Annotated in this window: 188 protein-coding genes and 2 riboswitches (2 of these 190 cut by a window edge); of the genes, 102 read left to right on the top strand and 86 right to left on the bottom strand. The window is 71.8% G+C overall.

The features are described from left to right. The 7 genes in view from AAFN69_RS06935 to AAFN69_RS06965 are tightly spaced (at most 23 nt apart) and all read right to left on the bottom strand, a layout consistent with a single transcriptional unit that may run on beyond the window. Positions 1-63, bottom strand: the beginning of a protein-coding gene (locus tag AAFN69_RS06935) for an ATP-binding cassette domain-containing protein (protein WP_347727417.1). Its footprint begins 1,782 nt before the window's first position; 63 of the gene's 1,845 nt are visible here — the first part of the coding sequence; the start codon lies at positions 61-63; its stop codon lies off the left edge, out of view. Beyond that, a complete protein-coding gene (locus tag AAFN69_RS06940; protein ID WP_347727418.1) occupies positions 60-1,421 on the bottom strand; it encodes a condensation domain-containing protein in 1,362 nt (453 codons plus the stop codon). The genes AAFN69_RS06935 and AAFN69_RS06940 overlap by 4 nt, the downstream gene beginning before the upstream one ends. Next, the gene (locus tag AAFN69_RS06945) at positions 1,418-1,711 is read right to left on the bottom strand and encodes a phosphopantetheine-binding protein (RefSeq protein ID WP_347727419.1); all 294 of its coding nucleotides are present in this window, start codon (positions 1,709-1,711) and stop codon (positions 1,418-1,420) included. The genes AAFN69_RS06940 and AAFN69_RS06945 overlap by 4 nt, the downstream gene beginning before the upstream one ends. Positions 1,712-1,715: 4 nt before the next feature. Then, positions 1,716-2,888 (bottom strand): acyl-CoA dehydrogenase family protein, encoded by a 1,173-nt coding sequence (locus AAFN69_RS06950; RefSeq protein WP_347727420.1) that lies wholly within the window; start codon positions 2,886-2,888, stop codon positions 1,716-1,718. Further along, entirely contained in the window at positions 2,878-4,194 is a 1,317-nt protein-coding gene (locus AAFN69_RS06955; RefSeq protein ID WP_347727421.1) for a type III PLP-dependent enzyme, read from the bottom strand. Before AAFN69_RS06955 ends, AAFN69_RS06950 begins: the two co-directional genes overlap by 11 nt. Beyond that, complete coding sequence (locus tag AAFN69_RS06960) at positions 4,191-5,669, bottom strand: class I adenylate-forming enzyme family protein (RefSeq protein WP_347727422.1); 1,479 nt, start codon at positions 5,667-5,669, stop codon at positions 4,191-4,193. The genes AAFN69_RS06955 and AAFN69_RS06960 overlap by 4 nt, the downstream gene beginning before the upstream one ends. A 23-nt stretch (positions 5,670-5,692) precedes the next feature. Further along, on the bottom strand, positions 5,693-6,145 hold the full coding sequence (locus AAFN69_RS06965) for a hypothetical protein (RefSeq protein ID WP_347727423.1): 453 nt from the start codon (positions 6,143-6,145) through the stop codon (positions 5,693-5,695). 226 nt (positions 6,146-6,371) lie between these two features. Here AAFN69_RS06965 and AAFN69_RS06970 point away from each other — a divergent pair, with 226 nt between their 5' ends. Continuing rightward, positions 6,372-6,734: a hypothetical protein gene (locus AAFN69_RS06970; RefSeq protein WP_347727424.1), complete on the top strand. Its 363-nt coding sequence runs from the start codon at positions 6,372-6,374 to the stop codon at positions 6,732-6,734. A gap of 838 nt (positions 6,735-7,572) precedes the next feature. Here AAFN69_RS06970 and AAFN69_RS06975 read toward each other — a convergent pair. Beyond that, complete coding sequence (locus tag AAFN69_RS06975; protein WP_347727425.1) at positions 7,573-8,664, bottom strand: nucleotidyltransferase family protein; 1,092 nt, start codon at positions 8,662-8,664, stop codon at positions 7,573-7,575. A 996-nt stretch (positions 8,665-9,660) separates the two neighbouring features. On the opposite strand from AAFN69_RS06975, the gene AAFN69_RS06980 reads away from it, so the two are divergent. The 17 genes from AAFN69_RS06980 (at position 9,661) to AAFN69_RS07060 (ending at position 26,098) form a co-directional block, all read left to right on the top strand. Then, complete coding sequence (locus AAFN69_RS06980; protein ID WP_347727426.1) at positions 9,661-10,377, top strand: hypothetical protein; 717 nt, start codon at positions 9,661-9,663, stop codon at positions 10,375-10,377. Continuing rightward, positions 10,374-12,140, top strand: coding sequence for an adenosylcobalamin-dependent ribonucleoside-diphosphate reductase (locus tag AAFN69_RS06985; RefSeq protein ID WP_347727427.1), 1,767 nt, complete (start codon positions 10,374-10,376; stop codon positions 12,138-12,140). Before AAFN69_RS06980 ends, AAFN69_RS06985 begins: the two co-directional genes overlap by 4 nt. Further along, the gene (locus AAFN69_RS06990) at positions 12,137-13,393 is read left to right on the top strand and encodes an aminotransferase class I/II-fold pyridoxal phosphate-dependent enzyme (RefSeq protein WP_347727428.1); all 1,257 of its coding nucleotides are present in this window, start codon (positions 12,137-12,139) and stop codon (positions 13,391-13,393) included. The genes AAFN69_RS06985 and AAFN69_RS06990 overlap by 4 nt, the downstream gene beginning before the upstream one ends. A 22-nt stretch (positions 13,394-13,415) precedes the next feature. Next, positions 13,416-14,075, top strand: coding sequence for a flavin reductase family protein (locus tag AAFN69_RS06995; RefSeq protein ID WP_347727429.1), 660 nt, complete (start codon positions 13,416-13,418; stop codon positions 14,073-14,075). After that, the gene (locus AAFN69_RS07000; protein ID WP_347727430.1) at positions 14,075-14,938 is read left to right on the top strand and encodes a hypothetical protein; all 864 of its coding nucleotides are present in this window, start codon (positions 14,075-14,077) and stop codon (positions 14,936-14,938) included. The genes AAFN69_RS06995 and AAFN69_RS07000 overlap by 1 nt, the downstream gene beginning before the upstream one ends. Before the next feature lie 26 nt (positions 14,939-14,964). Then, on the top strand, positions 14,965-15,975 hold the full coding sequence (locus AAFN69_RS07005) for a polyprenyl synthetase family protein (protein ID WP_347727431.1): 1,011 nt from the start codon (positions 14,965-14,967) through the stop codon (positions 15,973-15,975). Between the two features lie 68 nt (positions 15,976-16,043). Next, on the top strand, positions 16,044-17,213 hold the full coding sequence (locus tag AAFN69_RS07010; protein WP_347727432.1) for an aromatic ring-hydroxylating dioxygenase subunit alpha: 1,170 nt from the start codon (positions 16,044-16,046) through the stop codon (positions 17,211-17,213). 73 nt (positions 17,214-17,286) lie between these two features. Beyond that, positions 17,287-18,144: a hypothetical protein gene (locus AAFN69_RS07015; RefSeq protein ID WP_347727433.1), complete on the top strand. Its 858-nt coding sequence runs from the start codon at positions 17,287-17,289 to the stop codon at positions 18,142-18,144. Continuing rightward, positions 18,144-18,605 carry a DUF3237 domain-containing protein gene (locus AAFN69_RS07020; RefSeq protein ID WP_347727434.1) on the top strand — a complete coding sequence of 154 codons (462 nt, stop codon included), beginning with the start codon at positions 18,144-18,146 and terminating at the stop codon, positions 18,603-18,605. The genes AAFN69_RS07015 and AAFN69_RS07020 overlap by 1 nt, the downstream gene beginning before the upstream one ends. A gap of 12 nt (positions 18,606-18,617) precedes the next feature. After that, a complete protein-coding gene (locus AAFN69_RS07025) occupies positions 18,618-19,397 on the top strand; it encodes an SDR family oxidoreductase (protein ID WP_347727435.1) in 780 nt (259 codons plus the stop codon). A gap of 47 nt (positions 19,398-19,444) precedes the next feature. Then, the gene (locus AAFN69_RS07030) at positions 19,445-19,987 is read left to right on the top strand and encodes a pyridoxamine 5'-phosphate oxidase family protein (protein ID WP_347727436.1); all 543 of its coding nucleotides are present in this window, start codon (positions 19,445-19,447) and stop codon (positions 19,985-19,987) included. 34 nt (positions 19,988-20,021) lie between these two features. Then, positions 20,022-20,861 (top strand): hypothetical protein, encoded by an 840-nt coding sequence (locus AAFN69_RS07035; protein ID WP_347727437.1) that lies wholly within the window; start codon positions 20,022-20,024, stop codon positions 20,859-20,861. A gap of 33 nt (positions 20,862-20,894) precedes the next feature. Beyond that, positions 20,895-22,121, top strand: a complete 1,227-nt coding sequence (locus tag AAFN69_RS07040; protein ID WP_347727438.1) for a nucleotidyltransferase family protein — start codon at positions 20,895-20,897, stop codon at positions 22,119-22,121. A 36-nt stretch (positions 22,122-22,157) separates the two neighbouring features. Next, a complete protein-coding gene (locus AAFN69_RS07045) occupies positions 22,158-23,012 on the top strand; it encodes an isocitrate lyase/phosphoenolpyruvate mutase family protein (RefSeq protein ID WP_347727439.1) in 855 nt (284 codons plus the stop codon). Further along, positions 23,009-24,109, top strand: a complete 1,101-nt coding sequence (gene aepY, locus AAFN69_RS07050) for a phosphonopyruvate decarboxylase (RefSeq protein ID WP_347727440.1) — start codon at positions 23,009-23,011, stop codon at positions 24,107-24,109. Before AAFN69_RS07045 ends, aepY begins: the two co-directional genes overlap by 4 nt. After that, on the top strand, positions 24,109-25,278 hold the full coding sequence (locus AAFN69_RS07055) for an iron-containing alcohol dehydrogenase (protein ID WP_347727441.1): 1,170 nt from the start codon (positions 24,109-24,111) through the stop codon (positions 25,276-25,278). The genes aepY and AAFN69_RS07055 overlap by 1 nt, the downstream gene beginning before the upstream one ends. Further along, the gene (locus tag AAFN69_RS07060; RefSeq protein ID WP_347727442.1) at positions 25,271-26,098 is read left to right on the top strand and encodes a TauD/TfdA family dioxygenase; all 828 of its coding nucleotides are present in this window, start codon (positions 25,271-25,273) and stop codon (positions 26,096-26,098) included. The genes AAFN69_RS07055 and AAFN69_RS07060 overlap by 8 nt, the downstream gene beginning before the upstream one ends. A gap of 776 nt (positions 26,099-26,874) precedes the next feature. Here AAFN69_RS07060 and AAFN69_RS07065 read toward each other — a convergent pair. Then, on the bottom strand, positions 26,875-27,429 hold the full coding sequence (locus AAFN69_RS07065) for a hypothetical protein (RefSeq protein ID WP_347727443.1): 555 nt from the start codon (positions 27,427-27,429) through the stop codon (positions 26,875-26,877). 903 nt (positions 27,430-28,332) lie between these two features. Between AAFN69_RS07065 and AAFN69_RS07070 the strand changes: the two genes are divergently transcribed. Then, complete coding sequence (locus AAFN69_RS07070; protein WP_347727444.1) at positions 28,333-29,211, top strand: DUF4394 domain-containing protein; 879 nt, start codon at positions 28,333-28,335, stop codon at positions 29,209-29,211. Positions 29,212-30,267: 1,056 nt separating this feature from the next. Then, positions 30,268-30,993, top strand: coding sequence for a class I SAM-dependent methyltransferase (locus AAFN69_RS07075; protein ID WP_347727445.1), 726 nt, complete (start codon positions 30,268-30,270; stop codon positions 30,991-30,993). Positions 30,994-31,072: 79 nt separating this feature from the next. Here the strand turns inward: AAFN69_RS07075 and AAFN69_RS07080 are convergent, their stop codons facing one another. From AAFN69_RS07080 to AAFN69_RS07090, 3 genes are all read right to left on the bottom strand, one after another. Continuing rightward, positions 31,073-34,450 carry a S8 family serine peptidase gene (locus AAFN69_RS07080; RefSeq protein ID WP_347727446.1) on the bottom strand — a complete coding sequence of 1,126 codons (3,378 nt, stop codon included), beginning with the start codon at positions 34,448-34,450 and terminating at the stop codon, positions 31,073-31,075. Positions 34,451-34,984: 534 nt separating this feature from the next. After that, positions 34,985-36,208 (bottom strand): acetyl-CoA C-acyltransferase, encoded by a 1,224-nt coding sequence (locus AAFN69_RS07085; RefSeq protein WP_347727447.1) that lies wholly within the window; start codon positions 36,206-36,208, stop codon positions 34,985-34,987. After that, complete coding sequence (locus AAFN69_RS07090) at positions 36,201-36,839, bottom strand: hypothetical protein (RefSeq protein ID WP_347727448.1); 639 nt, start codon at positions 36,837-36,839, stop codon at positions 36,201-36,203. The genes AAFN69_RS07085 and AAFN69_RS07090 overlap by 8 nt, the downstream gene beginning before the upstream one ends. Positions 36,840-37,262: 423 nt before the next feature. Here AAFN69_RS07090 and paaK point away from each other — a divergent pair, with 423 nt between their 5' ends. After that, the gene (gene paaK, locus AAFN69_RS07095) at positions 37,263-38,609 is read left to right on the top strand and encodes a phenylacetate--CoA ligase PaaK (protein ID WP_347727694.1); all 1,347 of its coding nucleotides are present in this window, start codon (positions 37,263-37,265) and stop codon (positions 38,607-38,609) included. Positions 38,610-38,724: 115 nt separating this feature from the next. Then, positions 38,725-39,693 (top strand): helix-turn-helix domain-containing protein, encoded by a 969-nt coding sequence (locus tag AAFN69_RS07100; RefSeq protein WP_347727449.1) that lies wholly within the window; start codon positions 38,725-38,727, stop codon positions 39,691-39,693. Between the two features lie 139 nt (positions 39,694-39,832). Here AAFN69_RS07100 and AAFN69_RS07105 read toward each other — a convergent pair whose 3' ends face one another. The 3 genes from AAFN69_RS07105 to AAFN69_RS07115 all read right to left on the bottom strand — a co-directional run bounded on the left by AAFN69_RS07105 (position 39,833) and on the right by AAFN69_RS07115 (position 43,990). Further along, a complete protein-coding gene (locus tag AAFN69_RS07105; RefSeq protein WP_347727450.1) occupies positions 39,833-41,092 on the bottom strand; it encodes an acyl-CoA dehydrogenase family protein in 1,260 nt (419 codons plus the stop codon). 135 nt (positions 41,093-41,227) lie between these two features. After that, positions 41,228-42,670, bottom strand: a complete 1,443-nt coding sequence (locus tag AAFN69_RS07110; RefSeq protein ID WP_347727451.1) for an aldehyde dehydrogenase family protein — start codon at positions 42,668-42,670, stop codon at positions 41,228-41,230. 717 nt (positions 42,671-43,387) lie between these two features. Beyond that, a complete protein-coding gene (locus tag AAFN69_RS07115) occupies positions 43,388-43,990 on the bottom strand; it encodes a TetR family transcriptional regulator (RefSeq protein ID WP_347727452.1) in 603 nt (200 codons plus the stop codon). A gap of 165 nt (positions 43,991-44,155) precedes the next feature. Between AAFN69_RS07115 and AAFN69_RS07120 the strand changes: the two genes are divergently transcribed. Then, complete coding sequence (locus AAFN69_RS07120) at positions 44,156-44,920, top strand: hypothetical protein (protein ID WP_347727453.1); 765 nt, start codon at positions 44,156-44,158, stop codon at positions 44,918-44,920. A 105-nt stretch (positions 44,921-45,025) separates the two neighbouring features. Here the strand turns inward: AAFN69_RS07120 and AAFN69_RS07125 are convergent, their stop codons facing one another. Beyond that, complete coding sequence (locus AAFN69_RS07125; RefSeq protein WP_347727454.1) at positions 45,026-45,727, bottom strand: TetR family transcriptional regulator; 702 nt, start codon at positions 45,725-45,727, stop codon at positions 45,026-45,028. Positions 45,728-45,871: 144 nt separating this feature from the next. Here AAFN69_RS07125 and AAFN69_RS07130 point away from each other — a divergent pair, with 144 nt between their 5' ends. The 7 genes from AAFN69_RS07130 (at position 45,872) to AAFN69_RS07160 (ending at position 54,026) form a co-directional block, all read left to right on the top strand. Then, on the top strand, positions 45,872-46,798 hold the full coding sequence (locus tag AAFN69_RS07130) for a zinc-binding dehydrogenase (RefSeq protein WP_347727455.1): 927 nt from the start codon (positions 45,872-45,874) through the stop codon (positions 46,796-46,798). 118 nt (positions 46,799-46,916) lie between these two features. Continuing rightward, positions 46,917-47,912 (top strand): LLM class flavin-dependent oxidoreductase, encoded by a 996-nt coding sequence (locus tag AAFN69_RS07135; protein WP_347727456.1) that lies wholly within the window; start codon positions 46,917-46,919, stop codon positions 47,910-47,912. A 29-nt stretch (positions 47,913-47,941) separates the two neighbouring features. Beyond that, positions 47,942-49,018 (top strand): alkene reductase, encoded by a 1,077-nt coding sequence (locus AAFN69_RS07140; RefSeq protein ID WP_347727457.1) that lies wholly within the window; start codon positions 47,942-47,944, stop codon positions 49,016-49,018. A 95-nt stretch (positions 49,019-49,113) separates the two neighbouring features. Next, positions 49,114-49,827 (top strand): hypothetical protein, encoded by a 714-nt coding sequence (locus AAFN69_RS07145; protein ID WP_347727458.1) that lies wholly within the window; start codon positions 49,114-49,116, stop codon positions 49,825-49,827. Between the two features lie 670 nt (positions 49,828-50,497). Beyond that, on the top strand, positions 50,498-51,778 hold the full coding sequence (locus tag AAFN69_RS07150) for an MFS transporter (RefSeq protein WP_347727459.1): 1,281 nt from the start codon (positions 50,498-50,500) through the stop codon (positions 51,776-51,778). A gap of 195 nt (positions 51,779-51,973) precedes the next feature. Further along, positions 51,974-52,918: a DUF3048 domain-containing protein gene (locus AAFN69_RS07155; RefSeq protein ID WP_347727460.1), complete on the top strand. Its 945-nt coding sequence runs from the start codon at positions 51,974-51,976 to the stop codon at positions 52,916-52,918. 208 nt (positions 52,919-53,126) lie between these two features. Then, on the top strand, positions 53,127-54,026 hold the full coding sequence (locus tag AAFN69_RS07160) for a LysR family transcriptional regulator (RefSeq protein ID WP_347727461.1): 900 nt from the start codon (positions 53,127-53,129) through the stop codon (positions 54,024-54,026). A gap of 9 nt (positions 54,027-54,035) precedes the next feature. Here the strand turns inward: AAFN69_RS07160 and AAFN69_RS07165 are convergent, their stop codons facing one another. The 12 genes from AAFN69_RS07165 to AAFN69_RS07220 form a co-directional block, all read right to left on the bottom strand. Next, a complete protein-coding gene (locus AAFN69_RS07165) occupies positions 54,036-55,802 on the bottom strand; it encodes a thiopeptide-type bacteriocin biosynthesis protein (RefSeq protein ID WP_347727462.1) in 1,767 nt (588 codons plus the stop codon). A 108-nt stretch (positions 55,803-55,910) separates the two neighbouring features. After that, complete coding sequence (locus AAFN69_RS07170; RefSeq protein ID WP_347727463.1) at positions 55,911-57,881, bottom strand: TOMM precursor leader peptide-binding protein; 1,971 nt, start codon at positions 57,879-57,881, stop codon at positions 55,911-55,913. Continuing rightward, entirely contained in the window at positions 57,878-59,722 is a 1,845-nt protein-coding gene (locus AAFN69_RS07175) for a hypothetical protein (protein ID WP_347727464.1), read from the bottom strand. The genes AAFN69_RS07170 and AAFN69_RS07175 overlap by 4 nt, the downstream gene beginning before the upstream one ends. Positions 59,723-59,807: 85 nt before the next feature. Beyond that, positions 59,808-62,393: a lantibiotic dehydratase gene (locus AAFN69_RS07180; RefSeq protein ID WP_347727465.1), complete on the bottom strand. Its 2,586-nt coding sequence runs from the start codon at positions 62,391-62,393 to the stop codon at positions 59,808-59,810. A gap of 233 nt (positions 62,394-62,626) precedes the next feature. After that, complete coding sequence (locus AAFN69_RS07185) at positions 62,627-62,824, bottom strand: thiazolylpeptide-type bacteriocin (protein ID WP_347727466.1); 198 nt, start codon at positions 62,822-62,824, stop codon at positions 62,627-62,629. Positions 62,825-63,218: 394 nt separating this feature from the next. After that, positions 63,219-63,713: an AAA family ATPase gene (locus AAFN69_RS07190; protein WP_347727467.1), complete on the bottom strand. Its 495-nt coding sequence runs from the start codon at positions 63,711-63,713 to the stop codon at positions 63,219-63,221. An 11-nt stretch (positions 63,714-63,724) separates the two neighbouring features. Then, positions 63,725-64,222, bottom strand: a complete 498-nt coding sequence (locus AAFN69_RS07195; RefSeq protein WP_347727468.1) for a GNAT family N-acetyltransferase — start codon at positions 64,220-64,222, stop codon at positions 63,725-63,727. A 55-nt stretch (positions 64,223-64,277) separates the two neighbouring features. Further along, positions 64,278-65,189 carry an ABC transporter permease gene (locus tag AAFN69_RS07200; RefSeq protein ID WP_347727469.1) on the bottom strand — a complete coding sequence of 304 codons (912 nt, stop codon included), beginning with the start codon at positions 65,187-65,189 and terminating at the stop codon, positions 64,278-64,280. Continuing rightward, positions 65,186-65,998, bottom strand: coding sequence for an ABC transporter ATP-binding protein (locus AAFN69_RS07205; protein ID WP_347727470.1), 813 nt, complete (start codon positions 65,996-65,998; stop codon positions 65,186-65,188). The genes AAFN69_RS07200 and AAFN69_RS07205 overlap by 4 nt, the downstream gene beginning before the upstream one ends. Then, complete coding sequence (locus AAFN69_RS07210) at positions 65,992-66,753, bottom strand: PIG-L family deacetylase (RefSeq protein ID WP_347727471.1); 762 nt, start codon at positions 66,751-66,753, stop codon at positions 65,992-65,994. The genes AAFN69_RS07205 and AAFN69_RS07210 overlap by 7 nt, the downstream gene beginning before the upstream one ends. A gap of 258 nt (positions 66,754-67,011) precedes the next feature. Continuing rightward, the gene (locus AAFN69_RS07215; protein WP_347727695.1) at positions 67,012-68,169 is read right to left on the bottom strand and encodes a hypothetical protein; all 1,158 of its coding nucleotides are present in this window, start codon (positions 68,167-68,169) and stop codon (positions 67,012-67,014) included. A 736-nt stretch (positions 68,170-68,905) separates the two neighbouring features. After that, positions 68,906-69,337 carry a MerR family transcriptional regulator gene (locus AAFN69_RS07220; protein WP_347727472.1) on the bottom strand — a complete coding sequence of 144 codons (432 nt, stop codon included), beginning with the start codon at positions 69,335-69,337 and terminating at the stop codon, positions 68,906-68,908. A 98-nt stretch (positions 69,338-69,435) separates the two neighbouring features. Between AAFN69_RS07220 and AAFN69_RS07225 the strand changes: the two genes are divergently transcribed. Both AAFN69_RS07225 and AAFN69_RS07230 read left to right on the top strand, forming a co-directional pair. Beyond that, positions 69,436-70,308: a polysaccharide deacetylase family protein gene (locus AAFN69_RS07225; protein ID WP_347727473.1), complete on the top strand. Its 873-nt coding sequence runs from the start codon at positions 69,436-69,438 to the stop codon at positions 70,306-70,308. A 224-nt stretch (positions 70,309-70,532) separates the two neighbouring features. Beyond that, positions 70,533-71,978: a glyceraldehyde-3-phosphate dehydrogenase gene (locus AAFN69_RS07230; protein WP_347727474.1), complete on the top strand. Its 1,446-nt coding sequence runs from the start codon at positions 70,533-70,535 to the stop codon at positions 71,976-71,978. Positions 71,979-72,235: 257 nt separating this feature from the next. Here the strand turns inward: AAFN69_RS07230 and AAFN69_RS07235 are convergent, their stop codons facing one another. Beyond that, entirely contained in the window at positions 72,236-72,889 is a 654-nt protein-coding gene (locus AAFN69_RS07235; RefSeq protein ID WP_347727475.1) for a TetR/AcrR family transcriptional regulator, read from the bottom strand. 238 nt (positions 72,890-73,127) lie between these two features. On the opposite strand from AAFN69_RS07235, the gene AAFN69_RS07240 reads away from it, so the two are divergent. From AAFN69_RS07240 to AAFN69_RS07275, 8 genes are all read left to right on the top strand, one after another. After that, positions 73,128-73,742 (top strand): hypothetical protein, encoded by a 615-nt coding sequence (locus AAFN69_RS07240; RefSeq protein WP_347727476.1) that lies wholly within the window; start codon positions 73,128-73,130, stop codon positions 73,740-73,742. Positions 73,743-74,001: 259 nt separating this feature from the next. Continuing rightward, positions 74,002-75,582: an MFS transporter gene (locus AAFN69_RS07245; RefSeq protein ID WP_347727477.1), complete on the top strand. Its 1,581-nt coding sequence runs from the start codon at positions 74,002-74,004 to the stop codon at positions 75,580-75,582. Between the two features lie 239 nt (positions 75,583-75,821). Continuing rightward, positions 75,822-76,361 carry an ester cyclase gene (locus tag AAFN69_RS07250; RefSeq protein WP_347727478.1) on the top strand — a complete coding sequence of 180 codons (540 nt, stop codon included), beginning with the start codon at positions 75,822-75,824 and terminating at the stop codon, positions 76,359-76,361. 208 nt (positions 76,362-76,569) lie between these two features. Beyond that, positions 76,570-77,145 carry an ester cyclase gene (locus tag AAFN69_RS07255; RefSeq protein ID WP_347727479.1) on the top strand — a complete coding sequence of 192 codons (576 nt, stop codon included), beginning with the start codon at positions 76,570-76,572 and terminating at the stop codon, positions 77,143-77,145. 73 nt (positions 77,146-77,218) lie between these two features. Further along, a complete protein-coding gene (locus AAFN69_RS07260) occupies positions 77,219-78,733 on the top strand; it encodes an NAD(P)/FAD-dependent oxidoreductase (RefSeq protein WP_347727480.1) in 1,515 nt (504 codons plus the stop codon). A gap of 91 nt (positions 78,734-78,824) precedes the next feature. Next, entirely contained in the window at positions 78,825-79,373 is a 549-nt protein-coding gene (locus tag AAFN69_RS07265; protein WP_347727481.1) for an ester cyclase, read from the top strand. Positions 79,374-79,402: 29 nt separating this feature from the next. Continuing rightward, positions 79,403-80,857: a cytochrome P450 gene (locus AAFN69_RS07270; protein WP_347727482.1), complete on the top strand. Its 1,455-nt coding sequence runs from the start codon at positions 79,403-79,405 to the stop codon at positions 80,855-80,857. After that, positions 80,857-82,629: a cytochrome P450 gene (locus AAFN69_RS07275; RefSeq protein WP_347727483.1), complete on the top strand. Its 1,773-nt coding sequence runs from the start codon at positions 80,857-80,859 to the stop codon at positions 82,627-82,629. Before AAFN69_RS07270 ends, AAFN69_RS07275 begins: the two co-directional genes overlap by 1 nt. Here the strand turns inward: AAFN69_RS07275 and AAFN69_RS07280 are convergent. After that, on the bottom strand, positions 82,616-82,933 hold the full coding sequence (locus AAFN69_RS07280) for a non-heme iron oxygenase ferredoxin subunit (protein WP_347727484.1): 318 nt from the start codon (positions 82,931-82,933) through the stop codon (positions 82,616-82,618). The genes AAFN69_RS07275 and AAFN69_RS07280 overlap by 14 nt on opposite strands. A gap of 303 nt (positions 82,934-83,236) precedes the next feature. On the opposite strand from AAFN69_RS07280, the gene AAFN69_RS07285 reads away from it, so the two are divergent. Continuing rightward, on the top strand, positions 83,237-83,911 hold the full coding sequence (locus tag AAFN69_RS07285; RefSeq protein ID WP_347727485.1) for a sigma-70 family RNA polymerase sigma factor: 675 nt from the start codon (positions 83,237-83,239) through the stop codon (positions 83,909-83,911). A gap of 316 nt (positions 83,912-84,227) precedes the next feature. On the opposite strand, the gene fabD is transcribed toward AAFN69_RS07285, so the two are convergent. From fabD to AAFN69_RS07355, 14 genes are all read right to left on the bottom strand, one after another. Continuing rightward, entirely contained in the window at positions 84,228-85,214 is a 987-nt protein-coding gene (fabD, locus tag AAFN69_RS07290; protein WP_347727486.1) for an ACP S-malonyltransferase, read from the bottom strand. 87 nt (positions 85,215-85,301) lie between these two features. Continuing rightward, complete coding sequence (locus tag AAFN69_RS07295; RefSeq protein WP_347727487.1) at positions 85,302-85,829, bottom strand: flavin reductase family protein; 528 nt, start codon at positions 85,827-85,829, stop codon at positions 85,302-85,304. Between the two features lie 13 nt (positions 85,830-85,842). Further along, positions 85,843-86,931 carry a 3-oxoacyl-ACP synthase III family protein gene (locus AAFN69_RS07300; protein WP_347727488.1) on the bottom strand — a complete coding sequence of 363 codons (1,089 nt, stop codon included), beginning with the start codon at positions 86,929-86,931 and terminating at the stop codon, positions 85,843-85,845. A 12-nt stretch (positions 86,932-86,943) separates the two neighbouring features. Continuing rightward, on the bottom strand, positions 86,944-87,360 hold the full coding sequence (locus tag AAFN69_RS07305; RefSeq protein WP_347727489.1) for a phosphopantetheine-binding protein: 417 nt from the start codon (positions 87,358-87,360) through the stop codon (positions 86,944-86,946). A 566-nt stretch (positions 87,361-87,926) separates the two neighbouring features. Beyond that, positions 87,927-88,145: an acyl-CoA carboxylase subunit epsilon gene (locus tag AAFN69_RS07310; RefSeq protein WP_347727490.1), complete on the bottom strand. Its 219-nt coding sequence runs from the start codon at positions 88,143-88,145 to the stop codon at positions 87,927-87,929. After that, positions 88,142-89,683: an acyl-CoA carboxylase subunit beta gene (locus tag AAFN69_RS07315; RefSeq protein WP_347727696.1), complete on the bottom strand. Its 1,542-nt coding sequence runs from the start codon at positions 89,681-89,683 to the stop codon at positions 88,142-88,144. Before AAFN69_RS07315 ends, AAFN69_RS07310 begins: the two co-directional genes overlap by 4 nt. 26 nt (positions 89,684-89,709) lie before the next feature. Next, positions 89,710-90,477, bottom strand: coding sequence for a 3-oxoacyl-ACP reductase family protein (locus AAFN69_RS07320; protein WP_347727491.1), 768 nt, complete (start codon positions 90,475-90,477; stop codon positions 89,710-89,712). Then, positions 90,474-92,894 (bottom strand): beta-ketoacyl-[acyl-carrier-protein] synthase family protein, encoded by a 2,421-nt coding sequence (locus tag AAFN69_RS07325; protein WP_347727492.1) that lies wholly within the window; start codon positions 92,892-92,894, stop codon positions 90,474-90,476. The genes AAFN69_RS07320 and AAFN69_RS07325 overlap by 4 nt, the downstream gene beginning before the upstream one ends. Further along, positions 92,891-94,195 (bottom strand): beta-ketoacyl-[acyl-carrier-protein] synthase family protein, encoded by a 1,305-nt coding sequence (locus AAFN69_RS07330; RefSeq protein ID WP_347727493.1) that lies wholly within the window; start codon positions 94,193-94,195, stop codon positions 92,891-92,893. Before AAFN69_RS07330 ends, AAFN69_RS07325 begins: the two co-directional genes overlap by 4 nt. Beyond that, a complete protein-coding gene (locus tag AAFN69_RS07335; RefSeq protein WP_347727494.1) occupies positions 94,192-94,584 on the bottom strand; it encodes a hydroxymyristoyl-ACP dehydratase in 393 nt (130 codons plus the stop codon). Before AAFN69_RS07335 ends, AAFN69_RS07330 begins: the two co-directional genes overlap by 4 nt. After that, positions 94,581-95,930 carry a beta-ketoacyl-[acyl-carrier-protein] synthase family protein gene (locus AAFN69_RS07340; protein WP_347727495.1) on the bottom strand — a complete coding sequence of 450 codons (1,350 nt, stop codon included), beginning with the start codon at positions 95,928-95,930 and terminating at the stop codon, positions 94,581-94,583. Before AAFN69_RS07340 ends, AAFN69_RS07335 begins: the two co-directional genes overlap by 4 nt. Next, complete coding sequence (locus tag AAFN69_RS07345; RefSeq protein ID WP_347727496.1) at positions 95,927-96,397, bottom strand: hotdog domain-containing protein; 471 nt, start codon at positions 96,395-96,397, stop codon at positions 95,927-95,929. Before AAFN69_RS07345 ends, AAFN69_RS07340 begins: the two co-directional genes overlap by 4 nt. Then, the gene (gene acpS, locus AAFN69_RS07350; RefSeq protein WP_347727497.1) at positions 96,394-96,891 is read right to left on the bottom strand and encodes a holo-ACP synthase; all 498 of its coding nucleotides are present in this window, start codon (positions 96,889-96,891) and stop codon (positions 96,394-96,396) included. The genes AAFN69_RS07345 and acpS overlap by 4 nt, the downstream gene beginning before the upstream one ends. Positions 96,892-97,399: 508 nt before the next feature. Then, positions 97,400-99,175 carry a hypothetical protein gene (locus AAFN69_RS07355; RefSeq protein WP_347727498.1) on the bottom strand — a complete coding sequence of 592 codons (1,776 nt, stop codon included), beginning with the start codon at positions 99,173-99,175 and terminating at the stop codon, positions 97,400-97,402. Positions 99,176-99,336: 161 nt separating this feature from the next. Here AAFN69_RS07355 and AAFN69_RS07360 point away from each other — a divergent pair, with 161 nt between their 5' ends. From AAFN69_RS07360 to AAFN69_RS07370, 3 genes are read left to right on the top strand one after another with little or no spacing between them, the layout of a single operon-like run. Then, complete coding sequence (locus AAFN69_RS07360) at positions 99,337-100,410, top strand: NAD-dependent epimerase/dehydratase family protein (protein WP_347727499.1); 1,074 nt, start codon at positions 99,337-99,339, stop codon at positions 100,408-100,410. Positions 100,411-100,466: 56 nt separating this feature from the next. Then, a complete protein-coding gene (locus AAFN69_RS07365) occupies positions 100,467-100,961 on the top strand; it encodes an NUDIX domain-containing protein (protein ID WP_347727500.1) in 495 nt (164 codons plus the stop codon). After that, entirely contained in the window at positions 100,958-101,953 is a 996-nt protein-coding gene (locus AAFN69_RS07370; protein ID WP_347727501.1) for a galactokinase, read from the top strand. Before AAFN69_RS07365 ends, AAFN69_RS07370 begins: the two co-directional genes overlap by 4 nt. Positions 101,954-102,059: 106 nt before the next feature. Here AAFN69_RS07370 and AAFN69_RS07375 read toward each other — a convergent pair whose 3' ends face one another. The 4 genes from AAFN69_RS07375 to AAFN69_RS07390 form a co-directional block, all read right to left on the bottom strand. Then, positions 102,060-103,160, bottom strand: coding sequence for a radical SAM protein (locus AAFN69_RS07375; RefSeq protein WP_347727502.1), 1,101 nt, complete (start codon positions 103,158-103,160; stop codon positions 102,060-102,062). Positions 103,161-103,310: 150 nt separating this feature from the next. Continuing rightward, positions 103,311-104,165, bottom strand: coding sequence for a carbohydrate ABC transporter permease (locus AAFN69_RS07380; protein WP_347727503.1), 855 nt, complete (start codon positions 104,163-104,165; stop codon positions 103,311-103,313). Beyond that, positions 104,162-105,154, bottom strand: a complete 993-nt coding sequence (locus AAFN69_RS07385; protein WP_347727504.1) for a sugar ABC transporter permease — start codon at positions 105,152-105,154, stop codon at positions 104,162-104,164. Before AAFN69_RS07385 ends, AAFN69_RS07380 begins: the two co-directional genes overlap by 4 nt. 267 nt (positions 105,155-105,421) lie before the next feature. Continuing rightward, complete coding sequence (locus tag AAFN69_RS07390; RefSeq protein ID WP_347727505.1) at positions 105,422-106,723, bottom strand: extracellular solute-binding protein; 1,302 nt, start codon at positions 106,721-106,723, stop codon at positions 105,422-105,424. 303 nt (positions 106,724-107,026) lie between these two features. On the opposite strand from AAFN69_RS07390, the gene AAFN69_RS07395 reads away from it, so the two are divergent. Together AAFN69_RS07395 and AAFN69_RS07400 are read left to right on the top strand one after the other, a co-directional pair. Next, positions 107,027-108,190 carry a serine/threonine protein kinase gene (locus tag AAFN69_RS07395; RefSeq protein WP_347727506.1) on the top strand — a complete coding sequence of 388 codons (1,164 nt, stop codon included), beginning with the start codon at positions 107,027-107,029 and terminating at the stop codon, positions 108,188-108,190. 4 nt (positions 108,191-108,194) lie between these two features. After that, on the top strand, positions 108,195-108,944 hold the full coding sequence (locus AAFN69_RS07400) for an HAD family hydrolase (protein WP_347727507.1): 750 nt from the start codon (positions 108,195-108,197) through the stop codon (positions 108,942-108,944). Here the strand turns inward: AAFN69_RS07400 and AAFN69_RS07405 are convergent. Then, positions 108,910-110,442 (bottom strand): N,N-dimethylformamidase beta subunit family domain-containing protein, encoded by a 1,533-nt coding sequence (locus tag AAFN69_RS07405; protein WP_347727508.1) that lies wholly within the window; start codon positions 110,440-110,442, stop codon positions 108,910-108,912. The genes AAFN69_RS07400 and AAFN69_RS07405 overlap by 35 nt on opposite strands. Positions 110,443-110,648: 206 nt before the next feature. Between AAFN69_RS07405 and AAFN69_RS07410 the strand changes: the two genes are divergently transcribed. Together AAFN69_RS07410 and AAFN69_RS07415 are read left to right on the top strand one after the other, a co-directional pair. After that, a complete protein-coding gene (locus AAFN69_RS07410) occupies positions 110,649-111,506 on the top strand; it encodes a class I SAM-dependent methyltransferase (protein WP_347727509.1) in 858 nt (285 codons plus the stop codon). Positions 111,507-111,558: 52 nt separating this feature from the next. Beyond that, positions 111,559-112,335, top strand: a complete 777-nt coding sequence (locus AAFN69_RS07415; RefSeq protein ID WP_347727510.1) for an N-acetyltransferase — start codon at positions 111,559-111,561, stop codon at positions 112,333-112,335. Here AAFN69_RS07415 and AAFN69_RS07420 read toward each other — a convergent pair. After that, positions 112,286-113,419 (bottom strand): hypothetical protein, encoded by a 1,134-nt coding sequence (locus tag AAFN69_RS07420; RefSeq protein ID WP_347727511.1) that lies wholly within the window; start codon positions 113,417-113,419, stop codon positions 112,286-112,288. The two genes, AAFN69_RS07415 and AAFN69_RS07420, sit on opposite strands and share 50 nt — an antisense overlap. 147 nt (positions 113,420-113,566) lie before the next feature. After that, positions 113,567-113,857, bottom strand: coding sequence for a hypothetical protein (locus AAFN69_RS07425; RefSeq protein WP_347727512.1), 291 nt, complete (start codon positions 113,855-113,857; stop codon positions 113,567-113,569). Positions 113,858-114,144: 287 nt separating this feature from the next. Between AAFN69_RS07425 and AAFN69_RS07430 the strand changes: the two genes are divergently transcribed. The 4 genes from AAFN69_RS07430 to AAFN69_RS07445 all read left to right on the top strand — a co-directional run bounded on the left by AAFN69_RS07430 (position 114,145) and on the right by AAFN69_RS07445 (position 117,434). Beyond that, positions 114,145-115,170, top strand: coding sequence for an NADP-dependent oxidoreductase (locus AAFN69_RS07430; RefSeq protein ID WP_347727513.1), 1,026 nt, complete (start codon positions 114,145-114,147; stop codon positions 115,168-115,170). Between the two features lie 47 nt (positions 115,171-115,217). After that, positions 115,218-115,586 (top strand): MerR family transcriptional regulator, encoded by a 369-nt coding sequence (locus AAFN69_RS07435; RefSeq protein ID WP_347727514.1) that lies wholly within the window; start codon positions 115,218-115,220, stop codon positions 115,584-115,586. Positions 115,587-115,876: 290 nt separating this feature from the next. Next, positions 115,877-116,884 (top strand): Ppx/GppA family phosphatase, encoded by a 1,008-nt coding sequence (locus AAFN69_RS07440; protein WP_347727515.1) that lies wholly within the window; start codon positions 115,877-115,879, stop codon positions 116,882-116,884. A 130-nt stretch (positions 116,885-117,014) separates the two neighbouring features. Further along, entirely contained in the window at positions 117,015-117,434 is a 420-nt protein-coding gene (locus AAFN69_RS07445) for a DoxX family protein (RefSeq protein WP_347727516.1), read from the top strand. Between the two features lie 89 nt (positions 117,435-117,523). Here AAFN69_RS07445 and AAFN69_RS07450 read toward each other — a convergent pair whose 3' ends face one another. Further along, positions 117,524-119,062, bottom strand: coding sequence for an amino acid permease (locus AAFN69_RS07450; RefSeq protein WP_347727517.1), 1,539 nt, complete (start codon positions 119,060-119,062; stop codon positions 117,524-117,526). A gap of 361 nt (positions 119,063-119,423) precedes the next feature. Beyond that, entirely contained in the window at positions 119,424-120,416 is a 993-nt protein-coding gene (locus tag AAFN69_RS07455; protein WP_347727518.1) for a hypothetical protein, read from the bottom strand. A 328-nt stretch (positions 120,417-120,744) separates the two neighbouring features. On the opposite strand from AAFN69_RS07455, the gene AAFN69_RS07460 reads away from it, so the two are divergent. From AAFN69_RS07460 to AAFN69_RS07475, 4 genes are all read left to right on the top strand, one after another. Next, a complete protein-coding gene (locus tag AAFN69_RS07460; protein ID WP_347727519.1) occupies positions 120,745-122,199 on the top strand; it encodes an FGGY family carbohydrate kinase in 1,455 nt (484 codons plus the stop codon). 5 nt (positions 122,200-122,204) lie between these two features. After that, positions 122,205-123,653 carry an FAD-dependent oxidoreductase gene (locus AAFN69_RS07465; protein ID WP_347727520.1) on the top strand — a complete coding sequence of 483 codons (1,449 nt, stop codon included), beginning with the start codon at positions 122,205-122,207 and terminating at the stop codon, positions 123,651-123,653. Between the two features lie 418 nt (positions 123,654-124,071). After that, a complete protein-coding gene (locus AAFN69_RS07470) occupies positions 124,072-125,394 on the top strand; it encodes an FAD-dependent oxidoreductase (protein WP_347727521.1) in 1,323 nt (440 codons plus the stop codon). Positions 125,395-125,467: 73 nt separating this feature from the next. Next, complete coding sequence (locus AAFN69_RS07475) at positions 125,468-127,075, top strand: AlkA N-terminal domain-containing protein (protein ID WP_347727522.1); 1,608 nt, start codon at positions 125,468-125,470, stop codon at positions 127,073-127,075. A gap of 72 nt (positions 127,076-127,147) precedes the next feature. Here AAFN69_RS07475 and AAFN69_RS07480 read toward each other — a convergent pair whose 3' ends face one another. After that, on the bottom strand, positions 127,148-127,570 hold the full coding sequence (locus tag AAFN69_RS07480; protein ID WP_347727523.1) for a DUF350 domain-containing protein: 423 nt from the start codon (positions 127,568-127,570) through the stop codon (positions 127,148-127,150). A 339-nt stretch (positions 127,571-127,909) separates the two neighbouring features. On the opposite strand from AAFN69_RS07480, the gene AAFN69_RS07485 reads away from it, so the two are divergent. From AAFN69_RS07485 to hypE, 18 genes are all read left to right on the top strand, one after another. After that, positions 127,910-128,881 (top strand): methionyl-tRNA formyltransferase, encoded by a 972-nt coding sequence (locus AAFN69_RS07485; RefSeq protein WP_347727524.1) that lies wholly within the window; start codon positions 127,910-127,912, stop codon positions 128,879-128,881. Positions 128,882-129,126: 245 nt separating this feature from the next. Then, the gene (locus tag AAFN69_RS07490; RefSeq protein WP_347727525.1) at positions 129,127-129,879 is read left to right on the top strand and encodes a TNT domain-containing protein; all 753 of its coding nucleotides are present in this window, start codon (positions 129,127-129,129) and stop codon (positions 129,877-129,879) included. A 47-nt stretch (positions 129,880-129,926) separates the two neighbouring features. Beyond that, positions 129,927-130,160, top strand: a complete 234-nt coding sequence (locus AAFN69_RS07495) for a hypothetical protein (protein ID WP_347727526.1) — start codon at positions 129,927-129,929, stop codon at positions 130,158-130,160. 1,044 nt (positions 130,161-131,204) lie between these two features. Further along, complete coding sequence (locus AAFN69_RS07500; RefSeq protein ID WP_347727527.1) at positions 131,205-132,356, top strand: hypothetical protein; 1,152 nt, start codon at positions 131,205-131,207, stop codon at positions 132,354-132,356. A gap of 293 nt (positions 132,357-132,649) precedes the next feature. Then, positions 132,650-134,452, top strand: a complete 1,803-nt coding sequence (locus tag AAFN69_RS07505; protein ID WP_347727528.1) for an enoyl-CoA hydratase-related protein — start codon at positions 132,650-132,652, stop codon at positions 134,450-134,452. A 49-nt stretch (positions 134,453-134,501) separates the two neighbouring features. Beyond that, positions 134,502-135,590, top strand: a complete 1,089-nt coding sequence (locus AAFN69_RS07510; protein ID WP_347727529.1) for a hydrogenase expression protein HypE — start codon at positions 134,502-134,504, stop codon at positions 135,588-135,590. A gap of 69 nt (positions 135,591-135,659) precedes the next feature. After that, positions 135,660-137,441 (top strand): nickel-dependent hydrogenase large subunit, encoded by a 1,782-nt coding sequence (locus AAFN69_RS07515; RefSeq protein ID WP_347727697.1) that lies wholly within the window; start codon positions 135,660-135,662, stop codon positions 137,439-137,441. Beyond that, positions 137,438-138,097 (top strand): hypothetical protein, encoded by a 660-nt coding sequence (locus AAFN69_RS07520; RefSeq protein ID WP_347727530.1) that lies wholly within the window; start codon positions 137,438-137,440, stop codon positions 138,095-138,097. Before AAFN69_RS07515 ends, AAFN69_RS07520 begins: the two co-directional genes overlap by 4 nt. Further along, the gene (locus AAFN69_RS07525; protein WP_347727531.1) at positions 138,094-138,762 is read left to right on the top strand and encodes a DUF5947 family protein; all 669 of its coding nucleotides are present in this window, start codon (positions 138,094-138,096) and stop codon (positions 138,760-138,762) included. Before AAFN69_RS07520 ends, AAFN69_RS07525 begins: the two co-directional genes overlap by 4 nt. Then, entirely contained in the window at positions 138,759-139,502 is a 744-nt protein-coding gene (locus tag AAFN69_RS07530) for a DUF6084 family protein (RefSeq protein ID WP_347727532.1), read from the top strand. Before AAFN69_RS07525 ends, AAFN69_RS07530 begins: the two co-directional genes overlap by 4 nt. Next, positions 139,499-140,905, top strand: coding sequence for a hypothetical protein (locus AAFN69_RS07535; protein ID WP_347727533.1), 1,407 nt, complete (start codon positions 139,499-139,501; stop codon positions 140,903-140,905). The genes AAFN69_RS07530 and AAFN69_RS07535 overlap by 4 nt, the downstream gene beginning before the upstream one ends. Further along, complete coding sequence (locus AAFN69_RS07540) at positions 140,902-141,444, top strand: hydrogenase maturation protease (protein ID WP_347727534.1); 543 nt, start codon at positions 140,902-140,904, stop codon at positions 141,442-141,444. Before AAFN69_RS07535 ends, AAFN69_RS07540 begins: the two co-directional genes overlap by 4 nt. Positions 141,445-141,694: 250 nt before the next feature. Further along, positions 141,695-142,093: a hydrogenase maturation nickel metallochaperone HypA gene (locus AAFN69_RS07545; protein ID WP_347727535.1), complete on the top strand. Its 399-nt coding sequence runs from the start codon at positions 141,695-141,697 to the stop codon at positions 142,091-142,093. A gap of 3 nt (positions 142,094-142,096) precedes the next feature. Beyond that, a complete protein-coding gene (gene hypB, locus AAFN69_RS07550) occupies positions 142,097-142,990 on the top strand; it encodes a hydrogenase nickel incorporation protein HypB (protein WP_347727536.1) in 894 nt (297 codons plus the stop codon). Further along, a complete protein-coding gene (gene hypF, locus AAFN69_RS07555; protein ID WP_347727537.1) occupies positions 142,987-145,356 on the top strand; it encodes a carbamoyltransferase HypF in 2,370 nt (789 codons plus the stop codon). Before hypB ends, hypF begins: the two co-directional genes overlap by 4 nt. A gap of 53 nt (positions 145,357-145,409) precedes the next feature. Then, positions 145,410-145,724, top strand: a complete 315-nt coding sequence (locus tag AAFN69_RS07560) for a HypC/HybG/HupF family hydrogenase formation chaperone (RefSeq protein ID WP_347727538.1) — start codon at positions 145,410-145,412, stop codon at positions 145,722-145,724. Further along, the gene (gene hypD, locus AAFN69_RS07565; protein ID WP_347727539.1) at positions 145,721-146,863 is read left to right on the top strand and encodes a hydrogenase formation protein HypD; all 1,143 of its coding nucleotides are present in this window, start codon (positions 145,721-145,723) and stop codon (positions 146,861-146,863) included. Before AAFN69_RS07560 ends, hypD begins: the two co-directional genes overlap by 4 nt. Next, positions 146,856-147,929, top strand: coding sequence for a hydrogenase expression/formation protein HypE (gene hypE / locus AAFN69_RS07570; protein ID WP_347727540.1), 1,074 nt, complete (start codon positions 146,856-146,858; stop codon positions 147,927-147,929). Before hypD ends, hypE begins: the two co-directional genes overlap by 8 nt. Before the next feature lie 209 nt (positions 147,930-148,138). On the opposite strand, the gene AAFN69_RS07575 is transcribed toward hypE, so the two are convergent. From AAFN69_RS07575 to AAFN69_RS07585, 3 genes are all read right to left on the bottom strand, one after another. Beyond that, positions 148,139-148,732: an NAD(P)H-dependent oxidoreductase gene (locus tag AAFN69_RS07575; protein WP_347727541.1), complete on the bottom strand. Its 594-nt coding sequence runs from the start codon at positions 148,730-148,732 to the stop codon at positions 148,139-148,141. A gap of 640 nt (positions 148,733-149,372) precedes the next feature. Next, on the bottom strand, positions 149,373-150,314 hold the full coding sequence (locus AAFN69_RS07580; RefSeq protein WP_347727542.1) for an aromatase/cyclase: 942 nt from the start codon (positions 150,312-150,314) through the stop codon (positions 149,373-149,375). A gap of 137 nt (positions 150,315-150,451) precedes the next feature. Then, a complete protein-coding gene (locus AAFN69_RS07585; protein ID WP_347727543.1) occupies positions 150,452-150,781 on the bottom strand; it encodes a TcmI family type II polyketide cyclase in 330 nt (109 codons plus the stop codon). Between the two features lie 1,008 nt (positions 150,782-151,789). Here AAFN69_RS07585 and AAFN69_RS07590 point away from each other — a divergent pair. From AAFN69_RS07590 to AAFN69_RS07610, 5 genes are all read left to right on the top strand, one after another. Next, positions 151,790-153,424: a TerD family protein gene (locus AAFN69_RS07590; RefSeq protein WP_347727544.1), complete on the top strand. Its 1,635-nt coding sequence runs from the start codon at positions 151,790-151,792 to the stop codon at positions 153,422-153,424. A gap of 191 nt (positions 153,425-153,615) precedes the next feature. Further along, positions 153,616-154,596, top strand: coding sequence for a hypothetical protein (locus AAFN69_RS07595; RefSeq protein ID WP_347727545.1), 981 nt, complete (start codon positions 153,616-153,618; stop codon positions 154,594-154,596). Positions 154,597-154,718: 122 nt separating this feature from the next. Further along, on the top strand, positions 154,719-156,581 hold the full coding sequence (locus tag AAFN69_RS07600; RefSeq protein WP_347727546.1) for an HSP90 family protein: 1,863 nt from the start codon (positions 154,719-154,721) through the stop codon (positions 156,579-156,581). Next, positions 156,582-159,560 carry a hypothetical protein gene (locus tag AAFN69_RS07605; RefSeq protein ID WP_347727547.1) on the top strand — a complete coding sequence of 993 codons (2,979 nt, stop codon included), beginning with the start codon at positions 156,582-156,584 and terminating at the stop codon, positions 159,558-159,560. It abuts the gene before it with no gap. 130 nt (positions 159,561-159,690) lie between these two features. Further along, the gene (locus tag AAFN69_RS07610) at positions 159,691-160,251 is read left to right on the top strand and encodes a TerB family tellurite resistance protein (RefSeq protein ID WP_347727548.1); all 561 of its coding nucleotides are present in this window, start codon (positions 159,691-159,693) and stop codon (positions 160,249-160,251) included. Positions 160,252-160,432: 181 nt separating this feature from the next. On the opposite strand, the gene AAFN69_RS07615 is transcribed toward AAFN69_RS07610, so the two are convergent. From AAFN69_RS07615 to AAFN69_RS07635, 5 genes are read right to left on the bottom strand one after another with little or no spacing between them, the layout of a single operon-like run. Then, positions 160,433-161,272: an ECF transporter S component gene (locus AAFN69_RS07615; protein WP_347727549.1), complete on the bottom strand. Its 840-nt coding sequence runs from the start codon at positions 161,270-161,272 to the stop codon at positions 160,433-160,435. After that, positions 161,269-162,924, bottom strand: coding sequence for an ATP-binding cassette domain-containing protein (locus tag AAFN69_RS07620; RefSeq protein ID WP_347727550.1), 1,656 nt, complete (start codon positions 162,922-162,924; stop codon positions 161,269-161,271). The genes AAFN69_RS07615 and AAFN69_RS07620 overlap by 4 nt, the downstream gene beginning before the upstream one ends. Then, the gene (locus tag AAFN69_RS07625; protein ID WP_347727551.1) at positions 162,921-164,105 is read right to left on the bottom strand and encodes an energy-coupling factor transporter transmembrane component T; all 1,185 of its coding nucleotides are present in this window, start codon (positions 164,103-164,105) and stop codon (positions 162,921-162,923) included. Before AAFN69_RS07625 ends, AAFN69_RS07620 begins: the two co-directional genes overlap by 4 nt. Positions 164,106-164,109: 4 nt before the next feature. Then, positions 164,110-165,048 (bottom strand): hypothetical protein, encoded by a 939-nt coding sequence (locus AAFN69_RS07630; protein ID WP_347727552.1) that lies wholly within the window; start codon positions 165,046-165,048, stop codon positions 164,110-164,112. Then, a complete protein-coding gene (locus AAFN69_RS07635; RefSeq protein ID WP_347727553.1) occupies positions 165,045-167,840 on the bottom strand; it encodes a prenyltransferase/squalene oxidase repeat-containing protein in 2,796 nt (931 codons plus the stop codon). The genes AAFN69_RS07630 and AAFN69_RS07635 overlap by 4 nt, the downstream gene beginning before the upstream one ends. Positions 167,841-167,948: 108 nt before the next feature. Next, positions 167,949-168,086: riboswitch (cobalamin riboswitch) on the bottom strand. A 97-nt stretch (positions 168,087-168,183) separates the two neighbouring features. Beyond that, positions 168,184-168,260, top strand: a riboswitch (cobalamin riboswitch). Between the two features lie 140 nt (positions 168,261-168,400). Here AAFN69_RS07635 and AAFN69_RS07640 point away from each other — a divergent pair. After that, positions 168,401-169,813 carry a hypothetical protein gene (locus AAFN69_RS07640; RefSeq protein WP_347727554.1) on the top strand — a complete coding sequence of 471 codons (1,413 nt, stop codon included), beginning with the start codon at positions 168,401-168,403 and terminating at the stop codon, positions 169,811-169,813. Between the two features lie 193 nt (positions 169,814-170,006). On the opposite strand, the gene AAFN69_RS07645 is transcribed toward AAFN69_RS07640, so the two are convergent. The 11 genes from AAFN69_RS07645 to AAFN69_RS07695 all read right to left on the bottom strand — a co-directional run bounded on the left by AAFN69_RS07645 (position 170,007) and on the right by AAFN69_RS07695 (position 182,478). Further along, the gene (locus AAFN69_RS07645) at positions 170,007-170,294 is read right to left on the bottom strand and encodes a muconolactone Delta-isomerase family protein (RefSeq protein WP_347727555.1); all 288 of its coding nucleotides are present in this window, start codon (positions 170,292-170,294) and stop codon (positions 170,007-170,009) included. A gap of 47 nt (positions 170,295-170,341) precedes the next feature. Continuing rightward, entirely contained in the window at positions 170,342-171,832 is a 1,491-nt protein-coding gene (locus AAFN69_RS07650) for an aldehyde dehydrogenase family protein (protein ID WP_347727556.1), read from the bottom strand. Beyond that, the gene (locus AAFN69_RS07655) at positions 171,829-172,935 is read right to left on the bottom strand and encodes an ABC transporter ATP-binding protein (protein WP_347727557.1); all 1,107 of its coding nucleotides are present in this window, start codon (positions 172,933-172,935) and stop codon (positions 171,829-171,831) included. The genes AAFN69_RS07650 and AAFN69_RS07655 overlap by 4 nt, the downstream gene beginning before the upstream one ends. Continuing rightward, a complete protein-coding gene (locus AAFN69_RS07660; protein ID WP_347727558.1) occupies positions 172,932-173,954 on the bottom strand; it encodes an ABC transporter ATP-binding protein in 1,023 nt (340 codons plus the stop codon). Before AAFN69_RS07660 ends, AAFN69_RS07655 begins: the two co-directional genes overlap by 4 nt. Before the next feature lie 77 nt (positions 173,955-174,031). After that, positions 174,032-174,979 (bottom strand): ABC transporter permease, encoded by a 948-nt coding sequence (locus tag AAFN69_RS07665; RefSeq protein ID WP_347727559.1) that lies wholly within the window; start codon positions 174,977-174,979, stop codon positions 174,032-174,034. Between the two features lie 19 nt (positions 174,980-174,998). Beyond that, the gene (locus tag AAFN69_RS07670) at positions 174,999-175,940 is read right to left on the bottom strand and encodes an ABC transporter permease (protein ID WP_347727560.1); all 942 of its coding nucleotides are present in this window, start codon (positions 175,938-175,940) and stop codon (positions 174,999-175,001) included. A gap of 13 nt (positions 175,941-175,953) precedes the next feature. Then, on the bottom strand, positions 175,954-177,531 hold the full coding sequence (locus AAFN69_RS07675) for an ABC transporter substrate-binding protein (RefSeq protein WP_347727561.1): 1,578 nt from the start codon (positions 177,529-177,531) through the stop codon (positions 175,954-175,956). Between the two features lie 50 nt (positions 177,532-177,581). Further along, a complete protein-coding gene (locus AAFN69_RS07680; protein ID WP_347727562.1) occupies positions 177,582-179,183 on the bottom strand; it encodes an NAD(P)/FAD-dependent oxidoreductase in 1,602 nt (533 codons plus the stop codon). Between the two features lie 44 nt (positions 179,184-179,227). Further along, complete coding sequence (locus AAFN69_RS07685; RefSeq protein WP_347727563.1) at positions 179,228-180,211, bottom strand: membrane dipeptidase; 984 nt, start codon at positions 180,209-180,211, stop codon at positions 179,228-179,230. Positions 180,212-180,318: 107 nt separating this feature from the next. Next, positions 180,319-181,041: an aspartate/glutamate racemase family protein gene (locus tag AAFN69_RS07690; protein ID WP_347727564.1), complete on the bottom strand. Its 723-nt coding sequence runs from the start codon at positions 181,039-181,041 to the stop codon at positions 180,319-180,321. 603 nt (positions 181,042-181,644) lie between these two features. Beyond that, positions 181,645-182,478, bottom strand: a complete 834-nt coding sequence (locus AAFN69_RS07695; protein WP_347727565.1) for an IclR family transcriptional regulator — start codon at positions 182,476-182,478, stop codon at positions 181,645-181,647. Positions 182,479-183,093: 615 nt separating this feature from the next. On the opposite strand from AAFN69_RS07695, the gene AAFN69_RS07700 reads away from it, so the two are divergent. Beyond that, positions 183,094-184,245 carry a hypothetical protein gene (locus AAFN69_RS07700; protein WP_347727566.1) on the top strand — a complete coding sequence of 384 codons (1,152 nt, stop codon included), beginning with the start codon at positions 183,094-183,096 and terminating at the stop codon, positions 184,243-184,245. A 208-nt stretch (positions 184,246-184,453) separates the two neighbouring features. Here AAFN69_RS07700 and AAFN69_RS07705 read toward each other — a convergent pair whose 3' ends face one another. Both AAFN69_RS07705 and AAFN69_RS07710 read right to left on the bottom strand, forming a co-directional pair. Next, the gene (locus AAFN69_RS07705; RefSeq protein WP_347727567.1) at positions 184,454-186,361 is read right to left on the bottom strand and encodes a KedN5 family methylcobalamin-dependent radical SAM C-methyltransferase; all 1,908 of its coding nucleotides are present in this window, start codon (positions 186,359-186,361) and stop codon (positions 184,454-184,456) included. A 510-nt stretch (positions 186,362-186,871) separates the two neighbouring features. Further along, positions 186,872-187,003 carry a hypothetical protein gene (locus AAFN69_RS07710; protein ID WP_347727568.1) on the bottom strand — a complete coding sequence of 44 codons (132 nt, stop codon included), beginning with the start codon at positions 187,001-187,003 and terminating at the stop codon, positions 186,872-186,874. Between the two features lie 74 nt (positions 187,004-187,077). Between AAFN69_RS07710 and AAFN69_RS07715 the strand changes: the two genes are divergently transcribed. Beyond that, a complete protein-coding gene (locus tag AAFN69_RS07715; protein WP_347727569.1) occupies positions 187,078-187,500 on the top strand; it encodes a DUF6027 family protein in 423 nt (140 codons plus the stop codon). Between the two features lie 7 nt (positions 187,501-187,507). Here AAFN69_RS07715 and AAFN69_RS07720 read toward each other — a convergent pair whose 3' ends face one another. From AAFN69_RS07720 to AAFN69_RS07750, 7 genes are read right to left on the bottom strand one after another with little or no spacing between them, the layout of a single operon-like run. Then, on the bottom strand, positions 187,508-188,455 hold the full coding sequence (locus AAFN69_RS07720) for an arginine deiminase family protein (protein ID WP_347727570.1): 948 nt from the start codon (positions 188,453-188,455) through the stop codon (positions 187,508-187,510). Next, positions 188,436-189,689 (bottom strand): sulfotransferase, encoded by a 1,254-nt coding sequence (locus AAFN69_RS07725; RefSeq protein WP_347727571.1) that lies wholly within the window; start codon positions 189,687-189,689, stop codon positions 188,436-188,438. Before AAFN69_RS07725 ends, AAFN69_RS07720 begins: the two co-directional genes overlap by 20 nt. After that, positions 189,682-191,613, bottom strand: a complete 1,932-nt coding sequence (locus tag AAFN69_RS07730) for a methyltransferase domain-containing protein (RefSeq protein ID WP_347727572.1) — start codon at positions 191,611-191,613, stop codon at positions 189,682-189,684. The genes AAFN69_RS07725 and AAFN69_RS07730 overlap by 8 nt, the downstream gene beginning before the upstream one ends. Then, complete coding sequence (locus AAFN69_RS07735; protein ID WP_347727573.1) at positions 191,610-192,062, bottom strand: rubrerythrin family protein; 453 nt, start codon at positions 192,060-192,062, stop codon at positions 191,610-191,612. Before AAFN69_RS07735 ends, AAFN69_RS07730 begins: the two co-directional genes overlap by 4 nt. A gap of 1 nt (position 192,063) precedes the next feature. Then, positions 192,064-192,807: a methyltransferase domain-containing protein gene (locus AAFN69_RS07740; RefSeq protein WP_347727574.1), complete on the bottom strand. Its 744-nt coding sequence runs from the start codon at positions 192,805-192,807 to the stop codon at positions 192,064-192,066. Continuing rightward, positions 192,804-193,823 carry a sulfotransferase gene (locus AAFN69_RS07745; protein ID WP_347727575.1) on the bottom strand — a complete coding sequence of 340 codons (1,020 nt, stop codon included), beginning with the start codon at positions 193,821-193,823 and terminating at the stop codon, positions 192,804-192,806. The genes AAFN69_RS07740 and AAFN69_RS07745 overlap by 4 nt, the downstream gene beginning before the upstream one ends. A 3-nt stretch (positions 193,824-193,826) precedes the next feature. Then, positions 193,827-195,491, bottom strand: coding sequence for a radical SAM protein (locus AAFN69_RS07750; RefSeq protein WP_347727576.1), 1,665 nt, complete (start codon positions 195,489-195,491; stop codon positions 193,827-193,829). A 173-nt stretch (positions 195,492-195,664) separates the two neighbouring features. Here AAFN69_RS07750 and AAFN69_RS07755 point away from each other — a divergent pair, with 173 nt between their 5' ends. Then, entirely contained in the window at positions 195,665-196,819 is a 1,155-nt protein-coding gene (locus AAFN69_RS07755) for a sulfatase (protein WP_347727577.1), read from the top strand. Positions 196,820-196,827: 8 nt separating this feature from the next. Next, on the top strand, positions 196,828-198,171 hold the full coding sequence (locus AAFN69_RS07760) for an MFS transporter (protein ID WP_347727698.1): 1,344 nt from the start codon (positions 196,828-196,830) through the stop codon (positions 198,169-198,171). Here AAFN69_RS07760 and AAFN69_RS07765 read toward each other — a convergent pair. After that, on the bottom strand, positions 198,079-199,083 hold the full coding sequence (locus AAFN69_RS07765; protein WP_347727578.1) for a ParB N-terminal domain-containing protein: 1,005 nt from the start codon (positions 199,081-199,083) through the stop codon (positions 198,079-198,081). The genes AAFN69_RS07760 and AAFN69_RS07765 overlap by 93 nt on opposite strands. Positions 199,084-199,424: 341 nt before the next feature. On the opposite strand from AAFN69_RS07765, the gene AAFN69_RS07770 reads away from it, so the two are divergent. The 12 genes from AAFN69_RS07770 (at position 199,425) to AAFN69_RS07825 (ending at position 219,621) form a co-directional block, all read left to right on the top strand. Further along, complete coding sequence (locus AAFN69_RS07770; RefSeq protein ID WP_347727699.1) at positions 199,425-201,104, top strand: non-ribosomal peptide synthetase; 1,680 nt, start codon at positions 199,425-199,427, stop codon at positions 201,102-201,104. Continuing rightward, complete coding sequence (locus tag AAFN69_RS07775) at positions 201,101-202,375, top strand: NAD(P)/FAD-dependent oxidoreductase (RefSeq protein ID WP_347727579.1); 1,275 nt, start codon at positions 201,101-201,103, stop codon at positions 202,373-202,375. The genes AAFN69_RS07770 and AAFN69_RS07775 overlap by 4 nt, the downstream gene beginning before the upstream one ends. After that, positions 202,372-202,947 (top strand): DUF6875 domain-containing protein, encoded by a 576-nt coding sequence (locus tag AAFN69_RS07780; protein ID WP_347727580.1) that lies wholly within the window; start codon positions 202,372-202,374, stop codon positions 202,945-202,947. Before AAFN69_RS07775 ends, AAFN69_RS07780 begins: the two co-directional genes overlap by 4 nt. After that, positions 202,944-210,212, top strand: a complete 7,269-nt coding sequence (locus AAFN69_RS07785; RefSeq protein WP_347727581.1) for an amino acid adenylation domain-containing protein — start codon at positions 202,944-202,946, stop codon at positions 210,210-210,212. The genes AAFN69_RS07780 and AAFN69_RS07785 overlap by 4 nt, the downstream gene beginning before the upstream one ends. A gap of 2 nt (positions 210,213-210,214) precedes the next feature. Continuing rightward, positions 210,215-211,192 carry a class I SAM-dependent methyltransferase gene (locus AAFN69_RS07790; protein WP_347727582.1) on the top strand — a complete coding sequence of 326 codons (978 nt, stop codon included), beginning with the start codon at positions 210,215-210,217 and terminating at the stop codon, positions 211,190-211,192. Further along, the gene (locus AAFN69_RS07795) at positions 211,189-212,391 is read left to right on the top strand and encodes a cytochrome P450 (protein WP_347727583.1); all 1,203 of its coding nucleotides are present in this window, start codon (positions 211,189-211,191) and stop codon (positions 212,389-212,391) included. The genes AAFN69_RS07790 and AAFN69_RS07795 overlap by 4 nt, the downstream gene beginning before the upstream one ends. 451 nt (positions 212,392-212,842) lie before the next feature. Next, positions 212,843-215,281 (top strand): discoidin domain-containing protein, encoded by a 2,439-nt coding sequence (locus tag AAFN69_RS07800; protein ID WP_347727584.1) that lies wholly within the window; start codon positions 212,843-212,845, stop codon positions 215,279-215,281. A gap of 282 nt (positions 215,282-215,563) precedes the next feature. After that, positions 215,564-215,902: a thioredoxin domain-containing protein gene (locus AAFN69_RS07805; RefSeq protein ID WP_347727585.1), complete on the top strand. Its 339-nt coding sequence runs from the start codon at positions 215,564-215,566 to the stop codon at positions 215,900-215,902. A 274-nt stretch (positions 215,903-216,176) separates the two neighbouring features. Beyond that, positions 216,177-216,593: an aspartate 1-decarboxylase gene (panD, locus tag AAFN69_RS07810; protein ID WP_347727586.1), complete on the top strand. Its 417-nt coding sequence runs from the start codon at positions 216,177-216,179 to the stop codon at positions 216,591-216,593. 31 nt (positions 216,594-216,624) lie between these two features. Further along, positions 216,625-216,978: a GNAT family N-acetyltransferase gene (locus AAFN69_RS07815; RefSeq protein ID WP_347727587.1), complete on the top strand. Its 354-nt coding sequence runs from the start codon at positions 216,625-216,627 to the stop codon at positions 216,976-216,978. Between the two features lie 117 nt (positions 216,979-217,095). Next, a complete protein-coding gene (locus AAFN69_RS07820; protein ID WP_347727588.1) occupies positions 217,096-217,719 on the top strand; it encodes an aspartate/glutamate racemase family protein in 624 nt (207 codons plus the stop codon). 630 nt (positions 217,720-218,349) lie between these two features. After that, positions 218,350-219,621, top strand: coding sequence for a transglycosylase family protein (locus AAFN69_RS07825; RefSeq protein WP_347727589.1), 1,272 nt, complete (start codon positions 218,350-218,352; stop codon positions 219,619-219,621). Here the strand turns inward: AAFN69_RS07825 and AAFN69_RS07830 are convergent. Then, positions 219,502-220,929: a DMT family transporter gene (locus AAFN69_RS07830; protein WP_347727590.1), complete on the bottom strand. Its 1,428-nt coding sequence runs from the start codon at positions 220,927-220,929 to the stop codon at positions 219,502-219,504. The genes AAFN69_RS07825 and AAFN69_RS07830 overlap by 120 nt on opposite strands. A gap of 200 nt (positions 220,930-221,129) precedes the next feature. Here AAFN69_RS07830 and AAFN69_RS07835 point away from each other — a divergent pair, with 200 nt between their 5' ends. The 4 genes from AAFN69_RS07835 to AAFN69_RS07850 all read left to right on the top strand — a co-directional run bounded on the left by AAFN69_RS07835 (position 221,130) and on the right by AAFN69_RS07850 (position 225,626). After that, a complete protein-coding gene (locus tag AAFN69_RS07835; protein WP_347727591.1) occupies positions 221,130-221,894 on the top strand; it encodes a (2Fe-2S)-binding protein in 765 nt (254 codons plus the stop codon). A 50-nt stretch (positions 221,895-221,944) separates the two neighbouring features. Beyond that, the gene (gene glgA / locus AAFN69_RS07840) at positions 221,945-223,096 is read left to right on the top strand and encodes a glycogen synthase (RefSeq protein WP_347727592.1); all 1,152 of its coding nucleotides are present in this window, start codon (positions 221,945-221,947) and stop codon (positions 223,094-223,096) included. A gap of 485 nt (positions 223,097-223,581) precedes the next feature. Further along, positions 223,582-225,045: an SDR family NAD(P)-dependent oxidoreductase gene (locus AAFN69_RS07845; protein WP_347727700.1), complete on the top strand. Its 1,464-nt coding sequence runs from the start codon at positions 223,582-223,584 to the stop codon at positions 225,043-225,045. Between the two features lie 407 nt (positions 225,046-225,452). Next, on the top strand, positions 225,453-225,626 hold the full coding sequence (locus tag AAFN69_RS07850; RefSeq protein ID WP_347727703.1) for a hypothetical protein: 174 nt from the start codon (positions 225,453-225,455) through the stop codon (positions 225,624-225,626). Positions 225,627-225,717: 91 nt separating this feature from the next. Here the strand turns inward: AAFN69_RS07850 and AAFN69_RS07855 are convergent, their stop codons facing one another. After that, positions 225,718-227,136 (bottom strand): lipase maturation factor family protein, encoded by a 1,419-nt coding sequence (locus AAFN69_RS07855; RefSeq protein ID WP_347727593.1) that lies wholly within the window; start codon positions 227,134-227,136, stop codon positions 225,718-225,720. Then, a complete protein-coding gene (locus tag AAFN69_RS07860; protein ID WP_347727701.1) occupies positions 227,111-227,692 on the bottom strand; it encodes a DUF1990 domain-containing protein in 582 nt (193 codons plus the stop codon). Before AAFN69_RS07860 ends, AAFN69_RS07855 begins: the two co-directional genes overlap by 26 nt. A 255-nt stretch (positions 227,693-227,947) precedes the next feature. On the opposite strand from AAFN69_RS07860, the gene AAFN69_RS07865 reads away from it, so the two are divergent. Both AAFN69_RS07865 and AAFN69_RS07870 read left to right on the top strand, forming a co-directional pair. Continuing rightward, entirely contained in the window at positions 227,948-229,120 is a 1,173-nt protein-coding gene (locus AAFN69_RS07865) for a DUF6777 domain-containing protein (protein ID WP_347727594.1), read from the top strand. Between the two features lie 94 nt (positions 229,121-229,214). After that, positions 229,215-230,686 carry the 5' portion of a SpoIIE family protein phosphatase gene (locus AAFN69_RS07870; protein WP_347727595.1) on the top strand. 604 nt of this gene lie beyond the right edge of the window, so only the first 1,472 of its 2,076 coding nucleotides appear in the window; the start codon lies at positions 229,215-229,217; its stop codon lies off the right edge, out of view.

A 230,686-nucleotide genomic window follows, 5' to 3' on the forward strand; every position in this document is an offset into this window, starting at 1 on the left:
GGCTCCGGAGAGCAGCTGCAGCAGTCTGCCGCGCTCCCCTGCGACTGTGTGCCAGTGAGTCATGCGGCTGTCCTATGCGCAAGGGCGTGCCGACAGGATCTCCTTATCTCGCCCACGGTCTGCGCGGAGCCGTACGCGAGCCTGTGTAGTTGGCGGTCGTACCAGCTCAGAAGGGCGCGCAGTGCTGGGGGCGGCAACAGCCGGGGGTCGGCGCGTATCACCACCGGAACGTCGGGGCCGTTGCGTACCTTGATGTCCAACCGTGGGCCGATCTGCCGGTGGGGCGAGGGCTCCTCGGTGATTGTTCCAGGCTCGTACGATGAGGGTGGGCTGTGGGCGGGAGCGGGGGTGATCCCGAGGGCCATGTAGTTGTAGAAGTGGTCGAATCCCAGCGCAATGTCCCGCTCGCGTTGGACCAGATTGGTGATGGCGACGATGTCGTACGAGCCGAGCCGGTACGCGCGGAGGGCGGAACGCTGGATGCCGGCGGCGAAGTCCGCGAAGGAGGCCGAGTTCGGTCCGATGTCCAGCGCCAGCGGCGCGTACTGGTTCATGGAGCTGACGATGGAGCGCCAGCGCGGACTGTAGCGGTTGCCCGCCTGAAGAGTGAGTACCACCTCGGAGCGCTGTGTCACCTCGGAGGTGGCGAGAGCGGTGAGGGCAAGCAGCAGGTTCTGTGGTGAGACAGCGGTGCGTGCGGCGAGCGTGGCAAGCGCGGGGCTGGTGTGTGGGGACCGAAGGATGGCCTCTACACGGCCCGCTGTCTCTCCGGCGGACTCCGGTAGGGGGAAGAGGTCGGCGGGCAGGGTCCGCATGAGTTCCCGCCAGTGCTTCTCGGCGGCGTCATGACGTCTGCGCCCCACTTCGGACCTCTGTTCCGCAGCGAGTTCGCGTGGCTGGGGCGGGTGTTCGGCGAGCCAGCGGGTCCCGTCGGCGCTGTCGCCCCCGAGCAGGACGGACAGCTCGGCGCAGAGTCGGCGCAGGCCGTATCCGTCCGCGACGATGTGGTCGACCACCAGGGCGACATGGGTGGGTCGTCCGCGGTCCGTGACGATGGCGAAGCGGTGTCCGAACTCGGTGGCACGGTCGATCCGTGGGCGGGCGATCTCGTCGGCGGCATGGGCTGGCACGGCTTGCTCCACCGTCGCGGTGAGCACCGGGACGGCTGCGGGTCCGCCCACGGGGGCGATCCGCTGGACGGGACCAGTGGGTGTCTCGGCGAAGCGCGTCCGCAGTGACTCGTGCCGGGAGCACAGCTCGTCGAGGGCGTCCGGCACCCTGCTCAGCGGAGTTGTGGCGGGCAGCGGAACCGTGGCTCGCAGATAGGTCTCCGACCAGCGGTCGAGGGGGTAGGACCGCATGATCTGCCATACCGACAACTGACCGAATGTCAGTGGATGCTCGTCCGGCCTCCTGGTCATGCACCCGCCTCGGCACGGAGCCGGCTGACCGTCGCCCACAGAGTACGCGGAGTGGCGAAGGTCTCCGCTGTGAGGTCCAGGTCAGGGAACTGCACGCTGTAGGCCTCCTCGACTGCGATGAGCAGACCGACTGTGGCCAGTGAGTCCAGCCCCAGATCAGCCAACGCGGCGTCGGGGGTCAGCGCGGCGCCGCTGGCGAGAGGCACATGTTGCCGAAGAATTGTGTCAAAGCTATCCGGCCATGTGACATGAGTCATCGTCTCAGGATTCCGTTCCCAGTCAGTGATCACGGGATCAGGCCAGCCGTACGGTGCGATCCAGCAGGGTGAGTGCACCGTTGGCCGTCAGCAGGCGATCGTTGGAGTAGTTGAGACTCGCGGAGCGCAGATCGCGCAGATGCCGTTCGAGAGGGATGGCCGCACCTCGGCGGTACCCCACGGAGACGCCGGCGAGCTGTACCATCCGGTCCACGGCGCTGTAGGTCAGCTCGGCCGCCGCCACCTTCAGCGTATTGAGGTGAATCTGGGTCGGTGTCGCCGAGAGGGTGCCGCCTTCACTCCGCAGGGCGACCACCTCATCCCTGACCCGGTGGAGGTACGCGCCGACCAGTTCGAGTTCCATACGGATCCGGGCGAGCCGCTCGGCGGTCAGTTCCGAAGCCACATTGGCTCCCCGCGGCCGGTCACCTGAGTGGAAGAGCCCGACCAGATCGGCAAGCGCGGCACGGGCCGCGCCCAGCCAGCAGGCGGCCCATGCCAGATGACCGACGGGGGCCATGCTCTCCACGGCGATTGAGCGGAAGCCGCCGGGCTCTCCGACGAGCTGGCTCTCGGGGACGACACCGGAGAGCTTGAGTCCCACACTCCGGGTGCCTCGCATGCCGAGGGTGTCCCAGCCGCCACGCGGCTCAATCTCCAACTGATCCCGGTCTGCGTAGACGAGCGATACACGGTGCTGTGAGGAGTCCTCCGAGGACCGCATGGTGATCAGGAACCCCTGGGCGTACTCCCCCCCGGTGACGACCGGAGCCTCCCGGTCCAGGCGCAGCCCGGTGTCCGCCTGCCGGAGTGGTGCCACCCCGGTCAGCAGATGCCCGCCCGTACCGTGCTCGGTGGTCACGGAGGCCACGTATACGTCGCCTCGTGCGATACGTGGCAGGAGACGGTCAAGCAGCGATGCGGGGGCGAACCGAACCAGCACATCGGTCTGCTGGCAGTGCATGGCCCAGATCATCGCCGTCGACAGACAGCCCCCGGCGAGGACCTGGGCGACATCCACGAGATCGCGGAGGTCTCTGCCCATGCCGCCGTGGGAGGTCGGTATGAGCAGCCCGAACAGTCCGCTGCCGGCCAGCGCGCCCATCCCCGCCTCGGGAAAGGCCGCAGAGGAGTCGACCTGGGCGGCCTGCTTCCGTAGTAGAGGGAGGACGCCGTCGGCGGCCTTCAGGGCCCCGTTGTCAGACACCATCCGACTCGCTCCTGGGGGATGAGGGGGGCAGGGACTCCTGGTCGTCATCGTCGAGCAGGGTGCGGCGCAGTTCGAGCCGGGAGGCATGCACGGGGTTCCCGGTGCGCAGTATCAGTTCACCGGCGACCGGCCTGCTGAGGAAGGCGAGCAGACTCGCGGTGGGCCCGTATGCCCCGACGTTCGGTATTTCCACGACATCACCCGGCTCGGGTGTGCCGAGTGGCAGATCGCGTGAGAACTGATCGGCGGGGGTGCACAGCGGCCCCACGACGGTGACCCTGTCCATGGGTGTCTCCTCGGCCGGGCCGGGGCCGCGCGGCACGGGTGTGACCCGTGCCGACATCGGCAGCAGCCGTCCGAGCCCGGACATGCCGCCCAGATGATGGATACCACTGTCCAGCACCACAAAGGTGCGGTCGTGACTGCGCTTGACATCCTTCACCGTGCAGACGAGTCGACCGCTTCCACCGACCAGATACCGTCCCGACTCGAATGCCACCTCGGGGTTTCCGGCGCGCCAGCCCGGCAGCTGCGCATCAAGGGCGGCTTCGACACGGTGGCGTAGCCGTGGGTAGAGGGGGCGGGTGCCGGGCACCGCATACGGCATGGCGAAACCCCCTCCGAGGTCCACCTCCTGCAGCTCGAGCCCGGCCCTGTCCCGCAACCGCACCGCTTGGACGATACTGGCCGTGATCTCCGCAGTCACGGTCTCCTCGTCACTGCCGTTGCTCAGGGGAAAAAAATGAGTGCCGATGACTCTCGCACCGAGGCGGGGGGCGAATTGGCCGGCTGTCGCGATGAGCAGATCCGCGTCCGTTCCGAACGGGGAGGCAACCCCGGTCATGCGTAGCCCACTGGCTCCGTGGAGCCGCGGACTGTTGACCCGGATCAGGCAGTGCGCGGTGGTGTCCTGCGCGGCTGCGGCGCGTGCGACCTTTCGGTAGTCGGCGGATGATTCCACCGAGAAGCGGTGCACTCCCTGTGCGAGGGCAACCGCGATCTCCCACGAGGCCTTCCCGGGCCCGGTGTACAGGCAGTCACCGGGAGCGAATCCGGCGGCGAGTGCCGCTGTCAGCTCTCCGGGGGAGCTGACCTCGGCCCGGCACCCCGCGGTGCGCAGCGCCTCGGCGAGTACGGGATGAGGGTTGGCCTTGAGTGAGTAGTACAGCGCACTCGGTGCGGGGAGGCTGCGGTGCAGTTGTGCCGCAGCACGGTCCACATCGTCGAGCTCATAGAGGTACAGAGGGCTGCCGTACCGTTCCACGAGTTGGTGGACCGTCGTGGTCCTCTCCGAGCCGGGTTTCACAGAAGCCTGCCTTCCAGGATCCCAGCCAGCCGGGACCGGTCGGTCTTGCCGTTCGCGGTCAGCGGCAACGCGGTGACGACACGGCAGTTTTGTGGACTCTTGGCCGGCCCGAGAAGGCCGCGCACTCCACGCAGGACACCCTCGGGGGAGAGAGAACCGACGACACAGAGGACGGCGTCACGCTCCGTGGAGGGGGGTACGACAGCCGCCGCCTCGACCCCGTCCAGAGTGAGTGCGGCACGTTCGATCTCCAAGGAGGAGACCCGGGTGCCGCGGAGTTTGAATTGATCGTCACGGCGGCCCTCGAAGTACAGTCGGCCTTCGACGTCCAGATGCCCGAAGTCCCCAGTGAACAGGGTGCGCTCACCGGTCAGGGGGTCCGCCCGGAACCGCTCTGCCGTCAGATCGGGGGCCTGCCAGTAACCCTGCATCACATGAGGTCCCTGGACGCAGATCTCACCGGTACGGCCCGGAGGCAGCCGTTGGCCGTCGCGGTCCAGGATCAGCACCGTGGTGCCCGGAAGGGCACGACCCACTGAGCCGGGGTGCCCCAGGTCCTCATCAATCCCGGCCACGGTGACGCGCTTGCACTCCGTGATCCCGAACATCAGCCGCACCCCCGCCCCGGGGAAGGCCCTTCGCAGGGCCTCGGTGACCCGGGGGGTCAGATGTTCCCCGGTATTGGTGAACAGGCGGATGTGTCGGTCCGCCACTCCGGGGGGCTCACGGCGGGCAAGCGCCAGAAGCATGGTGGCGAGAGAGGGGACCACCGGTACCACGGTCGCCCGCACACGGCGGATTCCGGCAAGAAGCGCGGCGTCCTCACCGGGGTCGGCCAGGACCAGTGTCGCGGTTGCCAGTGCCGAGAGGAAGATCTGGTAGAGGCCGTAGTCGAAAGAGAGGGGAAGCCGGCAGTAGACGACATCGTTGGGATGGTAGGCGACACCAGCCGCAACCGCACGGGCGGCAAAGGCCACTTGGGCATGAGTGCAGGACACCCCCTTGGGCTGGGCGGTGCTGCCCGAGGTGTACAACAGCAGGGCCAGATCCTCGGGCCCGGGTGCGTGCGCGGGCACCACTGTCAGGGGGCCGGACTCCGTCGACAGGTTGCTCAGCCCATGGACGGGAACAGGAGCCCAGGCCCGGTGGGATTCGTCATCGGTGACCAGCAGCTTGGGTGACGCGTCTGCCAGCACATGGGACAGTTGGTATCGCGGTGCGTCGGGGCTGAAGGGCACCACCACCGCTCCCAGCTGCAGACAGCCGTACAAGGCGATAACGGTCCGGCGGTCGGGGACCGCCCGCACGGCGACCCGGTCACCGGGCCGGACTCCGCAGGCGACCAGCCCGGAGGCCGCCCGCCGCGCCGCGTGGGCAAGCTCGGCCCAGGTCAGCCCGCCCCATGAGTCCCGCACCGCAGTGTGTTCCGGAGCGGTCGCCGCGGCTTGATTCAGAAGGCTGTGCACAAAGGTCATCTGAGCCTCACTCCCGGTGCGGGTCAGTCGAGAGGGATCGCGCTGATACCGCGATCCTCGCCGTTCCGACGGCCGTGGAACATGTGTTCCAGGAAGGGCCGCTCCCAGCGCCCGGCTGAACTGTCCAGGGCGTCGTATGTATCGCGATAGCCCGGAACATCAGTGCGGAGGGCGTCGAGTTCGGCCGAAGGTGCTGAGTCGGGGTAGAGCAGGGCAGCGTGGTGGAGGGAGCAGTACACGCTCCGCTCCGCCCGGAACGCGCGTACCCGCGACCGTCGTGCGGCGGGCCACGGACCGTGTTCGGTCGGTTCGTCGAAGGCCGGGGTGATGTCGGGGAACTTCAGGGGCTGGAGATCGCTTCCGACTTCGATGCAATGGCGACTGACAGCTTCTTTGCGCAGATGGGTGCAGTGGTCGGTGAACTGGTCTGCCGGCGCCGGAATGAAGCTGCTCCGGACGTGGACGGAGCAGACCACGCGTCGTCCGAGGAGCTCCGTTACGGGGGCGGTGGCTTTCGAAAGGGTATTGGAATCTGTCGAAGCGGATGTCGACCACGTGCCGGGGCAACGGAGTGCGGCGCGAGAGGATGGTGATCGGGTCGGAGTCGGAGGAAAGATACCCCAGCTGGTGGTCCAAGGAATCCAGTAAAAGGGAAAACGAACGCACATCCTCATATTCGACCAGGATGTCCAGGTCGCGCGTGTGCCTGACTCCTGGGTTGCGGATCAGCCTGTCCGCAAGGGCTCGGTCGTTGCGGACAGGGTATGCCATGTCTGGTCCGCCGAGATTTTCCAGGACCCGCCCGAACTCTTCACCGACCACGGTTTGATTGCCGTAGTGGACCGCCCGGAGGAGCCGGGCGTACGGGACGTCTGTCTGGCCACCCGCACCACGTTCCAGCCGGCGCCGCATGACATGGTGGGCAACCAGAGGAGGCGCCATGTGAGGATCTTCCCGGTCGACGAAGGATCTCCGGTCGACGTCGTTCCGTTGTTCTGCCACCGGATAGCGACACCCCTTGATCCGTTCCTCACCGGGTTCCAGATGTGCGAGAGCGAGCAGTGAATCGGCTTCCGGCCTCAGAGCTGAGCTGGACGATTCCCCCAAGTTCCTTCCTTCCTGAAAATGGCGAGTCCTTGTAAAGAAGGTCGAGCGCGGCAGGTGCTCGGCCGGAATCCTCGGTGACACCCAAGGAGGGATCTGACCCGCTACCAGCTCGTTCATCGATGGTGCGATGCTAGTCATGGGCTGCCCAGCGATTACCACGTGATCGAAAGATTGACTGACCAATGACCGAAAGTGAACTGCCTGGCAAGAAATGGACTGTGAGATCTTGTGTTCTTCTGTGGGGTAGCAATGAAGATGGCTGTTCGGGCGGTTGACTTGGGCGCCATATCACGTGGTTGTATTCGGTACCGGATCTCATCGAGCCACTCTGCGGCGGACTCGCAGCGAATGTGTAGATTTTGGCGCCGAAGTTGTGCATGCCCTCCCTGCCTCGTGCGACGAAGTGTTCTCGGACGGCACGCTCGACCAGATGCTGCGTGCCGCGCAAACCTGGGCGGCCTGACAAACAAGATCCACCCGACCTGCGATGCGGCCCGCCGCTCCCCCTCGCCGTTACCGGGAACACCGGTGAGCAGGCTGCTGGGTCCTTGTAGCAGCGCGACACAGGCGCGCGAAGCCGCCAGGTGCACTACCGCGCGGCTGCCCTCCCGGCTCAGGCCCAGCTCGAGACAGAGCAGTGCAGTGACCCGACTGCGCGCGGCCGGGTCGGTGTGTGTCCACCCGCCGGCCTTGTCCGGCACGGCGAGCGCCTCAAAACGAATCTCGGCTCTCTGGTGCTGAGGTGTGTACCAGGCTTTTGCCGGGGACCTGTCGGAAGAGAACGCGTCCATGGAACTCAGCGGGCCACTGCACGGGCCCGTGCGGCGTGCGGAGGCGGCGGCACCGGGGTGAGTGCGGGTGGGCCATCGGCCCGCAGACGGTCACGGATGCTTCCGGACCACGACAGATGTCCACCGTTGGTGGCACCGACGCTGTGCAGCCAGTCACTGTCGCAGTAGGCCGCGAGCCGCAGTTCGTCCACGATGCGGCTGCTGAAGAGCTGATCCACGAAATGACAAACCCAAGCGATGGGCGGCGCCACATCGTGCCAATTGATCAGGTCCGCAAGCTTGACTCTCTGTGGCTTGTCCATGGCGTTCCACAACCGCCACACATCGGCGAACTGACCCAGGCGGATGTTCTTTTGCCGCACCGTGCGCTCGAACCAGCCCTCTCTGAACAGATGGAGCACGGTGAAGAGAAAATTGTAGCCCGGGGCGAGCGCTGGAAGGCTCTCGCCCGCGCAGGTGTGCACCTCGTCGACATGCAGGAGCACCTCGTCCATGGGGAACTGCCAGCCACTGCTGTACCAGGTCAGACTGAAGGCGATGTCGGCCACGTACCAGCGGACACCCTGATCCGTCACGGGTAGAACGAAGTGGGGGAGATGATCGGGGTACAGCCGATAGAGTGCCGCGTCCCTTCGTGGGAGATCCACGAAGGTGTCGGTGCGGTAGTCGTAGTCCTTTCCGGAGAAGTAGCCGAGCTCTTTCATGACAGCGGCCGCTTCCTGCTGTGCAGCGGGGTGGATCATGAGGTCGATGTCACCGAACCGGCGGGTCGCACGTCCACCGTAGACGGAGGACTCCAGAACTATGCCTTTCGTGCAGGCGATTGTGATGTTGTGTCGCCGCATGGCCGAGACTATGCGAGTGGCTTCCGCGGTGAGGTTGGACACCATGTTGCGGTTCCAGTGGAGCGCGTCGATCAGGTTGAGGCGCAGCTCGCGTGGAACGAGTGCGAGCCAGTCGGCCTGGATGAGGAAGTCCGCCATCTTCGGCTGGAGGCGATGATTGATCGTCTGTATCGCGAGATAGTTCCAGTCCAGATTCCGCTTCAGCTCCTCGGTCTCCTCGTCGGCGTCACCGGTGTAGTCGTGAATGCTCACATACTCCAGGAGGCGCCAGGAGCTCTCTTGTTGTGCAGTAGTCACTGTGACTCCATGGGTGTGAGGCGATCGCCGTTGAGGTTGCCGGCCGTCAAGGGATACGCGGCCGATGTGCCGCGAGTCGGAGCCTGGACGCTGAGCGGGAGCTGTTCGAAGCCGTAGTTGCGAGAAGTCGTCGCTCTGCGGGCCGCTGCCTGCGGCCGGCAACGCCTCCGGATACCGGGAAACGAACTTCGCGAGACGATGCGCGGTTCTGGGAGAGTCAAGGTCTTTTCCAGACGGACATGGCGTCCGACGTCGAAGGTCGGGGTAGCGCGTCCGAATCCCTCTCGGCGACGAAGCTCGCGATGCCGAATGGAGCAACCCGACTATATGAGCATTCGAGCCGACGGGGGAAGTGTGCTTGTCTGGTGGCAGAGATACCCGTGGCCGGGACGATGGTATGCCTGGTCGGGGCTGCTTTTGGTGCCTTTATGAGGCGTGTGCTTTGATGTCGCGTTGAGTGGTGTTTGACCGGCGAGGCCTCGAACGGCTCGGTGCCAGAATCACTGCGCGATAGAGGTGGTGGCGATCCCTCGCTATGCCATGGAGGTGCTCGGTCGGTGCCAATGGAGCCTGCATGCAGCGAGATTTCTCAAAGAGACTGGGCATCTTATGGATCAGTCGCTAATGTCTGCGGGGGCATCCCACCCGAAGGATCGGCTCGATCGGACGACTCTGATCCGGTCGGCTTGTGTGGTGCGGTGAGCCGTCGGTCTTGGGCCTGTTGGCTCATGAGGTTTGTTGTCGTGAGAGCATCTTCGCCTTTCGGCACGCCAGGATCGGGTTGCGGCGCATTTTCGCTGATTCCCAGCATTGCCGCCACCTCTCGTGTCCCGTCGCTTCTGATCAATAGGCTCACAGAGTTTCGGCGCAATAGCAGGACAAGAGGGATCCCGTTATCATGCAAGATTTGGTTAGGTGGTGTAATGTATGGGCTTTGGGTGTTATGTGGCGATGTTGGGGATCGACGGCAGTGGGAAGTCCTCTGTAGCTGCGCAGTTGCGTGTGCACTTCGAGGCCACGGGCCGCGAAGTGGTGGACGCGAGCACTGATGCGCTCTTCACCGAGGCGCGTCGCGGTAAGGGCCACCCGTGGGATGCTCTGAACTGCGTGGCGCAGGAAGGGTGGAGGCTCTTTCTCCTTGATCCTCCGCTGCAGTCCGCGGTCCTTGCCAGCGGAATGCTGGAACTCAACGCCTATTGTCTGGCCCGAGCCGAGGTGATCGCCCCTGCGGTCGAGCGGGGCGCAGTCGTAATCTCCGACAGCTACTGCCTCAAGAACGTCGTGAGAACGCTACGACAGGCGCAGCAGATGGAAGGCGCGTTGAGTGCCGCGGTCGACGACCTCCTGAGCGGGATCCGCGTCGCGCTTTCCTCTCCACACCTGCAGCCGGACGTCGGGTTGCACTTCGACGCGGACCCGGCCATCACAACCCGATGGCGCATCGCGCAGCGCGGAGCGTTGGAACCGGGTGCGGATATGTCCGTGGCTGGCCAGCCGGGCCTTGAAGCCGCGCTGAGGCTCCAGTCGGCCTTGGCCGCTGAGCTCTGTGAAGACGCCCAAGCATGGGGGTGGAATGTGCTGCCCGTGGACGGCAGACCACTCTCGGAGACGGTCGCGGCAGCATTGAACTGTGTCATGAGCCATCCAAGCCAGCGAGGAGAGCGTTGACGGCATCGATCCTCGAACGCAAGCTCGGTCGGCGGATCTCCTCACCCTCGGGTGCGGTGACCCTCGAGACGACAGAAGAGATCCTTGGCCGCGTTGCCGGGGCACTGGGCGCGGTTGAGGAACGATTCGGCGGTGACGAGTCAACAATCCGATTTTGGACTGGTCGCTTTCGCGCGCTGATGGAGGACAACCACTTCTGGCCGAGCGGACGCATCCTCAACAACTGCGGCACCCGCCTGCCTCAGCTTGCCAGTTGCTTCGTTCTGCCGCTGCGCGACGACTTCGGGGAGATCTTCGAATCGCTTGCACTGGCGGCGGCCTGTCACCGCACCGGTGGTGGCACCGGTTTCGACTTGAGTGCGCTGCGCGAGAGTGGCGCTCCCATTGTCTCTGCGGAAGCGGCAGGAGCGAGCGGCCCCGTCTCCTGGCTTCATCTGTTCGATGCCGAGACGATGGTGACGATGCAGGGCGGCAAGATGAGGGGTGCCAATCTAGCCTCTCTGTCTGTGAGGCATCCCGACATCTTCGCCTTCATTGACGCCAAGGCGACCGTCGGCAGGCTGTCAAACTTCAACATTTCCGTGGCAATCGACGATGCGTTCATGCACGCGTTGGGCGAGGGAGGATCGGTCCAGCTCGCCAGCCCATGGGATGGCCGTGCCGTGCGCCGTGTGCCAGCCGCTGAAATCTGGGAGCGACTGACGGAGAACGCGTGGCGCACCGGTGATCCGGGGGTACTGTTCGTCGACACCATCAACCGCGCCAACCCCCTCGCCGCCCATCTGGGACCCATCACCACCACTAACCCGTGCGGAGAGCAGACCCTCTACCCGTACGAAGCCAGCAACCTCGGCTCGGTGAACCTCGCTGCCTTCGCGCGAGCTGGGGTCATCGACTGGGCCGCTCTGGAGTCGACCTTCGCCGCCGCGACTCGGCTGTTGGACAACGCGATCGACGCCAGCCAGTATCCCGACCCGCGGATTACGGCATTCGCTCAGGCCAACCGCAGGCTTGGCCTGGGCGTGATGGGCTTCGCTGACTTTCTCATTGCCCTCGGCATCCCCTACGACTCGCAGGCATGCCTGGACCTCATCGATGATCTCGGCACTCGAATAAGCCGGGTGACCTGGGAGACCAGTCGTCAACTGGCGGCGCAGCGAGGCCCGTTCCCGAATTGGAAGCACACCGGTTGGCCGGTGCCGACTCGCAACTGCGCTGTCACCACCATCGCGCCGACCGGAACCATATCCATGGTCGCGGGCTGTTCGTCCGGCATCGAGCCCAGGTTTGCCGCCGTCTGGAACAAGGATGTCCTGTCGAAGGACGGGATCAACTTCTATGACGAGGAGCTACTCGCCGATCTGTGCCAGCGGACGGGGATGACGGCCGAGGAAGGCCTTCAGCTCATGAAGATAAAGCCGCTCAGCGAACTGCCCCTCGGTCCGGGCGAGCGTGCCAAGTACCGCTACGCGCACAACATTGCCCCCGAGTGGCACGTCCGAGTGGCAGCACGCTGGCAGCGCTACACGGACAACGCGGTGTCCAAAACTGTCAACCTCCCATTCGACGCCACGGTGGTCGACGCGTCCGAGGTGTACGGGCTGAGCTGGGAGCTCGGCTGTAAGGGCACCTCGCTGTATCGACAGGGATCCCGGGGCCGTGACCTCCTCCAGGTCGGCAGCGAGGCAGCACCTCAGGACGGCTACCGCCAGAGCAAAGCGCTCCTGTCCGCAAGGAATGAGGAAGGGACGGCCCCTCAATGAGCCATTTGGCACTTCACGGCGGTCCGAAGGCCGTGAGGCTCGCCCTCCCGCCTCGCTGGCCGCAGTTGTCTCCCGCAGCCCGGAGCCGGGTCGACCAGCTGCTCGATGCGGGGGAGTTGTCGGACTACGATTACGGATGCGTGCTCAGGGAACTCGAACGGACTGTCGCCGACTATCACGGTGTCCCCTACGCACTGGCGTCCTCCAGTGGGACTGATGCGCTCCTATCCGCGTACCTCGCGGTCGGGGTTGGCCCCGGCGACGAAGTGCTGGTGCCCACTTACAGTTTCCACGCGACGGTGGCACCCCTGTTCCTCCTGTCGGCTGTCCCGGTCCTCTGCGATGCGGACCCTGTGACCGGGAACATCGATCTGGCTGACGCGGAGTCGCGTATCACCGAGCGGACCAGGGCCGTCGCTGTCACCCATCTATGGGGGCATCCGGTCGAGATGGATGCTCTGGGGGCGATGGCACACCGCCGGGGCCTGAAGGTGATTGAAGACGGCTCGCACGCTCATGGCGCCCGCTATCGCGGCCGACTCGTCGGTACGTTCGCGGATGCGGCCGCGTTCAGCCTCGGCGCACGGAAGATGGTGAGCGGTGGAATGGGCGGTGTGATGATCACCGCCGACGAGGAGATCTTCCGCGCGCCGCAACCACTCGGCCACACCCACGAGCGCGCGGCCCACAGCTGGCCGGCCGAGGATGTGGCTGTGGGTATGGGGGGCAATCACCGCATTGGGCTCGTCGCGGCAGCCATCTGCATCGAGCAGTACCGCGACCTGGACGACAGAATCGCCGTCAAGAGCGCGGTACTCGAAGGTCTGAGTGAGCGCCTGCACGACATCCCCGGGCTTCGCCCCCAGTTCACCGCCCCGTACGTCACGCGCGGCGGCTGGTACGGATACAAGGCTCAGTACGTCCCGGACGATTTGGATGGACTGCCGTTGGACGACTTTGTCCGCGCACTCCAAGCAGAGGGTCTGGACGTCGACCGACCGTCCAACAGGCCCCTGCACTGGCAGCGGCTCTTTCGCACGAACAAGCTGGAACCGCCGTACTACCAGCCCGGCAGAGCTCGCCCCCTCTATCAGCCCGGGGAACTGCGCGGCGCGGAGCGCTACTACGAAAGCTGCCTCAGTTTTCCCGCTCCAGCGCTGCACAATCCGTGTGACGACCTCCTCGACTCGTACCAGGAAGGAATCCTTAAGGTGGTGTCGAACATTGCACGTCTCCGGCGAGCCAGTAGTTAACAGGACGGACAGCCGTCAGAAGGTGTCCGTACCTCCGAATGCCTTCTACATCCCGTCTCCTGTCGTCCTGCTGAGTACAGTCAGCGAGAGCGGCGAGGTAGACGTATCCGCCATGTCGGCCGTCGGCGTGGTGTGTCTGGACCCCGCGGTCATCGCAGTGGGCATCAAGCCCCGCCGGCAGACCTACAAGAACATCCGCAGAACTGGGTCGTTCGTGGTGAACCTGCCGCTGGAGACCGATCTGTGGGCCACGGACGTCACTGGTACGCGACCGCTGAGACGTAGCCCCGGCAAGATTCAGGAATCCGGTCTGAGTATTTGCCGCATGCCGGAGACCGGGTTGCCCTACGTGGACAGCTGCCCCATCGTCATGGCCTGTGAAGCGGTCGGCAACCTGGGACGCCGTGAGCTCAACCTCAATGTGACGCCCTCTCATCAGGTGGTGCTCGGCCGGATCACGGAGTGCCTGGTGGGCCGGGAATGGTTGGGGGAAGACGAAGTACGGCTGGAGGACATGCCCATTCTGGTCTACCTCAACCGCATCTACGCCCGGCGGGGCAGCATCCTTCAGGAGCAGCGTTTCACGGACGATCCAGGCAAGCGCGCTGAAAAGATGCGCGCCTACCGCAGCCTGGGCGGAACGGCATCCGAGTTCCACAGCGAAGGAAGTGACGGCGGCTGATGGGCCAGGGACTGCACATCTCCTTCCTCGGCGTGGATGGCATCGGAAAGACGTCTCTCGCCACCCATCTCGCACAACTGCTCCGTGAGCACGGCCTGCCCGTTCGTCTCATCTCATGGCGCCGTGCTCTCGAACAGAACGAGGCGACGCCGTGGCCCGGGCACGCCCTGCAGCAGCTGTGGCTGGAGACCTACCGTTTGCTGTACGGCGGTTCCTCATGCAATGGCACACCGGTGGTCCTGCCCCGTGACTACCCCCATTGGCGGGACGGCGACTACGAGGACCGATTGGGCCGGTCCGAAGTCAGCGGCAGCCGTCACGCGGGCCCGACAGCCGCAGCGTTGGTCGAACTCGCGGGGAACGTCGTGCTGTTCCCGGAGATTGTGCGCCCGGCCCTGCAGCGAGGCGAGATCGTCATTCAGGAGACGTTTCCGTACAAGCACGTTCTCAAGCAGCTGCTCATCGCCGAGCGCATCCCATCCGACCCGGTGCACGGCGAGCTGATTGACCACGTCATGTCGTTCATGACGACCATGTTCGGCACCGCCGCGTTCCAACCGGACATCGGGGTACTGATGGACGGTCCGATTTCCCTCGCCTACGAGTGGCGCATGGACGAATCAGGTCATGTCGGAGTGCTGGAGGACTTCAGCGCTGCGGGCGAGCGCGGCAAGTTGAGCTTCCATCGTCTGCAGGAGCAGACCGTCGACGCGTTCCGGCGGGTGGCCAAGGACTGGAACTGGCTCGTGCACACGGTGGATGACACCGGGCTCGCGACGAACATGAGTCGTGGCCTTGAGCTGATCACAGCGCACCCCGCACTCCGTGCGGCTATGGCCGACCGTCATGTCGGGCGAGACTGACACGACACGTATGAGGAGAACTTCTCATGAAACTCCCTCCTGTCCTGGAGAGCGCCGGCGCGCGCATCGTGCCCGCGCTGCAATTGGCGTTCGGTGAGCTGTCCCCGGAGATCCGCGCGGTCGTCGACTACCACATGGGATGGCGAGACGCGCAGGGCAACCGCGTGGAGAAACAGAGCAGCAAGGGCGTGAGGCCCGCGTTGGCGTTGCTGGCCGCTGCGGCCGCGGGCAGCAGGCCCGTGGAGACCGCCATTCCTGGAGCCATCGCGGTGGAGGCCATGCACAACTGCGCCTTTCTGCTGGACGACGTGATGGACGGGGACCGCTTCCGCAGGCAGCGGGAAACGGCCTGGGTGGTGTTTGGGGAAGGCATGTCCACTCTGTCGGGTGTCTCGCTCTTCACCTTGGGATCATCCACCCTCTTGGGCTGCGACTCGCCGAACCGGCACGCGGCGGTGAGCCTTTACCACGACACCTTCGCGACGATGCTCAAAGGTCAGGCGATCGACCTCCAAATGGAGGGCGCCACGGAGGTGAGTGTGGCCCGCTGTCTTCAGATGACCGAATGGAAGACGGCCTCTCTCATGCGCTGCGCCGCCACCATGGGCGCTGTCCTCGCCTGCGCCCCGGACTCGGTGATCGCAGGTTTGCGTGCCTACGGCGAAACACTGGGCGTAGCTTTCCAGGCCCGGGATGATCTTCTGGGTATCTGGGGCCGGCCACACGAGACCGGTGGCCGGCCGCCGGGCTTCGACCTCCGTGCCCGCAAGGCGACTCTTCCCGTGGCTTTCGCCCTGGAGGAGCAGGGCGCGGTGGCAGCCGAGCTGCGCGATGTGCTGTTGGGCACTGACCCGCAGGACGAGGACATTGCCCGGGCGACCTTGCTGGTGGAGAGCGGCGGCGGCCGTGAACGCACCATCGAGCTGGCGGCCGCCAAGGTGAACAAGGCACTCGACGCAGTACGCGCGCTGAACCTCCCGGAGGACATCCGGACCGGATTCGAAGAGATAGCGGAGATGGGCCGACCCGACTACTGAGCCGCGCTGACAAGTCACAGGAGGCTTGTGACGGCTCCCCCCACTACGTTGCTCAACAGAGGTGCCCCATGCTGGAACAGATCCAGGCCGAGCTTGTCGACCGACTACTCCGCCACATCGACGACGGCACGACGGACATCGCCCACGAGACCGTCGAGTGGAGTATCGACGCCTACCGTGACGCAGACATCCACCAACGGGAACTTGACACGATATTCCGCCACAGTCCGGTCATCGTCGCCCACGTCGGCCAGTTGCAGTCGCCAGGTGACTACGTGGCTGACGATGTGTACGGAATTCCGTACCTGGTGGTGCGCCAGGCCTCGGGGGAGATTCGCGGGTTTGTGAATCTTTGCCGTCACCGTGGCACCCGGCTGGCGGACGTCGGCTCCAGGAAAGCTGTGGCCGAGGGTTTCACCTGCCCCTGGCACGGCTGGCGCTACGGCCTCTCTGGCGACCTGTGCGGCATACCCGACCAGCAACGGGGCTTTCCGGATATCGACACGGAGAACCGCGGTCTATTGCCGCTGTACACAGAGGTCCGGCATGGTTTCGTCTGGCTGACACCAGAATCAGTCGGTACCCGAACGGTCGCGGACCATCTCGGCCCCTTGGACCACGAGTTCGCTGCTGTCGGGATGGAGAACTATACGTTCTACGAACAGTCGCGCGCAGCCACGAGATTCAACTGGAAACTGGGAATCGAAGCGTTTCTCGAGACCTATCACTTTCGCTGGCTCCATCCGGCGATGAAGAAATACGTGTTCGCCCCTGACCTATCTCTCGTGGACAGGCTTGGTGATCATGTGAGGCTTGTCGCACCCAAGAAGTCGGTGCTGGATAATCGAGCTCTGCAGCAGCAGGACAGGCGAATTCGCGAACACGCCACGATCGCTTACGTTATTTTTCCCAGCACTGTTCTCTTCCTGGAAAAGCGGCACATTACGGTGATGTCGATGCGGCCGGCGGGCCCTGAATCATGTGACGTCCATTTCCTGCATATAGTTGAGGAGGACACCTTGGGGCGGAGAGCCTACTGGGACGATAATATCGGAAAGTTCATGGAGGCTGCTGCCGAAGACTTCGGCGTCCTGGAACTTGCTCAAGATGGAATGGGACGGGCGGGAAGAATGCTGATTCCTGGGTATGAGACCGTCCTGTTCGGGCGTAACGAGCATGGGCTTCGATTCTTTCGGGACAGTGTCGACGCTGCTCTCCAGGCCCGGATCGAAACATGACGGAAAATCGCCGTGCTATTCGAGAATTTGTGCAGATTGTGCCCTGGGCTGCTTCTGACATGAAAGGCGGACGATGACGAAATTCACCCCCGGACTCCACGTCGCACTCATGGGTATCGACGGTGTGGGGAAGACAACGCTCACCCGTGAGCTCACCGAGCTGGCCCGGAGCCAGGGGCTGCGTGTTCGTGAGGTGTCCTGGCGAAGTGTCGTGGAAGGGAATGATCCACCGAGGTTCCCCAAGAACGAGCTGCGCCGGCTGTGGGTTCAGTCCTTCCGTACCAACTTCGCTGGAGCCACGACAGCGGACGGGGTGTCGCTCGAACTGCCTTTGGACTTTGAGGATCTCGATGCCCGCGGCACGGAATATCTGAACGGCGCCTCGGTCCAGGGGATGAAGCCCAGCGGTGCCCTGGCGTCGGCGTGGATCGAACTCGCAGCCAACACGCTGCTGCACAGGGTCGTCATCAAAGAGCTGGTCACCGAAGGTTACCTGGTCCTTCAGGAATCTTATGGCTATAAGCACCTTGTGAAACTCTTCGCTTTCGCAGAACATTTGGCTCCCGAAGCATCGGAGGCTCCACAAATCGGTAGAGCACTTGTGCGTGATTTCTTCGGCCGAATGCTCAGGCCAGATGTGGGCGTTTATGTACACGGTAGTCCGAAGCTGGCCCTCGCATGGCGTCGACAGCAATCCGGGATCGGGGTTTTCGAGAGGTTCTTTTCCGCTGGAACAGACATTGACGCCTCCTTCCTCAAACTACAGGAGTGTACTGCGGGCGCTTTCGAAGAATTCGCCGAAAGATATGCCTGGACCAGGGTCGACGTCGTCGAAGGATCTCGCGCGAAGAATCGGCAGCGCGCCGTCGACGCCCTCAGCGGAACTGCGTTGAGCCAGCTCCTCGATCTGTCGCAGATGGGATCTCGCTGATGGAGTTGGAACTGCGTTCCGAGCTTCTCTTCAGCCTGGAGGCGGAGGTCGAGGAGCGTCAGGACATTGGAGAAACGAGCTTTGGGCGCCGCCGAGTATATGTCGTTTCCGGCGGCACTTTCGTTGGCACGAGACTGAGAGGTGAGATCCTTCCCGGTGCAGGAGATTGGCTGGTACGTGGCTCCGACGGAACGTCAGAACTGGATGTACGGGCAACGCTCAGGACCGATGACGGACACCTGATCTACAACCATTATCGCGGGATCTATTATGTGTCCCCCGAGGTGAGGTCTCGAATGAATAGCGGAGAGGACGTTGCGCCTTCGGAATACTACTTCCGTACCACCCCAAGATTCGAGACGGGTTCCAAGAAGTACGCTTGGCTGAACCGAACGATTGCGGTGGGTGTAGGCCGAGTGACTGAGCGGGGCATCGCCTATCACGTGTACAGGGTCTTGTGAATGACGCGCAGGATGAGCGACAAGACGGTAATTGTTACGGGCGGTGGATCGGGGATCGGGGCTGCGGCTGGCCGGCGCTTCGCGGCGGAGGGTGCAGCCGTCGTGGTCGCTGATCTCGACCAGAATGCAGCTGCAGAGGTTGCAGCCCGGATTGGAGGGGGCGGCGGCACTGCGACCGCAGTGGGCGCCGATGTGAGTTCGGAGGCTGATTGTCAGGCGATGGCAGAGGTGACCCTGGAGCTGTACGGGCGGATCGATGCGCTGTACTGCAATGCGGGGATCCCGGGGGTGGGAACAGTGGTGACCGCTGAACGGAGCGTCTGGGATCGTGCCCTGAACGTGATGCTCACCGGAACGTGGCTGAGTATGAGGGCAGTCCTGCCAAGCATGGTGCAGCGGCGATCGGGCTCCATCATCGTTCAGTCGTCCGTGGCCGGCATCGTGGGCGTGAAGGCGCTGGCTCCCTACTCCGCAGCCAAAGCTGGAGTTCTCGGACTCACCCGCCAGGCCGCCACGGATTTCGCACCGTTTGGTATCAGGGTCAATGCGATCTGCCCGGGAACTGTGCCCACCCCTTTGGTGAGCGGAACTCTCGATGCGCAGATTGCCGCAGGGTTGAAGACGCCACGCACGCATCAGGAGGGGCTTGAGCGTGCCTTGTCGCACTACCCTCTGCGGCGGCTCGGCGAGCCTGACGACATAGCCAGTATGGCTCTCTTCCTCGCGTCCGACGAGTCGTCGTGGATAACCGGGCAGCACTTCACGGTGGACGGTGGGCTGACGTCATCGTGAAGTGTGCACAGCTTCTGCGTTAAGAGGAATGGATCGAGAGGTGAAGCATGAAGGCTGAATCAGCGCCGGAGATACCCGACCCTTATCGAGCCGCACGCGGACTGTCCGATGAGGTTCAGCGAGTTCTGCGGAAGAGGGGGAATGCCACCATCGGGACGGTGAACCCCAACGGGACGCCACACATGGCTCCCGTTTGGTTTCTGTTCGAAAAGTCGGGTTCGGCGGTCTACTTCGAATGCAACTCGGCTACCCGGAAGGCACGAAATATTGAGGCCAACGGTATGGCCTCGGTGCTCGCCAAGGGTAAGCGGGACGACGGAAACGGACTGATCGTGTTGGGCCAGGGCAGGGCCCGGCTGATCAAGGGCGAGGAAGCACGCGAGATCACCGCTCGCATCAGAAGAAAGTACATGACTGCCCAGGGGTACGAGCCAGTATCCGCCTACCTGGACACGATTGACGATGCGGTGGCGGAATTGAAGCCGGAGAAGTGGGTGGCCTGGAGCCCGGCCCGCATCAATGACACCATCCGATCGCTGCCCGAGTACGCCGACGGCAGCTGGGACAAGTGGTTTCTTCCTGATGAGTGAGACTCCTGGGCACATGCCACCGGTTGGTGAGCGTGTGGGCCTGAGCGTCATGGTTCTCGGCATCGACGGGTCGAGCAAGAAGTCCCTGATGGCCGGGGTGGATGAACGCTGCGCGGCAGCGGGAGTCGCCATCAAGCGGGTTTCGTGGCAGCGGGTGGTCGCGGAGGCCGCGAGCATGGGCCGACTCGACGAGTACCCGTACAACGAGCTGTCGAGGCTCTGGCTGGAGCTGTTCCCGGTGTTCTTCGCCGACTCCGGCATTGACGGACGTGCCCTGGATCCCCCGGAGTCGATCCGGGAACTCCTTGAGGGCGAGTTCATGGCGCGGCTGCACGCCGCGGAGATCCATGGCATGCGGGCGGTGTCCCCTCTCGCCACCGGCTGGCTGGAGATGGCCGGGCACACTCTGCTCCAGGAAGCGGTGGTACGACCTCTCGTCGCCGATGGTCATGTGGTCATCCAGGAGTCTCTGGGCGTGAAGAATGTCATCAAGAGCCTGCTCATGGCGGAATTCTGTGCCCCAGCGGAAGGCGCTGTACTCAGCGATCTGCGAAGCCACGTGCAGGACTATTTCGGCCGTGCTCTCGCACCGCAGCTCGGTATCCATCTCAGAGAGGACCCTGCCGCTGTTCTTGCGGCCAAGGGTGCCGATTCCATCGGAGTGTTCGACAACTTCCGGGCGTTCGGCGGATCTCCCGGGGAGACGTTCATCGACCTCCAGTCCGGCTGCCTGGAAGTGTTCGAGGAGTTCGTGTCCACCAATGGATGGGCGACCGTGGATGCTCGCGATTCAAGCCCAGCCGGCCAAGAGAAAGTCACCGAGGCCGTGGTCGACGCCATCCTCGCCGAAGTGCGCCGTCGCAACAATTCCTGATCCGTTCCAACCAGCTAATCCGGAGGGAGATGCATGCACGCCAGTGACCTCATTCGTGCGGTTGGGCCGCAGCCTCAGTCCACCGTTCAGGCTTGGCAGGAGCATCCGGCCTGGTCGGCGGTGTCCGCGAGCAAGGGCGCATCGGTGGACTGGTCGGCGGTGCTTGTCCTTGCTCTGAGGCACCAGCTGTCCGCGCTGTTGTGGGACGCACTGCAGACAGCCGGACTGTCAGATCGGGTTCCGGTCAGGATCGCCGAAGAGCTGTGCTTCCGGACGGAACTCGCCACAGCCCGACATGCGGAGCTCGTCGCGGCGCTCTCGGAGCTCGCAGAGGCGCAACCGGAGATCGTTTCCCGCTCCGTACTGCTCAAGGGCGGCGCCCTGCTGTCTGAGTACGAGAAGTCGGCGTACCGACCGATGAATGACTTCGACATCCTGTTCTCCTCGGAAGACTTCGAGGAGATCGAGCCCCGCTTCCCGGAACTTGGCTACTGGCGCAAGGAGAGCCTCAACGGGCCCACGTACTATCGGGCACGCAACAGTCCTGGGGCGCCACTGTGCATGGACGTCCATGTGGCGGGCCCCAGCAAGTACTGGCGCCCGGACAGCGCGCTGGTGCGATGGCTCACCGACGCACTGCCCTTCGTGGGCCCCGGAGGCATCGAGTGCCGAAGGCTGTCCCCCGAGTTCGAGCTGCTGAACATTGTCACGCACCTTCATGAACACCTGGGCAGCTGGATTCACGCGCTGGGCGACGACGATGTCGCGCTGGTCCGGCTCTTCGACGTCGAGCTGCTTGCTCAGCGTCGACAGGTGAACATCGAACGCTGCTGGAGTCTGTCCGTCGAGCAGGAACTGCAGGGTGAGTTCATGCTCGGACTCTGGGCCTTCGCCGAGATACGCGGCGCCCTACCGGCGTCTTTGGCGCCGCTTGCTCCTGGCTTGGAGCTCCTCGCGGATGTCGGAGACATGGTCGCCGTGCCGGGCGGAGGGGTTGCGCAGTGGTCCGTTCCGCTGTCACAACGCGCTTTCTTGATCAACCGGATGGATCTTGCCTTCGAAGCCTTGAGGGAAGGGCTGCCAATTCCGGACCGCGTGAAGATCGCGGATCCGGAGCACCTCGATGGCTGGCGCCATTGGTACAGGGACTTGGGCGCCCTGCCCGAGTACCGGGAGCGGGTCGAGGACCTGGGTGCCCGTGCGCGAGAGCGGTTGGCTGGATTCGATCCCAGCTGGCCGGAGAGCCGCGATGGAAAGTGAGCGTCAGACGGCATTCGTGAACAGAAGGGGAGATGCATGGAGAAGGCTAGGCACCTTCGTGAGCTGTTGAGTTCGGGCCGCTTGATACGTGCTGCCGGCGCCCATGACGGTCTCGGTGCCGTTCTGGTGCAGGAGCAAGGGTTTGACGCGGTTTGGGCCTCCAGTTTCGAAATCTCGGCCGCCCGCGCCCTGCCCGACGCGAGTTTGCTGTCGATGACGGACTACTTGAGGGTCGCGGTGGAGCTGGATCGGGTCAGCTCATTGCCCGTCATAGCCGACTGTGACACCGGGTTCGGTGGTGCACTGAACGTCGCCCACATGGTGGCCGAGTACGAGGCCGCGGGTATTGCCGCAGTCTGCATCGAGGACAAGGTATTCCCCAAGGTAAATAGTTTCGTCGGGCAGGGACAGGATCTTCTCGGGCTGCCGGAGTTCGTGCACAAGATCCGAGTGGCCAAGGAGTCGGCGCGCTCCGAGGACTTTGTCGTGATCGCCCGTACCGAGGGGTTCATAGCCGGGTGCGGAGTCAACGATGTGCTGGAAAGGGCTCATGAGTACGCCGACGCCGGAGCGGATGCCATTCTGGTTCATTCGAAAGCGAGCACCCCTGTGGAGCTCCTCTCCTTTCTCTCGCGTTGGCAGCGGCCGATTCCCGTGGCTGTCGTTCCCACCACATACTATGCATGGCACGCAGATGACGCGGCCAAGGCCGGGGTGAGTCTGATCATCTACGCCAATCATGGGATCCGTGCCAAAGTCAATGCGATGCGCAGTGTGCTCAGGTCCATTCAGCAGGATGGGAGCACAGTGAATATCGAGGGGGAGATTGCAAGTATGAAGGATATTTTCGAGCTTCAGCGCTTGGAAGATTGGCTGGCTCTCAACCAATGATTTATCCTGAGGACTTCTATTCCCTGCTCAAGGCGCGTGGCATCACCCGTTTCGCAGGTGTCCCCTGCTCATATCTCAGTGGGCCCGTGGAACTGCTGGAACGGCGTGGCTGCTACACAGCGGCAGCGAATGAGGGCGTGGCGCTCGCCCTGGCCGCTGGGTCGGCCCTGGTGGGTGAGCGGACCGGGGTCCTGATTCAGAACTCGGGCCTGGGCAACCTGATCAATCCACTAACCTCTCTCGTGATCCCCTACGGCTTGGGGATCACCGTGTTCATGAGCCTCCGGGGCTGGCCGGATCCCTCGGTGGACGAACCACAGCACGCGGTGATGGGAGCCGCAGGGCATGCCGTGCTCGATGCTCTGGGGGTCAGGCATTGGACGCTGGACGGCTCTGCGGCTGATGCGGCGAACGTGCTGGACGCGGCCGTGGAGCACATGAACACCGGTTCGCCCGCCTTCGTGATGGTGCCCAAGGGCACGATAGGGCCTGCCACCGCCGAGGCTGCCCCCAAGGACCACGGCTTCGGCCGTGCCGAGGCCATACGTAGTGTTGTAGGGACGTTGCCCCCTTCCGCGGCCATCATCGCCACGACCGGGTACATCTCGCGCGAGCTGTGCGCGATGGCCGACAGGCTGGGCAACCTGTACATGCAAGGCTCCATGGGGCACGCGGCTGCCCTCGGGCTCGGCCTGGCCGTCAGCGACCCGCACCGCCCTGTCATCGTTCTCGACGGGGACGGTGCAGCCCTGATGCACCTCGGCACGCTCTCGACCGTCGGCGGAGTCGCGCCCGAGCACTTCGTGCACATCGTCCTCGACAACGGCGTGTACGCCTCCACCGGTTCCCAGCCGACCACGTCCGGCACAACCGACTTCGTGCAGGTCGCCAGAGCCGCGGGCTTCCGCACGGCGGTCGGATGCGAGAATGGAGACCAACTGGCCGCGGCGCTGGCCGGCGCACTCCGTACGCAGGGTCCGCACTTCATCGCGGTACGGACCAGCGCGTCCGGCGGTGTGCCTCCACGGGTGACGGACATGATGGGGCCGAGGGATCTGAAGGATCGGTTCGCCCGCTGGGTCGGTGACGCGGTCTGATGCGGAGCCCCACTTCCCCGTCCCCGCTGTCGTCGGTCGAGGGCCCATCCGAGCTGCGGCTGATTGCATTGCCCGGTGCCACAGCGCGACTTCCCGGGGTGGTGGCGGAGCGCAGGCCGAGTTCTGTCGCCGTGTTCGGCACCCCGCGTGCTGTCTCCGAGTCCCGTGTACCGCAGTTGCTCGCTTCGTACGCTCTCTCCCGGTTCTCGGCGATCACGCCGAACCCGACGCTGGAGACGGCGCTCGCGGGAGCCCGGATGCTTCTGGAGACACGACCGGATGTCGTCGTCGCTGTGGGTGGCGGTTCGACGTTGGACGTGGCCAAGGCGGCCTGCCTGCTGCCCGCGGACCGGGATGCGGCATTGGCCGTGCTGGACGGGGACAGTTCCCGCCTGCGCGAAGAGCGTCCCATGCTTGTTCTGATACCGACCACAGCGGGCAGTGGCAGCGAGGTGACCCGGTTCGCCACCGTCTATGTCGACGGCTGTAAGAAGTCCCTCGATCACCCGACGGCCAGAGCTGATGTCGCGCTCGTTGATCCGCACCGAACGTACACTTGCCCCCCATCGGTGACGTACCCGAGTGCCTTCGACGCGTTGGCACACGCGATCGAATCCTTGTGGAGCCGACACTCCACTACGCAGTCCGTGACGTTCGCCACCGGCGCCCTGGGCGAACTGGTTGATCTCACCGGGCAGTCACTTCAGAGCCCCACGACTTGGCAGCGGGAGAGACTGGCGTTCGCGGCCACGAGCGCGGGCCGGGCCATCGACATCTCACGCACCACCGCAGGGCATGCCTTCTCCTACTGGCTGACGAGCCACAGAGATGTCCCTCATGGCGTGGCCTGTCTGCTGAGCCTGCTGTGGCTTCTCCCGTACAACGCCCGACACGTCCCGGCTGTTCATCGGGACCGGCTCGCCACCGTGTTCATGCTGCTTGGCGCTGATGGTGGATCGGGCCCGGCCGCCGCGAACGCGGCGGCCGCGGCACTGCGGGAGCGGCTCGAGCGGGCTGGCTTCCCCGTGCGGCTCGGCCAGTACGGCGTCGGCGCCGAGGACCTGTCGGCCTACGTGGCGGCTGGTCTCGGCGCCCGAAGCCGGTCCGACAACAATCCGGCACCGTTGTATTTTGACGCGATCCAATCGGAGGTTCTGCGCCATGTCTGAGCCGTCGAACGCCCTGGGGACGAGACGGGTGGGGGTGGGCGACCAACTGGTCCGGCGGTCGCTGTCCAGTGACCTCAGGGCCAGGGCCGAGCTGGGCGATCTGTTGTGCCGGGAGGTGGAGTCGGCCGACAGTCATGTGGTTTTCGCAGGCATGGACGGACTGGACGAGGCCGATGCCCGGACCTTTGTCGCGATGGCGACGGAGCTGCTCGGGCAACCACTGGCGCAGGATGTCCACGGCGCGCTGATACGCGATGTGCGTTATCGCGGTGTCCGCCTCGGAGAAGGATCAACCGGCAGATACTCCGATTCCCGCGACGGCGGCAGCCTCCACACTGACGGGCCGCACATGCCAGGGGAACCGCCCGACCACTTCACATTGTTCTGCGTGCGGCAGTCCCGCACCGGCGGCGATCTGATCCTGGTGCACAGGGATGCTCTGATGGAGCGGCTGTCGCCGGACGCGGTTCGTACGCTGGGTGAGGGCTACCATTTCGACCGGCGGAGCGACCTGGTTGATGAACTGACGTTGGTTCGGCCCATTCTGACGAGTCGGCGTATCAGCTACCTGCGCGAGTACATAGAGATCGGTCATGCGCATCCGGATGTTCCCATGCTGAAATCACGACAGCGGTCTGCGCTGGACGAGCTGGATCAGCTCTTGAACGACCGGGGCCTCTGGAGGACGGAGAGACTCGTCCCCGGGGAGTTCATCGTGATCGACAATCGAGTGGTATGTCACGGACGAACGGCATTTCGTGACAGTCCTGAAGAACCACAGAGGTTGATGCTGCGAACCTGGATTCGGCGGAGCCAGTAGTGCCTCGCTGGGTTCTGCGCTGTCGGGGCTTCCGTGGACCTTGTCCTTGCCTGTTGCCGAGACCTGGCAGGTGATGAGGATGTCCCGCGTCGGCCCCGGGGGAACCTCAGGCGTGAAGAGGGCACCGAGCATGACGTGGCGAAGTTCATCGCGAGTCGAGGGCATGTCGGCAGGCCATGCGCAGGCACTGACAGTCCGCCGGTCAATCCGCCCTCTCCACCCTTGCAGTGACCAGAGATGCCTGAGCGCGCCTCGTGGCCGGCATGGTGATCCTGGAGACCAGTCGGGGACCACACGCTACGCGCGGTGGTGCACGATGCATGCCTCCACGCACAACTTGCGCCCGGATCAGGTCTGCAATATGCAGAAAATGCCCTTGACCCTCACTCCTGGGGGTCAAGGGGTCGCAGGTTCAAATCCTGTCGTCCCGACCAGCGTTTTTCGCAGGTCGCAGGCGGTATCGGAGAAATCCGGTACCGCCTTTCCGTCGTTCTCGGGGACCAGTTGGGGGCCACGCGGTCTGGCGGTGCCTTCCGGGGATGCTCACCGCGGAATGCTGGTCCGGGGCTCCGCCAGACCTGCTCAACAAGCGCCATATGAGCGTCATTTCAGCGTCGAGACGCTAATGCGTGACGCCTGCGGCGGATCCAGCGCACATTGGCGAGACTGCCGGCCCGGCGCGGTCGTCCCCCGCGCACCGTCCCCGCCCGCTGAAACGCCAGGGCTCCGGCGCCAGGGCTGAAACGATCCGGCTTCCGCGATCCACCGGACACGTCCTAGCCGGTGATCTGGGCGAGGATGGTGCCGTTCTGGCTGGTCAGGCCGCCGGGTGTCAGGCACAGCAGCGGGTTGACGAGGGCTTGGATCCAGGTGAGGACACCGGTGGCGCCGGTGAACTCGCCCGCCGTGACGGTGCCGGTACCGGTGGTCTGTGTGATGCCGGCGGTCGTGGTCGTGACGTAGGTGAGGCCGCTGATGGTGGAACTCCGCCCGTTGTTCCAGTGGATGACGAGGACGTTGCCGGGGGCCAGTTGGACGTTGTTGCAGGAGGCGTTCGGGACGGGGAAGGAGTAGGGGGATGTGATCACGCCGGTGATGCCGGGGTCCGTGGAGACGCAGGTGGGTACGGAGTCGGTCTCGGAGACGGTGACGTTCTGCGGTGTGAGGGTCAGGCCGGGGCTGTAGTCGACCTGGGTGGTGCCGGTGCAGGTGGTCGAATCGGCCGCGTGTGCCGACGGCGCCGCCACACCGGCACCCGCCACGGTCAGGGCGGCCACGGCCAGCCAGCGGGTGGCCTGTCGCAGCGGCTGCCGTGCGAAGGGCATTCTCATGTTCGCCTCACTCGATTCCGGCCGCCGGTCACAGCGGCACCGATTCCTGGATGGCACGGTCGCGAAGATCTGCCCGTGTATCGGACCCCGGGCCGGCTGAGGGGAACGGCGGCTGCCGTGCCGCCGCTTTCCGGGACCGGACCGGGGCCATGGGTTCGCTTCCTTGTACGCCGGGCCGGGCGGGGCCGGCGGACCCGCCCGGCCCGAGCACGGCTGCCATGAGCAGAGTGGCCAGACGGCCTCGCAGACCGTGCCCGGAGGGGCGGAGTGCTGTGAGGTGAGGCGGAGGCATGTCCGGATGCTCCTTTGAGTCGGGCGCCATGCCGTGACCCGTCCCGCATTGATGCCGGCGGGAACGCGACAGGGCGCCTCGGAGGCTCGCCGCGCGGTGTCCATGAGAGTTCTCCCGGTCGAACGCCCGCCGTCCCGAACCAGGGCCGGGGTGCGGCAGCGCCCCGGCGGTGCGGTGAGGACCGGAGAACGTGAAGGCAGGGTTCCACCGCCCGGGCCGCGAGGACATAGGCCGAATGGGTGAGTGGCACAGGCCGGTTGCGTATGCCGCGAGTTACCGCCCGAGGCCAGTGACGTAGCCATACGCGGATCCCGGCCGCGGTGAGCGTCCCGTGATCGACGTATGCGCTCTCGGGGAAACGCGGGGCCACTGCCGGTTGGTCCTCGGCTCCCCACCGCCCGGCCCGCGCCCGCCATCCGTGTCCGTGATGCCGCCCGCGCTGTGGAACGCGGATGCCGTTCCGCCGCAGTGAAGGCGGACGGACGGGTGCCCGCGACACGCGCCGGGAACTGCGCTGTATGGTCCTGTTTGCTGAGCTTGGTGTGATATTGGGTGCTTATGTTCTGTGAGTGGCGCCCCGGTAGTGCGGGCGCCGGACTCACATCGGAGACATGATGCGCAGAGCAGTTCTCACCGCGGCCCTCACCGCGGTACTGGCCCTGGTGATTCCCCCGGCCTCGGGCGCCTCGGCTCAGGACACCGGACCGTCGCACCGTGGCGGCGACAGTCAGGAGCGCGGCCTGGCCGTGCTCGGGCTGACGGAAGACCAGCGGCTCGTCGCATTCGGCTCGGAAGAACCTTCGGCCGTGCGGTCCCTGGGCAGGGTGACCGGGCTCGCCGGTGACACCGAGCTGGTGGGCATCGACTTCCGGGTCCAGGACAAGAGCCTGTACGGAGTCGGCGACCGCGGCGGCGTCTACACCCTGGACACCACGGACGCGAAGGCGGTGAAGGTGTCCCAGCTCACCGTCGAGCTCGCCGGGTCCCTGTTCGGCGTCGACTTCAACCCGGCGGCGAACCGGCTGCGGGTCATCAGCGACACCGGCCAGAACCTGCGCCACAACATCGACGACGCCGCCGCACCGCTCACCACCACCGTCGACGGCACGCTGACCAACCCGACCACACCCCCCTCCACGGCACTGGGTGTGACGGGTGCCGCCTACACCAACAACGACCTCAGCGCCGCCACCGCCACCACCTTGTTCGACATCGACACCGTCAACGACCGGGTCTCCCTGCAGTCCCCGGCCAACGCCGGCACCCTCGCCCCCACCGGCGGCCTCGGCGTCAACGCGGGACCGAGCGCGGGCTTCGACATCTACTACTCGCCCCGGACCGGCACCAACCAGGGCTACGCCGCTCTGGAGACGGACGGGGGCTACCGCTTCTTCCAGGTCGGCCTGCTGAACGGAACAGCCGTCAGCCGGGGTGCCTTCCCCACGAGCCGCCAGGTCTTCGACATCGCGCTGCCTCTCGACCAGCCCTGACCGGGACCTGCCGACCGGAGCGGTACCGCGTCCCGCCGGGACGGCCGGTGCCGCTCCGGCCGGCGGGCTGGAACAGCCGGGCCGCCGTCTTCCGCGCAGAGGCCGGGCCCGGCTGTTCCCGCGGTCATCGCCCCTTGCCGGCGGACGCCGCCCGGCCGGCTGCCGGACGAGGCGCTCGGGCCGTGCGGAGGGGTGCGCGTACGAGCAGAGCCCGCGGGGGTGCCGTCGCCCGAGTGGAAGACGAGCGCGAGGGTGTCCCGCGCCGGCGGCAGAGGGCGGAGTCGCCGCGTACGGAGGCGTCGGAGGCGAGGGTGCCTCCGGGCAGGGCGAGGTCACCCATGTGGTCCCCGGCGGCGGGCTGTCGGACCACGACCGGTCCCTTCGGCTGAGCGATGCGCGGCCGGCCGGGTCGGATCGGTGCGGGTGCACCCGCACCCCGCGCCGGTGCGGTCGTCCCGGCCTCACGGCTTTGAACCCTTCCCCCGCTCCGCGCGGGAGACGCGCGGGCGTCCGTCGCCTCACCGGCGTTTCCCGTGACCGGCCGGGGACAGGAACCGCCGCCCACCCCTCGGCGGATCGCCCGCGCGAGCCGGCGTGGCCGAGTGGCCCATCCAGGTGAACAATCCGGACCGGAAGCCTCCCTCGCACCGCGTCCGTACCGATCCCCGTTCCCGGCCGTCGTCCTCAACGGTCTTCCGGTGCGCCCGTGATGGGCACCGCGGAAGCCTCCGCGATCACCGCCGGACCCCGCGCGAGCCGGTGCCTGCGGCCGTTACGCGGCCCGTATCGTCGCCGGGCGCCGGCCGTTGACGCCCCGAATCCCCTCCGGCGCGGCGGCGAACCGGGCGGGAACGGCCGTGTGACCGGGCTCGGGCACCACGGAGCCGGTGCCCCGGAGTCCGGCTCCGCCGTCGCTGCCGCCGGTTCTGTCACGCCGGGGCCGGCGCGGTCTCGGCAAGGCACCCCACTCCACTCCACTCCGGTGGTGCCTGCTCGGGCATCGGGCCTCCCGAAACCCGGTGGCCGGCCGGGCCGGTGATGACTAGGTTCGGCGGCATGGCTGACGACTGTTTCGCGCATCCACGGCTCGCCGCGATCTATGACCCGCTCCACGGCGACCGGGGCGATCTGGATGCCTACCTCCGGGTCGCCGAGGAGTTCGGGGCGCGCCGGGTGCTGGACATCGGCTGCGGTACGGGGGTGTTCGCGCTTCTGCTGGCCGGGCGAGGGGTGGAGGTCGTCGGCGTCGATCCCGCCGGGGCCTCCATCGATGTCGCCCGGGGCAAACCGGATGGCGGGCGGGTGCGCTGGATCCACGGTGACGCGACGGACCTTCCCCCGCTGCGGGTCGACCTCGCGACGATGACGGGGAATGTCGCCCAGGCCATCGCCGATCCGGACACCTGGCGGAAGACCCTGAAGGGTGCCCGTGAGGCGCTCCGCCCCGGTGGGCGTCTGGTCTTCGAGACCCGTGATCCGGCCCGGCGTGCCTGGGAGGAGTGGACCCCCGAGAACACCCGGGAGGTGATGGAGGTGCCGGGGATCGGCACAGTCGAGAGCTGGGGCCGGGTGATCGATGTGAGCCTGCCCCTGGTGACCTTCCGCTGGACCTATGAGTTCGCGGCGGACGGCCGGGTGCTGACATCGGACTCGACACTGCGCTTCCGGGAACGGGAGGAGGCCGAGCGGGACCTGGTCGCACACGGCTATGTGGTGGACGAGGTCCGTGACGCCCCCGACCGGCCGGGGCGGGAGTTCGTCTTCGTGGCACGCCGTCCGTGATTCCTCGCGGTCCGCGCGGCGGGCCGCGAGGTGCCGGGGCCGCCGCCCACTCGCTCGGCGGCGGCCCCGGCACCGGGGTCTACTTGCCGAAGTAGGCGTCGTGGACGGTGATGACGCTCTTGTTGTTCTTCTTGTCGGTGATCTGGGCGCGGAAGGAGATGCCCTTGCCCTTGGCCGGGTTGGTGACGGTGATCCGGCCGTTGGTGACGGTGACCTTCCGCCACGTCCTGCCGTCGTGGGAGACCGAGACGGCCAGCGACTTCAGGCCCGTGCCCGCCGCGGCGCCCTCGACGGTCACGGGGATCGTCATCTTCCTGCCCGCCGGCGCGGTGCTGTCCGGGGCCGGCTTCGCGGCGAAGCGCACCGAGGAGATCGGCAGCCGGGCCCGCGCGTCCCCGGCGGGCTTCTTGGACCGGAAGGTCCAGCCGGCGTCAATGCGGGTGGCGACCCTCGCGAGGGTCCTGTCGCCCTTCACCGTGGTCGCCAGGGTGTACTCGGCGTCACCGGCGCCGACCGTGAAGGGTGTGCCGCCCTGGAGCGGGTCGTCGTTCTCCCCGATCTTCCTGGTGCCCCGGTGCAGCGTGGTCTTCGCCGAGAGGAAGGGGGATCGGACCGTGTTGCCCTGCGAGTCGGCGAGAAGCTCCACATTGCCGACGATGTCGTTGCCGGTCCGGAAGACGCCGCTCTCCTTGTTCACCAGCGGAGTGTGGACCCCCGCATTGAGGGTTTCGGTGGTGGAGGTGCCGGCCCGGTAGCGCCTCTCCGGGACCTGGGTGGCGGTCTCGTCCTCGAAGGAGTCGTCCACCCCCTTGCTGTACTGGGCGAGCGACAGGGACCACGCGGCCTTGGCGCTCGACGCGAGGTGCAGGGTCCTGACGGCCGGCAGCGGCACTCTCCCGCTCTCGAAGGAGTTCACGATGCCGCCCACATCGATCACGGTGAGGACGCGGCCCTCCTTGTTCTTCGCCGAGGCGCCCGCGTTGACCTTGACGGCGGCGAAGTCGGCGGCCCGGAGGTTCTTGACGTGACCGGTGGAGAACTTCCCGGCCGTGCCGCCGAAGGCGGTCCGGTACTCGGTTGTGCCGCCGGCGGTCCACTGGCCCGCCCAGGACTCCCGGTAGGAGCCGTCCGTGACCTCGGGGCCGAGGTGTGCGGTGCGGACATTCTCCAGGAAGGTGTGGTCCATGCCGCCGCTCCGCCCGATCCCGGAGCTGTTCTTGTCGTAACTGAACTTCATACGGGTCAGCTTCGCCCTGGCGTCCGGCATGGTGACGGTGACCGGTTCGGCCTTGCGGGCGTCCGCGAGGACCGTGGTGTCCCTGTCGAGGACCAGCTTCGGCTGGATGAGATGGTCGAGGCCCTTGCGGACATCCCGCTGGTCCACGGTGTGTGTGGAGTCCAGGACGTAATCGCCCTTGGGCAGCCTGAGCCGGACGGTCGCCTTTCCGGGGTCGAGATGGGTCTCGGTGCCGTCGACGGCCGAGAACAGGCTGGAGTTGAACGTCCCGCTCGGCTTGCCGTCCCGCCCGATGTGCTTGACGGTGAGGTCATAGGACTCCACCTCGCGCTCCACGGCGGCCACCGTGCGCACGCTCCGGCCGCCGCCGGTCGCGACGACCGTCGCCGTGTAGTGGCCGTTGCTGTCGCCGCCGATGCGGGTGTTCACGGTGAGCCCCACATCGGCGGAGCCGCCGGCGGGGACGGTCACCTTCGCGGTGTTCGCGGTGAAGAAGCCCGCAGGCGCCGGCTTGCCCTGCGGGCCGGTGCCCGTCACCTTCACATCGAGGGTGATGTCCTCGCCGCCCGTATTGCGGTAGGTGATCTTCCGGGTCTCGGGGGCGTCGTCCCGGTGCGGCCACGCCTGCTTGGTGAAGACGATCGACGAGGATTCCGTCACCACGTTCTGCCGGACGGCCCGGTCCAGGGCGATGCGGCCGGTGCCCTGTTCGAAGACGGTGTGGCCGGTGTCCTCGGCGGTGGAGGCCAGGGCCGCCTTGAGCTCGCTGCCCTTCCACCGGGGGTGCCGCTGCTTGAGCAGGGCCGCGGCGCCCGCGACATGCGGGGCCGCCATCGACGTACCGGAGTAGGAGACATATCCCGCGGGGTCGCCGGGCAGTTCGGGCGCGATGCCGGCCGCGGCGGCCGCGGTGGTGTCCACGCCGGGGGCGGTGACATCCGGCTTGATGACTCCGCCGGTGACCCGCGGGCCCCGGCTGGAGAAATCGGCCATCCTGTCCGCGTCGTCCACGGCGCCCACGGTCAGGGCCGCGTCGGCGCTGCCCGGTGAGCTGATCGTGCCCGCGCCGGGGCCGTCATTGCCGGCGGAGACGGCGAAGAGCACCCCCTTCTTCGCGGACATCTCATTGACGAGGGCTTCCACCGGGTCGATTCCGGGGGCGTCCGTGCCGCCGAGACTCATGTTGACGATGTCGGCGCCCTGGGCCACGGCCCAGTCGATACCGGCGACGATGACGGAGTCGAAGCCCTCGCCGGTGTCGCCCAGGACCTTGGCGTTGAGTATCCCGGCTCCGGGGGCGACACCCTTGTGCCTGCCGCCCGACTTGGCGCCCGTGCCCGCCGCGATGGAGGCGACATGGGTGCCGTGACCGAACCGGTCCCTGGTGTCGGGGGAGTCGGTGAAGTTCTTCTCCCCGACGACCCGCGTCCTCAGATCGGGGTGGGTCCGGTCGACACCGGTGTCGAGAACCGCGATCGTCACCCCGGTGCCGTCGTGGCCGGCCGCCCACGCCTTCGGCGCGCCGATCCGGGCGACGCTCTTGTCGAGATTCGGGGTGCGGACCCCGTCCAGCCAGATGCGTTCGACCCCGGAGACTGCGACGGTGCGCGCACTCGTGGTGCGGGTCAGCGCCGCCCACAGGGCTCCGGCGTCCCGCTCGGACACGGTCACGGCATCGGCGTTGATGCTCGGCAGGCTCCGGTTGACCCGCACCTCACCCTCGGCCCGCAGTCCCTGCCGGGCCGTCGCCGCTGCCCGGCCCTCGTAGGAGACGATCACCCTCAGGCCCTTGCGGTAGGCCCTGCGGCTCTCCGCCCCGCTCAGTTCGGTGATGTTGAACAGCCGCTGGTCGAGACGGCCGTCCGCGATCAGCGCACGGGCGTCCAGCGGCACCGTGAAGGTGCTGCCGTCGCGGGTGAAGGTCTGGAAGGGCATGTGCTCGCGCCCCTTGGCGCGGTCGATGACCACGGCCCTGCCTCCGGCGTCCACACCGACGCGGTCGCCGGTGACGAGGGTGACCCACCGCACCCCCGCGGCCTTGCCCCGGCCGCCGGGGGAGCGCTGCTCCGGCCCGTCCGCCGAGGCCGCGGTGCCCCGGTCCTCCGGGAGGGCGGCACCGGCGGCGGACGAGGCCGGCACGGTGAGCCCGGCGACGAGCGCCGCCGCGACCGCCGTGGTGAGCGTCGCGGCGCCGAGATTCCGGCGTCTCCTGCTGAACACGTGTTCCCCCTGTTGTGGCGGGGGTCGTACGGCGTCGGCGGAGTGGCCCCCGCTTCCCACTTCCGTGAGGGAAAGAGGGAACAGCGCTCATTCGGTTGTCATGTCATCGGATGAATGGCCGAAAGATGATGAAGGGGGGAGCTGTTCGCCGTCCGGGCGCGTCATGGCGCCCCGTCCGGACATGAGGACGGCTCACCAGCCCTTGAGGCTCGTACGGGCCGTTCTCCCTCTCCGTGACCCGAGTCGCCGGACATGGCCGAAAAGTGTGCCCATGAGTGAGTGGTCGTGTGACGGCCGCGCCGCCCGGTTCCGCGGCTGTGCGGGGTGCGGAACCGGGCGGCACGGCCGCGGGTGCCACTGAGTGAGCGGTTCGAGGCCCTGCTTCCGGAGACAGGTGCTGATGGGCGCCCACCAGCCCGCGCCGGCGCGGCTGTGGCCCCTGCCCCTGCCCCTGCCACGCGGCGGGGTGGTTGGTCGTGTCCGAGGCCGAGACGATTCCGCGGCCGGGACCGGCGCCGGGGCGTGCCGCTCGCCTCACACCCGCTCCACCACCATCGCCACCCCCTGTCCCACCCCCACACAGAGCGTGGCCAGGCCGAGCCGCCCGTTCTCGCGCTCCAGCCGGCCCATCAGGGTGAGCAGGATCCGCGCGCCGGAGGCGCCGAGCGGGTGTCCCAGCGCGATGGCGCCGCCGTCGGCGTTCACCTTCCCCTCGTCCAGCCCGAGCCGCCGGATCACGGCCAGTGCCTGGGCGGCGAATGCCTCGTTCAGCTCGACGGCGTCCAGGTCGCCGATTGCCCGGCCGGCGCGGGCGAGTGCCTTCTCGGTGGCGGGGACCGGGCCGAGGCCCATGAGCTGGGGCGGCACACCGGCGGATGCCGAGGTGACGATCCGGGCCCTGGGGACGAGTCCGTACCGGCGTACGGCCCCGGCGCTCGCGACCACCAGCGCGGCGGCGCCGTCGGAGAGCGGCGAGGCGGACCCGGCGGTGACGATGCCGTTCTCGCGGAAGATGGTCCGCAGGCTTCCCAGCTTCTCCAGGGTGGTGCCCGGACGGGGGCCCTCGTCCCGGGTGACCTCGCCGTCCTTCACGGGCACCGGCACGATCTCGCGGTCGAAGCGCCCGGCCTCGCCGGCCGCGACCGCCCGCCGGTGGCTGCGCAGCGCGAAGGCGTCGGAGTCGGCGCGGGTGATGCCGTCGAGTACGGCGACCTCCTCGGCGGTCTCGCCCATCGACAGGGTGATCCGCACGGCCTCGGGCCCGGCGCCGGCGGGTACCGCGCGGTCGGCCGCGGCGAAGCGGGGGTTGGTGAACCGCCAGCCCAGTGAGGTGTCGTGGATCTCTCCCGGTTTGGCCCAGGGGGTGCCGGGCTTGGCCATCACCCAGGGGGCGCGGGTCATGGACTCCACCCCGCCCGCCACCACGACATCGGCCTCGCCGGAGCGGATCGCCTGGGCGGCCGAGGCGACGGCGGTCAGACCGGAGGCGCAGAGCCGGTTGACGGTGTAGCCGGGCACGGTGTGCGGGAGGCCGGCGAGCAGGACCGCCATCCGCGCGACATCGCGGTTGTCCTCGCCGGCCTGGTTGGCGGCCCCGAGGATCACCTCGTCCACGGCCTCGCCCGGAACACCGGCCCGCCGCACCGCCTCGCCGACCACCAGGGCCGCCAGGTCGTCGGGGCGCACGGCGGCGAGCGCGCCGCCGTGGCGGCCCTGCGGGGTGCGGGCGCCGTCGATCAGGAAGACCTCGTCAGACATGGGCGGACTCCTCGGTGTGAACGGGCCGCCGCGACGGGAGGGCGGTGAAGCGGCCGATGACGAAGGCGGGATCGGACAGGGTGCCGCCGGCCGCCGGACCGGCGGGGCCGCCGCGGAAGCCGCCGGCGGCGGACTGATGGACATGGACCTGCCCGGCGGGATGCGCCGCGAGGCGCACTCCGGCGTCCGGTGCCGTTCGTTCGGCGGCGGCCGGCACCTCCTCGCCGGTGGAGCGGACGGCGGCGGCCGGGGCGCCGTGTCCCGCCACGGTCTCGCGGAGGAGCCGCGGGCTGTGGCCGGCGGGCCGGGTGCCGATGACGAAGGAGACCGGGCCGGACCACTCCCGGGTACGGATCTCCCGGCCGGTCCCCGCCTCCGGCCGGGCCGCCAGTGGTGTCCGGACCACGGCGGCCGGACGGCCGGGGTGCGGTACCGGCGCGGACGCCCGTACCGCACGGCGGGCTCCGGCGGCCTCCCCGGGCTCCGCCGCGCCCTCGCCGTACACGGACCCGCTCGCCGGCTCCGGACGGGGCATCCCGTGTTCGCGGCTCGCCGCGGCGGCTGCCGCCCGCTCCGGCAGTGCGTGACGGCGGGCGAAGCGGTCCGGTCGGTCAGGGGGGTTCCCGGGCATGTGTTCCACCTCTTGACAGGCAGCGGGGTGGCTGGATTACTGGGCGTGCCGCACGCTAACCGAATGTTCGGTCGGGGGACAAGATGGTGAGGACAGTGAGACGGGCCACCGGTCCGGCGCCCGTGAGGGCCGGACCCGCCGGGGCCGGAATTCCCCGGGACCTCCGCACCGTACTGCCCCCGGCCGCCGGGGGCGGTGACCCGGGCGGCCGGGGTGGTGCGCGGGCCGGGGCGGCGGCAGTCCCGTACCCGGCGCGTGCGATGCCGGGAAGTTCCGTATCCGGGCCGGACGATCCCGGGCTGTTCCGCGCCCGGCCGCACGACACCGGGCCGCCCGGGCGGCCCCGGCATTCCGGCGAGACGCACGACGGTGACCAGGACACCGCGCACGACGGCGAAGGAGCCCGCGATGAGCAGCGAACAGATGGCCACGGACCCGGCCGGGGGGCCTCGCCCCGGCGGCCGGCGGGGTGAGGCGATTCCCCCCGGCCTGCTGGACGACGCCGAACGTCTCACCCGCGCACAGCTGGAGGAGCTCCAGCTCGACCGGCTGCGGGCCACCCTCCGCCACGCCTACGAGAACGTGGAGCTGTACCGCCGCAAGTTCGACGGCGCCGGCGTCCGGCCGGACGACTGCCGCTCGCTCGCGGATCTGGCCCGGTTCCCCTTCACCACCAAGGCCGATCTGCGGGACACCTACCCGTTCGGGATGTTCGCCGTTCCGATGGCGGACGTACGCCGGGTACACGCGTCCAGCGGCACCACCGGCCGCCCCACCGTGGTCGGCTACACGGAGAACGACCTCTCCATGTGGGCGGATGTGACGGCCCGCTCCATCCGGGCGGCCGGCGGCCGTCCCGGGCACAAGGTGCACATCTCCTACGGCTACGGCCTGTTCACCGGCGGCCTCGGCGCGCACTACGGCGCCGAGCGGGCCGGCTGCACCGTGATTCCGGCCTCCGGCGGCATGACCGCCCGCCAGGTGCAGATCATCCAGGACTTCCGGCCCGAGATCATCATGATCACCCCGTCCTACATGCTCACCCTGCTCGACGAGTTCGAGAAGCAGGGCATCGACCCGCGTGGCAGTTCCCTGGAGGTGGGCATCTTCGGTGCGGAGCCGTGGACGGAGGAGATGCGCCGCGAGATCGAGGAGCGGGCCGGTATCCACGCCGTTGACATCTACGGCCTCTCCGAGGTGATCGGCCCCGGCGTCGCCCAGGAGTGCGTGGAGACCAAGGACGGCCTGCATGTGTGGGAGGACCACTTCTACCCCGAGGTGGTCGACCCGCTCGCGGACACCGTGCTGCCCGGCGGCGAGGAGGGCGAACTCGTCTTCACCTCCCTCACCAAGGAGGCGCTGCCGGTCATCCGCTACCGCACCCGCGATCTGACCCGGCTGCTGCCCGGCACCGCCCGCCCGGCCTTCCGCCGGATCGAGAAGATCACCGGACGCAGCGACGACATGATCATCCTGCGCGGGGTGAATGTCTTCCCGAGCCAGATCGAGGAAATCGTGCTGCGCACCCCCGGAGTCGCCCCGCACTTCCGGATCGAGCTGACCCGCCGGGGCCGGATGGACCATATGACCGTCCTGGTCGAGGCACGCCCCGAGGCCGGCCCCGGGCAGCGGGAGGAGGCGGCCCGGTCCGTCGCCGCGGGGGTGAAGGACGGGGTGGGCGTGACCGTCGAGGTGCGGATCGTCGACCCCGAGACCCTGGAGCGCTCGCTGGGCAAGATCCGCCGGGTCAAGGATCTGCGCCGGCCGTGACAGCGGGCCCCGGAGGCCGGGGGCGGCCGGCACCGCCCCCGGCCTCCGGGGGCAGTGCCCTTCTCGCCGGGCGGCCCGCCGGAGCACAATGGCGTGATGGCGAAGGAGGTGGCTCATGGCCAGCACCCCGGACATCCGTGAGCGCAGCGAGCGGTTCCAGGCGCTGGTCTCCGACGCGTTCGCGCCCCTGCGGGTACGGCCCGATGAGGACGCCGCCGAAGGCCCGGTGCCCACGCTCGGCAGCGCGCGGCCGGGGCAGATCCTGGTCACCCGGATCACCGGCGGGCCGTGCACGGTCCAGCGCACCCCTTCGCTCATCGGCTCGGGCGACCGGGAGCTGGTGAAGGTGGCGCTGTACGGGCGGGGCCGGGCGGGCGTGGAGCAGGACGGCCGGCAGTGTCTGCCCGCACCCGGCGACCTCGTTCTGTACGAGACCGTCCGCCCGTACCGGCTGCGTTTCTGGGACCCCTTCGACCTCGTCGTCCTCGGTATCCCGCGCACCCTGCTGGGCCCGCACACCGACCCGCTCGTCTCCCGCACGGCCTCTGCGGTGCCGACCGGCGCCGGCGGCCGGCGGCTCGCCGCCGCACTCCTGAGGGATGCCGCGGGTGACCTCGAAGCGTGTTCGGGCAGCGGAGGCCCGCACCTGGCCGATGCCCTCGTCTCCGTCGTCCTGACGGCGCTGGCGGAACAGCCCGTGGACCTTCGCCCCGCCGACGACCTCGGCGAACGCATCCTCACCCACTGCCTCGGCCGCCTCGCGGACCCCCGCCTCTCCCCGGAGTCCGTGGCACGGGCCCATCACGTCTCGGTGCGCTATCTGCACAAGGTCCTCCAGCGGCGGGGGGTGACCCTCGCCTCCTGGATCAGGGTCCGCCGGCTGGAGCGCATCCGCCGCGACCTGGCGGACCCCGCCCTGGCCGACCGCAGCGTCTCCGCCATCGCCGCGGGCTGGGGCGTTCTCGACGCCACGCACCTCAGCCGCGCTCTGCGCGCGGAGTACGGGCAGAGCGCGGCCGAGATCCGCCGGGCGGCCGGACAGCGGTCCGCCACCCGGGACGCGCCATGCGCGGCGGGTGGCTGACGGAGCCCGTTCGCGGTCGCCCGCCGGACGGAGCGGACCCGGAAACGCCCCGCCCGGGCGGGGCGCTCCGGGAACGGCCACCGGTTCGCCGCGGATCCGCACGTCCCGTGCGGCGAACCGGTGGAGACCCGATCCCCCGCTAAGAAGCGGTGCCGAGGTGGGTGGCGGCCGGGTCGTAGGCCGGATCGGCCAGCATCGCGTGCAGCTGGCGCCGGCGGACCCCGAGGTTGCCCCCGTCGAAGAGGGGGTAGGCGAGGGCGTCCTGGAGGATCTCGGCGAGCGGGTGCTCATGGCTGTAGCTGTCCATGCCGACCACCCGCATCAGATCGGTGATGACCCGTACCGCCGTCTCCGAACCGAAGACCTTGGCGTGCAGGGCCAGCTCCGCAGCCCCGGGGCCGCGGGTGTCCAGGGCGTGACAGGCCCGCCAGGACAGAGAGCGCACCGCCTCCATCGCCGACTTCGCGTCCGCGAGGGCGTAGCCGACGGCCTGGTGGTCGATGATCGGCACCGCGCCCGCCCGCCGCTCCCGCTTGGCGAAGCCGAGCGTGAACTCGAACGCCGCGCGCATCTTGGCGAGGGCGAACACCCCGACCAGCGCGGCCGTGGGGACGAAGCTGCCCGCGACGATCTCCCGGCCGGCGCCCGGCGCGCCGAGGACATTGCCCTGCGGAACCCGCACATCGCGCAGGGTGATCGTGGGCGTCTGATGCGCCCGGTGGCCGAGCAGGTCGAGGCTGTTGTCCAGGGTCAGACCGGCCACGGGGCCGGGCACCAGAATGACCGACAGCGACCGGTCCGGTGACGCGTCCGGGTTCGTACGGCAGACCACGGCCAGCAGGTCGGGGCCCTTCCCCTCCCAGCCGCCGGCGCTCGACACCCATTTCTTCGCGCCGTTGAGTACCCATTCGCCGCGCTTCTCGTCGAGGACCGCGGTGGTGCGGACGCCCTCGGCGGGTGCCGGGGCGTCGTAGTTGGCGCTCCCGCCCGGCTCGCTGAACGCGAAGGCCGCCAGCGGGGCGCCCGAAGGCTCCAGGAACCGGCCGAAGTGCTCGCGCACCTGCCCGGGGCTCCCGGCCGCCATCAGGGGGGTGAGACCGAGGGTGACCGCGAACAGGGTGAGGGAGACGTTCGCGTCGACGGCGACGAACTCCTCCGCGACCAGGGCGAAGTCCACCATGCCCGCGCTGTCGCCGCCGAGCGCTGCCGGCAGGATACGGCGCAGCCAGCCGTCCGCCACGGCCTGTTCGTAGAGGGGCCGGGTCGCCTTCCAGCGCTCCTCGGGGTCGGCGAGGTGCCGGGTGGCGGGACCCACCTCGGTGAGGACCTTGTGGGCGAAGTCCCGCGCGTCCTGCCGAAGCTGCCGCTGCTCGGGGGTGAGGGTGAAGTCGATGGCCATGCTGGGTGCTCCTCGTTCGGCGCGCGCCGGAAGGGCGGCGCGGGTACTCCTCGGGGCCGGGGGCGCGTCCGGTGCCGCCCCGCCCGGCAGGACGGTCCCGCCGGATCGGCGCACCCGGCGGGACCGCGACCGGTGTCAGTGGTGACTGGTCCAGATGCTCTTGATCTCGGTGTACGCCTCGATGGCCGCCCAGCCCATCTCGCGCCCCAGGCCGGAGGACTTCATCCCGCCCCAGGCCGCTCCGGCGTCCAGGCCCTGCGTCATGTTGATCCACACCGTGCCGGCCTTGATCTGCCGGGCCAGCCGGTTCGCGGTCCCGATGTCCCGGGACCAGATCGCGGCGGCCAGTCCGTACGCGGAGTCGTTGGCGAGGCCCGCCAGCTCCTCCGGCTCCTCGTACGGCAGCACGGCGAGCACCGGGCCGAAGATCTCCTCCCGGGCTATCCGCATGTCCTGCCGGACACCGGCGAAGACGGTCGGCTCGTGGAAGAAGCCGGACGCCAGTTCGCCGTCGGGGCGGCTGCCGCCGGTCAGCAGTTCGGCGCCCTCCTCCCGGCCCAGGGCGACGTAGTGGGCGGTCTGGTCGAGCTGTTCGGCGGAGACCAGGGGCCCGAGGTGGGTCCCGGGGTGGAGCCCGTTCCCGAGCCGGAGCGAGGCGGCCGCTCCCGCGAGCTTCTCCGCGAACTCGTCATGGCGCTTGCCGTCGACGTAGAAGCGGGTGTACGCGGCGCACACCTGGCCCGAGTTGAGGAGCCCGCCCATCAGGTTGCCCCGGACGGCCGCGTCGATGTCGGCATCGGCCGTGATGACGCTCGGCGCCTTGCCGCCCAGCTCCAGCGACACCTTCTTGAGGGACCGGCCGCACTCCGCCCCGATCTCCTGCCCGGCCGCGGTGGACCCGGTGAAGGAGATCTTCTTGACCAGCGGGTGGCGGACCAGCGCACGGCCGGCCTCCGGACCGCCGGTGAGGACGTTGACCACTCCGGCGGGAACCCCGGCCTCCTCGATCAGCTCGGCCAGCCGCAGCGCGGACAGCGGGGTCTGCTCGGCCGGTTTGATCACCACCGTGTTGCCGGTCGCGAGGGCCGGGGCGAGCTTCCACACCAGGATCATCAGCGGGAAGTTCCACGGGGTGATCAGCCCGCAGACCCCGAGGGGTTCCCGGACCGACCGGTAGTCGACGTCGGGAATCGACAGCGGGGTCGTCACGCCGCTGATCTTGGTGACCCAGCCCGCGTAGTAGCGGAAGTGCTCCACCGCGTTGGGGACCGAGAACCCGGCGCTCACACTGAGCGGCTGCCCCTGGTCCATGGTCTCCAGCCGCGCCATTTCCCCGGCGTGATCCTCCAGCAGGTCCGCGACCCGCAGCAGCAGCTTCGCCCGGGCGGCGGGCAGCAGCCCGCCCCACTCGGGGGAGGTGAACGCCGCGGCCGCCGCCCGTACCGCCGCGTCCACATCCGCCTCGGTGGCCTCGGGCACCTCGGCGATGACCTCAGCGGTCGCCGGGTTCAGGGTCGGAAAGGTGATGGTTCCGCTCCCCGCGGTCCACTCACCGCCGATGAGCATGTCGGTGCGCATGTGCTTCTCTCCCTCGAAGGTGAGCGAGCCGGCGGACGGAGCGGATGTCCGCTCGCCCGCATGGCTCGATGGGGTGACGACGGCCGAGGAAGCCGGAGCGCCGGGAGCCGTCCCGCCGTGCCGACCGCCCGGCTGCTGACGGTGTGCCGCGATGACCGCCCGGGCCGGGGCGGCCGTGTGCCGGTGTGCTCGCCACCCCTCGGCCGGCTCCGGCCGGCGCAGGCCGGACACGGCCTCCCAGAGCCGCCGGGCGGGGCCGCGACCGGCTCCTCCGGTGGTCCCGACAGGGCGACCACGCTCGACACGCGTCAGCTGTGCCATCGCCTCCCGCTTCCGCGACCTCGCCGCCGCCGTGACGGAAAGCTAGACCGGCGAGATCGCCGCAGGTCGCCACTGGGCGCACGGACAGTCGCCCATGAGCGCACGGAGGGGGAGTCCGCGTCCGGGTACCCCCGGGGCGGTTCGCGGCGGGCGGAAGGACCGCGGTGACCGCTGAGGACGGCGGGTGACTCCCGGGCGGGGCGGGGCGGTGTCCGGGCGGCCGGTGTTCACGCCGTCACCGGGGAGCGGAACACGGACACAGGCCGCAAACGCCCCTGGCCCGCTCGCCTGCACGGCCCCGGTCCTGTCGCCGACCGCTCGCGGCCGGTCCCGGGCACGCGAAACGGCCCTCCGGCGAGGTCATCCGGCGGGAGGGCGGCTGCGGTGGTGGCTCGGTCAGCCCGTGAACTGGGCCCGGGTGGGGGCGGGCACGGGGAGCGGACGGGCGCTTTGGGGGCGCAGGCCGTCGAAGATCATGGCGAGGTAGCGCCGCCAGAGGCCGGGGGCGTCCTCGCTGATGCTGAGCACGGCCTGTGAGGCGGCGCTGAGCAGAAGCACGATGTCCAGGCCGGTGATGTCGTCGCGGATCGCCCCGGCCCGCCGCGCCCCGGCGACCAGGGTCTCGGCCACGTCCGCGAGGCGTTCGCGGGAGGCGTGGACGGCGGGCTCGCTGCGGGAGAGTGCGGCGGCCGCCTGGCAGAAGGAGCGGTCGCGGGCCTGGATCTCCGTGCCGATGGTCATGAACTCGAAGAGCGCCCCGGCCGGGTCGTCGGATTCGGCGAGCCGGAGCCCGGCCGTGACCAGCTCCTCCAGGCGGTCGCTGAAGATCTCGGCGAGCAGTTGTTCCTTGGTGTCGAAGTGGCGGAAGACCGTCCCCTTGCCGATTCCGGCCCGGCCGGCGATACGGGTGATCGACACATCCATGCCGTTCTCGGCGAACTCGGCGGTCGCGGCGTCCATCAGCAGGCGTCTGTTGCGCACGGCGTCGGCTCTCGTCATGCCTCCATCGTACATAACCGGACCGATCGGTCACATTCATGGAGCGGCCAACCGGACCACCCGGTCATGTTGTGCTACGGTTCAGAACATGACCGAGCGGTCCGGTTGTGGGACCGGAACGCGTGTTCATCGCTATGCGCCATCAGGAAACGAGAGGAAACAGTCATGGATGTCCGCGGTTACGAGACCGGCCCGATCAAGGCGGAGGCGGCCTTCACGTCCGACTTCCCCCTGGACGACCGCCACTCCACCCAGGACCTGGTCGACATGCTGGAGCGCGAGCGCCCCAACATGGACATCCGCCCCGGCATGCGGCACAAGTACACCCCGCTCCGCTTCGACCCGGCCACCGGCGTCAAGTACATCGGCGGGCGCTACCTCTTCGACACCTGGGAGAACGTTCTCGACTACAACCACTTCACCAATGAGGAGCTCTTCCCCGAGCCCGGTGTGAAGTTCTGGTCGCGCTTCCCCGGTGTGGACAAGCACTACTGGAAGGTCACCGGCGCGCACGACTTCAAGCCGATGGCCACCTCGCACCACATCAACCGGTTCGAGCGCTACTCCTACACGGACGAGAGCGCCGAGCGGCTGCTGGCGGAGGTCTGGCCGGCCATCCGTGACGAGGCCGAGAAGCAGGGCCTGTCCAGCGTCTGGCTGATGTTCCAGCCGGAGGAGAAGCAGATCGGCATCCTCACCGTCGCGGAGAAGGCCGGCGACGCCGACCAGTCCGCCGCCATCTCCAAGGGCCTGGAGTACCTGGAGCGCCTCGACGCCTTCGGCCGCTTCCTGCCCGCGCGGCTCGGCACCGAGCGGCTGATGGACCGGACCAGCCTGATCATCTCGTCGTGGCTGCCGGAGTCCCGTGCGCTGGGCGGCGCGCACTCGTCCTTCGACGTGTCCCCGCCGCACCCGAAGCCGCAGATCTGATCGCGGCCCCGGACCCGGAAGGGTGTGAACGGGCGCCCGGCCGGAACACTCTCACTGTTCCGGCCGGGCGGTCTCGTGGCCCCGGCCGTTCGCGGACCGGGGCCGTCAGCCGTTCCCGGCGGGCCGGACCGTGAGGTCCAGACTGCCGGGAACGGCGGCGAACGCACGGCCGGTCAGGGCGATCAGCTCCGGCCGGCCCGTCTCCGCCGGTCCCGTGGACCAGGCGTGCAGCGCGCACCGGAAGGCCGCCACGGTGATCTCCAGCGCGATCCGCAGCCGCAGCTCGTCCATGCCCGGCCCGTCCGGCCCGCCGTCGTGCGCCACCAGCGGCCCCAGCGGTCCCAGGCGTACGGAGAGCAGCTCCAGAACGGCATCGGAGGTCTCGGCGCAGTGCTGGAGGCTCTGTGCGGAGAGCGCCGGGGTCTTCTCCACGAGTCGCCGGCTCTCCGCGAACCGGTGCTCCCACTCCTCCTCCATCCGCTCCAGCGAAGTGATCAGCGTCCGGTGCAGTGTCCCGAGGACCGGCCCGGACAGCTCGGCCTCCCGCAGTACGTCCAGGAAGGCCGTCCAGAACTCCTTCTCCGGCGCGAGCGCCACATCCTCCTTGGAGGCGAAGTAGCGGAAGAAGGTCCGCTTCGAGATCTCCACGTCGTCGGTGAGGTCGTCGAGCGTCGTCCGCTCGAAGCCGTCCCTGGCGTACCGGGCGAGCGCGGTCTCGACCAGCGCCCGCCGGGTCCGCAGCCGCTTGCGCTCGCGCAGCGGCAGCTCCTTCCCCTCGGGTCCCGGTGCCGCCGCCGCTGTCGTCATACCGGCGAGTGTAGGCGGAACCGCTCCCGGAATAGATCAGCCACTGAGAGGCGTTTGCCCATCAAAGGTAAGTGCCACTGAGTGTCATTATTGTATTCGTTCTTCGTGGCCCGACCCGTCCCAGAGATCAACCGGAGGAATCCCGTGCGTGCCCTGATCGTCGACCGCTCCGCCCCGGGGCAGCTGCGCCTCGCCGAAGCGCCCGACCCCGTCCCCGCGCCCCACCAGGCACTCGTCCGGGTCGCCGCGATCTCGCCCAATCCGGCCGAATTCCGCTACATCCTTCCCGGCGCGCCCGACGGCGCGGTGATCGGCTGGGACGCCTCCGGGGTGGTCGAGCGGGCCGCCGCCGACGGCTCGGGACCGGCGGCCGGCACCCCCGTGACCACGCTCGGCCTCAGCGAGGGCTGGGCGGAGCTGCGGGCCGTCGACACCGCGCTGATGGGCACCGTGCCCGAGGGCGCCGACCTCGGGGAGACGAGCACCCTGCCCGTCTCCGGCGGAACCGCGCTGCGCGCTCTGCGCAGGCTGGGCCCGATCCTGGGCCGGCGGGTCCTGGTCAACGGCGCCACGGGCGCGGTCGGCCGGTTCGCCGTCCAGCTCGCCGCCCGGGGCGGCGCGCGCGTGATCGCCGCCGCCCGCCGGCCCGAGGCGGCGGACGAGCTGCGCGCCCTCGGCGCCCATGAGGTCGTCACCGGACCCGAGGAGCTCACCGCGCCCGTCGACGGTGTGCTCGACCAGGTCGGCGGCCCCGGCCTCGCCGCGTACTTCGACGCGCTCGGCGAGGGCGGCACGCTCGTCCTGACGGGCGCCGCCTCCGGGGGCACCGCGGTCTTCGAACCGGGCACCCTGCTCGCCGACCCGGCGCGCCGGGACCGCACGATCGTCACCTTCTTCGAGATGACCGGCGGCGGTATCGACACCGACCTGACCTGGCTCGCCGCCGAGGTGGCCGCCGGCAGGCTGCGTACGCACATCGCCTCCCGCGGCGACTGGACCGACGCCGCCGGCACGCTCGGCGCCGTACGCGAGAGCCGGCTGGCCGGAAAGGCCGTCCTGGACCTCTCCTGACCCCGGGGAGAGCCCCGGGCCGCCGTGCCCGCCACGGCCCGGTTCCGGCGACGGAACCGGGCCCCGCCCCTCACACCCCCGCGCGGGGACCACCCGCGCCCACCGCGAAAGAACCGCAATGACCCGCCACTCCGACATCCCGCTCTCCGTCCTCGACCTCGCCCCGATCCGCAAGGGCCGGCCCGCCGCCGAGGCGCTGGAGAACACCGTCGCGCTCGCCCGCGCCGCCGAGGCGCACGGATACCGCCGCTTCTGGATCTCCGAGCACCACAACACCCCGGCGATGGCCAGCTCCGCGACCTCGATCATCATCGGCCGGGTGGCCGCGGCCACCGAGCGGATCAGGGTCGGCGCGGGCGGCATCATGCTCCCCAACCACGCCCCGTACGTGGTCGCCGAGCAGTTCGGCACCCTCGCCACCTACCACCCCGGCCGGATCGACCTCGGCCTCGGCCGGGCCCCCGGCACCGACCCCTGGACCACCCGCGCCCTGCGGCGCGAGCACCGCGGCGGCGCCGACTTCCCCGAGCAGACCGCGGAACTCCGCGGCTACCTCGCTCCCGGCAGCGCCGAGCGCAAGGTCCGCGCGATCCCCGGCGAGGGCGTCGACCTGCCCGTGTACATCCTCGGCTCCAGCACCTTCGGCGCGGCCCTCGCCGCCCGCGAGGGACTGCCGTTCGTCTTCGCCTCCCACTTCTCGCCCGACCAGCTCCTGCCCGCGCTCGACCTGTACCGGACCGCGTTCCGCCCGTCGGCGGCCATGGCGAAGCCGTACGCGATCGTCGCGGCCAACGCGGTGGTCGCCGACACCGACACCGAGGCGGTGAGGATCTTCAGCACCATGCGGCAGAAATTCCTCACCCACTTCCGGGGCGGCATGGAATTCCTGCCGCCGGTCGACGACATCGACGCCGTCTGGGCCCCGCAGGAGGCGGCGACGGTGAACGCCATGCTCGCCGAGTCCTTCACCGGCACACCGGACACCGTCCGCCGCGGCCTGGCGGACCTCGCCGACCGCACGGACGCCGACGAACTGATGATCGTCAGCGAGGCATGGGACTTCGAAGCCCGGCTCCGCTCGTACGAACTGCTCGCCAGGGCCTGGAACCACTGACCCCGCAGATCCCCCGGAAAGGACCCGCCGTGAACGCCCCCGCCGCCCTCTTCGAGCCCGTCCGGCTCGGCGACCTCACCCTGCCCAACCGGATGGTCATGGCACCGATGAGCCGCGCCCGAGCGGATTCCGCCGGCACCCCCGGCACGCTGATGGCGGACTACTACGCCCAGCGGGCATCGGCGGGGCTGATCGTGGCCGAGGGCACCCACCCGTCCGCCGCCGGAGCCATCGGCCCCGGCGCGCCGGGCCTGTTCACCGACGCCCACCAGGACGGCTGGGCGCGGGTGGCCGACCGGGTGCACGCGGCGGGCGGACATGTCTTCCTCCAGCTCATGCACGCGGGCCGGCTGGCCCACCCGGACTTCCTGCCCGGGGGAGCCGCACCGGTGGCCCCCTCGGCGGTGGCCGCCGGCACCCTCGTCCACACCCCGGGCGGCCGGGTGCCGGCCGTCACCCCGCGGGCACTCACCGAAGCGGAGATCCGGGAGCTGGTCGGAGACTTCGTCCGCGCAGCGGGCCGGGCGGTCGCCGCCGGCCTGGACGGGGTGGAGATCCACGCCGCCAACGGCTATCTGCTCCACCAGTTCCTCGCGGAGAACACCAACCTCCGCACGGACCGCTGGGGCGGGGACACCGAGGGCCGGATCCGGCTCACCGCCGCGATCACCGGGGCCGTCGCGGACGCCATCGGCCCGCACCGGGTCGGGGTGCGCGTCTCGCCGTCCAACCCCTTCGGCGACCTCGCCGAGGCCGACCCGTACGGCACCTACACGGCCCTGGTGGGCGCGCTCGCGCCGCTCGGGATCGCCTATCTGCACCACGGCGAGACGGGCACCGCACTGGACACGGCCATCAGGGAGCTGTGGCCCGCCCCGCTGATGATCACCCCGCTCCCGGCCGACCGGGACAAGCCGGAGGCCGCCGCGGGCGCCCTCGCCCGGGGCGCGGACCTGGTCTCCTTCGGCCGGGACTTCCTCGCCAACCCCGACCTGGTCGACCGCTGCCGTATCGGCGCACCCCTCAACGAGGCCCGGCGGACGGGCTTCTACGGCGGGGGAGCCCACGGCTACACCGACTACCCCACCCTCGGCGCGGAGGGCTGACACCCGCCGGGAGCCCCGCCCGCGCGGGGCTCCCGGCCCGGTCGGGTACCTTGTGGCCGATTCCGGGCGTCGCCCGTTCGAGGAGGGAGAACCCGATGTCCGCGCATGAGATCGAGGACCTGGTCGCGGACTCGATCCGTGTCCTGGACGACCACACGGAGCCGGACGACCCGCGCGTCCGCGACTGGTTCGCGGCGCTGTACGGCTTCCAGAGCGTGTACGACTGCTCGTTCACCCACTTCCGGGTGATGGACATCCTGCTGCGCCGCCGCTACACCTACCGCTTCCCGGTCGCCCGGCACCCCGACCACGCCGGACGGCGCGAGTACTTCGACGGACTCACCGAATTCACCGGCCTGCGCGTCCTCGACGAGGAGGCACCCGGCTTCGACGGGTACGAATCCTGGCTGGAGGACGGCTACATCGACCCGCCGTTCCTCTACTGCGACGCCGGCACCGCACTGTGGCGGCGGATGACCGCCGCCGGTGAACTGAGCGGCCCCGACGCCGCCCCGCCGCGCCCCGTCCCGCTCGTCGAAGCCGTCCGCGAGATCGCGGTCGCCGCCGAGCGGGAGCGGGACCGTGAACTCATCGCCATGTGGTACGCGTTCGGCTGCGAGATCCTTGTCGGCGGCCCCGCCGGCTGCCCCTTCGATGTCGACGAGCTCGCCGGGATGCCGGCCGTGCGAGAGCTGCGCGCCGTGGTCCGCCGCACCGGCGTCCTCTCCGACGCACAGCGGTCGCCGCATGCGGTCCCCGCGGAGTTCGCCGGCTGCCCGGAGCTGGAAGCCTGGTGGTGGCGGCTTTGAGAGCGGCACCCCGCCGGGCCGCTCCCGCGGAAACCTCATCCGTCCCGGGAGCGCGGACATCCGGAGCGCGGCGTCGGCGCGCCATCGCGCCCGCCCGCGACTCGGCGATGGTCAACTCCCCCGTACCGCGCGGACACGACGACAGCCGACGGGCCGCCGCCCGACCGCAGTGATGTGTACGGGGGTTCCCGGGCCGCTCTGATCGCCCGGGGCAGCGGCTTCCTCGCCAACGGCCGGACCCGGGTCGGGGCGAGGGGGTGAGCTCTCCGCCACCGGCGAACCCGCCGAGGAGGCGAGCACCGTCACCGACCGCGCCCTCGGCTCCTCGGGGCCCCGGCGCCGGAGAAGGTGACCCGTACGGAAGACCGGCGGTCACGGCTTCGTCAGCGGCGAGGGCGCCCCCGCCGAGGCCGGCGCCCCATCGCCCCGCTGGTCACGGCGGTTCCGGCGGTTCCGGCGGCTGAAGGGTGCGCATACGCCTCCGCCGGCGCGAACCTCCCCGCATCGTGGCCGGTATGTGATCATCCGGAGCTGCCGGCACTCGTTCCCCGCTGCTAAATTCACTCCCATGTCCTTCCTCATGGCGTAGGCACGCCCGAAGCCCCGCGACCGCGCACCGCGCTCGCGGCACTCCGGCGTCCCTTCTTCCGCCTCGACCGAGGACTTCCCCATGTCTCAGCCCGTTGCCGGGCGGCCTTCCTATGCCGCCGTCCTCCGCCTTCCCCACGCCCGACGCACCTTCGCCGCCGCCCTGCTCGGGCGGCTCTCGTACGGCATCGTCGGGCTCTCCGTGATGCTGGCGGTGACCCGCTCCACCGGCTCCTACGCGGTGGCCGGCACCGTCCTGGCGCTCTTCGGCGCCACCAGCGTCTTCCTCTCCCCCTTCCGGGCCGCCCTCGTCGACCGCCACGGACCGCGCACCGCTCTGCTGCCGATGGCCCTGCTCCACGCGGGTCTCCTCGGCGCCCTGGCCGCGGCCACCTGGCGGCCCGGCGCCGCCGCCCCCGTACTCGGCGCCCTGGCCGCCGCCGCTGGTGCCGCGGCGCCGCCGCTCGGTCCCTCGATGCGGGCCGTCTGGCGTGAGCTCACCGATGAACCAGCCCTGATCCAGCGGGCGTTCAGCCTGGACAGTGTGGCGGAGGAGATGCTGTTCGTCTCCGGTCCGCTGCTGGTCGGCGCCCTGGTGCAGATCCTGCCCCCGGCCGCCGGCATCGCGGCGAGCGCGCTGCTGGTGGCCGTGGGCACCTGCGCGTTCGTCCTCTCGCCGGCCGTGCGGAACATGCGGCCGGCCGCGGCCGGCCGGGCCGCGGGCGATTCCCCGGCGCGCGGCCGGGGCGGTCCGGGACTGATCGCGCCCCTGGTGGCGGCCGGCGTCGGGCTGGCGCTGGGCGCCATGGACCTGCTCGTCCTCGCCTTCGCCGCCGAGCGGCACCACGGCGACGCGGTGGTCGCCTGGGTGCTCGCGGCCCTCTCGGCGGGCAGCGCCGCCGGCGGTCTGCTGAACGGTGCCGTCACCTGGCGCGTCAGCGCCCGGGTGCGGCTGCCGCTGCTGGCCGTGGGGCTGGGTCTCGCCCTGGCCGCCGCCGGACTCGCGCCGGGCCTGGTGACACTGACCGCCGCGGTGGCGTGTGCCGGTTTCTTCGTGGCACCCGCCCTCACCACGGCGTATCTGCTGGCGGACGAGATGGCGCCGCCGGAGCGCCGCACCCAGGCGGGCGCCTGGGTCAACACGGCCGTGAACGCGGGGATTTCGGGCGGCACCGCGGCGGCCGGGCTGCTGGTGGGACGACTCCCGCTGGGCGTGTGCTTCGCGCTGGCCGGCGGCGTCACCCTGCTGACGGCCCTGGCCTGCGCCGTACAAAGGCCGCGGAAAGCCGTGTCCACCACCGGCGGGCCGGTTCCCGAGCCGCTCACCGCGCCGCGGGACGCCGGCGAACCGGCCGTGCGGTAACGGCGTCCGTCCGCCGCGTCGCACCGGACGCACCGGCCCGCCCGCCGGGCGTCCGGAGCCGGGCCGGCGGGGGCCGCGCGGCGCCGCGTGCGCGCCGCCCGGCCCCGCCGACCCGAAGGGAGCAATCCGGGAGGTCCGGCCGCCCCCGCGGGCGTACGGTGGGAGCCACGCTCGCCTCCGGGGGTGCATGCACAGATGAAACGGTCGGCCCGAACACGGTGCGGTGCGCCCGGCGTCATAGCCGCGGCGGTACTCGCCCTGCTGCTGAGCGCATGCTCGGACGGCTCGGACGAGCCGCCGGCGGAGTCGTCCCCCTCGCCGGCGGGACCGGTGCTCGCCGTGAAGATCGACAACGCTCCGCAGGCCAGGCCCCAGACCGGGCTGAACGCCGCGGACGTGGTGTACGTGGAACAGGTCGAGGCGGGGCTCAGCCGGCTGATGGCGCTGTACGCGACCCGGCTGCCGGGCTCCGTGGGGCCGGTCCGCAGCGCCCGGGAGTCGGACCTCGAACTGCTGGCGCAGTTCCCGGAGCCGACACTGGTGTTCTCCGGCGCCCAGTCCAAACTGCTGCCGCTGATCGCCGACGCCCCACTGCGGCCCGTGACTCCCGGTGACGCCCCGGCGGGCGCCTTCACCCGTGATCCGGCGCGGACGGCCCCGTACAACCTCTATGTGCGCCCGCCCCGGGTGCAGAACCGGCCGGCCGGGGCCGTGGCCCTGGAGCGGGCCGGATTCCGCGAGGGCCCGGCGCCCGGCGGCGGGGAGCGGGTGAACGAGCGCACCGTGCGCCTGCCCAGCGCCCGGTTCACCTTCACCTGGTCCGCCGGCCGGGGGCGCTGGCTGATCGCGATGGACGGCCGCCCGGCGGCCGAGCCGGACGGCACGCCGGTGACGGCGGCGACCGTCATCGTCCAGCGGGTCGAGATCAGGGAGTCCCGGTTCCGGGACTTCATGGGCAACAACACCCCGCTGACCGTGACCGTGGGCTCCGGCAGTGCCGAGGTGCTGCGGGGCGGACAGGCCCACCGGGGTGAGTGGAAACGCCCGTCGGCGGAGTCCGGAACATCCTTCACCACCCCGGACGGCGATCCGCTGAACATCGCGGACGGGCCCGTATGGGTGATGCTGGTGTCCCGCTGACGGACCGGCGAGCGGCGCCCCGCCTCTCGCCGCCGGCCCCTGAAGTGCCCCGGCCGTCGGCCCGCGCACGTCCAGGGGGCAGCGCCGACGGCGGCCGTCAGCGGCGACCGGTGATCGAGGGCGCTGACCGAAACGGCCTCAACCACCGCGCCACCGGGCGCGGTTGCGGCGGACGGTGCGGCGGCGCCCCGTTGCTAACGTTGCCGGTATGGAGTTGCGGACGCTCGAATATTTCGTCGCCGTGGCGGAAGAGGGGTCTTTCACCAGAGCGGCCGCCCGCTGTCATGTCGTTCAGCCCGCGATCAGCCAGCAGATCCGGAGCCTGGAGAAGGAGCTGGGCGAGCCGCTCTTCGACCGTCTGCACCGGCGGGTCGTGCTCACGGCCGGCGGTGCCGCCCTGCTGCCGCACGCGCGGGCCTGTCTCGCGGCGGCGAGAGCCGCGTCCGTGGAGTTCGCCGGCCGTGCCGGGCTGCTCGGCGGCTCCCTCGCACTCGGCACCGTCGGCAGCCTGGAGGGCACCCGGCTTCCCCGGCTGCTGGGGGAGTACCACCGCCGCCACCCGGGGGTGACGGTCGAGTTCACCGGATCGTCGAGTCCGTCCCTGCTGGCGGCGGTCCGCGGCGGGACCCTGGACGGGGCGGTCGTGGCGGAGCCCCGGGAGGACATGTCCCGGGTGCTCGGATCCCGCGTCCTGCTGCGGGACCGGATCGTCGCCGTCCTCCCCGCCGGGAGCGGTACGGCCGGCCGGCCGCTGACCCTTGAGGAGGTGTCACGGGGACCCGTCATCACCTACGGGCCCGACAGCGGCGTCCACGGATTCATCAGCGCCGCCTTCGAGGCCCGCGGGCTGCGGCTCGACATCGCCTGCGCGACCAACAATGTGGCGCTCCAGCTCTCCCTGGTCGCGGAGAACTTCGGCATCGCCCTCGCTCCCCGGTCGAGCCCGGCGCTCTCCGGCGATCCCCGGGTCACGGTGGTTCCGCTGGAGCCGGCCATCTCCTTCCGGAAGGTGTTCGTCTGGCGGCTGGGCAGCCGGCCGAACGCGCCCCTGCGCGCCTTTCTCGACATGTGGCCCGGGCCGGCCGCCGCCGGGTCCGGCGGAGAGTAGAGCCGGGCCCTACCCCTGCTCCGCCGCCGGGCCGGGGCGGCCCATCGGCAGCAGATACTGGAGCGGCTGGTCCAGATCGTCCAGCCCGAACACCTCGTGCGCCAGCTCGTCACGGAACCCGCCGAGCGGGGTGGTCCCGAGACCGAGCGCGGTGGCCGCGAGGAGCAGCGACTGCGCCAGATGTCCCGACTCCAGAAGCCCCAGACGCAGGGCGCGCAGCCCGTACCGCCGCCGGAGCCGGCCGAGGTCCGCGTACAGCCCGAGGAGCACCGGGAGCCCTTCCGCGACGATGCCGTCGGGATCCCCGGCGGGGCGGGACAGATAGGACGAGAGGGCCCTGATCTCCTCCGCGGCGGGCGCCGGGCCGATGTACCGCAAGCACCGCCGCTCCGGCACACACTGATAGGTGCCGGGCTCCAGACCGCCGACATCGAGGACGATCAGCCGGATACCGGCGGTGTACAGGGCGCCGGGGCTCGGATAGGAGCGATGGTGCATCAGCGCCCGGCCCCCGTCCGGGAGCGGGTGGACCGAGGTGTGGCCGAAGGCATGCGCGCCCCACAGCAGGGTGCCCAGTGTCGTGGCGTCCAGCGGCCCGGTCAGCGCACCGCGCCGCGAGACCCGGCTGGTCATCACGGTGCGCAGGCTCGTGTCGGGGAGCGGACCGGCCGGGAGGGGGATGTCGTCCGGACCGGGAGCCCCGGCCGGGACCGGACCGGCGGGAGCCGTCACCCGGGCCGCCGAGTCCTGTTCGCGTCCCAGCTGGAACTTGCTCCGCTCCAGATACTGCCGGTCGGGCGACAGATGCCCGGCCGGGAAGAACGACGCCTCGTCGCCCCGGTCGAGAAGCGTGCGCGCGGCGAGCCGGCAGACGGCGCGCTCCTCGTCGGGCGCCGTTCCCAGCCGGTTGAAGAGCATGTGCAGCTGGGAGGCCCACACCCGGGGCCGGTCCGTCCCGGGGCAGCGGGTCCGCAGCTCCCCGTCGGCCGCCCGGACACCGCTGTACCACTCCAGCAGCGGGCCCGGTGCCGTGCCGTCCGCCAGCCCCCGCCGCACCGAATCGGCCCGGGCCGCGAGAGCCTCGCGCTGAAGCGCGTACACCTGATTGACCCTGGCGTGGATGTGCTGCGGGCCGAGCAGGGCCATCTCCTCGACCCATCGCCAGCCGGCCGCGTGGCGGCGCAGCCACTGGGCGGCCGTCAGCGGATCCATTCCGCAGGCGAGCGCCGTGGTGTGGGCGAAATCGACGGCGAGGGCGAGCCGTGCGCTGCCGCGCGGGGCGTCCGCCAGCGCGCCCACCGCGACCTTGCTGGAGAGCAGGAACACCTCCTCCGCGACCGGGAGGGCGTCCGGGCCGCCGTACCGCGCGGTCTCCGGCACATAGGGTTCCGGGCGGATCTCGCCGTGCCGGCCCAGCGGTGTGCCGTCCGGCCCGCCGAGATCCTCCCCCCGTGCCCGCCAGGCATCGGCGACCGGCAGCCGTCCCGTCAGGCGCGCCAGCGTCCCGGGCAGCGAAGCGGCCGCCTCCGGGTCCGCTCCCCGCACCCGGACGCGCAGATGGGGACCGCCCTCGTCGTAGCGGATGAAGAACCAGCCGCCGGCCCTGCCCCCGGCGACGAGTCCGTCGAGCAGCGGTGCGAGGCCGTCGTGCAGAAAGGCGTCGGTGACCTCGGGGGCGGACCGCAGAAAGCAGTGCAGGCTGAGCCAGCCGGCGGCCCGCGGGGAGGCGGCGGCCGGTGCCGGGAGTTCGGTCGTCACATCGGTGGAGTCCGTCACTTGATGTCCAGTTCGCTCGGCGCGTCGCGGGAGGGGTGGAGGCGGTACGGGGGACCGCCTCCCGGGCGGGGAGAGCGGCCCCGGCGGGGAGAGCGGCCCCGGGCGGGCTCAGGGGAACGGATGCGGGTGCGGGGAGAGTTCGTCGTGGCGCAGCACCCGCTCCGCGCGGCCCAGCCGGTACGGCACCTCGAGCAGCCGCGGCAGACCACGGGTGCGGCGGTTGACATGGCCGAAGGTCATCGGCAGCGACCCGGGGACCACGACCTTGACGGTGCGGAGCCCGAGCCGGTCCCGGACACCGGGCTCGTCCTGGGAGACGACCACGACCTCCAGCCCCAGCCCGGCCAGTTCGGCCACCTTCCGCTCCAGCAGCGCGGTGAGATCCCGCACCGGCTCGGGCGCGCCGGGCCAGAGCTCCCATGGACCGGCCGCCGGACCGCCGTCGTCCAGGAAGTCCAGCCGGGACCGCGCCTCGGGCAGCGTGTTCACGGCCACATGGTCCGCGAGCGAGGTGATCAGATCGGGCCGGGCGAGCAGACCGAGCAGCCGCCGCCGGTCGTACAGCTCCGGTTCGGCACGGTGCCGGTGCACGGCGTTGGCCACATTGGTCACCACCTCGGAGACCGCCGAGCGGATGGCCGCACGCGGATCATGGTGCCCTCCCGCGGCGATGAACGCCTGTGGAGCCGGGGACCGCGGGTCACGGTGGAGGGCGACCGCGATCACCACGGGTACGCCCAGGTCATTGGTGGCGTCGTACAGGGTGACCCGGTAGCCCGCGAGTGCCGCGCGATCGGTCAGATGGACCACTTCCGGATCGTCGGCGGGCGGGGTGACACGGCGCAGCGGGGTGCGCGCGTACCAGGCCATCAGAAAGGCGTCCCGCTCGGCGACCTCGAACAGCCCGTACAGCGCGGCCTCCTGGGGGCTGTTGCCCAGACCGCAGCCGTTGGAGCACTCGAACACCACCCGGGGCCGGCCGGGGCTCGGGTCCCAGTAGGCGACGTGCTCGGGTACCGCCAGGGGGCGGTCGTGGGTCAGGGACCAGCCGTGCACCCACTCCAGCGGCAGCTCCGGGGTGTAGGGAACCGTCCCGGAAGCGGGGTGTCCGTGGTGGACGGGGTCGGGCAGGCCCAGCCGTACCGGGTCCAGCGCGCGCTCCGGACCCAGCTCGGCGTACGGGGCGCGGAGCACGGTCCGCCGGCCGGTGGGGCTCATCGACGCGAGGCGTTCGGCGGCCTCGAAGAGCGCGACGCGTTCACTGCTGTCGAAGTCGAGACTCCGCCCGTAGCCGCCGTCGCGCCCATGGCGGCCGAAGGTGACATAGGCGCTGGTCAGATTGTGGACGGACTCCTCGGTCCGCAGAATCTGGTTGACCGGCCCGAACCTCTCGTCGAACAGCTCCGACCGCAGCCGGGCGGTTTCCGTCCGGGGGTTGGGCTCGCGCAGCGAGGCGGGATCGGGCGGGGGGCCCGGCAGCCGCCGCGCGGCCGGGCCGAAGGCGGCTTCGGCGGCGTCCGCTCCATCGGCGGGCAGCGGCAGACAGACAGCGCAGCCGCCCACGGGCCGGAAGGCGTGCGTCGACCAGGTGGCCCGGCCGCTGTGGACGACATGGACGACCGCGTCGGACCCGGTTGCGGTCTCCGCTTCCGCCTCCGCTTCCGTCTCCGGTTCCGCCTCGGGGGAGTCCACCGCGCCGGCGAGCAGATCAGCGGCCAGTGCGCCGACGGCGTCGAGGAAGGCGGGCGACGGCCGGCCCGCGAGCCGCAGCCGCCGGCTGTGCCAGGGCACCCGACCGCCGATGGTCGCCAGCCGCTGGTACTCGCTGCACGACAGACACCCCCGCGCACCCGGCCGCAGCACGGGCCCCACCACCGTGAGCGCCCCGTCCCCCCGGACGGGGACCAGCGTCACCGGATGCCGCAGCGCGTGGCGGGAGAGCTCCGCCGCCGTGCCGAGACTCCACTCGTCGAGCAGCACGACGGCACCGCCACCGGTGAGACGCAGGGCGCCCGGCACATCGACCACGACGGGATGGTGTTCGGCCAGGGCGTCCAGCAGCGGGCCGGTGGTGGTCATCGGAGTCCTTCCACGAGGGCGGTGCGCACAGGATCGTGGCGGTGCGAGCCGGACGCGCCGCCGGCACCGTACCCGCCCGGCTCCATGGCCAGTACCGAGAAGCCGCACTGCCGCAGCGCGGACCACACCGGGTGCGCGGGCGCGCCGCGGGCGGGCTCCCAGGGCCGCGGACGCACCCCGGTCACCTCGGCCAGCGCGTCGCGCAGACCCTTCTCCCGGCCGGCCGTCTCGCCGAGCCACGCCGTCGTCCAGCCCCCGTCCTCCCAGGGAGCCGGCTCCGCCGTCGCGGCGAGCACGGCCGACGCACCGCTCGGCAGTGCGAGATGCCGCAGGTCCGGTGCGTGCGCGCGCAGTTGGACGCGGACGACCGCGCGGAGCGCGGCATAGGCCGCCGCGTCGTCCGCCGTGGCCTCCACACCCGTGCCGAGGAGCCGGGGCGGGCCGCCCGCCGCCGGACGCCCGCGCACCTCGGCCCGGAACACGCCGTCGTCCGCGCCGATGCGGAACACCGCCGCCTCCGCCGCCACGCCGAGCCGCCGGACCAGCACGGACCACCAGTGACGCGCCTGCGGATGGACCGCCCCGTCCGGCCGCCACACCACCGGACGCTCCGGTGCCCCCGGGCCGCCGCTGTGCGGGCGGCCGGCGGCCCGCCGCAGCGCCCGGCCCCTCGCATGCTCCGGATTCACCCCGACGACGAGATCCGCACCGCCGAGGGTCAGTTCGGCGGCCCGGCACACCGCCTCCAGCCGGGCGAGGTCCGCCCGCGCCGCCCCGGCGAACAGGGCCCCACCCGGCACCGCGCACCGGACCAGGGGCACGGGAAGCTGCGGCAGCGCACCGGGGGAGGGCTCGTCCAGTACGCCCACCTCGCCGTCGCCCAGCACGGGAATCCGGGCCAGCGCGTCGGCCAGGGTGAGCGGAGCCGCACCGGCCGCCGGCCGGCCGCCGTCCGCCGGGGCGGGGCGCGGCCAGGTCCGGTACTCGCCCCGCAGCGGCCGCTCCCCGGCGATCAGCACCGCCGGCAGCTCCGGCAGCAGCCGGGCGCCGCCCGCCTCGGCGGACGGATCACTCAGCCCGGCGGCGGCGCACAGCAGACGCTGCGCCGCGGCGGCGGCCACGAGCGCGCTCACCGCCGGATGTTCCCCGGTGTCGCGAGCCTCCCGCCGCGCCGGCCGCGCGGCCAGGGCCGCCGCGTCCGCCCGCACCTGTCCGGGGCTGCCCACGGGGGTGACGAAGCCGCCGCCCGCGTACACCCCCGCGGCCACCGCGAACACCTCGCCGCCGGCGGTCGACGCGGCGGTCAGGATGATCCGGCCGGCGGGCAGACCGGTGTCCCGCACCGGCTCCGCCGGGGTGCCGCTGTGGTGCAGCGCGCGCCCGGCGGCCCGGGCGAGCGCGCCGTCCGGCCGGCCGGCGAGCAGCCGCGTCCGGACCCGGGCGAGCCGGTCCGCCGCCTCGGCCGGCCGCCCGGCGGCCGTGTCGAGCCACTGGCCCGCGAGCCCGCCGGGCGTGCCGTCGGTCCCGTACCGCTCGACCAGCAGATCATGGTCGTGGAGCCGGCCGATCAGGGTCACCAGGGCGGCGCGCAGCGGCGAACCGGCGGGCGCCGCGCCCGCCAGGGCCGTGCCGCCGTCCCCGGCCAGGGCATCGGCCAGGTGCTCCCAGAGCGCGGGGATCGCCGGATTGCCCTCCAGCGAGACGCTGGTGATCCAGCCCCGCAGATGCACCCCGTCCCGGAGCACGGTCGCCGACACCCCCGGACGCAGCCGCCATTGCCCCAGGGAGTCCAGCGCGTCCCGGGGCGCGGGGGTTTCGGGCGCGGTCCGGCGGTCGGTCATGGGTGTCCCCTCCGATTCGTCTTCCCCTTGGGCTTCCTCTTCGTCCCCGCGCCGGCTCTGGTGCGGGCCGGGAGCCGCCCGGCACTCACCCGGGCCGTCCGGGCCGGTGGCTCTCCACCACCAGCTCGACCGCCGGGCCCGTCCCGCCCGGGCCCGGGGCCGGCAGCGCCTCCTCCAGGACCGCGCCGCGCGGGTGCCGGGCGAGCCACTTCCCCAGACAGCGCAGATGGAGCGCGTCGCCCAGGTCGATGAACTGCGGCCTGGGCCGGTCGAGAGCGTCCAGCAGCTCATCCGCGACCCGGTCGCCCCGCGACGGCGGCGCGGCGTGCAGATAGACCTGGTCGGGTACGCCGAGCAGCGCCCGCCACCGTGCCACCGCCGCCACCGGAACGCCGCCCTCGGCCGCGAGCTCCGCCCGCAGCGCCGCCACGCCGCCGCCCGAGAGCTGCCAGCGGCGCCGGCGCAGCACCAGATGGCGGTGGCGCAGCCGGGGCGTGTACACGAGCTCCCCGCCCGGTACGGCACTGACCCGGCGCGGCGTCAGAATCCTGAAGTCGGTGATGCCGTGCGGATGGTCGGTCAGCAGCGGCGCGAGCCGGGGCTGGAGCAGCAGGGGCGCGAACACGCCCGCGTAGATCACGTCGATCGGCTCGCCGGTCGCCTTCAGCCTGACTCGCACCTCGTCGTGGCGCGGATCGTGGAAGAGCTCCACATCATCGGCGGCGAGCGAGGTGTACGAGCGGTCGGGGCCGATCTCGTCCGGCGCGAAGAGCGGATGCAGGTTGGCGTTGAAGCCGCTGACGGGCCGGATCTGCGCGGCCCGCGCACCGGGAGCGAGCGCCCCGAGCACCGCGGCCCGTGTCCCCCGTACCGCCCCGGGGGGCAGGGCGGCCAGGAACCGGCTGCTGAAACGCCCCCACCCGCCGTACACATGGTTCACACAGAGCAGACCGCCGTGCCCGCGCTGGAGGAAGAGGGAGTACGACACCGGGCGCCGGGTCATTCCCGGCGGTGTCCGGCCGAGGATCTCGGCGACCCGCCCGGCCGGCAGGACGGCATCGGCGCCGCCGCCCGGGTACGCGCCGTGCACCGCCTCCACCAGCTCGGCGCGGAGCGCCGCGAGCCGCCCGGCGCCGTCCGCCGGCATGGGGCCGGCGGGCCGTGTCCACAGCGCGCCGGAGTTGGCGCGCCGGGCGGCCTCCTGCCAGCTCTCACAGGCGTCGGTGCCGAAGTCCCAGACATGGGGGCAGACTCCGCCGGGGCCGTAGCGGGCGACGAAACGGTCCCGCACACAGTCCCGGATCACCGGACCCAGGTCGAACAGTTCGGCCAGCGCGGCCAGTTCGCCGAGCGCCGTGTGGTCCGCGCCGCCGAGGAAGCCGTCCAGCCGGACCGGCTCCCGGAGCACCACATCCTCGCTCAGCACGGTGAGCCCGGCGGTCTCGCCGCCCACCGGGCGGTCCAGATCGCCGAGCAGCGCGGCCCAGCGCTCCCGGAGGCCGGTGAGCACGGCGGTGCGGCGGGCCGGCTCCGCCGTGGCGAAGGTCCGGCCGGCCGCCGTGATCTCCTCGATCCGGCCGGCCATCTCACGGTCCCCGGGCAGACCGGCGGACTCCCGGAGCCAGTGCGCCAGCCGGGGCAGCGGATCCGGGTCCTGCGGATCGAAGGGCTCCACGGGGACGAGGAGTCCGGCGTCGCTCAGCCGGCGGAGGAAGGCGACCGCCGCGTCGGACTCCCCGGGGCCTGCGAGCGCCCGGGCCAGCGTGTCGAGGCGGGCGGGCCGGTCGCACAGGGCGGCGAGCCGGCGCAGCGGCTCCGCCGCGGCGAGGGCGACCTCGTCGTCCTCCACGGCGAGGAAACGCGCGGAGGCGAAGGCGGTACGGGAGCGCGCGAGCCCGGCCCGGCCGTCCGAGAGCCGCAGGCTGCTGCACATGCGGTGGGGCAGCCCGGCCCGCCGGACCGGGTCCGCCAGCAGCGCCGCCGCCAGTGTGTCCGCCAGGGTCCGGTTGGTGCGGACGACCGCCGAGGCGGCGTCGAGCGGCAGCTCCGCGCCGCTCCAGGGGGCCCCGGGCCGCCCGGAATCCGCCGTCGCGGGCGGCAGTTCACCCCAGCCGACGGCCGTGAACCAGGAGAGCGGGGTCGTCCGGGCCGAGGCGCGCATCGCATGCCGCAGCACCCCCGCCTCCTCCTTGCGGGCCCTGCGGTCGTCCCGGCCCTCGCCCGCCCGTACCACCGCCCGCAGCAGATCGGCGCTGGTGAAGGAGACGGCCCGGGCGAACACCGGCTCCCGGCACATCCCGGCGAGCGCCGCCCGCCCGGCGGCGAGCGCGGCTTCGGATCCTGCCCCGGCGGCCCCGAGCAGTTCGGCTCTCCGCCCCCGCGCGGCGAGCCAGTCGCGCAACCCGGGCACCCGGCCGGGCAGATCACCCAGTGCCGCGAGGACGGCGGGCCGCGGATCGCGGTGGTTGTGCACCGCGCGGCGCAGCGGCAGCACCACCTGCCGGTGGAACTCCTCCCCATGCCCCGCCCGGCTCGCGTACAGCGCGTCACCGAGGGCGGGAGCGAGCGCCGTGAGCCGGCTCTCGACCGAGGTCAGTTCCGCCAGCGCGGCCCGGAAGGACCGGGCGGGGCCGGACTCGGCGGGCAGCGCCAGCAGGGTCGTACGGATCATCGCACCGGCGGCCAGCCGGGGGACGGGGGCGCTCCGCGAGCCGGCGGCCCGCGCCGCGGGCGTCCGGTCCTCCCGGAGTGGCTGTTTCCGGAGTGACTGTTCCTGGAGTGACGGCTTCACTTCGATCCAGTCGACGAGGCGTGCGGAGGGTGGAGAAGGGGGTGGTGGCGGGGGGCTTCCGGGCCGCCGGGGCGTGGAGGGAAGGCGGCGCGGAAGCCCTCACCGCGGCTGCGTCAGGAGGGCTCGCTCATGAGGGGCTGCTGCACACTGCACTGGCAACTGGCACAGCCCATGCAGGATGTCGAGGAGGACGAGGACAGCGAATAGGTGGACTCACCCGTTCCCGCTGTGTCGCGCATCGAGGTGACGGTGATGTCACCGAGGTCCAGTCCGTTGAGGTCGAAGGAGGTGGCCAGATCGCGGAGTGTCATGTGTTCTCCCGGTTGAGTGAGAGGAAACAGCACGGTTTCTTTGCACCGCTTTTGCAGATTAGGACAGGAGTGAAGACCAAAGTCGGCGGCCGGAACGGGACTTGACATACTGCCGACGTCTTCGCGAGCCTCCGGCGTCCGAAAACAACTCCGTCCCCGCGACGGCCGGAAGCGCGCGCAGTGGGGATTTCCGGCGGTGTTCCGTTCGCTCAGCGGTGACGGACGTCAATTCGGCCCGCCCGGCTTCCGCCGGGGCGAATGTTTTGCGCCGCGCGAATGAGCGGGCGAGACAATCATTACGGTTTACGGCCTGAAACCGCTCCCGGACGCCCCTCGGTGGCCGGCCCGTTGGCGGGCGGTGCGCGGGGCCGGCCATCCGGGGCGGGGGGCTCCGTCAGACCGCCCGGCCCGGCGGCGGCTGGTCGAAGCGGCCGAGTTCATCCTCGTCAGGTGTCTCGAACTGCTCGGCCCACTCCTCCAGCATCGCGCGGCTGACCGGGGCCGTTCCCCGGGTACCGTGCGCGCTCCTGGACTCGACTCGTCGGTACAGCTCGTCCAGAGAGGCCGTGAGAGAGTGCAATTCGACCCCGGCGCCGAGGGCGCGCGCGGCCAGCCGCATGGCGTCGCGTTCCTCGCGCCCCCAGAAGCCGAACTCCAGGATCACGCTCTGCCCGAGCCTCAACAGGTCCATGGCGTGACTCGACAGGACTTGCTCCAGACGGTCTCGTGCCGCCTCGTCGAAGAGATCCAGGCCGAGGCCGGTCATCCACTCGTCCGGGCACAGACGCACGGCGGGAACACGATCCGCGAGGTGTCCGGCCAGCGTCGTCTTCCCCGAACCGGGAAGCCCGCACACGAGAATCAGCACCGGCCGGGCTGTCGAGGACACGACTTCCTCCCTCACGCGGCGGACAGCGTCTTGACCATGACCAGCTCCCGGCCCGCGCCGGCGGGCGGCGGATCTCCGTGCCGTCCGGTGCGCTTGAAGCCCGACCGCTCGTACAGCGCGACGGCAGGACCGTTCTCCCGCATCACCGACAGCCGCACAGAGCTCGCCGGGCCCCGCGCGGCCCACCGCTCGACCTCCCCGACCAGGGCCTCTCCCACCCCCTGGCCCCGAACGGCGGGGCTGACCCACATCGAGATCAGCTCCACCGTGTCCGGGGTCCCCGACGGGACACCACTGGCCATTCCGGCCGGTCCGTCCGCGAGAACCGCCACGACATTGTGTGACCCGGGAATGCCCAGGCGGGCCCGCCAGCGCTGCTCCCGGTCGCCTTCCCCCTGCCATTCGGCCAGGGTCGCGCCGAAGGCGTACGGCGCCTCGGCGAGCGCCGCCAGCCGCAGCTCCCGCCACACCCGCCAGTCATCCGGTCCCAGTACACGCAACTCGATCATGTCAGGACAGTGCCCGCCGCCGGCGGCGCCGGCAACCGGAATGAGGTGGGCACGCTCAGGAGTACCGGGTCACCAGACCGCGCCTGCGGAAGGTGCGCAGCATCCGGCCGAGAGCCCACAGGCTCACCACCAGCAGCACGGCCGTCCCGCCGGCGGCGATCGCCAGCTCCCGCCACGGCATGCCGCCGCCGTTGTTGAGCGCCCGCCCGGCCGCGAACACATGGGTGGTGGGGAGTACTTCGGCGATCGGGCGCAGCGCCGCCGGCAGATTGGAGACCGGGTAGAAGACCCCGGACAGCGGCATCACCACCGACATCGCACCCCAGGCCAGCGCCTCCGCCCCGCTGCCGAACCGCAGCACCAGACCGACGACCAGCAGCGCCACCGCCCAGCCGCAGACCAGCAGCAGCGCGGCCACCGGGATCAGCCCCAGCCCCAGGGTGGTCACATCGAAGGAGTACGCGGTGAAGGCCAGCCCGGCGACCGCCAGAGTGCTCATCGCCGTACGGACCAGGGCGAACAGCCCCACCCCGGCGAGGTACTCCCACTCCCGCAGCGGTGTGGCCAGCAGACTCAGCAGATTGCGCGACCAGGTCTCCTCCAGGAATCCGGTGGCCAGCGAGATCTGGGTCTGGTGGACCAGGTGCCAGAGCACCGTGCCGCTGAGCAGATAGACGGCCAGGGTGGCGCCCACACCGGGCTTGCCGCCCGCCGCCTCGGCGGCCTCGGCGGCGAAGAGGCCGATGGAGCCGTACAGCAGAGTGTCGACGACGGGCCAGACCATGACGTCGAAGAAGCGGTGCGGACTGCGCTTGAGAACCAGCCAGTGGCGGCGGGCGACGGCCAGGATCCGCCCGGCCGAGGCCCGTACGGGGGAGTGGACGGGGTACGCGGCCGGGAGGCCGGCCGCCGGGGCGCCGCCCGCGGCCTCGGTGCTTGTGGTGCTCTCCGTGCTCTCCGTGTTCATCGGGCGGAAGCCTTTCCCCGGTCGCGGTCCTCGGCCAGATGAAGGAAGACACCTTCGAGATCGGCCCGGCCGTAGCGCTGTGCGACCTCGGCGGGAGCGCCGTCGGCCGCGACTTTGCCGCCGTGCAGGAACATCACCCGCTCACAGAGCCGTTCGACCTCCAGCATGTCGTGACTGGTGATCAGCAGGGCGGTGCCCTGCTCGTCGGAGAGCGCCAGCAGCCCGGTGCGGACCCGCAGCGCGATATCGGGGTCGAGCGACGCGGTCGGTTCGTCCAGGATCATCAGCCTCGGCCGGTGCAGCGCGGCCTTGGCGATGCCGACCAGGGTGCGCTGGCCGCTGGAGAGCTCGGTGCCGATCGCCGACGCCAGATGATCGATGCCGAACCGGACCAGCGCCGCCTCCACCGCCTCGGCGGAGTCGCGCAGTCCGTACAGGTCGGCGTAGAGCCGCAGATACTCCCGGACCCTGATCCGGTCGGGCAGCGGCAGATACCCCGCGACGAAACCGACCGACTGCATCGCCTGGGCGCGGGCGGCGGGGAGCCGGTGGCCGAGGATCTCGATCCTGCCGCCGTCCGGTTCGACCGCGCCGAGACACATCAGCAGGGTGGTGGTCTTGCCCGCGCCGTTCGGGCCGAGCAGCCCCAGCCGCTCACCCGCCCGTACGGTGAGGTCGACACCGTCCACGGCCCGGCCCCGGCGGTACTCCTTCACCAGGCCGCGGGCCGAGAGGACGACTGGCCGGGGGTCGGCCGGGGAGGTCCCGCCGCCGCTGTCCCGTTCCGGTGCCGGCTTGGGCGTCAGCATGTCCGCTCCAGCGGAGCGAGAGCTTCCAGGGACCAGATCAGCTCGGTGCTCAGGGGCCCCGTCCGGGAGAGGAAACGGCCGTGGTCGGCGGCGAGCGCGGCGAGCTGTGAGCCGTAGCGCTGGACGGCCGACCGCTTGAGGGCCCACTGCTCGTCCGTCAGCCGCAGCTCGGACCGGACATCGGCACGGTACCGGCGCAGCAGTTCCTGGTAGGCGGGACCGACCACGGGGCTCTCGGCCAGGGCCTCGCAGGCGCCGGGCGTGCCCCACTCGGGAAGGTGGCCGGTGTAGGGGAGATCGGCGTAGACCCGGGGCAGCGGCTCCCCGCGCCCGGCGAGGACGCTCATGGCCCGCAGCCGTACCGCCAGATGGTCGGCCTGGTTGCTGCCGAGGGGCGCCAGTACGAGGGTCCCGGGTGCGAGTTCGGTCAGGAAGTCGTCCAGACCGGTGAGCTCGGCGCCCTCGGCGTAGGGCCCGTCGGGGTGGTCGAGCACGATCTGCGCGGCGCCGAGGAGCGCACACGCCTCGGCGTCCTCGGCGAGGCGGGAGGCGTGGGCCTCGGCCGCTGAGGAGAAGCCGCAGACACTGTCCCACCAGGAGACCGGGGTACCGGCGGCGGGTGCGCCGCCGTGCACGGTGACGACGGCGACCGGACCGGGGAGTCCGGGGATCAGCCCTGCCAGGGAGAGCGCGGCGTCATCGAAGTGCGGGGAGAGCACGACGGTGCGCCAGGGAGTCGGTGCGGTGTGCGGCATGGAGTCCTCGGGATGTCTTGTATGGGCGGCATGAGTGGTTCATGAGGAGCGCGCGGCCCCGGGGCGGCCGGATCCCGAGGGTGTCCGGTCCGCTGTGGGCGAGCCGGCTGTCCGGTCCATGGCGTACGGGGACGGCGTACGGGAATGACCTGCGGGGACGGCGTACGCGCGGGGCGGTACACCGGTGCGGCCCGCCGGTGACGGAGCGGGACGGCCGCGGGCGGCCGGCGGGCGCGGCCGGCGCGGAATCCCCGTGGATCAGCTCCCGGTGCGGCGGAGCACGATGCCGGTGCTGCCGCGTTTGCTCAAGTAGGCCCGGCCGCCGCAGACGGCCTCCAGGGACGCCCCCACCAGCCGCGTCTCACCGGCCTGTGCCCAGGTCGTGGAGGCGTTCAGCCAGGGACGCAGCCGGCCGGCGACGGACGACGGCTCCAGGGCGACGAAGACGAGATCGGTCGCCAGATCGTTCAGCAGGTCGAGATCCTGGCCGTAGTAGAGCATCTCGATGAGGAGATACGCGGCACCGGGCAGCCGGGGTTCCGCCGTCAGCGCCGCCAGGTCGCCGGGGTGGACCCGGACACCCGTCCCCGCCCGCTCGGCGAGCCGCTCGCGGAAGAGCGGATTGGGCTCGGTGGCCTCGACCCGGAACCCCTTGCCCGTCAGCCTGGTGGTGAGCGCGCCCTCGCAGGCACCGACCTCGATCAGCGGGCCGTCCTCGGCCCTGACCCAGTCGGCGATCCACGCGGTGGTGGCGTCCAGGCGCTCGCGCTCGTACGGGGAGTCGGCGAACTCCCACGGGTCCTCCACCGACGCGGCCTCCTCGCCGAGGCTCGCCAGCAGGGCGAAGAGCCTGCGCCGTTCGCCGTCACCGGCGGTGAACCAGCGCTCCAGGGAGGGGACGCGCGCGGTGTCCACCAGATACTCCGGGTCCTCGTCCCGCAGCAGCGGGCGGCAGTGCCGGTTGGCGAAGTCGAGCTTGGCGCCCACCAGCGCGCGGTCGAGCGGACGGTGCGAGTCGGCGATGAACTGGAGGTAGGGCGAGTAGCCGACGGCATGCTGTACGGGCAGCCCGAGGCCGGCCGCGGCGGTGGCTGCGTCCAGCCCGAGCCGCCCCCTGCTGCGCCGGTTGTCCGCGGGGGAGTGGGTCCACACCCGGGCGGGCCGTCCGGCCGCGGCCCGGTCGATCAGCTCGGCCAGCACACCCGGACCGGGGGAACCGGCCGAGGCGTCCGACGGCCGGACACTGCCCGCCAGTGCTTCCAGCCGCTCGGCGGTGCCGCCGCCCGCCGCGAGCACCACCTGCTCGGAGGTGTCACCGCACAGCACACGCACCTCGTGGCCCGCCGGGTCGGTGAGCACGGAGAGGAAGTCGAGAACCGCGTCCTCGGCTCTGAGTACCGCCACGATATCGATCACAGACATCCCATCAGCATGCCGAGCACCCAGCATGCTGAGCACCACGCGCCGACCCACCGCCTGACGGCGGCGGATTCGGAAAGAAACCTAACCATTACCGTGCGTGGACTCCAGAGCGATTTCGCGCCGAAGATTCGAATTCGGGCGGCGGACGGGGCGGTTGTCGGGTGGGTGCGCCGTCACCGCCCCGCGGGGAGAACGGCCGCCCGGCGCGGGAGGGCGCGGGCGGCCCGGCGGTGCCGCGCCGTCGCAAGGGGAGAGCGGAGCGGACCGTACGCCCGCGCCCGGCCGGGCGGCGGCCGGGGCCGCTCGCGGGCGGTGCCGGATCCGGCCGCCGGCGGGGCGCCGCCGGGGTTGGCCCCGGCGGCGCTATCCGGCCATCGGGTCCTCACGGCATCGGATCGGGGGCCGGCGGCGGGCGGGGCGGGGGCGTGCCACGGGCCGGTTCCGCCGCTCGAAGGGTCCGCGGCGGGGGTCCGCGGCGGGCTGCGATGGCCGCGGTGGGGCAGTGGCGGGTGGAGGTGCGCGGTGCTCGCGGGCGTCGCCTCGGAGCCGGAGGGACGGCCCGGCGGGTGCCGGTGCCGTCGTGCACGTACGACACTCGCCGGAGCCGGAGCCGGAGCCGGAGCCGGAGCCGGAGCGGTCGCGGTCGCGCGGCGTGTGCCGCAGCCGTCGCGGACGGGCGGCCCGCCGGTGTCCGCGGCACCGCCCCCGCCCCCCTCGTACCGATGCGTCGTCAGTGGCTCGCGGCGGCCGGTGCCGGGGGTTCCGGGGATCCGGAGCCGTCGGCGGTCCCGGGGGCCGCCGGGTCGTACTCCAGCACCGCGGTCAGATACTCGCCGATCGCGTCGCGATTGCGCGTCAGGCACCGGATGCGCTCGGTCATCCGGTCCCGCTCGTGCTCCAGCACGGCGACCATCTCCGCTGTGGCGTCCGGGAAGTAGATGGTCCTGGGCTTGTCGAGACAGGGCAGGATCTGCTTGATGATCCGGGTGGGCAGCCCGGCGTCGAGCAGCCCCCTGATCTGGAGGACCCGGTCGACGAACCGCTCGTCGTACGCCCGGTATCCGTTGGCGCACCGGTCGGCGGCGATCAGCCCCTGCTCCTCGTAGTAGCGCAGCAACCGCCGTGACGCGCCCGTGCGTTCCGAAAGCTCTCCGATGCGCACCCGTTCCGCCTCTCCTTGACCTTCACATCGATGTCAGGGTTCGACGATATCCGTCCGCCGGTCCACCACGGCCCGGAACAGCTGTGAGGTGAGCTCTGATGGAGAACCAACTCTTCGACTACAGCCCCCTTCCCGAGCGGAGGCCCGTCCACTGGCCGGACGGCGCCCGGGTCGCCTTCTATCTCGCGGTGAATGTCGAGCACTACCGGATCGACCGGCCCTCCACGAGCATCTTTCCGGACACCAGGGAACTGGCCCCGGACCCGCTGAACTACGGCTGGCGCGACTACGGCCCCCGGGTCGGCATCTGGCGGCTGATCGAGAGCCTGGACCGGCACCGGATCCGTGCGAGTGTGATGCTCAACTCCGATGTCACCCGGCACTATCCGCAGATCATCGAGGCCGGCCGGCGGCGGGGCTGGGTGTGGGCGGCGCACGGCCGGGACAACTCCACACTCCAGGCGCACATGACACGCGAGGAGGAGCGCGCCTACCTCGCCGATGTGGTCGCCGCCATTGAGGAGGCCACCGGCAGCAGGCCGCGCGGCTGGCTCGGCCCGGCGCTGACCGAGACCTTCAACACGCCGGCCCTGCTCGCGGAACTGGGGCTGGAGTACGTCCTGGACTGGGCCAACGACGACCAGCCCTACCGGCTGAAGGTGCCGGGGATGCTGAGCGTGCCGTACTCGATCGAGGTCAACGACATCAGCCTGTTCGTCGGCAAGAGCCTCAGCGGGCCCGATTTCGTACGTGTGGTCAAGGACCAGCTGGACCAGCTCCACGCCGACGCGGCCCACAGCGGCCGGGTCATGTCACTGGTTCTGCATCCGTTCGTGATCAATCAGCCCTTCCGGCACAAGTATCTGGACCAGGCGCTCGAGTACATCGCCCACCATCCCGGCGTATGGCTGACGACCAGCGACGAGATCGCCGGCCACTACGCCCGGACCACCGCACCGGAACCGCTCTGACCGCTCTGACCGCTCTCACCGGCCCGGGCGGCCCGGCCGCCCGGGCCGATCTGCCGAGAGGATGACCGGGGGACGGCGGGGATGATCGGGCCTTGTTGCTGCTGTGTCTGAAGGGGTCCGTGTGGCTGTGGAGGCGACACTCGGGCTCCGGAAAGGCACCACCTGGATGACCAAAAGAGCAAGGGGTTAACATATGAGCGCCGCCTAGCTCGAAAGATGGACTTGTGACTGTCAACGAGGACTCGTTCACCAATTGGAAGAACCGCGAGGAAATCGCGGAGTCGATGATCCCCGTCATCGGGAAGCTGCACCGGGAGCAGGACGTAACGATCCTGCTGCACAGCCGTTCCCTCGTGAACGAATCGGTGGTCGGCATCCTCAAGACCCACCGATTCGCCCGGCAGATCGCCGGTGAGGAACTCTCGGTCACCGAGACGATGCCGTTCCTCCAGGCCCTCACCACGCTCGATCTCGGCCCGTCCCAGATCGACCTCGGCATGCTCGCCGCGACCTACCGGGCCAATGACCGGGGACTCTCGGTGGCGGAATTCACCGCCGAGGCCGTCGCCGGCGCCACCGGGGCCAACAAGATCGAGCGCCGCGAGGCGCGCGACGTCGTTCTCTACGGCTTCGGCCGCATCGGCCGGCTCCTCGCCCGGCTCCTCATCGAGAAGGCCGGTTCCGGCAACGGCCTGCGACTGCGCGCCATCGTCGTCCGCAAGGGCGCCGGCCAGGACATCGTCAAGCGCGCCTCACTGCTGCGCCGCGACTCCATCCACGGTCAGTTCGAGGGCACGATCACGGTCGACGAGGCCAACAACAAGATCATCGCCAATGGCAACGAGATCCAGGTGATCTACTCCGACGACCCGACCGCGGTGGACTACACCGCGTACGGGATCAAGAACGCCATCCTCATCGACAACACCGGCAAGTGGCGCGACCGCGCGGGCCTCTCGAAGCACCTCCGGCCCGGTATCGACAAGGTCGTCCTCACCGCGCCCGGCAAGGGCGACGTCCCCAATGTCGTCCACGGTGTCAACCACGACATGATCAAGCCGGACGAGCGGATCCTGTCCTGCGCCTCCTGCACCACCAACGCGATCGTCCCGCCGCTGAAGGCGATGGCGGACGAGTTCGGCGTGCTGCGCGGCCATGTGGAGACCGTCCACTCGTTCACCAATGACCAGAACCTGCTGGACAACTACCACAGCTCCGACCGCCGAGGCCGCTCCGCGCCCCTCAACATGGTCATCACCGAGACCGGCGCCGCCTCCGCCGTGGCCAAGGCGCTGCCCGACCTCGACGCCAGGATCACCGGCAGCTCCATCCGGGTGCCGGTGCCGGATGTCTCGATCGCGATCCTCAGCCTCCGGCTCGCCCGCGAGACCACCCGCGAGGAGGTTCTCGAACACCTCCGCGATGTGTCGCTGACCTCGCCGCTGAAGCGCCAGATCGACTTCACCAGCGCCCCCGACGCGGTGTCCAGCGACTTCATCGGCTCGCGCCACGCCTCGATCGTGGACGCCGGCGCCACCAAGGTGGAGGGCGACGACGCCATCCTCTACCTCTGGTACGACAACGAATTCGGCTACTCCTGCCAGGTCATCCGTGTCGTCCAGCATGTCTCCGGGGTGGAGTACCCGACCTACCCGGCCCCGGCGGTCTGAGCACACGCGGGGGCGGCACGGAGCCGCGCCGCCCCCGCGATCACGCGCTGTCCGCGCCGGGCCGGCGGAGGGCCCCGCCGGTCCTTCCCGGGGCGGGCGGACACCCGCCGACCCCTCATGGTCATCAGAGGCCGTACCGGATCGCTCCGGTACGGCCTCCGGTGTTTTTCCGGGCCGGCGCCCGGCGCCCGGTGCCGGGTGCTCGCTGTCCCGAGTCCCGTTGAGCGCTGTGTCGCGTTCCGGATCGGCGCGGTGGGTCAGCGCTCTCCCGCGGGCCGGCTCTCCCCGCCTGCCGCACCGCTCTCCCGGCCCGTCTCCTCATGGGCCCGCGCGATCAGCCCGGCCGCGATCACCGAGGCGATGCCGTGCAGGAGGCCGTCGTCCACGGGCCGCTGGAAGGCGAGCAGGGCCATGAAGAGCGGCCCGCTGATCAGCAGATGGGCGAGTGAGGGATCCACGGCCCCGGGCAGCTCGCCCCGCCGCACCGCTCGTTCGAGGATCGCCGCGAGATCGTGCTGCTCCCGGGCGATGAAGGTCTCCCGGAAACGGGCCGCCAGCGCGGGATCCCGGGCCATCTCGGCCAGCAGCGGAGGCGCCACCTGGCGGGCCCCCGGGCTGGAGAGCCGCTGGTCGATGATGCGCGCCAGTGCGTGCAGATCACCGCGGAGCGAGCCGGAATCCGGCGGAGGCTCGATGTCCATGCCGTGCACCGCAGCCGCGAAGAGCAGCTCCGCCTTGGAACCGAAACGGCGGTAGATGGCGGCCTTGCCCACACCCGCGCGCGCGGCGGTCGCGTCCATGGTCACCCCGGCGTACCCGGCCTCGGCGAGGAGCTCGCGCGCGGCCCGGAGCACGGTCCGGTCGATCTGAGCGTCCCTGGGGCGGCCCAGTTGTTGTCCCGAGTTCGGCATGGTGCCAGTATACGAGACCCTAGTTCCGGAACTATAGTCTCGTAATGAGGGCGGGCGCGGACGCGTCCCCCCGATCCGCCCTGGCCGCCGACGGCGGCTCCGGGGCCGAGGTTCGAGGAGGAGCCATGGCGGCCGACCGACAGCACCGGACACGCCCGCACCGGCGGACACACCCACCGGCCGGTCCCCGCCGGGCGCCGGGCACAGGGGCGCTCCGTCCCGCCGGGAGCGGTGGATCATGAATGACCGCATCGAACCCTGGCTGCCGGTGAGCCACTGGGCCACCCGCCACAGCCGCGCGGTGGCGGCGCCCCCCGGGGAGGTCGCCCGCGCGCTGCGCGAGGTGACGGCCGGGGAAATGCGGGTCATGCGCCCCCTGATCGCGATGCGCACCCTGCCCTCGCGGCTCTTCGCGGGCGACTCCGCGCCCCGCCCGGCCCCGGCCGGCGCCACGATGGACATGACGCGGATGGGGTTCATCCCGCTGGAGGACCGGCCGGGCGGGGAGCTGATCCTCGGCTGGATCGGACAGCCCTGGAAACCGGTGCTCTCCCAAGCGGTGCTGACCGGCCTCGCGCCCGGGGACTTCCTCGCCTTCGACCGCCCCGGGTACATCAAGGGCGTCTACGCCCTGTGGCCCGAACCCGACGGCGCCGGAGCCCTGTTCCGCACCGAGACGCGGGTGTACGCCACGGACCGCGCGGCGGCCCGCCGCTTCCGGCCGTACTGGCTCCTCATCGAGCCCTTCAGCGGCCTGATCCGCCGGGATCTGCTGGCCGCCGTGGGCCGCCGCGCCGAGCGGTCGGACCGGTCCGGAGGGCCGGACCGTTCCGACCCTCCGGCCGCGGCCTGATTCGACTCGACTCGACTCGACTCGACCTGACCTGACCTGACCTGACCTGACCTGACCTGATGTGCCGTGCCGTGCCTCGGGTTCGGCGTGTTCCGGGCCCGTCGTGCCGGGCCCGGCCGGACCGCTCGCGCCGCCGTGTCCGGGCACGTACCGCCCGTACCCCTGTATCCAGCCCCGTGCCGCGCGGATCAGTACGGACGACAGGGCTCCTGCCGTCCGCCGTGGAAAGCGGTACCCAACCACCGAAAGTGAGACGAACGTGGACCGTGACGCCATCCACCGGCGCCGCTGGCGGATCCTCGCCGTGCTGTGCATGAGCCTGGTCCTCATCGGCCTGGACAATCTGATCCTCAATCTGGCCCTGCCCAAGATCCAGACCGACCTGGGCTCGACCGCCACCCAGATGCAGTGGATCGTCGACTCCTACGTCCTCTCCTTCGCCGGGCTGCTGCTGCTCTGCGGCAGCCTGGGCGACCGCTGGGGACGCAAACGCATGCTGACCGCCGGCCTCGTGCTCTTCCTGGGCTTCTCGGTCGCGGCGGCGTTCTCCACCGACTCGGCCACCCTCATCGCGATGCGGATCGGCCTGGGCATCGGGGCCGCGCTGATCATGCCCGCCACCCTCGCCATCATCAAGGACGTCTTCCCGGCCGAGGAACAGGCCAAGGCCATCGGCATCTGGGCCGGCACCGCCGCGCTCGGCGTCCCGCTCGGTCCCCTCGTCGGCGGCAGTCTGCTCGACCACTTCTGGTGGGGATCGGTCTTCCTCATCAATGTGCCCGTGGTCGCCGTGGCCCTCATCGGCGGCGCGATCCTGATCCCCGAATCACGCAACCGCAAGCATGCGGGGCTCGATGTGATGGGCGCGCTGCTCTCCGCCGCCGGACTCGGACTCCTGGTCTACGGTCTCGTCGAGGCGTCCCGCAACGGCTGGACCGACCGCATCACCGTGGGCTCGCTCACCGGCGGCCTTCTGCTGCTCCTCGTGTTCGTCCTCTGGGAGCGCCGCACACCCCACCCGCTGCTCACCGCCGAGCTGCTGCGCGAGTCCCGCTTCACCGGATCCGCCCTGGCCATCACGGCCATCGCCTTCGGCATGTTCGGCTCGCTCTTCGTTCTCACCCAGTACCTCCAATTCGTCCTGGCGCATCAGCCGTTCGCCGCCGGGCTCCGGCTGCTGCCGATCGGCACGATGATCATCGCGGCACCGCTCAGCGCCCTGCTCGTCCAGCGGATCGGCCTCAAGACCGTGGTGGCGGCCGGGCTCACCCTGATCACCGCCGCCCTGGTGCTCACCGCGGGCGCGGGAGTGGATTCCGAGCCGCGCATCCTGTGGAGCCTCGCCCTCTTCGGGCTGGGCATGGGACTGGCCATGCCCGCGTCCGCCGATGCCATGCTGGCCGCCGCGCCGCCCGGGCAGTCCGGTGCCGGATCGGCGGTCACCGACGCCTCCATGCAGGTCGGCGGTGCGCTGGGCATCGCCGTCGTCGGCAGCATGCTCTCCACCACCTACCGCGACTCCATGCCCGCGGTGGACGGGATCCCGGCCGGTGCCGCCGCGGCGGCGGAGGATTCCGTCGGCGCCGCCGGCGGTGTGGCCGCCCGGATCGGCGGCGAACCCGGCCTCCGGCTCCTCGACGCGGCACATCACGCGTTCACCGACGGTCTCCAGAGCTCGATGCTCGCCGCGGCCGTGGCCACCGCCCTCGGCGTCGTCATCGCCGTTGTGGTGCTTCCCGGCCGCTCGCGCACTCCCGACACCGGCTCACCCACCGGCCACCGGGCCGCCGGTGCGGAGAAACTCCCCGCGGAGGGTGCCGTCGTCGCAGCCCGCAAGTGACCGGCGCGCCGGTGCCGCACCTCCGGCCCCGGAGCCCATGGCGGACACGGCACAGGGGCACTTCGCCCGCCCCTGTGCGATCGCGGGGCACGGATCAGCGCCCCGGAGCGCCCGTCACCGTCCGTCCCGCACACCGGTCTCATCCGTCCCGTACGCCGGCCTGTTCCGTTCCGGCGGTTCGCCGCCGGGACCCGCGCCCCGTCCACTCCGTCCAGCCGTCCCATGGAGGTACGCACGTCATGCCCCAGCAGCAGCAATCCGCCGCACCCGATGTGAAGGACCTGGCCACCCGGTTCGCGGACCGGCTGTGGAACCACCCCGACCCCGGCCCCATCGACGCCCTGGTCACTCCAGGCTTCGTCGGCCACTCACCCGGCAATCCGGATGTGCGCGGTGCTGCCGAGCTCACCGAAGCCGCCGCGGAGCTCCGCAGGGCGCTGCCCGACCTCCGGCTGCGCATCCTCAACCGGCTGGCGGAGGGCGACCGGGTCTTTCTGCGGTCGGTGCTCACCGGCACCCAGCAGGGGGAGTATCTGGGCATTCCGCCGGCCGGGACACCGCTGCGGATCACCGGGATGACCATCCTGCGCTTCGAGGGCGGCCGGGTCGCCGAGCTGTGGCAGCAGTCGGACGATCTCGGTGTGCTCGACCAGCTCGGGGTGGTGCCGCCGAAGGAGGCGGGTCCGCTCGGCCGGATCGCCCACACCTTCCGGCTGGCGGCCAGGTTCGGCGTCCTGAAAGCGAAGGCGGCGAAGCGCGAGCGGGCGGCGGCCCGGTGAGCACCGGAGGCCCCCGGTGCCGTACGCCCGGCGCGCCGTCACCCCGCACCGGCCCGGAGCGGGCCGGCCCGCGACCGGCCCTCTCCGCATCTCACCCACCCTTCACCCCGCGCCCACCCTTCACCCCGCGCCCGTCCTCCGTGCCTTGCCCGTCCGCCGTGTCATCCGCAACCTCCGCAACCTCCGCGATCGAGGAGAAGACCACCCCATGACCGATGCCCGGCCCTCCCTCGCCGACCACACCGCCGCACCGGGTGCCGCCGCCCCGCCCCGCCGCGGCTCCAGGGAATCGGCGCTCGAACTGATGGAACGCGGCTGGCGGCTCAAGGACACCACCGTCCTCGACGAGATGGCCGCACCCGAGTGCACCTACCACCTCGCCGGCCACCCGCCCATGGGCAGTGCGGAGTTCATGGAGCTGATGGGGCAGATCTGGCGGGCCAAACCGGATCTGCGCGTGGAGACCTTCGAGATCATCGAGGACGGCGACTGGGTCGCCACCCGGCTGCGCTTCAGCGGCACCCAGAGCGGGGAGCTCCTCGGCATCCCGCCCACCGGACGGTATGTCTCCATCGACGAAATGGTCCTCGAACGCTGGGACGAGCACGGCAAGCTGCTGGAGCTCCACCAGGAGGCCGACTTCCTGGGAATGCTCGGCAGCCTTGGCGTCGTACCTCCGAAAGACGCGGGACCACTCGGCATTTTCGCCCACACCTTCACCAGCGCGATCCGGTTCACCTGGCTCAGGCGCAAGGCGCGGCGGTCCGGGAGCGGTTCGAACTGACTCGGGTGTATCCCAGCGGCGCGGCACGGATCTCTATGAGTGAACCGCAGCCGACAACACTGGGGGAGACACCATGCCGACGCAGGAACCGCCCGTCCCGGAAGCCGACTACGACATCATCGTGGTCGGCAGCGGCCTCGGCGGTCTGGCCGCGGCGGCCTGTCTGGCCAGGGCGGGCCGCCGGGTGCTGGTCGCCGAGCGCGCCGACGGAATCGGCGGCTATGCCCATGCCTTCCGGGCCGGCGAGCGCTACTTCGACCCGGCCATTCATGTGGTCCCCGGCGCGGCCGAGGGCGGCACCATCGATGTCCTGCTGCGCCATCTGGGCGTCCGGGAGCTCTGCGAGTTCGTCGAGTCGGACGCCCTCTACCGCGTCGTCATCGACGACGACGTACTGAACGCACCCTTCGGGGCCGAGGCGTTCATCGAATCCCATGTCCGGCTCTTCCCGCACGAGGAGAAGGGGATCCGGAGCTTCTTCGGGCTCTGCGAGCGATTCCTCGCCGAAGCACACCAGGTGCCGGTGCAGCTCTCGCCCAGGGAGCTGGGCGAGGCCGTCGAGAAGTTCCCCACCCTCTTCGGGCACCGGATGTCGACCCTGGGCGATGTCCTCGACGCCCATATCGGCGACCCCCGCTGCAAAGCGTTCTGCAGCGCCGGCTGGCCGTACATGGGGCTGCCGCCGTCGCAGCTCTCCTTCGAGCTCTTCGCCCGCTTCCTCTTCACCCAGATGCACGGGCTCTACCACTGCAAGGGCGGCTTCCAGCACCTCGTCCGCGCCTTCACCACGGCGATCGAACGCGACGGCGGCAAGATCGTCACCGGTACCGCGGTGGAGCGCATCGTGATCCGCGACGGGCGCGCCGAGGGTGTGGTGCTGGCCGGCGGACAGGAGCTGCGGGCCCCGGTCGTGATCTCCAACGCCGATGCCCGGCACACCTTCGAGGAGCTCGTCGGCCTCGAACATCTGCCGAAGGCGTACAACCGCAGGCTGCGCTCGCTCAAGGGCTCGATGTCGATGTTCGTGGTCTATGCCGCCACCACCCTGGACATCGCGGCGGCCGGCGGGGCACACGAGACCTTCATCTACGAGAGCCACGACCACGACCGCTCCTTCGCGGGCTTCTCGGAGGGCCGGGCACCCGCCACCGTCGTGGTGGTGCCCACCCTGCTGGACCCGAGTCTGGGCCCGCCGGGAGAGCATCTGGTCACCTCCACCGCCCTCGCTCCCTATGAGGGGCCGGAGCCCTGGGCCGAATTGAAGCCCAAGCTCGAGGAGAAGTACCTCAATCTGATCGAGCGGCTCCATCCCGGGTTCAGGGACGGGCTGACCTTCGTCTCCAGTGCGACCCCGCTGACCCTGGAGCGGTACACGGGCAACCACCGCGGGGCGGCCTACGGCTGGGAGAACACCCCCGCACAGGCCGGCAGCAAGCGGCTCACCTACACCACCCCGATCGAGGGGCTCTATCTCTCGGGCCACTGGGCACAGGCGGCCAGCGCGCTCCGGGTGATCGTCTCCGGCAGCCACACCGCGCAGGAGATCCTCCGCGCCGACGGTGTCACCGATGTGGGACCGGTGCTGTGAGAGGGAGTCCCGGATCACCCCCGCCGCACCCGCGGCCCGGCCGGGACAGCCGCCGCATCGAGCACCATCACCTCAACCGAAAGGGCAGTTGATGTCTCTCCCCGTACACCTCGACACCCGGGCCGACGCCAATGCCGACGGCTCCCTGGACAAGACCTACCACGAGATGGCGCGCCGCTATATCGAGGAGGTCTGGGACAAGAACAACATCGAGACCGAGCGAGAGCTCCTGGCCGCCGACTGGCAGGACCACATGCCGCTGCCCGGCTGCCCGCAGGGGCCCGCGGGGCACCGCGCCGCCGTTCAGCTGATGCACGACGCCTTCCCGGATCTGCGCTTCTTCCTGGACGACATCGTGATCATGGGGGACAAGGTGATCGACCGGTGGACCGCCACCGGCACCTTCCACGGAGAGCTCTACGGCTACCCCGGCAATGGCAGCCGGATGACCATGACAGGTCTGGATTTCCATATCGTGCGCGACGGCAAGTTCTCCGAGCTGTGGCACGAGGAGTCCACCGCGGCCATGGTCGAACAGCTCGGCATGGCACCGGAGCCCGGCAGCGGGCCCGGCACCATTCTCAAACTCACCTTCGGGAACATCCTGCACGTCGCCCGGCACAAGATCCGTCAGCGCTGAGGTCCGGCCCACCAGCAGAGCGAGGCACCATGAGTCTGACCCTGAGCGGTCGCCGGCAGGCGCCGGGCCCGCAGGGATATCCCGTGGTGGGATGCGGCCCCGACCTGGTCCGTGATCTCGTCGGCACCTTCACCCGAGCCTGGCGCGAGTACGGAGACATCGTCCGCTTCCGGCTCCCGGGAAAGCACAGTCTCTTTCTGATCGTGCACCCGGACCACATCAAGCACGTCCTCGACGACCACCAGCCCAACTACCCCAAGGACCCGCTCTCCGTCGGCAAGTTCGAACCCTGGGTCGGCCAGGGACTGTTCACCAGCAACGGCGAATTCCATTTCCGGCAGCGCCGGCTGGCACAGCCCGCCTTCAAGGGATCGCGCATCTCCGGCTTCGGACCCGCGATGGTCGACGCCACCAGCGATCTCGTCCGGGAGTGGCATCCGCGCGCGGTCCGCAGGGAGACCTTCGACATCACGCCCGAGATGTTCCGGCTGGCACTGACCATCGTCATGCAGACGCTGTTCAGCACCAACATCAGCGACCGGGCGGGGGAGCTGGCCCGCGCCGTGCGCATCTGCAATGCCCACACCAATGTCCGGCTCCAGCGGTTCGTGGAGCTTCCCGAGGCACTCCCGAGCCGCTCCCGCAGCCGGTTTCTGCAAGCGCGCCGCACTCTCGACTCCTTTGTCTACGGGCTGATCGCCGAGCGCCGCAGGGACCCCTCGCCGCCGGACGACCTGCTCACCCGCTTCCTTGCCGCACAGGACGAGCGGACCGGCGAGCGGATGTCCGACAAGCAGGTCCGCGACGAGGTCGTCACCATGTTCCTCGGCGGATACGAGACCACCGCGCTCTCCCTGGTGTGGGCGTTCTCGCTGCTGTCCCGGCACCCGGAGGCGGAGCGCAGGGCACGGGCGGAGCTGGCGGAGGTCTGCGGTGACCGCGAGCCGGCCGCCTCCGATCTGCCCAAGCTCCGCTATCTGCGCGCCTTTTACCAGGAGGTGCTGCGGCTCTATCCGTCGGTGTGGACGATGTCCCGCAGCCCCGCCGAGGACGACCGGATCGGCGGCTACCACATACCGGCCGCCTCCCAGGTCTTCATCAGCCCGTATCTGATGCACCGGCACCCCGAATTCTGGGAGAACCCGGAGGGGTTCCGGCCCGAGCGGTTCGAGAAGAGCGCCACCGGAGGCGCGCCGCTCTATGCGTACATCCCCTTCTCCCGGGGGCCGCGCCTCTGCCCGGGGTCATCGGTCGCGGTCCTGGAGGCGCCCCTGGTCATCGCCCGGATTCTGCAGGAGTACCGGCTGACCCTGGCGGGCGGCCACATCTGCGAGCCCACCTCCAATGTCTTCCTCTATCCGCGCGGGGGAATGCCGATGCGGCTGGAGCGGATCGCCGACAGCGCCGGGGCGGGCGGTGCCGGGAGGGCCGAGCGCGTCAGGAGCGCCGGAAGCGCCGGCGCGGCCGAGAAGGGAGCCCCCTGATGGCCCGGCCGCACACCGCGGCACAGCCTGCCCCGGCCGGGCGCCGTCCGCCCGGGCCCAAGGGGCTGCCCCTGCTGGGGTCGGCACTCGACTTCCGCCGGGACCCGCTCCGGACCTTCGTCAGGGCCTGGCGGGACCACGGGGATCTGGTGCGGTTCCGCGGACCGGTCCCGGTGGTGCTGGTGACCCATCCCGACGACCTCCAGCACATCCTCGCCGACAACTTCGCCAACTATCCGCACCCCGACGACTTCAACCGCAAGGTCGCGGTCTCGGTCGGCCAGGGACTGGTCACCACGGAGGGCGAGGTCTGGCGCGCTCAGCGGCGCACCGTGGCCCCTTCGTTCCGCCGTGAGCCGCTGGAGCGGTTCGCCGGGGTGATGGCCGACAGCGCCGCCCGGATGCTCGACCGCTGGGACCGGGTCGCCCGGTACCGGCAGGTGATCGACGCCAGGACGGAGATGCAGAGCCTCACCCTGGAGATCCTGGCGCGCTGCCTCTTCCGGGCCGACTGGTCCTCCAGCGCGCGCGAGCTGGGCGACGCGGTGGCCGCGCAGCTCGAACACATCAATGGCAAGCTCATCGCGGTGGCGGACATCCCGGAGAGCGTGCCGACTCCACGGAATCGCCGATTCCGGGCGGCGCGCAAGGTGCTGGACGACACGGTTCACCGGCTGATCGCCGAGCGGCGGAGGCTGCCCGCCGGGGGTGAGGCCGATGATCTGCTCTCCAGCCTCATGCGGGCGCCCGACCCCGAGACGGGCCGGCTGATGACGGATGAGCAGCTGCGGGACCAGGTGGTGACCCTCTTCATCGCGGGGCACGAGACGGTCGCGGCGACCCTGTCGTGGATCTGCCATCTGCTCTCCACCCGCCCCGCCGAGACCGAGCGGGCCCGGGAGGAGGTTCTCCGGGTGCTGGGCGACCGGCCGCCCACCATGGAGGATCTGCCGCAGCTGAAGTACCTCAAACTGTTCATCCAGGAGGCGCTTCGGCTCTATCCGCCGCTCTGGCAGGTGGCCCGGATGCCCCTCCGGGACGATGTCCTGAGTGGTTATCACATTCCCGCCGGATCGTTCCTGCTGTTGAGCACGTACATTACCCACCGCAATCCGGAATTCTGGGACAACCCTGAGGGTTTCGATCCGGAACGGTTCACCCGGGAACGCTCCGCCGGGCGCCCCAGATACGCCTATGTTCCCTATGTCGGTGGCCCCCGCAACTGCGTTGGACTGGCCTTTGCCAACATGGAGTTGACCATCGTGGTGGCCTCCATGCTCCAGCGCTTCCGTCTGGAGATGGTCCCCGGCCATCCTGTGGTGATGCAGCCGGACATCTCCCTGCGCGCGAAGTACGGGATCCGGATGACACTGCGCCCGGTGGAGGCCGTGGGGGCGAGCTCACCGGTGCCCGCGCCTCGGCCGGCGGCGGATGTTCCTTCGGCGGGGTGCCCGGTGGCCCATGGTCCCTCGGCCGGTGATTCGGCTCCGGCCCCGGCGGCGACAGCGGCGACGGAGCTCGGCCCGGCGGTGTCGGATTCGGCCCCGGAGGTGTCCGGACGGGGTGCGGAGGAGGCTTCCGCACGGGGCGCGTTGGAGCTTTCGGCGGAGCCGTCGGGCGCCCCGGGCGCTCTGTCCTGTCCGTACGCTCCCCCGGCTGCCGCGGCGGGAGAGTCCGGCCGGTCCGATGCGCTGATCCGGGCGCCGGATGGCCGGCTGCGAGAGCCGCAGCCGGCCATCCGGCAATCCTGGAACCACCTCACCGGGAGATGAGGATCTCTCCGTCCGCCTCGCGCACCCGGAACATCTCCACGGGATCGGTCGCGGGAAGGTCCAGGGCCTCACCGGTGCGCAGGCAGAAGCGGCTGAAGTGCCAGGGGCACTCCACCGTGCCGTCCTCCACCTCGCCCTCGGAGAGCGGGGCGCCTTCGTGTGAGCAGCTGTCCCGCAGGGCCCGTACCGTGCCGTCCACCCGGGCGAGGAGTGCGGGGGTGCCGTCGACATCGACGCGCAGAACCCCGCCGGCCGGAATGTCCTCCGCTCGTGCGACACGGACTTCGCTCAGATGTGTGTCCATAATTGTTCCTCTCGCGGTATTACGCGCAGAAGTGCTGACGACTCAACAGATCCGGCGGAATGTGGCCTGGATACGGCTCCGGGGGAACGTCCGGTATTTGACTTGCGGCCCTCGGCGGGCGGCGGCAGGGCACGGCGAAATGATCGTTGACATTCCGCCCCTCCCGCAGCTTATAGTTAACAGCAGTAGCGCCGGAAAACGTAGAATTAAGACGCTATTCCTTCCCGTTCGGAGTGAGTGGCCAGCAGGTGCCGGACCCCGGCGCCGCGGGCACCCACCCGCCCGGGGAGCAACGGGGGATACATGAAAGCTCTTGCACTGCATGAACTTGTGGACAAGTGCCTGGCCGGGGACCAGGAGAGCTGGAACTGCATTGTCGACCGCTACACACCACTGATCTGGGCCATCGCACGTGGCCACCGGCTCTCGGCCGCCGACTGCGAGGACGTCAGCCAGACCACCTGGATGCGGGTCATTCAGCATCTGGGGAAGCTCCGGGATCCGCAGAAGCTGGCGCACTGGATCTCCGTCTCGGCCCGGCGGGAGAGCCTGAAGCACATTCAGAAGGCCGGCCGGAGCACGCCGGTGGAGGGGCCGGAGGTCTTCGACCGGCCGCAGCCGTCGGAGAACCAGCCCGAGGAGACCGCGCTCAAGCGCGAGCGCTCCGATGAAGTCCTGCTCGCCTACTGCTCGTTGTCACAACGATGCCAGGCACTGCTCGGTCTGTTAGTCGCCGAGCCGCCCATGTCGTACGACGAGGTGAGTGCGACACTGGGCATCGCCCGGGGCTCCGTGGGCCCGATCCGCAGCCGGTGCCTGAAGCACCTGGAGCGCGCCCTGGAGCGCGAGGCGGGCCGTTCCGAGGAGACCAGGAAGCTCTTCGAGACCATCAAGTCCATGGGCCTGCGTGCCTATGCGCTGGAGAGCGGGTCCGAGGTCGCCTCAACGGCTTCGTGTGGCCGAGTGACAGCCGGATGAGTCACAGGGCGCGCCCTGTGACAGGGGCGCGTCCTCCGGCGCGGCTTCCGGCTGCTCGCTGTTCATCAGGGCTTCATGCGCGATGAACGGGAAGAGTGCCTTGGCGTTTTCGGAAAGGCTCCGGGGAGGTTGTCCGATGGCTTCCGCGAGCTCGTCCAATGACTCGTTCTCGGAGTTCTCTGCTGCCTCCACCTCCACCTCCATCATTTAGTTCGACTGTTAACTATGTGCATGGTAGGCGAGAGTCCCGCGAACAGCAATACCGATCAGTAAGTGCTCGCGGGACAGACGCAAATCCTTTGATTCCGGATGTATATCACGCCGGAATGGAACCGCCCTGGAGCAGCTCCTCTTCCGGCTCTCCTTCCTGAGCTCGGGGTATGCGGTCGATGCGCCGCATCTCGCCCGCCGGGTAACACACCGCGTCCGGAAGCGAGGTGCGGACGAAGCCGCTCAGCACCCGCCCGGGGCCGGCCTCCACGAAGGTCCGGGCACCCGACGCCGCCATCGCCCGCAGGGTGTCCGCCCAGCGCACGGCGCCGGCGAGCTGACGGCGCAGCTGCTCCCGCGCCTCGTCCCCACTGCCGATCCGGCCTCCCGTGCCACCGGAGACAACGGTCAGCCGCGGATCCCGGAAGGCGACCCGGTCCAATTCCCCGGCGAATTCGCCCTCCAGCTCACGCATCAGGCTGCAATGGAAGGGGGCACCGACCCCCAGCAGCACGGTGCGCTCGGCCCCCATCGCCTTCGCGGCGCCCACCACCTCGTGTACCGCCTCCCGTGCGCCGGAGACCACATGCTGCGCCGGGTCGTTGTAGTTGGCGACCTCGACCACCCGGCCGCTCCGCTCCCGTACGCGCGCACAGAGCTCCTCCACGGGACCGGCCGCGAGGCCGAGTACGGCCGCCATGGCACCCGGGGTGCGTTCATTGACCCCGGCCATCAGCTCACCCCGCCGGCGCACCAGCCGCAGGGCATCGGTCCAGTCGAGCACTCCGGCCGCGACCAGCGCCGCGTACTCGCCCAGACTGTGCCCGGCCACCGCCGACGGTGTGATCCCGCGCCCGCGCAGCACATCGAGGACGGCGATACTCGTCAGGAAGATCGCGGGCTGGGTGATCTCGGTCGGAACCAGCTCCTCGGCGGAGCCCTCGAAGCAGAGCTTCGACAGCTCCAACCCCAACAGCTCATCCGCGGGCCGGTAGTACCGCTCGATCAGCTCCGGATGGCGCTTCACCAGATCGCGTCCCATTCCCGGCCGCTGGGATCCCTGGCCGGGAAAGAGGAAGGCGAGGGCATTCATACAGACTCCAGACTCCCGTGGTGTGCGGAACACAAAGGGCCGGCGCTCGCTTCGCGCCGGCCCGTGTCGGCGGTGCCGCCGAACTCCTCACCCCAGGGTGAGGAACCGCCCCTGGTGGTAGGCGAGGGGGTCGGCCGCCTCGGCACATCCGATGCGGCCGACCTCTCCGATGAAAATGATGTGATCGCCCGCGTGGACGTCCTGGACCACCCGGCACTCCAGATGGGCGACGGCCCCGGTGAGCACCGGGGCGCCATGGCCGCCGGTCCGGTGCGCCACCCCCGCGAAGCCCGCGGCACCCCGCGGCCTGCCCGTGGTGGCGAACCAGCCGGCCAGCTCCGACTGCTCCCGCCCCAGGATGTTCACGGTGAATGTCCCCGCACGGCGGATCACTTCGGCACCGCTGGAAAGGCGGCCCAGGCAGATCAGCAGCATCGGCGGTTCGAGCGATACCGAGGCCAGTGAACTGACCGTGGTCCCGTGCGGCCCCTCGGGGCCGCACGAGGTCACCACCGCCACGCCGGTCAGGAACCTCCCCATCGCCTGCCGGAACTCTGCCGCCGCCACCCCGCGCACGGGATCGGCCTCGGCCACGCTCGGCTGTCGGGACGTCATGGGCGGCCTTTCCTCAACCGGTCGGAGTGGGCGCGGTCCAGTCCACGACGGCACCCGCGTAGATCCACTTGGTGCTCTCGACACCGATCAGCATCAGCCGGTCACCGGGGTGGATCCGGCCGGTCCGCCAGGCGTCGTCCAGGAAGAGCGGGACCGCCGCGCAGCCGACCGCCCCCATGGTGGAGAGGCTGTCGATGATCTTCCCGTCGAGCGCCTTCCAGTCGGCGGTGTCGAGCCCCAGCTCATGGAGCGATTCGAGCATCCAGCCGACATTGCCCTCGGGGACCAGACAGAGATCGACGGACTCGACATCCACCCGGCTGCGCCGCAGTGTGCTGCTGATCGCCTCCGTGACCATCACCGGGGTGAAGTCACCGGCCCCGACCACATCGACCTTGAGGTCGACCAGGCGCTTGGCCTTGAGCTGTTCATGGATGGGAGCGTGGGTGCCGCCGCCGACCGAGTGGATGCCCGGCTTGCGATCACCGCCGATCGCCTCCATCGCCGCGCCGAGCAACCCGCCCGACGCGGCGCCCTCCTCGGCCCGCAGCACGATCGCCCCGGCGCCGTCCCCGAACATGTAGACCGGCATGCGGTCCCGCATCCGGATCTTGTCGGGGTCCTTGCCGAGGAAGACCGGCGCCAGCACGGGGGAGATCGCCTCACTGCCGATCACCAGGGCAGTGCGGTACACCCCCGACGCCAGATACATCCGGGCGATGTCCAGCCCCTGGACCACGCCCGCACCGCCGGAGCGCAGCTCCAGCGTGGCGCAGCGCACCAGCCCCAGCCGCTCCTGGACCATGTTCACCAGCGGCGGCAGCGGGAAGTCGGGCGTGCCCGTGGCGAGGACGAGCAGATCCACGTCGCCCGGCTCCAGCCCGGCGGAGTCCAGCGCCCGCACCGCCGCCTTGTGAGCCATGTCCGAGTTGTTCTCACGGTGCTCGCCGGTGGCCGGGTCGATCATCCAGAACCGGCGCTCGATGGAGAGACCTTCGCGTACCTCGTCGGGGAGCGGGCCGACGAGCCGGGCGATCTCATCGGTGGAGATGGGATCGCCCGGCTGATAGCCGCCCGTGCCGATGATGTGAATCGCGGTCATGGTGATGTCCCCTCAGGCCGCGATGCCGGCTGTGGCGTCGGCCTCGGCCCGGGAGGCGACCAGACCGGCCAGATTCTCGACCGTGAACAGGCCCATGACCCGGGTGGCGCGGAGCTTGCCGCCGAGCTCCGCCGTGTCGATCTGCGGCATGACCTTCTTCAACTGGGCGAGGCCCGCGGCCGACACGATCTCGTTCTCGTCGCCGAACTCCTCGTCCGGTATGCCGCCCTGCACATGGGCCGCCAGCTCCGCGGCCTGGATCTTGATGCCGAGCGAGCGCTCCAGGCGGAAGAGGATGTCGAGCAGATCGATCGACTCGGCGCCCAGATCGTCCAGCAGGGTCGCCTCGGGCACGACCTCCTCGGGCTCCACGCCGAGGGCGTCGATGACGGCTTCGTTGACAGCGGTGACGATGGTGCTGTGGTCCATGGGGAATCCTCCGGAACTCATCGGTGGTTCATCTGTGGTGAAGCGGTCTCTCTCAACGAGGCCGTTCTCATGGCCGTTCTCGTGGCTCTTCTCATCTGGAGGGCGGGACGGGCGACGGCGTCCGTCCCGCGTCTCTCGTCTCACAGATCCGCCGGCGGTGCCCCCGGATACACCGTGATCGACACGGGGTGGCCCGCCGGCCGGGACGGGGGCCGAAGCCGCAGTGCCCCCGCCGCCGGTGCCGGGGGAGCGGGCCGCGGCGCCCCGCCGCGCGGACACGGCCCACCGGCCGCATACGACCGCTCCGGAGCCGCCGGGCCATCGGCACCCGTGTCCCGTCCGGTGGGGTGTTCGTGTGTGGCGCGGCCCGCCCGGCGCAACGGCACTCGCGCGCTGCCGCGCCGCGCGCCGGCCACTCCGGCCCCATGCCCGTGACTGCCGTCCGGCCGAACCGCGCCTCACCCGGGACGGTTCATGTCCCGAGGACGCGGCCCGGAACCGGATCAACCGCACACCCGGCACGGCGGCACACCCGGCCGCGGCACCCGGCCGCCGTGCCCGGCCGGTCAGACGGACGGGCCGCGGCGGGCGGCGGCCCAGGAGACGGCGGATGCCCGGGGGAGGGAGCCCGGGATCGGCCAGGGGTCCGGTGGCCGGGCGGGGCCCCGGTGGGCCGTCGACGCGGCGGCGCCCGCGGCATTCGCCAGGCGCAGGGCGAGCACCACCGCGCAGATCTCCTCCGGGGTCGGTTCACCGCTGACCACGGTCAGCTCGACGCCGCTCACTGCGGCGGATTCCCGTGCTTGCGCGTCACCAGCGGCACATACTTCGCACGCAGCAGCTCCAGCGAGCGGATCAGCACCGACCGGGTGTCCCGCGGATCGATCACATCATCGACCAGCCCGCGCTCCGCCGCGTAGTACGGATGCATCAGCGTCCGCCGGTACTCCTCGATCACCTCGGCCCGCTCCGCCTCGGGATCCCCGGCCGCCGCGATCCGCCGGCGGAAGACCACATTGGCCGCGCCCTCCGCGCCCATCACCGCGATCTCATTGGTCGGCCAGGCGAACGACAGATCGGTCCCGATGGACCGTGAGTCCATCACGATGTACGCACCGCCGTACGCCTTGCGCACAATGACCTGAATCCTCGGCACCGTGGCATTGCAGTACGCGTACAGCAGCTTGGCGCCGTGCCGGATGATCCCGCCGCGCTCCTGGTCCGCCCCGGGCAGAAAGCCCGGCACATCGACCAGCGTGACCAGGGGGATGTTGAACGCGTCGCAGGTGTGGACGAATCTGGCGCCCTTCTCCGACGAGTGGATGTCCAGCACCCCGGCGAGCCGCATCGGCTGATTGGCCAGGATGCCCACGGTGTGGCCGTCCAGCCGGGCCAGCGCGCAGATCAGGCTGGTGCCCCAGCCCTCGTGCACCTCGAAGAAATCCCCGTCGTCGACGATCTCCCCGATCACCCGCCGCATGTCGTACGCGGCCTGCGGATCGACCGGCACGATCTCCGCGAGCGCGTCACAGGAGCGGTCCGGGGCGTCCTGCGGCACCTCGGCCGGTGCCATCTCCCGGTTGTTGGCCGGCAGCAGGGAGAGGAGATGGCGCACATCCTCGAAGCACGCGGCCTCGTCGTCATGGGCGAACGCCGCCAGCCCGGAGACCCGGGAGTGCAGATCCGCACCGCCGAGCTCATCCTGGGTGAGCTTCTCGCCGGTCACGGCCTGCACCACATCGGGGCCGGTGAGAAACATCTGCGAGGTGCCGCGCACCATGAAGACGAAGTCGGTCAGCGCCGGCGAGTAGGCCGCACCGCCGGCACACGGCCCCAGCACCACACTGATCTGCGGAATCACCCCCGAGGCGCGCACATTCCGGCTGAAGATCCCGCCGTACCCCGCGAGGGCCGTCACCCCTTCCTGGATGCGCGCACCCGCACCGTCGCAGAGCGAGATCAGCGGTACACCACTGCTCTCGGCCAGATCCATCACCTTGTGGATCTTCTCCGCATGCGCCTCGCCGAGCGCCCCGCCGAAGATCCGGAAGTCATGTGCGTACACCAGGACATGACGGCCGTGAACCTTGCCCCACCCCGTGACGACTCCGTCGCCGGGGGGCTTTCTCCGGTCCATGCCGAAATCCGTGGCGCGGTGCCGCCGCAGCGGTTCGATCTCGGTGAACGAACCCTTGTCGAGCAGCATCCCGATCCGGTCCCGCACCGTCAGCTTGCCCTTGGCGAGCTGGCGTTCGGTGGCGGCGGGGTCGCCCGCATGCACCTCCTCCTTCAGCAGCCGCAGCGCCGTCGTGCGCTCCTCCATCGACTCCGCGGCCGGCCCGGGGGTGCTCACGGGCGCCCCAGCCCGAGCGCGGTCATCGCCCCGCCGTCCACATTGACCAGCGAACCGGTCATGTACGACGACTCGGGACCGCTGAGGAACCGGATCACCTCGGCCATCTGCTCGACCCGCCCGAAGCGGCGCATCGGTATCTGCTTCCTGATGGAGCGGCCCGTCTCCCCCTCCGTGAGCCCCGCGACCAGATCGGTGGGGGCGAAGCCCGGCAGCACCGCGTTCACCCGGATGCCGAAACGGGCGGACTCCATGGCACAGCAGCGGGTGAAGGCGTTCACCGCGCCCTTGGAAGCCGCGTAGTTCGACTCGCCGATCCAGCCGCGCTCGCCCATGACCGAGGAGACATTGACGATCACACCCGAGCCCTTGCCCATGAAGTGCGGCAGCGCAGCCTTGGTGCAGTGGAAGACCCCGCCGAAATTGACCTTCATCACATCGAGCCAGTCGTCCATGCCCATGTTGTAGATGAGCGCGTCCTGGGCGACCCCGGCGTTGTTGACCAGGATGTCCAGATCGCCCAGCTCCTCGATGACCCGGCCGACCATCAGCCCGGCCTGTGCGGCGTCCGCGACATCGCCGTGGACAGTGACGGCCCGTCCGCCCGCCGCCACGATCTCCTCCGCCAGCTCCTTGGCCGGCCCCTCCGAGCTCCGGTAATTGACCGCCACCGCCGCGCCGTCCGCGGCCAGCCGGCGGCAGGCCGCGGCACCGATGCCCCGGGAACCGCCGGTGACCAGGGCGACCTGTCCTTGCAGTGTCATCGGGTTTCTCCTGTCGGGAGGTGGATCGGGGTACGGGAGTCCTCAGCGCCGGCACGGACGGCCAGGGACACATGGCTGCCCCCGAGCGAGGAACTGTTCAGCAGCACGGGACGGCTCCCGGCGCGGCCGCGGTGCAGGGCCAGCGCGAGCGTCAGCGCACCACCAACACCCATCGGCTCACCGAGCACGGTCTTGGGGGCGTACAGCTCCGGCACCGGACCGGATCCGAACAGCCGCCGCACCGCCGCCGCCTCGGCCCGGTCGGCCGCCGCCAGACCGGCCGCCGCCAGCCACACCTCGTCGACCGCGGGCACCACGCCCGGCTCCGGCGCCGCGAGCCCCGCCGTCGCCAGCGCGGTACGCATCGCCCGCTCCATGCCCCGGCCCCGGGCGTCCCAGAGCCGGGCCCGGCTCGCATCCGACGCCATGCCGTGCCCGAGCACCTCGCCGAGGATCCGCGCGCCGCGCGCCAGCGCAGCCGAGCGCCGCTCCAGCACCACGGCGACACTGCCCTCGGCCAGCGTGAACCTGCCGTCGGCGGGTGCGCCGGGGGCCCGTGTCGACGCCGCGCCGACCGCCGCGTACGCCCGCGCCACCTGCTCCGTGAGCGCGTCGGTGACCGTGCACACCAGCGCGTCGGAGTGCCCCGCCGCCAGCAGATCGGCCGCGTACGCGAGGGTCGCCGCACCCGTCGCATGACCCACCGAGAGGGTGGAGGTGGGGCCGCGCAGCCCGAGATGGATGGCGATCTGACCGGCCGCCTGGTTGTAGACCGTATTGGGGAAGACCGACGGATCCGCGGCGGCCGGGCCCTCCGTCAGCAGCGGTACGGTGAACCGCTCCATGGCCTCCATCGGGCCCGTGCCGGTGCCGAAGACGATGCCGAGCGCCGCCGCCCCCGCACTGCCCGGCTCGAACCCCGCGTCCGTCATCGCCCTGGCGGTCGCGGCCACGGCGAGCTGCCCCAGCCGGTCCATCCGGCGCCGCTCCCGCCGGGTCAGATACGGCTCGGGGTCGAAGTCGACCCGGCTCACCCGCACTCCGCCCGACCAATCGGCCGGGGCGCGGTCGTCCGCGTACGCCGACCAGACCTCGGCCGCGGTGCCGCCCGCCGGGCTGAGCAGCCCGACACCGGTGATCACCACCCGGTCGGTCTCCGGCACCGGAGGCCGGTGCCGGTCCTCCGTACGGGTCAGCACCAGCGCGGCATTGGCCCCGCCGAAGGCGAAGTTGTTGGAGAGCGCCGCGCCCGTCGACAGCGGCCGGGCCGCCCCCGGGACATAGTCCAGCGGGCAGTCCGGCGCTGGGGTGGTGTACCCGGCGGTCGGCGGCGCGGTCTGCTCCGCGAGCGCGTACGCCGTCACGATCGCCTCGGCCGCCCCGGCCGCGCCCAGCAGATGACCGATCACGGACTTGGTGCTGGAGACCGGGGTGCGGGCCGCCTTCTCCGCGCCCAGCGCCAGCGCGATCGCATTGCTCTCGGCCGGGTCGTTCTTCGGAGTGCCGGTGCCGTGGCCGTTGATGTATCCGATCCGCTCGGCGGGCACCCCCGCGCGCAGCAGCGCCGATGCGATGGCCCGCGCGGCCCCCTTGCCCTCCGGCTGGGGCGCGGTGGAGTGGAAACCGTCCGCCGAGAGGCCGTAGCCGGCGACATCGGCCAGTCCGGTCAGCCCGTGCGCACGGGCGAACTCCGAGCGGACCAGGACCACCATGCCGCTGCCCTCGCCGAGCGAGAGCCCCTGCCGCTCCCCGCAGTACGGGGCGGCCGGCTCCGGCGACAGCGACTGGAGGGAATTGAATCCCGCGAAGACCACATCCGAGAAGGCGTCGCTCCCGCCCGCCAGCACCGCGTCCGCCCGGCCCGCGCGCAGCAGATCGGCGGCGAGCCCGATCGCATTGGCACCCGAGGCACAGGCGGTGTTGACGGCCAGTACCGGACCCCGGAGCCGGAACGCCGCGCCCACCGACTCGGCCAGCGCCTGCGGTGTCACCAGCGTCGCCAGCAGCGGATCCGGCTCGGCTCCCCGTGCCGCGGCGCTCAGCCGGCCGGAGAGCAGACCGGCGTTGCAGGTGCCGAGGACCACCCCGAACCGCTCGGACGCCACCAGCCCCCCGGGCAGTGCCGCCATCGCCTCCCCGGCCGCCACCAGGGCCAGCTCCACGGCCCGCTCCCGGAAGCGGGACGGCCCGCGGAGGCCCCGCACCGGCTCCACCGGGTCGGTGACCTCGCCGCCGACCTTGGTGCCCAGTCCGTCCATGGGCAGGCCCTGCACGGGCCGCACCCCCACGCGCCCGCGGCGCGCCCCCTCCCACAGATCCCGGGCCGTCGGCCCCAGCGCGGTGATCGCGCCGGCCCCCACCACGGTCACTCCGGTGTCCCGGGGACGGTCGTCCCGCCCCGCGGCAGTGCTGTTCATTCCGCTCCCCTCTCAGGGCTCTGCTGTGGCGCGCTCAGGACGAGCGCCGTCTGCTGGCCCTCCAGTCCGCGGCCGATCGCCACGGTGTGCCGCACCCGCCGGTCCCGCGCCTCGCCGCGCACCCAGTCGACGCCCCCGCACTCGGGGTCGAGCCGGTCCAGATGGAGCGTCGGCGGCACCGCCGCACGGTCGATCGCCATCGCGCACACGGCGGCGTTCAGCGCGCCCGCCCCCGCCACCAGATGACCCGCGGCGGGTTTGACGGACGCCGCAGCCGGACCGCTGTCCCGGCCGAACACCCCGGTCAGGGCGCGTGCCTCGGTGAGATCACCGAGCCGGGTGGCACAGCCGTGAGTCGCCACGAAATCCACCGAACCGGCCGGCACCGCCGCCTCGCGCAGCGCCCGCGACATGGCCTCGGCGAGCGGTTCGCCGTCCTCGTGCGGGGTGATCAGACGGGTGTCCTGGGTGGCTCCGGCGCCGCGGAACTCCGCGTACACATGCGCCCCGCGCCGCCGTGCCGACTCCCACTCCTCCAGGACCAGGAACGCCGCGCCCTCGCCGAGGACCGAGCCGCTGCGGTCGCGGTCATACGGCCGGAACGCCCGCGCGCCCTCCTCATTGCGGGTGGTCAGCACCCCCATGCCGTCCATCTTCGACAGCAGCCACCAGGACGCCGCGTCGTCGAAGCCGCCGGCGAGCACCACATCGGACTCACCGCCGCGGACCGAGCGGAAGGCCCGGGCCAGCGCCGTCGAACCGGCGTCGGCGGTGCCGTGGAAGTAGGAGTTCGCGCCCTTGAAGCCATGGGCGTGCGAGAGATGGAAGAGGGACGCCGACTGAAGGCCCTCCACGAAGTAGAGCGGGTAGAAGGCCGAGGAGGCCCGCTCGCCCAGCCGGCGCAGATCCGCGCGGCCGTCCTCCCGGCGGGCGGCGAGTGTGCCCGCGAGCAGGTGGTCCGGGTTGGAGATCTCCTTGTTGCCGCCGACGAAGATCCCGGCCCGCTCCGGGTCGTAGCCGGCCGCCGCGAGGTCGAGACCGGCGTCCTCGACGGCCAGGGCGGCACCCGCGATGGCGAGCCGGTCATTGTGCGTGGTCATCCGCAGCGACCTGCGGTGCGCGTACCGGGTGGCGCGGAAGTCCGGCAGCTCGGCGGCGATCCGGGTGTGCAGCGACGAGGCGTCGTAGCCGCGGATCGGCCCGATGCCGGTCCTGCCCTCCAGCAGCCCCTTCCAGGTGTCGCCCCAGCCCTCCCCGAGGGCGGTGAGCACTCCGATGCCGGTGACGGCGACCCGCCTCATGCCGCCGCCTCCCCGCCGGGGGCGTGCTCCAGCCGCAGCCGGCGCACGGTGGTGATGTCCCGCCCGTCGACCCGGACCGCCGCGGTGAGGGTGACCGACGACCCGGTCGTCTCCACCACCTCGACACTGATCTCCAGCCGGTCGCCGCCGCCGGCGAAATGCCGGTAGCGGACCCGGTGGGCCTCCGCCAGGGTCCAGCCGCGCCCCGCCGGGGCGGGCGGGGCGGCGATCCCGGCGGCCCGCACCACGTCGTCCAGAATCAGCACTCCGGGCAGAACCGGGAAGCGCGGGAAATGGCTGGTGAACACGGGCAGGGTGGCCGGTACATGACGGACGACCAGCGCCCGCCTGCCCGGTACCACTTCGAGTACCTCGTCGAACGCTGTCATGCTGCCCTTCCTTCGGCCGGTGCCGCTTCGCCGGCGGTCCCGCCGGCCGCCCTGTCCGGGGTGGATCCCGCACCGGCCCGGCCGGCGCCCGCGGCGGCGGCCGACCGGATCACGAAGCAGGCATTGGTGCCGCCGAAGGCGAAGGCGTTCACCATCGAGGCGCGGACCGGGCGGCGCACCGCCGTGTTCGGCACATAGTCGAGATCCAGCTTGGGATCGGGATGATCGAGATTGATGGTGGGCGGCACCAGCCCCTCGCGCAGGGCGCCGAGCGAGGCGATCAGATTGACCCCCGCCGCCGCTGAAGTCAGATGTCCCGTCATGGACTTCGGCGAGCTGACACACAGCTCCCGCGCGTGCGGGCCGAAGACCTCCTTGATGGCGGCGGTCTCGCTGGCGTCATTGCCCGGGGTGGAGGTCCCGTGCGCGGAGATGTAGTCGATTCCGCCGGGACCGAGCCCCGACTCCCTCAGCGCGTCCCGCATCGCCGCGATGGCGCCGCCGCCGTCCGGCGGGGAGTCGGTGATCCGGTACGCGTTCAGCGTCGAGCCGTATCCGACGATCTCACCGTGGATCCGGGCGCCCCGCGCCACCGCGCTCTCCCACTCCTCCAGTACGGCGATCACCGCCCCCTCGCCGAGGACGAACCCGGAGCGCCCGGCGTCGAAGGGCCGGGAGGCGCGCTCGGGTTCGTCGTTCCAGCGGTCGGTGATGGCGCCGAGGAGGGAGAAGCCGAGGACGTCCATCCAGGTCGTCAGCGCGTCGAAGCCGCCGGCGAGCATCAGCGCGCACTCGCCCTCCTGCACCCGGCGGTACGCCTCGCCGATCGCATGCGCGGCGCCCGCGCAGGCGGTGCTGACGCTGATCACCGGACCGCGGCAGTCCCCGGCCCGGGCGACCGCGGTCACGCCCACATTCTGATTCCGCAGCAGTACGTCCCCGGGGGCCTGCCGGTAGAGATCGCGGAATCCGCTGCTGCTCAGCTGGTGCGACATGTCGACCAGCTCCTGGAGCTCCGGCCGGCCGACCGTGCCCGCGATCACGGCGCCCCGGTCATAGGGACCGGTCTCCTCCCAGCCGGGACCGGCGTCGGCCAGTGCCTCGCGGGCCGCGGCGAGCGCGAAGAGCGCGGCCCGGGAGAGATGGCGCCGCTGAGCGGCGGGACCCGCGCTCGCCGGATCGAACTCCTTCACCTGGCCCGCGATCCTGACGGGGAAGGTGGTGGCGTCGAAGGTCTCCAGCCGGCCCACTCCGCTGCGGCCCTCGGCCAGGCCGCGCCAGGTGTCCGCCGCGGTGTTGCCCAGCGGGGTGACCGCGCCGACCCCGGTGACGGCGACCCTCTTCATCGGCGGCCACCGCCCACCGGGACCCGGGTGAGCAGCCGGTCCAGGGTCCGGCGCGTCTCGCCGGGGTCCTCCAGCTCCTCCGCGGGCAGCAGCGCGCACATCACGGTCTCGGCGGTCATCACCGTACGGCCGTTCACCGAGGCGGTGCCGCTGAGCACGGCGGTCTCCGCGCTCAGCGACTCGACCGCGCCCTCCAGCACCAGGACGTCCCCGGGACGCACCGGTCCGTGGAAGCGCACCCCGTCCACGGAGAGCAGCGCGGCCCGCCGGCGTACATCGGTGGTGGCGATGATCAGCCAGGTGCCGGCCTGGCAGAGCGCCTCCAGCACCAGAGGCGCGGGCATCTGGGGCCCGCTGCCCTCGTCCCGCCAGAAGTCCTCCAGCCAGGAGGTGAGTTTGCGGGCGCTGATGGTGCGTCCCGCCTCCCATGAGTCGATTCGGTCGATGAGATGGAAGAGCATCGTCATCCTTCGTCCGTGACCGCGGGCGCGGGCGCGTGGCCGGTGCCTGGTTCGCCGTCGGTTTCGGTTTCTGTCCCGGAGCCGGGGTGCCGTTCGCCGCCGCTGTCGTCGCCGTTGCGGAGGAACATCACGGCCTGGGCCATGGCGTACTCCCCGCTGTGCGACAGCGAGATCTCGATCCGGGAGGCCCCGGATCGCCCGGCGCGCTCCGCGGCCCCGCCGCGCAGCCGTATCCGGGGGCGCCCGAGCGGGGTGTTCACCACCTCGACGTCGGTCCACCGGGTGCCCGGCCCCAGCCCGGTCCCCAGCGCTTTGAGTACGGCCTCCTTGGCGGCGAACCGCGCCGCCAGATGGGCGTGGCGGTCGCGCTTGCCGGCGCAGTACTCCCGCTCGCGGCCCGTGAAGATCTCCTGCTCGGCCATGGAGTTGTCCGCCAGCAGTCGCCGTACCCGGGAGACCTGTACCAGGTCCACTCCCACGGCCAGCCGTGTCGTCACCATTCCCCCCGGTCTTTCGTTCCCGCACTGTCCAGAGAGATCCGGGGGAGCGGCGCCGGGATACACCTGTGCCGTCCCGGGTCGGAATCCGCGCCCCGGGACGGCACACCGGGCCCCGCGGACGGCGCCTGACGGTGCGGGGACGGCGAGGGGCCATGAGAGGAAGGGGGACCAGGAGGAGGTGGGGGAACAGGGAACAGGGAGCGGGGCGGCCGTCGGCCGTCGCCCGGCTCAGCCCCCGGTGACACCGCGGAGGCCGCCGCCCCGATCACCCTTCCGCGCGGCACCGGACGGACCTTCTCCCGAGTCCTCTCCCGGAGCCGGCCCGTCCCCTGTTCTGCTCCCGGGTCCTCCCGGCAGCACGCCGTGCCCGGGCACGCGCGCGGATGACGGCGGTACGGGGCGGGGCCGCACCGGATTCCGCTCCGGTGCGGCCCCTGGCCCGGCGGGTCCCACGCCGGGGGTTCAGCCGGTCTCGCGCCGGGGGTCCACCCCGGCGCTCACCCGCCGCTCACTCGGGCACGTACTGGATGCCCTCGTACGCCAGCCACTGCATAAAGGTGTGCAGCCCGTGGTGGAGATCCATCTCGGGCTTCCACCCGGCCGGCCGGGAGCCGGTCTCCCCGCGCTCCGTGTCCTCTGCGTTCCCTGCGTTCACTGCCTTCCCTGCGTTTCCCGCGTTCTCCGCGCCCGCCGGCCCGGTGGAGCCGGCCGTCGGCACGGTCTCGACGGGCACCGGCCGCACCGCCGCCCTGATCGCCTCCGCGACCTCCCGCACGCTCAGCGGTGCCGGGTCCGCGAGGGTGAGCGAGCGCTCCGCCGGCGGGTTGCGCACCACCGCGGAGAGGGCCGTGATCAGGTCCGTGACATGCAGCGGACGCAGCGGCGGCCCCGGCGGGTCCGTGACGGCCATCGGCCGGCTGCGCAGCGCGCTCCACACCAACCGGCCGATCACCGAGTCGCGCGGACAGCCCGGACCGTAGAGATCGCCGGTGTGCAGGGTGTGCACGGACATCCCGCCGGGGGCGCCGTCGTGGAGGCGCACGGTGACCGCGGCGGCGGTGCCGTCGCGCAGCGGGCGGAGATCGATCACCGCGCCGCCCGGCCGCAGCGGATCCGCGCCGCGCGCCCGGGCGATGGTGTGGCCCCGGTCGGTCAGCCCCCGGGCGATGTGCTCGCCCAGCGGTGAGGCGCCGCCGAGAAGCGTGATCACGGGCCCCGGGACGCGCACACGGGAGCCCGGGCGGCCGCCCGCGTCCAGGCCCGCCTCCAGCGCGGCTCCGGCGATCCGTGCCAGATTGTCGCGGAGTTCGGCGATCCGCTCCTCGGAGCGGGTGTAACTCACACCGCCGGGACCGATGGTGGCGAGAGACTCGGCCAGTACGGGCGTACTGGCGAGTTCGGCGCCGAATCCCTGCCGCCGATGGGCGAATCCCATGGCGAACGCGGTCAGCCAGGTGCCGCGCGCGGCCTCCGGATCATCAGCTCCGGTCAATCTCGAAATGGCTGAATCGAGCCTTTCCCTGCGTATGCCGGAGCCTTCCAAATACTCCTCGCATGTCAGATGAAGCCAGCGTTCCGGTCCTGGCCCGTCCACCCGGACCGTGCACTGGGCGACACCGTGTTTGAAGAAGGGGAGGACGCGCAGCCCCTCCAGCCGGGCCGCCTCGTTCACCGGTTCGTCATCCGGAAGAAAGCAGACCGAGCGCCGCGGGCCCCGGAATGCGTTTCCGGAAATACTCCCGTGGTCCTCGTGTTCGGCGAGACTGGGCACCGATATATATGCAGGAACCTTGCGCGATCTCAGATACTGATACATGAGGATGTCGTCGGGCCAGGCATCCAGCCGGGCTCGCCCGTATTCCACGAAACCGGCGGCCACATCGCGGGGAAGAATGATGGCGACACAGGGAAAGTACTCATTGACCGCACCCACCCAGCGGGCACCGGTCATCGCGCCGAACCGGACCGCCGCGCCGCCCCGGGAATCCCAGAGGGCGAAGAGCGCGAGGGCGGCATGCGGCATGGCCTCGACCGCCGCGCGGGCCCGCTCGAAGAACGAGGCGGACAGAATCATGTCGTCCTGGACGACCAGCTGATGGGTGGCCCCGTCCTCGATCGAGGACCAGGCCGCGAGCGCGGTCCGCAGAACCGACGGCTTTCCCGCCGGGTCCGGGTCCATCACGACTCGTAAAGCCCCGGGCGGAGCCGAATCGGCCAGTATCCGGGCGGCCGCCCGGCGTTTCGGGTGAGTCATCACCGCGCCGCTGATGCGATAACGCGTCACAGATCCTCCGTGCTCTGGTTCTTGCCTATCGAAATCCGGACAGTACGGTGCCCGTTTCACCGGCCGCAAGAGTGCCGAAAAGGCACCCTGGTTTCGGCCGACGATGATCGTCATGCTGTCACTGCGTGATCCACATGCGTATCAGTAATTGAGGAGACTGCATGACTAGCGTGCTGGCCGACGGCGCGGGTAACGAAGCCGCCGAATCCGTCACCTCCCGGCTGGAGAAACTCCGCGGGACCCGGGTCGTGGTGACGGGTGGCGCGGGTCTGGTGGGGAGCAGGCTGACCGGGCTGCTGCGGCGGGCGGAGGCCGAGGTCACCGTTCTGGACCGGATGGACGCCTACCCGGATGACGCCCAGCGGGTGCTGTTCGGCGTGGAGAACCAGGGCACCCGGCTGGTCGTCGGCGACATCCGGGACCGGGCGGCGGTGCGGGAACTGCTCGACGGCGCCGACTATGTGGTGCACGCTGCGGCGTTCGCCGATGTGGCCGCCTGCACCAAGCGGCCCGACATCGCCTTCCGGGCCAACATCGAGGGGACGGAGGTGATCCTGGAGGAGACCGCCGCCGCGGATGTGCGACGGCTGGTGATGGTCTCGTCGGCGGCCGTCTACGGCAATGGGCCGGCCGGTGACTCCGGACCCCGGCAGTTTTCGGAGGATCTGCCTCCGCATCCGCTCTCCGTTTACGCCAATTCAAAACTCTGGGCGGAGCACCAGACCCGGCTGCTGCTCGGGGCCGCCGGTACCGAATTCGCCATCCTGCGGTATTTCTCCGTCTACGGGGACCCGCAGATACCCAAGCCGGGCAGTCACTCCTGGATGGTCGCCTGGCTCGCCATGCACGCCAAGCTCGGGCTGCCGATGCGGCTCAACGGCGGCGGGGTGCAGGTGCGGGACCTGGTCCATGTCGATGACATCGCCCTGGCCACCGCGCTCGCGCTGGTGGAGGAGGGAATGGTCGGCGAGACGGTCAATGTCGGCAGCGGAATCCCCACTTCCGTACGTGACGTCGGTGAGCTGATCGCCCCCCATTTCCCGGGATCCCGATTCATCACCACACCGCGCCCGGCCGATGACCCGCTCGGCGGATACGCGGCCACCGACCGGCTGCGCGAACTGATGCGCTGGACGCCCGGAATCACCGTTCGCGAAGGCGTGGAGCGCTATGTCCGCTGGCTCAACGCCACGCCGGGAGCCGTGCCCGACTGGCTCGCGGAGAAAGCCGCATGACACCTTCTCCACAGACGGCCGGGCCCCGGCCGGGCGCACCGGAAGGCCGCACACCGATGAGTTACGCGGATTCCTATATCGGCTCACTCCGCCGGGAGGTCGGCAGCCGGCTGCTGCTCGTCCCGGGGGCGCAGGTACTGCTCGTGGACCCGGCGGGCCGGGTGCTTTTCCAACAGCGCGCCGATTCCGGGGTGTGGGAGCTCCCTGCCGGGGCCTGCGAGCCCGGCAGTGATTTCACCGGCACCGCCGTGCGGGAGCTGAAGGAGGAGACCGGACTCGATGTCGACCGGGCGGATCTGATTCCGTTCGGCTCGCTCTCCGATCCGGGGGTGCACACCCTCACGTATCCGAATGGCGATATCACGCACTGCTTCGCCCTGTGTTTTCTGGCCCGCCGCTGGTCGGGCGAGCTCCGTCCGGAGCCGGAGGAATCCCTGCGGGCCGTCTTCCGCGAGCCGGACGATCCGCCCTGGCCGCTCCATCCGCCGACGGCGGTGGCGCTCGACATGTTCCGCGCGTTTCTCGCCACCGGAAAGTTCCAGGCCCGGTGAGCGGCGGCGGAATCACCACGGCCACCGTGCCCTGCCGGGCCTGTCTCTCCGGCGAGGATCTGGACTGGCTCGGCGGCCGTTCGGTCAGTCTCGCCCTGGATCTGACCACAACGGTCGAGATCGCTCCCTTATCCGGGGAGCAGCGGGAGCAGCGGGACCGGCAGGGGCAGCAGCGGGACCGGCCGGAGACGGAGGGCGGCTGGCCGCTCCAGGTGTGGGACTTCCTCCGGGACCGGATACCCGGTCTCGCACCGGCCCCACCGTCCGTGACCGTGCGCAGTGACGCGCCGGCCGCCAGCGGACTCTCCTCCTCCACCGCCCTCATCGTTGCTCTCTTCCGGGCGTACACCGAGGCCCGGGCACCGCTGCCGGGCATCTCCGCCGCCACCCTCGCGCAGTGGGCGTACGAATTCGAGTTCGCCCACTTCAACGGCGGTGGCATGGACCATCTGGCGGTCATCGAGGGCGGTGCGCTGCTGCTGGAGGGCCGCAGTACCGGGCTGCCCGCGGTGACCGGCCGGAGCGGGCTGCCGGACGGCTGGTCGGTGGTGGTCGTGGACTCGGCCACCCGCAAGGACACCAGCGATCACATCAAGGTCGTCCGCGCCCAGCTGGCCGACCGCGATCCGGCGCTCGCCCGCTATCTGAAGGAGGCGGACGACGCGTCGGCGGCGGCGTGGGAGGCCATCGGCGCCGGGGATCTCCCCGGCCTGGCGACCGCCATGCACCGGGCCCACACCACCATGAGGGATCAGCAGGGCATGTCCACACCCCTCCTGGAGGAGTTGAGGGAGGGGGCCCTGCACGCCACCGGCCTGCGGCTGAAGCTCAGCGGGGCCGGCGGCGGCGGAGCCCTGGTGGGCATCTGCGAGACGGCCGGCCTGGACGACACCGTCCGGGAACTGCGCCGGGCGCTGGCCGCCACGCACCCCGCCGCCCGGGTGATTCCCACCCGGGCGGCGGCCGGAGCGACTCCGGACGGTGCGGACTGACCGGACCCGCGGGACGGACCGGGGGCCGGGGTGTACCGGATGGACCGGACCCCGGCCCCCGCGCCGTACCCCGTGAGGGCCCGGCGGAAGAGCCCTGGGAGAGACCCTAGATGAACGGGTCGTAGTCACCGCCCATCTCGGGCGTCACCGCTTCGGCCGCGATCTTCTCCAGTTCGAGGTTGGAGCGGTGACGCGCGCAGTGGAACCGGCAGTCCCGGGTCGGGTCGATGATCCCCCGGTCGGAGTTGAGCCAGATGTCCTGCATCCGCTCGGTCACCGCGTCACCGATCTTCGCCTGCGCGTTGCCCCGGTGGTAGGAGCAGACGTAGACGCCGGACGGGGTGATCAGCGTGCGCAACTCCGCCACCTGGCACTGGTGGTACTCCTTCGGCTGCACGGCGCCGACCCGGTTCCGCAGAGAGGTGAGGGTGGACGAGTTGATGATCTCGAAGGAGTCGTCCGCCCACTTCTCCTCCGCCCGGGCGAGCTGGTCGTCCACCGAGCCGAGGATGTCGTCGGCCACCTGGATCACATGGTGGCCGTCGTCGAACATGGCCTTGGTCTCGAAGTAGTCGCAGCCGATGTCCTTCGCCAGTCCCGCCGCCTCCAGTACCTCGTGGTGGTTGCTCACGACGGTGCCGTCGCGCTGTTGTCTGGTCATCACCAGGAACGAGTAGCCGAGCGCCCCCTTCTTGACCTCGGCCAGCATCCGCATGTTGCCGATGACCTTGTCGAACACGCTGCGGCCCTTGCGGTCGGGCCGGAAGATCCCGTAGGTCTCCCGGGTGCCGGCGTCCATCGACACCCGCACCCAGGAGGCGTACTCCGCCAGTTCGTCGAGGTTCTGCTGGATCATCGTGCCGTTGGTGACCACACCGATGGCGACACCGGCCTCACCGAGCATGCGCAGCACCTTGCGGGTGCCGCGATGGGCCAGGGGTTCGCCGCCGCCGATGAGAACCACACCGCGGACGGACATCTGTATCAGCTCGTCGGCGAGCTCGGCCAGCCGCTCGGGAGTGAAACGGCCCTGGTTCAGCAGCTTGCCGCTGATGCACTCGGGGCAGGCCAGGTCGCAGAAAGTCGTGGGGTCCAGGTCCACCACCAGCGGGCCGCTGGAGCGTTTCCCCGCGGCCGCTTCGAGGACTCGTGGCCAGCCGGACGGCTGGTACAGCTTGGACACCAGGTCCAGACGGTCGAACGTCAAATCGATCTCCTGCTGCGTATGGAGAACCCGTGTGTTCTCGTCTATCAGCGGGGCGGAGCGCACCGCCCCGGCATCTGTCGGTCCGGCTGGGTCCGGCAGCCGGCGCGGGCCGGCCCGGGGGACCCCGGGCCCCCATCCCGTCGCCGGCGCTCATCCCTTCACCGCACCCGCCGCGAGACCCGCGGCCACCCGGCGCTGCACGAGCAGGAAGAAGATCACCACCGGCAGCGCGGTCAGGGTCGATCCGGCCATCAGCGCGCCGTAGTCGGTGCCGAAACTGGTCTGGAAGGAGACCAGCCAGATGGAGAGGGTCTGCTTGTCATTGCTGGAGAGCAGCACATAGGCGAGGACGTACTCGTTCCACGCCTGGACCAGCGAGTAGATGGAGGTGGCCACCAGCCCCGGGGCGAGCAGCGGCAGCAGCACCCGGCGGAAGGCGGCCCCCCGGGTGCAGCCGTCGACCATCGCCGCCTCCTCCAGCTCGACCGGGACGGCGGCGATGAATCCCCTCAGCAGCCAGACCGTGAAGGGCAGCATGAAGACCAGATAGGTGAGCACCACCCCGGTCAGGCTGTCCGTCAGACCCGCGTCGCTGAGCAGCAGATAGAGCGGGATGATCAGCCCGGCCAGCGGGATCATCTGCACCGAGAGAATCACCAGGATGAACGCCTTGCGCCCGGCGAAGGCGAACCGGGCCAGCGCGTACGCCGCCAGCACACCGATCACCAGTGAGATCGCCACGGTGCCCACCCCGACGAACACACTCGCCCGCACACTCGACCAGAAGGTCGGGGACTCCATGGCCCGCCGGAAGTTCTCCAGGGTCATGTCCAGGCTCCAGAACTGCGGCGGATCGCTGCGGATCTCGGAGGCCGGCCGCAGCGCCGTGAGCACCATCCAGTACAGCGGGAAGGCCATCACCGCCGTGAACAGCAGTGCCAGCGCGTTGTCCCTGAGCGCGCGGCGGCCCCGGGGGCCGCGCCGGGCGCGGGGTGTGACGGTCACTCGGCCTCTCCCATTTTGACGAGCTGGCGGACATAGACCACCGCTCCGACGAGCAGCAGCAGTACGGTGATCACCGCGATGGCGGCGCCGACGCTGTAGCGGTTGACGGCGAAGGACTCGATGAACGAGTAGACGCCGAGCAGGTAGTACTCCTTCTCCGGCTGTCCCGAGCGCATCAGCCAGATCTGGTTGAACACCCCGAAGTTCCAGATCGCGTTGAGCGTGGTGACCATGATGAAAGCGGGCTTGATCACCGGAAAGGTGATGTGGCGGAAGACCTGGAGCCCCTCGGCGCCGTCCACCCGGGCGGCCTCCCGCAGCTCCGGCGGCACCTGGGTCAGCGCCGCCTGGAGGGTGATCACGGCGAAGGGGAGCGCCCCCCAGACCACCACCCCGGTGATCACGGCGAAGCCCTGCCAGGGGTCCTCGAACCAGTTGTGCTTGTCGAAGTCCGCCCCCGGCAGCAGACCGAGCACCCAGTTGACGACCCCGTAATCCGCGTCGACCAGCCACCGGAAGACCGAGGCGGCGACCATCACCGGCATCGCCCAGACCGCGACGAGCACTCCCGCGGCGGCCATCCGCACCCAGGGCGCCACCCGGCGCAGCAGCAGCGCGGCGCACATGGCCACCACCATGGTCAGCGTGGTGCAGACCGCGGTGAAGAGCGCGGTGCGCCCGACGACCTCCCAGAAGAACCGGTCGCCGAGGATGACCTGGTACTGATCCGCGCCGGCCCACGGCGGGGCCGTGCCCGCGAACAGCTCCCGGCGGGTCATGTCCTGGAAGGAGAGCAGCAGCAGATCGACCAGCGGATAGCCGAGGACGGCGGCGAGCGCCAGGACGGTCGGGGCGATCAGCAGATACGGCACGGCCCGGCGCAGCGGGGAGGGACCGCGCCGGCCGGCCGGCTCCGCGCGGCGGCCGGTCGGGGGGCGGTACGGGCGCCGGGGCGCGCCGGTGGGGCGCGGCTGACCGGTGGTCACCATGCGGGCGGGCTCCTCGAATCGTCGTTCGCGGCGCGCCCGGCATGCGGGCCGGCGCAGGCGTCGGTGGTCATCGGTCGCGGTGGGGTGATGCGGTGGGGGAGAGGGCGGTACGGAACCGCGGCGGGGGCGCGGCTCCCGCCGCCGGGGCCGCCGGGCGCACCCCGTCGCGGGGATGCGGGGCCGGCGCCGCCCGCTGCCTCCGGTCACACGGCCGGGGGGACGCCATTGACCCCTGTGGCCGGTGTGCCGTTCGTCAGTCGCCGGTGATCACCTGTTGTTGATCACCGCGTCGATCTCGCGGTCGGCGTCCCGGGCGGCGTCCCGGACCGACTTCTTGCCGGTGGCGATGGACTGGAGCATGGCGGGGAGGACATTGGACTTCTCCACGGCTCCCCAGCCGGGTGCCAGCGGGGTCACCCAGCCCCGGGCCGCGGCGAGCGCGGCGGCGCCGTTGATCCCGTCCGCAGGGACGTCGGCGAGCTGGACGGTGTTGTTCGGCAGGGTCTCGGCGGCTATCAGCGTCTTCTGCGACTCACGGTCGGTGAAGAGCTTGATCCACGCCTTGGCCACGTCCTGGTTGCGGGACTTGGTGGGGATCGCGAGGGTCGAGCCGCCGAGGAAGGGCGGCATCAGCTCACCGGAGGGGCCGGGGAAGGCGAAGGTGCCGAACTTGCCGCTCAGTGCGGGGTTGCCGCCGGAGCGCGGGTCGGTGGCCGCCTTGGCCTCCCAGGTGTTGCCGTAGAACATGCCCACATTGCCCTGGCCGACCACCGCGGGCTCGTCGCTGTTGTCCTTGGAGCGGTCGCCGACGTAGTAGGTCTCCAGCAAATCCTTCCAGGCGGTGAGGCCCTTGAGGGATGCGGGGGAGGAGAGCGCGCCGCGCCAGCGGCCGTTCTCCTCGACCGCCATCTCGCCGCCGGCGTCCTTCACATAGGCCATCGCCGCGTTCCAGTAACGGCCCGGCATGTAAAACGCGGAGAAATTCTTGTCCGAGGGCCCGAACTTCGCCTTCAGGCGGTCGAGTGCCGACAACAGCTCGGGGTAGGTGGCCGGCGCTTTGTCGACTCCGACCTGTTTCAGCAGGTCGGTGCGGTAGATACCGACACGGGCCCCCGCATAGTAGGGAACGCAGTAGGTCTCGCCGTCCAGGACACATGCGTCCGAAAGTGCCGGAAGCCACTCTTCCGAATAGTCGAAATCCTTCTTCTCCAAGGGGATGAAGGCGCCGTTCACGATGTAATTGGTGGTCTCACTGTTGCCCATCTCAACCACATCTGGTACGTCCTGGCCCGCGAAGGCCGCGTCAATCTTCTGGTTCTTGCTCGTCCACTGCTGATACTGCACCTTCACCTTCACCTTCGGATACTCCGCGGCGAAGCGTTTGTTCGTGGAGGCAACCAGATCGGGCCAGCTCTCGCGGGCGTCGACGGTGAGCCAGACCGTCAGACTGCCCTTGCCGGCACCGGCGCCCGATGATCCACCGGAGCCCGCCGAGTCACACGCGGACAAGGCCACCGACAGCACCACCGCGCCGAGGACCGAGGTGAGACGGGGTAAGCGACACGACATGAGTCTCCTCCTTTCAAGGACTGGCTGAACCGGGCTCCTATCTACCCAGCCAAGAGGTGCAATCTACCCATGGGGCAGTTTTTGGCCAGGATGAATCGACGGAATATTGAACGTTCTTGTTGTATACGAGCCGCTGGTGACGCGGGTTCACTCCAGTGACCTGACAGCTGGGGTGCCATGTACGCCCAACTGAATTGACGCAAAATACTATGATGTACCACTTGGGTGCCCTTGACGTTGACGCACCTCCTGACTCATTTTTCTCCAGGTGTCTCCCGCGTCCCCTATCGAAGGGTGTGGCACGTGATTAAGCACGGCACGACTGATGGCGAATCCGGCTCGAAGCCCGTGAGAGTCAACTCCTGGAACGGCTGGGACCCTTTGCGCCATGTCATCGTCGGCAGGGCCGACGAGGCCGTGGTCCAGGCGCCGGAGCCCGCGGTGCGCCGCGACTTCCCGGATGACGGATTCCCCCTCGGCACCTACGGCCCGATGCCGGCCGACATGACGGCCGAGGCCAATGAACAGCTCGACAACTTCGCCGGCATGCTGACGGCCCGGGGCATCAGGGTGGACCGGCCCACCCCGATCGACTTCAACCAGAAGGTCTCCACCCCGGACTGGTCACAGGAGACCATGTCCGGTTGTATGCCTCCCCGGGACATCCTGCTGACCGTGGGCAGCGAGGTCCTGGAAGCGACGATGTCCTACCGCAGCCGCTGGTTCGAATACCTCGCCTACCGGCCGATCCTCCAGGAGCTCTTCGACTCCGACGACCGGATGCGCTGGGAGTCCGCGCCCAAGCCGCGGCTGACCGACGCGAGTTACCACACCGAATTCTGGGACACCTACAACCAGTTGCCCACCGATGTCCAGCTCGCCCGGGTCAGGGACTACGATCTGGTCCTCACCGAGGAGGAGCCCCTCTTCGACGCCGCCGATGTGGCCCGGTTCGGCAAGGACCTCTTCGTCCAGCTCTCCTTTGTGACCAACCGCGGCGGCTTCAAGTGGCTCAAGCGCCACTTCCCCGACCACCGGGTGCATGCCGTCACCTCCACCAATACCCACCCGCTCCACATCGACGCGACCTGGGTGCCGCTGCGCCCGGGGCTGGTGCTGCACTGCGGTGAGCGCCTGGCCGACGCGGAGCTGATGGAGTTCTTCAAGCTCAATGACTGGGAGATCATCGAGGCCGTCCAGCCCGCCAGCTGGGACCACCCGCCGAAGCTCTCCTACTGCTCGCCCTGGCTGGCCGGCAACATGCTGAACCTCGATCAGAACACCCTCTGCATCGAGGAGAAGGAGGTCAGGCTCTCCGAGCAGCTCGCCGGCTACGGCTTCGAGATCGTCCCGGTGCCGTTCCGCGCGGTCGGCCCCTTCGGCGGCGGTCTGCACTGCGCCACCGTCGACATCGAGCGCGACGGCGACTGCGAGGACTACTTCCCGCGCCGCCACGGACGGTACTGATCCGGTGGGCACCGTACGAGACCGGCGGGCCGCGCGGCCCGGACGGGTTCCCGGCGTCAAGGCCGTGATCTTCGACTTCTACGGCACGCTGGTCCGTATGGTGCCCCCGCTGCCGCGCAGCCATGAGTCCATTCTGCGCGCCCGGGGTCTCCACGAGGCCGCGGAGCGCTGGGGCGACCAGTGGTCGGTCGGCCCCGGCGACGGCGAGGACCACACCGCCCACTCCGGCAGCGAGGAGTCCTATCTGGCCTGGGAGCGGGGACGCCTGCGGGAGCGGGCCATCGCCTGTGGCGTACCCCGCGAGCTGGCCGGCGAGCTCGCCGCCGAGGTGGACGCCTCCATCAAGAGCCTGCGGCTGGAGCTCTTCGGCGATGTCACGGCCGCGCTCGCGGAGCTCCGCGAGCGCGGTCTCACCGTCGCCCTCTGCTCCAACTGGTTCTGGGATCTGGAACGCGCCGCCGACGAGGCCGGACTCGCCGGGCTGATCGATGTGGCGGTCACCTCAGCCCGCGCCGGGGCCCGCAAACCGCATCCCCTGATCTACCGGACCGTGCTCGGCGAGTGCGGTGTGGATCCCGGGGACGCCCTGTTCGTCGGGGACATGTGGCAGGCGGACGTGGCCGGCCCGCTCGCCCAGGGGATGCGGGCGGTCCATCTGTGGCGGCCCGACCGGGCGGTGGAGGGCGAGGCCCCGCCGCTGCCCGGCCGGGCCGCGCGGATCACCGGACTGGAGGAGCTGTCCGGTCTGCTGTGACCGGGCGCCCGCCGCCGCCCGCCACCCCGCCGGAACCCTCCGGCGGGGTCCGGTGCGAGAGCCGGTCGAGCACATTCCGCGTCACCCGGACGACTCCGGGGTCCTCCTCACGGCCGCAGACCGTCGGCCAGTCGGTGGTCCCGGCCGTGAACACGGTGCCGCCGGCCGTGTGGATCCCCATGGTGGCCGCCCGCGGCGAGGTGATCCGCGGTTCGCGTTCCGGGCAGTTCCAGTGACCCCACTTCAGATGGTGAAAACTCTCGTTCACCGGATCCAGGAGAAAGATGCCGAGGATCAGGAACGACTCCGGGGTCCCGTCCTGTCCGGTCGCCCGGGCCACCCCGGCGTCGTCGTACGCGAAGGCCGCGCCGTCGCACTCGTACCCGATCAGCGCCGTACCGGCGCCGAGCGCGTCCGGCTCCCCGCCGTCGGAGCCGTCCCGCAGCCCGGTCCCGGCGAAGACCCAGTGATCGGCATGCTGCACCGTGTACCCGGAGGTCGGCCGGTCGCCCGGCCAGTCGCCGGGCCACATGCCGCCATTGCGGAAGCTCACCCCGGTGAGGGTGTTCTCCGGCTCGCCCACCCCGTCCGGAGGAGCGGGCCACCACAGATCGGTCGCCGGGAGATGCGGATACTCCTCACCCACCCGGTGATCGGTGTCCGAGACGAAAGCGGTGTTCCCATCCGTCAGATGAACCCGCCACCAGGCGGTGTTCGCACTGAAGTACGCCACATTCCCGCCCCCGCGCACATGCGCGGTGACCCGGTCGCGCATCTCCGCGCTCCAGTACTCGTCGTGTCCGACGCTGAGCAGCAGATCGTACGGGGCGAGCAGTTCCGGATCCTCGTGCAGATCGAGGTCGGTGCAGTACTCGACCCGGTAGCCGGAGCGCTCCAGCCAGGCGATGAACGGAGCGTCCCAGTAGGCGAGATCGATCACCCCGCCCGGACGGTGCATGCTCAGCTTGTGCCCGCGCGGTCGGCCCTCCCCGCCCTCGTCCCAGACCGGGTTCTCGTAGAAGTTGGAGTCCCGGGACATCCCCTCGTTGTCCGAGCGGTTGTACGCGTGACGGGTGAAGGTGGACTTCTTGTAGAGGATCCGGCCGTACGAGCCCGGCCGGCGCGGGCGGACGATGAAGAACTCGCGGGCGAACCCCTCGATCCCGGTGTCGTCCAGCAGCGGCACCGCGCGGGCCCGCTCCTCGTCGCCCTCCACGAGATGGGCCAGATAGATGCCCGGCGGCCACTCCTCGGGTATTCGGTACTCGTACGGCGGCAGGTTCCAGGCCGCGGCGGGCGAGGCATGTCCGGCCACCCCGTCCGGATGCGGCGGCGGATTCCGCAGCTCGCCCGGGAACACCGCCGACTCGGCCATGAACTCCAGCTCGCTCCCCAGCCGGTGGAAACGCACCCGGAACTCCGGCGCATCGGTGGATACATGGAGTGTGAGAACCTCGCCGGCCGTTACGCTCTCGCGGCTCGGATAACCTTCGATCATATGCCCTCCCCGGTGATCGTCCACGCATTTCGCGACAGACGCCGGAGTTGATGCTAAATGATCTCCATGGCTCATACAACAGAGGTGGCTGAGATCAGACTTTGATGGTTCGATTCAGGACAGGAAAGCTTGTTCGCGAATGGTCGCGCAAAAATTCGGGTAGCGCGGCTGCACAGGAAACCGGGCGCTCTTGAGGGGATGTCACAATGGGCAGTGAATTCAGGGTTAGGGACCTTGTCCTGGGGATTGAGGGTCTGGCGCTGCTGCGCAATGCCATGGAGGGGGACGAGCGGTTTCTCGACGCGCGCGTCGAGGAGATCAGGAAATTCGCGGCGGGCGCGGGGGAGGGGCTGCCGGACGGCGGCGCCGCCGTGAGCGAGCTGGACGCCTCGGCCGGGTACGCGGCCTGGTCGAAGGTCTACGACTCCCTGCCCAGCTCCTACATCGAGGTCGAGGAGCCGGTGGTGCACGCCCTGCTCGACCGGGGTCCGGTGGGCACCGCGCTGGACGCCGCCTGCGGCACCGGGCGCACCACCGCGGCGCTCACCGCCCGCGGTTACCGCACCATAGGGGTGGACCAGTCGCCCGAGATGCTGGCACACGCCCGGCGGAAGGCGCCGGCGGCGGAGTTCCGCGAGGGGCGGCTGGAGGCCCTTCCGCTGGAGGACGCCTCCGTGGACCTGGCCATCAGCACCCTCGCCCTGACCCATCTCCCCGACCTGCGGCCGGGCATCGCCGAACTGGCGCGAGTGGTCCGCCCCGGGGGCCGGGTCATCGTCACCGATATGCATCCCTTTGTGATCGCACTCCAGGGGCAGTGCGTTTTCGTCGAGGGCGGCGACCGGCTCGCCTTTGTGCGCAACCATGTGCATCTTGCCGGGGATTACATCGCGGCGTTCGCCGCCGCCGGGCTGACCGTGCGGGCCTGTGTCGAGCCGGTGTTCAATGGCCGGCTCGCCCCCGGCGGGTACGAGGAATTCATCGCGGATGCGGCACGCGCGGCATGGGACGGGCTGCCCATTGTTGTTGTCTGGGAGGCCGTCAAGGCGCCGAATCCGGTGTGACGGCCTGAGCCGTGATGGTCCGATTGGAAGTCTGAGAGGAAGAAAACCTGCTGTGGCGACAAAAATTGTAAATTATTCGGAGCGGCCCGAGCTCTGGGACAAAATTCCCGAGGTGTTCGCCGGGGTGGTCCCCGAATACAATCTGCACGGCGACATCAATGAAACCCATTGGAATCGCCTCTTCGACGACTTCGGCGACCACCAGTTCATTCTGCTCGACACGGAGACGGACGACATACTCGGTGCCGGACGCTCGCTGCCCCGCACCTGGGACGGCACCCCCGAGGGCCTGGGCACCGGACTCGACGAGTCGATCGCCGACGCCTTCCGCGATCTGGACGCCGGCCGCAAACCCACCGCGCTCTGCGCGCTCGGTGTCGAGGTGGCCCCCGCCCATCAGGGCCGCAACCTCTCCAGCGCGCTGCTCGGCCGGATGAAGGAGATCGCCCGGGCGGACGGACTCGACCATCTGATCGTGCCCGTCCGGCCCATCTGGAAGCACCGCTATCCGCTGGTCCCCATCGAGCGGTACGCGACCTGGACCCGGGACGACGGAGAGCCCTTCGACCCCTGGATCCGCGCCCAGGTCCGGATCGGCGGCACCATCGCCGCCACCGTGGAGCAGTCCTCACGCATCACGGGCACCGTCGCCGAGTGGGAGTCCTGGACCGGTATGGCCTTCCCGGAGGACGGCGAGTACGTCTTCCCGCAGGGACTCGCCACCCTCCGGGTGGACCGCGCGGAGGACCGGGGCTCCTACTGGGAGCCCGGGGTGTGGATCATCCACGAGGCAGGGGATCCCCCGCCGGCATCCGGTCCCCGGACCTGACGGCGCTCCAGGCGTACGCGGAGAGCAGGTCCGTGTGCGCCTGGGTCACCTCGGGCCGCCGCTCCGGCGGCAGCCCGGCGAGCCCCACGGTGGAGACCGCCGCCGCCCGCAGCCGCCTGCCCGCCGGGTCCGGCACCACCGGTTCCGGCGCGTACCGGCGGGCCGCGGCGGCGGCCTGCCGCCCCAGCAGCAGACAGTGGATCCACAGCTCGTCCGCGAACGAGGCGCCGTAGAGATCGGCCACCGCCGCCGCGGCGTCCTCGCCCCGCTCCCGGCGCATCACCTTCACCACCTCGGCCTCGGTGAGCTCGGTGTGCCCCAGCGCCTCCCGCCAGGTGAAGTGGTTGCGGGCATCGGGGCCGGCGTCCTGGCCGGGCAGCCGGACGAAGCCCTCCCCGTACCGCATGTACGGCAGCCAGCCGAGCTCCTCCAGCACCCAGCCCGACAGCAGCGCGGGGCGCGCGTCGGCCGATTCGGCGGGGCAGACCGCGCGGCGGACGCCCTGGGCCGCATGGCCGTTGATGCTGCTGGTGCCGATGTGCTCGGTCACCGTCGGGACCGCCAGCAGCGCGGCGGCCCCGCCCGTGCCGCCCGGCCCGCGGCTCCGGAGGAACGCCGCCATCACCTCGTCGTCGTGCCGGTCGGCGCTCCGCTCCGCGTACCGCCGGAACTCCGCGGCCATGGCGACCGGCAGACAGATCGCCAGCGTCGGGGTGAACTCCTCCGGCACGGCGCGCACCCAGCCCGCCCCGGCCAGCGCGGCGAGCCGCGCGGCGGCGCCGTTGCGGGCATGCCAGTTGGTGTAGTACGCCAGCGCCTCGCCGGGGAAACGGTCGGCGCAGCCGGCGACCAGATCCAGCAGATCGACGGGCGCGGCCACATCGTCCTGGATCATCAGATGGTGGGTGGCGCCGTCGCCGGTCCTGGACCAGGCGACCAGCGCGGTGCGCAGGGCGGAGGGATCGTCGTCCGGCGCGGGATCGAGTGCGATACCCCCCAGCCCCAGACGTACGCACATCTCCTCGGCCTGGGCGCGGCGGACCGGATGCGTCATGACGGCCGAACTGACGCGTGCTGCGGGCATCGGGGCACTCCTTCAGCCATGATCAGGGAAGATCTTCCGTGCTGATCATGGCCGAACTCCATGGGGCTGCCGCGACGGCCGGTATGACGAAGGCCAAAAACGGCCGCTCGCTGACCCGAATCGCCTTCTTGCGCCAGGGACGTTGCGTCAGGGACGTAAGGAGGGGTGCCCGCAGGTCCGGGTCCTGATGTCGCGATCGGCGACCGCGCACCGCTGCCTGCGCCTGCGCCGCTCCGGATTCCCGGCCGCGTCGGGGGCGGACTCACCGCCGTACCCGAGCGCGGCCCAGGTACAGCCGATCACGATGAGCGCGAGGGTCACATCCGCGCAGAGCAGGGCGACCATGTCCAGCTCCAGGAAGAGATGGACCGCCGCCACCTCCAGCCCGAGGAAGGCCAGTGCGGAGCCCAGGAGCACATACCTTTTGTTCCGGTTCATTTGTGGGGGACCTCTCCGGAAGGGCGGGCCGATGGGGGGATACGCCCGCGCGAACGACGTATACCCATCGTCCACGCCTTCGATCCCGCCGTTCCGCTCTTCGCTGAAACAGCCCCATTCCGGGGCCTGTTGGTGTCCCCGGCCGGGTACCGCTCCGGTCCGCCCGGGGAGCCGGCCGGAGCCGGGGGCCGGGCTTGACCCTGACGTGCGGGGCAGGGTTTACCTTCACCGCACCGCGCGCCGGACATCCGCCGAGCCGCCCTCCCCGAGCCCCCCGGAGCCCCTGTATGAGCACGGTCCTGCCCCGTACCGGCCGCGAAGTCCGGCTCGCCCGCGTCCCCGAGGGGCTGCCCACCCCGCACCACTTCGCCGTCGCCGAGACCCCGCTGCCCGAGCCGCGAGCGGGCCACGTACTCGTCAGGAACAGCCACTTCCTGGTCTTCCCCGGTCTGCGCACCCTCATCGGCGGGGAGACCGACGGAGTGCCGCTGCCTCCGCTGCGCGCCGGTGACACCCTCTTCGGCCCCGCCGTCGGCGAGGTCGCCGCCGCCCCCGCCGGCGGTCCGCTGCGCACGGGCGACGCCGTGGCACACCTGCGCGGCTGGCGGGAGTACGCCCTGGTCCCCGCCGCCGAGTGCACTCCGCTGGGCGGCGCGCTGCCCGATCCGGTCGCGCACCTCAACCAGGGAGTGGCGGCATACGGTGCGCTGACCCGCCTCGCCGGAGTCCGCGCGGGCGACGTGGTCCTGGTCACCGGCGCGGCGGGCGCGGTGGGCTCCCTGGCGGGGCAGATCGCCCGGCTGCTGGGCGCCGGCCGGGTGATCGGCAGCACCGGCTCGCCCCGGAAGGCGGAGCGGCTGGTCTCCGAGCTGGGGTACGACGCGGTCGTGGTGCGGGGGGCCGGACCGATCGCGGATCAGCTCGCCGAGGCGGCGCCCGGGGGCATCGACGTCCTGGTGGACACCGTCGCGGGCGACCAGCTGGCCGCCGCGGTCGGCGCGGCACGGCAGGGCGCGCGCTTCGCCGTGGTGGGAGCCCTGTCGGGACAGCTGTCGGCCCGCCGGGCCGGCGGCAGCGCGCCGACGGAGATCGACGCCTTCCGGCTCGTGGTCAAGGGCATCTCGCTGCTCGGCTACAGCGGTGCGGACCACCCCGGTGTGGCGGAGGAGTGGACCCGCCGCTTCGGCGAATGGCTGCGGAACGGCGCCATCACCTTCCCGCACACGCGGATCGCGGGCATTGACCGGGCACCGTCGGCGTTGCGGGAATTGATCGAGGGCCGCCACTTCGGCGCGGTCACGGTGGAGTTGTAGCCCGGCGGCGCGGCGGACGCGGACGGCCGGAGACGGGAGCGGACACGGTGCGGATCGGTGAAGCGGCGGCAGCGGCCGGAACCACACCCAGAGCACTGCGCTTCTACGAGCAGCGCGGATTGCTGCCCCCGCCCGCCCGCACGGCGTCGGGCCTGCGGGAGTACGGCCCCGGCGAGGTCGCGCGGGTCCGGGTCATCCGCGAGCTGCTGGCCCTCGGGCTCACCGTCGCGGATCTGGCCGTATGCGCGGACCGCCTCCATCTGCTGACCGAGGACCCGCCGCCGCGCTGCGGCGCCGCCGGACCGGACGCGGCCCCCTCCGGGGTCGTCGGCCGGAGACTCGCCGCCCTCGACGCCGAGATCGCCCGGCTGACCGAGCTCCGCGACAGCCTCGCCCGGCGGGCCGCCGGGGAGTGACACCGGCCAGGGGAGGCCGGACTGCCCTCCCGTCCGGCTCCCGACCCCCGGTGTCACGGCCCGCCCCGCCGGAGGACGCCCGGCGCACGCCGCCCCGGCAGGGTGCGCGGCCGGTGTCCGGGGCCCTCCGCCGGAGTGACCGGCGCGGGTCCGGCGCGGGAGCGGAGTGCGTACGCGCGGCCCGCGCATGCTCCCCGGCGGGATCCCGTGCGCGGCCGGTTGACCCGACTCGCCCGCCCGCCGCGCCGCGGGTCCGGCTTGACGCCCCGCCGGATGGGTAGCAGCCAGCAATGCGGATGGGTGTACTGGATATTGGTTCCACGACCGTACGGCTGGTGGTGGCGGACGCCGGGGGCGCGCTGCCGCTGCCCGTGCACACGGCCAAGCGCAGGCTCAGACTCGCGGACCACGTCGGACCGGACCGGGAACTGCCCCCCGAACAGGTGGCACGGATCGTCGACGCCGTGGTCGCGGCCCGCGCGGAGGGCGCCCTGTGGGGTGTGGACCAGCCGCTCGCCTTCGCCACCGCGATCGTGCGCGACGCGCCCAACCGGGACGAGGTCCTGCGGGCCGTGCGGGCCGGTTCCGGGGTGGCGCTGCACACGCTGTCCGGCGAGACCGAGGCGGAGCTCACCTTTCTCGCCGCGCGGCGGTGGATGGGCTGGCAGGCGGGGCCGCTGGTGATGCTCGACATCGGCGGCGGTTCGCTGGAGGTCGCCTTCGGCCGGTCCCGGATGCCGGACTACGCCGTATCGCTGCCGCTCGGCGCCGGCCTGCTGACCCGGGACTTCTTCGGCGACCAGGATCCGCCGTCCCGGCGCGCCTGCAAGGCGGTCCGCCGGCATGCGCGGCATCAGCTGCGGGACGCGGCCACCCGCATCCGCTGGGAGGGGCCGCGCACGGCGGTCGCCACCTCGCGCACCTTTCAGCAGCTCGGCAGATTGTGCGGCGCCCCGCCGGGCAGATTCGGGCCCTTCGTGCCCCGCCATCTGAGCGCCGCCGATCTGCGGCTGGCCCTTCCCCGGCTGCGCCGGCTGACCACCGCCGAGCGCGCGGGGCTGCCCGGGATCTCCCCGGCCAGGTCCTGGCAGAGCCTGGCCGGCGCGCTGGTCGCGCACACGGCGATGGCGCTGATGAACATCGACCGGCTGACCATCTGCCCGTGGGGTCTGCGCGACGGGGTGCTGCTGCGCTGCATCGAGGAGGGGAACACCGAATGGTGGTTCCGCACCGCCCGGGGCGAGGACCCCCCGTCCGGTGCGGAGACCCCCGCACTCCAGCTCCTGCCGCGCGGGTGACCCGGCGGCACGGCGCCCCGCCCGCCGCTTCCCCGCGCGCGGGCCGGGACACCGGGGCATACTCTGAGCAGGGCGGTTCTGTGCTCAACAGCCCTGTCCGGGGTTGAGCCGCCCCGTTCCGGAGGTCACCATGGACGTCCTGGTACTGATCGGGCGCATCCTCTTCGTACTGCTCTTCCTCAACTCCGCCGTCGGGCATCTCACCATGACCCGGACGCTCGCCGGGTATGCCGAGTCCCGAGGGGTCCCGGCCGCCTTCGCCGCCACCGCGGGCAGCGGAGTGCTGATGGCGGCGGGCGCGCTCAGTGTGCTGCTGGGCGTCTGGGCCGATCTCGGCGCGCTGCTGCTGGCGGTCTTCCTCTTCCCGACGGCGCTGCTGATGCACGCCTTCTGGAAGGAGGGCGACGCGCAGGCCCGGCAGACGGAGACGGTCGCCTTCCTCAAGGACATCTCGCTGGGCGGAGCCGCGCTGATGCTGATCGCCTTCTTCTCGTACGCGGGCCACGATCTCGGCCTGACGATCACCGGTCCGCTCTTCCGCATCTCCTGACCCGGCGGCGGCCGGGCGCCGCCGGGCCGGAACAGCGCTGGGGCCCGTCCACCCACCGGACGGGCCCCAGCGGCATCCTCGGCGCGGGATCAGACGATCTGGTCCGAGAGCTCCGCCTGCTCACGGGCGGAGCCGTAGGCCTGCGGGGTGCTGTACGAGCGGCGCGCCACGAACCACCAGGCGGTCGCCAGCGTCAGTACCGCGACCAGGGCGATCGACGCGTAGTTCATGGTGTCGACCGTGACCGGGTTGGACTGCGGCAGCAGGAAGAGCACCGTCACGACCACCACCCAGGCCACCGCGACCCAGCCGATCGGCTTGCTCCACTTGCCCAGGCTCCACGGTCCCGGCTGCCAGCGGTCGCCCGCCCGCAGCTTCAGATAGACCGGGATGATGTACGCGGGGGTGATACCGATGACATTGATCGCGGTCACCGCGCCATAGGCGGTGGCCGAGTAGAGCGAGGGAAGCGCGAGCAGGGCGGCGCAGCCGACCGCCAGCCAGACCGCGGGCACCGGGGTCTGCGTCTTGGCGCTGACCTTGCGCCAGATCGCCGAGCCGGGGAGGGCGTTGTCACGGCTGAAGGCGAAGACCATCCGGCTGGCGGCGGCGACCTCGGCGTTGCCGCAGAAGAGCTGCGCCACGATGACGATCAGCAGCAGGGCCGAGGCCCCGCCCGTGCCCAGTGCGTCGATCATGATCTGGGCGGGTGCCACACCCGTCTTGGAGTTCAGCGCCCCGGTGTAGTCCTGGATGGCGAAGGTCAGACCCGCGAGCAGCGCGAAACCGGCGATCCAGGAGACCCAGATCGCGCGGACGATGCCCTTGGCGGCGGTGACGGACGCGTTGGAGGTCTCCTCCGACAGATGCGCGGAGGCGTCGTAGCCGGAGAAGGTGTACTGAGCCAGCAGCAGACCGATCGCCGCCACGTAGAGCGGGTTCTCCCAGCCGGTGTTGTTCACGAACTCGGTGAAGACGTACTCCGGCGACTGGTGGTTCTTGGGCACGACGGCCAGCACGCCGACGATGATGCCGACACCGATGAGGTGCCACCACACGCTGATCGAGTTGAGCACGCTGACGAGCTTCACGCCGAAGAGGTTGAGCGTGGCGTGGAGCAGCAGAATGATCAGGAAGATGACCATCGTGGAACCGGGCGTCGGGTCGAAGCCCCACTGAAGGTTCAGGAACGCGCCGGTGAACAGGGCGGCGCCGTAGTCGATACCGGCGATCGCGCCCAGCAGACCCAGCAGATTGAGCCAGCCGGTGTACCAGCCCCACTTGCGGCCGCCGAGCCGGTCGGCCATGTAGTAGAGCGCGCCCGAGGTCGGATAGGCGCTGGTCACCTCGGCGAGAGCCATGCCGACGCAGAGGACGAAGAAGCCGACGGCGATCCAGCCCCAGAGCATGACGGCCGGGCCGCCGGTGTTCATGCCGAAGCTGTACAGCGTCATGCAGCCGGAGAGGACGGAGATGACGGAGAAGCTGATCGCGAAGTTCCCGAAGCCGCCCATGCGGCGGGCCAGCACCGGCTGATAGCCGAGCTCTCTCAGTCTCTCCTCCTCGTCCACCGGGGACTTGGGATCAGGACTCGACCAATTCGGGGACTTTGGTGAAGATATGGACATGTGGATGAACCTCCGGGGGGAAAGGCCATGTGCGCTGAACGGTTGGTGGGTGGTGGTACGGAGTGAGCCGTACCCGGTGGGGTGGCCGGTCCGCTACCAGGGGTAACGGCCCTACTGTGTGGCCGGCCCGCACACGGGGTGGTGCGGATGGTGAACCCGCGCCGGGGAAGGCGCGGAGGCCGTGTGGACACGTGTCCACACGGAGCGGTGCGCGGATCGGGCCCGCGCCGTTCTCCGGTACGGGCTCGGCCCGCACCGGTCCTGCGCCCGTCCGTCCGCGCGGGGGCGCGGGGGACGGTGGTACACGGCGAGAGGTCCGCGCCGATGGGGACGGCGGACCCGCCGCTGCCCGGGGGAGGGGTCAGCCGGCGCCGCGGGCGGCGCTGAGACACCGGCCGCGGGCGCGGAGGAAGACTTCCTCCGCCAGGGCCGGATCCCCCGGACTCTGGGACCGGTAGAGCCATGGCGGTGCCGTGAAGTACGGCCCCAGCGAGGTGAACACCCGCCCCGCCTCGGCGAACTTCCCGGCACCCCAGAGCGCGTGGGCCAGATGGTTCAGATCGAGCAGCGACGCCTCGGCTGGATTGGTGTGATCGAACCACCCCTCCAGCGCCAGCAGCGCCTCACGGGTGGCGTCGTCCGTCACCCAGTGCAGATCCAGTGCCCGCTCGTGTCCCTTGTCGCGGCGGTACCGCTCGACCCGGACATGGAGCGGCAGCGCCAGCAGCGCCGAACCCGCCGGTGCCGCGGAAGCCGCCCACTGCACGAAGTTCACCGCCTCCGACAGATGGCCGCCCGACCTGCGCGCGTACACGAACTGAAGCATCCGGTGGTACGCCTCGCGGTTGTACGGATCCCGCTTGTGCGCCTCCGCCAGCAGACCCCACGGACCGGGGAACAGCATCGGCCCCGGCGGTATCTGCCGGTGCTCCTCCAGCCGCTGTTTCTCGTCGAGCTGCGAGAGCGCCAGCAGACACACCCACGGCACCGGATCGTCCGGCCCCTGATGGGCGGCGATCCTGCATGCCTCCCATGCCTCGTGCCACAACTCCTGGGTACGCGAATGGTTCTCCCGATGGGCCCGCAGTGCCCGCTCGACCGCCACCCGGCACTGCATCACCATTCCGGCGAGCGAGCCGGGTTCCTCGGTGCGCCATGCCTGGATCGCGTCCGAGCCCGCGGCGACCGCCGCGAGCACCTGCGTCCGCTGCGTCCACACGGCCCAACTGCTGGTCGAATGAAGCAGATTGCGCATCGAAAGCCAGCGGCCCGTCCTTAAGTCCTGCATGGCGGTGCGCAGTTCATTGTCATGGCCTGCCGGGTGGTAAACCGGGCGGAACTGATCCTGGGACATCAGTCCGCCGCCGCCCCCGTCGGTCTGCGTCGGCGCGGATGTCGCAAAAAGGTCGTCATGGGTCCTCATAGGGACAGGTGGGGGGTTGGCTGGGGTGGAGATCGCAATCCACTCCCGGTATGCGCGCCGATCTTACTCAACCAATCGAATACGACAAGAAGTTGATGCGGATCGGTCACATCGTGGAACGGTCGGAGCAAATTCAAGAGGATTTGACATCTCTTGACGAAGACCGTCACCTGCTCCACCCTGTCATGTCGTCAATGATCGGGAACCACCCGGGTGTTCATCCGGACACCCGGCACCTCCGGAAAGAACATGGTGGCCGATGCCAAGCGCCGTACTCGCCGTCGATCAGGGCACCTCCGGCACCAAAGCCCTGGTCATCTGCCCCGAACGCGGAGTCATCGGAACCGGCTCCGCACCCGTCGCCCCGCGCCACGGCAGCGGCGGCAGCGTCGAGGCCGACCCCCGGCAACTCCTCTCCTCCGTCATCGACGCCGGCCGCCTGGCACTCGCCGAGGCGGGCGAACCGGTCGCGGCCGTCGGACTCGCCAATCAGGGGGAGACCGTCCTGGCCTGGGACCCCGGAACCGGCACCCCCCTCACCGAGGCCATCGTCTGGCAGGACCGCCGCGCCGCACCGCTCTGCGCGGAACTCGCCCCGCACGCCGCGACGCTGAACCGGATCACCGGGCTCCCCCTCGACCCGTACTTCGCCGCCCCCAAAATGGCCTGGATACGGCGCGAGCTCACCCGGGAGGGCGTGGTCACCACCACCGACTCATGGCTCGTCCACCAGCTCACCGGCGCCTTCGTCACCGACGCCGCCACCGCCGGCCGCACCCAGCTCCTCGACCTGGAGAAGGTCGCCTGGTCGCCGGAGGCCCTCGGAGTCTTCGGACTGGAGGGCGAACGGCTTCCCGAAGTCGTCGACTGCGCCGGAGGCTTCGGCACCACCACCGCCTTCGGGCCGGCGCTTCCCCTCACCGGACTTCTCGTCGACCAGCAGGCCGCCCTCCTCGCCCAGAGCGTCACCCGCCCCGGCACCGCCAAATGCACCTACGGCACCGGCGCCTTCCTGCTCGCCCAGACCGGGGAGACCCCGCGCCGCACCGCCGGCGGCCTGGTCAGCTGTGTCGCCTGGCGCTTCGGCGGCCGGACCAGCTACTGCCTCGACGGACAGGTCTACACCGTCGCCTCCGCCGTCCGCTGGCTCACCGAACTCGGTGTCATCTCCGGCGCCGCCGACCTCGACCCGGTCGGCTCCGCCGTACCCGACAGCGGAGGCGTCACCTTCGTCCCCGCACTCGCCGGACTCGCCGCCCCCTGGTGGCGCGGCGACCTCCGCGGCTCCCTCACCGGCCTCGGCCTCGACACCGGCCCCGGCCAGCTCGTCCGGGCCCTGTGCGAGGGCATCGCCGCACAGATCGCCGAGCTCGCCGACGCCGTCGCCGCCGACCTCGGCGAACCCCTCACCACCCTGCGGGTCGACGGCGGACTCACCAGATCCGCCCTGCTGATGCAGACCCAGGCCGATCTGCTCCAACGGCCGGTGGAGGTCTCCGCACTGCCCGACGCCACCGCCCTCGGCGTCGGTGCCGTCGCCCGGCTCGGCGCGGAACCCGGCCTCACCGCCGAGGAGGCCGTCCCCGCCTGGCGGCCCTCCGCCGTCTACGAGCCCGCGATCGGCGCGGCGGAGGCCGCCGACCGCCTCGGACGCTTCCGCGCCGAGGTGACCGCCCTCCTCGCGCGGACGCCCGAAACCACCCGGGTACCTTGATCAACGTGACCGTCAGCACCACCGGACCGCTCCCCGGCCCCCCGTACGATGTCGTCGTCATCGGCGCGGGGGTCGTGGGCTCCGCCATCGCCCGCGAACTCGCCCGCCGCCCGCTGCGCACCGCGCTGCTGGACGCCTCCGACGATGTCGGCAACGGCACCTCCAAGGCCAACACCGCCATCCTGCACACCGGGTTCGACGCCGTCCCCGGCTCCCTCGAAGCACGGCTCGTACAGGAGGGCCGGCATCTGCTCGCCGCGTACGCGGCCGAAACCGGAATCCCCGTCGAGCCCCTCGGCGCCCTGCTCGTCGCCTGGGACCGGGAACAACTCCACGCGCTCCCAACCCTCGCCGCCAAGGCGGAACGCAACGGCTACCACGAGGCCCGGCTGCTCGACGCCGCCGGCGTATACCGCGCGGAACCCCGGCTCGGACCCGGCGCGCTCGGCGCGCTCCATGTCCCCGGGGAGTCGATCATCTGCCCCTGGACCACCACCCTCGCCTACGCCACCGAGGCGGTACGGGCCGGAGTCGACCTCCACCTCAACTGCCGGGTCCGGGCGGCCGGCACCGACGGCCCCCACCATGAACTCACCACCAGCCGGGGCGCGGTGCGCACCCGCCATCTGATCAACGCGGCCGGGCTGTACGCCGACGAGATCGACCGTCTGCTGGGACACACCGACTTCACCGTCACCCCGCGCCGCGGACAGCTGATCGTCTTCGACAAATTCGCCCGCGGCCTGGTCCGGCACATCCTCCTCCCGGTGCCGACCGCGCTGGGCAAGGGAGTGCTCGTCTCCCCGACGGTGTACGGAAATGTCATGCTCGGCCCCACCGCCGAGGACCTTCACGACAAGCGGGCCACCGGCTCCACCGCGGAGGGTCTCGCCTTCCTGCGGGAGCACGGCGCCCGGATTCTCCCGGAACTCCTCGACGAGGAGGTCACCACCGTCTACGCGGGCCTGCGGTCCGCCACCGAACAGGACGACTACCGCATCCGCGCGCACCCCGGCGAGCGGTACATCACGGTCGGCGGCATCCGCTCCACCGGACTCACCGCCTCCATGGCGATCGCCGCACATGTGATGGAGCTCCTGGCGGAGACCGGCTGCGATCCGGGCCCGCCCCTGCGCGACCCCGCCCCGCCGCGCATGCCCAATCTGGGCGAGGCGTTCCCCCGCCCCTGGCAGCGGGCCGAGCTGATCGCGGCCGACCCCGAGTACGGCACCCTGGTCTGCCACTGTGAGCGGGTCTCGCGCGGCGAGATCCGCGACGCGCTGTCGAGCACGATCCCGCCGGGCTCCCCGGACGGCCTGCGCCGCCGCACCCGGGCCCGCGCGGGACGCTGCCAGGGCTTCTACTGCGGCGCGGAGGTCGGCGCGCTCCTCGCCGGCGGCGCGGCCGGGATTCCCCCCGGGCGCCGGCCGGAGGAGACGGTCGGCGGCCTCTGAGGCGCGCGCACGGCGCCGGTGCGGGCCCTCCCGGCCGCGCCCGCCTCGCGGCACCGTTTCCGCGGGGGCGGGCCTCGGACGCGGGTCCGGCGCGGCGCGCATGCGCGCCGGTCGTGCGCCGGGCCGGTCGTGCGCCGGGCCGGTGGTTTCGCGGCCCGGTGTCCGCCCGGGCCGGGGCGGTGAGCCGTCCCGGGGCGGCCGGACGCGGACCGGGTGCCGGTTGCCGGGCGGAGGGCGTCGCCCCGGTGGCCGTGCGGGGCCCGGGCGGTCGCCGCCGGGGAGGCGGGATGTGGCCGCGGACCCGGGCCGCCGGGACCGATCCGGCGTACTCCCCGGCGGACACCGGGCCCGCGAGGTCCGGCCGCTCCGGCGGCGCGGACAGGTGGCAGGGCATCAGGGACGGAATGGAGAGAGCGGTATGACGACAGCAGGCGGCCGGCGGGACGGAGCCCCGGCGCGACACGCGGCGGCCGGCGGCGGGGTGCCCTGGGCGGATCCGGGTCCCGGGGACGCCGGCGTGGTGGCGCGTACCGTCGACGCGCTCGTCGTGGGAGCCGGGCCCGCCGGGCTCGCCGCCGCCGCGCGGCTGGCGGCGAGCGGTGCGGGACGGGTGGAGGTGCTGGACCGGGAGCGGACGGCCGGCGGGATCCCCCGGCACTGTCTGCACGGCGGCTTCGGGCCGCGCGCCCCCTTCACCGCTCTCACCGGGCCCGGGTACGCCCGTCTCCTCGTCGACGAGGCGGTACGGGCCGGGGCCGGGCTGCGGACCGGGATCACCGTCACCGGCTGGGCGGGCCCCCGCACCCTGGAGACCACCGGACCGCAGGGCCGGGAACGCGTCACCGCCCGGGTCGTCGTCCTCGCCACCGGGGCGCGCGAACGGCCGCGTGCCGCCCGGCTGGTGCCCGGCACCCGGCCGGCCGGAGTGCTCACCACCGGCGAACTCCAGCAGGCCGTCAATCTCCACGGCGCCCGGGTGGGCACCCGGGCCGTGGTCGTCGGCACCGGGGCCATCGCCGCCGCGGCCGTGCTCGCCCTCACCGCCGGGGGAGCCGAGACCGTCGCCGTCGTCGCGGAGGACTCGTACCGGCCCCTGCCGACGCTGCGGCGCCGGATCCCGGTACTCGCCATGACCACCGTCACCGAGCTGCTCGGCCGCGGCCGGCTCAGCGGGGTGCGCGTCCGGCACCGGGACGGCAGGACCGCCACCATCGCCTGTGACACGGTGGTCTTCACCGGCGACTGGATCCCCGAACACGAACTGGCCCGGCTCGGCGGCGTGCCGCTCGACCCCGGCACCCGCGGCCCCTCCGTGGACACCGGATTCCACACCGCCGTACCGGGTGTCCTCGCCGCCGGCAACCTCCTGCACGGAGTCGAACGCGCCCATGTCGCCGCCGCCGAGGGCCGGGCCGCCGCCGGAGTGGCCCTGCGCCATCTCGCCGGGGCGCCCTGGCCCGGACCCGGACTCCCGCTGCGGACGGCCGGCCCGCTGCTGTGGATCGCCCCCGGCCGGATCCATCCGCACGGCCCGGCCCCGCTGCACGACCGGTTCATCCTGCGCGCGTCCCGGCCGCTCGGGCTGCCCCGGCTCACCGTCACCCAGAACGGCCGGCTCCTGCACCGCCGGCCGGTGACCCGCCCCGTACACCCCGGCCGTCCGCTGCGTCTGCGGGCCGGCTGGATGGCGGACGCCGACCCCGACGGGGGTGAGCTGCTGATCGAGGCCGTCCCCCGATGAGCGAGGGCCCGCCCCCCAACGTCATGTCCGATTTCCGCCGGTCCGGGCCCGGGAGCGCGACCATACTGGCCGTATGGCGATCGAGGACAGCAGATACGAGGCGGTGGCGAGCCGGGACGCCCGATTCGACGGGGTGTTCTTCTTCGCGGTCGCCACGACCGGTATCTACTGCCGGCCCAGCTGCCCCGCGATCACCCCCAAACGGCAGAACGTCACCTTCCATCCGACGGCCGCCGCCGCCCAGCGGGCCGGCTACCGTGCCTGCCGCCGCTGCCGTCCCGACGCCGTACCGGGCTCGGCGGAGTGGAACGCCCGCGCCGATGTGGTCGGGCGGGCGATGCGGCTGATCGGCGACGGGGTGGTGGACCGGGAGGGGGTCACCGGACTCGCCGGCCGGCTCGGCTACAGCCCCCGCCAGGTGCAGCGGCAGCTCAACGCCGAGGTCGGCGCCGGACCCGTCGCGCTGGCCCGTGCGCAGCGCGGTCACACCGCGCGGGTGCTGCTCCAGACGACAACCCTGCAGGCGGCCGAGATCGCCTTCGCCGCCGGATTCGCCAGCGTCCGGCAGTTCAACGACACCATCCGGGCCATCTACGCGGCCACACCCAGTGAGCTGCGCACCGCCCGCTCCGGGCGGGCCGCGCGATTCGGCCCGGTCACCCCCGAGGGCGGCCGGGCCGGGATCCCGCTGCGGCTGCCCCACCGCGGCCCGTACGACGCCCTCGCCCTCTTCGACCACCTCGCGGCCCACGCACTGACCGGCGTCGAGGAGGTCACCGGGGAGCGCGGCGCCCGGATCTACCGCCGCACCCTGCGCCTTCCCGGCGGGCCGGGTATCGCCGAGATCGCCGAGGCGGGCGGCCTTCCCCGTACTGCCGGAACACCTGCCGCCGGAACACGTACCGCCGGAACACGTGCGGCCGGAGCGCGTACCACCGGGACACGTACCACCGGAGCGCGTACCACCGGCGGCGCGGCGGACCGGAGCCGGACGGTCCCCGCCGACGGCGGCGGCCGGCTGGAATGCCGGCTCCATCTCACCGATCTGCGCGACCTCACCACCGCCACCCAGCGGCTGCGCCGGCTCCTCGATCTGGACGCGGATCCGTACGCCGTCGCCGAACGCCTCTCCGCCGACCCCGCCCTCGCCCCGCTCGTCGCCGCCCGCCCCGGGCTGCGCGTCCCCGGCACCCCCGATCCGCACGAACTGGCCGTACGCGCCCTGCTCGGCTCGTACCACCCCTCCGGCGAGGCCCGCGCCGAGGGGAACGCACTGATCGCCGCCCACGGGCAGCCCCTGGGCGAACCGAGCGGCGGACTCACCCATCTCTTCCCGGCCGCTGGGACACTCGCCGCGGCCGGTCCCGGTCCGGCCGGCGCGCCGCCCGGCCGGGGTGCCGCGCTGCACGCCCTCACCACCGCTCTCGCCGACGGCACCCTGGTCCTCGACGCCGGAGCCGACCGGGACGAAGCCGAGCGCCGGCTCCTCGCCCTCCCCGGCATCACCCCCGGGACCGCCGGCCACATCCGGATGCGCGCCCTCGGCGATCCCGATGTCCTGCTCGGCGACGACCCCGCTGTCCTGGCGGGCATGGCCCGGGCCGGCGCGGCGGTCTCCGGCTCCGCCCGGTGGGAGCCGTGGCGCAGCTACGCCACCCAGCACCTCCGGTCCGCCCCCTGAGCTCACGCGTGACAAAGGGGTCCGGTCCGGGTGCGCGCACCCGGACCGGACCCCTTCGCGCCGTGACCGGCGTCAGGCTATGGACGCCGAAATGATCGCCGAGACCGCGATGTTGCAGCAGGCCGTCACCCAGACCGCCGGATGCGGCTCCGGCTCCACCAGCGTGGCGCCCAGTCTGCCCGGGGTGATCAGATCCACCACCAGGAAGGCCAGCGCCATCATCACCAGACCGAGCAGCCCGAACGCGGCGGTGGACACCAGGCCCTTGCCGAAGTCCTCATAGGTGGTCCAGATCGAGGTGAAGACGATTCCCCCGATGCCCAGCAGCGCCGAACTGAGCAGCAGCGCGGCATTGCGGTTCCGGTCCTCCCAGATCTGACGGCCGAGCCTGCCCGGGGTGAGCAGGTCGATCAGGACCATGCCGAGAATCAGAAGGACCAGGCCGAGTGCGCCGTACGCGCCGGCGCGGCCGAGGCCATGGACGATGTCGCTCATTGGGGGCAAGTCTCCGTGTCCGAAAAATGATGCCGGTCAAGGGCGCGCAAAATCTACCGCACGGCCGCTCCCGCCGATCCGGCGCCCTGTCCGGCCCGGGGCCCGCGCCCACCGGGAGCGGTGCCGGTCCGCCGGTGTGCCGCTCCGGCTACGGCGCGCGAAATCCGTTGGCCCGCAATGGGGTTCGGGGTTCGCAATACGCGGAGCATAGGTAAGGTTGGCCTTACTTCCGGGCGGTCCTCTCTGATCCGGTCGCGCTGTGAAGAGGCACGGTTCGGGCGGCGGTCGGCCCGACACGACACGTCCGGCACGGCCGGGCGAAAGGGGAGTGGCTACAAGATGCGGGTTGCCATGTTCGGTTACCAGACCTGGGGGCAGCGCACCTTGCGGGCGTTGCTGGAATCCGGACACGATGTGGTTCTCGTGGTGACACACCCGAGGAGCGAGCATGTGTACGAGCGCATCTGGGGCGACTCCGTCGCCGACCTCGCCGCCGAGCACGGGGTGCCGGTCCTGCTCCGCAACCGCCCCGACGACCAGGAACTGCTCGACACCCTCAAGCGCGCCGAGCCCGATCTGATCGTCGCCAACAACTGGCGCACCTGGCTGCCCCCGGAGATCCACGATCTGCCCCGGTACGGCACCCTCAATGTCCATGACTCGCTGCTGCCCGCCTATGCCGGCTTCTCGCCGCTGATCTGGGCACTCATCAACGGCGAGTCCGAGGTCGGGGTCACCGCGCACCGGATGAACGGCGAGCTGGACGCCGGGGAGATCCTGCTCCAGCGCGCGGTCCCGGTCGGCCCCGAGGACACGGCCACCGATCTCTTCCACCGCACCGTCGACCTGATCGGCCCCATCGTCACCGAATCCCTCGAACTGATCGACTCGGGCACGGCACGGTGGACACCGCAGGACCGCTCCGGGGCGAGCTTCTTCCACAAGCGGTCGCTGGAGGACAGCCGGATCGACTGGACCTGGACCGCCGAGGAGCTGTCACGGCTGGTGCGCGCCCAGTCCGACCCGTACCCCAACGCCTATGCCTTCCACCGGGGCGAGCGGCTGCGGATCCTCTCGGCTGTCCCGTCCGCGGCCAACTACGGCGGCACTCCGGGGCGGATCTTCATACCCGAGGGGGACGGTGTGGTCATCGTGGCCGGTCCCCACGCGCGGCGCGGCGCGAGCCCCGGCCTCCTGGTGCGACGGGTCCGTACCGACGACGGCACCGAGTACGCGGCCCGCGACTGGTTCCGCACCATGGGCGGATATCTGACCAGCCATCCGAACCCGCCCGCCGCCCCGCGCGCCTGAACCCCGCCATCCGCCCCGGCCGCGATCGGCGCGCCGGGGCGGTACGGGCCCATGCCCGCCTTCTGTCCGTGGGGTGTTGTGGCGCGCGCGTCCGGTCCGCCGCCGGGAATCCCCGCGGTGTCCCGGCATGAACGCCGTGCGACCGGATAATCTCCGGGTGTGTTCGATGCCGTGTGCAGATTTTCGGTGACTTACCCCGAAATTGGCACATATGACAGTGCGTTATCCCTGAAGGAGACATCTGCGTGAAGTCCCTGCGAGTGTCCGTTGTCGCCGTCGGTGCCGCCGCGGCCCTGTTCGCGGCGCCCTCGGCGGTGGCCGCGGAGCCCGAACCCGTGAAGCACGGGACGCCTTCCGGAGCCGCGGCTCCGGAGAGCGCCGTCGCGGGCGCGGTGAACCCGGCCGCCCGGCCCGAACCCTGCACCGGGGTGTACCGGGACGATGCCCGGCTCGGACCGGATCATCTGGCCAGGAAGCGGCAGGGCCCGGTCGGACCGCTGCTCAAGGGCTACAACCGCACGGGCGGGCTCGGCGCGAAGACGTTTCTGAAGAAGTACTGGGAGGGCCCCGCCGACACCGGCGGCTGGAAGTACCCGCCCAATGACGGCTTCGCCGAGGTCAACGGCGAGATCGACCGCCGCGCCACGGCGCTGGTGCCGGGACAGCGGCTGGACCGCTTCGGCTCGGAGTTCGGCTCCTATCTGGCACCCGCCGGGGACTCCTGCGCCAAGCGGGCCCTGCCGCCGCAGAACCTCAACACCCGGGAACCCGCCCACCCCTGCGACTACCGCGTCTACCGGGTCGCCAGGACCTTCACGGTGTGGCAGGGCTCCATAGCCCCCTGGTTCGGGCAGCCCGGCGGCGGCCGGCAGATCAAGCTCGACCCGCTCCTCCTCAACCCCGGCGCGGGGCAGCGGCTCAGCGTGAAGTGGCTTCTGGAGAACGGCTATCTGACCCACGCCACCGCCGAGCGGACGGCCGTCGCGGCCTCCTCGTGAGCGCCGGCGGCCATCCGCGGGACCCGCACCCGGGGGAGAACGCGCTCGTGAACCGGCGGGAACTCGGCCTCGCGCCGCGGCGGGCGGCCGTGCCGGAGACGTACCACTGGATCGAGACGGTCCATGAACCGTCCCCCACTCCGCCGGACTTCCTCTGTCCGAGCAGCGGGCCGGACGGCACCCGGGTGACCGGGGCGTACGAGCGCGGGGCGCGCCGTCCCGTCCTCCGGCACTCCACCGAGGCCGCCGCGTGCGCGCGTCTGCCGGGCATGCCGGCCTGAGGAGGCCCCCGGCCCGGAGACCGGGACACGGGACCGCCGCCCCGCGCGGACGGCGGGCCCGTGTTCCTGCTCTCGCCCCGCCGCCGGGGGAGCGGGTTCAGCGGTCGTCGTACGGCGGGAGCGGCGAGGAACGGGAACATCTCCGTACCTCGGCGGCGAACTTCTCCGCCGGGTCGGTGGCGCGGTCGGCGAAGGTGAGGACCGCATGCACCACCGTGCGGAATCCGTCGGCGGGTGAGGGAGCGGAATCCCGTGGGCGGACGGGTGATGCCGCGGCCGTGTTCCGCGCCGGTGGCGACCGCAGTGGGGTGGTGACCGGAGCCGGAATGCTCGCGCGGACGGGTGCCGAGGCGTCCGCCGTCCGTCTTTCCGGCCCGCGCCGGCCGGCTCCCGGTTCCCGCGGGACCTCTTTTCGGGCGGCATCCACCCGGGTGTCATTGAAGCCGCGACCGGTCCGGCGAAGGAATCCCGGAGCAGTATCAACGCCATGGACGATCTCGCCGCACCGGCTCGCACCGGCTCGCACCGCCACCCGCGCGAGCGCGATCCCGCGCTCCCGCGACCGCGCGCCGCCGGCGGGCGGACGGGTGCCCCGGTGCCGGGCGCGGGTTCGTGGCGGCTCGCGTTCCGGGTGTGCGTCATCGGGCTCGCGACGGTGTGCCGCCTCTGTGCGCGGGTGTCCGGTGGACACGGTGCCGGCCGGACACCACGCCCGGGGGTCGACGCCGGCGCGGCCGTCCTTCGAGCAGGGCGTGTCCACAATCGTCCACCCGCGTCCGGTGGCGAGCTCCGCCGCCGGGCGGGGCGGCGGCCGCACGGTGACCCGGGCGCGCCGGCCGCCCGGGCCGGCGGGCTTCCACCCCGTTCGCTCCACCGGTGGTGCACCGAGGAGAGGCGATACTCCGGCGCTGCCCCAGGTGGTGCGCAACATACTGCGGATGAACCATCGGCACCGGGAATCGTCCGGCGCCGATGACGGTGCGGTGCCCCGCCTCCGGAAGGGGACGGGGAGCAGACGCCGCTGGAGGAGAGGGGCAGCCGACCATGGCCCGGAAGGTGGGGTTCGGACCGGCCTTGCGCCGGATCGTGGTGGTGCCCGGCGGCGTCCGGTACGCCCTCCGGCACCCGGAGGGGAAGCGGGAGCGGCCGGCCGGCACCGCCCCGGGCGTGCCGCAGGGCGCGCAACTGCCCGTGCCCGCCGCGCCGCCGCGGCGCGGACCGGACGGCCGGGGGACCGCCTTCTCCGCCGGTACCGGCGCACCGCGCGGTGCGCCGCACCGGCTCCGGGTCGTGCAGGTGTCGCCCGCGTACACGGAACGGGTGCTCGGCATCCCCGTGGAGAATCAGCGCAAGTTCCAGGGCACGGCCGACCGGAGGGGCGTCGTCATCGAGGTGCGGCCCACCAACCCCGAGTCGGTGGCCCATCTGAAACGCGGCGCGCTGCCCAAGCCGGAGGAGATCAAGGCCAAGACCATCAACGAGGTGGATGTCCTGCTCGGCGCGCACCCCGCCAACATCGGTCTGGTCGGCCTCTTCGACCCGGCTCCGCCCACCGCCGGGGCGGTGGAGGCGGTGGACCGGACCGCGCGCCCCGGGGCCCGCGAGCGGCTGGCCGCCCGGTTCGCCCTGCGGTACGAGGAGTACCGCGAGCTGGGGCCCGCGATGGAGCGCCTCACCGCCAGGGGCCCGGACGGCAGTCCGCCGGAGGTGGCGGTGCGGGCGGGGGTGGTGTGGGGCCGGGACCGGGCGGGGGAGTGGCACCCCTTCACCGGTGATCACGACCTGTTCGACCTGATGAACCCGGACGGCTCACGGCTCGATCCCGGCCCCTACACCGAGGTCGTCCAGCAGATGACCGACGGGGACATGGGCGTGCGCCACGGCGCGCACATGTTCTGGAAGCCGGCCACCCCCTTCGACCTCCGGGTCTACGACCGGATCGTCGCCTCGCACCGCCGGGAGGGCGGCGAGCCGCTGATCCGCTTCATGCCGGGCCTGCCCCGGCCGCTGCTCGCGTACGCCGGCCCCGAGCGCCCGGCCCCCGGGCAGCCCGCGCCGCCCGGCACCGGCCCGCAGCCGCCCCCGCCCACCCCTCTCTGGCACGAGCGCCGCCCGGACGCGCCGGTCCCGGCGTGCTCCCCGCGCGGATCCGCCTCCGCGGTGAATTCCGTGCCGGACGGTCGAACCGCCGGCTGATCCGCGCCGTTCTTCCGGGTGCCGGGCGGTCTCCGTTCCCGTGGGGGGTGTCGGAGCGGCCCGGCCGGCCCGTGCCGCGGTGTTCCCCACTCCGCGGTACGGGCACCGGGTGGCGGCGCGCGGCGGGTCCGGGCCGGCCGGCCAAGGGCCGACTGGTCGCCCACCGCCTCGCTTTCGGGTGACGTCACGGCTCCGTCACACCACTCCACACCCCCCGCGGCCGGACGATCGCGGACGACCCGGACACCTCCGGGACGGGACCCGATCTCCGGTACGACGGGAGGCAGGCCGCTGTGCACATTCTGCTCGTGGCGAGTGCGTTCAACAGTCTCACCCAGCGCGTCCACGCCGAACTGCGCGACCGGGGCCACACCGTCGCCGCCGAGCTCGCCCTGGGCGATGCCGCACTGCGGCGGGCGGTGGACCGGAACAGGCCCGATCTCATCCTGGCGCCGATGCTGACCCGGGCCGTCCCCGAGGACATCTGGTCCGCGCACACCTGTCTCATCGTGCACCCGGGTCCGCCCGGCGACCGGGGGCCGTCCTCACTCGACTGGGCGATCCACGAGGGCGCCGCCTGCTGGGGAGTGACCGTCCTTCAGGCCGGCGCCGAGATGGACGCGGGCGATGTGTGGGCGTCCGTGGCCTGCCCCGTACCCCGGGTGGGCAAGAGCGATCTCTACCGGAACGAGATCTCCGACGCCGCGCTCGACGCGGTCCATCTGGCGGTGGAACGCTTCGCGTCGGGGACGTACACCCCCTGGGCGCAGACCGGCACCGCCCGGACGCGCCCCTGGTTCCGCCAGGAACTGCGCCGGATCGACTGGGAATCCGACCCCACCGAGACGGTGGTGCGCAAGCTGCGCGCCGCCGACTCCCGGCCCGGAGTCCTGGACGAGCTCCTCGGCGCCGATTGGTATCTGCACGGCGGCTGCCCCGAGGACGGCCTGCGCGGCACCCCCGGGGAGCTGCTGGCCACCCGGAACGGAGCGATCTGCCGGGCCACCGCCGACGGCGCCGTGTGGATCCCCGAGCTGCGGGCCCGCCGAGCGCCGGGCGGGCCCGCGCCCTGCAAACTGCCCGCCGTGCGGGCGCTCGCCGGGCGGCTGCCCGCACTGCCGGAGCTCCCCGCCCCCACCGGACCGTCCGCCGGCCGCACCCTGGCCGACATCCGCTACCGGGAGAGCGGGCGGGCCGGTTTCCTCTCCTTCTCCTTCCCCGGCGGCGCGATGAGCACCGACGACTGCCGCCGGCTGCTCGACGCCTACCGGGCCGCCCGCGCCCGGCCCACCACCGTCCTGGTCATCGGCGGCGGCCGGGATCTCTTCTCCAACGGCATCCATCTGCGGGTCATCGAGGCGGCCGGCGATCCCGCCGCCGAGTCCTGGGCCAATATCAACGCGATGAACGACCTGGTGGAGGCCGTTCTCACCACCACCGACCGGCTCACCGTCGCCGCCGTGGCGGGCAACGCGGCGGCGGGCGGGATGATGCTGGCGCTGGCCGCCGACGAGGTGTGGTGCAGGGCGGGCGCGGTGCTCAACCCGCACTACCGGCTGATGGGGCTGTACGGCTCCGAGTACTGGACGCACACCCTGCCGCGCCGGGTGGGTGCCGAGGCGGCGGACCGGCTCACCCGGGAGGCGCTGCCGGTGAGCGCCGCGGCCGGACAGCGGCTCGGCCTGGTCGACCGTACGCTCGCGGTCGCGCCGGGGGAGTTCGGCGCCGAGACCGGCCGGCTCGCGGTGCGGCTCGCCGCGTCCCCCGGTGTCACGGCGCGGATCGCCGCCAAGAAGGCGGAGCGCGACCGGCAGGAGGCGGTCAGACCGCTCGCCGCCCACCGGGAGGAGGAGCTGGCCCGGATGCGCCGCACCTTCCTGGACCCGGACGCGCCCTATCACGCGCTGCGGCGCGCCTTCGCCCGCAAGGAGCCCCCGGACCGCACACCGCCGCACATCAGCACGCCCCGGCCGCTCATCCGGCCCCGCCCCGGGGGCTCCCGGTCCGGAACGTTCCGGCCGGACGGCGGCCGTGTCACCGGATCGGGCCCGGATGAGGTCGCACGGCGGCCGGACGGCTGCTATCAAGATGATTGATGCAGTTATGTGAATTTTCCCCCGTATTCCTCCCTCAGGAGGCACTCCCATGAACGCAGCAGCGCCGGCCGAGGCCGGTACGGCGGACGCGCCCGGCGCGAGTGCCGCCGAGGACCCCCCGATCCACATCCTCTGGATCAACGCGGGGCTGAGCTGTGACGGCGACTCGGTCTCGCTCACCGCCGCGATGCAGCCGAGCATCGAGGAGATCGTCCTCGGTGTGCTGCCCGGCCTGCCCAGAATCCAGGTGCACTGGCCGCTGATCGACTTCGAGTGCGGACCGGTGGGCGGCGCGGACACCTTCATCGAGTGGTTCTTCAAGGGGGAGCGCGGCGAGATCGACCCCTTCGTGCTGGTGGTGGAGGGATCCATCCCCAATGAGGCGATCAAGCCGGAGGGCTACTGGTGCGGCTTCGGCGACAACCCGGAGACCGGCCAGCCGATCACCACCAGTGAGTGGATCGACCGGCTGGCGCCCAAGGCCCTCGCCGTGGTCGCCATCGGGACCTGTGCCACCTATGGCGGCATCCACGCGATGGCCGGCAATCCGACCGGTGCCATGGGTGTGCCGGACTATCTGGGCTGGGACTGGAAGTCCAGGGCCGGTATCCCGATCGTCTGCGTACCCGGCTGCCCGATCCAGCCGGACAACTTCTCCGAGACCCTCACCTATCTGCTCTACCAGGCCGCCGGCTCCGCGCCGATGATCCCGCTCGACGACAAGCTGCGCCCGGTCTGGCTCTTCGGCGCCACGGTGCACGAGGGGTGCGACCGGGCCGGCTACTACGAGCAGGGACAGTTCGCCGACACCTACGACTCGCCCCGCTGCCTGGTCAAACTCGGCTGCTGGGGCCCGGTCGTCAAATGCAATGTCCCCAAGCGCGGCTGGATGAACGGCATCGGCGGCTGCCCGAACGTCGGCGGCATCTGCATCGCCTGCACCATGCCCGGATTCCCCGACAAATTCATGCCGTTCATGGACGAACCGCCGGGCGGCAAGCTCTCCAGCACCGCCAGCGGGGCCTACGGCGCCGTGATCCGCAGACTCCGCTCGATCACGGCCAGGACCGTGGACAAGGAGCCGAAGTGGCGGCATCGGGGCGACCCGCTGACCACCGGCTACCGCCCGCCCTGGTGAGCGCCGCCGCTCCCCGGGTGATTCACCCTCCCGCGACAGGACTTGATGACGAAGGGCACCGCACACACGATGGCACCGACGACGAAGGCCGCCGACTCCGGCGGTCTGGTGGAGATGTCCTGGGATCCGATCACCCGGATCGTGGGAAGTCTCGGCATCCACACGAAGATCGACTTCAAGCAGAAGCGGGTGGCGGAGTGCTACAGCACCTCGTCGGTCTTCCGCGGCTACAGCGTCTTCATGCGCGGCAAGGACCCCCGCGACGCGCACTTCATCACCAGCCGCATCTGCGGCATCTGCGGCGACAACCACGCCACCTGCTCGGTCTACGCGCAGAACATGGCCTATGGGGTGAAGCCGCCCCATCTCGCGGAGTGGATCATCAACCTCGGTGAGTCCGCCGAGTACATGTTCGACCACAACATCTTCCAGGAGAATCTGGTCGGGGTCGACTACTGCGAGAAAATGGTCCGCGAGACCAACCCGGGCGTCCTGGAGCTCGCCGAGCGCACCGAGTCACCCCATGCCGCGGAACACGGCTACCGGACCATCGCCGACATCATGCGCTCGCTCAACCCCATCGAGGGCGAGTTCTACCGCGAGGCACTCCAGGTCAGCCGGTACACCCGGGAGATGTTCTGTCTGATGGAGGGCCGCCATGTGCACCCCTCCACGCTCTACCCGGGCGGTGTCGGCACCATCGCCTCCGTCCAGCTCTTCACCGACTACCTCAGCCGGCTGATGCGCTATGTGGAGTTCATGAAGCGTGTCGTCCCGCTCCACGACGACCTCTTCGACTTCTTCTACGAGGCACTGCCCGGGTACGAGGAGGTCGGCCGCCGCCGGGTGCTGCTGGGCTGCTGGGGTGCGCTCAACGACCCCGAGTACTGCGACTTCACCTATGCCAACATGACCGACTGGGGACGGAAGATGTTCGTCACCCCCGGCATCGTGGTGGACGGCAAACTGGTCACCAACGACCTCACCGAGATCAATCTCGGCATCCGGATCCTGCTCGGCAGCTCCTACTACGACGACTGGCAGGGCCAGGAGCAGTTCGTCACCCACGACCCGCTGGGCAATCCGGTCGACCCCCGCCACCCCTGGAACCAGCACACCATCCCCGCACCCCAGAAGCGCGACTTCCAGGGCAACTACAGCTGGGTGATGTCCCCGCGCTGGTTCGACGGCAAGGACCATCTCGCGCTCGACACCGGCGGCGGCCCGATCGCCCGGCTCTGGTCCACCGCGCTCTCCGGGCTGGTGAACACGGACTACGTCCGGGCCACCGGCGACAGTGTCGTCATCACCCTGCCGCGCACCATGACCAAGCCCGAGACCCGCTTCGAGTGGAAGATCCCGCGCTGGAGCAACGCGCTGGAGCGCAACCGGGCCCGGACCTACTTCCAGGCGTACGCCGCCGCCATCGCCCTGCACTGCGCGGAGAAGGGACTGGCGGAGGTGCGCGCCGGGCGCACCCAGACCTGGGAGAAGTTCGAGGTCCCGGACGAGGGGCTGGGTGTCGGCTTCACCGAGGCCGTGCGCGGGGTCCTCTCCCACCACATGGTGATCCGCGACGGCAGGATCGCCAACTACCACCCGTATCCGCCGACCCCCTGGAACGCCAGCGTCCGCGACAGCTACGGAACCCCCGGCCCCTACGAGGACGCGGTGCAGAACACCCCCATCTTCGAGGAGAACACCCCGGAGAACTTCAAGGGCATCGACATCATGCGCGCCGTGCGCAGCTTCGACCCCTGTCTGCCGTGCGGTGTGCACATGTATGTGGGCGGCGGGAAGACGGTGCAGAAGATGCATGTGCCCACCGGCCTCAGCGGTTTCGCCGGATGAGCGCCGCGACGGCCCCGGCCGCCCCCGCGGCCGAACGCGCCGGGCAGCGGGTGGAGGAGATCCTGGACCGGCTGGCCGCGGCCGGCGATCCGGCGGCGGCCGAGGCCGCCGAGGAGCTGGTGCGCGCCCTGATGGAGTTCTACGGCGCCGGTCTCGCGCGGGTCGTCGCACTGCTGGGGTCACCGGCGGCACGGCAACCCGGAGCCGAGGCCGAATCCGGAACCGCCGAATCCGGAACCGCCGGAGCCGGGACCGGTCCGCTCGCCGGGCTGCTCGGCGACGAACTGGTCGCGAGCCTGCTGGTGCTGCACGGAATCCACCCCGAGGACACCGCCGCCCGCATCGCCCGCGCCCTGGCGAGCGTGCGCGACCACCCGGTCGAGCTGGTGGACTTCGACCCCGCCACCGGACTGCTGCGGCTGCGCTCCCCGGGCGGCTCCGGCTGCGGCTGCCCGAGCACCGCGTCCGCCGCCCGGCAGGCCGTGGAGAACGCCCTGGCCTGCTTCGCACCCGAGGTGACCGGCGTGGAGCTGCGGCCGGCCGCCGGCCCCCGGGAACCGGCCCTGATCCAGATCGGAACCCGCCCGCCGGCCGCCGCCGGACCCGCTCGCGCCGGACACCCCGCACCCGGACCGGCCCCGGTGACGGCACCGTGAGCACGCGTGTCCCCGGCACCGCCCCCGGCCCCCGGCCGTCCCCGGTACGGACGCTGCGCCGCTTCACCGAGCCGCGCCCGCCCCGGCCGGAGCGGTGCGAACTCTGCGGCGTACCGGTGGCCGAGGGGAACCACCGCCATCTCGCCGACACCGAACAGCGGTCACTGGCCTGCGCCTGCGTCCCCTGCGCGCTGCTGTTCGCCCGGTCCGGCGCCGCCGGCGGCCGATTCCGCGCGATCCCCGACCGCTGGCTCACCGATCCCGGGCACCGCTTCGACCAGGGCGCCTGGGAGCTCCTGCGGATCCCGGTCGGTCTCGCCTTCGTCTTCCACAACACCGCCCTGGACCGGCTGGTCGCCCTCTACCCCGGCCCGGCCGGGGCCACCGAGCACGAACTCGACGACACCGCCCGGCGGACCGTACTCGACGCCGGCCCGCTCGCCGCGCTGCTCGAACCCGATGTGGAGGCACTGCTGCTCCACCGCCACGAGGGACGGACGGAGTGCCATCTGGTGCCGATCGACAGCTGCTACGAACTGGTCGGACGGCTGCGGCTGAGCTGGCAGGGCTTCGACGGCGGCACCGGGGCCCGCGCCGAACTCCGGTCGTACTTCGCGCACATCGCGCGGCGGGCCCGCACGGTCTCCGGGACGGACACCGCATGACCGGGACCGCGCCGGCGCCCCTTCCGGCCGACCCGCCGCATGCCGCGCCCGCCGCGCCGCCCGAACTTTCCTTCAGCTGCGCCGGGGTGCGCGCCGACCCGTACGCGGCCGGGCCCACCCTGGTCTTCCGGCTGCGGGTCACCGCGTCCGGCGGCTCCCGGGTGCATGCCCTCGTCCTGCGCTGCCAGATCCGGATCGAACCGGCCCGGCGCGACTACGACAGCGCGGAGGCCGAGGGGCTCACGGATCTCTTCGGCGACCGCTCCCGCTGGGGGAGCACCCTGCTTCCCGTGCAGTTCGCGCAGGTCTCCGTGACGGTGCCCGGCTTCACCGGCGAGACCGAGACCGAGATCGCCGTCCCCTGCACCTACGACATGGACGTCGCGGCGGCCCGCTACTGCGGGGCCCTATCGGGCGGTGAGGTGCCGCTCCTGCTGCTCTTCTCCGGCACGGCGTTCACCGGGGCGGGCGGCTTCCGGGTCCAGCCGGTGCCCTGGGACCGGGAGGCGGTCTGCCGGCTCCCCGTCCCGGTCTGGCGGGAGATGATCGAGCAGCACTTCCCGGGCTGCGGCTGGCTCCGGCTGCCCCGCGACACCATGGACGACCTGCTCGCCTTCCGCTCCCGCCGGGCGCTGCCCTCCTGGGAGGCGACCGTGCGCGCACTCCTGGACGCGGCACCCGCCCCGGGCGCCCGCGAGCTCCCCGCACCGCCGCCGGCCGACGAGAGGAAGGTGCCGTGAGCACCGCCGTGTTCAGCCCCGGGACCGAGGCCCGGTTCGCCACCGCCCGGCAGATCGCCGACGCCGTACTCCTCGAAGGGTATGTGCTCTACCCCTACCGGGCGTCGGCCGCCAAGAACCGGCTGCGCTGGCAGTTCGGGGTGCTGGTGCCGCCCGCCTGGGGCGCCGGCCGGCAGGAGCACCACTTCCAGCGGACCGAGTGCCTGATCGAGCCCAAGCCGGGCGCCGTCCTCTCCGCCGAGGTGCGGTTTCTCCACGCCCAGCGCCGGACCGTGCAGCGGCTGCGGCCCGACGGCACCTTCGAGACCGTACCCGAACTCGACCTCCACGACCGGGTGCTGGTCCCCTGGGACGAGGGCGTGGAGGAACGCGTCGAAGTGGCCGTCCCGGTGGCGGAGCTGACCGGCGAGGGCGTCACCGTCCCCTTCACCCGCCTCGGCGGCGCGGAGACCGAAGCGGTGCACGACACCGGCGGCCGGGTCGTCGGGCGGCTGATCCGCCGCAGGGCCGAGGTCAACGGCACGGTACGGATCCGGGCACGCGAACTCGACGGCCCCTACCGGGTGCTGAGGCTCACCGCCGAGCTGGCCAACACCGGCACCTGGACCCCGGACGGCGCGGCGGACCGCGACGCCGCGCTGCCGCACTCCCTGGTCGCCGCCCATCTGCTGCTCTGTCTCGGAGCGGGCTCGTTCCTCTCGATGACCGACCCGCCCGAATGGGCCCGGGGCGCGGTCGCCGCCTGCCGCAATGAACACACCTGGCCGGTCCTGGCGGGCGAACCCGGCAGCACCGATCTGCTGCTCTCCTCCCCGATCATCCTGGAGGACCATCCGGCGGTCGCGCCGGAGAGCCCCGGGGCGCTGTACGACTCCACCGAGATCGACGAGATCCTCGCCCTGCGCACCGCGGCCCTCACGGACCGGGAGAAACGGGAGGCCCGGGGCACCGACGCCAGGGCCGCCGCCGTGATCGAGCTGGCCGACTCGATGCCGCCCGAGGTGCTGGAACGCCTCCACGGCGCCGTACGCGCCCTGCGCGAGGTGACCGGCACCGAGCCGCCGCCGGAACGGGCCCCTGCCGGCGGCGGGGTGCGCCGCCCGGAGACACCCTGGTGGGATCCGGCGGCCGACACCCCCGGCGCCGACCGGGTGATGATCGCCGGCCGGCCGGTCGGCGCCGGCAGCCGGGTGCTGCTGCGGCCCGGAGCGCGCCGCACCGACGCCCAGGATCTCTTTCTGCACGGCCGCACCGCACAGGTCGAGGCCGTGCTCCACGACGTGGACAGCGGGGTGCACCTCGCCGTGACCGTGGAGGGCGACCCGGGCGCCGACATCCGCCGCGAACAGGGCCGCTTCCTCTACTTCCAGCCCGATGAACTCACCCCGCTGGAGGACGCGTGAGCCCGCCCGCCGCCCGGACCCTGATCGCCGGGGCCGGGAACATCTTCCTCGGCGACGACGGATTCGGCGTCGAGACGGTCCGCGCGCTCGCCGCGCACCCGCTGCCCGAGCGGGTGGAGCTGGCGGACATCGGCGTACGCGGTGTCCACCTCGCCTATCAGCTGCTGGACGGCTACGACACCCTCATCCTGATCGACGCCGCCGCGCGCGGCTCCGCCCCCGGCACCCTCCATCTCATCGACGCCGGTGCCGACGGCCTCGCGCAGTCCCCGGAGCGCGCGGTCCTCGACGGCCACCACATGTCACCCGACGCGGTTCTCGCCCTGCTGGACACCCTCTGCGCCGGCACCGGCTGTGTGCCGCCCCGGCGCGTCCTGGTGGTGGGGTGCGAGCCCGCCTCCGTGGCGGAGGGCATCGGCCTCAGCCCGCCGGTCGCCGCCGCGGTGCCCGCGGCGGTGCGCCGTGTCCTGGACCTGGTGCGCGACGGCGCGCAGCCCGAATCCGTGCCCCCGGCCCCGGCCGGACCGGCCGCGACATGAGGAGAACCCCGTGAAGAAATCCGTCATCAAGGGCGCGGCGGTCGCCGGCGCCCTCGCCGCGCTGCTGAAGCAGTTCCTCCCCGACATCCGGCGCTATCTGCGGATGCGCAGCATGTGACCGGCGCCTGAACCGAACGGTGTACCCGGCGTCCCGGCACCGGCGAGCCACACCGCCCGCCCGCACCCGGCGCCGTGTAATGGGTCCGCCCGGCCCGCGGACGGCGAACGGCCGGAGCCAGGACGGAGACCGATGCACGAGATGTCCATCGCGATGGCCGTCGTCGGCCAGGTGGAGGAGGCGGCGGCGCGGGCCGGCGGCGTCACCGCCGTCACCTCGGTACGGCTGAGCGTCGGCGAACTCGCCGGAGTCGTCCCCGACGCTCTCGCCTTCTGCTTCGAACTGGCCTGTGAGGGGAGCGTGCTGGAGGGCGCCGAACTGATCACCGAGACAGTGCCGGGCCGTGCCCGCTGCGCCCCCTGCGCGGACGAGTGGGCGGTCGGCATGCCGCCCCGGCTCTGCTGCCCGGTCTGTGCCGCGCCCGCCGCCGAACTGCTCTCCGGGCGCGAACTCCGGATCGCGGCCGTGCGGTGGGAGGACGGCTCCCCGGCCCGGCCGCGCACCCCCGAACCCGTCCCCCAGGAGGGCTGAACCATGTGCCGTGTCGTGGACCTGCAACAAGCGGTACTCGCCAAGAACGACGACGCCGCCCGCGAGCTCCGTGCCCTGCTGGCCGCCCGCGGCACCACGGTGGTCAATCTGCTCTCCAGCCCGGGGAGCGGCAAGACCGCTCTGCTCGAACGGGAGTTGCTGCTGGCGCGGGAGCGGGGTGTGGCGACCGCCGCCCTGACCGCCGATCTCGCCACGGAGAACGACGCGGTGCGCCTGGCCCGCTCCGGAGTGCCGGTCAAACAGGTGCTCACCGACGGGCTCTGTCATCTGGAGGCCGGCATGCTCGGCCGCCATCTGGAGGGCTGGCCGCCCGAGGGGACCCGGCTGCTCTTCGTGGAGAACGTCGGGAATCTGGTCTGTCCGGCCTCCTACGACCTCGGCGAGGACCTGCGGGTGGTGCTCGCCTCCGTGACCGAGGGCGAGGACAAGCCGCTGAAGTACCCCACCGCCTTCGGCCTGGCCCAGCTGGTGGTGGTCACCAAGACCGACATCGCGGCGGCGGTCGGCTTCGACGAGGAGGCGTTCCGCGCCCATGTGGAGCAGGTCAACCCCGGGGTGGAGATCGTCCTGACCTCGGCGCGCGGGGGAGAGGGGGTGGGCGCGCTGCTCGACCGGGCGCTGGCCGCGGCGGCGGGCGCGGCACCGCACATCCCGGTGATGGCGGCGCACCACCGCCACACCGGCCACGACCACGGCGACCACGTACACGTTCACGGCGCGGGCGACCACGATCACGCACACACCCACGGGGACGACGCTCACCACCATGGCACCGGCGACCACGACCACGAGCACCCGCACGGTCACGACCACCCCCGTACCCTCATCGCCACACCCGGCCCCGGCCACGGCGGCGCGGCGCCGCACCGGCCGTGAGCACCCCGCCGGCGGGGCCGTGCGACGCCGCGGCCCGGCCGGTGCAGCGCCGCAGGGTCACCGTCCGGGGCGTCGTCCAGGGCGTCGGATTCCGCCCCTTCCTCCACACCCTCGCCCGCGCGCTCGATCTGGCCGGCCAGGTGACCAACACCGGTGAGGGCGTGGTCGCGGAGATCGAGGGCAACCCCGCCGCCGTGGCCCTGTTCTGCGACCGGATCACCACGCAGGCACCCCCGCTCGCCCTCGTCGAATCCGTCGACCACCACGAACTCCCCGCCACCGGCGGCACCGGATTCACCATCGCCGCCTCCCGGCCGGGCGGCCCCGCCCGCACCCTGGTCCCGCCCGACACCGCCACCTGCGCCGACTGTCTCGCCGAACTGACCGACCCCGCCGACCGGCGCCACCGCCACCCCTTCATCACCTGCACCCACTGCGGGCCGCGCTTCACCATCGTCACCGGCCTGCCCTACGACCGGGCCCACACCACCATGGCCCGCTTCCCGATGTGCCCCGAGTGCGCGCGTGAGTACGCCGACCCCGCCGACCGCCGCTTCCACGCCCAGCCGGTCGCCTGCCACGCCTGCGGACCCCGCCTCCGGCTGCTGCCCGGGACCGGGGCCGGCCCGGAGGACCCCGTCGCCGGGGCCCGCCGGCTCCTCGCCGCCGGCGCCGTCCTCGCCGTCAAGGGAATCGGCGGCTACCACCTCGCCTGCGACGCCGCCCACCCCGACGCCGCCGCGCTGCTCCGGAGCCGCAAGCGGCGCGGCGCCAAACCCTTCGCGCTGATGGCCCGCGACCTCGGCGACATCGAGCCGCTGGCACACCTCGGACCGGCCGAACGAGCCCTGCTGACCGGCCCGGTGCGGCCCATCGTGCTGCTGCGCCGCCGCGCCGGCGCCCCCGGGCTCTCCCCGGCGGTCGCGCCCGGCAGCCCGGACCTCGGTGTGATGCTGGCGTACACCCCGCTCCACCATCTGCTGCTCGGGCTGCCCGGCGATCCCCCGGGACCGCGACTGCTCGTGATGACCAGCGGAAACCTCGCGGGTGAGCCCATCGTCACCGATGACGCGGAGGCCCTGGAGCGGCTCGCCCCGCTCGCCGACGCCTGGCTCACCCACGACCGGCCGATCCATGTGCCGTGCGACGACTCGGTGGTGCGGGTGTGCGACGGGGAGCCGGTGATTCTGCGCCGCGCCCGCGGCCACGCCCCGCTCCCGGTCGCCCTCCCGCTGCCCGTCCGCCCCTCCCTCGCCGTCGGAGGAGACCTGAAGAACACGTTCTGCCTAGCCGAGGGGCGCCGGGCCTGGCTCTCCGCGCACATCGGGGACATGGACGACCTCGCCACCCTGGAAGCCTTCGGCCGCGCCGAACGGCAGCTGGAGTCCATCACCGGAGTCGCCCCCGTCCTTCTCGCCGCGGACCGGCACCCCGGCTACCGCTCCGGGCGGTGGGCCGAGCGGCATGCGGACGGCAGAGCGGTCGTACGCGTCCAGCACCATCACGCGCACATCGCCTCCGCCATGGCCGAACACGGCCTGGACGGCGGCCGGCGGGTGATCGGGGTCGCCTTCGACGGCACGGGCCACGGTGACGACGGGACCGTCTGGGGCGGGGAGTTCCTGCTCGCGGATTACGACGGATTCCTCCGCTTCGGACATCTCGCCCAGGTGCCCCTGCCCGGCGGCGACACCGCCGTGCGCCGCCCCTACCGGATGGCACTGGCCCATCTCTACGCCGCCGGCCTCTCCTGGGGCGACGATCTGCCCTGCACGGCCGCCTGCCCGCCGGACGAACGCCGGGTGCTCGCCCGCCAGCTGGCCCGCGGTCTCCACTGTGTCCCCACCTCCAGCATGGGCCGGCTCTTCGACGCCGTCTCGTCCCTGGCGGGCGTCTGCCATCTCGCCGGATACGAGGCACAGGCCGCCGTCGAGCTGGAGGCCGCCGCCCTGGAGGCCGGTCCGCCCGCCGCCGGCACCGGCTACCGCTTCGCGCTCGCCCGCCCGGTGGGGACAGGGGACACGCGGACACCCGCCCCGGTGACCGCCGGGTCCGGGCCGGTCCTCGCGGCCGTCGCCCGGGACGTGCGCGCCGGTGTGCCGGCGGCCCGCGTCGCCGCCCGCTTCCACCTCGGCGCCGCCGATCTCGTCCACCGGATGTGCGCTCTGGCGCGTGCCCGGCACGGGCTGGACACCGTCGTCCTGACCGGCGGGGTCTTCGCCAACACCCTGCTCTCCTCGGCCTGCGCGGCGGCGCTGCGGGGGGACGGCTTCACGGTCCTGCGCCACCACCGCGTCCCGCCCAACGACGGCGGAGTCGCGCTCGGCCAGCTGATGATCGCCGGGCGGACGGCCGCCGGCGACTGACCCCCCGACCGGCCCGGCCGGGAACGCACCACCACAGCGAGGAGAAGAGCCCCATGTGCCTGGCGGTACCCGGGAGAGTGATGGAGATCGAGGAACGCGACGGCACCCGCATGGCCACCGTCGACTTCGGCGGCGTGGTCAAGGAGGTCTGCCTGGAGTATCTGCCCGATCTGACGGTCGGCGAGTACGCCATCGTGCATGTCGGGTTCGCCCTCCAGCGGCTCGACGAGGAGTCGGCCCGGCGGACCCTGGAGCTCTTCGCCTCCCTCGGGATGCTCCAGGAGGAGTTCGGCGATCCCTGGGAACAGGCCGCCCGGGAGGCGGGCCGCCCGGCGGCGGACGGCGACCCGAAGGAGGCCGCGCGGTGAAGTACACCGACGAATTCCGCGACCCGGAGCTCGCCCGCCGGCTGCTCGACGACATCCGCGCCGAGGTGACCCGGCCCTGGGCCCTGATGGAGGTCTGCGGGGGCCAGACCCACACCATCATCCGGCACGGCATCGACCAGCTCCTGCCCGACGAGGTCGAGCTGATCCACGGCCCCGGCTGTCCCGTCTGCGTCACCCCGCTCGAAGTCATCGACAAGGCCCTGGAGATCGCCTCCCGGCCCGGAGTGGTCTTCTGCTCCTTCGGCGACATGCTCCGGGTCCCCGGCACCGGCCGGGACCTCTTCCGGGTGCGGAGCGAGGGCGGCGACGTCCGGGTGGTCTACTCCCCGCTCGACGCCCTGCGGATCGCCCGCGAGAACCCCGATCGCGAGGTGGTGTTCTTCGGCATCGGCTTCGAGACCACCGCACCCCCGAACGCGATGACGGTCCATCAGGCGCACCGGCTCGGCATTCCCAACTTCAGCCTGCTGGTCTCCCATGTCCTGGTGCCCCCGGCCATCGAGGCGATCATGGAGTCCCCGCGCTGCCGGGTCCAGGCGTTCCTCGCCGCCGGACATGTCTGCAGTGTGATGGGCACCGGCGAGTACCCCGCACTCGCCGACCGGTACCGGGTGCCGATCGTGGTCACCGGATTCGAACCGCTGGACATCCTGGAGGGCATCCGCCGCACCGTGCGCCAGCTGGAGCGCGGCGAACACCGGGTGGAGAACGCCTATCCGCGCGCCGTCCGCCCCGGCGGCAACCCGGCCGCCCGCGCCATGCTGGAGGATGTCTTCGAGGTCACCGACCGGGCCTGGCGCGGTATCGGCGTCATCCCCGGCAGCGGCTGGCGGCTCTCCCCCCGCTACCGGGAGTACGACGCCGAGCACCGTTTCTCCGTCACCGGCATCGACACCCGGGAACCCGCCGAGTGCCGCAGCGGCGAGGTGCTCCAGGGGCTGCTGAAGCCGAACGAGTGCCCGGCCTTCGGCACCGTCTGCACCCCCCGCACCCCGCTCGGCGCCACCATGGTCTCCAGCGAGGGCGCCTGCGCCGCCTACCACCTCTACCGGCGGCTGGACATCCCGGCCGGACCGGCCGCCCGGACCGTACCCCTGGAGGCGATCCCCGGTGCCTGAATCCCCCGGCCGAGTACTCCCGGACCCGGCGCAGTGGACCTGCCCGGCGCCGCTGCGCGATCACCCCAGGGTGGTCATGGGCCACGGCGGCGGGGGAGCGCTCTCCGCCGAACTGGTCCGGCACGTCTTCGCCCCCGCGTACGGCGGCCCGGTCCTCGCCGGCCTCGGCGACAGCGCAGAGATCACCCTCGGCGGCGCCCGCCTGGCCTTCTCCACCGACACCTTCGTGGTGCGGCCCCTCTTCTTCCCCGGCGGCACCATCGGCGACCTCGCCGTCAACGGCACCGTCAACGACCTCGCGATGAGCGGGGCCCGCGCCGCCTATCTCTCCTGCGGGTTCATCCTGGAGGAGGGTGTCGAGATCGCCGCGGTCGCCCGCGCCGCCGGGGCGCTCGGCGAGGCCGCCAGGACCGCCGGTGTCGAGGTGGTGACGGGTGACACCAAGGTCGTCGAGGCGGGCCACGGGGACGGCATCTTCATCAACACCTCCGGGATCGGCCTCATCCCGCCGGGGGTCGACCTCCGCCCCCAGCGGGTCCGTCCGGGCGACGCCGTCATCGTCAGCGGTGAGATCGGCCTGCACGGAGTGGCCGTCATGAGTGTGCGGGAGGGCCTGGAGTTCGGGGTGGAGATCGAGAGCGACTGCGCGGCCCTGGGCGGTCTCGTGGAGACCATGCTGGCGGTCACCCCCGAACTCCATGTGCTGCGCGACCCCACCAGGGGCGGGCTGGCCGCCGCCCTCAACGAGATCGCGGCGGGCTCCGGCACCGGAGTGCTGATCCGGGAGGACGATGTCCCCGTCCCGCCGGCCGTGGCCAACGCCTGCGCCATCCTCGGCCTCGACCCGTTCTATGTGGCCAATGAGGGCAAGCTGGTCGCCTTCGTCCCCCGCGAACACGCCGACGCGGTCCTGGACGCGATGCGCGCGCACCCGCTGGGCGCCCGCGCGGCGGTCATCGGCGAGGCGGTGGAGAGCCACCCCGGCATGGTGGTGGCCCGCACCGGACTCGGGGGTACCCGGGTGGTCGACCTGCCGATCGGCGAGCAGCTCCCGAGGATCTGCTGACCGGCCGGGGGCGGTCGCGCACCGCACATCGGATCCGCGGCCGGGTACGAGCCCCCCGCCGGCCCGGGTACGGCGCGCGCACCGCCCCGTACCCGGCAGAGCCGGTGCCCCGCCGGTCCGGTCCTCCGCGCCGGGCGTCCCCCGGCGCGGAACGGCCCCGGCGGGCGCCACCGGGGATCCGGGGCCGCCCGCCGGGGCCGATGGGCCGGTCAGGGCTGGTACGGCCGTGCCGCGCGGGCCTCGCGCAGCGCCTCGGCCCACCAGCTGAGCTGGTCGAGCAGATTCTTGGCGGCGGCCTCGCTGCCCTCCGGGCTCACCGCGACGCCGTCCTTCTCGAACGCGGTCCAGGCGTTGTGGAAGCTGAGCATGTCGCGCACCGTGGTGGCGTGCACCTCGGCGAAGATCTGGCGCAGATGCTCCGCGGCGCGCAGACCGCCGCCCATGCCGCCGTAGGAGACCAGGGCCACCGGCTTGGTGATCCACTCCTCCATGAACCAGTCGATCGCGTTCTTCAGCGATCCCGGCACGGTGTGGTTGTACTCCGGGGTGACCACGGCGAAGGCGTCCGCGTCATGGAGCCTCGCGGAGAGCCGTTCCTGGACCGAGGTGACCTCGGCCGGGGGCTCCTCGCCGTACGCGGGCATCTCGACCGGCAGCGGGAAGTCCGCCAGGTCGATCAGATCGACCGTGTAATCACCGTGCTTCTTCGCCTGCTCGGCGAACCAGTTCGCCACGGTGGGGCCGAATCGGCCGCCTCGTACGCTGCCGATGACGATGGCCAGCTTGAGTGGATTCTCGGGCATGGTGAACCTTTCCCTGTGGTGATGCGCACACGTGGTCGCGACATGCGATCCCCCGTGCAGCCGGCAATTCTCTGCCGTGGTGTTTCAAGCGATTCCGGATACCCGATTGCCGCCGCGTCGGGTACGCGGTCCGTCCGGTCCGTGCTCTTCGTCGGGCCGTGCCGCCGGCCGGTGGGCCCGGTGGTTCGGTGCCTCCCGCCGGGATACTCGTCTCCCCCGCGCACGTCACCGGAGAGGGCGGACACCGTGCTGGTGAGCACGGTCCGCCCGCTCCATGACGGACATTTCTTTCCCTGGCCTCATATCGGCAAGTCGCGCCAGAAGCGCATTGGTTGAAGCCGTCACCAGATTCTTCCAGTGGCGCGCGGAATTCAAGTGGATCTCTTTCAGGTCTCTGTGAAGAACTGCAAATCGCGGCGAGAACTTCAAGAAAGCGTCAATTCCCGGTCGGTGACGTGTCCGCCGATCTTTTTCGGACGGCGCCGGCCCATGGGAACCAGCCACCACCGGGCGGAGCCGGCGGCAGCTCCGGGACCACCGTCTCCGCCCCGCCGGGACGCGGCGCGCCCGCGAGCGCCGGGCCGGCCGCCCCGCCGCCGGCCGCGGCCCTCCCGGGTGCGGCCGGCGGCCGTCCGGACCGTCAGTTCCGCGCGGCGCGGGACTCGGCGAACTTCTTGGCGTGCGCGAGGGTGGCGCTGCTGTTGGTGGACAGCGCGGTGCGGACGTACTCCCGCGCCTGCGCGACCGTCGCGTCCGCACCCAGCACCCGCGTGATGTTCGCGGTGTTGAGCACGACCGTGTGCTGCGAGGTGGCGGTGACCCGGGCCCCGTTCTCGGTGAAGGTCCAGCGGCCGGTGTGCAGGGTCATCAGCGCGGGGAGCGTGACCTGCTTGTACGCGATCTTCCGGTCCGGGAAGGTCACCCGGTACGACTTGGTGGTGTGGGTGGAGCCGTCCTTGGCGCGGGTGTCCATCTCCAGGCTCTGGAGCCCGGGGGAGACCTCGTCGAGACGGACGACGGCCACATGCGGCAGCCGCTCCTCCCACTTGTCGGCCTCGTTGATGAAGTCGTACACATCCTTCGCCGAGCCGTCGATCTCGACGGTGTCCTCGAAGGAGAAGGTCACTTCCTCATTGGCGGCGGCCAGTTCGACATTGGCCTTGAGCGCGGCCAGCTCCGAACGGGAGTTGCGGTCGACGGCCTCGTCGATCCACCGCAGCCCCTCGGGGTCGTCGTCGATGGCCCGGTAGTCGTGCAGCAGCCGGATCCGGGACTCCCGCTCGCTCACGGGCTCGATGATCCAGGTGCCGCCCATGGCCGCGACCGGCGGTGCCGAGACCTCCTGGCGGAAGGTGATGCGCAGGGCCTCCGGGTCCAGGGTGCGGCGCGAGGTCCAGTTCTTGACGGTCTCGTTGGCCGTCGCCCAGATCCGTATGCGCTCCTCGTTCGTGCCCCGCTCGACATGGTCGACGTACACGGTGGGCGGGAAGATCAGCGGCCAGTTCTCCACCTCGGCGATGAGGCGGTACACCTCGCGGGCGGGGGCGGCCACGGTGATCTCGTGCTCGACTTCCTTGGTCATGGGGTGACTGTCCTTCCGGGACGGTTCGGGGTGGGGCGGGGCGGTTCGGGGCCGGCGGAGCGCGGCCCGGGGAAAGGGTGGTACCGGCCGCTCGTGCGGCGGTCGTGTCCGCGGCCGGTACCCGTCCTGCCGGTCTGTCAGGACGACGCGGTCCAGTCGTAGAAGCAGGTGGCCACCGAGTCGGCGGAGGACAGCCGGGCCGCCGGGTTGTACGCGGCGATGTGCGGCCGGAGATCCTCACTGATCCCGGCGAACCCCGGGTCGCCCTCGCCCGCCTCGATCACCGCGCCGCCGTCCCCGGTGCCGAAGTCCTGGAGGTGCAGATACAGGCCGTGGTAGGCGAAGAGCTGACGGCGCGAGGTGGCCGTGCGCCCCGGCAGTTCGGTCGCGTCGAACTCGGCGAAGGTCTTGGCCACGATGATGCTGGACAGAACGTTCATACGGGCCACGATCAGCTTGCTGTCCATGTCACTTCTCTCTTCCAGGGGTTGGGGCGGCCGGGGGCGGATCCGAAGGGGGGTGCGTACGGCCCGGGTGCGGCGCAGTGCCGCACCCGGCAGGGAGCGCGGACCGGTGCCGGGAGCGCGGAACCGGTGCTCCGGGGCCATCGGGGGATCGTGGTGGCCGGTCGGCACGGCCGCCGGTCCGCGCATGCGCCGGCCTCGGCGGAGCCGGTGAGCGGGAGCACTCCGCGGCCCCGGATCGGCGATCCACCGCGCCGGCCGGGCCCGGTGACGGAGTGCGGCACCGCCCCGGCGGCCTGCGGAGAGCCTTCGGCGGGCCGCTCCGGGATCGGCCCGGCGGGCCCGGCACCCGCGATGTTCACGGCAGCGTCCATGAACCTCTCCTCGGACGGTTCCTGAGTGACGCCGGATCACCCCGGCGGGCGGGTGCACGGCGGGCGCCCGTGATCCGGAACCGCGGGCGGGTCCGGCTCGGGAGCTCATGGCGCCGGACAGCGGCACGGCCGGCCGTCGTCCGCCCGACGGGAACGGCATTTCGTGCAATTGATCGGATGTGGTGAATATTCTTCTTCGCCGCGGCCGGCGGGTTCAACCGGCGGGGTGGCAAATCTCTGTCACGCCGTGTCAGGCGATGCGCGGAGTCTCGGGGAAGGCTCGGCCCCGTGTCAGGCGAGGGCAAAGCCGGGTGTGCCGGCGCCGCCCCGAAGGCTCCGGCGGTCCGGGTTTTCCGCTCCGGGCCCGGGTGGTGACAGACTCCCGCCAGGGAGGGAGGCCACCATGGGGTTCGGATTTCGTGTCGGTGTGCCGGGAATGAGTGTGCGGGTGTCGGCCCGCGGGGTGCGGGTGTCCGTGGGATCGCGGGTGGCCCGGGCCGGGGCGGGGAGCGGGTTCCCCCGGCCCGCCGCGGGGCCCTTCCGGGCGGCGCCGGCGCCGCCCCCCGCGCGCCCCGCCGCGCCTCCGGCAGCCGCGCGCCCGGCCACCACCACCCGGCGCACGCCCCCGGTCCGCGCCGTGGCGCCGTCCGCCGGGGATCTGGACAGGGCGCGGCGGGAGGCCGAGCGCGCGGAGCGCGACGCACAGCGGGAGGCGGCGATCGTCGAGCTCCAGCAGCTGCGGCAGCGGATGACCCATGTCCACGTACAGACCTTCCCGCCGGCCCGCCCGCCGCTGGTGCCCGGGCCGCCGGAGCTCGGGCCGGAGTGGGCGCGGGCCGAGGCCCTGGCGTTCCATCTGCGCGGCATCGGGATGTTCAGCCGCACCGAGCGGGCGGCGGCCAAGGAACGGGCGGAGGAGGACGCGCCCGCCTATCTCGCCGACCAGCGGGCCCGGCTGAGCGGTGCGCGCGAGGAGCTGATGTCGGAAGCCGGGCAGTGGTGGCAGGCGCTGACCGGCAATGACGAGGAGACCGTCTGCGACGCGGTGAACGCCGCGTTCGCCGACAACCCGGCCGCAGGGTGCGCCGTCGGGGTGGAGGGCTCGGTGATGTCCGTGGTGATGCGCCAGCCGGACATCGACTCCCTTCCCGCGCAGGCCCCCGCGCTCACCCCGGACGGCCGCCCGGCGCTGAAGGACCTCAACAAGCGCGAGCTCACCGAGTGGTGGCTCACCGTCATGGGGTCCCATGTCATCGCCACCCTCAAGGAGGGCTTCGCGACCGCCCCGGGCATCACCGCCGTCAATCTGGCCGTACTGACCCGGATGCCCGAGACCCGCCGGCTCGGTGTCGTCGCGTACGGACGCTGGACCCGCCGGGCCGTCGAGAACACCACCTGGCACGGCCCCGACGACGCGCTGCGGTTCCTGGACATCGGCGAGGATGTGCTCTGCTCGGTCCGCAGGACCGCCGCCGGCAACATCTCCAGCACGGTCAAACCCCTCAACACCCGCCGGCTGCCCGGCCTCCGGGATCTGCTCGACCACGTCCGGGACGAGCCGGACTCCGGCGGCTCCACCCTGGCCGGTCTCAACATCGGGCTGCGCGACGGCGCCCCGGACAGCGAGCGCGAGCGTACCGCCGACCCGTACTGGATCATGCCCTTCGCGCAGTGGCGGGAGCGCGTCATCGCCTCACCGACGGCCGCCACGGTGGTCATGGAGCGCCGGACCCCCGTGTCCCTGGTACCCGGGCAGACCCTGACGCTTCCCGAGGAGGCGTGGCAGGGGCTGCTGATCACCTTCGCGTTCGGCGGCGCCGACGCCGATCTGACCCTCTTTCTGACCGATGGCGAGGGACGGGTCGCGGGCGACGAGGACTTCGTCTTCTACAACCAGCCCTCGGCGGCGGCCGGCGCGGTCCGGCTGCTGGGCCGCCACCCGGAGGGTCCGGACACGGCCGAGAGCGCGTCCGTCCAGCTCGCCGCCCTGCCCGCGCGGGTCCGGCGGATCGCCGTGGCCGTCAACATGAACGTCGACTCGGGCCTCACCTGCGGCGCTCTCACCCGGGCCGCGCTGCGCATGGAGTGCGGCACCGGAGCCGGCTGGGCGTTCCAGCCGCCGGGCGATCCCGATGTGCGCGCCATGGTCGTCGCCGAGCTCTACCGGCACAGCCGGGACGGCCGGCCCGTGTGGAAACTGCGCGCCATCGGCCAGGGCTGGGCGGAGGGGCTCGACGCCCTGGCCCGGGCCCACGGCGTCGACGTGGGGTGAACGCCGACAGGCCGGACGGACCGCCGCGTCCGTCCGGCGCCGCCGGTGAAGCCGGGGGCCGGATGGGGTGACATCGGCGCGATCCACTCAACTAAATCAAATGTGCGATTTTCGATCCCGCGTGATACTCACTGTTCCCACGGGGGGAGTGATCACCGCCCCTCCCGTTCGGACACAGCAAGGGGTGGGACATGGCGTTGCTCCGGGAGTGGGGGCTCACGCTGGGGAAAGTGACGGGCCGGCCCGTCGCGCGGATGCACAAGGACTCCGATCCGGACATCCGGCGCCTGAAGGAGGCCGCCGCCGCGGCCGACTGGACGACCGTGCGGGAGGTGCTCGAAGCGCGCCCCGAGAGCGAGGGTCGGATCGCGCTGCTCTGGGCGGTCGCCGACACCGCCGGAGTGGAGAAGTGGATCCCCGGGATCCTCGAAGCGGAACCCGAAGCGGCACTGCCCCGGCTCGTGGCGGGCATCCGCCACATCAGCTGGGGCTGGGAGGCCCGCACCAGCGCCGGCGCCCAGCATGTCTCACGTGAACAGTTCGACCTCTTCCACGCCCGCCTGCGGCTCGCCGAGCAGTGGCTGTACGAGGCGGCCGAGCGCGAACCGCGATGGATTTCACCCTGGTACGGACTCCAGGTCACCGGCCGCGGTCTCCAGGTCGGCCAGGCCGTGGCACGGCGCCGGTTCGAGGCGGTCGTCCGGCGCGCCCCGCACCACAGGGGAGCGCACCACCAGCAGTTGCAGCAGATCTGTGCCAAATGGGGCGGATCGCACGAGGAGATGCACGCCTTCGCGCGGGAGTCCGCCTTCGCCGCTCCGGGCGGCACACCGCTGGGCGAGCTCGTCGCGCACGCGCACATCGAGCAGTGGCTCTCCCTCGACGCGGGACCGGACGCCGCGTACATGCGCCGCTCCGAGGTGAGACTCTCGCTGCGGGAGGCCGCCGACCACTCCTACCGGCACCCGGACTTCGTCCGCGAGGGCCTGTGGCTCCAGGTCCTCAACTCCTTCGCCATGGCCTTCTCCCTGGCCGGGGACACCGCCTCCGCACGGGAGTGCTTCGAGGCCACCGAGGGCCGGGTCACCGAGTCCCCCTGGACTTACCTGGACCACGAGGCCCCCGTCGCGGCCTATCGGAAGCAGCGCTCGGCGGCCGGCCGCCGGAACTGACGCGGCGCCCGGGCCCACGGCCCGGCGCCCGCCGGCCGCGCCCCCCCCCCGCCGCGCCTCCTCCGTACTCCGCACCCCCGCCCGCCCGCGCCGCCGGCGCGCCCACGGAAAGACTTCGCCAGGTGTCCAACCCCGAGACCGCTCACACCTTCCAGGTCGACCTGCGCGGCCTGGTCGACCTGCTCTCCCACCACCTCTACTCCAGCCCCCGCGTCTATCTGCGCGAACTGCTCCAGAACGCCGCGGACGCCATCACCGCCCGGCAGGCACTGGCACCCGGCGCGCCCGGCACCATCACGGTGCGCACCGGCGACACCCTCACCGTCACCGACAACGGCATCGGGCTGACCGAGGCCGATGTCCACCGCTTCCTCGCCACCATCGGGCGCAGCTCCAAGCGCACCGCCGAGGGCGCCCTGGACGGCGCGGGTCTCGACGCCGCCCGCGGCGACTTCATCGGCCAGTTCGGCATCGGCCTGCTCGCCTGCTTCGTCGTGGCCGACGAGATCACCGTCCTCAGCAGGTCCGCGGCCGACCCGGCGGCACCCGCCGTCGAGTGGCGCGGCCACAGCGACGGCCGGTACACCATCCGCACCCTGCCCGCCTCGGCCGTACCCGAGCCCGGCACCACCGTCCGGCTCACCCCGCGCGCCGACAACGCCGAGTGGACGAGCCCGGACCGGGTCGTCTCCCTGGCCCGGCACTACGGCGGCCTGCTGCGGCACGAGATCACCGTCACCGGACCGGGTGGCGAGAGCCGGCGGGTCAACGAGGCGCCCCCGTGGGAGCTGACCCACCGCTCCCCGCTGGCCCGCCGGGAGGCGCTCACCGCGTACTGCCGCGAACTCTTCGGCTTCACCCCGCTCGACACCATCGACCTCGACCTCCCGGCGGCCGGGCTGCGCGGCGTCGCCTATGTCCTTCCCACCGCCGTGAGCCCGGCACAGCGCGCCGGGCACCGGGTGCACCTCAAGGGCATGCTGCTCACTGACAAGGCCCCCGAACTGCTCCCCGAGTGGGCGTTCTTCGTGCGCTGTGTGGTCGACACCACCAGCCTGCGGCCGACCGCGTCCCGGGAGGCGCTGTACGAGGACGGCACCCTCTCCGCCGTACGCGACGCCCTCGGCGACCGGATCCGCGACTGGCTCACCGCACTCGCCGCGAGCGACCCCGCCCTGCTGCACCGCTTCATCGACACCCACCATCTCGCGGTCAAGGCGCTCGCCCGCCACGACGACGAGCTGCTGCGCGTCGTACTGCCCTGGCTGCCCTTCGAGACCACCGACGGCAATGTCACGCTGGAGGAGTTCGCCAGAACACACCAGACCCTGCTGGTCACCCGCAGCGTCGAGGAGTTCCGCCAGGTCGCCCCCATCGCCTCGGCCGCCGGACTGGGCGTCGTCAACGGCGGCTACACCTACGATCGCGACCTGGTGCACCGGCTGCCCGAGATCCGCCCCGGCACCACCGTCATCGACCTCGACCCGGCCACCGTCACCGCCCATCTCGACGCCGTGGACCCGACCGCCGAGCTGCGCGCGGCCGGCTTCCTCGCGGTCGCCCGGGAGACGATCGGCGCCCACGACTGCGATGTCGTCCTGCGCGACTTCCAGCCGCTCACCGCCCCCGTACTGCTGCTGGACAACCGGGAGGCACGCCACGAGCGGACCCGGTCCGGTCTGGCCGCCGACAGCGACGGCCTGTGGGCCGACATCCTCGGGTCGCTGCGCCATGAGACCCCGCGCGCCCAGCTCGTCCTCAACCACCTCAACCCGCTGGTCCGCCAGGCGATCACGATCACCGAGCGCGGACTCGCCGTCACCACCGCCGAGGCCCTCTACGGCCAGGCCCTGCTGCTCAGCCGCCGCCCGCTCCGGGCGAGCGAGAGCGCCCTGCTCAACCGGGCCTTCATCGGCCTGCTCACCCACGCCATGCACCACCCCGGCACGGCGGCACCCGGCTCCGAGCCCCGGAAGGAACTGTAGATGCTGGACACCCCCGAGGCCGTGATCGAGGCGCTGCGCGAGAACGACGACCGCCCCCACGGACTCCCGCGCACCATCACCGCCGAGGAGCTCGTCGAGGCGGCCGAGCCCTTCGACGAGCCCGATGTCCTCGTCACGGCCCTGCTGGAGCTGATGGCCGCGTACGAGTTCACCGGCGAGCACCGCAAGTCGCCGGTGGTCTTCGCCCGGGTGCTCAGACTCTGGGAGACCGCCCCCGGGGCCTTCAGCGAGTGGGAGGCCCATCAGGTCCACTGGCGCTTCAAATGGGTGGCGATGTCCCTGCTCCAGGTGCCGGAGGTGCCACTGGCCACCGTCCACGGCTGGATCGACCGGATGCGCGCCTTCTACGAGAAGGCCGGCCAGGGCATGCAGCCGGTGGCGGCGATGCGCTATCAGGTCGCGGCCCACACCGGCACGGACGCCGACGACGCCCACGACCTCTGGGCCACCCGGCCCCGCACCGAGCTGAGCGACTGCCGGGCATGCGAGACCCGGTATCTCGCCCTGCACCGGATGGCGGCGGGCGACGACGCCGGAGCCCTGCTGAGCTGGCGGCCGGTTCTCGACGGGACCATGGAGTGCACCGAGGAACCGCAGATGAGCCAGGCGTGCGCCCTGCTGCCGCTGCTGCGGACCGGCCGCGAGGACGAGGCCCGCTCCCACCACCTCACCGGCTACCGGCGGGTGCGCGGCAAGACCGGAATGCAGGAGGAGGTCGGCCTGCATCTCGAATTCTGCGCCCTCTCCCGCAATGAGGGCCGCGGGCTGGAGATCCTGGCGGAGAACCGGCCGCTCTTCGAGGCGACCGGCGCGCCCCTGGCCCACCTGCACTTCCTCACCGGTGCCGAGGTGCTCCTCGCCGCTCTCGCCCGGGACGGACACACCGGCACCGCCGTCGCCGGCCCGCCCGGCCGGAACTGGACCGCGGGCGAACTCCTCGCCCGGGTCCGCGCCGACGCGGACCGGCTCGCCAGCGCCTTCGACACGCGCAACGGCACCACCGCGATCGGCGATCTCCGCCGGGCGCGCCTCGCGCGGCGCCCGCTCGCCGACGAGCCGCTGCCGCTCGGACTGCGGACCTCCGTCACCCGCGCGGTCCCGGTCCCGGCCGCCCCGGCGGCCACCGGGCCCGGCCTTCCCGTGGACTTCGCCGACCTGGTGCGCGAGGCACGGCGGGTGGAGTTCACCGGGCATCCCGGCGCCGCCGGGATCTGGGCCCGGGTCGCCGAACGCGTGGCCGGCGGCGCCCTTCCGCACGACGGCCTGCCCGGTCCCGAGGATCTGCTGCACGCGGAGCTCGCCGAGCAGCGCGCCCATCTGCTCGCCCGGGAGTGCCGCGGGGCGGAGAGCGCGGCCGAGCTGAACCGGGCCGCCGAGCTGTTCGCGGGGCTCGGGATGGAGTGGCATGCCCTCTCGGCACGCGCCTGCGCACTCGCCTGGACGGCAGACGACCACGGCGACGGCACGGACGCCGGGGAGCGCCCCTCCCCGGAGGCGATCCGCACCGGTCTCGACCAGATCCTGACCGAGGCGGAACACCTCAAGGAGCGGGCCCCGTTCACGGGCGGGAACCCCGCCGAGGGCGAGGGCCTGGCCGGGGCCCCGGTGGGGGAGGCGCGGATACGGGAGTATCTCGCCGTGCTGTACTGCCGTGCCCTCGCCGCCTACCACGAGGCCCTGCGGCCGGCCGAGCCGTCCGGCCCCGCGACGGAGTGGTTCGAGGAGTGCGTCCTCGCGCTGCGGACCGAGGCGGGCCGGCTCTCCGTCCCCCACCAGGTCTCCAACGCCCGCGAGCTGGTCGCGGACCTGGCCGCCCGAAGGGGCGACGCCGGACGCGCCGAGAAGGAGCTGCGCGCGGCCCTGAAGGATGTGGAGGCGTCCGCACGGCCCTGGCGAGGGTCCCGCCCCCGCGTGCTGCTCGCCCGGGTGCTGCTGGCCGGGGACGAGCCGGCGGAGGCGGCCGAGCTGCTGCACCGGGCCGTCTCCGACGCGGTCCGGTACAACGACCCGGAGTTCATGTTCGCCCCGGTGTACGCCCTGCTCGGGCACGCCGCCGCGCACACCGGGGACTCCGCCGGCGCGGTGCGCCATCTCGCCGAGGCCGCCGCGCGGTTCGACCGCGACGAGGCCCACCACGAAGCCGCCGACGCGCGGCTCCAGCTCGCCGATGTCCTGGCGCGCGGCGGCCGGGGGGCCGACGCCGTGGCCGTCCTGGAGTCGGTGGTGTCCGACGGGGCCGCCGGCCCGCTCGACGAGCGTCTCCTCGCCCAGGCCCGGCTGAATCTCGCGCGCGGCCTGCGGGAGCTGGAGGAACACCTGCCCGCGGCCGAGGAGTTCCTGCGGCTGGCCGAGACCGTCAGCACCTGGGAGGACGACCGCGCGGTCCAGACCCTGGTGGCGGCGGAGGCGGCCGTCACCCTCGCGATGGCCGACCGCTGGGAGGCGGCGGACGCGGCGTACGCGCGCGCCGTCGCGGCGCACGAGGTCGCACCGAATCCGGCCCTGATCACGCAGATGATGTGCGAGTTCGCGCGTCTGACCATGGCGGCCCGGGAAACCGAGGGGCTGGACACCGCCCTGGCCCACCTGGCGCGGGCCGACGAGGTCCGGGCCTCGGTCCCGGACGGCGCGGAGGACTTCGCCGTCTGGTACGAGCAGGGCACGGTCCACTACCGCCGCGCCCGGGTCCTGGCGGAGGCGGAACGCTTCCCGGCGGCACTGGCCGAGGCGGAGGCCGCCGTCGTCGCCCACGCGCGGGGCGGTGAGGCGGGCGAGGCGCCGCGCGCCGAGGCCGTCCGGATGGCCGCCCTGATCGAGGCGAACGGCCTCGGCCGGTACGACGAGGCCGTCGCCCGGCTGACCACGGCGGCGGCACGCTGCCGCAAGGCCGGCCTCCCGGAGGCCGCCGACACCCTCAACGCCCTGCGGCAGGAGTATCTGTCGCGATCCGGGGCCTGACCGGGACCGGGGCGGAGCCGGGCCGGCCCGGCTCCGCCGGTCATGGAACTTCGGGGAGCGGGCAGGCGTTCACACCAGGAACGCGTCGGTACGCACGCGGACAGGTGAACGGGTAGCCGAGGTGGCACGAATGGCGATGTGGGACCGGATCAAGGACCAGGCGAAGGGTCTGCAGCAGCAGTCACAGGGAGCGCGGAGCCCCGGCGGCCACGGCCGCCCGCACCCGGGTTCGGGCACCGCGGGCGGTGGACCGAAGGCCCAGCTCGTGGGCCTGCTCAAGTCCCAGCTCGGCTCGCTCAAGACGGAGCTGAAGAGCGGCGCCTACCGGGACGCCAGCATGGCGGTGTGCGCCCTGGTCGCGGCGGCCGACGGATCCGTCGACCCCGCCGAGCGGCAGCACGTCGAATCGCTCATCCTGCAGAACGACGTCCTGCAGAACTTCCCGCCGGAGCAGCTGCGGCAGCGCTTCAACAAGCACGTCGACCAGCTCGCGTTCAATTTCCAGCAGGGCAGGACCGAGGTCATGCAGGAGATCGCCAAGGCTGCGAAGAAGCCGGCGGAGGCCAGGGCGGTCGTCCAGACCGGCTTCGTCGTCGCCGGAGCGGACGGCTACATCTCCCCGGCCGAGGAGCAGGTACTGCGCGAGGTGTGCGCGGCGCTCGGCGTCTCCCCGCAGGAGTTCGGTCTCTGACACCGGTGCCGGGTTGTCCGGATCCCGGGTCTCCCGGCGGCGGTGCCGCCGGGAGACCCGGGCGGATCGGCCGCCCGGTCCGGTGAGCGGGACGACGCCACGCCCGCCGCCCGGTGGAGCCTCCCGGGCCGGCGGGGCGGTCGCGGCCATCGCCCCGGCCGCCCCGGCGCACCGGGCCGCCTCAGCGCGCCTCTCCCCGGGGCGCGGAGTCGTCCCCGGGGAGCGTGCCGGGGCCGAAGTGGACCGGGGCCTGGAAGCGGGCCCGGCGGGCGGCGCGGCGGAAGACGGTGAGGACCGCCGGGCCGGCCAGGGTGATGCAGATGAAGTTGGTGACGGCGCGGCCGGTGTCCCAGCCCAGTGAGGTCGCCAGGTCGAAGGCGATGTAGCGCTGGAACTGCTCGGTGAACGGCAGCCCCGGAAGGTAGGCGATGGAGCTGTTCGGGTCGAGCGAGAACGGCCAGAAGGAGAGATTCAGCAGGAATCCGAAGAGATAGCCGGAGAGCGAGCCGTACACCGCGAGCAGGGCGATCTCCCGGCGCCCCGCGGCCTTCGGCAGAAAGCCCGCGAGCATGCCGACGAAGGCGCAGCCGAACATCTGGTACGGCATCCAGGGCCCGACCCCGCCCGTGATGAGGGCGGAGGCGAAGAGCGACGTACAGCCGAGGGTGAAGCCGAAGCCGGGTCCGAACACCCGGCCGGCCAGGACCAGGATGAAGAACACCGTCTCGATGCCGGCGGTGCCCGCGCCGAGGGGGCGGATCGCGGCGTTGACCGCCGAGAGAACACCCAGCATGGCGAGGGCCTTCGCATCGATGCCCCCCTCGGCGATCTCGGAGATCACCACGCAGAGCACGACCACCAGCAGCACACCGAAGATCAGCGGCGGGGCGTAGTTCGAGCCGAACGTGCCCGGAGCCACCAGAAACGGCCAGAAGAACGCGACGACGCCGAGGAAGGCCGCCATGGCGATGACGATCCCGGCCCGGGCACGGATACGGATCGCCGCGCCGGTCCCGCTCACGACTCCGGGTCCGTTCCGCCGGCTTCGACCACGGCGGCCAGCTGGTTCACCGTGAGGAAGGGCAGCGGGGAGAGGATCTTCGCGGTCTGCGGGGCGAAGACCGGGGAGGCGACGATGACCTCGGCCGTGGGACCGTCGGCCACGATGTCCCCCTCCGCCATGACCACGACCCGGTCGGCGGCACGGGCGGCGAACTCCACGTCGTGGGTGGAGACGACGACGGACCTCCCCTCGGCGGCGAGAGCGTCCACGATGCCGATCAGCTCGCCCTTGGCCCGGTAGTCGAGACCGCGCGTGGGTTCGTCGAGAAGCACCACCCGGGGCGCGGCGGCGAGCTGGATCGCCAGGACGAGGGCGAGCTTCTGGCCCTCGGACAGGTCGCGGGGGTGGGTGGTGCCGGGGATGCCCGGTGCGAGCCGGTCCAGGATGGTGCGGGCCGGGACTCCGCCGGCCACCACCGCGGACTCCGAGTCCGCCTGGTCGAGTTCCTGTTTCACGCTCTCCAGGTAGAGCAGATCGGTGGGCGTCTGCGGCACCAGCCCGACGAGCCGCCGCGCCCGCGCCGCCGGGAGCTTCCGGGGGTCGAGTGTCGCCGGATCGCCGGGCTGGTGCACGGCGACGGATCCCGCCTTGCGGGGCCCGGACCCCTGGAGGGCCCAGAGCAGGGAGGACTTGCCGGAGCCGTTGCGGCCCATCAGGGCGGTGATCTCCCCGCCGCGCAGATCGAGGTCCACCTCCCTGACGGCCGGCACGCCCTGGTAGGCGACGGTGATGCCGCGCGCGGTGAGCACGCGCCGCCCGTCCGCGCCGGGCGCGGGCCGCGCCGGAGGGGGAGTGACCCCGGCCAGCCGGCTGCGCAGCGGGGCCGCGGCCCGGCGGGCGTCGCGGACGGAGAGCGGGAGCGGTGACCAGCCGGCGGCACGGCCCAGTTCGACGATGGGCGGTGCGATCGAAGACGTACGGAAGATCTCGGCGGGCGGGCCGGACACGACGCGGCCGTCGCCCGGGAGATGGATCACGCGGTCGGCGTACTGCACGACGCGCTCCAGCCGGTGTTCGGCGAGCAGAACCGTGACGCCGAGATCGTGGACGAGGCGGGTGACGGCGGCGAGGACCTCCTCCGCGGCGGTCGGGTCCAGGGCGGAGGTGGGCTCGTCCAGCACCAGGACACGGGGATGGGCGGTGAGGACGGAGCCGATGGCGACGCGCTGCTGCTGCCCGCCCGAGAGCTCGTGGAGAGCCCGGTGGCGCAGATCGGCGAGGCCCAGCAGATCAAGGGTCTCCTCGACCCGCTTGCGCATGGTGGCCGGGGGCACGGCCAGCTGTTCCATGACATAGGCGAGCTCCTCCTCGACGGTGTCGGTGACGAAACCGTCCAGGGGATCCTGGCCGACGACGCCCACGACGTCGGCGAGCTCGCGCGGGGGACGGTCGGCGGTGTTCCGGCCGTCCACGGTCACCCGCCCGTGGAGGGTGCCGCCGGTGAAGTGGGGCACGAGGCCGTTGACGGCGCCGAGGAGGGTCGACTTGCCGGCGCCGGTGTGACCGACGACGAGGCAGAGTTCGCCCTCCTCCACCGTCAGGTTCACATCCCGCAGAACGGGCTCGGCCGTGTCCTCGTACCGGACGGCGACCTGGTCGAAGACGATCACGTGTGTTCCTCGGTGCGCTGGGCGGGAAGAGCCGGCCGGACCGGCCGGCCCGGTGGCGGGGCCAGGAATCCGGCTGCCCCCGCCAGCAGGATCGCCGCCGCCGGGATCAGCGGCAGAGTGGGCCAGCCGAGGGGGTGGAAGGACGGGTTGAGCTCGGCGGCGTTGAATCCCGCGTTGCCGAAGAGAACCGCGGCGGAGACGACCCCGCAGCCGGCGACGGCCCATTCCGCGGCCCGCCAGGGGTCGGGCCGGTAGGTGGTGCGGGTGACCCGGCGCCCGCCGATGCGGAGTCCCGCCACGCACAGCAGCGTGCCGGCCGCGAGCGCGGGAAAGCCGAGCAGGGCGGGAGCGGTGGCGTCGAGCAGTCCGTACGCGCCTGCGCACAGACCGCACATGCCGAGCAGCATCAGGGCGCCGGTGGTCCGGCGCGAACGGGGGGTGGCGGTCCCGGCCCGGCCGTAGCCGCGGGAATCCATGGCCGCGGCCAGCCGCAGGGAGCGTTCCAGCGCGTCCTCCAGAACCGGGACGATGACGCCCCGCAGGGCGCGCAGCCCCTTGGCGCGCCCGGCGCGCAGGCGCCGTGCCCGGTGGACCCGCTGCACGCTCTGGACCAGCTGGGGCGCCACGCTGATGGAGACGGTGACGGCGACGCCGAGTTCGTACAGCGCCCCGGGGAGGATCCGCAGCGCCCGTTTGGGATTGGCGAGGGTGTTCGCGGCGCCGATGCAGCAGAGCATGCAGGCCAGCCGGAGTCCGTCGGTGGCGGCGGAGAGCAGTGCCTCCAGGGAGACGGGTCCGCCAAGCTGAATGCCCGCGTACCAGTCCGGGGTCGGGATGTGCGGCAGGGCGAAGACGAAGTGGTCGCGGGGGGTGATCCCGGTGGCGAAGACCGCGCGGAACACCACCCGGATCGCGACGACGGTGAGGGCCAGCCAGAGGTAGTACTTGAAACCGCGCGCCCAGGGGGCCTCGGTGCGGCGCACGGTGATGACGTAACCGAGGACCGCGAGAACCAGGAAGAGCAGCAGCGGATTGTTCGTACGGCTCACGGCGGTGGCGAGGGCCAGGGCCCAGATCCACCAGGCGACGGGGTGGAGCGTGCGGGGCAGACGGCGGCCGCCCGCGTCCGGCGCGAGGCCGGACGCGGGCGGCCTGCCCGCTGTCGTGGCGGTGAGGGGCACGGGGCTACTCCGTGCGGCGGCGCCGGGCCGCGTACCAGGCGCCGCCGCCGATGAGCAGGACCAGCGCACCGGTCGCGACGGCGGGCAGATGGGAGCCCGCGTCGTGCTCGGCGTCGGCGGCGGGCGCCGCGTCCACCACCTTCGGTCCGGGAGCGGCCACCGCCGGAGCGCTCGTCGCGGACGGGGCCGGGGAGACGCTCCGCGACGGGCTCGCCGGCGGGCTCGGTGAGACGGTCACCGAGGGGGCGGGTGTCCTCGCGGGCGTGCTCGCCGGGGGCGGTGCCGGATCGGCCGGCGCCGGACTGTCCGGCGCGGGACCGGTGTCGGTGTCCGGGGCGGGCGGCGCCGCGGTCCGGGTGTCCTCGGGCACCGGCTCGCCGCCGCCGATGGGCTCGGTGTTTCTGGCGCGGAGCTGGTCGGGGGTGATGGTGGGCCGGCCCCGGGTGCCCTCGATGTTGGTGGCCCCGAAGATCCACAGATCGACGCTGCCGGGCTCGGGCTTGTGGAGCATGGCGCCCAACTGGCTGTACTCCCAGGTGTCCTCGCCGGGGCCGGCATGCCAGTAGGACCAGTACGCGGAGGCCGGCGGGGTCAGCACGCAGTCGTCCTGCCGGGGCGTGGGGTACTGCCGGCCGCCCTGGTGACCGCTGTAGCCGATACGGCAGATGAAGGCCGGCCCGTCGTGGCCCGTACCGGTGGTCCGCCAGCCGCCCTGGTTGAGGAGTTCGTATCCGGTGGTGGGCGTCGTACCGCACGAGCGGTAGACGGGCCCTCCCCAGTGACTGAAGTCGACGGCGAGGACGGCGCCGGAGGAGGTGGTGCACCGCCCCATCGGCTGCGGGGCCGCCCCGGCCGGGGCGGCGGTGCCGGCGAGGGCCGCCGCGGTCAGCCCCAGGGCGGTGGCCGTACGGGCGAGGGCGCGCGGGGCGCGGCGGCCGGTCATGCCCGCCCTCCCGCGGTCTCGCCGCGCCTGCGGGCGATCCGGGTCGCGCCCCAGCCGCCGAGGACCAGGAGCACGGCCGCGCCGGCGAGAGCGATGACCCGCGACCCGGTCGAGGCGAGACTTCCGCCGCCCGTACCGCCGTCCGGGCCCCCGGTGGTGCCCGGGCCCCCGGCGGATCCGGAGCCCTGGGTGTCCCCGCCGGGCGTGACGATCTCGGGTGTGGAGGGGGAGGGCCGGGGGGAGGCGCTCGGCACCGGCTCGGGGGTGGTGCCGCTCAGATCACGGGTGAGCAGACCGAAGGAGATGCCGGTGGCGCCGCCGACGGCCTGCGCGGAGGCGCGGACGTCCGATCCGGGCTGTCCGCCCTTGGCGACATTGAAGCCGCCGTCCTTGTTCTGCTGCGAGGCGAGGAACTTGCGGGCCTTCACGAGGTGGCCCGCGTACTTCCCGGCGTCCAGCGACAGGCCCTGAACGGCGAGCGCCGCGGAGTTCACCGAGTTTCCGGAGGCGCCCGAGAAGCCGCCGTCGGCGAGCTGCTGTCCGGCCAGCCAGGCGAGGGCCTTGTCCACGGCCGCCCGCGAGTCCGCGTCGGGGAGCAGGTCCAGGGTCATCGCGGCCATCGCCGTGGAGTCGACCTCGCTCTCGCTCTTCTCGCCGATGAGGCTGGGCCAGGCGCCCGTCGACGGATCCCGGAGGCTCTTCAGATAGGCGATCGGCCCGGCCGCCGCGGTGGTCTCGCCCGCCCTCACCTGGGCGATGACGCCGAGGGACTGGGAGAAGACGGAGGTGGCCCAGGTGTAATTGCCCTTGGCCGCGCATTTCCTGGGGGTGGCCGGGGTCGCCGCCGGGCAGATGCCCTCGGCGAGCGCGGCGATCAGATCCCGCCCGCCAAAGTCGCGCGGGTCGCGGCCCACGGACTCGGCGAGCACCGCGGCCTTCCCGATGAACCCGCCACCGGCGTGGTCCGTACCGATCCCCGTCCAGTCGTGGAGGTCGCGGCCCCCGGCGTCCTCGCCGCCCTTGTCGAGGAAGTCGACGATATTGCGCAGGGTGGCGTTGTCGTGACCGGTGGCGGCGAGCGCGTACGCCCCGTCGATGGTCAGGCCGAACTCCGCGAAACCGGGGCTGGACTCGTAGTGGCGGCCCCGGATCAGCCGCTTGTGGTCGGTGAGATAGGCGGACCCCTTCCTCAGGTCCGGGCCTTCACCAGGCGGTGTGGTGGGCGGCTTGGTCGGTGTGGTCGGCGGCGCCGGTTCCCTGGTGGTCAGCGACACCAGATCGCTCTTCGCGCCGGCGATGACGGCCGCGGTGGTGGCGTACAGAAGCGGCTCGGTGACGCCCTCCTCGAAGGCGAAGCCGCCCCCGGGAAGCTGCTGCCGCGAGAGCCAGGAGACACCCGCGTTCGCATGGGCCCGGTCACCCAGGGCGCGCAGGGTCTGGGCCACCCAGCCCGTGGCGTGGGCGCTGCCCGGCACGCTGTAGGACGCCGCGGGCCAGGCGCCGGTCGGGAACTGCGCCTTCTTGAGCGAGGAGCGGGCCCTGGTCACCACCGCGGTGTGCCCGCCGGCCCGCTGGAGGGCGAGAGCCACGAGCGCGGTGCTCCCGGCCTCGCTCTCGCACACCTGGCCGTCCAGGATCAGGAAGCTGGGGAATCCTCCGTCGTCGCACTGGAGCCCGGCCAGCCGGGCCACCGCGTCGGCCGGCGGCTTCACGCCGCCGCTCAGCAGCGCGATCACGGCCAGGGTCTGGCCCTCGGTCTGTCCGGTCGTGCGGAAGTCGCCCTTGGTCGCGCAGCCGGGGACGGGCTGCGGCGCGTCGGCGCCGCTGAGGCAGACATTCGCCATGAGGTCGCCGAGGAGATCCCGGCCGCCGAAGGCCCGGGGGTCCTTGCCGGCGGCTTCGGCGACGAGGGCGAGACGGGCGGCGGCGCCGGCGTCCGGCGCCTCGTCCTTCCCGGCGGGGTAGGCGTACGCGGCGGTGTGCTCCGGTCTGCCGAGGAAGCCGGCGATCCTGCGGACCGCGGGATTCTCGTTGTCGAGCGCGGCCAGCGCGTAGGCGACCTCGGTGGTGGCGGGGTAGTTCGGCGCGGTGTCGCCCTCGGCGACGACACGCTGCCCGTTGGTCAGCCGCTCGGTGAGCCAGCGGCTCGCGGCGGGCAGATCGACGGTACCGGGAGGCACGTTCGGCGCGGCCGGGTCGCCCGGGGCCGGCGGGTCGCCGCCCTCCGCGCGGACGTCGTCGGGGGTGAACGCGGGCCTGCCCTTGGTGCCGCCGCCGATGTCCGTGCCGCCGTAGACCCAGGCGTCGACATCGCCCGGCCCGAGTGTGCGGGACATGGCACCCAGCGGGCTGTAGGTCCATTTCCGCTGGCCGGGCGAGGCGGTCCAGTACGACCAGTAGGCGGTTGCCTGAGGCGTGAGGACACAGTCGTCCTCGGCCGGCGTGGGGTACTTCTTCCCGGCGTCGAAGGCGCCGCTGCCGATGCGGCAGACGAACGCCGGACCGTCGTGTTCGGTGCCCACCGTGCCGAAACCGCCCGACTGGAGCAGTTCGTAGCCGGTCGTGGGGGTGGTGTCGCAGCCGCGCACCACCGGACCGCCCCAGGGACCGAAGTCCACGGCGACGATGGCGCCGGAGGTGCGGGTGCACCGCTCGATCGGATCGGCGCTCGCCGGAGAGGAGGCCGTGAAATATGTCACGCCCGTACCGAGTGTCAGAAATGCGGCGGTCACGAGGGACAGCAGGCGCTGTCCTGATCCCGACCACCGTTTCGTCTGCTGTCCGGTCCCCACCGCGGCCCCTCGTCTCTGCCGGGCGGCTGCATGCGTGGCGATGCGCCCCGCACGGCCGTTGACCATGAGCAGGCGGCGATGACCACACCGTAATCCGCGACGGCGTTCCTCGTGCTGAATCCCCGCTCCAGGCATTCCGGCTCACCCGGGACGATCGGGTCTACGGTTGCGGGTCAGCGCCGGATTTCGACCGGCTTCCCCTGGTGCCGAGTGTTTATCAGCCGGAGTGCAACACGAATCCGATGGGCCGTCAAGACGGCGCGCTCCTCGGCGGCGGTGGGGCGGAACACCCTTGCCCTGGCGTGTATTTGGACACTCGGGTAGCGTCCTGGGCTGCCACATGGGGGAATCCGGTGCGAGGCCGGAGCTGACGCGCAGCGGTATGGGACGGCCGGGAGCCGTCTCCGAGCCCGAATGCCCATGGGGCGACGCAGTACAGGAAGCCGTACCACGCGATCCGGACGGCGGCTCCTCGGGCCATGCCCGGCCGCGCCGGCGGATGCGGTCGTGCCCGGCATGCGCGGGAGCGGCCGGCCCTCGCCGACTCCAGGAGCTGGCACATGTCCCGTCCCCGTACCCCCCGCCGCCTCGCGTTCGCGATGCCCGCGGCGCTCACGGCCCTCGCCCTCACCGCGCTGCCCGCCTTCGCGACCTCGACGCCCGCGCAGATCGCCACGTCCAAGACCAACGGTGTCGCCCACCTCAAGTCGCTCCAGGCCGCCGACGGTTCCTATGCCGGGTCCGGCCTCTCCAACGAGTGGGCGTTCAGCGCCCTCGCCGCCGCAGGCACGGCCGTCGTGGACGTCGCCCCGGGCGGTGACACCACCAAGAACGCCAGAACCGTCTACCGCGATCTGATCTCCACCGCCGCCTGGCCGTCGGCGGCCCCGGTGGTCACCGACTACGAGCGAGGCGCGCTCAACGCCTACGCCGCGGGCATCGACCCGGCGCGTGTCTCGGCCTCGCGCAACCTCATCGCGAACATCTACGGGTACTGGCAGACGGCCGAGGCGGGGTACTTCGGCCCGTCCGCGAACTTCAACGGCACCGTCTTCGCCGCACTCGCGCTGGGCGGTGCCAGGACCCGGACGGGCACCACCCGCGTCCCGCAGGCCCTGACCACCTCGATGGTCACCCGGATCCGGGCCAACCAGCACAACGACGGCGGCTGGACGTACCAGAAGGTGGAGGGCAACCCCACCGCCATCAACTCCGCGAGCGATGTGGACATGACCGGTGCCGCGATGGCCGCCCTGTGTGTCTCCGGCGTCCCGAACACCGACACGGACGTCGTCCAGGCCAAGAACTTCCTCAAGGGCAAGCTGGTCAGCGCCTCCGGTGCCTTCAGCTCCCTCTACGGGGTCAACACCAGCTCCAACGGCTGGGGCGTCGCCGGTCTGAACGCCTGCGGCATCAACCCGCAGTCGGCGGAGTTCACCACGCCCCACGGCAAGACGCCGGTCGACTTCCTCATCGCCAACCAGTACAACCCGGCGGGCGGTTTCAAGTACAAGCCCGCCGACACGGTGCCCTCCGCGTACGCCTCCATCGACGCGCTGCGCGCGGTCGCCGGAGCGGGCTTCACCGCCGCCCCGCCGGCTCCGGTCACCCCGGGCGCCCCCCAGTGGGTCGCCGAACCCGCCTTCACCCCGGGCACCGCGGCCAGGCTGGCGCTGACCGTCGACGACGGCGCGGGGAACCTCAGGGTGTGCTCGGTCTCCCTCACACCCGCGGGAGCCACCACGACCCTCGGCGACGTCCTCGCGGCGGCGACGAGCGCCGCCACCCCGTCCGGCTGTGTCACGGGTGTGACCCCCGCGTCCGGCACCGGCACCGTCACATCGGTCAACGGCAAGGCCAACAGCGGCTCCGACACCTGGAAGGTCAGCGTCGACGGCTCCTCCTTCGCCGGCGCCCTCCGCGAGAAGACGATCAGCGTGGGGGACACCATCGCGCTGCGCTGGGGCGCCTGAGCCCCCCGGGTGGGGGCCGCCGGGCCCCCACCCGGGCATCCCCACCCGGGCATCCCCACCCGGGCATCCCCGGCCGGGCGCGCCGGGCCGGGGATGCCGCCGAGAGCCGCGGACCCCCCGCCGGCGCGGAAAGGCCCCGTACCGCCGCACGGCGGTACGGGGCGGGGCCCGGCCACCTCCGTACGCGGCTCCGTCAGACCGCCGGTCCCGGATCGACCGGATGGGCGGCCAGGGCGTGCACCGTGACGTCCATCCAGGGCCAGACCGGCAGCCCCGAGATGACGGTGTGGAGTTCGGTGGGGTCGGCCGCCCGCCACAGGCCCCAGTTCTCGGTCCGGCCGGGGACCCGCCACATGCGGACCAGATGTCCGGACGCGGCGAGCTCGGCGGCGCGGCCGCGCTCCTCCTCGGAGACCGCCGCCTTGAGCCCGGGGTCCATGGCCTCGGGCCAGGTGATCCGGATGTTGACGAGAAATTCCATGGGACGCTTCCTGTTCCTGAGGGGTCGGGGGATTTCCGGGCGGGCGGTCAGTCGCCGAACGGGTCGGACGGGGTGCCGTGCTCGGTGACGACGGATTTGGTCTGGAGGAACTCGGCGACGGCCTCGACACCGTTCTCCCGTCCCAGGCCGGACTGCTTGTAGCCGCCGAACGGCACGCTCCAGTGCAGCAGCCGGTAGGTGTTCACCCAGACCACGCCCGCCTCCAGCCGCCGGGCCACCCGGTGCGCGCGGGCCGCGTCGCGGGTCCAGAAGCCCGCGGCCAGGCCGTACTCGACGGAGTTGGCCAGTGCCACCGCCTCCTCCTCGGTGTCGAAGGGGTGCACGGTGACCACCGGCCCGAAGATCTCCTCCCGGCAGACCGCGAGGTCGGGCGAGGCGTCGGCCAGTACGGTCGGCTCGTACCAGAAGCCCGCCACGGCGGGCTCGGGCACCGCGGCCCGCCGTCCGCCGGTGACGGCCCGCGCGCCCTTCGCCAGGGCCTCGTCCACATAGCCCTCGATCCGCGCCAGGGCCGCCGCCGATGCCACCGGCCCGACGTGGGTGCGCGGATCGCGGGGGTCGCCGACCCGCAGCCGCCCGACCGCCTCCCCGTACCTGCGGAGGAACTCCTCGTACACCTCGCGCTGCACCAGGACCCGGGAGCCCGCGACACAGGTCTGGCCGGCCGCGGCGAAGGCGCCCTGCCGGGCCGCGACGACGGCGGCGTCGAGATCGCCGTCGGCGAAGACGATGTGCGCGGACTTGCCGCCCGCCTCACAGACATAACGCTTCATCCGCTCGGCCGCGCGCGCCCCGAGCGCACGGGCGACCGCGGTGCTGCCGGTGAAGGTGACCATCGCGACGCCGGGGTGGTCGGTGAGGCGCCGGCCCTCGTCGGCCCCGCCGATGACGACGCTGATCACCCCGGCGGGGAACCCGGCCTCCAGGGCCAGTTCGGCGAGGCGCACCGAGGAGGCGGGGGCCTGCGGCGGCGGTTTGAGGATCACGGTGTTGCCCGCGGCCAGCGCCGGGGCGAGCTTCCAGGAGCCCAGCGAGAGCGCGCCGTTGAAGGGGGTGAGCGCGGCGACCACGCCCAGCGGCTCCCGGGTGATGAGCGCCCTCGCCGTGCCGCTGAGCGGACGGGAGACGTCCTCCAGTGTCTCCGCCACGGCCGCGAAGTAGCGGTACCAGCGGGCCAGCGCGCCCACCTCGCCCCGGGTGGCCGACAGCGGTTTGCCGTTCGCCCGGGTCTCCAGCTCCGCGAGCTCCCCGGTGTGCGCGACGAGCACATCGCCGAGGCGGTGGAGCAGATCGGCGCGGGCGTGGGCGGGGAGCGCGCCCCAGGAGGGGGCGAGGAAGGCGGCGCGGGCCGCGTCCACGGCGGCGTCCACGGCGTCCGGATCCTGGTGGGCACGGGCCCAGACCTCCCCGGTGGCCGGGTCGGTGAGCGGTACCGCCGTACCCGCGGGTGCGCGCCGGGCCCCGCCCGTGTGGGAGGTGTAGTCCTCGAGGGCCGGCGGGGTGTCGGGGGTGGTCATGGAGCGGTGGTCCTTTCCGGGGACGGTGATGACGGGGGCCGGCGCTGCCCGGACATGGACGGACTCGTCCCGGACAGGGCGGCTCGTACGTCGGGGGAGTCGGCGCGGTGGCAGGCCAGGGTGTGTCCGGCCGTCCCGGCGGCGACGGCCGGCGGCGGCGGGCCCTCCCGGCAGATCTCGGCGGCGAACGCGCAGGAGCGCTGGAAACGGCAGCCCGGCAGCGGATCGGCCGGGTCCGGGGGCTCCGCGCGGGTGCGCGTCCCGGCGCCCGGGCCGGGCGCCCGCGGGTCGGGCACGGGCACGGCCGCCAGCAGTGCGTGGGTGTACGGATGGCGCGGCGAGGAGAACACCTCGTCGCAGGGGCCGCTCTCCATGATCAGGCCGCCGTACATGACGATGACATGGTCCGAGATGTGCCGTACCACGCTCATGTCGTGGGAGATGAAGAGAAAGCTGACGTCCCGGTCGCGGCGGAGGTCCTTGAGGAGATTGACGATCTGCCCCTGGATGCTGACGTCGAGCGCGGAGACGATCTCGTCGCAGACGATGAAACGGGGCTCGACCGCGAGGGCGCGGGCGATGGCCGCGCGCTGGCGCTGGCCGCCGGAGAGCTCATGGGGATAGCGGTCGGCGAGCTCCGGGCGGAGGCCGACCCGGGCGAGGAGTTCCCCGACCCGCTCCCCGGCTCTCTCGCGGGGTGCCGTCCGGTGCACCGAGACCACCTCGCGGATCATCGCCCTGATGGTCATGCGCGGGTTGAGGCTGGCGTACGGGTCCTGGTGGACGATCTGCGCGAGCCGGGGCAGCGCGCCCTCGCGGCGGAGCTCCTCCAGGGCCCGGCCGTGCACGCTGACCCGCCCCGACGCGATGGGCGAGAGGCCGACCAGAGCACGTCCGGTGGTGGTCTTCCCGCTGCCGCTCTCGCCGACGATGGTGACGATGCTGCGGGCGGGCACGGTGAAGGAGACCCCGTCCACGGCGTGCGCGGTGCCGGTGACCCGCCGCAGCACCCCGGTGCGGATGGGGAAGTGGACCTTCAGATCGGTGACGGAGACGGCGTCGGGCGGTCCCGCGCCGGGTGACGAGGTGCCGGCGGCGTTCATGAGCGCTCTCCTCGGTGGTCCGCGGCGGCGGGGACCGGTGCGGTGTGGGGGCAGCGGACGAGATGCCCGGGGGCGGCGGAGGTGAGGGTGAGGAGTTCGGGGACGGAGTCCTCGCACCCCTGGCGGGCGGCGGCGCAGCGCGGCTGGAAGGCGCAGCCGGGCGGCGGCGCGGCGGGGTCGGGCGGGAAGCCGGGGATGGCGGGCAGATACTCGGCCCGCTCGCGGTCCATCCGGGGAATGGACTCCATCAGGGCCCGGGTGTAGGGGTGGGCGGGGTGGTCGAAGAGCGCGGTGGTGGGGGCCGTCTCCACGATCCGGCCCGCGTACATCACCGCGATCCGGTCGGTCACCCCGGCGACGACCCCGAGGTCGTGGGTGATGAGGATCAGGGCCATCCGGAGCTCCTTGCGGAGCCGGTCGATGAGCTGGAGCACCTGCGACTGGATGGTGACATCGAGGGCGGTGGTGGGCTCGTCGGCGATCAGGACCCGGGGTTCGCGGCTGATCGCCATGGCGATCAGAACGCGCTGGCGCATACCGCCGGAGAGTTCGTGGGGATGGCTGCGGAGCCGCTCACGGGCGCCGGGGAGACCGACGAGGTCCAGGAGTTCGGCGCACCGCGCGGCGGCGTCCCGCCGGCTGAATCCGTCGTAGTGGATGAGGGGTTCGGCCATCTGCGCGCCGATGGTCATGGCCGGGTTGAGCGCGGAGAGCGCGTCCTGCGAGACGAGCCCGATCCCGGAGCCCCGGACCGCGCGCATCTGCCGGGGCGTGAGCGCGGTCAGCTCCTTCCCGTCGAAGGTCACCCGGCCGGAGATCTCGGCGCCGGCGGGGCCGAGCATCCGCAGAACGGCCAGCATGGTCTGGCTCTTGCCGCAGCCGGACTCGCCGACGACGCCGAGCGACTCGCCCGCGACGACGCTGAAGGAGACATCGCGCACGGTCTCCAGAGGTGCGCCGCCGTCCTGATTCCGGCCGCGGTGGGCGACCCTGAGGTGTTCGACTTCCAGTACGGTCACGGTGAGGTCCTCCCTGGGCCGTGTACTCGGAGTTCCGTCGGTCCGTCCGGCGGACGACGCCACTTCGCGAACACTTCCTAGGCCAGTTTGATCTTCGGGTTGAAGTACGCCTGGACCACGTCGACCAGGAAATTGATCAGCACGAACGCGACGGCGATGACGAGGATGCCGCCCTGTACGAGGGGGATGTCCCGGGTGGAGATGGCCTGGTGGAGGGCGAGGCCGATGCCCGGCCAGGAGAACACCGTCTCGGTGAGCACCGCCCCGCTGAGCAGGAAGCCCGCCTGGAGGCCGATCACCGTGATGACGGACGGCATGGCGTTGGGGAGCACATGGCGGACGATCACCCGGAACTCGCCGACGCCGCGCGAGCGGGCGGTGCGGACATAGTCGTTGCCGATCACCTCCAGCACCGATGAGCGGGTCATCCGGGCGATGACCGCCAGCGACCAGGCGGCGAGGGTGATGACCGGAAGCACCATGTGGGCGGCGACGTCGACCGCCCCGCCGCCGCCGATGGAGGTCATTCCGGTGGCGGGCAGTATCCGCAGTTGCAGCGAGAAGACGACGATGAGCACCAGTCCGAACCAGAACGACGGCACGGAGTTGAAGAACAGCACGCCGACGGTGAGGCTGCGGTCCCGGACCGAGCCGGGCTTCTGCGCGGCCCAGGTGCCGATGGCGACGCCCACGACCGCCGCGACGACGATCGCGGTGCCCGACAGCAGCAGGGTGTTGAGCAGCCGGTCGGAGAGGACCTCGGAGACCGGCCGGCCGAAGGTGAGCGAGCGGCCCAGATCACCGCTGAGGAGACTGCCGAGATAGGTGAAGTAGCGGGAGAGGGCCGGTTCGTCGAGGCCGAGGTCCTCGCGGAGCGCCTGGCGGTCCTCCTCGGACGAGGTGGGCCCGAGCAGGGCGCTCGCCTGGTCGCCGGGGATGATCTGGCCGAGGCCGAAGGTGGCGATGGTCACCCCCAGGATGACCGGGAGCATGTGCAGCGCGCGGCGCAGCGTGAAGGTCAGCATGGTGCGTCTCCAGGGCTGTTCATGACCGGGTCCACAGGGTGCGCCGGCCGCCGCCGCGCGCGGCCCGGGATGTCCGGCTGCGCGGGTCGAGCCGGTCGCGGATGCCGTCCCCGAGCAGGTTGAACCCGACGGCGAGCACGACGATCGCCAGACCGGGGATGGTGGCGACATGGGGTGCGGTCACCAGCAGGGCGCGTCCGCCGCTGAGCATCTGGCCCCAGTCGGGGGTGGGCGGCTGGGCGCCCAGGCCGAGGAAGGCGAGGCTGGAGCTCAGGATGACGTTGCGGCCGGTCTGGAGGGTGGCGAAGACGGCCACGCCGCCGAGCAGGTTCGGGGTGATGTGGCGGAAGGCGATGCGCGCATGGCTGTAGCCGAGGGCGCCCGCGGCCTCCACGTACTGCTCCTGCCGCAGGGCGATGACATTCCCCCGCACGATCCGCCCGAACTCGGGAACGGTGACCACCACCATGGCGATGACCATGGAGGTGATGCCGGGACCGAGGGCGACGCCGATGCCGAGGGCGAGCAGGATCCCCGGGAAGGAGAACATCACGTCGAAGACGCGCATCAGCGTGCTGTCCAGCCAGCCGCCGACATAGCCGGAGAGCAGTCCGAGGCAGCCGCCGATGACGAGCGCCGCCAGCGTCGGCAGCACGGCGACCAGCAGGGCGAGCCGGGTGCCGTACATCAGCCTGCTGAGAATGTCGCGGCCGACCTCGTCGGTGCCGAGGAGATGGCCGCCGCTGAAGGGGCCGAGCCCGATGGACGAGGGGTTGGTGGCGAGCGGGTCGTCCGGGGCGATCAGCGGTGCGAGGAGCGCGACCAGGACCGTGACGGCGACGATGGCGCCGCCTATGAGGGCGGTGGTGTTGCCGCCCGCCGGCGAGCGGAGGCGGGCGCGCCGCCGGGGGGCCGTGGCCCGTGCGCCGGGGGGAGCGGGTGGTGCCGCAGTGGCCTTCATGGCTGTGCTCTCCTCACCGGCGGCGGATGGTGGTGTAGTCGATGTAGACGGACGCCGCGGGCACGACCCCGTCCACCTTGCGGCTCAGCAGCCGGGGCAGCCGGTCCTGGTAGAGGAAGACCCAGGGCGCGCCGGCCGCGATGCCGTCGGCGGCCTCCCGGTAGAGCCCGGTGCGGCGGTCCGCGTCGGGTTCGCCCCGGGCGCGGTCGAAGAGGGCGTCGACCTCCCGGTCGCGGTACCAGCCGCGGTTGACACCGTTGGGGGGATGCAGTTCGCCGCTGAACATCCGCTCCAGGAAGTCGGCGGCGTCCGCCCCGGTGGTCCACCCGTTGAAGGAGCCGTGGGTGGTGGTGTTGTAGCCGTTGCCCTCCTCGGCGACGAGCGAGGCGAACTCCATGTACTGGGTGTCCAGCCGGACGCCGACCGCTTTGAGGTCCTGCTGGATGAGCGACATGATCTCGGTGGCCTGGGAGAAGCCGGGGCCGCTGTTGGGTGCGAGCATCCGCAGCCGTACGGGGGTGGGCACCCCGCTCTCGCGGATGAGCCGGCGGGCCCGTTCGGGGTCGTGGGAGTAGGCGTCGGCGCCGGCGTCCTCCCGGTACGCCTCATTGCCCCGGGGCAGCGGTCCGGTGGAGGGGGCGACCTGCCGGCCGGTGAGGGTGGCGATGGCCCGGCGGTCGACGGCGTGGTTGAGCGCCCGCCGGAAGACGGCGTTGTCGGTGGGGGCGATCCGCGTGTTGAGCCGGAGGAAGTACTGATTGGCGGGTTCGGGGTACTGCACGGTCATGGTGCCGCCGCCGGCGAGCTGCTGGACCTGCTGGGCCCCGGCGCTGAGGATCGCGTCCACCTCGCCGGTCTGGGCGGCGATGGCGAGTGTGGTGGGGTCGGTGACGGACTCCACGATGATGGCCGGGGTCTTGGGCACTCCGCCCCAGTAGGCGGGGTTCCGCTTCAGCGTGACGCGTTTGCCGCGGTCGGCGGACTCCTGGGTGAACGGGCCGGTGCCGACCGGGTGCAGACCGATGTCGTCGGGCCGGTGGGTGCGGAGCGCCCGTGGGCTGATGATCGACATCCGGCGGTCGGTGAGTACCCGGGGGAGGCCGGCGTACGGCTCGGTGAGCCCGAGGGTGACCGTGTGCGCGTCGCGGACCTCGACCTTCTTGATCCAGCGGGTCAGGAACTTCATGTTGCCGGCGGCCGTCGGGTCGTGGAAGGCGGAGCTCTCGTCCATGATCCGGTCGAAGTTGACCTTGACGGCCGCCGCGTCGAAGGGCGTGCCGTCGGCGAAGTCGACCCCCTTGCGGAGTCCGAGGGTGTAGGTCCGCGCGTCGGCGGAGGCCTGCCAGGATTCGGCGAGCCCGGGACGGAGTTCGGGCGCCTGGGCCGTCCGGGTGCCGAGATCCTCACGTATCAGCGGGTCGAAGAGAGCGTCGATGACACGGAGCACCGGGGTGCCGGAGGCGCGGTGCGGGTCCAGGGTGGGAATCTCCCCCTCGGCGCCGATGATCAGGGTGTCCTTGTCGCGGCCGAAGGAGGGGTTGGTGCCGCAGCCGGTGAGCAGGAGACCCGCGACGGCCACCCCGCTCACCATTCGGCTCAGTTGTCTTCCCGGCGGGCGTCGGCGCCCGCGGTGCGAAAGCCTCATGCTTGTCGCCTCTGCTCGTGGTTGAGGTCGTGGAGAACCGCTCCGGCCGTGTTCCTGCCTGGTGTCCCGGTGATGTAGCCGCCGGGCCAGGTCCCGGCTCCGCTGATGTAGAAGCCCCTCAGCGGGGTGCGGTATCCGGCGACCTCGGGATGCGGGCGGGCCCCGAAGAGATTGCCGGGCAGCATGTCCCCGTGGGTGATGTTGCTCTCCGGCAGGCCCAGCTCGCTCTCGATCTCCACCGGATTCATGAACCGGTGGTCGACGATCCGCTCGGCGAGTCCCGGCATCAGCCGGGACAGCTCGTCGACGCACCGGCGGCCGAAGCGCTCCGTGCGCTCGGCGTCCCAGGGCCCGTCGTGCGGACGGTAGGGGGCGTGCCAGGCGTTGACGCTGATGAGATGGGTGTTGCCCGGGGTGAGGCCGGGCGAGGTGAGGGTCGGTATCAGCCCCCACATCAGGGGGTGCTCGCTGAAGTGGCCCCGCAGCGCCCGGGTGATCGACTCCTCGATCCGGCCGAGCGAGGAGCCCACCCGGAACTGGCAGGCCCGCACCCGGTCGGGGTCGGCGTCCTCGGGGAGACCCGCGTACGCGGGCAGCGAGTCGACCTCCAGGACAATCTTGAACGCCGATCCGCGCATCGCCGTGCCCGCGACCTCCGCGCGGATCTCGGGGCCCATCGCCGCGTCGTCCAGCAGATCGCGGAAGAGGTGGACGGGGTTGACCGCCGACACCACCCGGCCGGCGGTGAACTCCTCGCCCGAGGCGGTGACGACGCCCCGGACCCCGCCGTCGCCGTGCAGGACGCGCACCACCGGGGAGTCGGTGCGAAGGGTGACCCCGTGGGCGCGGCAGCAATCCGCCAGCGCGTCCGCGATGGCGCTCATCGACCCGACCGGGAGACCGGTGGAGCCGCGGAGCGCGACCCGCTCGGCGCCGTCGGCTGAGCGGGGCGCCGAGGCCAGGGCGAACGGGCGCATCATCAGTCCGACGGCGCTGCCGGGCGCGGAGGGCGGTACGAGCTGGGCGTTGAGCGCCAGCAGGGCGAGCAGCGCCTTGGCCTCGCCGGACCGGAGACGCCCGTCGAGCAGTCCGGTGAGACTGCCCTCGAAGACGGCGTCGAAGAGCTCGCGCTCCCCGGGACCGGTCAGCCGTTCCCGGAGCGCGGAGAGGGCGGGCGGGGGCTCGTCCAGGGAGACCCGGAGGCCGGCGCCGAGCCGTTCGAGAGCGCTGATCAGCTCCCGGTAGCGGTCGGCCTCGCCCGGCGCGAAGGCGTCGAGCTGCCGGTCGACACGGGCGGGGTCGCGCCAGCCGAGAAAGCACCGGCCGTCGAACTGCTGGACGACGGTCGGATCGGGCCGGATGAACCGGAGACCGTGGTCGGCGAGCCGCAGTTCGCTGACCACGGCCGGGTTGAGCGACCCGGGCGAGTTGGTGAAGGCGAGGCTGCGGCCGGGCAGGAACTCATAGCCCCCGCAGGGCCCGCCGAGCCGCCGGCGGGCTTCGACCACGGCGACGCGCAGTCCGGCCCGGCCCAGATAGGCGGCTGTCACCAGCCCGTTGTGGCCGCCGCCGACGACCACGGCGTCAAACCGGTTCATGCCCACGATTCCTCTCCGCTCTCACGCCGTCTCGGCCGCGGCCGTCAGTTCCCGGGACCGGCCGTGAAGCCGGCGTCGAACAGGCGCAGCCAGTTGCCGCCGGAGATCCGCTCGATCTCGCTCTCGCCGAATCCGCGCTCGCGCAGTTCCGCCAGGACGGCGGCGTAGCCGCGGCCGGCGGCGAACCACCCGGGGAATTCGACGGGTCCGGAGATGGGGACCATGGGCTTGCGGCTCCAGCGCCCCTGCCGCCACCAGTGGAGTTCCTCGTCGCCCTGGCCGGCGTAGTAGTCGGAGCCGAGTCCGACATGGTCGGCGCCGATCAGATCGACGGTGTAGGCGATCATGTCGCAGAACTGGCCGACGGTGCAGTCGACGCCGTTGGGGGCGATTCTCGGGTACATGCTCAGGCCCACGACGCCGCCGGATTCGGCCGCCTTCCTGAGCACCGTGTCGGACTTGTTGCGGAAGGCCAGTTCGACGTTCTCGCCGACGAATCCCCGGGGGTTGGAGTGGGTGATCGCCACCGGCCGTTCGGATGTCTCCAGGGCTTCGAGGGAGGTGCGCTCATTGCAGTGGGAGACGTCGATGACCATGCCCACCCGGTTCATCTCCCGGATCAGATTGACTCCGTAGGTACGGGAGAGGCCGGCGTCGTCGCCCTCCCAGCAGCCCGCGCCGGCGGAGTTCTGGGTGTTGTAGGTGAGCTGGGCGATCCGCACTCCGGCCTGGTGGAAGGCGCCGACGAGGTCGAGGTCGTCCTCGAAGGGGCTGCTGTTCTGGAATCCGAGGACGACGGCGGTACGGCCGTCGTTCCCGGCTGCGCGGATGTCGTCGGCGGAGCGGCCCTCCCGGAGGAGGTCGGCGTTCTCCGCGAGCAGCCGCTGCCAGCGGCCGACCTCGCGCATGGTCTCGGTGGAGTCCTCCCAGATGGCGACGGTGGCATGGACGCCGGCTATTCCGGCGGCGTGCCATTCCTCGAATCGCTCGCGGGCGGGCTTGACGAACTGCAATGCGTCTACCAGCACGTGCTGTCCTCTTCCGGTGGGTGGGGCCGTGTCGTCCGGGCGGGATGACGGCCCGGTGTGTGAACGGCGGCGGGTGCCGCCGGCCGGCGCGGAGCGCGGGGCTGGTGTCAGACCACTCGGCCGAGACGGCCGAGCTGGGCGATCTCGTCACGGAGCCCCAGCGTCCGCAGGGCGCTCCACAGGGATGCCTGATTGCTGGTCACCACCGGGCGGCCGGTGTCCATTTCGAGGTAGGGCAGGATCTCGAAGGTCCGGTAGGTGCCGCAGGAGATCAGCAGCGCGTCGGCGTCGGGGGCGGCCCTGTGCAGCCTGCGCCCCAGCCGGTAGGCGCTGTCCGCGTCATGGACGCTGGCCTCGTAGGGGTCGGTCATCTGGAGCCCCTCCATCACGGGCACCTCGAAGCCGACGGCGGTGAGATACGCGCGCAGCGCCTCATTGACCTCGTCGGTGTAGATGCTGCCGACGGCGACCGAGGTGGCGCCCACGGCGCGCAGGGCGTCGACGGTCGCCTGCATCATGGTGATCGCCGGGATCCCGGTCTCGGACCTGATCTCGGCGGTGACCTTCTCGTCGGTGCCGGGGCCGGGTATGAAGGTGCCGGGCGCCCCGCACTGCACGATCAGGTCCACCTTCGCGGTGGCGAGCTGCCGGGAGGCGTCCAGCACCTGGCTCATCATTTCGCGGAGGCCCTCCGCGTCGACGCGGGGAACGATGGTCCGGGCGTCGGCGAAGGCCACTCCGGTGGGCGCGACGGAGCGCCACTCCTCCGCCCCCTCTATCGCGGTCGCCGGGCGTATCTGTCCGATGCGTGCACGCCAGCCGAGCATCATAGGGCATTTCTCCTGAAATGAGCTGTGTCTGCGGAATGGTGAAGATGTCGGGCAAGAGCCGCTGTGAGTGATGTAGTGCACGGATTCTGCTGTGTGAAATGCCGCCCGTATAGCGGCAAAGGTCCTGCTTCCCTCTGGGATCGACCGAGGTCGGCACTGCCGCGAAGCAATCTGGGACAGTGGACCAGATCGTTTGGGACACCGTACCCACGTGTTTCGGCCAGGTCAATGGAGAGGTGGCCGGGAGGTGACTCGGCGTGGGCCCGTGCCGGGCGCGGGCGGCCCCGGACACGCGGCGCGACGGCGCGGGCGGAGGGGGCGCGGTGTGCGGTGTGCGCGACGGGCGGGACGCGCGGGCCCTTCACGGGCCGGGGGAGTACACGCCCGGCGGGAACGCGCCGGCACGGTGAGCGCGGCGTGCGGACCGCCGGGGAGTGCGCCGCGGCGCCGGGCTCCGGGGAACCGTCCGCCCGCCGGCCCCGGAGGGCACGGCGGGCGGAGGCTCTCACACGGTGCGGTACGGGCGCGGGGCGGCCCGGGGGATCGGGCCCATGCGGTGCGGGCCCGGGGGCGTGACCTCGGACGGTCCGCCGGGGGGAGGGGTCAGGCGGGCTGGCGCCAGCGGATGGCGATCTGGGCCGCCGCCGCCCGGAGGGTCGGGACCAGCTCGGTCATGCGCCGGTCCGCGAGCCGCGCCTCGGGGCCGTAGATGCTCAGCGCCGCGGTGACGGTGCCCTGGGTCGCGATGGGCACGGCCACCCCGCACCCTCCCATGATCCACTCGCCGCGGCTGAAGGCGTACCCCTGATCACGCGCGGCGGCCACCCGGGCGGTGATCTCCGCGGCGCCGGCCGCCCCGGTCGCGGAGACATGCTCCCGCACCAGGTGCTCCAGATGGGCTTCGGGCAGCATCGACAGCAGCACCCGGCCCGTCGCGCCGGAGAAGAGCGAGTAGGGGCGGCCGACCCCCGTGATCAGACGCAGCGGCTGGGAGCTCTCCACCTCGTACACCGTCACCCGGCGGCCGTCCACCACGGCGGAGACGCATGCGGTCTCGCCCGTCGCGGCGGCGATGCGGGCCGTGGCCTCCGAGGCGGCGCTCACCAGGTCGCTGTTGGCGGCGTGCCGCCAGGCCAGGGTGAGCGCGGCCGGACCGATCACGTACTTGCGGGAGTTCTCGTCCATCACGGCGAGCCCGACCCGCTCCAGCGAGGCGAGGATCCGCTGGGTGGAGCTCTTGCTGATCTCCAGATCCCGGCTCAGTTCACGCACCCCGCGCGGCCGGTCGGCCTCGGCGATCGTCTTCAGCACCAGCAGGGCGTGGTCCACGATCTGCACCGTGCTCGCGCCGGCCGTCCGCCCTGCGGCGGTGTCCTCCGCGGGCGCGCCGCCGGGCGCGGGGGTCTCCGAGCTCTCCGGCCCCTGTTCGTTCGCCATGGGGCCGGTCCTCTCCCTCGGGAAGCATGGCCCGGTGCGAGGGCGCCCCCACCGGGACGGCCCGGACCCTGTCCGCGCTCGTGCATGAATGATCGCTCGCGATTATCACACAGTGCCCACACCGCGTCATCCATGGTCGGCGCCCGACTGCCGCCGCCCGCCCGGCGGGCCGGTGATGCCGCGGTGGGTGGGGAACCGGGTGATCCGGTGGCCTGGAGCCGGGCGGATGGCCGGAAGCCGCCGGTGCGCCGCGCCGCGCACGGGCGGGCGGGGGAGCCCGCCCGCCACCGCCGGCGGCAGGCGCCGCGGGAGGGGAAGCGCTGCTGGAGGACGGGCCCGTCCGCGGGGCGGGGCGTACCCGCCGGAGCGCGGGTGACACAGGGCTGGGTGAACGGGTGTACGAATCCAGCCGTTTCGTAGATCGGGCTCCCAACGAGTCACCGGAGGCGGAAAACTTGAGCTGCGGCGCGCGCTCCCGGCTGGCCTGGAACAGATGAAATTCCCCTGCACTTTCACGTCAAATTCATTGAAGAGATCAGGAGTGTCCGGATGGCCCGCTTGCGCCTTACCCGACCCGCAACCCTTGCCGCCGCGGCGGCAACCGCCCTGCTTCTCGTGGGCACGGCCCCCGTGGCGGTGGCCGAACCCTCCGGACAGCTGCCGTCCTCGCGGCTGCTCCCGATCCCGCCGGGAGGGCTCCACAGTTTCGTCAGAGGGCTGAACAGCGGCGGCACCGTCATCGGCGAGTACTACGCGGAGGGCTCCGAGGGGCCGCTCGCGATCCGGTGGAAGGCGGGCCACCCCGGCTACACCCGCCTGGCACCGCTGCCCGGTGAGCGGTTCAGCCGCGCGACCGCGCTCAGCGACGGCGGATGGGGGGTCGGCCTGTCCTACGACAGCCCGTCCGCCCTCCACCCCGTCCGCTGGACACCGGGCGCCACCCCGGCGCGGCTGGCGCTTCCCGCCGGTTCGGCCGGCGGCAATGTGTCGGCCGTCAACAACACCGGGGTCGCGGTCGGCGACGCGCGGGAGGAGAACAACCGCTCCCAGCCGCTGCGCTGGCGCTCCAGCGGCAGCGGGACCGAACTGCCCGTGCTGCCCGGCGACAACAGCGGCACCGCGACATCGGTCAACAACGCGGGCACGGCGGTCGGCTGGACCGAGCGGCGCGACGGCGCCGCAGGCGGCACCGCGCACCCCGTCCGCTGGAACGCGGCGGGTGAGGTGCGCGCGCTGCCCCTCCCCGCCGGGTTCGCCGGGGCCAGGACCAGCCAGATCACCGACAACGGCGTGGTCCTCGGCCACGGGCGGCTCGCCGGGAGCACGGAGTACGACCGGGTCCTGGTGTGGGCGGCCGACGGCACCGTCCGCGACGCCGGGCGCGGGCGGGGATACGACGTCAACCGGGCGGGCACCGCCGTGGGTGCTTCGCTGGAGGACAACCCGAACGGCGACACGGCCCGCTGGAACGCGAACGGCACCCGGACGGTGCTCCCCAATCCGGCGGAAGCGGCCGGGGAGGTGCTGGCGGTCAACAACCGGGGCACCGCCGTCGGGTACGCGTGGCCGCCGGCCGGCAACCCCGCTCTGGACAAGGCCCTGCTGTGGAAGCCGGACGGCAGGGTCGTGGAGCTGCCGCCGTCGTCCCTCGGCCCCTACGCCGCGGCGTTCGCGATCAATGACGCCGGAGTGGTCGCCGGATTCTCCGTCGGCACCGACGGCGCGGGCAATGCGACGACCTGGCGCGCGACCGTCTGGAAGCACTGACGGAGTCCCGGCCGGGGGCTGCGGAATGCTCCCGGGAGCCCCGGCGCCCCGTACGCGGGGCGCCGGGGCTCGCCGCGCCGGAGACGGACCGTGTCTCCGGCACTCGGCCTCCCGCCCCCCCCTCCCCGCCGGCGCGCGCGGCGAGGACGTCATGACCAACACCGGCGCGCGGGCGGATCCGGGCGAACCCGCATGCGGGACGGCGCGATCAGCGGATGGGCGCGCTCCCGTGCGCGGTGTTCGTCCGCTGTGCCGTCAGCTCCCTCATCTCCAGGCAGCGACCGGCGTAGTAGGTCGCGAGTTCGTGGTTGTCGAGGTAGTCGTCGAACCCGACGCGATACGCGAGGGTCAGTTCGACCGGTGAGGGTTCGTCGTCGAACGGCCGGCTCGCGCGGAGGGCGTCGAGCACGTGCGGCATCGCGTACTGGAACCGCAGACCGCCCCGGACGTAGTGCGGCAGGCCGTCGATGGTGCGCACCTCGGCATGCCCGGCGTCCGCTCCCGAGTAGATCGGGCGGGTCGCGTTGTCGTAGCGGAAGATCTCGTTCAGCAGCGGTCTGTGCCGCTCGGGTGACTTCGGGAGGATCGCCTCGTCCCACCAGCGCTGGAAGATCGGCGCGAACCGGGGGTCGGCGTAGAGCTTGTGCAGCGACTCGACGATCAGGCCGGAGTCGGTGAACTCTCTCCCGTGACCGAGTAACTCGGCGACGGCGGGATCGGCGGAGTCCTGGAACCAGTCGGACAGGATCAGCAGGACGGCGCTCTGGGTCAGCCCGGCGAGCTCCCGCAGCGGCACCCAGATGTGCCGGAAGTACATGTTCTCGCTCATCATCCGGGCCCAGAACATGAACCGCTGCATCATCGTGTTCTCCGCGACCGTGACGGTGCGGTTGGCGAGAACGTACTCGAAGTCGTCGTTGTCGCCGCGCACGGTGACGAAGCCGTGCTCCTCGCGGTTCTCCGTGTAGCTCGTGTTGGGCAGCAGCAACAGGGGATAGACGGCGATACGGGACACATGCTCGGACAGCCGGTCGTAGCCCGTGAGGAAGGAGTCGACCGTCTCACCCGGCGCGCCCCAGATCAGCTCGGCATAGGCGTCGAGCCCCTCCGCCGCGAGCCAGGCCGCCAGATCCTTCCACTCGTTCAGCCGCATATTGCTTCTGCCCATGTCACGCAGCGCCGTGTCGTCCAGTGTCTGGAGCGCCACGGTGAACGAACTCTGGAACCCCTCGGCCTTCATCCGGCGGATGATGTTGTGGAACGTCTTGGACTTGTTCTTCGCCCACGACGTCTCCAGCGACTGCGGGAACCCGTATTTCTCGCGCGTCCGGACAAGATCCTCGACGAACTCCGCGTCCGGCTGCCGCATGCCGAAGTTCGAGTCGCACAACACCACCGTCGGAATCCGGTGATAACCGAAGAGGTCGAGCTCCGCGCGCAGCCGCTCGCGGGAGAAATCGCGCATGCGCTGGCCGACCGCGCCGCCCCAGTAACAGAACGAGCACTTGTACGGACAGCCGCGATTGGTCTCCATCAGCGCGACGTCATAGGGGAACCGGCCCCGGTGGTCGAGCAGCGGGATGGCCCCGGTGAGAAAAGGCGAGGGAATGCTGTCCAGGTCGTCGATGCGCGGTGCCTCGGCGGTGGTGTGGACCGTGCCCTCCTCGTCGCGGTAGGAGACTCCCGGCACCTGCGCGAGGTCGTGCGGCGACTTCTCCTCCAGGACGGCGAGCAGCAGATCGCGGAAGGTGAACTCACCCTCGCCGTTGGCGACGACATCGACCTGGGGAAAGCGCCGGAAGACGCGTTCCGCCTGGTGCGCGACGTGCGTTCCGCCGAAGACGACCCAGCCGTCCGGGCGCACCGACTTGTAGGTCTCGGCGAGCGCGCCGAACTGGTTGAAGTTCCAGCCGAAGACCGAGAACGCCAGCACGTCCGGCACCACCCCGGAGAAGATGGTGCGCGCCATCGATCCGAGCGATTCCCCGCCGCGGAAATTCTGAATTCCCACGTCGAATTCGGGCCCCACCACGGGATCGGCCCGTACCGCGGCCGTCAGATAGCCGGCGGCGAGCGGCATCGATTCCTTGGGCATGTCCCAGGCGCCCTGTTGCACGATCAGCGCGCTCCCGCGCTTCTCCCGTGAACGCTGTCGTGGAAAAGGAAGTGTGGACCGACTCACTGTTCTGCCCCTATGCCGCCAGGCCGCCAGATTCTCGCGGGCGATTCACGCCGTACACCGTGTGAAATGTCGTTGTCCAACTGGCTCCGACGCTCGGCCGCGGAAATCGGCGCGGCGCGCTCACCGCCGGTGCGTCCTTCGGCGGCGGGCGGACGCGGAGTGCGACGCGGTTGAGGAAGCGGTCCACCGCCGCCACCGTGAAGTCCGGGTATCCGTCCGGTGGCTCACCCGGCCGACTCGTCCATGGCGCGGCGAGGTGAAACCGGACGCGGGCCGGGCATGCCGCCCCGTCGCCGTGTCCACTCGGAACACTCCGCTCTCGTCCCCGAACGGGTCGGCGGTGCCGCCTCCCGGCCGCCGCACTCCGGGTGAGTGACGGGTCCGCTCCGCCGCCTTCGCGGGGACACCCCGGCCCGCCCGTACGGGAGGGCCGGGGTGGTTCGGTCAGATGCGGTAGCCGAGGCTGCGCAGCTGCTGACGGATCGCCTCGTCGTCGGCCGTGGCGGTGCCGCTGGTCGCGGCGCCCGAGTCGGTCGGAATGAGTGCGACTCGCTCCTCACGAAGGTTCTCGTTCACTGGTTCTCCTTTCCTGACTTCGGTGTTCATCCCTGCCCGGTCGGACAAGCTCGGTGCCGCCCTAGAGTGGCGGTATGGATGGCGACATGGATGACCTGGCCTACGACGCGACCGGTACGCCGGCGGTTCGGCTCCGCACGTGGGAACGGTGCTGGCCCCCGGACGACCCCCATGCCAACTTCAAGTCCGAGGTGGTCGACTACGGACTCCTCGACCCGCTGGAGACCGTGCGCGGGATGTCCCGGAACCTGGACATCCCGGTCGGTGCGATCGTCCGGTATGTGCTGGCGAAGTGGGCCACCGGCGGCAGCGGCGGCCTGCTCGAACTCGGCCCGGTGATGGTGCCGCGCCTGTGGGAGCCGATCGCGGCCGCGGAGGAGGCCGATTCCGACGAGCAGCGGCTCGCGGCGTACCACCAGCTCCGGCAGATGATCTCCTGGCTGAAGGTGCCGCTGGACGACCCCACGGTGTACCCGGCTCAGCATTCGGCCGAGTGACCTGCTCTCACCGCTCACGGCGCACCACCCCGGTCACACAGCCGATGCCGCCCGCCGCCCGCAGATACTCGCCGATGTGGATCTCGTCGACGGCGACACCCGCCCGCTCCAGCCTCCGCCGGATACCCGGGCAGCCGGCGGGCATCAGCACCCGCCCCGGCGCGAGCACCAGCAGGTTCATCCCGCGCCCCACCAGCAGTTCCTCGTCCGGCGGCAGCGCGATCACCCGGTAGCCGTACGCGGCGAGCAGCGCCGGCAGCTCCGGCGGGCTCGCCGCCCGGTGGATGACCGCGGTGGACGAGTCGAGGAACATCACCGTCCCCAGCAGGTGCTGTACGCCCGGCGCCAGCGGCACCGTGACCACCCGTGCCCCCAGTCCGGCGACCGCGGCGGCGACCTCCGCCGCGCCCGCCGCGTTCGTGCGGAAGCCGGTACCGACGATCACCGTCGACGGGTCGATCCACAGCGCGTCGGCGCCCTCGAACACGGCGGTGCCGGAGACCGTGCGCAGGATCGGGAACCCGGCCCCGGCCAGCGCGAGCGCGGCATGCCGTTCCTCGCCGGCCCGCTGCGCCGACGCCATCCGCGCCAGCACCGCCCCGGCCGGGGTCATCCAGAACAGATCCCGCGCGAAAATCACGTTCGGCGTCGCCGCGGGGGACGTCAGGTGTACCTCGACCCCGTACTCCCGCAGGCGGTCCGCCAGTGCGTCGTACTGCGCCCGCATCGCCGGGAGATCCACCGTCCCGAGCATGAGCGAGGCCCCCGGCCGCCGCACCGCGGCGATGCTGTCCGGCGGGCGGACCAGCAGCACCGACCGCAGCGCGGCCGTCTCCGACCGGTACCCGCACGGCGCCCACACCCTCCCGGCCGCGACCTCGTCCACATGGGACGCCACCCGGGGGACCCACCCCGGGCCGCCGTGGGTGCTCGGCTCAGATCCAGTCGTCGTCACGGGCATAGCCGAGCCTCTCCGCCATCGCGAGCACATCCGCGCTCAGCGCGGACCGGATCTCTTCCTCGCGCGCCCGCCACCGGCCGGGGCGTGGTGCGGCGGTCGCCACCGTGGCGGCGATGCCGACGGTCGCGGCCCGCCTCAGCGGCCCGTCGAACGGGATCCCCAGCCAGTCCGCGATCCGCTCGACGGCGTCCGCGCGGGCGGGCGGACCGCTGATCAGGTCCTCGAAGCGCACGGTGTGATCCGCCCCGTGCGCGAGCACCGCCCGGTGACTCGACAACCACTGGTGGGCGCAGACCCGGGGCAGGGCGGCGGCGGTGTACGCATGCCAGCGGGGTGGCAGATCGAACTTCCACCAGTACCGGTCGGCCGGCCGCACATCGGCGTAGCCGGCGATGCGCAGCGGCTCGTCCAGCCGGTTCGCGTGGAACCCGTGGTGCAGCCACCCGTCGACCAGGCCGTTGACCGACGCGGCCGGGTTCCTGGTCAGGTGCAGTACCCGCAGGCGCGCGTTGGGGAACACCGCCCGCAGGAAGCCGAGCCGGTAGGCGTTGCCCGGTGTCTTGATCACCAGTGGCTTGGTGGCGAGATCGTGTTCGTCCGCCGGCCGCCACGGGCGGGGGAGGACGAAGGGCGGCTCTTCGAGCAGCACCTCACCGGGCGGCCCGGCCGGCCGCGGCCCCGGTGACCGTCCGGGAAGGTCGTAGTACCACGGGTTCACGCCGGTCATGCCGATCAGCGCCCGCGCGAACCGGGGGAGATCACGGTCCAGTACCGCCTCGGCGGTCCGCACCAGGTCGACGGGGTCGAGGCCCAGCTCCGGCCACTGCACGACCAGCCGCCACGCCGCGTCCACCGCCAGATTCTCCACGCCGCCGCCGGGAGAGCCCGCGTCCAGTGCCAGTTCCGCCTCGAACAGCGCCCGGGCCCCCGGCCGGAGCCCGTGCCAGTGCGCCGCGTCCAGCAGGTCGGATCCGGTGCCGCTGTGCGGGTGGTCGAGGCCGACCAGCCGCAGCAGCGGATTCAGCTCCCCGCGCAGATGCAGCAGGTGCGGCGAGGAACGCAGCAGCTCGGCGAGCATGCTCGACCCGCCCCGCGAACTCGACGCGACGACGACGAGATCGCGCACCTTCGAGCGGAAGTGCGGCACCGGCGTGCCCCGCAGCGGCCGCAGCACCTCCAGCCCGCGCACGACCCCGGCGACCGGGCGATCCACGGTGCGGCTAGGCATGGTCGGGCTTCCGCACCGAGTACACACACCAGCGCCACCGGTCGCGCACCGAGCCGTCCGCCAGCACCTCGAACGGATGCACCTCGCGCACCTCGCGCGGCGCGTCGTAGTACAGGCGGTAGATCTCCTGCCGGGCCGCCGGTGTCGTCTCGTGGGTGTCGATCCACCGGTCGATCGACTCCCAGAGGAAGTACTCCTCCATCCGCACATCGGTGAACCCGCCGCCGGTGAGCAGCGCCCGGAAGTCCTCCTCGCGGAACATCTGGTACAGCAGCGGCTGCTTCTTCTTGAACACCCGGAACATCCAGAACGCGTCCACATCCGCGTACGGCACGATCTGCCCGACGATGAACTGCCCGCCCGGCCGCAGCACACGGAAGATCTCCGACACCGGCCGCTCCGGCTGGGGCAGCAGATGCAGCACCTCCCGGGTGACCACGAGATCGAAACTGGCGTCCGGGAACGGCAGGTCGTAGACGGTGCCCTGGTGCACGACATCCAGCCGGGTGCCGGCGAGCGCGGCCATCTCCGGAGTGAGGTCCAGCCCGACCATCTCGCCGACCCGGCCCCGGAACGCGCCGCCGACGACACCGCTGCCGCAGCACACGTCCAGCATCCGCGCGTCCGGCGCCACCGCGCACAGCTCCGCGTGCTTGCCGAGCAGATCCTCGTCGGTGAGCCAGGCGCACGAGTCGTGCCAGTCCTTCGAGCGGATCCCGAACTGCCGCTGGTAGACGGCGTAGTCGACCTCGACGGCCCGGGTCCGGTTACGGGCCGTCCGCCCGGCCAGCCGCGCGGCGAGCCGTGCCCGGCTCGCGTCGACGGCCCGTTCGGCGATGCGGCGGGCCAGCTCCGGATCGGCCGCCAGCGCCCGCCGCGCCTGCTCGGTGACGACGTCGAACACACGGGCGCCCGCGTCGTCGTTGCGCAGCGTGCGCTTGGTCTGGCCGTCGAACCGCGCGTCCGGGATCCGGATCGCGATCACCGCGGTCAGCCCCTCCAGGATGTCGACCGCGGTCATCTTCTCCGCGGACGCGCCGAGGTGTTCGGCCACCACCCCGGCCAGCGCGCCGCGCAGGGCGTCCACATGCGACCCGCCCAGGTCGGTGCGGATGGTGTTGACGTAGCTGAAGATCTGCTCCGCGTACCCCTCGGTCCACTGGACGGCGGCGTCGATCACACACCCGTCCCCGGCCCAGGTGACGGTGGCCGGCTCGGCATGCACCTTCTCGGCGTCGCGGGCCCGGTGCGCGAGCAGGCCCCGCACCCCGGTCGTCTCGCGGAGCGACTCGTGCCGCCCGGTGCGGTGGTCGGTGAGCTCGACCCGCAGCCCGGGGTGCAGATACGCGATGTCGAGCAGCCGGGCGTGCACCACGTCCGCGTCGAGCACGCACGAGGAGAAGATCTCCCGGTCCGGGCGGAACCACACCCGGGTGCCGCGCCGGCCGCTGTCGCCGACCCGCTTGAGCGGAGTCTCGACCGAGCCCTTGGCGAACGACTCGCTGTGCTGCGCGCCGTCGCGCCACACATCCAGCCGCAACCACTCCGACAGCGCGTTCACGCAGGCCAGGCCGACACCGTGCAGCCCGGCCGAGGTCGCGTACGAGGAGTGGTCGAACTTGCCCCCCGAGTGCAGCGTGGTGAGCACCAGCTCGCACGCCGGGATCCCGGCCTCCGGGTGCGGGCCGGTGGGGATGCCCCGGCCGTCGTCGGTGACCGAGCAGGAGCCGTCGTCGTGCAGCTCCACCGAGATCACGCCGCAGTGCCCGGCGGCGGCCTCGTCCACGGCGTTGTCGATCAGTTCGAGCACCAGATGGTGGGCGCCGTCCGAGCCGGTCGACCCGACATACATCGACGGGTTGCGGCGCACCGCCTCCAGCCCGGAGTGAAGGGTGATCGCCTCGGCGGTGTAGTCGGTGGTCATGGCGCTCCGTTTCCGGCGAACCGCGGCTCGGTCAGCCCGGTGAGGGCCTGCTCCAGCCGGTCCACGTGCGTCTTCTTCAGCGTGCACAGCGTCTCCAGCCAGCTCGCCAGATCGGCCACGCCCTCCGTGTGCGCCCGCGCCGCCAGGCCGGGGTAGCGTTCGCCGGCCTCCCCGAGGTCGCCGCTGATCGCCGAGGCGAGGTTGCGGCGGGTGTCGCCGAGCGCGCGGCCGGTGCCCGGATCGTCGCCGCCCAGCAGGTCCCGCAGGACATCCAGGTGCCCGTGGGCGGCGCAGGCCACGCTCTCGGCGAGTTCGCCGAAGACCCGGGCCGCCTCGGTGTGCCCCTCGATCTCGGCGACCTGCGCGAAGTAGGTGTACCGCGCCGCGGTGGCCGCCTCGGCGAGGAACGCGGCCCGCACGCCGTCGGCGAGGGAGTGGTCCGGTTCCATGTCAGACCCTCGTTCCCGAGGCGACGGTGAACAGCATGTGGTCGGTGATCCGGCCGTCCGCCTCGGCCACCGCGTGCCGTGCGCGGAACGCGGGTGACGCGCTCCGGTAGCGGTCCCGGATGGCCTCCCGCGCGTCCTCGCCGATCGCGCCGTTGTCCGACCACACGTCCACGTCCTCCACCGACACATACCGCCGCGACCGCACCGGGTCGCATCCCGCGCCGGTGAGCAGGTCCTCGACATCGCCGGGCCGGAAGAAGTGCCGCCGGGCCGGGTTGCGCAGCCGCAGGATCTCGAAGTACTCGTCGGAGTCGTCGTCCCCGTAGGCGCACAGATGGGTCAGGACGACCCGTCCGCCCGGACGGGTCACGCGCACCATCTCGCGCACCGCGTCCGGCAGTGCCATGAACTGGATCCCCTGACGGCACACCACGATGTCGAAGGTGCCGTCGTCGAAGGGCAGCTTCTCCGCCGGGGCGATCACCAGTTCGTCGAGCATGCCGCGCGCCTGCTCGGCCATCTCCGGCGTGATGTCCACGCCGGTCAGCCGCCGCACCCGCCCGGCGAACAGCCGTGACACCAGCCCGGTGCCGCACGCCACGTCCAGGACCGAGTCGCCGGGCCGGGGCGCGGCCGCGGTGAGCATCAGCTCGCCGAGCGCGTCGTCGGTGCACCATGAACTGGACCGGTCGTAGGTGTTCGCGCGGTCGGCGAAGTGTGTTCGGACGCTTCCCGTTTCGTTCATCTGCTCTCTCCTGCCGGGACCCGGGCGCGGCCCGGCCTCGCGCGGCGGCGCAGCCGGCGGACGGTGATGTCCCGCCGCCAGCGCCGGAAGTGATTGCGGTCGGTGCACAGCGATCGGGCCTCCACCGCCAGCCGCACCGCGCATCCGCGCAGTGCGACGCCGATCGGACCGGGAGCCGGTTCGGCCGGCGAGGCCCCGTCGAACGGGTAGCGAAGCGTCTCCATCACCCGCGCGGTCACGCTCTCCACCTGCCGGCGCTCCCGGTCGGAGAGCCCCCGCCGGTGGGCGCCGATCCGCGCCGTGGTGATCGGGTCGCCCGCCGTGCGCCAGGACGCCGACAGCGACGCGGTCACCCGGGCGTTGCCGGTGAGGTGGTGCGCCAGCATCGCGGGCTCGACCGTCTCACCGATGAAGTCGCAGATCGCCCGGATCTCCCGGTCGGGCGCGGACACCAGGTCCTCGTACCGCACCAGGTGCACCACTCCCGGCCCCCACCGCTCCAGGGCCGCGCGGGCGAGCTCCTGTTCGGCCCTCCACCGCAGCGCCATGCGGTACGGGTGGCAGTGGCCGAACACGGCCCGCTTCGCCGACGCGGCCACATCGCGGGGATCGCGCACCAGCCACAGGAACCGCGCGCCGGGGTGTTCGGCGACCACCTCGTCGACGTGCTCGACCATGAAGGTGCTCTTGCACCCCCAGCGGGCGGCGCCCTCGGCGACGCGGTACTGGTCGTAGATCGCCGACACCACTCCGAACAGCGACGGTCCGGCCGCCCCGGTCACCGCGGCCCGGTCGATCTCGTGCGGCCACGGATGGATGTGGTTGCGCAGCAGCCACATCGCGTCGCCCACCATCGCCTCGACATCACCGTCGTAGGGGATGCCGGAGAGATACCGCATGAAGTGCGGGGGGTGCGGGACCGCGATCCGCGAGTGCGCGTCGAGCACCAGCCGCAGCAGGTTCGACCCGGATCGCTCGGTCCCGATGATCAGGATCGGGCCGTCCTGAGTGGACACCGGTCAGACCCCGACCGAGAGCTTCTTCGCGCCGCAGTCCATCAGAGTGCTCCCGACGGCGGCCACTTCCGGGTCGGCCACCTTGTCCAGTGTGTACCGTTCGGAACCGGGAACCAGCGGCGCGGCGGCGGAACTCCACTCCGCGCGCCAGCGGGTCCCGGCGTACGACGTCGACCGCTCGGTGCCGTCGGCCGGCTGCGGGTGGAAGTACTGGAAGTGCTCCGGCCAGTGCTTGAAGTCCATCACCGGGCCGGGCTGATAGGCGTCGTACACCCGCTTGTACGCGTCCCGGCAGACCTGCTCGGGCAGCCCGCTCACATTCAGGAACTCGTCCTCGTGCAGGGCCTGTTCGACCGACAGCCAGTTCAGGTGGTCGATCTCGGTGCGAATCATCTTGTTCCGCACCGCGTCCTGGTACACCGTCGTGCCGGGCATGGCCGACAGATACTTCACCCGGGTCACATGGTTGTACTGCTCGGCGAACTGCACCATGTCCGAGAGGGACTCCTCGGTCTCGTTCGGCAGACCGACGATGAGCAGCGAGCCGAACCGCACACCGCCGTCGAACGTGGTGCGCATCGCGCGGACGGTGAGGTTCTCGCTGCTGCCCTTGCGGGCCTCGCGCAGCACCTCGCGGCCCAGCGACTCGACGCCGTACAGGATGATGTCCGCGCCCGCGTCCCGCATCGCGTTGATGCGCGGTACGTCCATGTCGGCGCACCGGGTCAGACAGGTCCACCGCAGATCGTGCTGGGAGATCACATCGCACATCTCGAGGGTCTGGCCGCGGTGCGAGCTGAAGGTGAGGTCGACGAAGAAACAGAAATCCACGCCGTACTGGGTTTTGAGCCAGTCGAGGTCGCGGTCCATCTTCTCCGGCGACTTCGCCCGCACCTGCGGGGTGGTGCGGTAGCAGAACGAGCAGTCCATCTTGCAGCCGCGGCTGTAGGACGAGATCACCTGCGGCTGCATACCGAGCGGCGACCGCGACTGAGGCCACAGGTCGAGCCGCATCCTGGGCAGCGCGTCGAGATCCATCATCTGGCCGCGCGGCGGTGTGCGGCGGGTGTTTCCCTTCTCGTCCCGGTAGCAGATCCCCTTGATGGTGGGGAGGTCCAGCTTCCACGAGCCTCGGGAGTAACTCTCCATCAGCTCCAGGATGGTGATCTCGCCCTCGCTGATCACCGCGATGTCGCAGTCGGTGGCCGACATGAAGATCGACGGAACGGACGTGACCAGCGAGCCGCCGCAGATGATCGGGATGTCCGGGTGCGTCTCGCGGACCATCGCCATCAGCGTCCGGCAGAAGGGGAAGTTGTCCTCGAACGTACAGATGCCGAGCACATCGGTGCCTTCGATGATCTGCTCGTACGCCGCCTGCAGCGGGTTCGGGGTGTAGCGGACGTCGATGATGCGCACCGGGTAGCCGGCGTTGTGCAGCACGGTCGAGATGTACGTCGCGCCTTCGTAGGGTGAGGTGAGGAAGAACTCCCAGCCCCGCGGCATGGTGAAGGGCGAGGGCCCGACGATGAGGGTGAACCTCGGCAGCGTGGGATCGGTCGGCACCGGTTCGGTGTCCTGGTTGCGCATTTGCTCGATGTAGCGATGGTCGACGCCGCCGTTCGCGTCGGCATACAACTCCAGGGCCAGGGACAGCTTTCGTGCCATGTGAATTCTCCCTCGCGTCACGGTCGTGGACGCTTCGCCAGGTAACTGTAGGGGCGGGATATGCCGTTCGGCACTGGTGTTCATGGTGCACGGCTCGCCGTTGTCGCACGCCGGGAGCCCGTTGCTAGCCTGCGGTGCCGCTGGCGTCGACAGAGGAATACAGAGGAATCCCGGTGACCACACAGCCGAACATCCTGTTCATCTCCCTGGACACCGTGCGCGCCGACGTCGCCTATTCGGGGAAGTACCCGGGCGTGGAGCGGCTGCGTGCGAGCGGGGTCAGCTTCATGCAGGCGATCTCGTCGTGTCCCCTCACTCCGGTCAGCCACGCCACGGTGTTCACCGGGCTCCAGCCGCCCCGCCACGGGGTCAGACACCTGTTCCGCGAATCGCTGGACAAGGAGGTGCCGACGCTGGCGGAGTGCCTCGCGGAGGCCGGCTACACGAGCGGCGCGGTGGTCTCCTGCCCCGGCCTGAACAAGTGGTACGGAATCGACCGGGGTTTCGACTTCTACGACGACGAGATACCTCTGCTGCCGGACGGCCGTGACCCGCTGTCGGTCGGCGACGTGAAGCTGCGCGGGCTGGCGCTCAAGCGCGCTCCGCTGGTGGTCGAGCGCGCCACCGACTGGCTCGCGTCCCTGGACGGCTCCCGGCCGTTCTTCCTCTTCGCGCACTTCTTCGACGCGCACTGGCCGTACGAGCCGCCGGAGGACGTCGGCGTCGAGGTGGCGAACCCGTACGAGGGCGAGATCGCCTACACCGACCACTACGTCCAGCTCCTGCTGCGCCGCATCGCCGAGATGGGCCACGACATCGATTCGATGCTGGTGGTGTGCTTCTCCGATCACGGCGAGGACCTGGCCGGGTGGTACCCCAACGACCACGCCGGCGACCTCGGCCACCCGTACGAGGAGGGCCACGGCTGCCTGCTCTTCGACGCGACCCAGCATGTGCCGCTGATCATCAGCGGACCCGGGGTGCCGGCGGGGATGAGCGTGGACAGCCAGGTGCGGCTGGTCGACATCATGCCGACGGTGCTCGGCCATCTCGGGCTGGACCCGCGGTCGTCGGACGGTGCCTCGCTGACGGAGTTCTTCGCGGGCGGCACCGGGGCGTCCCGCGAGGCGTACTCGGAGACCTACTTCCCGCAGGAGCGGGCCGCCGCCTCGGACGAGTACCCGGACCTGAAGGCGCTGCACGCGGTGCGGGCGGACGGGCGGAAGGTGATCTGGGAGGCGGACGGACGGCAGGTGTGGGCCTATGACCTCGCCGCCGATCCCCATGAGCTCGGCGGGCGGGTTCTCGTCTCCGATGAGGACGCGTGAAATCAGCGGTGACCCCGGCGCCCCGTTCGGTCCGCCGGGTCCTGGTCGCGAGCACGATCGGCACCGCCATCGAGTGGTACGACTTCTATCTGTACGCGACGGCGTCGGCGCTGGTGTTCGGCCCGCTGTTCTTCCCGGGGTCGTCGGCCGCCGGCGGTGTGCTCGCGTCGTTCGCCACCTACGCGGCCGGGTTCGTCGCGCGCCCGCTGGGCGGCCTGCTCTTCGGCCACTTCGGCGACCGGGTGGGCCGCAAGGCGATGATGGTGTGGACGCTGCTCGTCATGGGCATCGCCACCTTCGGCATCGGGCTGCTGCCCACCTATGAGACGGCCGGTGTCCTCGCGCCGGTCCTGTTGGTGACCTTGCGTGTCGCGCAGGGCATCGGCATCGGCGGCGAATGGGGAAGCGCGGTGCTGCTCAGCACCGAACACGGTCCGCCCGGACGCCGGGGCTTCCTCAGCAGCTGGCCCGCGATGGGCTTCGCGGTGGCGCTGTTCGGCAGCAATCTGACCTTCGTGCTGATCTCCAAGCTGCCCGAGGAGGACTTCCTGACCTGGGGGTGGCGGCTGCCGTTCCTGGCGTCGAGCGTCCTGGTCGGCATCGGTGTCTGGGTCCGGCTGGGGGTCGAGGAGACACCGGAGTTCCTGCGCGGCCGGGCGGAGAACCGCGCCGCCCGGGTGCCGGTGATCATGGTGCTGCGGCAGTGGCCGCGCCGCGTGGTGATCGGCATTCTCGCCTCGCTCGGCACCGGGTCGGTGATCGCGATGTTCACCGTGTTCCTGGTGGCGCATGCGGCGAAGGCCGGGCCGGAGGTGCGGTCGGCCGTGCTGACCGGGCTGATGATCGCGGCCCTGGCGGAGTGCGTGACACTGCCGGTGTTCGGCGCGCTCTCCGACCGGTTCGGCCGCCGGCCGGTCATGATCTTCGGCTACGCGGTCGCGGTGGTGGCGATGATCCCGGCGGGCGCCTGGCTGTCCTCGGGTGATCCGGCACTGGTCGCCCTGGTCTTCGTCCCCGCGCTGGCCATCGCGCACGGCGCGATCTACGGGAGCCTGGCGGCGTTCCTGGTGGACCTGTTCCCGACCATGGTGCGGTTCTCCGCCATCGCCGTGACCTACCAGGTGGGCGTCACGATCTCCAGCTTCCTGCCGCTGATCGCGGTCGCGATCACCGGCGGCTCGTCGGCGCTGCTCCCGGTGGTCGCGATGTTCGCGGTGGTCCAGCTGGCGGCGGGGATCGCCGTGGCGTGCGCGCCGGACTCACGCGCTGGCGCGGACCCTGCCGCGGACCCGGCAGGCGAGCGCCGACCAGTCGGCGGCGCAGCCCATGGCGAGGTCGGCGACCACCGGTGACCAGCGCTGGGGGACCGCGGCGGCGAGGTGGTCCCACTGCGCGGCGTCGAGGGTGTTGGCGTCGAGCAGCCGCAGGAGCGCGCGGCCGACCTCGGAGAACCGCAGCGACGGATCGGTGCGCAGCGAGAGCAGGAACCGGTCCCGTTCGGCGCGGGGCGTGCCCGCGGTGCCGTCGCCACCACCGGTTCCGCTGCCCGCCGGGTTGTTTTCCGGTGCGCTGCTTTCCGTGCGGATTCCGGCGGAAAGGCGATGCCGCCGCGGAATAGGATCCTCGCCGCGGCGAATTCTTTCCCGGACATCCCGGGCGGTGCCGACCGATATTCCGGCGATTCGGGCGATCTCCCGCAGTGAAAGATCTGGATTGTTGGAAATCGCCCGACTCGCAATCATGCGTCCGTGGGAGGCGTCGAGCGGCCGCACTTTCCCGTCGCGGCCGAGGCGGGTGTTCAACTGAGTCGTTTCCCCGGTTGCACACCGCCGGATCGCGGCCACCGTCTTGGTCGACAGGCCGGCCGTCGACGCGATCAGACGGTCCGACAGGTGCGGATGCGACGCGAGGATCCGGGCGGCGGCGGCGGTGCGGTCGGCCAGCGTCAGCGGCAGCCCCTGGTTCACATTGGCGCTCACGGCCAGGAGGAACGCGTCCTCCTCGGTGCCGTCGGCGAACCGCACGGCGATGGTGGCGTCCCCGCGCAACTTGGCCGCGCGCAGGCGGTGCACGCCATCGATCACCTGCATGGTCGGCCGGTGCACCAGGATCGGCGGGAGGTCGTCCGGGCACTGCGCGAGCGCGCCGACGTGGTCGGGACTGGGGCCGGCGACCCGCACGAAACGCGTTTCGGTCACTTGGCCGACCGGCAGATGGGTCGGCCGCGTGTCCCATGATCGAGTATCCAGCGATGTCCCGCTCATCCGAACTCCTCCAGATGGGCCCACCCATTTCCGGGCACGACGTGGTCACGCTCGGCGGCGCGTGACCGATCAGATCTCGGGAAGCGGCTACAAGGTACTGGCCAGGTTATGGCGCCGAACAGACCGGCGGAACGATATTTCCATGAGCAAGCTCTCATAATTGCCATTGCGGCCGGTGCGCCGGGTGCGCCGAGGATAAGCACTTCGCCGGCTCGTTGACATCGATCCGAGTCATGGGACAGAGTTCCCCTCGTTCCCCTAATGGATTTCCGTGGGTCACGGAGTGTGAAACCGCAGTGGACGCGCGATTAAATACGGTGAATTCTTTGGCGGCCGAGACGATGGCGGAGATGTTCCGGCGCCGGGTCGCCCGGGCCCCGGAGTCGATCGCGGTCGTCGCCGCTGACGGCACGCTCTCCTACGGCGAGCTCGACGCCCGCGCCTCCGCGGTGGCGGGCGGGCTGCGGGACCGCGGGGTCGGGCCCGACGACATCGTCGCCGTCGCGATCCCGCGCGGCGCGGACATGGTGGTGGCCGTCGTCGCCGTGCTCGCCGCGGGAGCCGCGTATCTGCCGGTCGACACCGCCCAGCCGCCCGACCGGGTGGCCGCCGTGCTCGCCGACGCCCGTCCCGCCCTGGTGCTGACGCCGGGGGAGCTGCGGGCGCTGGAGGCCGCGCCGGTGACCGCCGCCCCGCCGGCGGATCCCGATCCGGCCTGCGCCGCCTATGTCATCTACACCTCCGGCTCGACCGGAAGGCCCAAGGGCGTGGTCGTTCCCCATACGGGGATCGCTCATCTCGTCGCGGCGCAGCGGGAACGCTTCGGTGTCCGGCCCGGTGCCCGGGTCCTGCAGTACGCGTCCGTCGGCTTCGATGTGGCCGTCGCCGACCTGTGCATGGCGCTGCTCACCGGCGCCACGCTCGTTCTCGCACCGCCCGAGGGCCTTCCGCCCGGCGAACCGTTCGCCCGGTTCATCGCCGAACACGGCGTCACCCATGTGTGCATGCCCCCGAGCGCGCTCGCCGGCCAGCCGGACATGGCGCTCTCCTCGGTCGCCTGCCTGATCGTCGCGGGGGAGGCCGTGAGCCCGGACCTCGTCGCCCGATGGTCCGCCGGCCGCCGGATGATCAACGCCTACGGCCCGACCGAGACGACCGCCTGCGCCACCATGAGCGCGCCGCTCACCGGCGGCCCGGTGGTGCCGATCGGAGCGGCGATCCCCGGCACCGAACTGCGGGTACTGGACGAGAAGTGCGCCCCGGCCGCCGAGGGGGAGCTGTACATCGGCGGCGCCGGGGTCGCGCGCGGCTATCTGGGCTGCCCCGGGCAGACCGCGCAGCGGTTCGTCGCCGATCCGTGGGGCCCGCCCGGGGCGCGCATGTTCCGCACCGGCGACCTGGTGCGCCTGCTGCCGGACGGCGGCCTGCTGTTCCTCGGCCGGGCCGACGACCAGGTGAAGATCCGCGGCCACCGGGTCGAACCGGCCGAGGTGGAGGCCGCGCTCGGCGCTCACCCGGCGGTGGCGCGGGCGGCGGTCGTCGCCCACTCCGGACCGCTCGGCGCCTATCTCGTGGGCTATGTGGTGCCGCGCGGGGCGAGTGTGCCGGACCTGCGCGCGCATCTCGCCGAACGGCTGCCGGCCCACCTCGTCCCGGACATGATCGAGGTGGTCGGGCACTTCCCGCTGACCCCCAACGGAAAACTGGACCGGGCCGCCTTCGCCGAGCCCGCGCCGCGGGCCCCGGGCGTGCTCGCCGACGACATCGCCCGGTTGTTCGCCGAGGTGCTGTCGATGGACTCGGCAGCGCCGGACGACGACTTCTTCGGCCTCGGCGGCACCTCGCTCATGGCCACCGCGCTGGTCAGCCGGATCCGGGTCGAACTGGCCGTGGACGCGTCCGTGGCCACCGTGTTCGAGGCATCCACACCCGCCGATCTCGCCAGAGCCCTCTCCGCGACGGGCCCGGTGGCCCCGATGCACCCGATGCACCCGATGGACGCAGCCGGGGGCCGGACATGAACGTCGTCGTCGTCGGGGCGGGCATGGCCGGAACCATGCTGGCGATCCGGCTGGCCCGCCGCGGCCACCGGGTGGACGTGGTGGAGCGGCGCGCCGACCCGCGCGGCACCAGCGGCCCCGACGCCGCGTCGATCAGCGTCGGACTGTCCGAACGCGGGCGGGCGGCGCTGCGCGACATCGGCCTCCTCGACGAGGCCCTGGCCGCATCGGTGCCCATGCGCGGGCGGATCGTCCACCACAACGGCCGGGTCACCTACCAGCCCTACGGCGCGGACGACAGCGAGGTGCTGCACTCGATCCGCCGCCACGACCTCAACATCACCCTGCTCGACGCCGCCGAATCGGTTCCCCGGCTGCGGCTCTGGTTCGGCCACCGCGTCACCGGACTGACCGGTACCGAGGTGCGGACCCCGGACCGGACATTCCCGGCGGATCTCGTCGTGGGCGCGGACGGCGCGTACTCCACGGTGCGCGCGCAACTGCACCGCCGGGTGCGCGCCGAATTCCACCAGACGCACCTGGACTGGGGCTACCGGGAGTTCACCATCCCGGCCGTCGACCGGCCCGAGGCGCTGCACGTGTGGCCGGGCGGACGGGGGCTGGTGGTGGCACACCCCAACCCGGACGGATCGCTGACCGGCACCGTGTTCCTGCCGTTCGGCGGCGACACCGGATTCTCGGGGCTGCGCGACCCGGCGCGGGCCGGTGCCTTCCTGGCCGAGGAGTTCGGCGACCTGACCGATCTGGTGCCGGACCTGGTCACGCAGTTCCTCGCGCACGAGCCGGGCAGCCTGGTGTCGGTGCGCACCGCGCCGTGGCAGCACGACCGTGTCGTCCTCGTCGGAGACGCCGCGCACGCCGTGTTCCCGTTCTACGGCCAGGGGATGAACGCCGCGTTCGAGGACTGCGCGGTGCTCGACGCCTGTCTCGCCGAGCACGCCCCGGACGCCGCGCTCGCCGCGTTCGAGGCCCGCCGCCGCCCGCACACCGATGTGCTCGCCGAGTTGTCCGCACGCAACTTCGTGGAGCTGCGCGACCGGGTGCGGTCCCCGGTGTTCCTGGCCCGCAAGCGGATCGACTTCACGCTCGGCCGCCTGTTGCCGGGGTGGCGGACGCTGTACGCGATGATCAGCCACAGCAGCCTCCCGTACGGCGACGCACTCGCCCGGGCCCGCCGCCAGGACCGCCTCCTCGGCGGAATCGCCGGGCTCGGCGTGCTCGGCGGGGTCGCGTCGCTCGCTGCGGCGCGGCGGAATCGGAGCGGGAGATGATGCTGAGCCACCCGGCGGGTGACGTCGCGCTGTTCGAGCCGGATCACCCGGATCTGCCCGCCGCCGCCGAGGTGGTGCTGGCGTGGGCGCGGTCCTATCTGTGCCGGCCGCACCCCGATCTGGGACGGAGCGGCGACGTCTGTCCGTACACGGCCGTCTCGCTGGTACGGGGCGGGTTCTTCCTCGCCGTACACCCCGGACGGCCGGACCTGCGGGCGGTGATGACCGCCTACCGCGACTGGTTCCCCGACCTGCCGCCGCGTGAGGGGCCGCAGGCCAGATACCGGACGGTCCTGGTGGTGCTGCCGGACGTCACGCCCGGGGAGATCGACCGCTCCCAGCGGGAGCTGAAGCCCGGATTCGTGGAACGCGGCCTGATGATCGGCGAGTTCCACCCCGGACCGCCGTCCGCGCCCGGTCTGTGGAACGCGGACTTCCGGCCGATGCGCAGCCCGCTGCCACTGCTGGCGGTGCGGCACATGGTGGCCGCCGACGCGCCGTTCCTGCGGGCGGACCCGGAACATCTGGCGGCGTACCGGAGCCGGTTCGGGGACCGGGGAGCGTACCGATGACCGTCCCGCTCCCGCCCGGGGCCCGGCGGCTGTGGTTCCTGGAGGCGTTCGCCGACGGCGCTCCCCTGCACAACAATCCGGCGGTGTTCCGGCTGTCCGGCCCCGTGTCGGTGGACGCGCTCCGGCGGGCGGCGGATCTGGTGGTGGCCCGGCACCCGATGCTGCGCACCACCTTCGACGAGGCCGACGGCGAGCCCGTCGGACGGGTGGGTCCGGCCGGCGCCGCCGATGTCGTGGTGCGGACGGTGCCGTACGCGGAGGCGGCGGCCTTCGCGGCGCGGGCCGCACGCGAGCCGTTCGACCTGCGCACCGGGCCGTTGTTCCGGATCCGGCTGGGCCGGATCACGCCCACCGACCACGTACTGGTGATCAACACGCATCACGCGGTCGTCGACGGTACGTCACTGTCGGTGCTGTGCGCGGAGATCGGCGCCCTGTACGCCGACCCGGCCCGGCCCCTGCCTGATCCCGGGGAGCCGCCGGACACCGTCGACCACGACCCGTCCCGCCGGGCGTCCGATCTGGAGGGTGTGCCGGACCTGCTCACCCTGCCCACCGACCGTCCCCGCCCGAGGATGCGCGCCTTCCGGGGGGAGCTGCGCCGCCACGCGGTCCCCGAGGGCCTCACCGCGCGGGTCGACGCGCTCGCCCGCGCCACGCGCGTCACCCGGTTCGTCGTCCTGCAAGCCGCGTACGCCGCCACCCTGGGCACGACGGCGGGCCAGGACGAGGTGGTGGTCGCCACCCTGTGGTCCGGGCGGCCCGGGCCCGAATTCGGCGGCGTCGTCGGAATGTTCGTGAACCCGGTGCCGTTGCGGGTGGGGATCGGCGGCGATCCGACCTTCCGCGAGCTGGTGGCCGGGGTCCGCCGCGCGGTCGCGGCGGGACTGGGCGGCGCGGCGGTCCCGTTCGACCGGATCGTCGAGGCGGTGGGAGCCTCCCGCGACCCGAGCCACGCGCCGCTGTGCCAGGCGCACCTCGTGATGCAGGACCCGCCCGAGCTGGTGCTTCCGGGTGTGCGGGCCGACCGGATGCCGCCGGACACGGGCACGGCCGATGTCGACCTCACGCTGATGGTGGAGTCCGGCGGTACCGAGATGGCCGTGGTCACCGAGCACGACACGGACCTCTTCGAAGCTGCGACGGTCGACGGCCTCGCCGGGCGGCTGCTGGCCCTGCTGGACCGCGCGTGCGCCGACCCCGATCGCCGGCTGTCGGCGTTGACGGCGGGGCCCCCGGCGTTGGCCGCGCCGCCGTCCGGTGCTCCGGCGCCGTCGACCGTACTGGATCTGATCAGGTTCGGCACGGACGGTCTCGCGGTGGGGGAGCTGTCCTACGCCGAGCTGGAGCGCCGCTCGGCGGCGCTGGCCTCGGTGCTGCGGGCGAAGGGCGCCGGGCCGGAGGCGTGGGTCGCGGTGGATCTGCCGCGCGGCACGGATCTGGTGGTGGCCGTCCTCGGGATCTGGCGGGCGGGCGCGGTGTACGTGCCGGTGGAACCGCTGTGGCCCGAGCCGAGGCGCCGGGCCGTCACCGACGCCGCCCGCGTCGTGCTGACCGAGATCCCGGACCTCCCGGAGGAGTTCGAGCGCGTCGATCCCGGAATCGTCCCCGAGTCACTGGCGTATGTGCTCCACACCTCCGGGTCGACCGGCCGCCCGAAGGCGGTGGGCGTGCCGCACCGCGCGGTGGCCGGGATGCTGGCCCGGTCGGCGGCGCTGGTGGGGCTGGGCCCCGGGGACGTGGTCGCGGCCATGGTCTCCCCCGCGTTCGACATCTCGGTGTGGGAACTGGTGGGCCCGCTCACCGTCGGCGCCCGGGTGGCGGCGATACCGCCGGAGATCGTGGTGGACGGCCCCGCGCTGGCGCGGCGCCTGACGGCCGAGGGGGTCACGGCCGTCCAGGTCACCCCGTCGGTGTGGGCGGTGCTGGCGGCGGCCGGGGGCGTGCCGGAGTGCGTGCGGGTCCGGGTGTCGATCGGGGAGGTGCTGACGCCGGAGCTGGCCGGGGCGCTGGGCGGGGCCGAGCTGTGGAACACATACGGCCCGACCGAGACGACGATCTGGTCCACCGCCGAACGGGTGCGCCAAGGAGCCCGGTTCGGCATCGGCGACCCGCTCGGCGGCGTGGCCCTGTATCTGCTGAACGCGGGCCTGCGGCCGGTTGACGACGATGTGGTCGGCGAGGTGTACCTGGGCGGATTCCCGCTGGCGCGCGGCTATCTCGGCGCGCCCGGCCGGACGGCGGCGAGCTTTGTCGCCGACCCGTTCTCGCCAGTCCCCGGCGCGCGCATGTACGCGACGGGCGATCTGGCGCGGCGCCGGCCCGGCGGTCTCCTGGAGTTCGCCGGACGGCTGGACGCGCAGCTCAAGGTGCGGGGTCACCGGGTGGAACCCGCCGAGGTCGAGGCGGCGCTGCGGGCGGATCCGGAGATCGCCGACGCCCGGGTGGCCGGTGACGGCGACCGACTGGTGGCCTATGTCATCCCGGCCGCCGGGCCGCCCCGCTGGCCCGGGGTGCGGGAGCGGCTGAGCCGTGTCCTTCCCGCCTACCTGGTCCCGTCGGCGCTGGTCTCCGTGGACGCGTTCCCGCTGACCAGCTCCGGAAAGCTGAACGTACGCGCGCTGCCCCCGCCGGCGGCGGCGGACGCCGCCGCCCCCGGCCCCCACCCGGGTCCTGAGACCACGATCGCGGAGATCTTCGCGCGCCTGCTGGGCCGCCCGGTCGGCCGCGAGGACGATTTCTTCCTCTCCGGCGGCCACTCCCTGGCGGCGGCGAAGGCCGTCGCCAGGATCCAGGCGTCGCTCGGCGCGGAGGTGACGATCAGAACCCTGTTCGCCAACCCCACCGTCGCCGCCCTGGCCGCCGCGATCGACGCGGACCGGCAGATCCCCGCCACTCCGGAGGTTCCGGAGCCGGTGCCCGCCCCGCCGGGACGGCTGTCCGGGCCCCAGCACGGACTGTGGATCATCCACCAGGCGGGCCGGGACAACGGCGCCTACGTCGTGCACGCCGCGTTCCGGCTGGAGGGCGCGCTCGACGAGGCGGAGCTGCGCGCCCGGTTCGCCCGCACCCTGGCCGCCCATCCCGTCCTGCGATCGGCGATCGTCGTCCGGGACGACACCCCGCGGCTGCACGCGGCGCCCCGCACGGACGAGTTGGCGGCGAGGGCCTGGCGCACCACCGACCTGAGCGCCCACGCGGACCCGTGGCCGGAGGCCGGGCGCCTGGCCGCCCGGGACGCCGACGACCCCTTCGACCTGACCCGGCCCCCGCTGGTGCGAGCCCACCTGATCAGAACCGGCCCCACGACCCATCTCCTGGCGATCACCGCTCACCACATCATCTGCGACGACACCTCGATATCGATCCTGCTGAAGGCCCTGGCCACCGCGGATCCGCTCGCCTCGCCCCCGTCCCCTGCCATGGATCTCCGGGGGCCGGGGGCCGGTACCGGCACGGAGACCGGCGGACCGGAAGCACCGGCCCCCGCGCCGCCGGCCGCGGGTCCGCGCCGGCGGACCACCGAATTCTGGGCCGAGACACTCCGCGACGCCCCGCCCGCCTCCGGACCCTCGCCGGACCATCCGCACGGCACGGCCAGGCCCCCCGCGCCGGGCGGCTCGCCGCACCCGGAATCCGGCCCGGCCCATCCCCGGCGCGCGGGCGCCGCCCCCGGTGCCACCCACCGCTTCACCATCCCGGCCGGGCTCGCCCGCCGCTTCGCCGCCTGGTGCCGGAGCGAGCGGTCCACCGCCTTCGCCGGACTCCTCGCCGTCTTCGCCCTCGTCTCCTCCACCCGGGACGGCGGTGACGACCTCGTCGTCGGCGCCCCGGTCAGCACCCGCCCGGCCGGATGGGACGACGTGATCGGCATGTTCGTCACCACCCTCCCGCTCCGGCTCCGCACAAACCGCCGAGCCACCCCCCGCGACCTGCTCGCCGACGCCACCGGGATGGTGGCCGACGCGATGGACCACGCCGACATCTCCCTGGCCGACATCCTCACCGCGGTCCCCGCCCCGCGCGAGGACCACCCCCTGTTCCGGACGATGCTGGTACTCAACCGCGAGACCGCCCCCGTCACCTTCACCGGCCTGACCGCGACCCCGCTGCCGATCGACCGCGCCACCAGCCGCTTCGACCTCACCCTCCACATCAGGGAACGCGAGGGCGACTGGCCCGCCCTCATCGACTACCGCACCGACCGGTACGAGGCGGACACGATCGCCGGGATCGCCGACCAGGTGACGGCGGTCATGGAGGCCGTGACCCGCCACCCCGGCCTTCCCCTGTCCCGCCTGGACCTGCTGTCCCCGGCCGACCGCGCCGTCCACACCGCCCTCGGCACCCGGTCCGGTCCGGCCGCCCCCGGCGGACCGGACACACCGTCCGCCGGCCCGGCCGTCCGCCCCCGGCGGGCCGCCACGACGGTGGTCGACCTGATCGCGGACAGCGCCGCCCGGACCCCCGGCGCCACCGCCGTACTCGACCTCGCCGCCGGGCCCCTCACCTACCGCGAACTGGACCGCAGATCCTCCGCCGTCGCCCGCCACCTGCGCGAGACCGGCATCCGCGGCGAGGACCCGGTCGCGATCACCATCCCGTCCGGCGCCGACGCGATCATCGCGATCCTCGGTGTGCTCAGGGCCGGCGGCTGCTTCGTCCCCATCGACCCCGCCCAGCCGCCCTCCCGCCGGCACGCCCTGATCACCGCCAGTGGCGCGAGGACCGTACTGACCCGCGACGCCCTCCCCGCCACCGGCCACCACGAACCCGTGCCCATCCACCCGTCCCAGCTCGCCTACGTCGTCCACACCTCGGGCTCCACCGGTGTGCCGAAAGGCGTCGAAGTCCAGCACGACACCCTTCTCAACCTCACCACCGCGTTCATCGCCGAACACGGCCTCACCGCCGCGCACCGCCTCCTGATGGTCCCGCCCACGCACTTCGACGCCGCGTTCGGCGACATCTTCCCGGTCCTCGCGGCCGGCGCCACCCTGGTCATCCATCCCGACCCGGGCAGCCTCACCGGAGCGGACCTCCTCCAACTCTGCGCCGAGCACCGGCTGTCCGCGGTGGACACGGCGGCTCCCCTCTGGCAGCGCTGGGTGGCCGATCTCGCCGGGGAACGCCTCCCGCTGGAGATCATGATGGTCGGCGGCGACATCGTCCCGGCGGCGGCCGTCCGCGCATGGGCGAAGCACGGCATTCCGCTCCACAACCACTACGGCCCGACGGAAGCCACCGTCTGCGCGACCAGCCATCGCACCGTCGACGGCCGGGAGCACCCCACCCGGCTGCCGATCGGCCGCCCGCTGCCGAACGTCCGCGTCCACCTCCTCGACCGGGCTCTGCGCCGGGTGCCCGTCGGCGTGGTCGGCGAGGTCTACATCGGAGGGACGGCGCCCGCCCGGGGATACCGGGGAAACCCGGCCGCGACCGCCGCCGCGTTCTTCGCCGACCCCTACGGCGACCGCCCCGGCGCCCGCATGTACCGGACCGGCGACCTCGCGAGGCTGAACCGGCACGGCACGTTCGAGTTCGCCGGCCGCGCCGACGACCAGATCAAGATCCGCGGCAACCGGGTGGAGCCGGGGGAGGTGGCGGCCGTGCTCGCCGCGCACCCGGCCGTCGCGGAGGCCGTGGTGGTGGCCAGGGGCGACCGCCTCATCGGCTACGCCGGCGTCCCTGCCGCACCCACCCGGGACACATCCGATCCGGCCGGCCCCGACGCGCGGGCCGGCGTCCCGGACGTTCCCGGCCTGCGCGCCTTCTGCGCCGACCGCCTGCCCGCGCATCTCGTGCCGGACACCGTGGTCGTCCTCGACACCCTTCCCACCAACAGCAGCGGCAAGATCGACACCACCGCCCTCCCCGAACCCCCCGCCGGCCCCTCCGCCCCGGCGGATCCGCCCCGGACCGCCACCGAGCGAGCCGTCGCCGCCATCTGGGCCACCGTGCTCGACCTGTCCGACGTGGACCGCACCGCGGACTTCTTCGCCATCGGCGGCCACTCGCTCATCGCCGCCCATGTCCTCGCCGCCGTCCGCGACCGCCTCGGTGTCACGGTGCCGATGCGCACCCTCTTCACCGCCCCCACCGTGGCGGCGTTCGCGGCAGCCGTCGACGACGGCGCCCCGGCGGACCTGCCCACGGCCGCCCGGCTGCGCGCCGACGCCCTCCCCCCGTCCGAGATCCGTCTCCGCACCGCCCGCCCGCCCGGCGTCCCCCCGGCCGGCCCGCCGCGCCGGATCCTGCTCACCGGCGCCACCGGCTTCCTCGGCCGCCACCTCCTGGACCAGCTCCTGGCCCGGACCGACGCCCGGATCCACTGCCTCGTCCGCCAGAGCTCGACCGGCCGGCTGCCGGTCTCCGACCGGGTGATCCCGGTACCCGGCGACCTGTCCGCACCCGGCCTCGGTCTCTCCCCGGAGGACCACGCCACCCTCACGACCGTGGACGCGATCTACCACAACGCCGCCGTACCGCACTTCGCCGCGCCCTACGACGCCCTCAGAACCGTCCATGTCGGCGCCACCGCCGAGATCCTGCGCCTGGCCGGCGCCGGCGGCGCCCCGCTGCACCTGATCTCCACCCTCGGTGTCTTCCTCGGTGACGCCTACGACGGCCGTGTCGTCACCGAGGCCGACGCCCCCACCGACCCGAGCGGCCTCACCAGCGGCTACGACCTCAGCAAATGGGCGGCCGACGCCATGGCCGCCGCCGCCCGCGGCCACGGCCTGCCCGTCTCGATCCACCGCATCGCGGCCATCGTCGGCGACACCGCCACCGGCGCCGCCGACCCGCGCTCCGCGTTCAGCCGCTGGCTCACCGGATGCGTCGCCGCGGGCGCCGTCCCGGACACCGCCGAGGTGCTGGACATGGTGCCCGTGGACACGGTGGCCGCGGCGATCGTCGCGCTCTCCCAGGTCCCGGACCACCTCGGCCGGGACCACCACTACCACGGCGACGGCGGCCTCACCCGTACCGCCCTCGCCGCTGCCCTCACCTCGGCCGGACACCCGACCGAGGTGGTGCCGTACCACCAATGGCGGGAGCGGATGCTCGCCGATCCGGCCGGGCCCTTCGCCCCGCTCGCCTTCTCCCTGCCCGAACACCCCCGCCCGCACCCGCGGTTCGACTGCTCCCGCACCTGGGCCGCCGCGGCCGGGGCGGGGGTGGGGTTCCCCCCGGCCGACGAGCGAATGCTGCGCAGACACCTGGACTTCCTCACCGGTGCCGGCGCCCTTTCCGGAAGTGGATGATCATGCCATTGCCCGAAGAATCCTCTGGTGTCCCGGCTCCGGTACTGGACCGGCTCGGCGCGGCCGGCTACCGGGCCATGATCGCCGGTGTCCGGCTCGGAGTGTTCACCGCGCTGGAAGCCGGCCCGCTCCCCGCCGACGAGCTGGCCACCGCGGTCGGCGGTGACCCGGCCGGGGTGCGCAGCCTGGTGAACATCCTGGTGACCTTCGGCTATCTGCGGCACGACGAGCACGGCGTCACGATCGCCGCGCAGCCCGGCCCGGAGGACGCCGAACTCTTCTGGCACGAGGTCCTGTTCGAGCACTGGGCCGACATCGAGGACACCATCCGCACCGGCACGCCCCGCCGCGGCTTCTACACCTGGCTGCGCGAGCGCCCCGCCGGCGCGGCCCGCCTGCGCCGGATGCTCGCCGGCTCCGCCGCGGACCTGGCCGACGACATCGCCGCCGCGCTGCCTCCCGCGGCGACCGTCCTGGATATCGGAGGCGGCCACGGCGACCACACCGTCGAGCTGTGCCGCCGCCGCCCGGACGTGCGGGTCACCGTCTTCGACCTGCCCGAGACGATCACGGCCCTGCGCGAGGACGCCCCGCGGGACCGGGTGACGACGCGGGCGGGCGACTACCTCACCGACGACCTGGGTACCGGGCACGATCTGGTGCTGCTCTTCAACGTCCTGCACGGCCACCGCCCCGAGGAATGCCGCGAGCTGTTCCGGCGCGCGGCGAAATCGCTCTCCCCCACGGGAAGCATCGCCATCCTCGACCACGACCGGGAACCAGGGGCCGGGCTGCCCCCGGCCGCGGCCGGATACCTCGCCATGTTCGACCTGACCCTGTGGCAGGGCCACGCCGGCGGCGTGCACCGCTACACCGACCTCGCGGCATGGCTGGGCGAGGCCGGGCTCACCGAGACGCGGGTCGTGCCGCTCGCCGCGTCCCCGCTGGAGAAACTGCTGATCGCCGGCCGGCCGTCGTGACCGCCGATCCGTACCCGGGCTACGCCTGGTTGCGCGAGCACGACCCGGTGTGCCCCGTCGACGACCCGAACGTCCCGGGCCGGACGTGGCTGGTGACCCGGTACGACGACGTCCGCGCCTGCCTGGCCGACCGCCGCCTGGGCAGCCGCGCCCCGGTCAACCCCGACCCGCACTCGCCCGGCCTGTCCAATCTGGACGATCCCGGACACGCCAGGCTGCGCCGGCTCGTCGCCGCGGCGTTCACCCCCGCCGCCGTGTCCCGCCTGCGCGAACGCACCGCCCGGACCTGCGCGCACGCCGTCGAGTCATTCGCCGGGCGGGGGCGCGCGGACCTCGTCGCCGAGTACACCCGGCAGATCCCGGTCGCCGTCGTGCACGACCTCCTCGGCATCCCGGAAGCCGAGCGCGCGCCCGCCGCCGATGTGCTGGACATGTGGTATCGCGCGAAGTTCCAGCAGCCGCGTGACGAGGTGAAGCTGGCCGAGATGCTGGCGTACGTCCGGAAACTGGTGGACCGCAAACGATCGCACCCGGGGGACGACCTGCCGACGCGGTTGATCGAGTCGGGCGCGCTGACCGGGGACGAGCTGGAGGTGATGGTCATGACGCTGATCGGCGCCGGTCACATCACCACGATCCAGTTCCTCGGCACCACCGTCCTGCGCCTGCTCGCCCACCCCGGCCGGCGGGCCGCCCTGCTCGGCGGCGGCATCGACTGGTCCCGGGCGGTCAATGAGCTGCTGCGCCTGGACTCGCCGGATCATGTGGCCGAGTACCGGTACGCGAGCGAGGACATGACGATCGCGGACGCCCGTGTGGCGGAGGGCGACGTGGTGCTGCTGTCGCTGGCGTCGGCGAACCACGACCCGAAGCGGTTCCCCGATCCCGGCGTCCTGGACCTCACCCGTGACGCCCGCCCGCACCTGGCGTTCGGCCACGGCGCGCACGCCTGCCTGGGCAGCCATCTGGTGAGGATGCAGACGGAGATCGCGATCACCACGCTGTTCGGCCGTCTGCCGGATCTGGCCCTGGACATCCCGGGCGACGAGATCGACTGGGGTTACGCCCCGACCTTCCGCGGCCCCCGGGCCCTCCCGGTCACCTTCACCCCACGTGAGCCCATGACCCCGGCTCCGCCGGCGGGCGCGACGGATCGCGGGAGGGCGCCCAGGCACCGAGCGGCCTCTGGTCTCGGCTGACGACGCCCTCCGCGCGCCCGGCCCGCCCTGTCCGGGCGACCCGCAGGGCGGATGCCGAGACCGGGATGCGCGGGCCGCCGGGGAGTGCTCGCCGCTGGTGAACGAGGCGAGCGGAGGGCGTTCGCCGTCCGGGCGGCGTGGTTGGTGTGGGCTTCATCCGGCGGAGGGGTCGGCTTCGCGCGCAAGGGCGGAGGTTTTGCGCCAACTCGCTTGTTTTTCGCCCGAGTTAATGTGCGACGATCTTATGTTCAAGGGGTTCACAGGAGGCCCACAGCGGGCTCACAGCCGATGTCGGCGCTTCACCGTTCCCTTTCCGCTTCCGCGGTCTGCCCAGGAGGTCCGATTGCGACCCAGACGTATCCCCGCTCTCCCCCGAGCGTTACACCGTTCCCCTCTGCTCATCGCCTTTGCCCTCGCCTCGTTGCTCGTCGGGGCCACGCCATGGCTCGGCGTGGCGAGTACCGGCCCCGACGGGGCAGCGCTCCGGCCGGCGTCCGCATCAGTCGGCCGGCAGGTGGCGAAGGCGTCGCCGCACCACGCCGTGGCCCCGGCGAACGCCATGGAGCCCGCGGCTCCGCTGCTCGACCGGACCGGATGGACCGTCACGGCGAGCGATGAGGAGACCGCCGCCGAGAACGGCCGCGCGGCCAATGTCCTCGACGGCAACGCGGCCACCATCTGGCACAGCAGGTATGCAGGCACGGCGGCCCCGCTGCCGCACAGCATCACCATCGACATGAACCGCACGGCGGTCGTCTCCGGCCTCGTCTACCTGCCCCGCAACGACGGCCCCAACGGGCGCGTCGGCGAGTACAGCATCAGCATGAGCGCGGACGGGCAGAGCTGGGGCAGTCCCGTCGCCACCGGCACCCTCGCGGACGACGCCGCCGCCAAGACCCTCGGATTCGCCCCGACGGGCGCCCGGTTCGTCCGCCTCACCGCCGTCACCGAGGCCGGCAACCGCGGCCCGTGGAGCACCGCCGCCGAGCTCAACCTGCTCGGCGACCCGGGAACCCCGGCCGCCACCGTCGACCTGCCCCGCACCGGATGGACGGCCACGGCGAGCGATGAGGAGACCGCCGCCGAGAACGGCCGCGCGGCCAATGTCCTCGACGGCAACGCGGCCACCATCTGGCACAGCAGGTATGCAGGCACGGCGGCCCCGCTGCCGCACAGCATCACCATCGACATGAACCGCACGGCGGCCGTATCCGCCCTCGTCTACCAGCCCCGCAACGACGGCCCCAACGGGCGCGCGGGCGCGTACACCGTCACCACCAGCACCAACGGGACCACCTTCGGCACCCCGGTCGCGGCGGGCACCTGGCGCGACGACGACACCGTCAAGACCGCCACCTTCACCGGCACCGCGACCGCCCGCTACATACGCCTGACCGTGACCGGCGAGGCCGGCAGCCGCGGGCCCTGGACCACGGCCGCCGAGATACGCCTGAGCGGACCGGCCAACCCGGCCACCCACGGCGCCTGGGACCGGGTCACCGGATTCCCCCTCGTACCGGTGGCCACCGCCGTCCTGCCCGGCGACAAACTCCTGGCCTGGTCGGCGTACGCGGTCGACCGCTTCGGCGGCAGCAACGGCTACACCCAGACCGCGATCCTCGACCTGAAGACGGGCAAGGTCACCCAGCGCCGCGTCGACAACACCGGCCACGACATGTTCTGCCCGGGCATCGCGATGCTCGCCGACGGCCGGGTCCTGGTCACCGGCGGCAGCAACGCGGAGAAGGCCAGCATCTACAACCCGGCCACCGACACCTGGTCCACGACCAGCAACATGAACATCGCCCGCGGCTACCAGTCGATGACCCTGCTCTCCACCGGCGAGGCCTTCGTCCTCGGCGGGTCCTGGAGCGGACTCCCGGGTGACAAGGCCGGCGAGGTCTGGTCCCCGAACACCTCCGCCTGGCGCAAGCTCCCCGGCGTCCCGGCCACTTCGGCCATGACCGCCGACCCGGCCGGCCCCTACCGCGCCGACAACCACATGTGGCTGTACGCCACTTCGGGCGGAAAGGTGCTCCAACTCGGCCCGAGCAAGCAGATGAACTGGATCACCACCGCCGGGAACGGCAGCGTCACCCCGGCCGGCAACCGCGCCGACAGCCAGGACGCCATGACCGGCAACGCCGTCGCGTACGACATCGGCAAACTGCTCACCCTGGGCGGCTCGCCCGCGTACGACAACGTGCCCGCCACCCGGCGCGCGTACACCGTGAGCGTCAACGGCAACCAGGTCCAGGCCGCGCGTACGGGCGACATGGACCAGGCCCGCGCCTTCGCCAACAGCGTCGTCATGCCCGACGGCAAGGTCGCCGTCTTCGGCGGCCAGTCGTACCCCGTGCCGTTCAGCGACGCCACCTCCGTGCTGACCCCCGAACTGTGGGACCCGGCCACCGGCAGGTTCACCCCGCTCGCCACCATGGCCATCCCGCGGAACTACCACAGCGTGGCGAACCTGCTGCCCGACGGCCGGATCTTCACCGGCGGCGGCGGCCTCTGCGGCGACTGCGCCACCAACCACGCCGACGGAGCCGTGTTCACCCCGCCGTACCTGCTCAACGCGGACGGCTCACCCAAACCGCGTCCCGCCATCACCGGCGGCGTACCGTCCCAGGCCCCCGCGGGCACCTCGCTCACGGTCACCACCGGCGGGCCGGTGGCCTCCTTCGTGCTGATGCGGGCGGCGGCCGCGACCCACTCCACCGACAACGACCAGCGGCGCGTCCCCCTGACCTCCACCCCCGCGGGCGCCAACACCCATACGGTCTCCATCCCGGCCGACAGGGGCGTCGTCCTCCCCGGCACCTACATGCTCTTCGCCCTCAACGCCCAAGGAGTTCCCAGCACCGCCCGCTTCATCACCATCCCCTGATCCCCACCACCCCCGACCACCACCTGAAACCCCTCGCCCCGCCCCGGCACCGGGGCGGGGCGAGGGCGAGCCCACCCCCGCGCGCGCGGGGACCAGGGTCCGGGTCACCGGGGCGGGGAGGCACGGGACCACCGTTGTCCCGCGACGGTGGTCCCGTGCCTCCCTCCCGGCAGCGTCCACCGACCGACCGACCGGCTGGCTGGCCGACCGGCCGGGCCGGCCCGGCACACCGCGCGAGGGATGATGGGGATGGAATGACGGAACGCGAGGTCAGGAGCTTCCATGGCGAACCCGGTTCACCGGCCCCGTGAGGACGCGGAGTTCGATTTCATCCTCGGGATGAGCGGATTCCCGGTCCTCGCGTACTTCACCGGGACATGGCCCAAGGCGATCGAGCCCTGCCGGGCGATGGACCTCGTCGTGGGTGCCATCGCCGACGAGTACACGGGCCGCCTGACGGCCGTCCGCGCCGACATCACGCGTTGTCCGGCCGCGACCGAGCGCTACGGAATCACCGGGGCCCCGTCCTGCGTCCTGCTGAAGGGGGGAGAGGTGGTCTCGCACGACACGGGGCCCATGACCGGCACCGAGCTGCGGATGTTCCTGGACGGCCACCTCTGAGCGGCCGCTGCGGCTGCGCGAGCCGCGCTTCCCGGGACACCCCGGGGGCTGAGGCGCTTCGTGTGAGAGCCGTACGCCGGGTCCTCGCGGACACCGGTTCACCGCGTCCGGCGCGCGGGCTCGTCGCAGGAGTCCGCGGGGGAACGGCCGCGGTCGGCGTGAGCCCTGGAAAACCTGGGGAACGGTGCCCGGGAACGCGACTCGTTGTAGAGTGAAGAAACCGCACTTGACCTGCGTATATGCAGGCAGGGAGCCTATCTCCGGGAGTACCGACATGCTGCGCACCATGTTCAAGTCCAAGATCCACCGGGCCACCGTGACCCACGCCGATCTGCACTACGTCGGCTCCGTCACCGTGGACGCGGACCTGATGGAAGCGGCCGATCTGCTCCCCGGCGAGCTGGTGCACATCGTGGACATCACCAATGGCGCACGCCTGGAGACCTATGTCATCGAGGGCGAGCGCGGCTCCGGTGTCATCGGCGTCAACGGCGCCGCCGCCCACCTCGTGCACCCCGGCGATCTGGTGATCCTGATCAGCTACGCCCAGGTGGACGATGCCGAGGCGCGTGCGCTGGTGCCCGCCGTGGTGCATGTCGACGCCGGAAACAAGATCATTGAGCTGGGCTCGGACACCTCCGCGCCCGTGCCGGGGGGCGACACCCGGCGCAGTCCGCACGCCGTGGTCTGACCGCGCGCCGCACACCCGAGGAGCTGCCGTCATGCGAGACATCTCGGCGTTCGACATCCGCGACAACCGCCCGAAGGGCCTTCTGGAGGCCTACGAGGACGGCGCGGTCACCGGGCGCATCGCCTACTTCACCCTGGACGCCGACCCTGCCGCCCTGGTCGCCGTGCACACCGTGGTCGAGCGGGAACACGAGGGCAAGGGCATCGCCGGAGCGCTGGTGCGCGAGTTCTACGCGATGGCGGGCCGCGAGGGTGTCCCCGTCGTCCCGCTCTGCCCGTACGCGGCGAAGTGGGCGGAGCGTCATCCGGAGGAGGCGCCCGCCGCCCCCGAAGCGCTGGTCACGGCCGCCAAGGAGGAGCTGAGGGCCAACCCCCGCCTCTGGTGAGGGTGAGTGTGCCCGGGGGAGTGCCCCGCCGCCGTACGCCCTCTTCCCGCCGTGCGGCGGTGTGACGCCCGCCCCGAGCCCGCCCGATCCGAACGGAAGACCGGGGTTCTCCCTGCCATGATCGCTCTGCTGCACACCTCGCCCGTCCATGTCCCGGTCTTCGACGCCCTGCGCGACCGGGACCACCCGGGTGTCGAGCTCCGTCATCTCGTTCACGAGGCGCTGCTGGACCGGGCCGCCGCCGAGGGGCCGGGGGCGGTGGCCGGTGAGGTGGCGGCCGTGGTCGCGGGGGCGGTGGCCGAAGGGGCCGCCGCGGTGCTCTGCACCTGTTCCACCCTGGGCGCCGTCGCCGAGGCGAGTGCGGCGGAGCTCGGTATTCCGGTACTGCGGGTCGACCGGCCGATGGCCGCGGCGGCGGCACGGGCGGGCCGGGTGGTGGTGATCGCCACCCAGGAGGCCACCCTGGCGCCGACCACCGAGCTGATCCGCGCGGAGGGCGGCTCCGGGGTGCGCACGATTCTGGTCGCCGGGGCCTGGGAGCTGTTCCGGGCCGGTGACCGGGAGGGGTATCTCGACGCGGTGGCCGGTGCCGTGGACGCCGTCCGCGGGGCCGATGTGATCGTGCTGGCCCAGGCGTCGATGGCGGACGCGGCGGACCGGGCGGCGACCTCCGTCCCGGTGCTCTCCAGCCCTGGTCCCGGCCTCCGGGCCGCCGTGGAGGCGGGTGCTCGCGGGCGGTGACACGCCGGCTCCGGGCGGTCGTCCCGGCGGGCCGGGAGCCCGGGACCGCCGGCGGACGGTTCGCGGGAGGCGTGGACCGGACGCGCGCGGGAACCCGGACGGAGAGAGAGTGGAAAGGCACGTCCCCGAGACACCGAAAGGCCCGGCATGACCCAGCCGACCCCCGTACAGCCCACTCCGGTTCCCCCTCCCGGACCCCCGGTCCCGCCGCCGGGGCCGCTGCCGGGCCCGGTGCCCGTGCCGCCCCCGCCGCCCGGGCCCACCCCGGATCCCGTGCCGAGTCCGCCCGCGCCGGGCCCCGAGCCCTCCCCCGAGCCGGAGCCCGCCCCCGGACCGGTCTGATCCCGAGGCGGGCGCGGACCGCCGTGAGCCCGCCTCGGGAAGTGGGGCGCGGTCGCGGTGTGCGCCCCCTCATCCGGGACGAATCGGGAGCATTCGAATCCGGCAGATCATCCCTGAACGGGACAATGATCGTGACGGCGGGGCCAGTTGCCCCGCCGGCTCCCCTTCCCCCTCTGCCTCAGTGCGCCTGGATTGAGCCCTTGTCACAGTCCAATTCGAACACCTAGGTTGACGGATCGGACGTGACCTTTTCGTCATTTGGCGTATCTGTTTCAGTGGGGGTCTTCTATGGCCGCAACCGGTCGGCACCGCAAGTACCAGCCGAGCCGATTCAACCGTGCCTCGCTCACGCTCACCGCGGGCGGTGCGGGGATGGCCCTGCCGCTCATCGGCGCGGGCAGCGCCCACGCGGCATCGGTGGACGTCTGGGAGAAGGTCGCGGCGTGTGAGTCCACCAGCCAGTGGAAGATCAATACCGGTAACGGCTACTACGGCGGGCTCCAGTTCAGCCAGTCCACCTGGGAGGCGTACGGCGGGCGCGAGTACGCCCCGCGCGCCGATCTGGCCAGCAAGGACCAGCAGATCCTCATCGCCGAGCGGGTGCTGAAGGGACAGGGCCCCGGAGCGTGGCCCAACTGCTCGGTGCGCGCCGGGCTGACCCGCGGCGGCGATTCCCCCGACATCTCGCCGGGAGCCAAGGCGGAATCCGGCCGCGAGGACGGCGGCATCCGGGCCGAGCGCAAGCAGGCGTCCGGCCGGGCCGGCACCGAGAAGCGGACGGCGCCGCAGCCGAAGAAGCAGCAGCCGGCCTCCCCGACCACGGTCCCCACCCAGCGCGACGGCTACACCGTGGCCCGGGGCGACTCGCTCTCGGGAATCGCGGACGACAAGGATCTGCGGGGCGGCTGGCAGCAGCTCTACGAGCAGAACCGCACGGTGATCGGATCCGACCCCGATCTGATCCACCCGGGCCAGAAGCTGGTCATCCGGATGCAGGCCCCCAAGCAGCCCCCGGCGGAGGGGAAGCGGGCTCCGGAGAAGGCGAAGCCGCAGGCCCCGAAGAAGCAGATCCCCCAGAAGCAGGCGCCGAAGAAGCAGGCGCCCAAGGCGAAACCGGCGACCAAGCAGGTCAGCGACAAGGCCCCGGCCCGCACCGCGCGCCTCAGCGCCCCGGTCGACGCGGGAACCGGCACCCCGTACCGCAAGGCCGGTTCGTCCTGGTCCAGCGGCTATCACACCGGGGTCGACTTCCCGGTGCCGACCGGTACCTCGGTGAAGTCGGTGGCCTCCGGCCGGGTCGTCTCGGCGGGCTGGGCCGACGCGTACGGCTATCAGGTCGTCATCCGTCACAACGACGGCAAGTACAGCCAGTACGCCCACCTCTCCGCGCTCACCGTGCGCGCGGGCCAGGAGGTCTCCAGCGGCCAGCGGATCGCCCGCTCAGGATCCACCGGCAACAGCTCGGGGCCGCATCTCCACTTCGAGGTCCGGACGGGGCCGGGATACGGGTCGGACATCGACCCCCTGGCCTATCTCCGGTCGGGCGGCGTCTCGCTCTGACACCGGGGCCGCCGGCGGCGACGCGGACTCAGGGGGTGCGGCGGCCGGGAGCACCGCTCCCGGCCGCCGCACCCATGCCCGCGGGTCCTGCCGTCCGCCCCGCGGGGAGCGCAGTTCGGCCGGTGGGTTCTCCTTGGCGCGGATCTCCCTCGCCCGGGCCTCCCGGGCGGTGTTCCCGCCCGCCGGCGGGAACACGCTCTCCTGCCAGGGCTTCTCCGGTATTCGCGGACGCGCGGACCGCGGCCCGGACGGCCGGGGGATCGCCGTGAGCGGGCGCTCGGACATGTGATGAACCCGCACCAGCCGCTCCAGGGGCCGCACGGCCGCCGTCCGGACGACCCCGGCACCCGGGGTCCCGGCGGCGCCCGGCCGTCCCTCCCGGTCTCCCGCTCCGTCCGCCGGCGCGGCGGCCTCCGGGACGCCCGTGCCCGCCGCCGGGGCCCCGGCCGCCCCGTCCGCGCCGGCGCTCGCCTCAGTACCCGAGCTCGCGAGCCGTTCCGACGTCAGCAGGAACAGACCGCCCGCGGCCGCCGCGCCGAAGCACAGGGCCAGCACCGAGCCCGCCACGCCGTAGCGGAAACTCTCGCCGAACATGGTGATTCCCACCGCCGCCGCCACCACCGGATTGATCACGGTGACGGTCGCCAGCGGCGCGGCCAGCCCCGCACCCCGGTAGGACGCCTGCGACAGCAGCAGCCCGCCCAGGGCCAGAACCGCGATCACGATCAGCGTCGGCCACTGGGCCAGCGGCGAGGACCAGTCCCACCCCACCGCGGCCTCCTTGGTGAAGACCGAACCGATTCCGAAGGCCGTGCCCGCGGCCGCGGCCAGCAGCACACTGCGCAGCACCGGCCGGTGAATCGTCTGCGCCACCAGGAAGATCAGCGCCACGGTGCCCAGCGTCGCGGCCGCGAGCACCCCGCGCTGTCCCGTGCCGAGCGAACGCGAACCGGTGTCCCCGGCCAGCGCCAGCAGCCCCGCCAGCCCCGCCGTCGCCTGCAGCGCGCCGCGCCACGCGGCCGCGCCCGCCCGCCGCCCCACGAAGAGCGCGGCCATCGGCAGCGCGAAGACGATGGTGAGCGCGCCCAGCGGCTGGACGACACTGAGCGGGCCATGGGCCAGCGCCACCACGTGCAGCACCGCCCCGACGCCGTTCAGACCGACCGCGAACCACCAGCCGGTGTGGTTCAGCGGTGCGTACGGCCGGGCGGGGGACGACGCGGCGACACGCTCCTGCACGATGGCCCCGGCCGCGTACGCGACCGCGGAGACCAGCGACAGGAGTATGGCCAGCACGAGGGAGCTCATAGAGAACACGATCTCCGGTTTCGGCGTCCGCCGCGTCGTCCTTGAGCAGGCATTCGGACGTACTGCCGACGGAGTACGAGCGTAGGCCAAAAGTCTCACCGGCGACTCCTGAGCAGGTCAGAAGGGGTGTAATGGAGGAAGATCTCTCGGGGGTTTCCCGGAGGCGACCACGTACGGGTGATGGAGAGAGGCTGGAGCGCGTGGATCTGAGCGAGCTGTGCCTGCTGGGCGGCTTCTTCGCCCTGCGCACGCCGGACACATCGGCCGTCGCACCCGCACCGGGGGGCACAGCGGCCCCGGAGCTCCCGGGCGGCGCCCGCACCGGCACCCCGCCGCCCGCCGGGGGAGTGCCGCTCGCCCGGGTGTACGCGGGCGACACCGCACCCCTCACCCGCCGTGTCGACATCGTCGCCGCCCGCCACGAACCTCCCGAGCGGCGGGTCGCCGCCTCCATCGCCCAGCTCGGCCTCGCCGCCCGCCTCTGGTCCATCGCACTCGGCGCCGCCGTCCTCCACAGCCGGATACCCGACCTCGACCCCGCCCGCCTCCACTGGTACCCGGACCGCACCACCCCCGACGACCTCTGGCTCAGCCGCGCGGATCCGCTCCCCGCCACCGCCGCCGCCCTCCGCGAGGCCGTCCAGTCCGCCCATCTCGACCCCCTCGCCGACGCCCTGCGCCGCGACACCCGGATCTCCCGGCAGCTCCTGCGCGGCAACTCCGGCTCCGCGCTCGCCGGCGCCGTCCGCCAGATCGAGGAGTGGGCGCGGGGCGCGGGGCGCCCCGACGCCGCCGCCCGCGCCCGCGCGCTGGCCGCCGAGATCTTCACCGGGCCCCCGCTGGCCGGCACCGTCCACGGCCCCCGGATGCGCCGCCGCAGCTGCTGCCTCTACTACCGCGCCCCGCGCGGCGGACTCTGCGGCGACTGCGTCTTCGACCGCCCGCCGTCGCGCACCGGCGGCTGATCCCCACCGGCGGTCTTCCCCCGTGCGCCCCCGTGGGTGACCATCGGGGGGTGAAAGTGGGACTGCTCACTCGCGACTACCCGCCGGACGTCCACGGGGGCGCAGGCGTCCATGTGGAGTTCCTCGCCCGGGAGTTGAGGGAGCTCGCCGATGTCGAGGTGCACTGCTGGGGCGACGGGGAGGCCGAGGGCGTACTGCGCCACCGGCCCGCCCGGGAGCTCGCCGGCGCCGACGACGCCCTGCGCGCCCTCTCGGTGGAGCTCGCGATGGCCGCCGAGGTGAGGGGCCGTGACCTCGTCCACTCCCACACCTGGTACGCCCATCTCGCGGGCCATCTCGCCAAACTCCTCCACGGCATACCGCATGTGGTGACCGCCCACACCCTCCGGCCGGCCGCCCCCGGGTCCGCCGGCGGCCACGCCATCGCCGACTGGGCGCAGCGCACGGCCGTCGAGTCGGCGGATGCCGTCGTCACCGTCTCGCACCGGATGCGGGCGGGCGTCCTCGCCGCGCATCCGGCCGTCGACCCCGCCAGGGTGCGGGTGATCCGCGGCGGCGTCGACACCCTGCTCTACCGGCCCGACCACGGCACGGACGCGCTGGAACGCATCGGACTCGACCCGGAACACCCCTTCGTGCTCTCCGTCGGCCGAACCGGCCACCGCAAGGGGGTCCACCATCTGCTCCGGGCCGCCCGCGCCTTCGACCCGGATGCCCGGCTGGTCCTCTGCACGGGCTCGCACGGCACCCCGGACACCTCCGCCGGCCTGCGGGAACTCGTCACCGAACTGGAGCGGGTGCGTGACGGCGTCCACTGGATCCCCCGGGTGCTGCCGCGCGCCCAGATCATCCAGCTGATGACACACGCCGCGGTATTCGTCTGCCCCTCGGTCCGGGAACCGCTCGGCACCGCCGGTCTGGAGGCGATGGCCTGCGGCACCGCCGTGGTCGCCCCGGCGGCCGGCGGCATCCCGGAGCTGGTGGACGACGGGAGCACCGGACTGCTCGTCCCGTACGACGCCGATCGCCCCGAGGCGTACGAGTCCGGCCTCACCCAGGCCGTCAACCGGGTCCTCGACGACCCTCCGCAGGCCGCCCGCATGGGCGCGGCGGGCCGCCGGAGGGCGGTCCGCGACTTCGGCTGGGACCGGGCCGCGAAGCGGACCCACGCGCTGTACGAGGAACTCCTCGGCCGCGCGTGACCCCGCCGGCGGCGTACACGGTACGGGCCCGGAGCCGTCCGGCCCGGGCCGGCGCTCCGGCCCCGGACTCCGTCGGCCCCGGAGCGCTGGCCCGGCAGCCGGACGGCCGCCCCCTGCGGTCTGCCGAGCCCGCGCCGCCGCCCCCCGCCCCGCGACCCGGCGTGGTGTTCGCCACACTCCCGCCGCCACACCTCCCCGCCGCGCTCCTCCCGCCCCTCCCGCCCCTCCCGCCCCGCACCCGCACCACCGGGAGCCCCTCCCCGGCGGCGGCCCGCCGCCGCGGCCGGGCACACCCGCCCCCCGCACCGCGCGGGCGGCCACCCCGCCGCCGTCACCAGCGGCTTCGCACCGGACCCCGACACGGTCCCGGCGGGCGCACCGGCGCCGGCGGCGGTGATCGGCTCATTTGGCCGTCACCCGTTCGCTCAGTAAAGTTGCGCTTTTGAAACCCCCAGAGCGTGACTGATCGAGAAACGGCGAACGGCATGACGGTGACAGAGGACGGCCCCGCGTTCGGCCCCGGTATCGACCCGGATCGGCTGGCCGTCTGCCTGAGCGTGCTCGACGAGCTCGACAAGCTCGACGTCGACCACCCCGACGCGATCACCGTGCGCCGCGCCACCGCCGGTGTCTACCGCACGGTCAAGCAGCGCCGCCGCCAAGAGCGCCGGGCCGCCAAGACCGCGCACGACAAGGCGGTCACCGAGGCCACGGCCACCGGTTCGGCCGACCGGATCGACGACGAGACCGAGGGGCTGCTGCCGTCCTCCTCCGTCAGCGGTGAGATCGCGGGCATACTCCAGCGCCCCCGCTCCTGCTACATCTGCAAGACCCGCTATGTCGAGGTCGACGCCTTCTACCACCAGCTCTGCCAGGAGTGCGCGGCGTCGAACCGCGCACGGCGGGACGCCCGCACCGATCTGACCGGCAAGCGCGCCCTGCTCACCGGCGGCCGTGCCAAGATCGGCATGTACATCGCGCTGCGGCTGCTGCGCGACGGCGCGCACACCACCATCACCACGCGCTTCCCCAATGACGCGATCCGCCGCTTCAAGGCGATGCCGGACAGCGACGAGTGGATCCACCGGCTGAAGATCGTCGGCATCGATCTCCGCGACCCGGCCCAGGTGGTCGCGCTCGCCGACTCGGTGGCCGCCGAGGGCCCGCTGGACATCCTCATCAACAACGCCGCGCAGACCGTCCGGCGCTCCCCGCAGGCGTACCGCGAGCTGCTGGCCGCCGAATCCGCCCCGCTGCCGGCGGGCGAGCTGCCGCCCGCCCGGGTCATCGGCACCTTCGGCAGCGGCTCGGTGGACACCGTCGCCGCGCTGCCGTCGTCCTCGGGCGAGGGGCTGACGGCCCAGGACGTCACCGACCTGGCTCTCGTCCCCGGCTCGGCCACCCTCGCCCGCATCGAGGCGGGGACCGCCATCGACGCCGGCGGTCTGGTGCCCGATCTGCACGACACCAACAGCTGGGTGCAGACCGTCTCCGAGGTCGGGCCGATGGAGCTGCTGGAGGTCCAGCTCTGCAACTCCACCGCGCCGTTCATCCTGATCAGCAGGCTCCGCTCGGCGATGGCCGCGGCCGAGGCCAAGCGCACGTACGTGGTCAACGTCTCCGCCATGGAGGGTGTCTTCAGCCGGGGCTACAAGGGCGCGGGACACCCGCACACCAATATGGCCAAGGCGGCGCTGAACATGCTCACCCGCACCAGCGCGCAGGAGATGTTCGAGTCCGACGGCATCCTGATGACCGCCGTGGACACCGGCTGGATCACGGACGAGCGTCCCCACCCGGACAAGATGCGTCTCGCGGACGAGGGCTTCCACGCCCCGCTCGACCTGGTCGACGGCGCCGCCCGGGTCTATGACCCGATCGTGCGCGGCGAGGCCGGGGAGGATCTCTACGGCTGCTTCCTCAAGGACTACGCCCCGGCGAACTGGTAGCGGGCGGACCCGATGGGGGCGGACGGCGACAGCCGTCCGCCCCCATCGCGTTTCCCCGTGCGGCCGGATGGCCGGAATTCATTCACCCGATCGGCCGCAACCGTCCCATCAATCGCGGGAGTGCGGGGCGTTACTCCATCCGAGGTCACCACCGGCCTGACCATATGCGTACAAATCCCTTACAGAGGTCACGCATTGGTCTGAATAAAGCCGAACTCAAGGCCCCATCGAGCGATGCTTTGCTCATTTGGTTAACCTGAGGTGCACGGACGCCACCAACGGGCTCACAAAAGTTCCCTGGCCGTCCTGGGACAGGTCTGCAACCAGGCCGCGGTCCCGCCCGAGAGCCGGCGCCACCGCGACCGAACCACCCTTGTCCCCAGTTTCGCGACACAGAGGAGTGCGCGGTGACAACTGATGTGAAGCTTCATGACAAACGCCTGCCGGATCGCGTGATCGAGCGCGTCATCCGGCACGATCGGCTCGGCAGCCTGGAGGTCTGGGCCCGGTCCGCCCCGATCCGGCTCGCGGGATACGAGGACGACCTCGCCGAGCCGCACATCCTGCAGAGCATTGACTGAGCACATCGCCTGATCACGTGCCCCCTGTCCCGGTCCGCCGAACAGGGGGCACGAGCGGTCCGCCCGTATCTCCTCGTACCGCGCCGCCCGCTCAGGAGAGCCGGGTCGGCCCGAGGAATTCCCGTACGTGGTCACGCCGCCACCACTCCCCGGTGGCCCGCAGTTCCCGCCACGTCGTGAACCGGTAGCGGTGGAGCCCGACCCGTACATACACCGGCGGAGCGTCCGGAAACGGATTGCGGCCCAGCAGCCGCAGGGTGTCCCGGTCACCCTCCAGCAGCCGTTCCACGAAAGCGCCGAACCAGGGCCGGGCGTACGCGGGGGAGATGGCCGCGAACCACATCATCCAGTCCAGCCGCAGATGGTACGGCGCGAACTGCCGGGGCATCCGCCGGACATCCGTCGGTTTGCCCCGGAAGCCGTACTCCCGCCAGACCGTGCCCCCGTGCGGCGGGGCGCTCTCGTCCGTACCCTCCACCACCAGCTCGTACCGCACCCGGCCGACCGTGCCGAACGCCCCGTAGGCGTTCACCAGGTGCAGCGCGTCGTACGAGCGGTTCATCGCCTGTCGCCGGGAGAGCAGATTCCGCGCCGGGCGGACGCTCAGCACCAGCACCAGCGCCGTGACCGCGCACACCGTGACCGCGTACCAGAGCGGGGCCCCGGGCAGCGCGGGCCCGCGGGCGATGGACGAGGTGTCCACGGCGGAGAGGGCCAGCGCGATCGTCAGCCAGTTCAGCCAGGCGAAGTTGCCGGAGAGCACCAGCCAGAGCTGGGTCGCCACGATCAGCCCGGCCGCCGCGCTCGCGACCGGCTGCGGGGTGAAGAGCAGTACCGGCACCAGGAGTTGCACCACATGGCTGGCCGCCGCCTCCGCCCGGTGGACCGGATCCGGCAGCCGGTGGAAGAACCAGCTCAGCGGGCCCGGCATCGGCTGGGTCTCATGGTGGTAGCGGAGACAGGTCAGATCCCGCCAGCACCGGTCCCCGCGGATCTTGATCAGCCCCGCGCCGAACTCCACCCGGAACAGCACCCACCGCAGCAGCAGAAGAATCAGCACCGGCGGTTCGGTCCGCTCATTGCCGAGGAACACCGCGAGGAACCCGGTCTCCAGGAGCAGTGACTCCCAGCCGAAGGCGTACCAGGTCTGGCCCACATTGACGATCGAGAGACAGAGCACCCACAGCGCCGCCCACCACGCCATCGCCACCGCGAGCGGCAGCCGGTCCGCCGCGCCCGCCACCAGTGCGGCCGACAGCACCACCCCCGTCCAGGCGCACCCCGCGAAGAGCCGGTCGGAGTAGCGCAGCCGGAAGAGTGTGGGGGCCTGCCGGAAGGTCACCCGGCGCAGATGGGCGGGGACCGGGAGCATGCCCCGCTCGCCGATCAGCGCCCTGAACTGAAGTGCCGCGCCGAGGAACGCGACCAGATACACCGCGGCCAGCACCCGCTGGAAGACCAGCCGGCTCAGCCAGTAGTCGCCGTCACCGAACCACCCGAGCCATTCCATCGCCCCCAGTATCGGCGGAATCGGCCCGTCCGGCGGCATCCGCGGCGGCGAGCCGCCGCACCGTCCGGCCGAGCCTTCTCGCGTACGCCCGCTGGAGCGGCGGGACGAGCGGACCGGCCAGCCGGGTGTACCAGCGGTCCGGGCGGCTGAAGGCCATGACCGTGAACCAGACCGAGCCGTCCTCCCGCAGCGAGACCGTGAACGACTCCTCGCCGCACTCCGGATGGCCCGGGAGCGTGCCGTACGCGAACCCCGCGAGCTGTGCCTCCCGCGCCGTCCACACCACCTCGCACCGGCCGCCCACCCGCAGCCGGCCGAGCCCCGCGGAGACCTCCACCAGCACGCCCGGCTCGGCGCGCGGGCCCGTGGCGCGCAGCCGTGCCCCGGATTCCCGGTGCATGCGCCAGCCGGTGACGGCCGCCGCCGCGGCCTCGAATCCGGCCCGGCCCCGGCCGACCCGGGTGGTGTGGTGCAGATGCCGGTAGCCACCGGGCATCGGTCCGTGCCGGGTGGCGCCCACCTCCGGATAGCTCAGGGTGTACCGGGTGGCCGGCACGGCGGGGGTGCGCCGAATGGACGCGCGGCCCCGGCGGTGCCCGCCGCCCGGCCGTGCGGGCGGGGCCATCCCCAGTACGAACCGTACGAGCGGGCCGACCAGTGCGGACATCATCCACCACCCCCATTGTTGAACACGTTCAACTCTGTTCATGCCGAGCGTACGCACCCGGTTGAACGCGTTCAAGTAGCGGAGGCGGATGGAGTCCGGCAGAACTTGAGGGACACAAGCAGAGTGAAGAGGCAGGAGATGTCCGTGCGTTCCCTCAGTTCTCGGCGGCCCCCGACGCCCCGGCGCCCGCACCCGTGGCGCGGCCCGGCACCCATCCCGGGCCGCCGGTGGATCACGGTCGCCGCCTTCTCCGCCGCCCTCTCCCTCGGACCACTGCTCGCCGGCTGCGGCGCGGACGACACCGCGACGGCCGGTCCGGACGAGGCGGTGTACCTCCATCCGGCCGCGGCCCGGGGGCCCGACCCGTACACCGTCTCCACGGTCAGAGCGCTCTCCGCGCCCGCGCCGCAGCCGCCCGTGCCCAAGGGAGTGGCCGCGGGCGCCCCCGCCAGAGGGCAGACGCTGCGCACCCTCTCCGGCGCCACCCCGGGGCTCTACGCGGGCACCCGCTCCATCGGAAGCTGTGACGCGGAGCGGCAGCTCGCCCTGCTCGGCCGCGACCGGGGCGCCGAGGCCGCCTTCGCCCGGAGCTCCGGGGTCTCCCGGGCCGGGCTCCCCTCTTTCGTCCGGTCGCTGACCCCGGTCGTGCTGCGCGCCGACACCCGGGTCACCGGCCACGGCTACCGCGCGGGCGGCGCGGCCACCGCCCATCAGGCCGTGCTCCAGGCGGGCACCCCCGTACTCGTCGACCGGCACGGCATGCCCCGGGTCCGGTGCGCCGGCGGGAACCCGCTGGGGCCGCCGGTGGCGGTGAAGGGTGCCGTGGTCCACGCGGGCAGGGCCTGGGCCGGGTACGAGGCCGGCCGCGCCGTGGTGATCGGCCCCGCCGAGCGGACCATCGGCAGGCTGCTGATCGTGGATCTCGCCGACAGCACCTGGATCGACCGCGAGACCGGCACCGACGGGGAGCTGGACCGGCTGCCCGATGTGCTGCCCCCCGCCGTGGAGGACGCGGGCTTCAGCTATCCGCCGGTCCCCGCCGCCCCGGCCGCCGAACCGTCCCGCGGCGGCGGGGGAGCGGATCCCGCGGGCACGCTCCCGCCGGAGGGGGCGGTGCCCGCCGCACCGCCGGAGGAGGCGGTGCCGCCGGACGGGGTCGTCTCCTCGGCGGAGATCATCCTCCCGGACGAGATCATTCCGCCGGATCTGCCCGCCGTCCCGCCCGCCGCCGAGCCGGACGCGCACCTCCCCCTCCCCGACCCGGAACCACTGCTCCCCGCCGATGACGCCGCCGACCCCGGCCTTCTCACGGGCTGACCGCCCGGCCCCGGGGGCACCCCCCCGGGGCCCGCCGGCGGCCCGGACGCGTCCGACAGTCGAAGAATCCGACAAATGATGGCAGAGTGACTCCATGGTTGAGCGGGCAGCGGGGGGCCAGTCGCTCCCCGATGACTGGCCGGCGGGCCCGGAAGCGAGCCTCGCCCTCAACCGCATGGGCAGCTTCGACTGGGACCTGGCCAGCGGACGCTGCCATCTGGACCCGATCGCCCTCGACGTCCTCGATCTCCGTCCCGAGGAGTACGACGGCCGCCGGGCCTTTCTCGCCGAGCGGATGCCGAGCGAGGAGGCCGCCAGACTCGACGCCCTGGTGGCCAGTGCGCTCAAGAACGGCAGCGACCACTACGGCTCCTACTTCCGCTTCCGCCGCGGCGACGGCAGCCTCGCCTGGGCGCACAGCCAGGGCCATGTGCGGCGGGACGGCACCGGACGCCCCCTGCGCATCATCGGCATCGTCCGCGACGCCGCCGAGGAGCTCGCCGACCACGCCGCCCGGCTGGAGGCCGACGCCTCCCGGCGGCGGCAGACCGGCGTGGTGGATTCCACCACCGCGGCCCTCGCCCACGCCCGGACGGTGCAGGACGTCATCGACGTACTCCGCGACGTCCACGGTCTGGAGCACTTCGGGGCGACCAGCCTGGTGATGGGGCTGCTGGAGGCGGGCGGCAGGATCCATCTCGTCGCCGAGGGGCCCCAGGAGGCATTCGTCCCCGGGACCCGCTGGACCCATGTGGACGATCAGTACCCCATGAGCGAGGTCATACGGACACTCGCACCGCGCTTCATCGAGTCCCGGGAGGACTTCGCCGACTCCTATCCGATCCTGTGGCCGCACATCAGAGGGCTCGGCATCGTGGCCGCCGCCTATCTGCCCCTGATCGCCCAGGCCCGCCCGATCGGCGCGCTCGGCCTGCTCTACAGCGACCGCACCGGATTCAGCGCCGAGGAGCGCAATGTGCTGGTCGCGCTCGGCAGCAGCATCGCCCAGTCCGTCCAGCGCGCCATCCTCTACGACCAGGAGCACGACCTCGCCGAGGGACTCCAGCAGGCGATGCTGCCGCGCCGCATCCCCGAGGTGCCCGGCGCGCAGATCGCGGTCCGCTACCGCTCCGCCCGCCTGGGCCGGGACATCGGCGGCGACTGGTACGACGTCATCCCCCTCCCCGGCGGCCGGGTCGGCGCGGTCATCGGCGACGTCCAGGGCCATGACACCGACGCGGCGGCCGTCATGGGCCAGCTGCGGATCGTGCTCCGCGCCTACGCCGCCGAGGGCCACACCCCCGCCACCGTGATGGCCCGCGCCTCCGTCTTCCTCGACGAACTGGACACCGACCGGTTCGCGACCTGTCTGTACGCCGAGGCCGACCTCTCCACCGGAGTGGTCCAGGTGGTGCGCGCCGGGCATGTCGATCCGCTGATCCGGGACAACGACGGGAGCTGCCGCCGGGTGCCGGTGGACGGCGGGCTGCCGCTCGGCCTCTCGGCGGAGTTCGGCCGGCTGGACTACCCCGTCAGCACCGTGGAACTGGACCCCGGCCAGACCCT

The sequence above is a fragment of the Streptomyces sp. CAU 1734 genome, from assembly GCF_039888735.1.
In the GTDB taxonomy this organism is placed as follows: domain Bacteria; phylum Actinomycetota; class Actinomycetes; order Streptomycetales; family Streptomycetaceae; genus Streptomyces.

What these genes read in the sequence shown, in the direction of transcription:
- AAFN69_RS07275 (WP_347727483.1), top strand. Translation starts at nt 80,857, where the DNA reads ATGGCCCGGCCGCACACCGCGGCACAGCCTGCCCCGGCCGGGCGCCGT.
- AAFN69_RS07770 (WP_347727699.1), top strand. Translation starts at nt 199,425, where the DNA reads ATGGCGGAGATGTTCCGGCGCCGGGTCGCCCGGGCCCCGGAGTCGATC.
- AAFN69_RS07385 (WP_347727504.1), bottom strand. Translation starts at nt 105,154, where the DNA reads ATGGTGACCACCGGTCAGCCGCGCCCCACCGGCGCGCCCCGGCGCCCG.
- AAFN69_RS07640 (WP_347727554.1), top strand. Translation starts at nt 168,401, where the DNA reads ATGTCCCGTCCCCGTACCCCCCGCCGCCTCGCGTTCGCGATGCCCGCG.
- AAFN69_RS07580 (WP_347727542.1), bottom strand. Translation starts at nt 150,314, where the DNA reads ATGACCAAGGAAGTCGAGCACGAGATCACCGTGGCCGCCCCCGCCCGC.
- AAFN69_RS07105 (WP_347727450.1), bottom strand. Translation starts at nt 41,092, where the DNA reads ATGGCCATCGACTTCACCCTCACCCCCGAGCAGCGGCAGCTTCGGCAG.
- AAFN69_RS07005 (WP_347727431.1), top strand. Translation starts at nt 14,965, where the DNA reads ATGAAACTCCCTCCTGTCCTGGAGAGCGCCGGCGCGCGCATCGTGCCC.
- AAFN69_RS07240 (WP_347727476.1), top strand. Translation starts at nt 73,128, where the DNA reads ATGAATGACCGCATCGAACCCTGGCTGCCGGTGAGCCACTGGGCCACC.
- AAFN69_RS07000 (WP_347727430.1), top strand. Translation starts at nt 14,075, where the DNA reads ATGGGCCAGGGACTGCACATCTCCTTCCTCGGCGTGGATGGCATCGGA.
- AAFN69_RS07775 (WP_347727579.1), top strand. Translation starts at nt 201,101, where the DNA reads ATGAACGTCGTCGTCGTCGGGGCGGGCATGGCCGGAACCATGCTGGCG.
- AAFN69_RS07740 (WP_347727574.1), bottom strand. Translation starts at nt 192,807, where the DNA reads ATGAACGAAACGGGAAGCGTCCGAACACACTTCGCCGACCGCGCGAAC.
- AAFN69_RS07055 (WP_347727441.1), top strand. Translation starts at nt 24,109, where the DNA reads ATGCGGAGCCCCACTTCCCCGTCCCCGCTGTCGTCGGTCGAGGGCCCA.
- AAFN69_RS07205 (WP_347727470.1), bottom strand. Translation starts at nt 65,998, where the DNA reads ATGCTGACGCCCAAGCCGGCACCGGAACGGGACAGCGGCGGCGGGACC.
- hypB (WP_347727536.1), top strand. Translation starts at nt 142,097, where the DNA reads ATGTGCCGTGTCGTGGACCTGCAACAAGCGGTACTCGCCAAGAACGAC.
- AAFN69_RS07530 (WP_347727532.1), top strand. Translation starts at nt 138,759, where the DNA reads ATGACCGGGACCGCGCCGGCGCCCCTTCCGGCCGACCCGCCGCATGCC.
- AAFN69_RS07280 (WP_347727484.1), bottom strand. Translation starts at nt 82,933, where the DNA reads ATGGACACACATCTGAGCGAAGTCCGTGTCGCACGAGCGGAGGACATT.
- AAFN69_RS07650 (WP_347727556.1), bottom strand. Translation starts at nt 171,832, where the DNA reads ATGACCACCCCCGACACCCCGCCGGCCCTCGAGGACTACACCTCCCAC.
- AAFN69_RS07320 (WP_347727491.1), bottom strand. Translation starts at nt 90,477, where the DNA reads ATGACACTGCAAGGACAGGTCGCCCTGGTCACCGGCGGTTCCCGGGGC.
- AAFN69_RS07185 (WP_347727466.1), bottom strand. Translation starts at nt 62,824, where the DNA reads ATGACACTCCGCGATCTGGCCACCTCCTTCGACCTCAACGGACTGGAC.
- AAFN69_RS07100 (WP_347727449.1), top strand. Translation starts at nt 38,725, where the DNA reads ATGGCCAGCACCCCGGACATCCGTGAGCGCAGCGAGCGGTTCCAGGCG.
- AAFN69_RS07315 (WP_347727696.1), bottom strand. Translation starts at nt 89,683, where the DNA reads ATGGAGGAGCGCACGACGGCGCTGCGGCTGCTGAAGGAGGAGGTGCAT.
- AAFN69_RS07585 (WP_347727543.1), bottom strand. Translation starts at nt 150,781, where the DNA reads ATGGACAGCAAGCTGATCGTGGCCCGTATGAACGTTCTGTCCAGCATC.
- AAFN69_RS07285 (WP_347727485.1), top strand. Translation starts at nt 83,237, where the DNA reads ATGAAAGCTCTTGCACTGCATGAACTTGTGGACAAGTGCCTGGCCGGG.
- paaK (WP_347727694.1), top strand. Translation starts at nt 37,263, where the DNA reads ATGGCCACGGACCCGGCCGGGGGGCCTCGCCCCGGCGGCCGGCGGGGT.
- AAFN69_RS07115 (WP_347727452.1), bottom strand. Translation starts at nt 43,990, where the DNA reads ATGACGAGAGCCGACGCCGTGCGCAACAGACGCCTGCTGATGGACGCC.
- AAFN69_RS07155 (WP_347727460.1), top strand. Translation starts at nt 51,974, where the DNA reads ATGAAACGGTCGGCCCGAACACGGTGCGGTGCGCCCGGCGTCATAGCC.
- AAFN69_RS07630 (WP_347727552.1), bottom strand. Translation starts at nt 165,048, where the DNA reads ATGACCGGCCGCCGCGCCCCGCGCGCCCTCGCCCGTACGGCCACCGCC.
- AAFN69_RS07425 (WP_347727512.1), bottom strand. Translation starts at nt 113,857, where the DNA reads ATGAACCGGAACAAAAGGTATGTGCTCCTGGGCTCCGCACTGGCCTTC.
- AAFN69_RS07195 (WP_347727468.1), bottom strand. Translation starts at nt 64,222, where the DNA reads ATGATCGAGTTGCGTGTACTGGGACCGGATGACTGGCGGGTGTGGCGG.
- AAFN69_RS07450 (WP_347727517.1), bottom strand. Translation starts at nt 119,062, where the DNA reads ATGTCCATATCTTCACCAAAGTCCCCGAATTGGTCGAGTCCTGATCCC.
- AAFN69_RS06990 (WP_347727428.1), top strand. Translation starts at nt 12,137, where the DNA reads ATGAGCCATTTGGCACTTCACGGCGGTCCGAAGGCCGTGAGGCTCGCC.
- AAFN69_RS07210 (WP_347727471.1), bottom strand. Translation starts at nt 66,753, where the DNA reads ATGCCGCACACCGCACCGACTCCCTGGCGCACCGTCGTGCTCTCCCCG.
- AAFN69_RS07575 (WP_347727541.1), bottom strand. Translation starts at nt 148,732, where the DNA reads ATGCCCGAGAATCCACTCAAGCTGGCCATCGTCATCGGCAGCGTACGA.
- AAFN69_RS07805 (WP_347727585.1), top strand. Translation starts at nt 215,564, where the DNA reads ATGGCGAACCCGGTTCACCGGCCCCGTGAGGACGCGGAGTTCGATTTC.
- AAFN69_RS07670 (WP_347727560.1), bottom strand. Translation starts at nt 175,940, where the DNA reads ATGAAGGCCACTGCGGCACCACCCGCTCCCCCCGGCGCACGGGCCACG.
- AAFN69_RS07235 (WP_347727475.1), bottom strand. Translation starts at nt 72,889, where the DNA reads ATGCCGAACTCGGGACAACAACTGGGCCGCCCCAGGGACGCTCAGATC.
- AAFN69_RS07250 (WP_347727478.1), top strand. Translation starts at nt 75,822, where the DNA reads ATGCCCCAGCAGCAGCAATCCGCCGCACCCGATGTGAAGGACCTGGCC.
- AAFN69_RS07295 (WP_347727487.1), bottom strand. Translation starts at nt 85,829, where the DNA reads ATGACGTCCCGACAGCCGAGCGTGGCCGAGGCCGATCCCGTGCGCGGG.
- AAFN69_RS07645 (WP_347727555.1), bottom strand. Translation starts at nt 170,294, where the DNA reads ATGGAATTTCTCGTCAACATCCGGATCACCTGGCCCGAGGCCATGGAC.
- AAFN69_RS07030 (WP_347727436.1), top strand. Translation starts at nt 19,445, where the DNA reads ATGAAGGCTGAATCAGCGCCGGAGATACCCGACCCTTATCGAGCCGCA.
- AAFN69_RS07175 (WP_347727464.1), bottom strand. Translation starts at nt 59,722, where the DNA reads ATGACCGACCGCCGGACCGCGCCCGAAACCCCCGCGCCCCGGGACGCG.
- AAFN69_RS07200 (WP_347727469.1), bottom strand. Translation starts at nt 65,189, where the DNA reads ATGAACACGGAGAGCACGGAGAGCACCACAAGCACCGAGGCCGCGGGC.
- AAFN69_RS07825 (WP_347727589.1), top strand. Translation starts at nt 218,350, where the DNA reads ATGGCCGCAACCGGTCGGCACCGCAAGTACCAGCCGAGCCGATTCAAC.
- AAFN69_RS07470 (WP_347727521.1), top strand. Translation starts at nt 124,072, where the DNA reads ATGACGACAGCAGGCGGCCGGCGGGACGGAGCCCCGGCGCGACACGCG.
- AAFN69_RS07830 (WP_347727590.1), bottom strand. Translation starts at nt 220,929, where the DNA reads ATGAGCTCCCTCGTGCTGGCCATACTCCTGTCGCTGGTCTCCGCGGTC.
- fabD (WP_347727486.1), bottom strand. Translation starts at nt 85,214, where the DNA reads ATGAATGCCCTCGCCTTCCTCTTTCCCGGCCAGGGATCCCAGCGGCCG.
- AAFN69_RS07655 (WP_347727557.1), bottom strand. Translation starts at nt 172,935, where the DNA reads ATGAACGCCGCCGGCACCTCGTCACCCGGCGCGGGACCGCCCGACGCC.
- AAFN69_RS07360 (WP_347727499.1), top strand. Translation starts at nt 99,337, where the DNA reads ATGACTAGCGTGCTGGCCGACGGCGCGGGTAACGAAGCCGCCGAATCC.
- AAFN69_RS07725 (WP_347727571.1), bottom strand. Translation starts at nt 189,689, where the DNA reads ATGCCTAGCCGCACCGTGGATCGCCCGGTCGCCGGGGTCGTGCGCGGG.
- AAFN69_RS07750 (WP_347727576.1), bottom strand. Translation starts at nt 195,491, where the DNA reads ATGGCACGAAAGCTGTCCCTGGCCCTGGAGTTGTATGCCGACGCGAAC.
- AAFN69_RS07020 (WP_347727434.1), top strand. Translation starts at nt 18,144, where the DNA reads ATGGAGTTGGAACTGCGTTCCGAGCTTCTCTTCAGCCTGGAGGCGGAG.
- AAFN69_RS07025 (WP_347727435.1), top strand. Translation starts at nt 18,618, where the DNA reads ATGAGCGACAAGACGGTAATTGTTACGGGCGGTGGATCGGGGATCGGG.
- AAFN69_RS07410 (WP_347727509.1), top strand. Translation starts at nt 110,649, where the DNA reads ATGGGCAGTGAATTCAGGGTTAGGGACCTTGTCCTGGGGATTGAGGGT.
- AAFN69_RS07125 (WP_347727454.1), bottom strand. Translation starts at nt 45,727, where the DNA reads ATGACGACAGCGGCGGCGGCACCGGGACCCGAGGGGAAGGAGCTGCCG.
- AAFN69_RS07325 (WP_347727492.1), bottom strand. Translation starts at nt 92,894, where the DNA reads ATGAACAGCACTGCCGCGGGGCGGGACGACCGTCCCCGGGACACCGGA.
- AAFN69_RS07455 (WP_347727518.1), bottom strand. Translation starts at nt 120,416, where the DNA reads ATGTCCCAGGATCAGTTCCGCCCGGTTTACCACCCGGCAGGCCATGAC.
- AAFN69_RS07135 (WP_347727456.1), top strand. Translation starts at nt 46,917, where the DNA reads ATGACCCGCCACTCCGACATCCCGCTCTCCGTCCTCGACCTCGCCCCG.
- AAFN69_RS07780 (WP_347727580.1), top strand. Translation starts at nt 202,372, where the DNA reads ATGATGCTGAGCCACCCGGCGGGTGACGTCGCGCTGTTCGAGCCGGAT.
- AAFN69_RS07120 (WP_347727453.1), top strand. Translation starts at nt 44,156, where the DNA reads ATGGATGTCCGCGGTTACGAGACCGGCCCGATCAAGGCGGAGGCGGCC.
- AAFN69_RS07060 (WP_347727442.1), top strand. Translation starts at nt 25,271, where the DNA reads ATGTCTGAGCCGTCGAACGCCCTGGGGACGAGACGGGTGGGGGTGGGC.
- AAFN69_RS07855 (WP_347727593.1), bottom strand. Translation starts at nt 227,136, where the DNA reads ATGGAATGGCTCGGGTGGTTCGGTGACGGCGACTACTGGCTGAGCCGG.
- AAFN69_RS07445 (WP_347727516.1), top strand. Translation starts at nt 117,015, where the DNA reads ATGGACGTCCTGGTACTGATCGGGCGCATCCTCTTCGTACTGCTCTTC.
- AAFN69_RS07765 (WP_347727578.1), bottom strand. Translation starts at nt 199,083, where the DNA reads ATGAGCGGGACATCGCTGGATACTCGATCATGGGACACGCGGCCGACC.
- AAFN69_RS07595 (WP_347727545.1), top strand. Translation starts at nt 153,616, where the DNA reads ATGGCGTTGCTCCGGGAGTGGGGGCTCACGCTGGGGAAAGTGACGGGC.
- AAFN69_RS07085 (WP_347727447.1), bottom strand. Translation starts at nt 36,208, where the DNA reads ATGTCTGACGAGGTCTTCCTGATCGACGGCGCCCGCACCCCGCAGGGC.
- AAFN69_RS07045 (WP_347727439.1), top strand. Translation starts at nt 22,158, where the DNA reads ATGGAGAAGGCTAGGCACCTTCGTGAGCTGTTGAGTTCGGGCCGCTTG.
- AAFN69_RS07815 (WP_347727587.1), top strand. Translation starts at nt 216,625, where the DNA reads ATGCGAGACATCTCGGCGTTCGACATCCGCGACAACCGCCCGAAGGGC.
- AAFN69_RS07040 (WP_347727438.1), top strand. Translation starts at nt 20,895, where the DNA reads ATGCACGCCAGTGACCTCATTCGTGCGGTTGGGCCGCAGCCTCAGTCC.
- AAFN69_RS07695 (WP_347727565.1), bottom strand. Translation starts at nt 182,478, where the DNA reads ATGGCGAACGAACAGGGGCCGGAGAGCTCGGAGACCCCCGCGCCCGGC.
- AAFN69_RS07440 (WP_347727515.1), top strand. Translation starts at nt 115,877, where the DNA reads ATGCGGATGGGTGTACTGGATATTGGTTCCACGACCGTACGGCTGGTG.
- AAFN69_RS07680 (WP_347727562.1), bottom strand. Translation starts at nt 179,183, where the DNA reads ATGAACCGGTTTGACGCCGTGGTCGTCGGCGGCGGCCACAACGGGCTG.
- AAFN69_RS07090 (WP_347727448.1), bottom strand. Translation starts at nt 36,839, where the DNA reads ATGCCCGGGAACCCCCCTGACCGACCGGACCGCTTCGCCCGCCGTCAC.
- AAFN69_RS07485 (WP_347727524.1), top strand. Translation starts at nt 127,910, where the DNA reads ATGCGGGTTGCCATGTTCGGTTACCAGACCTGGGGGCAGCGCACCTTG.
- AAFN69_RS06950 (WP_347727420.1), bottom strand. Translation starts at nt 2,888, where the DNA reads ATGGTGTCTGACAACGGGGCCCTGAAGGCCGCCGACGGCGTCCTCCCT.
- AAFN69_RS07170 (WP_347727463.1), bottom strand. Translation starts at nt 57,881, where the DNA reads ATGACCACCACCGGCCCGCTGCTGGACGCCCTGGCCGAACACCATCCC.
- AAFN69_RS07300 (WP_347727488.1), bottom strand. Translation starts at nt 86,931, where the DNA reads ATGACCGCGATTCACATCATCGGCACGGGCGGCTATCAGCCGGGCGAT.
- AAFN69_RS07390 (WP_347727505.1), bottom strand. Translation starts at nt 106,723, where the DNA reads ATGTCGTGTCGCTTACCCCGTCTCACCTCGGTCCTCGGCGCGGTGGTG.
- AAFN69_RS07070 (WP_347727444.1), top strand. Translation starts at nt 28,333, where the DNA reads ATGATGCGCAGAGCAGTTCTCACCGCGGCCCTCACCGCGGTACTGGCC.
- AAFN69_RS07420 (WP_347727511.1), bottom strand. Translation starts at nt 113,419, where the DNA reads ATGCCCGCAGCACGCGTCAGTTCGGCCGTCATGACGCATCCGGTCCGC.
- AAFN69_RS07075 (WP_347727445.1), top strand. Translation starts at nt 30,268, where the DNA reads ATGGCTGACGACTGTTTCGCGCATCCACGGCTCGCCGCGATCTATGAC.
- AAFN69_RS07715 (WP_347727569.1), top strand. Translation starts at nt 187,078, where the DNA reads ATGGATGGCGACATGGATGACCTGGCCTACGACGCGACCGGTACGCCG.
- AAFN69_RS07735 (WP_347727573.1), bottom strand. Translation starts at nt 192,062, where the DNA reads ATGGAACCGGACCACTCCCTCGCCGACGGCGTGCGGGCCGCGTTCCTC.
- AAFN69_RS07665 (WP_347727559.1), bottom strand. Translation starts at nt 174,979, where the DNA reads ATGCTGACCTTCACGCTGCGCCGCGCGCTGCACATGCTCCCGGTCATC.
- AAFN69_RS07305 (WP_347727489.1), bottom strand. Translation starts at nt 87,360, where the DNA reads ATGGACCACAGCACCATCGTCACCGCTGTCAACGAAGCCGTCATCGAC.
- AAFN69_RS06940 (WP_347727418.1), bottom strand. Translation starts at nt 1,421, where the DNA reads ATGACCAGGAGGCCGGACGAGCATCCACTGACATTCGGTCAGTTGTCG.
- AAFN69_RS07510 (WP_347727529.1), top strand. Translation starts at nt 134,502, where the DNA reads ATGAACGCAGCAGCGCCGGCCGAGGCCGGTACGGCGGACGCGCCCGGC.
- AAFN69_RS07330 (WP_347727493.1), bottom strand. Translation starts at nt 94,195, where the DNA reads ATGAGGCGGGTCGCCGTCACCGGCATCGGAGTGCTCACCGCCCTCGGG.
- AAFN69_RS07260 (WP_347727480.1), top strand. Translation starts at nt 77,219, where the DNA reads ATGCCGACGCAGGAACCGCCCGTCCCGGAAGCCGACTACGACATCATC.
- AAFN69_RS07730 (WP_347727572.1), bottom strand. Translation starts at nt 191,613, where the DNA reads ATGACCACCGACTACACCGCCGAGGCGATCACCCTTCACTCCGGGCTG.
- AAFN69_RS07110 (WP_347727451.1), bottom strand. Translation starts at nt 42,670, where the DNA reads ATGCGCACCGACATGCTCATCGGCGGTGAGTGGACCGCGGGGAGCGGA.
- AAFN69_RS07475 (WP_347727522.1), top strand. Translation starts at nt 125,468, where the DNA reads ATGGCGATCGAGGACAGCAGATACGAGGCGGTGGCGAGCCGGGACGCC.
- AAFN69_RS07785 (WP_347727581.1), top strand. Translation starts at nt 202,944, where the DNA reads ATGACCGTCCCGCTCCCGCCCGGGGCCCGGCGGCTGTGGTTCCTGGAG.
- AAFN69_RS07605 (WP_347727547.1), top strand. Translation starts at nt 156,582, where the DNA reads ATGCTGGACACCCCCGAGGCCGTGATCGAGGCGCTGCGCGAGAACGAC.
- AAFN69_RS07255 (WP_347727479.1), top strand. Translation starts at nt 76,570, where the DNA reads ATGACCGATGCCCGGCCCTCCCTCGCCGACCACACCGCCGCACCGGGT.
- AAFN69_RS07150 (WP_347727459.1), top strand. Translation starts at nt 50,498, where the DNA reads ATGTCTCAGCCCGTTGCCGGGCGGCCTTCCTATGCCGCCGTCCTCCGC.
- AAFN69_RS07265 (WP_347727481.1), top strand. Translation starts at nt 78,825, where the DNA reads ATGTCTCTCCCCGTACACCTCGACACCCGGGCCGACGCCAATGCCGAC.
- AAFN69_RS07610 (WP_347727548.1), top strand. Translation starts at nt 159,691, where the DNA reads ATGGCGATGTGGGACCGGATCAAGGACCAGGCGAAGGGTCTGCAGCAG.
- aepY (WP_347727440.1), top strand. Translation starts at nt 23,009, where the DNA reads ATGATTTATCCTGAGGACTTCTATTCCCTGCTCAAGGCGCGTGGCATC.
- AAFN69_RS06960 (WP_347727422.1), bottom strand. Translation starts at nt 5,669, where the DNA reads ATGACCTTTGTGCACAGCCTTCTGAATCAAGCCGCGGCGACCGCTCCG.
- AAFN69_RS07515 (WP_347727697.1), top strand. Translation starts at nt 135,660, where the DNA reads ATGGCACCGACGACGAAGGCCGCCGACTCCGGCGGTCTGGTGGAGATG.
- AAFN69_RS06980 (WP_347727426.1), top strand. Translation starts at nt 9,661, where the DNA reads ATGTTGGGGATCGACGGCAGTGGGAAGTCCTCTGTAGCTGCGCAGTTG.
- AAFN69_RS07010 (WP_347727432.1), top strand. Translation starts at nt 16,044, where the DNA reads ATGCTGGAACAGATCCAGGCCGAGCTTGTCGACCGACTACTCCGCCAC.
- AAFN69_RS07430 (WP_347727513.1), top strand. Translation starts at nt 114,145, where the DNA reads ATGAGCACGGTCCTGCCCCGTACCGGCCGCGAAGTCCGGCTCGCCCGC.
- AAFN69_RS07065 (WP_347727443.1), bottom strand. Translation starts at nt 27,429, where the DNA reads ATGAGAATGCCCTTCGCACGGCAGCCGCTGCGACAGGCCACCCGCTGG.
- AAFN69_RS07160 (WP_347727461.1), top strand. Translation starts at nt 53,127, where the DNA reads ATGGAGTTGCGGACGCTCGAATATTTCGTCGCCGTGGCGGAAGAGGGG.
- AAFN69_RS07460 (WP_347727519.1), top strand. Translation starts at nt 120,745, where the DNA reads ATGCCAAGCGCCGTACTCGCCGTCGATCAGGGCACCTCCGGCACCAAA.
- AAFN69_RS07520 (WP_347727530.1), top strand. Translation starts at nt 137,438, where the DNA reads ATGAGCGCCGCGACGGCCCCGGCCGCCCCCGCGGCCGAACGCGCCGGG.
- AAFN69_RS07225 (WP_347727473.1), top strand. Translation starts at nt 69,436, where the DNA reads ATGGAGAACCAACTCTTCGACTACAGCCCCCTTCCCGAGCGGAGGCCC.
- AAFN69_RS07545 (WP_347727535.1), top strand. Translation starts at nt 141,695, where the DNA reads ATGCACGAGATGTCCATCGCGATGGCCGTCGTCGGCCAGGTGGAGGAG.
- acpS (WP_347727497.1), bottom strand. Translation starts at nt 96,891, where the DNA reads ATGGTGACGACACGGCTGGCCGTGGGAGTGGACCTGGTACAGGTCTCC.
- AAFN69_RS07560 (WP_347727538.1), top strand. Translation starts at nt 145,410, where the DNA reads ATGTGCCTGGCGGTACCCGGGAGAGTGATGGAGATCGAGGAACGCGAC.
- AAFN69_RS07675 (WP_347727561.1), bottom strand. Translation starts at nt 177,531, where the DNA reads ATGGTGAGCGGGGTGGCCGTCGCGGGTCTCCTGCTCACCGGCTGCGGC.
- AAFN69_RS07405 (WP_347727508.1), bottom strand. Translation starts at nt 110,442, where the DNA reads ATGATCGAAGGTTATCCGAGCCGCGAGAGCGTAACGGCCGGCGAGGTT.
- AAFN69_RS07145 (WP_347727458.1), top strand. Translation starts at nt 49,114, where the DNA reads ATGTCCGCGCATGAGATCGAGGACCTGGTCGCGGACTCGATCCGTGTC.
- AAFN69_RS07340 (WP_347727495.1), bottom strand. Translation starts at nt 95,930, where the DNA reads ATGAAGAGGGTCGCCGTCACCGGGGTCGGCGCGGTCACCCCGCTGGGC.
- AAFN69_RS07790 (WP_347727582.1), top strand. Translation starts at nt 210,215, where the DNA reads ATGCCATTGCCCGAAGAATCCTCTGGTGTCCCGGCTCCGGTACTGGAC.
- panD (WP_347727586.1), top strand. Translation starts at nt 216,177, where the DNA reads ATGCTGCGCACCATGTTCAAGTCCAAGATCCACCGGGCCACCGTGACC.
- AAFN69_RS07365 (WP_347727500.1), top strand. Translation starts at nt 100,467, where the DNA reads ATGAGTTACGCGGATTCCTATATCGGCTCACTCCGCCGGGAGGTCGGC.
- AAFN69_RS07180 (WP_347727465.1), bottom strand. Translation starts at nt 62,393, where the DNA reads ATGATCCGTACGACCCTGCTGGCGCTGCCCGCCGAGTCCGGCCCCGCC.
- AAFN69_RS07335 (WP_347727494.1), bottom strand. Translation starts at nt 94,584, where the DNA reads ATGACAGCGTTCGACGAGGTACTCGAAGTGGTACCGGGCAGGCGGGCG.
- AAFN69_RS07500 (WP_347727527.1), top strand. Translation starts at nt 131,205, where the DNA reads ATGGCCCGGAAGGTGGGGTTCGGACCGGCCTTGCGCCGGATCGTGGTG.
- AAFN69_RS07015 (WP_347727433.1), top strand. Translation starts at nt 17,287, where the DNA reads ATGACGAAATTCACCCCCGGACTCCACGTCGCACTCATGGGTATCGAC.
- AAFN69_RS07345 (WP_347727496.1), bottom strand. Translation starts at nt 96,397, where the DNA reads ATGACGATGCTCTTCCATCTCATCGACCGAATCGACTCATGGGAGGCG.
- AAFN69_RS07845 (WP_347727700.1), top strand. Translation starts at nt 223,582, where the DNA reads ATGACGGTGACAGAGGACGGCCCCGCGTTCGGCCCCGGTATCGACCCG.
- AAFN69_RS07820 (WP_347727588.1), top strand. Translation starts at nt 217,096, where the DNA reads ATGATCGCTCTGCTGCACACCTCGCCCGTCCATGTCCCGGTCTTCGAC.
- AAFN69_RS07480 (WP_347727523.1), bottom strand. Translation starts at nt 127,570, where the DNA reads ATGAGCGACATCGTCCATGGCCTCGGCCGCGCCGGCGCGTACGGCGCA.
- AAFN69_RS07690 (WP_347727564.1), bottom strand. Translation starts at nt 181,041, where the DNA reads ATGATGCTCGGCTGGCGTGCACGCATCGGACAGATACGCCCGGCGACC.
- AAFN69_RS07270 (WP_347727482.1), top strand. Translation starts at nt 79,403, where the DNA reads ATGAGTCTGACCCTGAGCGGTCGCCGGCAGGCGCCGGGCCCGCAGGGA.